Source organism: Mycobacterium kyogaense (assembly GCF_036946525.1).
In the GTDB taxonomy this organism is placed as follows: domain Bacteria; phylum Actinomycetota; class Actinomycetes; order Mycobacteriales; family Mycobacteriaceae; genus Mycobacterium; species Mycobacterium kyogaense_A.
The window spans coordinates 1-229325 of record NZ_JAQIIY010000007.1 but is presented as its reverse complement, the minus strand read 5'-3'; the positions used below and the strand labels follow the sequence as shown (position 1 = coordinate 229325).

Below are 229325 nucleotides of genomic sequence, written 5' to 3'. Positions count from 1 at the left end.
CGGGCCGTCGCCGACAAGCTCGGACTCAAGATCGAGTTCGTCGGCACCGAGTTCTCCGGACTGCTCGCGCAGGTGGCGTCGCGGCGGTTCGACGTCGGCTCGTCGTCGATCACCACCACCGACGCCCGCCGGCAGACCGTCGGCTTCACCAACGGCTACGACTTCGGCTACTTCTCGCTCGTCGTCCCGCAGGGTTCCGCGATCACCGGTTTCGACAAGCTGGCCGAAGGTCAGCGCATCGGCGTCGTACAGGGCACGGTGCAGGAGTCCTATGTCATCGACACCTTGGGGCTGCAGCCCGTCAAGTTCCCCGACTACAACACCGTCTACGCCAGCCTGAAGACCGGGCAGATCGATGCGTGGGTCGCGCCGTCGCAGCAGGCGCAGGGCACCGTGCAACCGGGCGATCCCGCCCAGATCATCGAAAACACTTTCAGTCTGGACAATTTCGTCGCCTGGGCGGTGGCCAAGGATAACCAGCCACTGATCGACGCGCTGAACTCGGGCCTGGACGCGATCATCGCCGACGGCACGTGGTCACGGCTCTACTCCGACTGGGTGCCGCGCGCCCTGCCGCCAGGCTGGAAGCCCGGCTCGAAGGCCGCACCGGTGCCGCAGCTGCCCGACTTCACCGCCATTGCCGCGCAGAACCAATCGGCAGCCGGCCCGGCGGCACCCGTCGCCCCCAAATCGACGCTCTCTCAACTCAAGGACTCGTTCCTGGACTGGAACCTGTATCGCCAGGCCATCCCCGATCTGCTGACGACCGGCCTGCCCAACACGTTGATCCTGACGTTCGCCGCGAGCGTGATCGGTCTGGTGCTCGGCATGGTGCTGGCCGTGGCCGGCATCTCGACGTCGCGGTTGTTGCGGTGGCCCGCACGGATCTACACCGACATCTTCCGCGGTCTGCCCGAGGTCGTCATCATCCTGCTGATCGGCCTCGGCATCGGTCCCGTCGTCGGGCATCTCACTGGGAACAACCCGTACCCGCTGGGCATCGCGGCGCTCGGGTTGATGGCCGCCGCCTACGTCGGCGAGATCTTCCGCTCCGGCATCCAGAGCGTCGACCCCGGCCAACTGGAGGCCTCGCGGGCTCTCGGCTTCAGCTACGCCACGTCGATGCGTCTCGTGGTGATCCCCCAGGGCGTGCGACGGGTGTTGCCCGCGTTGATGAACCAGTTCATCTCGCTTCTGAAGGCATCCTCGCTGGTGTACTTCCTCGGGCTGATCGCCAACCAGCGGGAGCTGTTCCAGGTGGGCCGCGACCTCAACGCGCAGACCGGCAACCTGTCCCCGCTCGTCGCCGCCGGCCTGTTCTATCTGGCATTGACGATTCCGCTCACCCACCTCGTGAATTTCATCGACGCGCGCCTGCGCCGCGGACGCCGACCCGACGAAGAGGACGACCCGTTACTCACCTCGACCGCCCAGGAGATGAACTGATGGCGACCACCACTGGACCAGACCCGGTGTCTCTGGCCGCCACGAACCTCCACCTGTCCTTCGGTCCCAACGCGGTGCTCCGCGGTGTCGATCTCGATGTCGCCGCGGGGACGTCGACCGCCGTCATCGGCCCGTCGGGCTCGGGCAAGTCGACACTGCTACGCACCCTGAACCGCCTCTACGAACCCGATCAGGGCGACATCCTGCTCGACGGGCGATCGGTGCTGCGCGACGATCCCGATCAGCTGCGGCAGCGAATCGGCATGGTGTTCCAGCAGTTTCAGCTGTTCCCCCACAAGACGGTGCTGGACAACGTCACTCTGGCGCCGCGGCGCCTCAAGGGCCTCGACGCCGATGCGGCCCGCGAGCTCGGGCTCGCTCAGCTCGACCGGGTCGGGCTCCGGCACAAGGCCGACGTGCGGCCGTCGACCCTGTCCGGCGGACAGCAGCAGCGCGTCGCCATCGCTCGCGCCCTGGCGATGTCGCCGCAGGTGATGTTCTTCGACGAGGCCACCTCGGCGCTGGACCCCGAACTCGTCAAAGGCGTGCTCGCGTTGATGGCCGAACTCGGCGCCGACGGCATGACGATGGTGATCGTGACCCACGAGATGGATTTCGCGCGATCCTTCGCCGACACCGTGGTGTTCATGGATCGCGGACGGGTGGTCGAGACCGGACCGCCGGAGCAGATCTTCGAAAAGGCGGAAACCGAGCGGTTGCAGCGCTTCCTCTCGCAAGTGCTCTAGAGATATTTACGGCAAAGCAGCTGACCGAGCGTCGCGTCGGCCGTCGACCAGTTAGACTGCCAAAACTATGGTGACCACGGAAGCGCAGGTCAGCGACGTTGCGGGCGATCTGCAGCGGGTGTTGGCCAAGTTGATGTCCGTGCTGCGCCATACCGGCAAGACGCCGACGGCCGGCGATCTGACGCTCGCGCAGCTGTCGATCCTGCTGACGCTGCTCGACCGGGGCCCGATGCGGATGACCGAGCTCGCCGCCCATGAGCGTGTCCGTACCCCCACCACCACCGTCGCGATCCGGCGTCTCGAGAAGCTCGGCCTGGTCAAGCGATCCCGTGACCCCTCAGATCTGCGCGCCGTGCTGGTGGAGATCACCCCCGAGGGTCTCGCCCAGCACCGCGACGCGCTGGCGTCCCGGCAGGCGCATCTGGCGCAACTGCTGAGCAAGCTCAGCGAAGAGGAACTCGCGGCGCTGTCGAATGCCCTTGCGCCCCTCGAGCGCATCGCCGAGTAACGCTCACCCCAACCAGTCCAGGACCGCGGCCGCGGTCCACGACTGCTGCATGCTCCCCAGCGGCTCCCCGGTGAACGGCTCGTAGTACTCCGCGAAGCTGCCGTCACTGGCCTGGCGTAATCCCTCACGTCGCAGCGCGGACGACCGTTCCGCCCAGCCGCGCCGCGCGAAACACCACGAGAACAACCACGTGACCACGGGCCACACCGGCCCACGCCAGTATTCGCGGGAGCGGAAGTCACGCGACACGGGTGACGTCGACGGGATCAGGGCGTACGCCATGTCCGGATGTCCGCAGAATCGGGGGCCTTCGAGCAGCCGGATCAGTGCGCGCTCCCGTTCGTGTGGCAATCCCCCGCACAGCAGAGGGGCGAACTGCGCCACCGTCTCGGTTCCGATCCACCGATCCGCACGTACGTCGTAATCCCTTGCTGCGCCGGTCCTTTGGTCGGTCGTATCGATCACGCCCGCACGGAACCGGTCCGCCCACGCATACAGATCCTTGACGTCGGCGTGCGGGCGCTTGTGGTCCTCGCCGATCTCGGCGAGGACCTGGCAGGCCACAGAGAAGATCGCCGAGACGAACACGTCCTCGACCGCGAAGCTGACGGCGTTGGCCAGCAGGCGGTCGTCGTAACGCACCGCCTTCATCTGCTCGACCAGCCACAGGTAGCGGTCGTACTCGAGGTCGCTGGGCCGCTGGCTGGCATCAGTGTTGATCTTGTTGTCTTCACGTTGGTATGGCGGCACGTCACCGGGAATCACGTTGCCGTACGGGCCATCCCAGCGCGGAGAGTTGTCCATACCGGACTCCCACCCGTGGTAGACCGTGACGCGGCCGTGCTCTTTCTGATCGCGGCATTCCGCGAGCCACCGATGCCAGCGCACCAGATCACCCCACCGACGATCGAGGAACGCGTCGGCGACCGCGCGCGTGGAGCGGCCGCGGCGGCGCGCGTGATCGAGGATCCGCTGCACTGCGATGGCGTGCACCGGAGGCTGCGTGATGCCCGAGGTGTGCCTGCCGCGAGGAGCGTCCGATGAGAGCGCCGACGCCGCCCACCGGGCCGGTCCGGGGAAGTACCCGTCGACCCCGTTGGCGAACACGATGTGCGGGATCATGCCGTTGCGCCACTGCGCCGACAGCAGGGTGTCCAGCTCAACGACCGCCCGCTCGACCGACAGCGGGGCCAGCCCGATCGAGACGAACGCGGCGTCCCAACTCCACATGTGGGGATACAGCAACGGTGCCGCCGTCGTCATCGTGCCCAGATCGTTGCCGCGCAACAGGTAGGCCGCGCGGGCGGCGAGTTGCGTCGGGGCAAAGCTCGGATCGTGTGCCATCGCCTCCCATGATGCGACGAGTTCGGGCGCGGCGCAGGTCGGTAGGGTGCGAATGTGCCCACCGCCATGATCACCGGCGCTGCCGGAGGCCTCGGGTCCGCCCTGGCCGACGCGCTGGCGCCCACCCACACGCTGTTTCTCGCCGGGCGCCCCTCGGCCCGACTCGACGCCGTCGCCTCGCGGTTGGGGGCGACGACGTGGCCGCTCGACCTGGCCGATCCCGACGCGATCCCCACGCTCGTCGAGCCGATCGTCGAACTCGACGTGCTGATCCACAACGCCGGTGTCGCCTACCCCGGCCGTGTCGCGGAGAGCACCGTCGACCAATGGCGCTCCACCATGGCCGTCAACGTCGTCGGCGCCGTCGCGCTCACGCTCGAGCTGCTGCCCGCGCTGCGCGCCGCCGGCGGGCACGTCGTGTTCATCAACTCCGGCGCGGGCATCAACGCCTCACCGGGATTGGCGTCGTACTCGGCGAGCAAGTTCGCGCTCAGAGGTTTCGCCGACTCGCTGCGGGCAGACGAACCCTCGCTTCGCGTGACGTCGGTGCACCCCGGCCGGATCGCCACCGAGATGCAGGAAGATCTGATCGCCTACGAGGGGCGCGACTACGACCCGTCGCAGTTCCTCAGTGTCGAGACCGTCGCCGCGGTCACGGTCGACGCGATCAACGCACCCCGCGACGCCCACATCCACGAGGTCATCGTCCGGCCCCGCTGAGTCAGCGGTCAGGTTCGGTGCGCGGGCCGTACCCCTGGATGCTCTCCCCCGCGGTGGCGTGCTTCCCGATGTGTGCTTCCGTGCGCATCCGCTCGACCATGTGTGGATAGTGCGCCTCGAAAGCCGGCCTCTCCGAACGGATTCGAGGAAGTTCGGTGAAGTTGTGCCGTGGCGGCGGGCAACTGGTCGCCCACTCCAGAGAGTTCCCGTGACCCCAGGGATCATCGACCGTCACCGGTTCGCCGTAGCGCCAACTCTTGAAGACGTTCCACACGAACGGCAGCATCGACAACCCCAGGATGAACGCACCGATCGTGGACACGATGTGCATGCCGGTGAAGCCGTCGGTCGGTAGATAGTCGGCGTAGCGGCGCGGCATTCCGGCGTCCCCGAGCCAGTGCTGCACGCCGAAGGTGACGTGGAACCCGATGAACGTCAGCCAGAAGTTCAGCTTGCCCAGCCGCTCGTCGAGCATCCGACCGGTCATCTTCGGGAACCAGAAGTAGACGCCGCCATAGGTGGCGAAGACGATCGTGCCGAACAGGACGTAATGGAAATGCGCGACGACGAAGTAGCTGTCGGTGACGTGGAAGTCCAGCGGCGGGCTCGCCAGCAGTACACCCGTCAGACCGCCGAGCAGAAAGGTGACCAGGAAGCCCATCGACCACAGCATGGGTGTCTCGAAACTCAGCTGTCCCTTCCACATCGTGCCGATCCAGTTGAAGAACTTGATGCCTGTCGGAACCGCGATCAGATAGGTGGTGAACGCGAAGAACGGCAGAAGAACCGCACCAGTGGCGAACATGTGGTGTGCCCAGACGACCACCGACAGCGCGCCGATGCCCAACGTCGCGTAGACCAGCGTGGTGTAGCCGAAGATCGGCTTTCGGCTGAAAACAGGGATGATCTCGGTGACGATGCCGAAGAACGGCAGCGCCACGATGTACACCTCGGGATGGCCGAAGAACCAGAACAAGTGCTGCCACAGGATCGCGCCGCCGTTGGCGGCATCGAACACATGCGCGCCGAGGTGGCGATCGGCAGCCAACCCGAACAACGCGGCGGTCAGAATCGGGAACGCCAGCAGCACCAGGATCGACGTCACCAAGATGTTCCACGTGAAGATCGGCATCCGGAACATCGTCATGCCCGGCGCACGCATGCACACCACCGTGGTGATCATGTTGACCGCACCCAAGATGGTGCCCAGCCCGCCGACGGCCACACCCATGATCCACAGATCGCCGCCGGGTCCCGGCGAGTGCACGGCATCCGACAGCGGCGCGTAGGCCGTCCACCCGAAATCGGCGGCCCCGCCAGGAACCAGGAAACCGGCGATCGCGATCAAGGCGCCGAAGAGAAAGAGCCAGAACGAGAATGCGTTCAACCGCGGGAACGCCACATCGGGAGCACCGATCTGCAGCGGCAGCACCAGGTTGGCGAAACCGAACACGATCGGGGTGGCATAGAACAGCAGCATCACCGTGCCGTGCATGGTGAACAGCTGGTTGTACTGCTCGTTGGACAGGAACTGCAGCCCGGGCACCGCGAGTTCGGTGCGGATGAGCAGTGCCATCAGCCCGCCCACGAAAAAGAAGACGAAGCAGGTGACCACGTACATGATGCCGATCAGTTTGTGATCGGTCGTGGTCACGAGCCGGTAGACGAGACCGCCGGGGGGTTTGAGGCGCGGCGGGAACGGTCGCGTGGGTTCGAGCGTGCGGAGGGCGGCGTCCTGGGCCATGCGGGCGCGCACTACCCGAGATTCAGGGGTGCAAACCTTCGCTCAGCGACACAGAGGCGCCGAAGTCGCTCAGACGACGACGTTGACCAGACGGCCGGGCACCACGATCAGTTTCTTGGGGGTGCGTCCGTCCAGGAAGCCCGCGACCTTCTCATCGGCCAGCGCGGCCGCCTCGACCACATCCGCGGCGGCATCGGCGGCCACCGTGACACGGCTGCGCACCTTGCCGTTCACCTGCACCGGATACTCGACGGTGTCCTCGACCAGATAGGCCGCATCGGCCACCGGGAACGGGCCGTGCGCCAGCGACCCGTCATGCCCGAGCTTCGCCCACAGTTCCTCGGCCAGATGCGGGGCCAGCGGCGCCACCATCAACACCAGCGGCTCGAGCGCCTCGCGTGCAGTCACCGACTGCTTGGTCAAGTGGTTGGTGTACTCGATCAGCTTGGCGGCCGCGGTGTTGTTCCTCAAGCTCGCGTAGTCGTCACCGACACCGGAGATCGTGCGGTGCAACAGCTTTCGAGTGTCCTCGTCAGCCCCGCCGTCGGTGGCACGCACCGCGCCCGTGGCCTCGTCGACCACCAGGCGCCACACCCGCTGCAGGAAGCGATGCGCGCCGACGACGTCCTTGGTGGCCCAGGGCCGCGACGCCTCCAGCGGACCCATCGACATCTCGTAGACGCGCAGTGTGTCCGCGCCGTACTCCTCGCAGATCTCGTCGGGTGACACCGAGTTCTTCAAGCTCTTGCCGATCTTGCCGAACTCCTGGTTGACCTCGGCGCCGTCGTAGAAGAACTTCCCGTCCCGCTCGACCACCTCGGCGGCCGGCACGTACGTGCCCCGCGAGTCCGTGTACGCGAACGCCTGGATGTAGCCCTGGTTGACCAGTCGCCGGTACGGTTCGCGCGAGCTGACGTGGCCCAGGTCGTAGAGCACCTTGTGCCAGAACCGCGAATACAGCAGGTGCAGCACCGCATGCTCGACACCGCCGACGTACAGATCGACACCGCCGGGATCCTGCGCGCCGTGCTCGGCCGGGCGCGGACCCATCCAGTACGCCTCGTTCTCCTTGGCGCACATCGCTTCTTTGTTGTACGGGTCGGTGTAGCGCAACTCGTACCAGGAGCTCCCCGCCCACTGCGGCATCACGTTGGTGTCGCGGATGTAGGGCTTGCGCCCGTCGCCCAGGTCGAGTTCGACATTGACCCAGTCGGTCGCCTTGGCCAGCGGCGGCGAGGGCTCACTGTCCGCGTCGGTCGGATCGAACAGCACCGGCGAATAGTCCGGCACATCGGGCAGTTCGACCGGAAGAAGTTCTTGCGGCAGCCCGTGGGCGCGGCCGTCGGCGTCGTACACGATCGGGAACGGCTCACCCCAGTAGCGCTGCCGCGCGAACAGCCAATCCCGCAGCTTGTATTCCACCCGCGCGCGGCCGCGGCCGTCGGCGACCAGGCGATCGGTGATCGCCTCCTTGGCCGCGGTCACATCCATTCCGTCGAGGTAATCGGAATTCACCAGAGGTCCGTCGCCGGTGTAGGCGGCCTCCGAGACATCGCCGCCGGCAACCACTTCCACGATCGGCAGACCGAACTCGGTGGCGAAGTCCCAGTCCCGCTGGTCGCCACCGGGCACCGCCATGATCGCTCCCGTGCCGTAACCCGCGAGCACGTAGTCGGCAATGAACACCGGAACCTGTTGACCGTTGGCCGGATTCACCGCGTGGGCACCGAGGAACACACCGGTCTTGGTCTTGTTCTCCTGGCGCTCAAGATCCGATTTCGCCGCGATGGAGGCCCGGTAGGCGGCCACAGCCTCCGCCGGGGTGGCCGCGCCATAGGTCCACCGCTCGTCGACACCGTCGGGCCACTGCTCGGCCACCAGCCCGTCGACGAGATCGTGCTCGGGCGCCAGCACCAGATAGGTCGCACCGAAGAGCGTGTCCGGCCGGGTGGTGAACACCTCGACGTCGCCGGCATCGGTCGCGAACAACACACTCGCACCGGTCGAGCGGCCGATCCAGTTGCGCTGCATGGTCTTGACCTTGTCCGGCCAGTCCAGGACGTCGAGATCCTCGAGCAACCGGTCGGAATAGGCGGTGATGCGCATCATCCACTGCCGCAAGCGTTTCCGGAACACCGGGAAGTTGCCGCGCTCGCTGCGGCCGTCGGCGGTGACCTCTTCGTTGGCCAAGACGGTGCCCAATCCTGGGCACCAGTTGACCACCGAGTCGGCAAGGTAGACCAGTCGATGCTCGGCCAGGAGGTCGGCGCGCTCAGCGCCGCTCAGTGCCGACCAGCTGCGGCCGTCCCCGACGTCACGCTGGCCGCTCTCGAACTCCGCGATCAGCTCGGCGATCGGCCGGGCCTTGTTCTGCGCCGGGTCGAACCAGGCGTCGAAGATCTGCAGGAAGATCCACTGCGTCCACTTGTAGAAATCGACGTCGGTGGTGGAGAAGCTGCGCCGAGTGTCGTGTCCGAGCCCCAGCCGGCCCAGCTGGCGACGGAAGTTGACGATGTTGGCCTCGGTGCGCGTGCGCGGGTGGGTGCCGGTCTGGATCGCGTACTGCTCGGCAGGCAGACCGAACGCGTCGAAGCCCAACGCGTGCAACACATTCCGGCCTGTCATGCGGTAGTAGCGGGCGTAGACGTCGGTGGCGATGTACCCCAGCGGATGCCCGACGTGCAGACCCTCGCCCGACGGGTACGGGAACATGTCCTGCACGAACATCTTGTCGGCGGGGATCGCCGTCCCGTCGGCCGGTGCGAGCTCGCCGACCGGATTGGCCACGTTGAACGTGCCGTCCTGCGCCCACCGTTGCTGCCAGGACCGCTCGATCTCTCCCGCCAGCTCCGCGGCATAGCGGTAGCGGGGAGCGTCGTCAGTTCCAGTCGGCGTGTCGATCACGCCATCAGGGTATAAGCCGCAACTAGGCCTCCTCGCAGGCCACGGGTTGATCTCGGTTCCGTTGCGGATGCGTCAGGGGTTGGTTCCAGGTCGATTCCAGCCCTGGCGACTGGCTCGGCGCCGTGGATACATTTCTCGCCTGACCCGGTCGCCCACGCACCGGGGGGTCGGGAAAAGACTTGGGAGGACTTCACTCGATGAGCGAAATCGCCCGCGGCTGGCGGGTTCTGGCAGGAGGACTCGGCGCGTGCACCGCCGCGATGGTCGGGGTGCTGACTGTGGCAGCCACGGCGTCGGCGCAGCCACTGCCGGTGCAGCCGACCCTGCCGTCCCCGGCGACCATCGCGGCGCCGGGCGTGGTCGCGCCGACCGCGGGTGTGGCACCCGTCACTGCTCCTGTCGCCGCAGTGCCCGCCGCGGCGGTACCCGCGGGAGTCACCACACCAGCACCTGTGGCCCCGCAGCCGCAGATCGCTCCGGCCGCCTCCGGCACCCTGACCGACTTCTTCGCCGCCAAGGGCGTCACGCTCGAACCCCAGTCCAGCCGCGACTTCCGCGCCCTCAACATCGTGCTGCCGATGCCGCGCGGCTGGCAGCACATCCCCGATCCGAACGTGCCCGACGCGTTCGCGGTCATCGCCGACCGCGTCGGCGGCAACGGGTTGTACTCGTCGAACGCGCAGGTGGTGGTCTACAAGCTCGTCGGCGACTTCGACCCCCGCGAAGCGATCAGCCACGGCTTCATCGACGCCCAGCAGCAACCGGCGTGGCGAGCCACCGACGCCTCGTTCGCCGACTTCGGCGGAATGCCGTCCTCATTGATCGAAGGCACGTACCGCGAGAACGCGATGACGCTCAACACCTCGCGGCGTCACGTCATCGCGACCGTCGGCCCGGACCGGTACCTGGTGTCCCTGGCCGTCACCACGAGCGTCGACCAGGTCGTCGCAGCCGCTGACGCCACCGAGGCGGTCATCAAGGGCTTCAAGGTGAGCGTGCCGTCCGCGGCGCCCGTCCCCGGTGCGCCGCTGGCCGCACCCCCTGCGCCGGCACCACCGGCGCCCCCGGCTCCTGCGATCCCCGCTGCGGTGGCCCCCGCGCCGCAGCTATTGGGACTGCAGGGTTGAGCGGCGTCGTCCCCCGGGCGAAGCCTGGCGCCCGGGGGACGGCGGCCCGCCACAGAGCACGTATCCTCGTACCTCGTGATAGTCGCCGCGGTGTTGTGCCTGGGCGTCGCGATTCTGACCGCGGTGCTGGGTGTCTGGTCGCTGATGCGGCCTGCCCCTGACGGGGACTTCGTGCGGCAGGTCCTGCGCGGGGTGGCCCCGATTCAACTGGCGGCGGCGGTGATGCTCGCCGCAGGCGCAGCCGTCGCGTTCGCCGCACCGCTGTCGACGGCCGCGGTGGTGCTACCGGTGTGCGTCCTCGGAGCGACCGCGACCGTGGCGGCGGGCTGCTGGCAGAGCGCGAAAGTGGTCGCCCGCGCCAACGCCCGTCAGAGCGCGACCGCTCAGCAGGGCGCCGACGCCGGGTGTGCCGGTTCGTGCGCGGCCTGCACGCTGTCTTGCCGTTGAGCTAGTTCCTGCTGAGATCGATCGGGTGCGTCGCCAGCAGCGGTAGCGGCATCGGCTGACGACGCAGAACCCGGCCCCACAGATCGGTCCGAGGCTCGGCCAACACGTCAGACGGTAGAGCCGACAGGACGATCCAGTCGTCGCGCTCGATCTCGCCCTCGAGTTGGCCGATGGTCCAGCCCGAGTAGCCGGCGAAGATGCGCACGCCCTCGACCATCGGAGCCACGGCGTCGGGGTCGGCGTCCAGATCCACCATCGCGATACGGCCCTGGATGTGCCGGAGCCCGGGTGCCCCGGTGACATCGACGCCGGTGCGTAGCGTGGCCAGACACAGCGCGGCATCGCGCTTGACCGGGCCGCCGACGAACATCGTCTTCGGCTTCGTCGCCAGCTTCACCCATTGCGGAAGCACGTTGTAGACGGCGGTTTCGCTGGCCCGGTTCAACACCACGCCCAGCGTGCCGCTGTCGTTGTGCTCGACGACGTAGATCACGCTGCGCCGGAAAGTCGGCTCCAGCAGATCGGTGTTGGCCAACAACAACGTGCCCGCACGCACCCGGTGCGCCGCTGGGGCGACGAAATCCTCCGGGTCCTCATGCTGCGCCACCGCACCATTCTGTCATCACCGTCGTCACACGGAGGCGAACAAGCGAGCAGCGGCGCGATATTTGTACTGTGGTGTCCGGTCGCCCCCTGCCGACCTTCGACGCGCCACCTTCTCTGCTAGGACGTGACCTCCGTGCCCGACGATCGCGCATCCCGCGCAGCGTGGCGTTCGGTATGGACGTCGACGAAATCCCTGCCCGGGTTCCGCCGGCTCCTGGAGCTGCGCGCCGTCAGTCAGTTCGGCGACGGGTTGTTCCAGGCCGGGCTCGCCGGCGCGATTTTGTTCAACCCTGAGCGCGCCGCCGATCCGTGGGCGATCGCCGCGGCGTTCGCCGTCCTGTTCCTGCCCTATTCGGTGCTCGGACCGTTCGCGGGCGCGCTGCTGGACCGATGGGATCGGCGCGTGGTTCTCGTCGGCGCCAACACCGGCCGCCTCGTTCTGGTCGTCGTCGTGGGCACTCTGCTGGCGGCCGGCCTGGGTGATCTGCCGATCCTGTTGGGCGCGTTGGTGGTCAACGGGCTGACCCGGTTCGTCTCGTCGGGTCTGTCGGCGGCGCTGCCGCACGTGGTGCCGCGCGAGCAGGTGGTGGCGATGAACTCGGTCGCGACGGCCACCGGCGCTGCGGCCGCGTTCTTCGGTGCGAACTTCATGCTGCTGCCACGCTGGCTGTTCGGCTCCAGCGATTCGGGCGCCTCGATGATCATCTTCCTGGTCGCGGTGCCGGTGGCACTGGCGCTGTGGCTGTCGGTGCGCTTCCCGCCCCGGATGCTGGGACCCGACGACAGTGTCCGCGCGGTGCACGGATCGGTCGCCTACGCGGTCGCGACCGGATGGCTGCACGGCGCGCGGACCGTGCTGGCGGTGCCGACGGTGGCGGCGACGCTGGCCGGGCTCTCCGCGCACCGGATGGCATTCGGTCTCAACACGCTGCTGGTGTTGGTGACGGTGCGCCACAGCGACACGGCCGCGGTGGCCGGGTTGGGGACGGCCGTGCTGTTCGTGGCGGCGACGGGCACCGGGTCGTTCCTCGCGACGGCGGTGACGCCGGTGCTGGTGAAGCGCTGGGGCCGCTACGCCACCCCGATCTGGGCGCTGGCGTTCGCGGCGTCGGTCCAGCTGTGCGGTGCGACGTTGAAGCTGCCGGTGATGATCGTGTGCGGCTTCCTGCTCGGCGGTGCCGGGCAGGTGGTCAAGCTGTGTGCCGACACGGCGATGCAGATCGACGTGGACGACGCGCTGCGCGGCCACGTGTTCACGGTGCAGGACGCGCTGTTCTGGATGGCGTTCATCCTCGCGATCGCTGCGGCGGCGTTCGTGATGCCCGCCGACGGGCACGCACCCGGGGTCGCGATCGCGGGCACCGGGCTCTACCTCGTGGGGTTGGCCGTCTACGCCACCGTGGCCCGGCGCCGGCGCCCGGCGGGCTAGGGTGACCGGCATGGCCGGAGCTGCCCCGATCGTCGCTGACCTGCGCACCGAAAGCGACGACCTGGACGCGCTGGTGGCAGACCTGCCGGCAGCGGGCTGGGCCACCGACACACCGGCGGCCGGGTGGACGATCGCTCACCAGATCGCGCACCTGCTGTGGACCGACCGGGTGTCCTTGATCGCGGTCACCGACGAAGCCACGTTCACCTCCGACGTGGTCTCCGCGGCGGCGCAGAATCCCATGGGCTTCGTCGACGAGGCCGCCGAGGAACTGGCCGCGACGGCGCCCGCCGAGCTGCTGGCCGACTGGCGCACCACCCGCGCCGCACTGCACGACGCGCTGCTGGCGGTCCCCGACGGACGCAAGCTGCCGTGGTTCGGTCCACCGATGAGCGCGGCATCCATGGCCACCGCCCGGCTGATGGAGACATGGGCGCATGGTCTCGACGTGGCCGACGCGCTGGGGGTGACCCGGACGCCGGCGGCCCGGCTACGGTCGATCGCCCACATCGGTGTGCGGACGCGCGATTTCGCCTACGCCGTGCACGGGCTGACACCGCCGCCCGACGTGTTCCACGTGAAACTGCGCGCGCCCGACGGCGACGAGTGGGTCTGGGGACCAGAGGATGCGGCCCAGCGGGTCGAGGGCTCGGCCGAGGACTTCTGCATGCTCGTGACGCAGCGCCGGCCACGCTCTGCGCTCGACGTCGTGGCGGTCGGCCCGGACGCCGAGCAGTGGCTCACGATCGCGCAGGCATTCGCGGGGCCGCCCGGGGCCGGCCGTGGCTGACCCTCTGCCGGGCGTGAGCGTGCGCGATGTCGCCCAGAACGCCGGCGCGCCGCCCGCAGACTCGCACGCTCGCGGGGAACGGCATCAGAGCGGGGTGGCGCTGTCCGCGGCGCCGTCGCCGTCGGCGTCGGCCAGGCGCACGTCCCACCGTCCGTCACCGTCGGTGTCGACCCAGGCCGTCCCCGCCCCGAATGCCTGATCGGCAAGCCCGTCGCCGTCGGTGTCGACCAACCGCTCGCCCGCCTGCCCGTCACCGTCGAGATCGACCTCCGCACTACCCGCAGGATGTTCGACGCCGTCGAGCCCGAGCCAGCGCAGCGCCGCCCCGCGATCGAGGTGCACCGCCCACGTGCCTGTCCCGTCGTCGGTGACGTCGACCGCGCCCGCTCCCCCGAGGCCCAGCACACCGCGCTCCGCAAGACCGTCGGCGTCCGAATCGGCCAGCGCGTCGTCGACCAAGCCGTCGTGGTCCAGATCGAGCATCACCGCGTCCAGAACGCCGTCACCGTCGACATCGGTCGTCGGATCGGCACTCCACATCGTGGCGCCACCGTCGAGGTCGCCCAGGCAGTACTCCATGTCTGTCAGACGCGCGACTACCCCTGCGCGTTCCACCACCTGAGCAATTCCTCGACCGCCTCCTCGTGGCTGAGTGGGCCGCGATCCAGGCGCACCTCCTTGAGGTGGTTCCACGCCTGCCCGACCGCTGGCCCGGGTGGGATGCCGAGGATCTGCATGATCTCGTTGCCGTCGATGTCCGGCCGGACCCGGGCCAGATCCTCCCTGGCCGCCAGCTCGGCGATGCGGTGCTCGAGGTCGTCGTAGTTGGCCTGCAGTCGGGCCGCGCGGCGCTTGTTGCGCGTCGTGCAGTCGGCCCGCACCAGCTTGTGCAGCCGGCTCAGCAGCGGTCCCGCGTCCGTCACGTACCGGCGGACCGCCGAATCGGTCCACCGGCCCTCTCCGTAGCCGTGGAACCGCAGATGCAGATACACCAGCTGCGACACGTCGTCGACCATCTGCTTGGAGTACTTCAGCGCCCGCATCCGCTTGCGGGTCATCTTCGCCCCCACCACCTCGTGATGATGGAAGCTCACGCCGCCGTCGGGCTCGTGACGCCGGGTCGCGGGCTTACCGATGTCGTGCAGCAGCGCCGCCCAGCGCAACACCAGATCGGGGCCTTCCGTTTCGAGATCGATGGCCTGGCGCAGCACGGTCAGCGAATGCTGGTAGACGTCCTTGTGCTGGTGATGTTCATCGATGGCCATCCGCATCGCCCCGACCTCCGGCAGCACGATCTCGCCGAGCCCGGTCTGCACCATCAGATCCACGCCCGCCACCGGGTCGGCGCCCAGCAGCATCTTGTCCAGCTCGGCCGCCACGCGCTCCACGCTGATCCGGGACAGCTGCGGCGCCATCTCCGTCAGCGCCTGGCGCACCCGCGGCGCGACGGTGAATCCCAGTTGGGCGGCGAACCGCGCGGCACGCAGCATCCGCAGCGGATCGTCGGTGAAACTCACCTCGGGTTCGGCCGGGGTGTCCAGCGTGCGGGCCTGCAGCGCGGCCAACCCGCCAAGCGGATCCAGGAACTCCCCCAGCCCGCCCGGCCGGTCGGGATCGAGTCGCACGGCCATCGCGTTGACGGTGAAGTCGCGGCGGACCAGATCGTCGGCCAGGTTGTCACCGAAGCGCACCTCGGGGTGACGGGTGACCTGATCGTAGGAGTCGGCGCGGAACGTGGTGAGTTCCAGGCGGTCGCCGTTCTTGCCGACGCCGAGGGTGCCGAACTCGATACCCGTGTCCCACAGCGCATCCGCCCAGCCCCCCAGCAGCGCCTGCATCTGCTCAGGCCGGGCGTCGGTGGTGAAGTCCAGATCGGTGTCGAGCCGGCCCAGCAGGGCGTCGCGCACGCTGCCGCCCACGAGATAGACCGAGTGCCCCGCATCGGTGAAGAGCCGGCCGAGCGCCTGCAGCACCTTGTGGTGCCGCCCCAGCGACACCTGCGCGGCAGCCAGCAGTTCGGCGACGTCTCGTCCGGACGAGAGCTCAGACACGTCCGGTGAGCCTACTGGTCACAGGCATGTCACCGACCGGCGAGTGCGGCGTGGCCGGTAGTTCATGGCAGCTACTATCGCTTGGGTGTCGGACGGCGAGCAGCCAAAACCTCGACGTCGCCGCGGGCGGCGTCGCGGCCGACGCGCGGCAGGACCGCCCGAAGCCGGCGCCGAACAGTCCGCCGGCAGCCACCAGAAGACCCCCGCGGCCGCTCCCGCCGACGAGACACCGGCAACCCCGAAACCACAACGCTCCGGGCCACGCCGCCCCACCGAACGCCTCCGCACCGTGCACGAGACATCGGCGGGCGGACTGGTCATCGACGGACTCGACGGACCCAAAGACAGCCAGGTGGCCGCGCTCATCGGCCGGATCGACCGCCGTGGCCGCATGCTGTGGTCCCTGCCCAAGGGCCACATCGAGCGAGGTGAGACCGCCGAGCAGACCGCGATCCGTGAGGTCGCCGAGGAGACCGGCATCCAGGGCAGCGTGCTGGCCGCGCTGGGCAGCATCGACTACTGGTTCGTCACCGAGGGCCGCCGCGTCCACAAGACCGTGCACCACTATCTGATGCGCTTCGCCGGCGGCGAGCTCTCCGACGAGGACGTGGAGGTCACCGAGGTGGCCTGGGTGCCGCTGCGGGACCTGCCGAAGCGGCTCGCCTACGCCGACGAGCGCCGGCTGGCCGAAGTCGCCGACGAGCTCATCGACAAGCTGCACACCGACGGGCCCTCGGCGCTGCCTCCGCTGCCCCGCAGCACGCCGCGGCGCAGGGGACAGACGCACTCGCGCACCCGTAACCACCGGACTGATCCGACGGCGCAACCCCAGCCGGGCCGACGGGCGAACGGCTACGGTCAGGGTCCGTGATCGGCCTGCCCGCGCGCGTACTCGCCGCGGTCGTCGCGCTGCTGGCTGCCGTCCTGCCGATCCTCGCCTCCGCCGTCGCGCACGCCCAGCCGTCCACGCAGCCGTCCACCCTGCCGTTCCTCACCGTCCAGATCGACGGCATCACACCGGATGTCGTCACCACCACCAGCGACCCGATGGTCACGGTCACCGGCACCATCCGCAACGTCGGCGATCGTGCGGTGCGCGACGTGGTGGTTCGCCTCGAACGGGCCGGGGCGGTGGCCTCGTCGACCGCGTTGCGCACCAACCTCGCCGGCAACGTCGACCAGTACCAACCGGTCGCGGACTTCATCACCGTCGCCCCCGAGATGGCGCGCGGACAGACCGTGCCCTTCCGGCTCGCCTACCCGCTGCGCTCGACGGACCATCCGTCGCTCGACGTCACCGAACCGGGCGTCTACCCGGTGATGGTGAACGTGAACGGCACCCCCGACTACGGTGCGCCGGCCCGCCTCGACGACTCCCGCTTCCTGCTGCCCGTGCTGGGTGTGCCGCCCGATCAGCAGACCGACGCCGCCACCGACACGGTGACCTCGGCGGTGCCCCCGGACACCACCCGTCCCGTCGGCCTGACGATGTTGTGGCCGCTGGCCGACCGGCCGCGGCTGGCGGCGGGAGCCCCCGGTGGAACCACCCCGGTACGGCTCATCGACGACGACCTCGCGGTGTCGCTCGCCCAAGGCGGCAGGCTCGACAGTCTGCTGACGGCAGCGGATTTCGCGACGAGCCCGCAGGTCGACCCCGGGGGCGAGGTCACCGGCGCGCTGTGTTTGGCCGTCGACCCCGACCTGTTGGTGACCGTGAACGCGATGACCAACGGCTACGTCGTCAACGACGCCGCCGACGCGGGCCCGCGCACCACACCGACACACCCCGGCGCCGGCCAGCAAGCCGCGATCGGCTGGCTCACCCGGCTCAAGGCGCTGGCGCAGCGGATGTGCGTGACCGCGACGCCGTACGCGCAAGCCGACCTCGACGCGCTGCACCGCGTCGGCAATCCCGTCTTGGCCGCATCCGCGACGGGCGGAGCCGCCGATGTCGTCGACCAGATCCTCGGCGTGGTGTCCACCCGCGGCGCGACCGTCGTGGGCGACGGGCCCCTCACCGCGGACGCCGTCGACCTCCTCTCGGCTCAAGGGCCGACCGTCGCGATCGCGGCGGCGAACCTGACGGGACCGGATGAGGCCGACGGCGGACAACCCCAGACCGCCGACACGGCGCCGGTGCGGTACACGCCGAATGTCGTGACCGCGCCGTTCGATCCCGCCGTCGGCGCCGCCCTCGCCGGCATGGGCACCTCGCCGGAGTCCCCGTCGTACCTGACCCCGTCCCTGAGCATCCCGGTGAAGCAGGATTCGGCGACCGTCCGCCGCCAGGACGCGCTCGGGGCGCTGCTGTGGCGCGGTCTGGACGTCGACGCCGCACCGCGCGCCCAGGTGATCGTGCCGCCGCTGATGTGGAACGCCACCGCCGACGACGCGCAGGCCGTGCTGACGACCGTCGCCACCACGATCCGTTCGGGACTGGCGGTGCCGAGGCCGCTACGTGCCGTGCTCGACGAAGCCGCCGCAGTCCACGGCAGCGAGTCTCCCCCCGCCGCCGGCGTCGGCAATCCCCGCGGACGCTTCGACGACGCCGTGGTGACCGGGATCGCGGCGACCACCAACCGGCTTCGTGGCCTCACCGACGCACTGAGCACCGACGAACGCACCGGGCTGACCGGACCGCAGTACACGGCGCCGCTGCGCGAGGACATGCTGCGGGCCCTGAGCCAGTCGGTGCCGCCCGACGCCCGCAATGGGCTCGCCCAGCAGCGGCTGACGACGGTCGGGTCGACCGTGGAGGACCTGTTCAAGGCCGTCACGATCGTCAACCCCGGCGGTTCCTACACGCTGGCCACCGAGCGCAGCCCGCTGCCGCTGGCGCTGCGCAACGATCTGCCGGTCCCGATACGGGTCCGGCTGCAGATCGACGCTCCGCCCGGCATGACGGTGACCGACCCCGGCGAGATCGTTCTGCCGCCCGGCTTCCTCCCACTGAAGGTGCCGATCGAGGTTCACTTCACACAGCGCGTCGCGGTGGACGTGTCACTGCGCACGGTCGACGGGCTGACCCTCGGCGAGCCGGTCCGGTTGTCCGTGCACTCGAACGCCTACGGGAAGGTGCTGTTCTTCATCACGTTGACCGGCGGCGCGGTGCTGGTGCTGCTCGTCGGACGCCGCCTGTGGCACCGGTTCCGCGGGCAGCCCGACCGCGCCGATCTCGAAGCCGACCCGCACCGCCCGGACCCGATCGAGGTGGCGCTGGCGTACTCCGACGACGACGGCAGGCGCCGATGAGCACCGCGCAACCTCGGCGAGCCCCGGCGCGCGCCGAGCTGTCCGACGCCGCGGTGGTGTCGCGCTCCTGGGGAATGGCGCTGGCGACGTTGGTCAGCCGGCTCACCGGCTTCGCACGGATCGTGTTGCTCGCCGCGATCCTGGGCGCCGCGCTGTCGAGCGCGTTCACGGTGGCCAACCAGCTACCCAACATGATCGCCGCGCTGGTGCTGGAGGCGACGTTCACCGCGATCTTCGTGCCCGTACTCGCCCGCGCCGAACGCGACGATCCCGACGGCGGAACCGCGTTCATCCGGCGGCTGCTGACCCTGGCCACCACCCTGCTGCTGGTGGTCACCGTCATCTCGACGGTGGGTGCCCCGCTCCTGGTCGACCTGATGCTGGGTTCGGAGCCGTTGGTGGATCGGTCGCTGACGACGGCCTTCGCGTATCTGCTGCTGCCGCAGATCATCTTCTACGGCCTGTCCTCGGTGTTCATGGCGATCCTGAACACCCGCAACATCTTCGGACCACCCGCATGGGCGCCGGTCGTCAACAACGTCGTCGCGATCGCGACGCTCGGGCTGTATCTCCTTGTGCCGGGCGAACTCTCGCTGAACCCGGTGACGATGGGCGATGCCAAGCTGCTGGTGCTCGGTGTCGGCACCACGCTGGGCGTCGTCGCGCAGGCCGCGGTGCTGTTCGTGGCGATCCGCCGCGAACGGATCAGCCTGCGGCCGCTGTGGGGTATCGACGAGCGGCTGAAGAAGTTCGGGATGATGGCGCTGGCGATGGTGCTCTACGTCCTCATCAGCCAGGTCGGGTTCATCGTCGGTAACCAGGTCGCCAGTGGCGCGGCCGCATCGGGGCCTGCGATCTACAACTACACCTGGCTGATCCTGCAGCTCCCGTTCGGGATCGTCGGGGTGACAGTGCTGACGGTTGTGATGCCGCGCCTGTCACGCAACGCCGCGGCCGGCGACGGGCCTGCCGTGCTCGACGATCTGTCGCTGGCGACGCGGTTGACGATGGTGACGTTGATTCCCGTCGTCGCGTTGATGACCGTCGGCGGTCCGGCGATCGGTAGCGCGCTGTTCTCCTACGGCAACTTCGGCGCCGTCGATGCCGGCTACCTCGGCATGGCGATCACGCTGTCGGCGTTCACGCTGATCCCCTACGCGCTGGTGCTGCTGCAGTTGCGGGTGTTCTACGCCCGCGAGGAGCCCTGGACGCCGATTCTGCTCGTCGTCGTGATCACCGTCGTGAAAGTCGCGGGGTCCCTGGCGGCGCCGCACCTGACCGCCGATCAGGAGCTGGTCGCCGGCTACCTCGGGCTCGCCAACGGGCTGGGCTTCCTGGCCGGGGCCACGCTCGGGTACCTGCTCCTCCGCAGCCGGCTCGACCCGCCCGGTGGCCGTCTGTTCCCCGCCGAGGTGGTGCGCACCGTGCTGGTGACGATCACCGCGGCGCTCGCGGCGGGGCTGGCCGCGCACGTGCTCGACCGGCTGGCCGGACTGGCGTCGCTGACCGAGCACTTCGGTGCGGTCGGGTCGCTGCTGCGGTTGGCCGTCCTCGGCCTGGTCATGGGCCCGATCATCGCGGGCGTGCTGCTCGGCGCCAAGGTCCCGGAAGCGGTTGCGGCGGTGGCCGCCGTGCGGTCGCGCCTCGGTCGAGGGCGCGCTCAGGCCGGCGCCTCCGTCCACACCCGATCGAGCGACGGGCTCACGTACCCTGATCTCACCTCGACGCGACGGACGCGTCAGTTTCCGGGCGCGACCGTCCAGGGACACGAGGGCATGGTTGGCGAACGCAGGACCGGGAAAGGAGCTGCCGTGAGCGACACCCCCGCCGGTGGTTCCCCGACGCCGCCGCAGACCTTCGACCCGGCCGACCCGTCGGCGACCGCGCGCATCGATCGCCCGTCTGTGTCTGATTCGACGTCACGGCCGTCTGTGTCTGATTCGACGTCACGGCCGTCGGCCGACGACTTCCAGCCCGACGTGCCGGAGGTCTCCCCCGAACCCGAGCCGGCCGCGGTGGAACCCGAGCGCCCGACCGAAGCCATCCCCGCCGCCGGCCCACCCCGGCCCCGCGCTGACTACAGCAATGACCCCACCCGCGAATCGCTGGCATTCGACCCGCCTCGCGAACCGCCCCTCGAGGCCGCGACCGCCGCCGAGGACCTGCACCTCATCCCCGGTGCCACTGTCGGTAAGGGCCGCTACCGTCTGCTCGTCTTCCATGGCGGACCACCGACGCTCCAGTTCTGGCAGGCGCTCGACACCGCGCTGGACCGGCAGGTCGCACTGACGTTCGTCGACCCCGACGGCACCCTGCCCGCGAGCGAGGTGCAGGGGATCCTGGACCGCACGCAGCGGCTCGGGCGCCTCGACATGCCGGGCGTGGCTCGGGTGCTCGACGTGATGACCACCGGCTCCGGTGGCCTCGTCGTCGCCGAGTGGATTCGTGGCGGTTCGCTCGCCGAAGTCGCGGACACCTCCCCCTCCCCCATCGGGGGTGCCCGCGCGATCCAATCACTGGCCGCGGCGGCCGAGGCGGCGCACCGCAACGGTGTCGCGTTGTCCATCGATCACCCGGCGCGCATTCGGGTCAGCATCGAAGGCGATGTGGCGCTTGCTTTCCCGGCCACGCTGCCGTCGGCGACGCCGGACGACGACATCCGCGGTATCGGCGCGGCGCTGTATGCATTGTTGGTCAATCGCTGGCCGCTGCCCGAGAGTGGCGAACCCAGCGGGCTGGCCGCCGCCGAGCTGGATCCTGCGGGGCAACCGCTCGAACCGCGTGCCGTCGACCGCGACATCCCGTTCCAGATCTCCGCGGCCGCCGCACGCGCGGCCCAGGAGAACGGCGGCATCCGCAGCGCGTCGACGATGCTCAACCTGCTGCAGCAGGCGACGGCGATCGCCGACCGCACCGATCATCTCGCCCCCGTGAACGAGTCCGCGACCCAGGCACCTGCCGGACCGGACGCGGCGGACGATCCCGACGAGGCAGCCCGGCGCCGGAAGCGGCTGATCATCGGCGCCAGCGTGGCCGCGGCCGCGGTGGTGCTCGTGGTGATCCTGCTGGCGACCATGCTCAGCCGGATCTTCGGCGATGTCGGCAACGGTCTCAGCGGTGACGAACTCGGCCTCAACGCCCCGACGTCGTCGGAGCCGGGCAGCAACACCCCCGATGCCGGCGCCACCGTGAAACCCGTTCGCGCAACCGTGTTCTCGCCCGAAGGTGAGGCCGACGCGCCCGACCTCGCCGGGTTGGCGATCGACGGCGATCCGTCGACGGTGTGGCCCACCGACACCTACAGCGACGCGGCCCCCTTCCCAGGATTCAAGAACGGTGTCGGCCTCATGCTGCAGCTGCCCCAGCCGACGACGATCGGCTCGGTGGGCATCAACGTCGACAGCACCGGCACCGCGGTCCAGATCCGCTCGGCTACGTCGGCGTCGCCGTCCTCGCTGGACGACACGACCGCACTCACGCAGCCGACGACGCTCAAGCCCGGGGCCAACACCATCCCCGTCGAGAACGCCGCGCCCACGTCCTACGTCCTGGTATGGATCTCCACGCTCGGACAGGTCAACGGCCAGAGCCGCAGCGACGTCTCGGAGATCACCCTCAAAGCCGCCGGCTGAGCCAAAACTGGTGCGCTGAGCCCCCGCTCGGGCCGCCTAGGGTTCGGCTGTGGGGATTTTCGGAGCGCACAGCGACGGCGGGATTCGGCCGCGCACCGACGCCGAGCTGCTGGCCGCCCACGTCGCCGGTGACCGCTACGCGTTCGAGGAACTGTTCTATCGCCACCACCGCCAGCTCTACCGGCTCGCCACGCTGACCACCGCCAACCCCGACGATGCCGCCGATGCGCTGCAGGACGCACTGCTGGCCGCGCACCGCACCGCCGGCGCCTTCCGCCACGACTCGGCGGTCAGCAGCTGGCTGCACCGCATCGTGGTCAACGCCTGCCTGGACCGCCTGCGTCGCAACAAGTTCCGCGACCACGCCGCGCTCGACGAACAACTGACGTGCGGCACCGATCCGACCCGCCACGTCGACACCGCGATCGTGATCGAGCGGGCCCTGCTGACCTTGCCGGTCGAGCAGCGCGCCGCGGTCGTCGCTGTCGACATGCAGGGTTTCTCGATCGCCGAGACCGCTCGGTTGCTCGGTGTGGCGGAGGGCACCGTCAAGAGCCGGTGCGCCCGGGCACGGGCCAAGCTCGCGGCGTCGCTCACCGTCTTCGCCGCCGGGCACATCGACTGAGCCCGGTCGGATAACCTCGGACGGTCAGCGGACAACGCAACCGGCGGGGGTGAAGACGATGGGCAACGACCTCGAACCCGTCACACCCGACCTACTCGCCGATCTGCAGGCCGGCCTCCTCGACGACGACACCGCCGCGCAGGTTCGCCGGCGCGTGCGCGCCGATCCCGAGGCCGCACGCGCGTTGGCGGCGCTCGAGACCGTCCGTCGCGAATTGGGTCGGCTCGGCGCCGACAGCTCCTCAGCGCCCGACGTTCCCGCCGAGGTCACGGCCCGCATCGGCGCCGTCCTGCGCGACGCGCAACCACCCTCGAAACGCCGCTGACCCGCCCGGGCGGCCAACGGGAACACCCCGGCCTACCCTGGTGTTCAAGGATTGCAGGCAGAAAGGCACTCATGACCTCCTCGTCCACCGTCCATGACGTCATCGTCGTCGGTTCCGGCCCCGCCGGGTACACCGCCGCTGTGTACAGCGCGCGGGCCCAGCTGAAGCCCCTCGTCTTCGAAGGCAGCCAGTTCGGCGGCGCCCTGATGACGACCACCGAGGTGGAGAACTACCCCGGCTTCAAGGACGGCATCACCGGTCCCGAACTGATGGATCAGATGCGCGAGCAGGCGCTGCGCTTCGGCGCGGATCTGCGCATGGAAGACGTGGACGCGGTCGACCTCACCGGACCGGTGAAGAAGGTCACCGTCGGTGACGAGACGTACCAGGCGCGCGCGGTCATCCTCGCGATGGGCGCCGCTGCGCGCCACCTCGGCGTGCCGGGTGAGGACGCGCTGCTCGGCATGGGCGTGAGCACCTGCGCCACCTGCGACGGCTTCTTCTTCCGCGATCAGGACATCGCTGTCGTCGGCGGCGGCGATTCGGCGATGGAGGAGGCCACCTTCCTCACTCGTTTCGCCCGCAGTGTCACGCTGATCCACCGGCGCGACGAGTTCCGCGCCTCCAAGATCATGCTGGAGCGCGCCGAGCAGAACGAGAAGATCACCATCCTGACCAACACCGCGGTCGAGGGTGTCGAAGGCGATCCGAAGGTGACCGGCATCAAGCTCCGCAACACCGTGACCGGTGAGGAATCCTCGCTCGCGGTCACCGGTGTGTTTGTCGCGATCGGGCACGACCCGCGATCGGAACTGGTGCGCGGTCAGGTCGATCTCGATGACGAGGGCTACGTCCAGGTCGTCGGCCGCACCACCTACACGTCCATCGACGGTGTCTTCGCCGCAGGCGATCTGGTGGACCACACCTATCGGCAGGCGATCACCGCGGCCGGAAGTGGTTGCGCCGCAGCCATCGACGCTGAGCGTTGGCTGGCCGACCATGCCGAGCCGGGCGAAAGAACCTCTATCACAACCGAAGACAACGACCTGATTGGAGCACAGCAATGAGCGAGACCGCCTCGGCGACCGTAGCTGTCACCGACGATTCCTTCTCTCAGGACGTGCTGTCCAGCGGCACACCGGTGCTGGTGGACTTCTGGGCGACGTGGTGCGGGCCGTGCAAGATGGTCGCTCCCGTGCTCGAAGAGATCGCATCCGAGAAGGCCGGATCCCTCACGGTGGCCAAACTCGACGTCGACGAGAATCCGGCGACAGCACGTGACTTCTCGGTCGTGTCGATCCCGACGATGATCCTGTTCAAAGATGGCCAGCCGGTGAAGCGGATCGTGGGCGCAAAAGGCAAGGCTGCGCTGCTGCGCGAGCTCGCTGACGTCCTGTAGCGGACCACCTTCGACCCCTGGACACTTCCCTGGGGTTTTCCGAAATCCTCTCCCCTTCTGAGAGAATGCTGCCTATGTCGAGTCTGCGTCGCGGTGACCGTTCTGCAGCGGTCACCGAGATCCGGACCGCGCTGGCCGCTCTGGGAATGCTCCACGATCCCAACGACGACCTGGTCACTGGGCGTCTGGTCGCCGCCGATGTGTTCGACGGCGAACTCGACCACGCGGTTCGCGCCTTCCAGCAGCACCGCGGTCTTCTCGTCGACGGAGTCGTCGGGGAGGCCACCTACCGGGCGATCAAAGAAGCGTCCTACCGCCTCGGCGCACGGACCCTCAATCACCAGTTCGGTGCCCCGATGTACGGCGACGACGTCGCCACTCTGCAGGCGCGCCTGCAGGATCTCGGGTTCTACACCGGGTTGGTCGATGGACACTTCGGATTGCAGACCCACAACGCGTTGATGTCGTACCAGCGCGAATACGGGCTCTTCCCCGACGGCATCTGCGGTCCGGAGACGCTGCGCTCGCTCTACAACCTGGGCTCCCGGGTGACCGGCGGCTCACCGCATGCGATCCGTGAAGAAGAGCTCGTGCGCAGCTCCGGCCCGTGGCTCTCCGGCAAGCGGATCATCATCGATCCGGGCCGCGGTGGGGACGACCACGGGCTGATCACCCACGGCCCGTCGGGACCCATCAGCGAGGCAGACATCCTGTGGGACTTGGCCAGTCGACTCGAGGGCCGGATGACGGCCATCGGCATGGAGACGTTCCTGTCCCGTTCTGCGTCCGCCTCCCCAACTGACGCCGAACGTGCTGCCACCGCCAACTCAGTCGGTGCCGACCTGATGATCAGCCTGCGGTGTGAGAGTCAGAAGAGCTCGTCGGCCAACGGTGTCGCCTCGTTCCACTTCGGCAACTCGCACGGCTCGGTGTCCACCATCGGACGCAACCTCGCCGACTTCATTCAGCGGGAAGTCGTGGCGCGCACGGGGTTACGTGATTGCCGCGTGCACGGCCGGACGTGGGATCTGCTGCGCCTGACCCGCATGCCCACCGTGCAGGTGGACGTCGGCTACATCAGCAATCCCGGCGACCGGGCCACCCTGGTCTCCCCGTCGGCGCGCGATTCCCTCGCCGAGGGCATCCTCGCAGCGGTGAAGCGGCTCTACCTGCTCGGCAAGAACGACCGCCCCACAGGCACATTCACGTTTGCCGAGTTGTTGGCCCACGAACTGGCTGTCGAACAGTCCCGTAACAGTTAGCAGCTGACTACCGCACCGACACCGACCGGCTGCTGCAACTGGGCACTCTGAAGCAGGCGTTCCAGCGCCGCTTCCACGCCGGCCTTCCACCCGAGACCCTGCTCCAACTCGAGCCGCAGGCGTGGGAAGTACGTGTGGTGCGATACCACCTCGAAACCCGCGTCGAGGAGAAGGTCGCTGGGAATCACGCAGGTGCCCATCGCGCAGTCGCCGAGGGTGTCCAGAACCGGCGCCACGTCGGTCGGCACCTCCGCCACGTCGACGAGTTCGTCGGCGGCGGCCGAGCGGCCGAACGCTTCCAGTGCCCGCACACCACGTCGAACGAGATCGCCGACCACGGCCGTGATCAATGCGCGAGACAGTTCGTCGTGACCGGGCCCCGTCTCGACACCAAGCGACGTCAGAAGCACAGCATCCGCACTGACGGGTCCGGTCGGGAATCGCCCCGCGCGGGGCACACTGCGGGGCGGAGCGTAGAACGCGTAGCCGAGGCAGGGCTCGTCACCCGTCTCGTCCTCGGGAAGCGGGGTGCGTGACTCGACGGCCAACTGACCGCAGGACCCCCACTCCAGCATGACCATCGACAGCCAGGCTTCCTTCTCGAACTCGGGATCCGAGAGGTGCTGGTCCTCGCCGACGATGAGCGGATCGACCTCCCAGTACACGCATCGTCGCGCGTGCTTCGGCAGCTGCTCGAACGCTTCGAGCCGCAGAGGGGTGATTCGTGCGGTCACTACGCTCCCGGGTGTCTTCGCCGCGAGGGGATGCGCGGCTGCTGCCCCTCCAGAATAGAAGGCGCGAGACGATCGGGCCCGATCCGGCGCTGTCCGATGGTGCGCAGCGCGGTCGAGCGCGAAAACCACTGCCGCTCAGTGGCTTTCCCGAGCACGCCGGCACGGGTGTCGTTGCACTGGGCTCCACTGTCACAGTGACGTAACGGCCGCGTGTGGTCGGTCATTGAGTTGACGAGTTCATGAGGTCCACAATCCGCTGCAAATCGTCCACGGAACCGAATTCGACGACGATCTTGCCCTTCCGCTTGCCGAGGCTGACTGTCACGCGGGTGTCGAACGCCGACGACAGCTGCTCGGCGACATCCTGCAGCCCCGGCATCTTAATGGGCTTGCGCCGCGGTGCCGGCGGGGCGCCATCCCCTTCGCGGTTGGCCAGCGTGACGGCCTCTTCCGTCGCCCGGACCGACAGCCCTTCGGCGACGATCCGGGCAGCGAGTTCCTCCTGCTTGTCCGGTCCGCCCTCGAGAGCGAGAAGCGCCCGGGCATGGCCTGCGGAGAGCACGCCGGCGGCCACTCGTCGCTGCACCGCGATCGGCAGACGCAGCAGACGAATCATGTTGGTGATCACGGGCCGGGATCGCCCGATCCGCGCCGCGAGCTCATCGTGGGTGACGGCGAACTCGTCGAGCAACTGCTGATAGGCCGCCGCCTCTTCCAACGGGTTCAGCTGAGCGCGATGGATGTTCTCCAGCAACGCGTCCCGCAGCATGCTGTCGTCGGCGGTCTCGCGGACGATCGCGGGGATTGAGGCGACCCCCGCTTTTTGCGCGGCCCGCCAGCGGCGCTCCCCCATCACCAGCTGGTAGCGCGTCGGCGCATCCCCACTGTCAGGTGCCGCACGCACCACGATCGGCTGCATCAATCCGAACTCGCGGATCGAATGCACGAGTTCGTTCAGCGCTTCTTCGTCGAACACCTGGCGCGGCTGACGCGGGTTCGGATCGATCAGCGACGGGGCGATCTCCCGGTACACCGCGCCGACATCACCTGCCGGCGGCGTGACGTCCGGAGCTCCACCGAAGACGGCATCGGCAGCGGCGGCGCCCATCCGCGGTCCGGTGGTGGCCGGCTCGTCGCCCTCGGCGGGTCCGGTCGGGATCAGCGACGCCAAGCCGCGTCCGAGCCCACTGCGCTTACGTGCCGGGTTGTTCATCCAAGTCCTTCGTTCGTCGCACAGCTGCTGGGTTGGGCAATCGTCACTGTCGCGGTCCGGGGGCCCCGCGTTGCGCGAGCTCGCGGCTGGCGTCGAGATAGCTCATCGCACCCCGTGAGCCCGGGTCGTAGTCGATGATCGTCATCCCGTACCCGGGTGCTTCCGACACCTTCACGCTGCGCGGAATCACCGTCCGCAGGACCTTGTCGCCGAAGTGCGCCCGCACGTCGACGGCAACCTGGTCGGCCAGTTTCGTGCGGCCGTCGTACATCGTCAGCACGACTGTCGTCACGTCGAGTTCGGGGTTCAGATGCGACTTCACCATCTCGATGTTGCGGAGCAGCTGTCCCACGCCTTCGAGTGCGTAGTACTCGCACTGGATCGGGATCAGCACCTCGGGTGCGGCGACGAGCGCGTTGATCGTCAGCAGACCGAGAGACGGCGGGCAGTCGATGAAAACGTAGTCGAAGTCGTGGTGCTTCAACTCGGCGAGTGCGGTGCGCAGCCGACCCTCTCGGGCCACCATGCTCACCAACTCGATCTCGGCGCCGGCCAGATCGATGGTGGCCGGAACGCAGAACAACAGCTCATTGTGCGGGCTCTGCTGCAGCGCAGTCTCGACCGAGATCTCCCCGATGAGCACCTCGTACGACGACGGTGTTCCCGGGCGGTGTTCGATGCCGAGCGCGGTGCTGGCGTTGCCCTGTGGATCGAGATCGATGACGAGCGTGCGCGCGCCCTGTAGAGCGAGCGCCGCCGCGATGTTCACCGCGGTCGTCGTCTTGCCGACGCCACCCTTCTGATTCGCAATCGTGAAGATCCGCTGGCGGGCCGGCTTCGGCAAGAGTCCTTCGGCGGCTGCATGCATCAGTCGGACGGCGCGCTCGGCCTCGGCGCCGATCGGAGTGTCGACGTCGTGCGTACCCCACGTTTCACGTGAAACATCTGGGGTGGGCTCCTCGGCCGTTGACGTCACCGCTGTCTCCTTCCCGCCGGAGTCCGACGGCGCCGCTCCTCTTCCAGAAACCCTACGACCACTGTCGCGGGCGGGTCCACGAATTGCGCGCCACACGTCCTCACCTCGATTTCGGTCAGTCCGAGCGCGGCCAGCGATTGGCGATGCTCGTGTACCTCGTCAGCCGCCCGCTCGCCCTTCATCGCAAGCATTCGACCGCCGACCCGCAGCAGTGGCACACTCCACTTAGCGATCTTGTCCAATGAGGCGACCGCACGGGACACGACTGCATCCTGCTCCCCCGCGACATCGCGAACGGATCGATCCTCCGCCCTACCCCGCACGACCACGGATCCCAAACCCAGTTCCGACACCACCTCGCGGAGAAAGTCGCTCCGCCGCAGCAGTGGTTCGATCAGTGTCACGGACACGTCGGCCCGGGCCAGCGCCAACGGTATCCCGGGAAGGCCGGCTCCGCTTCCAATGTCGGCGACGGCCTCCGCCCGGTCCACCACATCCGCTATGGCAGCGCTGTTGAGAATGTGCCGGTCCCAGAGTCGCTCCACCTCGCGGGGCCCAAGTAGACCGCGCTCCACGCCAGCGCCCGCCAGGATCTCGGCATAGCGGATGGCGGCGTCAGCGGCGTCACCGAAGACTGCCGTCACCGCCGCCGGCGGCGCTGGCACCTCCGCATGTTTCACGTGAAACATCCTCCGCCTCGAGTCCCGACACTGGCTCGCACACCGAACTACATCGGTGTAACTCCACGAGTCTCAGTCGACGAGGACGACCACGCGACGCGACGGCTCCACGCCCTCGCTCTCACTGTGCACCCCGTCCACGTCCGCAACGGCGTCGTGCACGATCTTGCGCTCGAACGGGGTCATCGGGGACAGCTCCTCGCGCTCACCCGTCTCGAGCACGCGGTGGGCCACCTTGCTACCGAGGGCGGCCAGCTCGTCGCGACGACGCTTGCGCCACTGCGCGATGTCGAGCATCAAGCGGCTCCGCTCCCCCGTCTTCTGATGGACAGCCAACCGGGTCAGCTCCTGCAGTGCGTCGAGCACCTCGCCCTTGCGACCGACCAACTTGGTCAAGTCGCCACCACCGTCGATGCTCACGACCGCGCGGTCACCCTCGACGTCGAGATCGATGTCCCCGTCGAAGTCCAACAGATCCAGCAGCTCTTCGAGATAGTCGCCCGCGATCTCGCCCTCGGCTACGAGCCGATCCTCGAGATCGCCCGTCCCCCGCGCCGCGTCGCTCGTCGACTCCTCGGCTTCGACGTCCGCGCTCGTGCTCGTCTCGTGGATCTCCTCCACGGACGTCGTCTCTGAATTCGTCATGGATATACCTCTCCCTCGTTCGCGGTCACCCGCGCGTCAACGTTTCCGCTTCTTGGGGCGCGCGCCGGGTTTCGGGGTACGGCTCACCGCCCCGTTCCGCGTCGCGGCATCGCCAGCACTCGCACTCGAGGCAGACGACCCCTGTTCCGTTCCACTGGACTCGACGATCTCCACATCGTCGGCAGACTCACCATCGGGGCGAGCGGCCTTCTTCCGGCTCGGCTTCGCTCCCGGCGCCGGCGCATTCGCCGCACGGCGCTCCAGCGCCTCCTGCTTCTTGGCTTCCTCTTCCTTCTCGATCTTGCCGAACACGTAGTGCTGCTGACCGAAGGTCCAGATGTTGTTGGCGAACCAGTACAGCAAGATGGCCAGCGGAAGGAACGGGCCACCGACGACCACGCCCAGCGGGAACACGTAGAGCGCCAGCTTGTTCATCATCGCGGTCTGCGGGTTGGCGGCGGCCTCCGGCGACTGACGAGCAACCGATGCACGGCTGTTGAAGTAGGTGGCGATGCCGGCGGCAATCATGATCGGGACACCCACGGCGATCACGGCCGGACGGTGGAATTCGGTGAACGCCTCGAGGCCGTGCTTCTGGATCATCGTCGCGCCGAGAGGAGCACCGAACAGGTTGGCGTCCAGGAAGTGTCCGACGTCGGTCGCGCTGAAAAAGTAGTTGCCGAGGCTCTTGTTCTCCTCGACCGAGAGGCCGAGCCGGCCGATACCGGTCTGTGTCCGGTTGAAGGACATCAGCACGTGATACAGACCGAGGAACACCGGAATCTGCGCCAACATCGGCAGGCACCCGAGGATGGGATTGAACCCATGCTCTTTCTGCAGCTTCTGCATCTCCAGCGCCATGCGCTGGCGGTCCTTGCCGTATTTCTTCTGCAGAGCCTTGATCTGGGGCTGCAGCTCCTGCATCTGGCGCGTGGTGCGGATCTGCCGCACGAACGGCTTGTAGAGAATCGCACGCAGGGTGAACACGAGGAACATCACCGACAACGCCCATGCGAAGAAGTTCGAGGGGCCCAGCAGAAACGCGAACGCCTTGTACCAGACCCACATGATCGCCGACACCGGGTAATAGATGATGTCGAGGCTGAAGAAGTTAAACACGCGGCAGACTCTTCCCTTGCTGACTCGGTTGGTCTTCTAGGTCTTCGGGGTTCTCGCAGGGGCCACCGACTGTCACGGCGATGGCGTCACTGTGACGATCACACTCCGGACGGTCGTGACCGGGGGTGCGATCGGGGATGGGGTCCCACCCTCCGTTATGCCATGGTCCGCATTTGAGGAGGCGAATCAGAGCCAGCCAGCTGCCCCGCACCAGACCGAACTCGGTGAGAGCTTCGACGGCGTACTGGCTGCAGGTGGGTGTGAAGCGGCACGTCGGGAGACGCAGCGGAGAGACCGTGGTGCGGTACAGCTGGATCATCCACACGAGGGCGCGCACGGCATGGGAACTCACGGCGCGGGAACTCACGGCGCGGGAACTCATGACGAGGCCTCCGCACGACTTCTTATGCGCCGCAACGCGGTCCGCAGCTGCTGCTCGAGCCGCGGCGACACCGCGTGGCGGCTGCCGGGGAGCGCGCGGATGACCACGCGATCGGCAGCGGTCAGATCGGGAAGAACCGTGCGGGCGACATGGCGAAGGCGTCGAGACACCTGATGGCGTTGGACGGCATTGCCGACCGCTTTGGAGACGACCAAGCCGATCCGCGGTCCGGCTTCCTCGGTCTGATCAGAACGCAGGCAGTACACGACGAGATCGGGCTGCGCCGCCCGCGTCCCCCGACTGACTGTGGCACCGAACTCGGTCGACCTGGTCATCCGGTTCTGTGCCGGAAGCACCGCGTCAGACCTGTGGTCGCGTCACGCAGTGAGTGACTGACGGCCTTTGCGGCGCCGACCGGACACGATGGCACGGCCCGCACGGGTGCGCATCCGCAGCCGGAACCCGTGCACGCGTGCGCGGCGCCGGTTGTTGGGCTGGAAGGTCCGCTTGCCCTTGGCCACGGCAGTCACTCCTTGTTCGTGTGGCCCCCACGCTCTGTCCGTGTCTGACGACGGGCATCACGCTGTCGGCCGTTGGTAAGTTCGGCGGTCTTACTTTGCCGGCGCGGCCACCGGCGGAAACCGGATCGCAGCCGTATCACCACGTGCGGGCGACTGTTCGAGGGTACTGACGAGAATTCGCCGGGTCAAACCTGCACCGGACCGCGGACCAGGGCGACCGGTACCGGAAGAGTCGCACGTCAGGAGCATCACAAACACCACAGCAGTCACGCGGATCTGGAACGATTGCGCCAGGCGGAATTACGCTTCCCCGCAATGTTGCAGAACTGTTGGCACTCGGAGAGAAAACTGTTAGCTTCTGGCAAGGCCGATTCCATGCCGGAACGGCGCAAGGCAACGAAGCGAGGGTCGCTCACTCGGTCGCGAGCCCATCACGTGTCATCGCGTGGTGTTGAGTTCCGACGATTGGCAGCCTCGCTGGTAGACAGCGGACAACGACGGATTCCTGTATTTCCACAACCTGTGGATAACTTTGTGGACAGTTCGTCGTTGTGGTGTGGTCGTCCTCTGGTCGGCCGGTAGGGGGTGGGTGTTCTTGTCAGCCGACCCCGACCCTCCATTCGTCTCGATCTGGAACAACGTCGTCACCGAACTCAACGGTGAACACGGCGCCGCAAACGGCGCCCTCACCCCGCAGCAGCGGGCGTGGCTCAAGCTCGTCCAGCCCTTGGTCATCACCGAGGGGTTCGCTCTATTGTCGGTGCCCACCCCGTTCGTGCAGAACGAGATCGAACGTCATCTGCGGGAGCCGATCATCGCCGCGCTGAGCCGCCAGCTCGGCCAGCGCGTCGAGCTGGGTGTGCGGATCGCCGATCCCGAACCCGATGAGTCCCCCGTCTTCACGCCGGTTCCCGTTCCTGACACCGACGACGACCTCGTCGACGACGACTTGGCCGCCCGCGCCAGCGCCGAGGAGAATTGGCCGAGTTTCTTCGCCAACCGCGGACAGAACGGCACTTCCGACGACGCGACTGCGATCAACCTCAATCGCCGCTACACCTTCGACACTTTCGTGATCGGGGCCTCCAACCGCTTCGCCCACGCCGCGTCGCTCGCCATCGCCGAGGCGCCGGCCCGTGCCTACAACCCGTTGTTCATCTGGGGTGAATCCGGTTTGGGCAAAACACATCTGCTGCACGCGGCCGGCAACTACGCCCAGCGGCTGTTCCCGGGCATGCGGGTGAAATACGTCTCGACCGAGGAATTCACCAACGACTTCATCAACTCCCTGCGCGATGATCGCCGTGCGTCGTTCAAGCGCACCTACCGCGACATCGACGTGCTCCTGGTCGACGACATCCAGTTCATCGAGGGCAAGGACGGTATTCAGGAAGAGTTCTTCCATACCTTCAACACCCTGCACAACGCGAACAAGCAGATCGTCATCTCCTCTGATCGCCCGCCGAAACAGCTCGCGACACTGGAAGACAGGCTTCGGACCCGCTTCGAGTGGGGCCTGATCACCGATGTGCAGCCGCCTGAGCTGGAGACCCGGATCGCGATCCTGCGCAAGAAAGCACAGATGGATCGTCTCGACGTACCCGACGACGTTCTGGAGTTGATCGCCAGCCGGATCGAGCGCAACATCCGTGAACTCGAGGGCGCACTGATCCGCGTGACGGCGTTCGCCTCGCTGAACAAGACGTCGATCGACAAGTCACTTGCCGAAATCGTGCTGCGCGACCTGATTTCCGATTCGTCGACGATGCAGATCAGCACCGCAGCGATCATGGCCGCCACCGCCGAGTATTTCGAGACGAGCATCGACGAACTCCGCGGACCCGGCAAGACCCGCGCGTTGGCACAATCGAGGCAGATCGCGATGTACCTGTGTCGCGAACTCACCGATCTCTCCCTGCCCAAGATCGGTCAGGCGTTCGGCCGTGACCACACCACAGTCATGTACGCGGAGAAGAAGATTCGCGGCGAAATGGCTGAGCGACGTGAGGTCTTCGATCACGTCAAAGAACTCACCACACGGATCCGTCAGCGCGCCAAGCGCTGATCTGCGACCCCCTGTATTTCCCCTAGCCGCCGACGCGCGGCCTCGTGTCGTGCGAACGACACGCCGTCCGTTGTGCTCGCCCTCCGTGGCCTGCCCGAAAAACTTCTCTCTCGTTGGCACCATCAGTCACAGCCACGGCCTGGGGAGCACCTGTGCACAACCTGTCGTCAACCCGGGTACGCAGTGGGGTGTTCTTCCCCAGATCGCGATTCATCCCCAGCCGGCCCGCCTCGTCCCATCATCGATGCACAGATGCCTCACAGCCCTACACGGCGCTGGCCTGCAGGAAACCCCCCGTATCCCCAGCTTGCACAGGACCTAGTACTACTGCTCATTTATCTCTATCAATATCTCTTAGAAGAAGACCCCTGGGGAAAGCACACGGTGGACGGCCCGAGAGGGCCTCTCCGTCGTCGCCCTGTCAGCCCCATCGTTTAGCTTTCAAGTTGGAGTGGAAAGCTCTACGGTGGTTCATCGACAGCCGTTCCGGTCGTCGCAGCGTGTCGTAGCGACGCGATGTGCCCGTCGGAGAAATCGCTGATCAAGGCTTCATCGGGGTGTACATCGAAGGGACGCAACAAACGTGTCGACGTCAACGGTAGGTCTGACGGACTTGAAGTTCCGGCTGAGCCGCGAAGAGTTCGCCGACGCGGTCGCTTGGGTGGCTCGTAACCTGCCGTCGCGGCCGACGGTTCCTGTCCTGGCCGGTGTGCTGCTGACCGGATCCGACGAGGGTCTGACGATCTCCGGATTCGACTACGAAGTTTCCGCCGAAGTGCAGATTGCGGCTGAAATCGCCTCTCCAGGAAGCGTTTTGGTGTCCGGCAGGTTGCTGTCCGACATCGTTCGGGCCCTGCCTGCCAAGCCGGTCGATGTCAGTGTCGAAGGCACCCGCGTTGCGTTGAGCTGCGGAAGCGCTCGATTTTCGCTGCCGACCATGGCAGTCGAGGACTACCCAACGCTGCCCACTCTGCCGGACGAGACCGGTGTCGTCGCGGCGGATCTGTTCGCCGAGGCCATCGGTCAGGTGGCGGTCGCCGCAGGCCGTGATGACACGCTGCCGATGTTGACCGGCATCCGCGTCGAGATTTCCGGCGAGAAAGTCGTTTTGGCCGCCACCGACCGGTTCCGCCTCGCGGTCCGCGAACTGACATGGTCGACGTCCACCCCCGGCGTGGAAGCTGCCGTCCTGGTGCCGGCGAAGACTCTGGCCGAGGCGGCCAAGGCCGGCACCGACGGCAACGAGGTGCACCTGTCGCTGGGATCCGGCCCCACGGTCGGCAAAGAAGGCCTGCTGGGTATCCGCAGCAAGGGCAAGCGCAGCACCACCCGCCTGCTCGACGCCGAATTCCCGAAGTTCCGCCAGCTGCTGCCGACCGAGCACACCGCGGTCGCCACCATCGGGGTCGCCGAGCTGACCGAGGCCATCAAACGTGTCGCCCTGGTGGCCGATCGCGGCGCCCAGGTGCGGATGGAATTCTCCGACGACGTGCTACGGCTCTCGGCCGGCGCCGACGACGTGGGTCGAGCCGAGGAGGACCTGCCCGTCGAGTTCTCCGGCGAACCACTGACCATCGCGTTCAACCCGACGTACTTGACAGACGGACTGGGCTCGCTGCACGCCGGGCGGGTCACGTTCGGATTCACGACGCCCAGCCGGCCTGCGGTGCTCCGCCCGGCGGGCCAGGATGATGTGAGTAGCGACGGCGCGGGACCGTATCCGGCAGCACAGACCGATTACGTCTATCTGCTGATGCCGGTGCGCCTCCCCGGCTGATCGCACGCACCGACAACAGGAGGGCGCTGACATGCAGCTGGGTCTCATCGGCCTGGGCAAGATGGGCTTCAACATGCGGGCTCGCCTCCGCGACGGCGGGCACGAGGTCATCGGATACGACCCTCGACCCGAGGTGTCCGACGTGGCGACCCTCGCCGACCTCGCGGCAGCGTTGCAGGCTCCGCGTGTGGTCTGGGTGATGGTGCCGTCCGGATCCATCACAGATCAGACCATCACCGAGCTGGCCGGCGTGCTCTCGGAGGGCGACCTGGTCATCGACGGTGGCAACTCGCGCTACACCGAGGACAAACCGCACGCAGAACTGTTGGCACAGAAGGGCATTGCGTTCATCGATGCCGGTGTGTCCGGCGGCATCTGGGGCTTGAGCGAAGGTTACGGCCTGATGGTCGGCGGTAGTGACGACGATGTCGTACGAGCCATGCCCATCTTCGACACATTGCGCCCGCCCGGACCGGAGGAAGACGGGTTCGTCCACGTCGGACCCGTCGGCGCCGGGCACTTCGCGAAGATGGTGCACAACGGCGTCGAGTACGCACTGATGACGGCGTACGCCGAGGGCTACGAGATGTTGGCCGCCGAGGACCTGGTGAAGGATCCACAGGCGGTGTATCAAGCCTGGACGAACGGCACCGTGGTGCGTTCGTGGTTGCAGCAGCTGCTGGCCAAGGCGCTCAAGGAAGATCCCAACCTCGACGAGATCAGCGGCTACACAGAGGATTCCGGTGAGGGTCGGTGGACGGTCGAAGAGGCCATCCGGCTGCGGGTACCCGTGCCGAGTATTGCCGCGTCACTGTTCGCGCGGTTCCTGTCTCGCCAGGATGACTCCCCGACCATGAAGGCCGTCGCGGCACTGCGCAACCAGTTCGGCGGACATGCGGTGAAGAGGGTGAGCGAGTCCGGGTGAGCGAGGCGAGCCGGTGTACGTACGTCGCCTCGCGCTGACGGATTTCCGATCGTGGCCGCGGGTGGAGCTCGATCTCGACCCGGGCCGAACTGTCTTCGTCGGATCCAACGGCTTTGGGAAGACGAATCTCGTTGAGGCACTCTGGTATTCGTCCACGCTGGGGTCGCATCGCGTTGCGACCGACGCCCCGCTCATTCGAGAGGGCGCCGATCGGGCGGTGATCTCCACGATCGTCGTCAGTGAAGGACGAGAGCTCGCCATCGACCTCGACATCACATCGGGGCGCGCCAACAAGGCGCGGCTGAATCGCTCCCCCGTCCGGTCGGCCCGCGAAATTCTCGGTGTGTTGCGCGCCGTCCTGTTCGCCCCCGAAGACCTGGCGCTCGTGCGGGGTGACCCCGGGGAGCGTCGGCGCTACCTCGACGAGCTCGCCACCATCCGTCGGCCCCGTATCGCTGGTGTCCGTGCGGATTACGACAAAGTGGTGCGGCAGCGCACCGCGCTGCTCAAAACCGCGTCGGCGGCCCGCTTTCGGGGAGACCGTGGCGCGCTGGAAACGCTCGACGTGTGGGACGGCCACCTCGCGTCACACGGTGCTCAGTTGATCGCGGCGCGGGTCGAGCTGGTGAACGAGCTGGCGCCGGAGGTGGAGAAGGCCTATCAGTTGTTGGCGCCCGCATCGCGGCCGGCGGCCGCTCGATACCGCAGCGGCGTGGAGGTCGTGGAAGCCGAAGCAGCCGTGGGGAACACCGATGTGGAGGTGTTCGAAGCGGCGTTGCTCGACGCGCTGAGTCGGCGCCGCGACGCCGAACTGGAGCGCGGCGTCTGCCTTGTCGGACCCCACCGGGATGATCTGAATCTGAGGTTGGGTGAACAGCCTGCGAAGGGTTTCGCCAGTCACGGCGAGAGCTGGTCGATGGCGTTGGCGCTGAGGTTGGCTGCCTACGAGTTGCTCCGGACAGAGGGAGGCGATCCCGTGCTGCTGCTCGATGATGTCTTCGCCGAACTCGACACCGCGCGCCGTGACGCGCTCGCCCGCGTCGCGGCCACCGCGGAACAGGTGTTGGTGACAGCCGCCGTCCCGGAAGACATTCCGCGCGAATGGGATGCGCGGCGTATCGAGATCACGATGGGCGATGGCGACCAGGGCCGGGTATCGGAGGTGGTGTCATGAGCGACGCAGAGGATCAGCCGGTCGAGCCACCTGCGCACCTGGCTCACCTCAAGGGGATGGATCTCGTGCGCAGGGCACTCGAAGAGGCCAGGGGCGCCGCACGGGAACAAGGCAAGAACGTGGGCCGCGGTCGCACCTCCCCTGCCCCGCGGCGCACCGGAGGCTCCAGCCGGCGTCGGTGGTCGGGCCCCGGACCCGATGAGAGGGATCCGCAGCCCCTGGGTGCGGCGACCAGTGCTGTGGCCCGCAACCGCGGATGGACCGGCCGTGTCGCTGAGGGTGCGGTGTTCGGCCGGTGGCGTGAGGTGGTCGGAGCCCAGATCGCCGATCATGCGGTGCCGGCGTCACTGACCGAGGGTGTGTTGACGGTGACGGCGGAGTCGACGGCATGGGCGACACAGCTGCGGATGGTGCAGGCACAGCTGCTGGCCAAGATCGCCGCGGCTGTCGGAGACGGGGTCGTCACCTCGGTGAAGATCGTCGGTCCGGTGGGTCCGTCCTGGCGGAAAGGCCCGTATCGCGTCCAGGGTCGGGGCCCTCGCGACACCTATGGCTGAGAGCCGCGAGAACGCTGTCGGCAGCTGTGCGAAGCGTCTCGACCTATCTTCTGCCGGAAAAATCGGCGCACGGCGCGATTAGGTGTATCAAAACGCGGTTCCAGTATCAGTCCTGATGCCATGTTTCGGTAGACTGGTCCGAGTGATTCGCGAGGGGGTCGTCAGATTCCCCGTGCAGGCCCCTGCCTGCCCAAGACCAAGGAGACCCGCTCAACGTGGCTGCCCAGAAGAACAATGCTCCCAGCGAGTACGGCGCCGATTCGATCAAGGTGCTCGAGGGTCTGGAAGCGGTTCGCAAGCGGCCCGGTATGTACATCGGTTCCACCGGTGAGCGCGGCCTGCACCACCTGATCTGGGAAGTCGTCGACAACGCGGTCGACGAGGCCATGGCCGGCTTCGCCACCAAGGTCGACGTGCGAATTCTCGAAGACGGCGGCGTACAGGTCACCGACGACGGCCGCGGCATCCCCGTGGCGATGCACGCGACCGGTATCCCGACCATCGACGTCGTCATGACCGTGCTCCATGCCGGTGGCAAGTTCGAAGAGGGTGCCTATCAGGTCTCCGGCGGTCTGCACGGCGTGGGCGTCTCCGTCGTCAACGCGTTGTCGACCAAGCTCGAGGCCGACATCCACAAAGACGGCTTCGAGTGGCACCAAACCTACGACAAGTCGGTACCGGGAACGCTGCGTAAAGGCGAACCGTCCACCAAGACAGGCAGCACGATCCGGTTCTGGGCAGACCCGGACATCTTCGAGACCACCACCTACGACTTCGAGACCATCGCCCGTCGTCTGCAGGAAATGGCGTTCCTCAACAAGGGGCTGACCATCGAGCTGACCGATGAGCGAGTCGCACCCGAAGAGGTCGTCGACGACGTCGTCAGTGATCACGCCGAGGCACCGAAGTCCGCCGAGGAGAAGGCCGCCGAAAAGGCGGCCCCGCAGAAGGTCAAGCATCGGGTGTTCCACTACCCCGGCGGACTGGTGGACTTCGTCAAGCACATCAATCGGACCAAGACCGCGATCCAGCCCAGCGTCATCGACTTCGACGGTAAGGGTCCCGGTCACGAGGTCGAGATCGCGATGCAGTGGAATGCCGGTTACTCCGAGTCGGTCCACACCTTCGCCAACACGATCAACACCCACGAGGGCGGCACGCACGAGGAGGGCTTCCGCGCCGCACTCACCTCGGTGGTGAACAAGTACGCCAAAGACAAGAAGCTGCTCAAGGAAAAGGATCCGAATCTCACCGGCGACGACATCCGTGAAGGATTGGCCGCGGTCATCTCGGTGAAGGTGTCGCAACCGCAGTTCGAGGGTCAGACCAAGACCAAGCTCGGCAACACCGAGGTCAAGTCGTTCGTGCAGAAGATCTGCAACGAGCAGCTCACCCACTGGTTCGAGGCGAATCCAGCTGAAGCGAAAACCGTTGTGAACAAAGCGGTGTCGTCGGCGCAGGCTCGCATGGCCGCGCGTAAGGCGCGTGAGCTGGTGCGTCGCAAGAGCGCCACCGACATCGGTGGTCTGCCCGGCAAGCTGGCGGATTGCCGCTCCACGGATCCCACGAAGTCGGAACTGTATGTGGTGGAGGGTGATTCGGCCGGCGGCTCGGCCAAGAGCGGCCGCGACTCGATGTTCCAGGCGATCCTGCCGTTGCGCGGCAAGATCATCAACGTCGAGAAGGCCCGCATCGACCGCGTGCTGAAGAACACCGAAGTGCAGGCGATCATCACCGCGCTGGGCACGGGTATTCACGACGAATTCGATCTGGCCAAACTGCGCTATCACAAGATCGTGCTGATGGCCGACGCGGATGTCGACGGCCAGCACATCTCGACGCTGCTGCTGACGCTGCTGTTCCGGTTCATGAAGCCGCTGGTGGAGAACGGGCACATCTTCTTGGCGCAGCCCCCGCTGTACAAACTGAAATGGCAGCGCTCCGAGCCTGAGTTCGCCTACTCCGACCGGGAACGTGACGGACTGCTCGAGGCCGGTCGTGCCGCGGGCAAGCGGATCAACGTCGACGACGGCATTCAGCGCTACAAGGGTCTGGGTGAGATGGACGCCAAGGAGCTGTGGGAGACCACCATGGATCCGTCGGTGCGAGTGCTGCGTCAGGTCACCCTCGATGACGCGGCAGCCGCTGACGAGCTGTTCTCCATCTTGATGGGCGAGGACGTCGAGGCCCGGCGCAGCTTCATCACCCGCAACGCCAAAGACGTTCGCTTCCTTGACGTTTAACCCCAGAGGCTGAGGAAACTCCATGACTGACACCACCCTGCCGCCCGGCGACGAAGCCGGCGACCGGATCGAACCGGTCGACATCCAGCAGGAGATGCAGCGCAGCTACATCGACTATGCGATGAGCGTGATCGTCGGCCGCGCACTGCCGGAGGTCCGCGACGGCCTCAAGCCGGTGCACCGCCGCGTGCTCTACGCCATGTTCGACTCCGGTTTCCGGCCCGACCGCGGCCACGCCAAGTCCGCGCGCTCGGTGGCCGAGACGATGGGTAACTATCACCCGCACGGTGATTCGTCGATCTACGACACCCTGGTCCGGATGGCGCAGCCGTGGTCGTTGCGCTACCCGCTGGTCGACGGGCAGGGCAACTTCGGCTCGCCGGGCAACGATCCCCCGGCCGCGATGAGGTACTGCGTCACAGCAGACGCCCAGGTGCGTTTACCGTTCGGGCAGACCGTACGCATCGGAGACGTGGTTCCCAGCGCTCGGCCGAATTCTGACAACGACATCGAGATGAAGGTTCTCGATCGGCACGGCAATCCCGTGGTCGCTGACAAGCTGTTCCATTCTGGTGAGCATCAAACTTTCAGGGTGAGAACCGCTGAAGGCTATGAGGTCACCGGGACGGCGAACCATCCGCTGCTGTGTCTCGTCGACGTGGGTGGTGTGCCAACGCTCTTGTGGAAGCTGATCGAAGAGATCGCGCCGAATGACGTGGCTGTACTGCTCCGCGAATGTACGGATTGTGACGAGATTTCATCGAAATCCGTCATAAACCGTGCACTCGAGAAGCTGCGAACCCTGCATGGCTCCGATCCTGATGTCCGTGCCATCGCCGCTGAACTGACGGATGGCCGCTTTTACTATGCGCGCGTTGCATCTGTAACGGATGCGGGAGTCCAACCGGTGTACAGCCTGCGCGTGGACACCGACGACCACTCCTTCATCACCAACGGTTTCGTCAGCCACAACACCGAAGCCCGGTTGACTCCCCTGGCCATGGAGATGCTGCGTGAAATCGACGAGGAGACAGTCGATTTCATTCCGAACTATGACGGCCGGGTGCAAGAGCCGACGGTTCTGCCGAGCCGGTTCCCGAACCTGCTCGCCAACGGTTCGGGCGGTATCGCCGTCGGTATGGCCACCAACATGCCGCCGCACAATCTGCGTGAGCTGGCCGACGCGGTCTACTGGTGCCTGGAGAATCACGAAGCCGACGAGGAAGCGACGCTCGCCGCGGTCTGCGAGCACGTCAAGGGCCCGGACTTCCCGACCCATGGTTTGATCGTTGGCTCGCAAGGGATTTCGGACACCTACCACACGGGCCGCGGCTCGATCCGGATGCGCGGCGTGGTGGAGATCGAAGAGGATTCGCGCGGGCGGACCTCGCTGGTGATCACCGAACTCCCCTATCAGGTCAACCACGACAACTTCATCACCTCGATCGCCGAGCAGGTGCGCGACGGCAGGCTCACCGGGATCTCCAACATCGAGGACCAGTCCAGCGATCGCGTGGGTCTGCGAATCGTCGTGGAGGTCAAGCGCGATGCGGTCGCGAAGGTGGTGCTGAACAACCTCTACAAGCACACCCAGCTGCAGACCAGCTTCGGCGCCAACATGCTGTCGATCGTGGACGGCGTGCCGCGCACGCTGCGCCTGGATCAGCTGATCCGCCACTACGTCAACCACCAGTTGGACGTCATCGTCCGACGCACGCGCTACCGGTTGCGCAAAGCCAATGAGCGGGCCCACATCCTGCGTGGTCTGGTCAAGGCGCTCGACGCACTCGACGAGGTGATCGCGTTGATCCGTGCGTCGGCCAACGTCGACGTGGCGCGTCAGGGCCTGATCGAGTTGCTCGACGTCGACGAGATCCAGGCCCAGGCGATCCTGGACATGCAGCTGCGGCGCCTCGCCGCCCTGGAACGTCAGCGCATCATCGACGATCTGGCCAAGATCGAGGCCGAGATAGCCGACCTCGAGGACATCCTGGCCAAGCCGGAGCGGCAGCGCGCGATCGTGCGCGACGAGCTCAAGGAGATCGTCGACAAGTACGGCGACGACCGACGTACGCGGATCATCCCCGCCGACGGTGAGGTGGCCGACGAGGATCTGATCGCCCGCGAGGACGTCGTGGTCACGATCACCGAGACCGGTTACGCCAAGCGCACGAAGACCGATCTCTACCGCAGCCAGAAGCGCGGCGGCAAGGGCGTGCAGGGCGCAGGGCTCAAGCAGGACGACATCGTCAATCACTTCTTCGTCTGCTCCACCCACGACTGGATCCTGTTCTTCACCACGCAGGGCCGGGTGTACCGCGCCAAGGCGTACGACCTGCCCGAGGCGTCGCGTACCGCGCGGGGTCAGCACGTGGCCAACCTGCTGGCGTTCCAGCCGGAAGAGCGCATCGCCCAGGTCATCCAGATCAAGGGATACGAGGATGCGCCGTATCTGGTGCTGGCGACCCGCAACGGCCTGGTGAAGAAGTCGCGTCTGGTCGACTTCGACTCGAACCGCTCCGGCGGCATCGTGGCGGTCAACCTGCGTGACGGCGACGAACTCGTCGGCGCGGTGCTGTGTTCCAGTGAGGACGACCTGCTGCTGGTGTCGGCCAACGGCCAGTCGATCCGGTTCTCTGCCACCGATGAGGCACTGCGACCGATGGGTCGCGCCACCTCCGGTGTGCAGGGCATGCGTTTCAACACCGACGATGTCCTGCTGTCGCTCAACGTGGTCCAGCCGGACACGTACCTGCTGGTGGCGACGTCCGGTGGGTACGCCAAGCGCACCGCGATCGAGGAGTACCCCGTCCAGGGCCGCGGCGGCAAGGGGGTGCTGACCATCATGTTCGACAAGCGTCGTGGCACTCTTGTGGGCGCGTTGATCGTCGACGACGAGACCGAGTTGTATGCCATCACCTCAGGTGGGGGCGTCATCCGGACCGCCGCGCGACAGGTTCGCAAGGCCGGCCGCCAGACCAAGGGCGTCCGGTTGATGAACCTCGGTGACGGCGACACCCTGATCGCGATCGCGCGCAACGCCGAAGAGGGCGACGGTACCGACGAGGTCGACACCGACATCGGCGACGAGCCGACGACGCAGGAGTGAGGAGCGGGCAGTGAGCTCACCGAACGAGCCGGGGCACCCGCGTACGGGTGAGGCCTCCGGCGGGGCCGGCAACGGGTCGGGGCCGGGGACACCGGCGCCGAGCCACAGCGGTCCGCCGCCCCAGGCGTCGGCTCGCGGGGCTGAGCACAGCGATGTGCCGCCGTGGCAGCGGGGCCCGCAGGCGCGGGCCCGTCAGCAGCAGGCACCTGACGCTCAGGGCGGGCTCGATGCGCGGTCGAACCGTTTCATCGCGGGCGGCCCGGAGGGCGAGCAGGCACCGCGGGGTGACCGGCCTGAGGCGCAGCGCCCGGAGTCGCGTTCCGAAAGCAACCGCCCGGAGTCGCGTCCGGAACCGCGGCCCGAGCCGCGTCCGGAGGGCAACCGTTCGGAGGCCGCGCGCACCGACGTGCACCGTCCGGAACCTCCGACCCGCACTGACGGCCCCGGAGGCGCGGCGTACGCCAGCGAGCTCCCCGACCTCTCGGGTCCTCTCCCCCGGTCCGCGCAGCAGCGCAAGCCCGCGGAGCGGCCGAGTGAGTCGACGGCGAAGCCGCCGCAGAAGGCGCCCGCGAACCGGGGTGTACAGGTGGGGCCGCGTCAGCACGCCGGACCGGTGCGGGCCAGCATGCAGATCCGCCGCGTGGATCCGTGGAGCGCTCTGAAGGTGTCACTGGTGTTGTCGGTGGCGCTCTTCTTCGTGTGGATGATCGCGGTGGCGTTCCTGTACCTGGTGCTGGGCGGCATGGGTGTGTGGAGCAAGCTGAACAGCAACGTCGGTGACCTGCTGACCAGTGCCAGCGGCAGTTCCGGTGGCGAGCTGGTGTCGGCGAGCACGATCTTCGGTGGTGCGGCGTTGATCGGCCTGGTCAACATCGTGCTGTTGGCCGCGGCAGCGACGATCGGCGCGTTCATCTACAACTTGACCACCGACCTCGTGGGCGGTGTCGAGGTCACGCTGGCCGACCGCGACTGAGCTGGTTTGGGAGTCGGGTTGTCGGTGAGGTAATCTCGCTGCTCGGCCGTGCGATTGATGACGGTGGAACGGGGCTATAGCTCAGGCGGTTAGAGCGCTTCGCTGATAACGAAGAGGTCGGAGGTTCGAGTCCTCCTAGCCCCACGGAAAGGTACACATCGATGAAGGTGATGCTGCTTCTCGTGGCCGGCATTGCCGCGGCCGCCGCGCTGATGGTGTGGCGGACCCAGCACAGTCCCGAAATCTGGCACACCCTCGCCGATGCACCTTCCTGACGAGGGGCCTTAGCTCAGTTGGTAGAGCGCTGCCTTTGCAAGGCAGATGTCAGGAGTTCGAATCTCCTAGGCTCCACAATCACAATCCGGTCTACGTCTGACGCGCCCTACCCAGGGCCGGTCAGCGCCGTCCCTCCGTCCCGATCGCACTGACACCGGTGTAACCCGTCGCGAATTCTCAACGCGAAATTTCACGGTTGACGTCTCAACCGTGAAATTTCAGCGTTGATCTTCACGCGGGAAAAACCATGGCGCACAGCGGCTCTGCGCTCCCCGCTACGGCTTGGGGGTGACCTCGACGCTCGGCGGCAACGGCGAGGGCTCCGGCTGTGTCGAGCGGCGGACGATCGAGAACGCCGCCGCTCCCCCGGCGAGGACCGCCACGCCCACGGCGACCACGACCAGCCGTGGCCGGCGGCGGCGCTTCGGCGCGCGCAGGTTCTCGAGCGTCTCTGGCAGGTTCACCACGGCCTCCTGGGCCGCGGCCAGCTCGTCCTTGACCTGCTGAGCCACGTCACTGCTGCGGTACTTCTGGCCGATCCACGAGGCCGACGAACGCACCGAGTTCACCCCGATACCCACGGCGCCCCGGGTCACGTCCACCGGGCCCACCGTCGAGTACTTCAGGCCGCGGCTGAGCCGCTGGCTCGGGGTCAGTCGGACTCGGGTCTTGGAGCTCATGGCCCACCTTTCTCGGCACCGGATGACAACGAGCATCAGCCTGCCATCTCCGCCAACCCCACGGTGCCCGGTTGGGCTTCAGAGCCGCGTGGCAGACTGGCTTTCCGTGACGAGCCCCATTCAGACAGCGACCGCGACCCTGCACACCAACCGCGGTGACATCAAGATCGCCCTGTTCGGAAACCACGCCCCCAAGACCGTGGCCAATTTCGTCGGCCTGTCCCAGGGCACCAAGGACTACAGCACCGAGAACGCCTCGGGCGGCTCGTCGGGTCCGTTCTACGACGGCGCCGTCTTCCACCGCATCATCGACGGATTCATGATCCAGGGCGGCGACCCGACCGGCACCGGTCGCGGCGGCCCGGGCTACCAGTTCGCCGACGAGTTCCACCCCGAGCTGCAGTTCGACAAGCCCTATCTGCTGGCGATGGCCAACGCCGGGCCGGGCACCAACGGCTCGCAGTTCTTCATCACCGTCGGCAAGACTCCGCACCTGAACCGTCGCCACACCATCTTCGGTGAGGTCGTCGATCCGGAGTCGCAGAAGGTGGTCGACGCGATCGCCACGACGGCGACCGACCGCAGCGATCGCCCGACCGATCCCGTGGTCATCGAGTCGGTCACGATCTCCTGACCGGCTAGCGACCGGCGCCGCGCGCGAAGCCGGCGTCGGTCAACGCATCGAGCACTCGCAGTGGGTTCGTGCCCACATCCCACCGGCTCAGCACGAGGAGTCGGTCGTCGATCGTGTCGATCTCCAGCAGTCGCACCGTGCGCCCGATCCGCCGGAATTCGGTGATGCGGATCAGGCTGATGTCGGCCCGGGTCAGCCGTCGCGTGCTGATCCACCCGCGGTAGAGCAGAGCATCGGATTCGATTGCCAGTTTTGGACGAGCGCGCCACGACAGCGCTGCGAACACGAGCAAACCCACGGCCGCGGTACCGATCAAAATGCGCCCTGGCAGGTCTGTGACCAGCGTCACAACGCCGACAGCCAGGAGAATGCCCACCCCGGCGGCCCCGACGATGCCTGCCGTCGGCGGACTCCAAGTTGTTTGCTGGGTGGACAGTTCACACCCTCCTACCGGGGCTTACCCCGTTATCCACAAGTGCTATCCACAGTGGGGATGAATAACATCGATGTGATCTGGTTACGGGCAGGTTGCATGCGGTCGAACGGCGGACGACCGCCGGGACACGCGGACGGGGCAGACTCCCGTCACCGCCAGCGCATCGTGAGCAGCAAACCGGTCATCATGAAGCCGAACGCGATCGCGTAGTTCCACACGTTCAGGTTGCTCATCCACTGCAGGAAGCTGGGCACGTCCGGGCCGCTGCCGGCCAACTGGAACACGATCAGCCACGCCAGTCCGAGCAGCATCAGGCCGCAGAACAGCACCACGAACCACACGCTCGACGGGCCGGCCTTGACCTTGACCGGCGTACGGCTCACCGGGTTGATGGTGAAGTCGTTTTTCTTGCGGACCTTGGACTTGGGCATGGGTACCTTCGGACGGTTCGGTGCGACGATAAGCAGGAACGATATGTACGACGACGATACGTACGGCGACGATGTGTACGACAGAGCCTAACGCAGCCGCGATCAGCCTCGACTCCTGGAGAGACGCAACCGATGGACGTCCGTGACCGAACCGTTCGCTCGCGCTCGGCCTGGCGCTGGGGTGTCCCCGTGGTCTGCGTGGCGGCCGGCCTGCTGCTCGGCGCCACCTACAGCGTCTCCGGCGGAGACGAGATCCGGCGCAGCGATGCCCCGCGACTTGTCGACCTGGTCCGTGAGACCCAGCAGTCGGTGGACCGTCTGACCGCCGAGCGCGACTCGCTGAGCCCGCAGATCGAGAATCACCACGGCGGCTCCCCCAGTGCGGCGGCGGCGCTGACGGCCATCTCCGGTCGCGCCGACGCGTTGGCCCCCGACGGTGGGCTGACCCCGATGCGGGGCCCCGGCCTCGTCGTCACCCTCAACGACGCCCAGCGCGACGCTCAGGGCCGATTTCCCCGTGACGCGTCACCCGACGACCTCGTCGTCCACCAGCAGGACATCCAGGCTGTCCTGAACGCACTGTGGAGCGCCGGTGCGGAAGGCATCCAGATGCAGGACCAACGCCTGATCGCGACGTCGGCGCCCCGCTGCGTCGGGAACACCCTGCTGCTCAACGGACGCACGTACAGCCCGCCCTATGTCGTCACCGCGATCGGTGACGCCGCGGCCATGCAGCGCGCCCTGTCCGAGGCACCGCTGGTCACGTTGTACAAGCAGTACGCGGTCCGGTTCGGCCTGGGCTATCAGGAGGAAGCGCGGGACGTGGAGCTCGTCGGCTACACCGCTCCGATCACGATGAAGTACGCCCAGCCGATGGGACCCCTGGGGTACTGACGTGCCGCCGTATCCTGGGCGCATGCAGGTTCTCGTCGTCGACAACTACGACAGCTTCGTGTTCAACCTCGTCCAGTACCTGGGCCAGCTCGGGGTGGACGCGCAGGTCTGGCGCAACGACGACGAACGCCTGTCCTCCGACGAGGCCGTCGCCGCGGTCGCCGACGAGTTCGACGGGGTGCTGCTGAGCCCCGGCCCCGGGACCCCGGAGCGCGCCGGGGCGTCCATACCCCTGGTCCACGCCTGTGCCTCGGCCGCCGCTCCCCTGCTCGGCGTGTGTCTCGGGCACCAGGCCATCGGCGTGGCGTTCGGCGGCACCGTGGATCGTGCGCCGGAGCTGCTGCACGGCAAGACCAGCACCGTCTTCCACACCGACCGCGGGGTTCTCCGCGGGCTTCCGGATCCGTTCGTCGCGACGCGCTACCACTCGCTGACGATCCTGCCCGAGACGATGCCGGCCGATCTCGAGGTGATCGCGCAGACAGAGGGCGGTGTGGTGATGGGTGTGCGCCACGTGGAACTGCCGATCCACGGCGTGCAGTTCCACCCGGAGTCGATCCTCACCCAGGGCGGACACCGCATGCTCGCCAACTGGCTTGCCGACTGCGGCGCCGCCCCCGACGAGGCGCTGGTGGCGCGGCTCGAGAACGAGGTCGCGACAGCCGTGGCGGCGGCTACGACGCGAAGTTCAGCGTGATCCTGGAGCCGTAAGTCACCGCGGAACCTGCGGGCGGGGTCTGGGAGACGACGGCGTTGGTCCGTTGCCCGCTGTTCTGCACGTCTGCACCCTTGTCCAGCACGCCCGTCCAACCCAGAGCGCGCAGTCGCGGTTCGGCGTCGGTCCAGAACTGGCCCGTCAGGTCCGGCATGACGAACTGGTTGCCCCGCGACACCTGGATCTGGATGACGGTGTCCTGCGGGATGGTCTGACCGGCTGCCGGGTCGCTGCCGATGATCTGCCCCGCGGCCGTGGTGCTGTCCACCTGGACCGGGACCGTCTTGGTGAAGCCGGAAGCCGTCATGATCTGCTGGCAGACCTCGATGGTCTGCCCCACGCAGTCGGGCACGATGGCGGTCGCCGGGCCCTTGCCGACCACGATGACGATCTCGTTCGTGATCGCCGACGTCTGGTTGGCCGGCGGCACTGTGGAGAGCACCCGGTCTTTCTGTTCCGGCAACGAGGCCGACGTGGTCTGTCGGAATCGACTGAACCCCGAGTCGGTCAGCTTGCGCACCGCATCGGCATAGGTCTGGCCTGCCACGTCGGGCACCTCAGCCTGCTGCGGTCCGTACGACACGTTCACTGTGATCTCGGAACCGGCGGCCACGGATGCGTTCGCGGCCGGGTCGGTGTTGATTACGTGTTCGGGCGGCACCTCGGAATCGGGCTTCGGCACTGTGTTGACCGTGAATCCCCGGTTCTGCAGGGCCGCAATCGCGTCGGCGGACGCTTGACCCGTGACATCGGGCACCTGGACATCGCGGGTGTCCCCGCCGAACGAGTTGATCGCGATCGTGACGAGCACGGTGAGGACGGCGAGCACCGCCACCGCCACGACCCACTTGCCGACCGATCCGGACCGTTCCTTGGGCTGATAGCGCGGCTGATGGGACACCGGACCGGTGCGCGGCGGCGTGGCCGACAGCAGCGAGGTGCGCTCGGCGTCCGTGAAGATCTTCGGGGCGTCGGGCCGCTCGCCGCTGTGCACCTTGACCAGATCGGCACGCATCTCCGCGGCTGTCTGGTAGCGGTTGTCCGGATTCTTCGACAGTGCCTTGAGCACGACGGCGTCGAGGTCGGGGGAGATGTCGGCGTGGCGCGCCGACGGCGGCACCGGGTCCTCGCGGACGTGCTGGTAGGCCACCGCGACAGGGGAATCACCGACGAAAGGTGGCTCGCCCGTGAGCATTTCGTACAGCACGCAGCCGAGCGAGTACACATCCGAGCGCGCGTCGACCTTCACCCCGCGCGCCTGCTCGGGGGACAGGTACTGCGCGGTGCCGATCACCGCGGCCGTCTGCGTGACGGGGTTACCGGCGTCGGCGATGGCGCGGGCGATACCGAAGTCCATCACCTTCACCGCGCCGGTCTTGCTGATCATGATGTTCGCCGGCTTGACGTCGCGGTGGATGATGCCGTGCTGGTGGCTGAAGTTAAGCGCCTGGCACGCATCGGCGATCACCTCGATCGCCCGCTTGGCCGGCATCGGGCCCTCGCTGTGCACGATGTCGCGCAGCGTCACGCCGTCGACGTACTCCATCACGATGTAGGGCAGCGGGCCCGTCGGGGTGTCGGCCTCGCCGGTGTCGTAGACGGCGACTATCGCCGGATGGTTCAGCGCCGCGGCGTTCTGCGCTTCGCGGCGGAAACGCAGGTAGAAGCTCGGGTCGCGCGCGAGGTCGGCACGCAGCACCTTGATCGCGACGTCGCGGTGCAGGCGCAGGTCTCGCGCCAGGTGGACTTCGGACATACCGCCGAAGCCGAGGATCTCGCCGACTTCGTAGCGGTCGGACAGGTGCTGGGGCGTCGTCATGTCAGTTCTCGGTGGTGCGGCGCTGCCGGGGGCAGCGCGGGTTGAACGGCACGCGCTACCCACATGCGTACGACGCCGTCGTCATCGAACGTCAGAGCCGGTGCGGCAGCAGGTGTTTCGGTGGTCGCGGAGGGTGTCTCGGTCACCGTGGCCGGCGCAGGTGCGCGGTCCTTGCGGTCCTGGGCGTTGAGCACGATCAGAATCGCGATGACGATGGCGAGCGCGCCGAGCACGCCGGCGGCCCACAGCAGGGCCCGCTGCCCCGAGGAGAAGGTGCGTCGCGCTGGTGGGGCCGAACGGTGGTGGCTGCCGGTGGTCCGGGTGCGTGGCGCAGCGGCGGGCGCGCGTCCGGTCGGCTGGGCGGGACTGGGCGCGATGGTCGGCTTGACCGCGGCCGGGGCCGCACGCCCGATCGCCGGAGCTGCGTTGGGCCGGGGTGGCCGCCGGCCGGCGCGTACGGCGGCCACGGCGTCGGCGAACGGGCCGCCCGACTTGTACCGCATGCCGGGGTTCTTCACGAGCGTGATCTCGATCAGTTCGCGCACGTTCGGCGGCAGGTCGGCGGGGAGCGGGGGAGGAGTTTCCTTGATGTGCTTCATCGCGACCGTCAGAGCACCGTCGCCGGTGAACGGCCGCTTGCCCGAAACTGCTTCGTAGCCAACGACTCCCAGGGAGTAGACGTCGCTGGCCGCGGTGGCGTCATGGCCCAGGGCCTGCTCGGGCGCGATGTACTGCGCGGTCCCCATGACCATGCCGGTCTGCGTGACGGGGGCCGCGTCGACGGCCTTGGCGATGCCGAAGTCGGTCAGCTTCACCTGGCCGGTGGGAGTGATCAGGATGTTGCCCGGTTTGACGTCGCGGTGCACCAGTCCCGCGGTGTGGGCGACCTGTAGGGCGCGACCGGTCTGCTCGAGCATGTCGAGGGCGTGCCGCAGCGAGAGCCGACCGGTGCGCTTGAGAACGGAGTTCAACGGCTCGCCGTTGACGAGCTCCATGACCAGGTAGGCGGTGCGGCCCTCGCCGTCCATGTCGGTCTCGTCGTAGTCGTACACCCCGGCGATGCCCGGGTGGTTGAGCATCGCGACGGTGCGGGCCTCGGCGCGGAACCGTTCGACGAACTCGGTGTCCTCGGAGTACTCGGCCTTGAGCACCTTGATCGCGACGCGGCGGCCCAGGCGCGTGTCGATGCCTTCCCACACCTGGCCCATGCCGCCGGTGGCGATCAGTCGCTGCAGCCGGTATCGACCCTTCAGAGTCACTCCGACGCGGGGGCTCATTTCTCGCCTCGCTGCGCTCGGCTTCGGCGGCTCATTTCTCGCCTCGCCTTCGTCATCATGAGGCCTGCCTCAGGGCCGCAGCGATCGTCGCGCGGCCGATCGGGGCTGCCACCGCGCCGCCAGTGGCGTCGAGGCGGTCACCGCCGTTCTCGACTAGTACCGCCACCGCCACTTTGGGTGCCTGAGCAGGCGCAAAGGCGATGTACCAGGCATGCGGGGGCGTGTTGCGCGGGTCAGTGCCATGTTCCGCAGTGCCGGTTTTCGATGCGATCTGCACGCCGGCGATGGCTCCCTTCTGCTGAGTCACCTGCTCGGCGGCGACCATCAAGTTCGTAAGTGTATCTGCGACCGGTTCGGGGATCGCTCGCCGCACTTCGCTGGGCGCCGTGGTGGCGATGTTCGACAGGTCGGGACCTTTGAGGCTGTCGACCAGGTAGGGCTGCATGGTGACCCCCTTGTTGGCCACGGTCGCGGCGACCATCGCGTTCTGCAGTGGCGTCAGCGCAACGTCCTTCTGACCGATGCTGGACATGCCCAGAGCCGCGGCGTCGGGCACCGGTCCCAGCGTCGACTCGGCGACCTGCAGCGGAATCGGAGCGGGCGGGGTGTCCACCCCGAAACTCTGCGCGGCGTCACGCAGCGCGTCTGCGCCGGTGTCGATACCGAGCTGGACGAATGCGGTGTTGCACGAGTGCGCGAACGCGTACTGCAACGACGTAGTCGGGGCGCCTCCGCAGGACGAGCCCCCGAAGTTCTCCAGCGTGGCCGTGCTGTCGGGCAGCGCGATCTGCGGCGCGGCCGTCACCTGGGTGTCGGGGGTGGCTCGGTTCTGCAGCGCCGCGGCGGTGGTGATCACCTTGAACGTCGATCCCGGCGGGTAGGTCTCCGAGATCGCGCGGTTGAGCAGCGGCGAGTTCGGGTCGTCGCGGAGGCGCTGCCAGGCCTGCTCCTGCTGGTTCACATCATGGGTGGCCAGCAGGTTCGGGTCGTAAGACGGCGCCGAGACCATTGCCAGGATCTTGCCCGTCGACGGCTCGAGGGCGACGACGGCGCCCTTGCACGGCCCGTTGCAGCCCTTGTCCATCGCATCCCATGCTGCCTGCTGCACCTCGGGGCGGATCGTCGTCGCGACGTTGCCGCCGCGGGGGTCGCGGCCGGTGAAGAAGTCGGCCAGGCGGCGTCCGAAGAGGCGCTGGTCGGAGCCGTTGAGAATCGTGTCCTCGGCGCGCTCCAGCCCGGTGCTCGAGTAGCTCAGCGAGTAGAACCCGGTCACCGGCGCATAGGTCTGCGGGTTGGGGTAGACGCGCAGAAATCGGAACCGGCCGTCGGTGGACACCGAGTACGCCAGTAGCTGCCCGCCGGCGGAGATCTGGCCGCGCTGGCGCGAGTATTCGTCGAGCAGCACGCGCTGGTTGCGCGGATCCGACCGCAGGCCGTCGGCGGTGAAGACCTGGGTGAGTGTCACGTTGGCGAGTAGCAGCACGACCAGACCCATGATCATGACCGAGATTCGGCGCAGGGAGGTGTTCATACCTTCTCGATCACCTCGGTGCTCGCCGCGGCGATCGGGCCCGGGGGAGTGCCGCGGCCGTCGAGCGGGCGACGGGCATTGTGCGAGATGCGGACCAGGATCGCGAGCAGTAGGTAGTTCGCCACGAGGGACGAGCCGCCGTAGGACATCCATGGCGTGGTGAGGCCGGTCAGCGGGATGAGTTTGGTGACGCCGCCGACGACGATGAACAGTTGGATGCCCAGGGTGGCAGCCAGCCCGGCGGCGAGGAGCTTGCCGAAGCTGTCACGCACGGCAATCGCGGTGCGCATGCCGCGGATCACCACGATCGTGTAGAGCATCAGCACCGCGGCCAGGCCGACGAGGCCCAGCTCTTCACCGACGGCGGCGATGATGAAGTCGGTCGAAGCGGCGGGCACGGTCCCGGGTTGGCCGTTGCCCAGTCCGGTCCCGAAGATCCCGCCGGTCGCGAAACTGAACAGGGACTGCACCATCTGGTAGCCGGCGCCGTCGGGATCAGCGAACGGGTCCTGCCATGTCTGCACGCGCACCCGAACGTGATCGAAGACGTAGTAGGCGATCACACTTCCGACGGCGAACAGGCTCAGCCCGAGCACCACCCAGCTGAACCGCTCGGTGGCGATGTAGACCAGCACGAGGAACGACGCGTACAGCAGAAGTGATGTGCCGAGGTCCTTTTCGAAGACCATCACACCGATCGAGGCGATCCAGGCGGCCAGCAGCGGGGCGAGGTCGCGCGGCCGTGGCAGGTCCATGCCGAGGACGTGCTTGCCCGCGCTGGTGAACAGGTTGCGCTTCGACACCAGCACCGAGGCGAAGAAGATCAGCAGCAGGATCTTGGAGAACTCGGCGGGCTGAATCGAGAAGCCAGGCAACCGAATCCAGATCTTGGCGCCGTTCTGCTCGGACATCGAGCTGGGCAGCACCGCGGGGATGACGAGCAGGATCAGACCCGCCAACCCGCACACGTAGCCGTACCGGGAGAGCAGCCGGTGATCGCTGAGGAAGATCACCACGAGCGAGAACCCGATGACGCCCACGAGCGTCCACAGCATCTGCTGGTTGGCGGTACCCCCCAGGCCACGCGCGGTGGGCTCACCGGCGGCCAGGTCGAGACGGTGAATCATGACCAGTCCCAAGCCATTCAGCAGCGCCACCACAGGCAGCAGCAGGGGATCGGCGTAGGGGGCGAAGCGCCGCACCGCGAGGTGCGCGCCGGCGAACAACGCCAGGTACGCGACGGTGTACTGCGCGAGATCCCAGCGCAGCCCCTGTTCCTGGTTGGCCTCGACGAGGAGCAACGCCACCGTGGTGATGAATGCGGCGAAACCGAGCAGGAAGACTTCGGCATTGCGGCGGTTCGGCAGGGCCGGTGTCACCGCAACCGGGGACTGCGGTTGGGTCGTCATGCCACTTCCCGGCAGTTCGTTCCCGGTTGAGGCGGTGGGGGAGGCAGCGCCGTCACGGTGGGCGACGGCGTGGGTGACGGACTCGGTGCGGGTGCCGGTGTCGGCGATGACGTCACGGTGCGCGGCGTCTCCGGGGCGGGTGTCGCCGTCGACGACGTCGGATCTGGGCTCGGCGCAGGACTTCCCGGGGCCGGTGTGGTCGACGGCCGCGGGGTGGGCGGCGGCGTGGGACGGCTGGAGGTCGCAGGGGTCGGTGGCGCGCACACCGGGAGCACGGAACTGCGCGACAGTTCTTCGATCTGGCCGATGGCGTCGTCAAGGGTGCCCGACGGCAACCCGGCGACCACCTGGGCCCGCTCGGACTGCCGCATGTCCCCGACGGCCAACAGTCGGCAGCCCAGATTGTCGTGCGGCTGATCGGCACTGATGAGAGACAATTCGTTGCGGGCGTTCAGGCAGCCCAGCAGATACGGCTCCTGGAGAGCGATTCCGAGAAAGGAGCCTTGAACACCGCGCATGATCGAGACGACGCCGTCGTGTTCGCTGACGTAGTAGTTGTTGCGGACGATTTCCCGTGCGACCGCCAAACCGGCGAGCACCGCCAAGACCAACACAGCCACCGCAAGATAGATGCGGCGTCGTGAGCGGGGGCGCGGCGGCGGTTCTTCAGGTTGCTGCACAACAGGTTTGGCGGCATTGCGTTTCGGATTGAAGGCCGACGCGCGTCCGGCCGCGGTGTTGGGCGGCGCGGTCTGGTCGTCCGCGCCCGAGACCGCTCCGGCGAGAATCGGCTGTGTCTGCCCGAAGTCGTGGTTGGTGACGTCGACGACGTCGGCCACGACCACGGTGACGTTGTCCGGTCCGCCACCGCGCAGGGCCAATTCGATGAGCCGGTCGGCGCTTTCGGCCACATCGGCGATCTGCAGTGCCTCGGCGATGGTGTCGTGGCTGACCGGATCGGACAGCCCGTCGGAGCACAGGAGGTACCTGTCTCCGGCGCGCGCCTCCCGCATGATCAGCGTGGGTTCGACCTCGTGTCCGGTCAGCGCCCGCATGATCAGCGAGCGCTGCGGATGGCTGTGCGCCTCTTCGGCGGTGATGCGACCTTCGTCGACGAGGGTCTGGACGAACGTGTCGTCCTTGGTGATCTGGGTGAGTTCGCCGTCGCGCATCAGATACCCACGGGAGTCACCGATGTGGACCATGCCAAGGCGGTTGCCGGCGAACAGGATCGCGGTGAGCGTGGTGCCCATACCGTCGAGCTCGGGATCGGCCTCGACGTGCGCCGCGATCGCCGAGTTGCCTTCGCGCACCGCGGCATCGAGCTTGCTGAGCAAGTCACCACCTGGCTCGTCGTCGTCGAGGTGCGCAAGTGCGGCGATCACCAGTTGCGAGGCGACCTCACCGGCGGCGTGGCCGCCCATCCCGTCGGCGAGCGCCAGCAGTCGCGCTCCCGCGTAGACGGAGTCCTCGTTGTTGGCGCGCACCAGACCGCGGTCGCTGCGGGCGGCGTATCGAAGCACGAGGGTCACGGGCGCAGCTCGATCACTGTCTTGCCGATTCGCACCGGTGTGCCCATCGGAACGCGTACTGCCGTTGTCACCTTCGCCCTGTCGAGGTATGTGCCGTTGGTCGATCCTAGGTCCTCGACGTACCATTCCGGACCTCGTGGCGAGAGTCTGGCATGGCGCGTCGACGCGTAATCGTCGGTCAGCACCAGTGTGGAGTCATCGGCACGGCCGATCAGCACCGGTTGGGTGCCCAGCGGAATCCTGGTGCCGGCCAGTGTGCCCTCGGTGACGACCAGTTGCCGGGCGACACTGCGGTCTTTGGTCGGTAGCAGTGTGCCGCGTAGCGCGAGGCCACGGCGCATCATCACCGCGCCCGTAGGCGCATAGATGTCGGTGCGCAGGATGCGCAGAACCGACCAGATGAAGAGCCAGAGCAGCAGCAGGAAGCCGACGCGCGTCAGTTGCAGCATCAGCCCCTGCATCTGACGTCCTCTCCGTCCGGGTCATGCTCCTCGCGCGATCGTCGGTGCCCTGTCGGCCCCGCCACCATACGCAGACGGCGGTAGACGTGATCGCCACGTCACCGCCGTCCCGCGCGGCGATCCTCAGTGAACGCGAACGATGATCTCAGAGTGGCCCAGCCGGATCACGTCGCCGTCAGCCAGCTGCCACTCCTGAACGGGCGCGTTGTTCACCGTGGTGCCGTTGGTGGAGTTGAGGTCTGACAATAGCGCCACTTGGCCGTCCCAGCGGATCTCGAGATGACGACGTGACACACCCGTGTCGGGAAGCCGGAACTGAGCGTCCTGACCGCGGCCGATGACGTTGGCGCCCTCGCGCAACTGATAGGTGCGCCCGCTGCCGTCGTCGAGCTGCAGCGTGACGGTCGAACCGGCGGACGGGTATTCGCCCTGGCTGGCGCCGTAGCCGCCGCCGTAACCAGCGCCGCCGTAACCACCCTGGTCGCCCCCGTAGCCACCCTGCTCGCCGTAACCCTGGTCGGCGTAACCGGCCGGGGCCTCGCCGTAGCGGCCGTAGTCGGGCTGCCCGTACTCCTGGCGGCCATCCTGACGTCCGTAGCCACCGCCGTACCCGCCCTGATCCGGGTAGCCACCCTGATCGGGGTAGGACGGGCGACGCCCGTAGTCGTAGTCGCCGGCGGGAGCCCCGCCCTGGGGTCCGTATCCGTGCTGGCCACCCTGCGGCGGGCCGTAGCCGCCGGGACCGGGGCGGTAGCCCTGGTCGGGGTAGCCGCCCGGGGGCGGGCCGTAGCCGGCCGGCGGGCGCTGGTCGTACGAGGCCGGGTAACCGCCCTGTTCGGGGTAGCCGCCCTGATCCGAGTAGCCACCCTGGTCGGGGTAACCGCCGCGCTGGGGGTAGCCCTGCTCGCCGGGGGGCGGGTAGCCGCCCTGATCGGCCGGCGGGTACCCACCGTGCTCACCAGACGGGTAGCCACCTTGATCGGCCGGCGGGTAGCCGCCGCGATCCTCCTGGCGGGGGTAGCGGTCGTCGTCGGGACGGGGGTAGTAGTCATCCCCGGGCCGCCCCGGCCCCTGGCCGCCGCGATAGGTCGGATTGTCGCTCATCGGTCGTACTCCTGGTTCTGCGTGGGACGAGTGATCTCGAGGTGGTGGGGCAGGTGGATCCGAGGTCGAGTCGGGATTGACCGCACCGCGCGCGCGAAACTGTCCGGTGTGCAGGCTGGGCGATTGTTCGAATCGGACAACCACATCACCATACGTTTGCCACCCCTGCTCATGGATGAAGCCCTCCAGGTGCTTGGCGAACGTGGTCGGGGTGATGTCCGGGTCGGCACTCACCTTCTGATAGTCAGGCACACTGAGGGTAATGACGTAGTCGTTCGGCGCCAAAACGTAGCCGCCGTGCACTTCGCGAGCCCCGGTCTCGGCTTCACGCCGCAGCAGCGACTCGACCTCGGCCGGCACGATCGACCCGCCGAAGACCCGGGCAAAGGCATTGCCGACCGAATCCTCGAGCTTGCGCTCGAATCGATCGACCAGACCCATGTTGCGGCTCGCCTCCTCGACAGTGAAAAGCCGCCAGCGTGTCGGCTGGCAGCGATGCTTCCAAGCATGCTATCGGCCACCTGTACCCCGTCGTGACTCTCAGAACTCTGAGAATTGCATCGCTCCTGGTCACAGGTGTGAGAGCAGCGGTTTTGGTGTTCGGGGGCCCGCCGACGTACGGTTGGAGCCCGGGGTTGCCTGCGTGATAGGCTCCCCCGGTTGTTTCGGGCGAGTGGCGGAATGGCAGACGCGCTGGCTTCAGGTGCCAGTGTCCTTCGGGACGTGGGGGTTCAAGTCCCCCTTCGCCCACACTGAGCGGTTCTATGAACTGCGACGCAAAAGGTCACGATCCAGAAATGGGTCGTGACCTTTGTGTTTTGGTGATGAGGCGGACCGCTGGTGCGACCTCAGGCACCGTGGGGACTTTCTCGCGTAAGTCCCATGATCGTGGAAGCGTACCCACTCCACATCGATGGTGAGTCGGTCCAGGCTTAAGGAGTTGCAAGCCTGCCGACGAAGCTCATCACCCCGGTCACGCGCCGAAGGATCTTTGACACGATCACTCTCTGTCAAGGTGCTGTGGGAGGGGCGGTTGGAAGAGCCCGAGTTCTTGCCGCGCCTTACGACTTGGACTCAGTGCCGAGCACTGATTCGAGGTACAAGTCAGCAGGAGGCGATATCCGGCAGCGTCGCGTGAACAAACCTGAAGACTGGCCGGATGACTGGGTGTTTACCGACAGCCGCTTCGGGTTGCAGCACGGCGATGACGAACTCGTGCTGCAGTTCCTCGCTAAGATGCTGCACCCGTTGGTGAGACCCGATGAGGAGGAGGTCGGCAGACTTCTCAACTCTTTCAACGGAGCCCTCGCCAGAGACGGTTACGAGCTGTACCCAGCTGACTGGATCAGTGGCCATGCTGTCTACGGATGGCGCCGTCGCGACTCCTTTCACGGCGCAAGCCCGGACCTTCGGCTCCGCGAACGTGAACTCCTGACCGACCCGGAGGTGCTAGACGAGCACCTTGTACGCATCCGTGACAATCTCAGCTCAGATCCGGCCGCAGCGATCTCTTCGTCGAAGAATCTGGTCGAGAGCTTGTTCAGGATCATTCTTGACCACTCTGGCGTGGCGTACGGGCAGCGGCACGACATTCCTCAGCTCTATCGGTACGTTGCCAATCTGCTTGAGCTGAAGGCAGATTCGGTTCCGCAAAGTGCGAAGGGAAGTGAGTCCGCGCAACAGATCTTGCGCACGCTCGTCACCACAATCCAGTCGTTGGCCGAGCTACGCAACGAGCTAGGAATTGGCCATGGGCAGTCGACCCGGAGTGTGGCACCTGCAAGGCACACACGATTGGCGCCGAACGCAACGGTCACTTCGCAGAGTTTGTTCTGGATACATGGCACGCCCGGGTAGCCGGTGGACGACTCGAACTTAGGATCTCACGCCAGCCTTCACGTCCTCACGGCCATTCGAAGACAGGCTCATGCTGCACGTCGTCAGACCAGTAATTGAATCTCGAGCCCAGCACGTCGAGCAAAGCCGACGGAGCTATCGGATTGCGGCGAACTTCAAGGCCCCAATTTTGGGCAGTTGCTCGTGCCGCATTACTTAAGTGAAATCGCATCTCTTCGACCGCGAACTCTTCGAGAGGTATTTCGGTATCTGATTCGGACTCAGGCGATTCCATAATCTGTTCGAACCGTTGGATATCGGCCGGAGTAATGGTCGTCGTCAGATTCATGCCACGCTCCCGCGCCCGCCAATTGACTGCGATATTGGATATCGCTGTTAGAAGGTGCCAATCCTTCCAACCCTCGGATCGAAGTTCGGAGACCATCGATCGGAAAGCTTCGCTCAGGCTCAACCGCTTGATGGTGATTCGGACCGGTACGACGAGATCTTCATAGCGCCAACCGATCGCTTCAAGCGATTTGTTCTCGTCATAGTATTTGTGTAGTCGGGCCGGGAATATCAAGTACTCGCTGGCAGAAGGGTCCTGGTCAGGTGTCGACCGTATTGCGTCACCATCCGCAGCCGAAAGCTCCGAGTAGTGCGAATCGTCATAGATATCCACGAGGTCGTCGTAGAGACGCACACAGGTCATCATGTGAGGCAGACCTTGGTCGAAGACGCGTTCCAGGATGCCTTCCCAATCATGTTGCGGTAGAAGGGATTGGGCAACAATCACCTGCAGAACCGCTGCAGCCACTTCTTGCAACACCGCGCGGGCTTCCAAACCTCCTGCGGCCCGTAGACGCACTAGGTGGCCTCGACCCCCACGTGCACCATCAGGTACGAACATGGGGGTCGGGCCATCTGTGTCGTCGGCCATCAGCGCCACGTCAATGTCAATTGGACCGGGGAGAAGCAGCATGTCCTCACTCGCCAGTCCCGCAAACACAATTTGCGCGGCCGCGGTGAATCGCTCCGCCGCAAGGACGTGGGCCCGATCATTTGGAGTTCGCACCGACCACGTGTTGTCGCTAGCTCGCCACCTGTATTCACGCGTGGGGCCTACGTCAGCGAAGGGACGGCCCATTCCGCTATGACCAGCACTGGCAGCCACCTCCGGTTCCGACAATGGAGCAATGTGCGCAGCACTGGCGAGCATTGGCTCCGTCATGGCATTCAAGTTGGTCGACGCTACGATCTCTTCCAGCGCTGACAACAAACCAGGCCGCAGGGCCTTTGCGACTCTGAGAATGTGGCACTGGTCGGTCAGCATGTCAAGAAAGTACGGGTACCGGTCGAAGCTCCACGGTTCCGCGGCGTACTGCCCCTGAGCCCAAATTCCTACTCGGAACGTATGTGTCGCAGTCATCCACTGTCCGGATAAATGCTCATACGTAGCTGCCAGAATCAAACCCCTCGCTACGAGAATCATCAATTCGGGATCAGCACTCTCGCGCGCAATAGCTACGGCACTCATGGCGTACTGTTTCGCCGCGATTGGCAAACGGAGTTCTTCGTACACTCGCGAGGCAAGAAGCATCATGAGCGCTGCACCCTCGGCCGCGTCGCCGTGCAACCAATACATCTTCGCCGCGTGGATTTCGCGAAGCGCTTCAATCGGACGGCCGCCGTTGAGCAGCGAGAGCGCTCGAGCCTGTGCACGGTGTCCGGCTGCCACCCGGCCTGACCGCTCGGCAGTTGCGGCGTCCAAGCCTTGCCGAACGCGGGTGTAGTCGGGGTGGTCGATCAAGATTGGGGAGGTGATGTCGAACAACTGCGTTAGTTGATCCATGGGCACGAGTGGCGCTTCAGGTAAGACACCGAGCAGAACGAGGAGCGCGTTCATTCCCTTGTTGAGGTCCCGAACCTCCGCCTCGACCGGCGCACCAGGGAAAGGTTCGCCAGCGCGGTGCGTCGCGTTCAACTCGCGATAGAGCTCTGGCATCGGTTGCAATTCGTCTGTATCGATGGCGTCGAGCTCGTCTTGAGTCAGCGGTGCGGGTCCGTGTGCGAGAAGGGCGACCATGGTCAGAAGGTATGCCTGTTCGTTCGGGCTATCCGTCAACGCCAGCATCGAATCCACGCTTGTCTCGATCTGGTCGTTCCACCCTTCTAGTTCCTCGACTCGAATGTCGGTAGCGCCACGCACTTGCATCGCCTCGACTAATCGCAGAAGTGTGAATGCGTCGATCAGCTCACCAACATCGGGAGTTGCTTCCTCGTATCGCGCGAAATAGCGCCGCAGTGTGGGTTCGACGGCATGTAGAGAGCCCATTCCCACAGCCGTAATGAGAATGATCTCGTAGTCGATGCGGCTCAATACATCTCGCTGCGTCGCCAAGTCTTGCAGTTGTCGCGCATAGTCGAGCCATTCGGGAAGGTCCGCCCGCGCAGCATCGTTGAGCGTCGAGTGTCTCAGGGCATCTCGCAGTTCTACGAGCTCTCCCATGGTCCCGGATCGTGCACTCCCGCTGCGCCAAGCCTGGCGTAAATTCAGATACCACTCGGGAAGTTGGTGCTGATCAACGTCAATCTCTGGCTGCAGCGAAGACGGTAGGTGAAGATGCTCGGCCGCAAGAAAAAACAAGTCATGGCTCGATAATTCTTCAGCGATCGCCTGCGCATCCCAAATGTCCAACTCAACGCTATGTTCCGAGCGGGCGCGTGCCTGCAACTCATGTCTCTTGGCTACGGGTACCGGCTCCACCGAGAAGAACAGAACCCGATCTACCGATGAACCCGACGTGCAGATCTTGTCGAGATCGGACTGGATCTTGCTCGGCACGCTGTCGCGTTGAATCGTTGCAGCCAATACGACACGGTCATTCGTCGCCAGGGCAGTGAACAGTGACGTGCCCGGCAACTCGTCCGCCAGAGCCGACCAGTAGCTCTCGGCGTCGCGTCCCCCGTCTCCGCCCGCAGAGACGGGACCTGTCGCCGGCATCAGGTTGCTAACAATTCGGCGCTTTGCAAGTCCCAAGCAAATCTTCTCAAACGCGTGATGATCGTTGGTCTCACCAAGGTGGGATAGGTGAAAACGGATCTGTGCCGCGAGTTGTATCGGTGACGTCATATCTCAAATCCACGAGGTAACAGGAAGCACGCGTTCCAGTCTGCACTGACAGCAGGCCGTAACGGGCGCCCCATCAGCGTGTTGGACACGTGCTCGCCGCCTGATGCAGAGCCGGAATGGAGGGTGCATCGACCGGCAGCCTGTACCCACGCATCACCGCGATGAACTGCATCGCATACTGACAATGAAACGCCGCATTGGGCGGCATCCAAAGAGCTGGCTCCTTATCGCCTTTGTCCTGGTTCGCTTGCCCCTGCACCGCAACAAGATTCGCAGGATCGTTTGCGAAACGGACACGCAGGTCGTCCGGCCAAAAACTGGCCCCTTGGTCCCAGGCGTAGGCAAGCGGCACTATGTGCTCGATCTGAACTGCGGCTCTGTCTGATTGCCGCGGGTGAATGAAATGGTCAGGCTCGTGTATGGATCGTGCAACACACCCGTCGCTACCGCCGTCGGGCACCTGCTGATTGCAACGTAGGTTTTCTCCACTAGGTCGCGATCCAAGATGTCGTTGCGCGTATCGCGTCCGTTGTGACCGCCCGGAGCATCATTATCGTCAGTCCAAGACTCTCCAAATGCGGCACGTCGGTAGTCGCCCGCACGCATCCTCAGCGGAAGCACCGCGACGCCGGCCAGGACGTCCTCGCCTGGAGCCACCGTGGGGACGTCGGCGGACGCGATGAACTGAGACCGCTCGGTCGCCGAATGAACCGTCTGATAGGCCACCACGACGGCCACCGCCGTGAACAGCGCTAGCCGAACCATGCGCACCCGAGTCATCGAATCCGCTTACCACCGCGACACGCCGCCCCACGTGTCAGCGGCATACCATCCAGCTCTTGAGCAGCGGAAACACCGTCCAGACCCGTGACGGTTACGGATACTACGTGGTCTATTTCTAAGTCCCGGAACGGCTTCGGCATCTTGCACCAGTAGCACTTGTTGCCCCATACCTGCACCAACGAGAGCAGCAGAAGCCGATTCCGCTCAGGTGAGTACGAGTACCGCGCTTCCTCACCCCCACGCTCTGTCCATTACGCGCCCGGCTGGGATGCGTCATGGTGATCAGACCCCGGCGTTCACGAACGCATCGATCGCGTCGACCGCGTGCTTGATGTCGTAGACGACGACCAGACCGGCGTTGGTGGGCACGGTGAAGCTGACACCGTCCGGCAGGTCGGTGCCAGCTACCTCGACATCGATCCGGTGCAACCAGTAGGCGCTGACGACGCCGAGCACGTGCCACGTCGAGCCCGTGCCGCCGGCGTTGGCGAACACCAACGGTCCGCCGGAGAAGCCGGGCAGGTTGTGGCCGTCGATAATCCAGGCGACGACACCATTAAGGTGCGCCCGCTGCGAGACGATCCCGCGCCTCACCGCAGGCAGCCGGCCCATCAGGGGCAGAGTGCCCGTCAGCGGAAACCCGAGGAAGAACACCTCCTGGCTGAGTGCCACTCCTTCAGCGGACGGCACCAACGTCATGTCGTCGCGGACGATCTTCCTACCGCCGAGGTCGAACACCGCGATATCCGGTCCGGCCTCGACCAGCGGGACCGGCACCAAAGGTCCCGACAGCTCGACGTCGAGCCCGTTCTCCCCAGTGAGGGTGAGGGCAGCGACGCCATTGCGGACTGCGGCGTCGGCTACGTGCTTGGCCGTGATCAGCCACTGCCGGTCTTGGTGGTTGATCACGAACGCCGACGCCGCGCCGCCGGTGTACTCGACCTTGAACGTGCGCATCCAGCACTGAACGGGAACAACCGCCATGGGCAGAGCGTAGGCCGCAGCGTCGACAGAACCGGCCCGTCACGTCGGCTACCACGCGGCTTTGCTGCCTACCGCGTCTCAGTCGTATCCACGACACCGCCACACAGTTCTTCGATGGAGACTTAGCTGCCCGCACTCGGTCCGCAAAACAACCAACGCAGGTACCGGCCGGTGTCGGAGCGCCAGGCCGAGCTCCGGTCGAGGGTGCCCATGAACTCATCGAGCGCCTCAGGGATGAACCCCTCCTGCAGCAGCTCCAGCCGGACCAGTTGATCGTCGTCGGGAACGTGGTCGGTGATCGGAGGCGGTAGACGTAACCACAGATGTCGGCCCTGTCGGCCGGGCCACCGCGGGTCGGCGTACTGGCCGATCTCCGCGAGGTCGATTCCGCCGAACCGGTTGCCGTAGTAGTCGACTTGCGCGAGGAAGGGATCGTCGTACGGGCATCGATCGACGATCTGTAGCCGGCGAGCTCGCGCCAGGGAGCGCACCGCCCGGTGCGCACTCACGCGATGACTACGGTCATCTCCGAAGGCAACCACATCGAGGAGATCGATTGTGTACCAACGCCATCGCGCACGCAGTGTGGTGCACCCCTCCAGGAAATGCCGAGGGAACAGATCCGAGAGCGCACTGATGTCGTAGCAGTCGGATTCACCGCGCGACCACAGTGCACCCAGAATCTGCCGTTGCAGTGCTCCAGGTCCCCGCGACACCGCCTGATCTTAAGTGTTGCCTAGAAGCTTTTAAGTGTTGTCAAACACAACATCCCGTCGGGGGCCGAGGAGAAAATAGTGCTGGCCCACACCGTTGCAGCGGTGTGGGCCAGCGAAAGTGTCCCCGCGTCTGAAGTCAGGAACATCCATGAGGTTAGACCCTCCGCCCAAGCACACGATGCGCGTCCATGAACTCGCCAAGGAGCTGGGCTGGCCCCCAGCTCGACTCGTCGACGAGCTACGCCGACGCGGCGAATGGGTCAAGTCGGCGATGAGCACCATCGAGGCCCCGGTGGTGCGGGCCATTCGTCGCGACTTCGCCGCCGCTGATCCTCCGGCCAATCCCGAGCACTCTCTGGAACCGGGCCTCTACGGAGACTCCGCCGATCTAGCCCTCCCCGCTGAGCCGCCCGGAGAGACGTTCGCCCAAGCCCTGGCACGTGTAAAGGCCGAACCGCCACTCCACCAGAAGTCCGCGACGTCGAAGACCGGCCGGTGGCGTCCGCCGATCCTGCAGGCGCTGCTCGATGAGGTCATCGCACAACGTCCTGAGCACCTTCACCCCAACGGGGAGTGCTTCGGGTGGGAGTTGAAGAAGGCCGAGAAGATGCATCTGCGGTGGACGGCCGCGCGTCTCGACGGGCTCGCTGGAGAGGACCCCACCGTCATCGAGTGGATCCGGCTCAGCGGCGGGCAGCGGCCTCACCTGGCCGCCGAGCTGTCCAGCGCGAGCATCACCCCGGGTGAGGCGGGCCTGCGGCTCGGCTACAGCGGGCGCGTCGATACACGGATGGACACGCTCTACGTCCGCCTCCGCGATCGACGTATCACCCGTTCGGAGGTGATTGTCGCGGTACGGCAGTGGCGCCAGAACACCGCGACCGGCTGACCCACTGGTACGTGGCTAGCCCTCCGCGAGGCTGCGTCACGTCTGACCAGCCTCCTTGGTAGCGTTGCGGAGCATGGCAGCAGCAGCGGTCGGAGAAGAACAGGGCGTGCACGTCGAATCCGAAAGGCACTGAGGCATCACCGAGTTCGCATACACGGTCCATCGGATCTTGTCGCCGCGTGATTCCGATGTTGACGATTCCCTGACCGAACGAAGCCCACTTGCGCTGGAATGGCCGACGTCAACGCAACGGACTGACCAACGGCCGTGACACCATCTTCGCGTCACTCATCACAATCTAAGTGTCGCTTCGATGGCCGCTATCTGGATCGCGGACGTCGCGCTCAACTCGGTCTTGGTCCACGTTCCAGCGGGGATCCTCTGGTCCATTGAATAATTCGGCTATGTCGGGCCATGTCCGCCACTCGCGTGATGTCGGAGGCGGTTCGGACGCCATCATCCCCACCTCTTTCTGACTTAGCCCGTGACAACTGTCTCGACCGATACCCAGAGTAGCGGCGTCGGTCACGCGAGGCGGTCTCTGCTACGTTCTACCGCGCTTACGCAATAGGACGGGGATCGACCATCTCGATACGCCAAGCGGAGTATGCCGCTGCGAGAGTGGAAGATGGGGTTGGGATGCTCAGTTCGTGCCGTGAGCGCGGATGGTGAAGAAGCAGGTGGGCTGCAGCCGCCTCTCACGTGTCACCCCTGCCGGTGAGGCTGACGCATGTGAGTGACACCGAGCCGCAGTGGCGGCACATGTGCGAAGTATGCGGGGTCGAGGAAATCCTGACCCCGGGCGATGCATTTAACCTCGGGTGGGATTATCCGCCGCGGATGGGCCAGTTCGGTGTCGTCAGCCCCCGTTGCTGCCCGAATTGCCCCAACGTCAGAACGGTCTGGTGGGCTCTCGCGATCGACGGCTATACCGAGGACATGCTGACCGAAGAGCAGCGGGCGACGGTCAGGAGGATCGCCGGTGAGCCGCAATCCATTGCGGTGCTAGTTGATTGACTCGCAATGAGTCCTTGACGAGTGCCGTCGGGCAGCGGAACTCGTTCGCCAGCGGTACCGTCGGCTCTCCCTATTGCCTCGCGGAGGTGTGTTGTGGCACAACGAAAACTGAAGAAGGTGGTCGTGTCGGACGAGGCCCTCAGGAACGCTGGTCGCCGCGCCACGAAAGCCTCGGCCAAGCTGGCAGGCAGGGTGGTCCCGGCCGACCATCGCCGTAGTGCAGCCGTCAAGGCATATCTCGCCAGACAGCAACCGGGGCAGCGCTGAGCTCGGAGATCTGTCGGTCCTGGCCGGTACGGTCCCGATGCGGGCACGTGGGAAAGGTGCGCGGATGGGTGATGACTGGATCGCCGCGCGGCGGTAGGTGTCGGCACTTCGTTGCGGTGCCGTGGACAACTTCGTCGCTGTCGTCGACGAGACCGACACTGCTGGAAGGTGGAAAGCGGTGGCGCTGGCATCAGTCGGCGAACTGGCTGCGACCGCCAACCAGGTACTCGGATCAGCAGCCCAAGATTTCCTGGATCAGCGATTGGCAGCTGTGCTCGACCGACGTCGGCAGATAGGTGAAACTCGACGTGAATCCCCAGTGCTATTGGATCGAGTGGTTCAGCGTCGCCCGTGGCCATTGATTTCCATGAACTGACGCTGTTCGTCAGCGACGTCGATGCGACCGCGCGCTTTTATGAAGCGATCGGATTGGCGTTGTTCTGCATCGAGGAGCCGGAATATTCGCGCCACTACGACGGCGAACTGGGGCTGCAGCTGTGGCCGGCGACCGCGCGCCGCCCGGTGAGCTCTGTGCCACTCGGCTTCGTGGTCGAGGATATTTCGGCCACCGTGAGGCGGCGTGACGCCGTCGGAGCGTCGTGGACCTGCGACCTGCCAAACTTCGTGCGCACCTCGGACCCTGAGGGCGACAAGATCACCTTGACGCAGCGCTGATGACGTAACGACCCGACAATGTCGGCCCGCCGTGGTTACCAACCCACCGACCCTCGTCTGTAGGGAGAGCCAGAATGGCAGAGTTCGAATACACGCAGTGGCGTCATCGGTGGCCCGAAGTGGTTGTGCAGCGCCATACCGACGAGGCCGTCGAACTGGTGACGCGCTACTACGCCGTCACCGCTGCCGGAAGACCGGCCTATTCAGGATCGCAATTCGAGGCAATGGCCGCGCTGAACAGTGATCCGTATTCGATTGGGCCCGCGGACTTCACCGCCGCCTCGATGCTCAGCGTCGATATCCCTGCCCAGGCGGCGATCCGCCTGTTGGGTCGCGACGCCTGCGACATGACCGCTCTGCTGCACGACATCCCGGTGGACGTCGACATCATCACCATCGATCCTGACGACCTCGTGGCCGGTGGGCCTGCCAGCCGGTTGTGGCAGGTGCTGCGCCGAGGCAACGACGGTATGGGAAGAACCCGTACCAGCAAGCTCATCGCTGCCAAACGTCCGCGGCTCATCCCCATCTGGGACAGCTTCGTTGAGCAGGCCACCGGCCTGGACACCGTGGACTACTGGCGACAATTCCAAGCGGTCCTCGTCGCCGACGACCGAGCGATATGGACGTGGTTGACGCAGATCCGCAGCGATGTGCCGAATATGCCTGCTGCGGTGTCGAATCTGCGGATCCTCGACGTGCTGCTGTGGATGACAGTCGATCAGCAGCGTTAACGGGTGTGCGACGGTGGTAGCACTTCCCAGCAGATTATTGAACCCGGACGGTGGGCCACCTAGCTTAGCTAGTGCTCGTGAAGTTGGCGCCGAACTACATCGACGAGACGGTCAAGTAGCGGCTCAGAATCTTCTCGCACAACCTTGTCACCGCGTGCCACCGCGGACGAGATAGATTCGTATACAGCATGCTTGGCACGTTTGACGATCGTTTTCGGACTAGCAACACCGGCGCTGTTCAGAATGGACTCGAGCCGCTCACTCCATGCACCGCTCCGATTCTCATCAAGCGTTCGACGCTGTCTCGCTGACAGCGTAAATCCGATCGCCTTTTCAACCGCGTCGATATAGGCCGGCAGCAGGAATAGGTCTTCCATCTCGGCGTACTGCAGTCCCGTTCGTTTGATCTGGACGACGCACGTCGGGTCGACTATTCCGTCCGTCTCGAGTCGGGCTACGTCCTTGACGCCTGCTTCATCGCCATCGAATACTACGACTGGTTGGGTGAGGATGCTGCGCGCCGCTAATGCGCGAGCGTAAATCTTGCTGCCAGATCCCGCAGACTCGAAGGCAACGCGTCCGTCTGTTAGCCATTCCTGAACTTCTCGCTCACGCTGAGCAAGGAGGATAGGCAGAATTTTTTCGTCGAGCCAGCCTTCGGCGATAACGATTACTTCGGTAGGCGCAAGGGCATCGGAGAGTCTCACTCCGAGTGCCAAGCGCAGATCGTCGATCGCGTCCGCCCGTTTCGCGCCTCGGTTACTTACTATGACATTCTGGTTGATGTCAGACCGATTGACGAGCGCTTGGCTGTGCGTGGTCACGATTACTTGTTGAGTCTCGGCAATCCCTCTTAACACAGTGCGAAGCTCGTGAACAGCACCGGGATGTAAGTGAGATTCAGGTTCCTCTACAGCAACAATTAGCTTTTTGTCAGGGCGACTTCTCGATCGCGTCCATTCCAACGTGAGCGCTAGCGCGGCCAAACTCTGAATGCCGTCGCCCTTTGTCGCTATAGACGTACTAACACCATCATCGATCTGAATATCTTCAAGAATCGTAGCCCGTGTTAGATCGCGAACCTGCAGGTTAACACTCTGAGTGCCAGGGACGAAACGCGTTAGCGTATCCATAAGAACTTCTTCAACCTCTGCGACCGCAACCTGATCAAGTTCCTTGATCTGTGAAACGAGGTCCTCGTACTCGGCGCTACGCAAGATTGAACGTCGACGAGAAGCAAGTATCTCTTCCGCGATAACTTTGGCAGTTTCTCCGGTGCGAACCGCCGGGATATGCAGGATGCTAACTCGATCTACGACAAATGATGCGATCTGCCGCGCTTGCTTATCGTGGCTTCCTTTCCCCTGCTTGGGAATCGTCAATGACGTTTTAAGCTTATTGATAGTCACTTGAATCGGAAGGCGTTGGTTGGTGGATATTCCTGTTTCTGACCTGAAAGCGTTCTGTTCCGCTTCGTCCAGCTCGAATTCAAGAAGTATGACGGTGCTCTGCGAAGCGCCGCGTCGGCCTCGGGCGAATAGCGGGTAGTCCCGTTCCCAGTCATAATCGAGCCGACTTTCACTCTCGGGAACACGGATAACCCTGTTGCGCGGTGAAGGCCTACCGGGCCGAAAAAGTCGTGTAGGTACCGCCCTGTCCGCGACCAGTGATGCAGGCAAGCTGGACCAAGCCTCGATAATGTTCATCGCAAGAACTGCCGCACGCAGCAAATTCGACTTACCTTGGTTGTTCGGCCCGATTAAAACCGTGAAGTCACCGACTGAGAAATCGGCAGCCCTGTCGATACTTCGATACTTCCTGACGGAGACTCGACTTAACCTCAATCCCTCTTCCTCCAGGTCGTTCGCATGCCGTACCTCTCGCGAGATGGGATGTGAGCTTAGCGGGATCTGCCCCTGCAAGGTCCTTGATCAAGACCCCGGTCAGCGACATGTTGGCTGACCCCGGCGGGGGCGCGAACGGCTTGAAGCGCCAGCACGGTCGGTGGACGCCTTGCGTTGGGCGCAACCTGGTCGACCACCGTGGGTGCGGCGCTGAGGCCCTCCTCGCTTGCCTCGCATACCTGTCACTGCTGCAGGTGAGACTGCGGCGCATGACGGACACCGAACGACAGTGGCGGCATATCTGCGAAGTCTGCGGGGTTGAAAAGACCTGACCCCGAGCGATGCGTTTGATCTCAGATGGGACTACCCACCGCGCATGGGCCAGTTCGGTATCGTCGGCCCCCGACGTTGTCCTCGATGTCCCAACATGAGGATGGTGTGGTGGTCTCTGGCGATCGATGGCTACACCGAGGACCAGCTGACCGACGTGCAGCGGGCTACCGTCAGGCGCATCTCCGGTGAACCGGACTCAGTTGCCGCCGTGGTTGATGATTGAACGGAATCGTCAGGTCTGGCGACGAACGAAGCTGCGTGTCCTTTACTTGCTTTCGCCGCTGTCGATGCGCCGGCGCCGGCGACACGCGCGCAAAGAACTGTTTGCGAAGGCCTCTCCGAAGCAGTAGCTGGATGTTTCGATCTGCATTGTCGAGTTCCGCGCGCAGGAACTAACGGCGGTCGCGAGTTCGATCAACCGCTTGGCGTTGCTCGCTCACAAGAAGTCGAAATATATTGTCCAGCAACGAGTATGCCCACAGGGCGCGTACATCGCGTGGAACCATTACCTCAACAGGGACCATCTTCGCCGCCACGGTGCCTAACTTCCGAAGTTCACCACATACGGTGAACGTGCACACTGATTGTTGCGAGAAGCCCTGAACAACAACGTATTCAACGTGACAGGTCGGTTAATCTACGGCCGGGAATCTCTCGACAAATCTCCGGGACTCGATGGGAGCTGCGATGGGCAGGCCACGGAACGGGCGCCTTTCACGGGTGCGAGTCGAGTTCAGCCTGCCACCGGCTATCGCCGAAGCCGTCTACACGTATGCGGATTCCGCGGACATTACGTTGTCGCAGGCCGGCAGTGAACTCCTGAAGCTGGCGCTGAGCCAGCACGGAATCGATCGCTACGAGTCTATCGAGAATCCACTGAACCCTGTTGCAGCCGCCCAGAATTCGGGAGGTGCACCGAACACCTAGCTTCAGTGACCTAACGGCAGTCCCGCGGCATGTGCCGCCCAGAAATGCCGAAAGCCGGGCGGCAACCCGGCTTCCAGACAAACAAAGAGTTCTCAGGCTCTTCAAACCCTCCAAGGAGGACTGTGTTCATTTCAGCGTGCCCACGCACGATTGTCAACCAACCACGCCGCGTGATCGGTGGTGGTCGTTGATGGCCCGATTCAAGGGGTTCACTGCGGCCGACGCGTCGGTGACTGTTCCTGACGCGGCACCGCCTGAGCCGCTCCTGGAAGCGGCATCGGCGTTCATGCAACGCGCTGCCCTGACGCCGCTGCCGGAGCCGGGCCCCGATCTCGAGAAGCGCATGGCCATGCTCACCACGATCAAGATCCGGTATCCGGACCCCGAGATCGCCAGGGAAGCGGTTCTGGAGGCCGCGAAGGTCCAGTGCATGACTGAGTTCACTACCGAAGCGACGGACAAGAAGTCCTGTGCGGAGGTGGCGAGGCATTTGGCCTGGGCCGCCGTCGGTGGCGTCGTCGACGCAAAGAGAGCACTCAAGCGCGGACCGGTCGACGAGCGACTGGAGGTCACCGGAGCGCAGAGCCCCCGAGGTCATCGGCAAGTCCGTCACGTCCTCTACACCGCGGGACGCTTGTTCCATCCGAGGGAGTACCCGCCAGAGCGGGTGACGCCGGTGGCGCGGACGAAGCGGAAGGCAGCCAGCTACGACGAGATCCGCTCTTTCTACAGGGTCGTCTGGGAGTTGCCCACCCCGCTGGGTATGCGAGCGCTGGCGTTGGCGGATCTGAGCTATGGCGTCGGTGCCCGCGCGGCCGACTTCAAGGTCCTACGAGGAACGGCGATCACCACCGTGCGCTCACACGGCCGTGCGATCTGCGTCGTCGCCCTGCCCAACGCCGCTGGCGGTGCGCGGCAGGTACCGGTCCTGGAACCCGGCATCAACTCCCGGCTCATCGAGTTGGCGGCCCGAGTCGGCGACGGCCTGGTGCTGGCCCCTAACGCCGAGTTCGCTGAACGCAATATCGTGAACCGCATCAGCGAAAAGCTGACGAACAAGGGATATCCGCCCGTCAGGGCGGCGGCGCTGCGCAACCGGTGGATTCTTGACATGGCCGAACGACGCATACCCACAGCGATGCTGTTGCAGCTGGCGGATGTTGCGGACCTGAGGTTATTGAGTGATCTACGAAAGGAACTGCCGCACTTCAAAATCCGGCACGCGATCACCATTCAGCAGGAGAGCCTGCGATGATCGCCGCACGCAAACCGGAGTGCATCATCGCCGACGACCTCTTCCACTACGCCCGCTACCTGGTGTGGGAATCCGGGGTAGCCGAACTCATCGACGATCAACACCCTCATCGTCGTGAGGCGGTCGGGCGACGCCGACAAGGCATCGCCTATACGACCACCGCGGTTCTGGTCTCGCTTCTAATCAGGGTCGTGATGAAACGCCCTCCCACACTGACGGGCATCCTGCAGACGATGACGGAGCTCACCGCGGCCCAACTCACCGCAGTCGGCATGCACGACCAGGATTGCTCGAGGATCTGGCGACAACACCATGCCGAGTACAAGCGCTTCACCGCCTGGTGGACACGCAGGCTCAGGCCGTTCGATTCGTGGGCTGACCTGCCGGCCCGGCGCATGACAAACGGCCAGTATCACGCCCGTCTCAACAGGCGCACCGACGAACAACGCGAGCATGCTGAACGAGCCGCACGACTCGTGCACCTGGCCATTAACCGAATCGTCGCAGCGTCCGTAGAGGTCAACAACCCAGAAGGCTGCCGGGGAGACCTCGTCGTCGACGGCACCCTCTACCTCGTCGCCAAACAAGACGGCACGATCGGCGTCGCCGACGACAAGCTGCGCGGCGCCGTACCGAGTGCGAATTACCACGTGCGCGACCGCAAGTCTGCGGCCAGCGACGGCACCACCCGCCAGATCACCTATGCGGGGATGACCCTGGAAATGACCGCGCTGACCCGCATCGGCAAGCCCACGGCGATGCACGCCGTGGCCCCGGTCTTCGTCGGCATCGCCATCCACTACGGAACTTCAGGAAGCCCGGAAGGCATGGCCGATGCGCTCGAACAAGCCGAGGCCAACGGTCTGACCGGACGTCCCGAAAGCCTCCGCGCTAAGTGGCCGTTCATGGTTTCCGACATGGCCTACAACACGAAGGACAAAACTGCCGACATCCTGCTCGAACGTCGCTACAACTTCGTCGGCCGGTTCCCCAAGGGCTGGGGGATCGAATGTCCCTCGACGAAACCTGCCGGGGCGCCCGCCTCTGAGCCCGAACCGGGCGCTCTCCAATGGGCCGGGGCGTTCTTCTGCCCCGCCGTCCTGGAGAAGATCAAAGGCCACAGCGCACCGAAGATGGAACACCTCCTAAGCAACGATCAGTTCCGCCTCCACGACAAGCGGTTGCGGCGCATCCTGCCCTACCTCATGGGCTACAACTCACGGCCCTTCTACGCACAAAGCGGGCACGGTAGGCCCGTTCTGGGTCGCTCACGCAACCAGGTGGTGAAGGTCAAACTGGTCTGTCCGGCGGCGCTGGGGAACGTCACCTGCCCACTCAAACCCGAATCCATGCAGTACGGCCGTCGCGGAGTCCCGGTTGCGGAGCCGACCTGGCAGGCCCACGAACGTGGATGCTGCGCCAAGTCCAGCGTCATGGTCACCCTCACTCCGGACCAGTTCAAGCGCGCGCAATGGGATCTGGTACCCGGGAGCTGGGAACACGCGGTGTACTTTGAGGCAGCTCGCGCGCTGACCGAACAGCGGTTCAGCCACCTGAAGTCCGCCCACGTGACAGGGCTGAGGCAGCTCACCGACGGGCCGCGACGCGACCCGATGATCAAGCTGATCCTGGCCATGGCAGTTGTCGCCTCCAACCGGGAAAGCCAAGCAAACTTCGACCCCGCCAAGGTCAGGAAAGAGTCCATCGATATCCGGATGCGTCAGCTCGCCGCCGACCTCGGCCATGAACCCGCCCGCACACCGCCACGAACCTAGAAGCATCTCCGCCAATGGACCGCGCCCCAACCGGTGCGGTCCATTGCCATGTCTGCACCCGGAAAGTCGGTGGAATGAACCGGCAAGAATTCGACGAACCGCCACAGAACGCCCGCTGCCAGTGGAAACGCCAGGCTCGCACTTTGCGAGGACAAGCGCTGATATCAACCGGCGCGACCGAACGTAGGCCGGTGCGGCACCACCGAAGTTGTCCTCTGACCCTGGATAAAGTCGGTGGAAAAATCGGAAAAAGTTGGTGGAATTAAGCTCCGGATTCGCACTCTGACCTGCATTTGAGAACCACACACACCTGAGCGGTTCAGCACCGCAGGCACAAGGCCACGAACCAGATTTGGTTCGTGGCCTTTGTGTTTGTGTGGGGCGCCAAGCAGATGCCGCGCGAGGCAGCACGACCGGTGGCCGCAGGTTCGTCGGTCGTGAGCCGACGCTCGTCCGCCGGGTCTCCCGGTGGGCCTTTGCCTCGTAGGAAAGCCGCGGATGTGCTCGACATCTGAATTCGGATCTCGGGCAACAGAACCCCGCCACAGGTTGGGTAAACACCCGTCCCCTCGGACGCACAGCAGGGCGGTCCATGAGTTTTCGTTCCGTGAAAAAAGACGGGTTGAGACGCCAGGCACGGGTCAGTTCACCAGCGCAGGGCCTTCGCGAGTGAGAGCATCCACTTCTGGCGAGATCGATGAGCGGCAAATGGGGGAAGTGTGCGGGTTGACTCGGCAGGTAGCTCCGACAGATCTCGGTCCGGCCGGTTGGAGGACCGCTTGGAGATCCAGAGGCGGATGCTCGACGCCAGTCCCGACTGCATGAAACTCATTGCGCCGGACGCGACTCTTTTGGCGATGAACGCTGCTGGCCGGCAGGCTCTCGGACTCTCTCAGGATGCCGAACTCGGGATGGATTGGCCGGGATTATTGACACCCGATTGCCGACAGGCTGCGCGTGATGCGCTGCGAGTAGCGAGATCGGGCGAGACCTGTCGGTTCTCCGGAAGCAGCCGGACTCCCTACCAATCCACTCGGATGTGGGACAACCTACTGATTCCCATCCACGACGCACACGGCGGAGTCACCGCAATAGTGTGCGTATCGCGCGACGTCACAGCGGAGCGAGAGGCGCGTGCGGAGCTTCACGAAAGTCGGCAGCGGCTGATGCTTGCAACGCAAGTCGGCGGGCTGGGGGTCTGGGACTACGACATCGATGATGACGTTCTTCACTGCGACTCCGAGTGGTATCGCATTGTTGGCCGTGATGAGGGTCCGCGGGTGACCCGAGTCGCTGAAATGCGTTCTGTCATCCATCCCGACGATGTGGATGAAGCTACCGAAGTCGTCGAGACGGCAGCCGAGCTCGCTGCCACGGGGGCCGCTTACGAGCGGACCTTTCGCATAGTCCGCCCTGAAGACGAGGTGCGGTGGGTGCGGTCGGTGGCCCGTCTGATCACTGACGAGGTGACAGGGCACCGTCGGGTCATCGGTTTCATCACCGATATCACCGAAGCCCACCGTCAGGACGCCGAGTTGCGCGCGGCCAACGAGGCGCTGGAACGGCTGACGGCCGAACTCACCCACCAGAGCATGCACGACCCGTTGACCGGTGCCGCTAACAGGCGCCAACTCTCCTCACGGTTGGCCGAGATGGCGACAGGCCGCGACTCTCAGGGTCATGATCTCGCAATTGGGATGGTCGATATCGATCATTTCAAGGCCTACAACGATCACTACGGCCACCTCGCCGGGGACACCGCTTTGCAGGCTGTGGCCGCGTCGATCATGTCTGCGGTGGAGCCGGACGGCACCGTGGCGCGATTCGGCGGTGAGGAGTTCGTGTTCGTCGTTCACGGTGGCGCCGAACGGTTGGATGAGATCCTGACACGATTGACCACAGCGCTCGACAAGGCCGCGATCCCTCACGCCGCATCGACTCTTGGCCGCATCACTCTCAGCTGTGGCTGTGTTCTGGTGCCCGCCGAGTGTGCCTTCGACGCCGAGTCGCTTCTGGCGCAGTGCGACGACGCACTCTATGCCGCCAAACGGCAAGGGCGTGACCGTGTTGTCGTGCGCCGGTTCGACGTCAGCCAAGAACTCGCTCACTGAGGAGTAGATCGAGACGGCCTCATTCCATGCCGCGGCGCCCCGGTGTCCAGAACGGCTTGGTGAGGATGTGGCGCCGGTTCCAGCCTCGCTCGTGCACCAGAATCTTTCGCAGTGTCTGTACCGTGCGCGCCTCACCGGCGAGGTAAGCGATACCTGGCTGGTCGGGGAGGGGGAGGTCTCGAACGGCCTGCGCGATAACTGGCGAGTCGGCGGCGCTCGCGTCGCCGCGCTCCACGTGAATCAGGTTGCGCGACAGGGCAATGTGGTCTGATGCGAGCGCTCCTTCGACGACTCCGTACACCGCGGCGTCGTGGGGCACCGCACGCAACATCGCGGCGAAGGCGACCGCGGCGGTCTCTTCCCCAGCGAACAGGTGATACGGCGCGTCAGGGCGGACCACGAAGGAGCCTTGGGGCCGCGTCATCGTCACGTGGTCCCCGACCGCCGCGGTCGCCGCCCAGCGGCGGGCCGGAGTGGGCGAGCCGGGATCACCGTCGTGATCCAGCATCGCTATGTCGAGGGAGCCGCGTTCGGGGTCCGCGTCATAGATGGAGTAGGTGCGCAGTGCGTCGTGCGGGTGGAGCCGCAGCATGGAGTCGAGCATCCCGGCGACCTGCAACCGTACGTGTTGACCGGGCTTCCAGGACACCCGCCGCAGCTGATCGCCGCTCACCCGGATGCGTCGCATTCGTGGGGTCAGAGAGCTGATCTCGCTGATCGTCGCGGAGAGGAACACGCTGTCGCGCAGTGTGTTCAGAAGGGGAACGTTGTTGAGGTGAATTGCCACAGATCCTCCTGTTGGTGTGATGTCGGCGGTCACACCGTGTAGACGGACATCTCGTTGCCTCGGCCGGGCTGGAAGGGAAGACGTAGTGATCGGTAACCGTTGGCGGGGTCCCGCACGTAGGTGAGATAGTCGCCCGACTCGTCCACCGCGTTCTCTGCGATCACCAGCGCCCCCGCAGCGAGGTGCGGCTCGAGGATCTGGAGTACCGGTAGATACAAGCTCCACGCACCATCCAGCAACACGAGGTCGACGTCGTCGCCGATGTCCTGCCGCAGGGTCTCGAGGGCGTCGCCGACGCGAATGCCGACAAGCTCACCCAGGCCGGCGGCCGTCACATTCTGTTGTGCGCGCGCGGCTTTCGCGGTCTCGAGCTCCGTGCCCACGAGCCGGCCCCCTCCTCCGTCGCGCAGCGCCGCGGCCAGGTGGATGGTGGAAACACCGAAGGATGTGCCGAATTCGACGATGTTCCGTGCACGGCGGGTGCGCGCGCAGACGTAGAGAAACCGACCGAATTCAGCTGACACGTTCAAGAAGTTGTTCGCGAACTCCCGGTAAACGGCCCGGTAATCCTGCGCCTCTCGTGCCATCAACTGCGCAATCTCCTCGCTGCTGCCGTCCAGCGCCTCCTCCCACTGCGCGTAGAGGGCACCGTCCGCCGCGTGGGCCTCGGCGAACAGGCGAGTCAAGACATCAGAAACCGGGGGTGAGGTGAGGGTGTCCATCAAGGCTCCTTCGTTGTGCGGACGCTCAACTAAGGGTTACCTAACAAAAGTAAGGGCACCACCGGTAATGTGCCGGTGTATGCCGGAAACCCGCCAACTACTCGAGCCGGTGCCGACGTATCCGGCTGGAGCGCCGCACCACGCCGGACGAATCGGTGCCAATACGCGAATCGGAACTCACCGACACACTGAGGGGCAGCTGGTGTACGCCGCGTCAGGAGCTCTGGCCACCACGACGGAACGCGGCACGTGGATCGCGCCGGCCAACCGGGCGACGTGGACTCCACCGGGGTTCCGGCATGCTCACCGAGGTCTCGGCGGCACAGACGTCCGCATCATCGTCATTCCCGTGGAACTCTCGCAGTGGCTGCCCGATCAGCCCAGCGTGTTCGAGGTCGGCCCGCTTCTGCGTGAGGGCATCGTCGCGTTGACGACGCGGCAGGTGGCTAGCCCTGGCGCGTACGCGCGGCTACGGGCGGTGCTCCTGGACGAACTGGTCGCGGCTCCTGAGCAACCACTGAGCATGCCGGAACCGAAGGACGACCGGCTCTGTGCTGTAGCCGAACTGCTCGACGCCGACCCCGCGCAGACCACCACGCTGGCCGAACTCGGCCGCGCCGTGGGTGCAAGCGAGCGCACCTTGAGCCGACTTCTTCGCAACGAGTTCGGCATGAGCTTTCCCCGCTGGCGCACGCTGCTGCGAGTTCACCACGGCATCATGTGCCTCCACCGCGGCTACTCGGTGATCCACACAGCGAATGCCTGTGGGTGGTCGAATCCCTCGAGTTTCATCGAGGCGTTCACCGCCGTCATGGGGCAGACACCGGGCAGCTACCAGCGTGGTTTGCGCGGCATCGACTCGCGCTGACGACGCGCGCGTGCACGCTGACGTCGATGCTGTCGATCAGGCCGGTACCCCAGCGGGGAGGTACGCCGAGATGTTGCGCCACGCCCGGTCGACGTACTCCTGCTTCTCACCGACCGGAGCGACGTAGTGCAATGCCGCGACAGCGGCGTCCTTTCCGCGCATCCTCGCGATGACCCAGGCCGCGAGATACTGCGAGGCAAGACAGCCCCCCGCCGTGGCGACGTTTCCGCGGGCGAAGAACGGCTGATTCAATACGTCGACGCCCGCTGCGACGACCCACGGCTTCGTCGTCAGATCGGTACAGGCCGGCACGTCACTCAATAGGCCGAGCTTGGCCAGCACGAGCGCACCCGAGCATTGCGCGGCGATGAGTTGGCGTTGGGGATCAAGTCGAGCGAGCAAATCCATGATGGCGGGCGTTTCGACGACCTTTCGGGTCGCGATACCGCTGCCGACGATGACCGCGTCGGCCCCGACCGCGTCCTGCAGGCTCGACATCTGCTCGATCACGACCCCGTTCATGGACCGCACCCTCGGTGCCGGCGTGGCGATGGTGACCCGCCAGTCGTCGTCGGTGATCCGGTTGAGCAGGCCCAGGGCAATCAAGGAGTCCAGCTCGTTGTAGCCCTCGAACGTCAAGATGGCGATGTGCATGCCGGGGGTCCTCTCCTCGTGTGGTGATTCGACCGTAAGACCCTCGGTGCATGACGACCAAGAAATTGTCCTGCATACACTGTCGGGGTGCCCACCGCCCGGTACAAGTCCGTCGTCGACACACTCGCCGCCGACATCCGATCCGGAAAGCTCTGCGCCGGAACGCGATTGCCAACCCACCGCCAGCTGGCTGCCGACTGTGGCATTGCGGTGGTCACCGCCTCTCGCGTGTACGCAGAGCTCGAGGCCATGGGTCTGGTGAGCAGTGAACGAGGGCGGGGCACGTTCGTGCGCGATGTCGCCCTTCCTCCCGGTCACGGCGTCGATCAGCGGCCCGTCGCCCCGGATGCCGTCGACCTGAACTTCAACTACCCCACACTGCCGGGGCAGGCTGATGTGTTGCGCCACGCCTTGCGTGAACTGGCTGGCGCCGGCGACCTGGATTCGCTCTTGCGTTACCAGCCACATGGTGGCCGGGAACGCGACAGGGCCGCGGTGGCCACCCACCTGCTCGACCGAGGCCTCGACGTCACCCCAGATTGTGTGGCACTGGTCAACGGCGCCCAACACGGTCTCACCGTCACTTCGATGGCGCTTCTGGGACCAGGGGACGTGGTTGCCGTCGACGCATTGACCTACCCGGGCTTCAAGGTGCTGGCCGACGCTCTGCATCTCGAATTGGCCTCGCTTCCAGCCACATCGAACGGTCCGGACCTCGATGCATTGACCACGTTGTGCAACCGACGGCCTGTACGCGCGATCTACTGCATGCCCACACTGCACAATCCTTTGGGCTGGGTCATCGATAGTGGTGCCCGACGTCAATTGATCGCTATCGCGCGGCGACATGGGTTGTTGGTCATCGAAGACGGCTCTTATGCCTACCTCGCCGAAGACTCGCCACCACCGCTGGCAGCCCTTGCTCCTGACGTGACGGTGTACGTTTCCGGGTTGTCCAAGAACGTCGCCACCGGAATTCGCGTCGGCTTCGTCGTCACGTCGCTTTCGCGGATGACCGTTATCGAGCGAACCATCCGTGCGACGACATGGAACACGCCGGCGATCACCACCGCAATCGCCGCGCAGTGGCTGCGGGACGGCATAGTCACGCGGCTCGAAACGCAGAAGCGACGTGACGCCGCCACCAGACAGGCAATTGCGAGGAAAGCCCTTGCACCCCTTGACCAGCTGGCGCATCCCTCGTCGTACTTCACCTGGGTTCCGTTACCGCCCGGTGCCCGGGCTGACCGGATCGCCGCAGCCCTGGAGCGCGCCGGCATCTCGGTCAGTACTGCGGAACCCTTCAGCACGACAACCGATACGCCGCAGGCATTGCGTCTGGCACTGGGTTCCACCGCTGTGGACACCCTCCCGGGTGCGCTGACCACCGTTCGTCGACTGATCGAAAGGGACGTCCACCAGTAGTCGTCTCTCCGGGGCGCAACGAAACCGCAGAGCGCACGGCACCGTCACGGCAGCGGTGCAGCATCCGGGATGGCGCCCTGTCGTCACGCGTGCAACGGTGCCTTCATGACCATCTTCGTCATCGACGCGCCGGTCGCGATCGACCTCGCTACCAACGGGACGCCTATTCCGAAGGAGCACAGCCTCACCGCTCCCACTCTCTTGCGCTCACAGGTGCTTGCCCTCGTCTACGGTTCAGTCCACGCGGGCCATCTCGACGAGCGAGCCGGCCGCAACATCCTCGACAGCATCCGGGGGTTGCGCATCCGCCTCCTCGGTGACCGATCGTTGCAAGACCACGCGTGGCGCATAGCCGCGCAGCTGAACTGGTCTGACACCTATCGCGCCGAATACATTGCGCTGACGCAACTGCAGGCTGATGCGCTGGCCACGGCAGACGCCGAACTTGCCGCCGCAGCTGGTGGGTTCGTCGCAACCGTGCCGCCGGCTGCCATTCAGCGGACATAGAAAGCGCTCCTGCGCCGGGCAGCGCGGGCATGTGAGGACTGAAGTCCTGCAGCAGCTTTCGGCTCTCGCGATCGGATAAGCTGCCCGGCAGGTTCAAGCGAGGAGGCAGATGTGGAGATCGATTACTTCGCGTTCAATCGGGCGAATTGGGACCAGCGAGCCGTTCTTCACGCCGCCAGGGACGGCTCCGGCTACGGTGTCCAGCGGTTCATCGACAACCCGGAAGGGCTCTCTGAGGTCGTCCAGTTCGATCTGCCGCGACTCGGAGACGTCACCGGACTGCGCACCGTGCATCTGCAGTGTCACATCGGCACCGACACCATCTCGCTGGCGAGACTCGGTGCCGATGTCATAGGCCTCGATTTCTCGGAGCGCTCTCTCGACGAGGCGAGGCGCCTTGCCTCAGAGACCGGATCGAATGTCTCCTTTGTTCACGCAGACGTGCACGATGCAGCACAGGTTCTGGGCCCTGGCAGTTTTGACCTCGTATACACCGGCATCGGCGCGTTGTGCTGGCTTCCTCGTATCGACGAGTGGGCACGGGTGGTCAGCGCCCTCCTTGCCCCAGGCGGGTCGTTGTTCATCCGTGAGGGGCACCCCATCCTGTGGTCCATGGACGAGTCTTTCGATGATGATCTGCACCTGCGCTTCCCGTACTTCGAGCATCGAGAGCCCCTCGAATGGGACGACGACCAGACCTACGTCGACTCGCCGGGACGCTTGACGGCGACGAAGACCTACGAGTGGAATCACTCGCTCGGGGAGATCGTCTCCGCACTGCTCACCAACGGTCTTCGACTCGACGCAATGGTCGAGCATGACAGCGTTCCGTGGGAGGCACTGCCCGGCCAGATGACGATGCGTCCAGACGGAGAGTGGGCACTGACGAAGCACTCAGGGGTCGTCCCCCTGAGTTACACGCTGCGAGCCTCCAAGCTCCCTTGAGGCAGCCAGTGCGCTCGTCGTGGCGATCGATGCGCTACCAGTGCCACGCGTTGCCTCCGACGTTGGTGATGGTCCGCTGTAGCACGTCGATCGTGGTGGCGTAGTCGTGGTCGGAGATACCCTGGCGCCGTTCGTCATTGAGCTGTCGCTGGACCTCGGCAGCGGCGTGGAAACGTCCCAGGCCGGCGTCAGTCAGGCGGAGCCTCTCACCCGAGCGATCGAACCATCCTTTGTCGACGCCGGTCGCGATTGCCTGCACGATGCTCTCGTCGGACTCGTTCGGACCGACGATGGAAACGATCTCGCTGTCCGTCATGCCCGCTGGGTGCATCGACAGCTGATGCAGCACCCACCACTCGGGTTGAGTCACATCGAGTTCCGACAGCCGTCCACGCGTGCGTGCACGAATGGCTTCTCCTGCGCGCACAGCCCAGAATCCCAACGGTTGTAGCGCGGCGGGTTGCATCTCTGGTTTCATGCCCACACGCTAAAAACCCAACCGCCGTTGAGGTCAAGGGCGAATATCGCCGGGCAGTCAGCCTGGCGGCAGCAACGGCCTCGGCGGCAGCGGCGACGAGTAGACGACGTTGGTGGTGACGCTTCCGAGCGTGCCGATCCTGCCGCTGATCTGTTCGAGGTGCTTCATGGTGGTGGCGACGACCTTCATGATGAAGCAGTCGTCTCCGGTGACGTGGTGGGCTTCGACGACCTCGGGTAGGTCCGCGAGGAGCCGGTGCAGCGGCTCGTAGTTGCTGCTGGGATAGCGCAGCCGTAGATAGGCCAGGATCGTGAATCCGAGTCGCTCCGGATCGACCTGGGCCCCGTATCCGCTGATGACACCGGCTTCCTCGAGGCGGCGCACGCGTTCGGCTGCCGCGCTGTGGCTCATGGTGATGTGCCGGGCCAGCTCCGCGATGCTCTGTCTTCCGTTGGCCTGCAACGCTTTCAATATGGCAGTGTCGACCTTGTCGGGTTGGAAAGGGATATTCCCGGCCATTCAATGAGACTGCCACAAAAATGGTGGCGACGCCGCCGGGATGCAGCGAGTTTGCCCTGTCCGGAGCTCGCCTCCGGCAATATCCTTTGGTCCATGAATCCACCGGACGCCTCGACGGACCTCCGCATCGCTCATTTCAGCGGCAAGCTGACCTTCGAAACGGATTCCTCAGATGTGTATGCCGACCAGATGCGCGGTGCCGGTTTCGTGCTGGTCGATTCCCGCGGTGAGAGCGCATGGGCGCAGGGTCGGGCCGGGGGAGCGGTCCATATGCCGACCGGCCAGATCGCCACTCGCGCAACGGGGGAGATCCCGAGGGACGTGCCGGTTGTGACGTACTGCTGGGGACCGGGCTGCAATGGCGCGACGCGTGCTGCGCTGGAGTTCGCGAGGCTGGGATATCAGGTCAAAGAGATGATCGGCGGATTCGAGTATTGGGTCCGAGAGGGCTATCCCGTCGAGAACGACCACGGGCCTGTTGTTCGCGCCACAGACCCGCTGACCGCGCCCGTCGATGCGACCACCTGCGAATGCTGAAGACACCCCGCTCGCGAGCTGGATATTGTGCCGAGGGCGAAAGGTGATGCAGGCCGGGCCGAGCGGTTTCTAGTGTGAGTTCATGAGCGCCGCAGAGGATGTCACCTACGTCGTCGACGGGATGACGATGGTCGGTTACCTGGCGCGGCCTGAGGGCGCTGGGCCGTGGCCCGCTGTGCTGATCGGTCACGACGGTGTCGGTCTCGACTCCTATCAACGCCGCCGCGCCGACCTGCTCTCCGAGCTGGGTTACGTGGCCTTCGCCATGGACTACCACGGTGGGCGTACCTACTTCGGGCAACCGGAGGCCATGCTGTCCCGCGTCATGCCGCTGTTGGACGATACGGCGCGCATGCTCGCCATCGGACAGAAGGCGCTCGACGTGCTGTTGGTGGAACCAGGTGTCGACCACCGACGGCTCGCTGCCCTCGGATACGGCGCAGGCGGCCGGATCGTCCTCGAACTCGCCCGTATCGGAACACCTTTCGCCGCGCTGGCTGCCGTTCACCCCGGCTTACCGCGAGATACCCGCCCCGAGGACTGGACCGGCGTCGGGGGAGCAGTGTTGTTGGGCACCGGCTCCGAGGATCCGCTGTGCACACCCGCGCAGCTCCTCGCCTTCGGTGCCGCGTTGCGGAGCGCCGGAGTGGATTGGCGCGTCACCATCTTTGGCGGTGCCCAGCACGCCTTCTGGGCCGTCGAGGCGTCACCCGACACGAGCACAGAGACGATGCCGACGGTTCCCGGTGTCGGTTACCACGCCGTCCAGTCTCGACGAGCGTGGCAGGCAGTGCTCGAGCTGCTGCGTGACGAGATGCCGTCGTAACCCCGTCAGTCCGGAACGCGTGCGTATGCGCGCACGGGAAAAGTCCCGAAGCCCTCGACACGCGGTGGAACCGCGGTGAACCGCGCCCCGTGGTCGGGCAGTGCGGCGAGGTTGGTCAGGTGCTCCACCACGTGGATCCCATGGCGTAGGAGAGTGGTGTGGATGGGTCGGCGACCCGCGGACGCTGCGCTGGAGTCGTCAATGTTCACCGAGTCGATCCCGACGAGCGCGACGCCGCAATCGACCAGTCGCTCGGCGGCCTGCTCACTGAGGAACGGGGCGTCGACGCCGTAGGCGGGCGTGCCGAAGTGTCGGTCCCATCCGGTGTCGATCAAGACCGCGCTGCCGCGCGCGATGGTGTCGGGCAGCTCGATGGCTTCGACAGAGCGAGCCGTCACGTCGCGGTGACGCACGACCACAGTCGGGAGATCGACCAACGTGGCCAGATCCAGACCCGCGAGGTCAGCACCGTCAGCGAAGCGGTGGAACGGCGAATCGATGTAGGTGCCCGTGTTGCCGATCATCGTGATCGTGTCCATCGCGAACTCGGTGCCCGCCGCGTAGACCTCTCGCGAGGCTTCGCGAGTGAGGTGCGGCTGGATCGACGGCGCGGGCAACCCCGGATACGTCACCAATCCCGCCCGAATCGTGTGCGACAAATCGACGAGCACTACGCCTCCTTCTGCCGGCCAGGTGATGGCCTCTGCAGGCTGAACAGTAAACGACGACAACGGATGCGGCTTCTCACCCCAAGGGCGGGCGTGGTGTGTGGGACGCCGCGGCACACTGTGCCACGCTGCTCGCATGGTGGAGGTCGTGATCGCCGAGCCCGGGCAGCTCGGCCCGTCAGAACTGGATGCCGCGGAAGCGCTGGTGCGTTCGGCGTTCGGCTCGGGGTTCCGCTCTCACGACTGGCTGCATGCCGTGGACGGAGTGCACATCGTCGTCACGGACGCTGATCAGATCCTGGTCGGGTTTGCCGCCGTCGTGCCAAGGACGCTGTGCCACAACGGGATTACCCTCAGCACGGGCTACGTGGAGGCGGTCGCGGTGCGCGGCGACCGTCAGGGACGCGGATTGGGCCGCATCGCGATGGACAATGCCGAACACATCATCACATCGCGCCATCAACTCGGCGCCCTCAACGCGGTCGCCTCAGCGGCACCCTTCTACGAGGCACGTGGCTGGCGACTGTGGAGCGGTCCCACTCAGGCCGCCGGTCCGGCAGGGATCGTCGACACCCATGACGACGCGGACAAGATCTACCTTTACGGAAAAGACCTCGACAGCGGTGTGCCACTCATCTGTGACTGGCGACCGGGCCATCTCTGGTAGATGAGTGGCAGGCTGGGCAGGGTGGACAGTGATCCGGCCGAGGCGCGACATCTCGCCGACCTGAGGTTGCTTCGACGCGTGCGCGACCGGATGGACCGCGAGTACGCCCAGCCCCTCGATGTCGAGACCCTCGCGCGAGGCGTGAACATGTCGGCTGGTCATCTCAGCCGCCGCTTCAAGGCCGCCTTCGGGGAGTCGCCATATGCGTATCTGATGACGCGGCGCATCGAGCGGGCGATGGCGCTGCTGCGCCGCGGCGACCTCAGCGTGACCGAGGTCTGCTTCGCCGTCGGATGCTCGTCGCTCGGGACGTTCAGCTCGCGATTCACCGAGCTGGTCGGAATGCCGCCCAGCACGTACCGCGATCGCACGGCGGGTGCGACCGACGGGTTGCCTTCCTGCATGGAGAAACGGGTCAGCAGACCGATCAGGAATCGAGAAGCACCCGCCGCCGCACTCGATTTAGCGTGAAACCCATGGACCTGACCATTCACACCACGTTCCTGCCCCACGAGGACCCGGAGGCATCCCTGGCCTTCTACCGCGACGTCCTGGGCTTCGAGGTTCGTCTCGACGTCGGCGGAGGAGCGATGCGCTGGATCACGGTTGGCCCGCCGAACCAGCCCGAGACGTCCATCGTTCTTCATCCGCCAGCGGCTGATCCCGGCGTCACCGACGACGAACGCCGCCTCATCGCCGAGATGATGGCCAAGGGCACTTACTCGATCATCGTGTTGGCCACCAAGGACCTGGACAAGACGTTCGAGCGTCTTCAGGCCAGCGATGCCGACATCGTTCAGGAACCGATCGAGCAACCCTACGGTGTGCGCGACTGCGCACTGCGCGACCCGGCGGGCACGATGATCCGCATCCAGGAGGTCCGGTGAGCACGGAGGAGTCCCCGTCCCGCAAGATCGACGCGAGAATCGCGGAGCTCGGCGATTGGCGCGGTGAGGTTCTCGCGCTCGTCCGCGCGTTGATCAAGAAGGCCGATCCGGAGGTCACCGAAGAGTGGAAGTGGCGCGGCGTCCCGACGTGGTACCACGACGGAATGATATGCACCGGTGAGACATACAAGGACAAGGTCAAACTCACATTCGCCAAGGGTGCATCGCTGGACGACCCGGCGGGTCTCTTCAACTCCAGCCTCGGCGGCAACACCCGGCGGGCGATCGACATCGTCGAGGACGATGTTCTCGACGAGGACGCTTTCATGGGGCTGATCCGTGCGGCGGTGATTCTCAACGCGCAGTGACAGTGCGGGCCCAAGATCTGGTCAGATAGGTCCATGGAGATCACCTGGCGGGTGCAGCACACGCGGCGTTTGCGATCAGCGGTCGTCGGCTGGGACGGCACCGAGGTGGGAGCGCCGTGCTTCCCTCCGGACTGGGATACGCAACCCGATGACGTGCACCTCCTGAGGATCGCCACTGGCTACGGCACCTGCCCACCAGGCAGCTACCCCTACCGGCGTCCACCCGAAGACGTCGAATTCTCGCCGTATGTACAGGGATTGGCCGAGGAGAACCGTTTCGAGTTCACAGACGAGCACCGCACGTTGTTGACGGCGATGAGCTGGGAGCTGACGGATCCCTACGACGTCGAGGACATCCCTGGTGCCGATCCCAAACGACCGTACGGGGACTTCACCTTCTATCAGTTGGAGATGGCGTTGCATCTCGGCCTGATCCCCGCGCAGAAGCCCGCCGACTACGACCCGATGACCCCGGAGATCATCGACGCGATGACGCAACTGCACGCACAGATGCAGCCGGCGTTGCAGGTGTACCTGGAGAACTTCGACATGGCCACCGGCCGGGTGTTCGTCGGGGAGGAGTGGGGCGGTTGGACGGAGGTTGCCGCATGACCGGGGGCCGTCACCAAGACGCGCTCCTATGGGATCAGCACGCTTGCCTCCCTTTGCAGCTGGGCACAAGCATCGAACCGCTGACCCGATTCCAGCGCCCCGGCGGCTCCTTCGTGTCGGTCAACGTGGGCTACTCGCCGCAATCCTTCTCCGACTCCGTCGCGCTGCTGACGCATTTTCGGTCAGCGGTCGAGGCCCATCCTGATCTCGAATTGGCCACCGGCGTAAGCGATGTCGACCGCATCACCTCGGCGGGCCGGATCGCGGTAGTGTTCGACCTCGAGGACTCCGGCCCGCTCGACGACGACCTCGACAACGTGGCGCGTCTGGTCGGGCTCGGTGTGCGCACCCTGCTCCCGACCTACAACCACGCGAACCGCGCCGGAAGTGGATGCCTCGACGCGCGCGACGAGGGCCTGACCGCCTGGGGTGAGCAGATCGTTGCCGAGATGAACGCGGCGGGCATGGTCGCCGACGGATCGCATTGCAGTCGTAAGACCGGTCTCGACCTGTGCCGTGTCTCGACGATGCCTGTGGTGTACAGCCATTCGTGTATGGCGGCGGTGTGGGACCACCCTCGCAACATCACCGATGACCAGGCCCGCGCCTGCGCGGAGACAGGCGGCGTCGTCGGCATCACCGGGGTCGGGATCTTCCTCGGGCCCAACACCCCGACGTTGGAGGCCATGCAGCGTCACCTGGATCACGCCGTCGACGTCGTCGGTATCGACCACGTCGGGATCAGCAGCGACTTCTCCTTCGATCACGCCGACTTCAACGACGAGATGGCTCGCAACCCCGACTGTTTCGACGACAGCTACACCCGGTGGGGACCGATCCAGTGGATGCCTCCCGAAACATTCATCACGCTGGGAGAACACCTGCGCGGGCAGGGCTGGGACGATCGCGACATCCGCGCCGTCCTCGGCGGCAATTTCCACCGCGTCGCCGCACAGGCGTGGCCGGGTCCGGATCTCGCTCAGGGCTGAGTGGGGTAGGACGCGACCAACTCGCGGTGTCGGTCGGCGAGCCGATCGATGAAGCCTTCGAGCAGCAGCGCATCCTCATCGATGCGCAGCGCCGCTTCGCGAGGACGTGCGGCCTCCCGCAGGATTCGATCCAGCGGATCGAATGCCTCCCGCAGGTCTTCCCAGGGGAGGCACCGCGCCAGGTTGCGGAGCCGGTCCAGCTGCTCGGCCATAGCGACGCGAAAGCCGCCGTACCCCTCGACCCGTTCGAGGAACCGATTCGCCTCCTCCGGTCTTTCATGCTCCGGGACGTCGGGGGCCACCCGTGTGAGCGCGTAGCGGTACGCGCTCACACGGGCCAACACCTCGATCAGTACGTCACGGAACTCCCGCAGCGACACGAGCTCAGCGTCGCGTCGGCGTTGCGCGGCCTCCAGACCTGCCGCATATCTCGTGGCGCTGCGGGCTACCAGCGCACCGGTGAGGACGACGACAGCGCCGATCACCGCGGTGATGAGGGGAGTCACCGTCATCGCCGGGCTCAGCTCGCGGCAGTTGCGGCGAATCGCGCCGGGAGCTTGTCGGCCAGCGCCTGGAACCACGCGGCCTCGGCCTCCGGGAACGGCTCGGGCATCATGATGCCGGCTTCCATCGCCCAGCCGTTCGGGGTGTCGGAGACGACGATCAGCACGTGGTCTTCGGGACTTCCGGTGACGTCGACCGCCAGCCGATGCAGCTTCTCCATGATCGCCCGCCGGACCACTTCGCTTCGACCGTAACGAATTCCACCGCTGATGATGATCGACGGCTCCACCTTGCCCGCCGTGTACATCAGGCCCAGCGGCAGGGGGGTGAACATGACGCGGATGAAGGGCTCCGGCGCGTCGGTCTCCTCGTGGTGAATTGTGGTGATGCCGGTGGCGATCCGGTCGCGCTGGTCCTCGGTCAGATCGATGCCGGAGGTGACGCACTGGTAGACGGGCATGGTGACTCACTTTCGGTTGGGGTCCGCACCGGGTGCCGGTGGGACTGTCGGTCACATTTCCCGGGCCTGCTCCAACATCGCTCCAACGGCGCTTCACTCCCGCGTCAGGAGCTAAGTTCGAGCTATGCGAGTGCGTGATCTCGGCGCGCTGACGGTGACCGTGGATGGGGTCGAGCGCCCGGTGGCCGGTTCCCGCGCCGCGACGATCCTGGCGATGCTCGTCATCCACGTGAACCGCCGGGTGTCGGTGGAGGCACTGCTGGACGCGACGTGGGGCGAGGGGGCGACAGGTGCGTCGGTGTCGACGCTCGAGTCCCACGTGTGGCGGCTGCGCCAACTCCTCGAACCACACCGCGCGCAGCGCCAACCACCCACCGTGCTCCTGAACGAGAACAACGGATACCGGCTCGTGGCCGACGGTCACGCCGTCGACTCCGTGGCGTTCGCTCATCTCAGCCGCGACGTCGACGACCTGCTGTCGGCGGGCCGGGCCGACGCGGCGATTGCGCGTGCCGACGACGCGCTGCGCCTCTGGCGCGGGCGGCCGTACGGAACTCTCGGCGACGAATCCTGGGCGCAGCCCGCCGTGGCTCGTCTGAACGAATTATTCAGGCACACATGCGAATCCCGCATCGATGCACTCATCGCCGTCGGTCGGATCGAGCAGGCACTCGCCGATCTCGAACCGCTGATCGCCGATGCGCCGTTTCGCGAGCGCCTCCGGGGCCAGCAGATGCTCGCCTTCTATCGCGCCGGGCGGTCCGACGAAGCGCTCTCTGCGTTCCGACGGGCCCGTTCGGCGCTCATCGACGAGATCGGCAGTGAGCCCGGAACCGAGCTGCGGACGCTGCACGCCCAGATCCTGACCCAAGACGTCGCACTGGACGGCGCCGCCCGGCCGGCGCCGATCTCGACGACGCCCCGTGACGTCCACCTCCCGCCGAGCCTGACGCCGCTGTTGGGTCGAGCTGGCGCTGTCGTGGCGCTGACCGAGCTGATCCAATCCCGGCCGCTGGTGACGCTCACCGGTGCTGCCGGGATCGGAAAGACCCGCCTCGCCGTCGAGGTCGGCCGCACCTGCGCGAATCAATTTCCCGACGGGGTGTGGTTCGTCGAGCTGTCCACACTCGACGACCCGGATTTCGTTGTCGATACCGTGATCTCGACGATCGGTGTGGCGCCGTCGCCCGCGTCGACTCCTTCGGAGGATCTGGCGGACTACTGCCGTGGCCGACGGATGCTGCTGATCCTCGACAATTGCGAACACGTCGTCGAGGCGGTGTCGCGCCTGGTGTCGGCGATCCTGGGCCATGGCCACCCGCAGTGCGTCGTGCTGGCGACCAGCCGCACCCCACTTGATCTCGACGCCGAGGTGACCTGGACCGTCGCGCCGCTTGCGTTACCCGTCACGGGCGAGAGCGCCGCGGACGCGCCCGCGGTGCAGCTGCTGCTGGATCGCCTTGCGCGCGTCGACCCGAGTCTCGTGATCGACGACGACGTGCGCGCAGCGGCCGTCGAGATCTGTGTGGCCGTCGACGGCCTGCCGCTGGCGATCGAGCTCGCCGCCGGTCGCGTGCGCAGTCACAGCCTGGGGGACGTCCTCGCGCAGACGCGCACTGATCTCGGTGCCCTCGGGAGGCCGGGGCACCGGGACACGCTCAGGGCGACGATCGATTCCAGCCACCTCCTGCTGGACCCGATCAGCCAACTCGCGCATCGGCGCCTGGCGGTACTCCCCGGGCGTTTTTCGTTGTCGGCAGCCGCCGCTGTCGTCGGAGATCTGCAGCCAGACGACGTCGATGACGTCCTTGCACGGCTCGTCCACCGTTCCATGCTCGCGTCAGCTACCGCACGCAAGGCGTCAGGCCGCAGTGGCTTTCGGCAACTCGCCACCGTTCGGGCGCACGCGGCACACCTGTTGCTGACAGACGACGATCCGGTGGCGGCGGCGGATCGGCGCAACCGATGGACGGCCGACCTCATCGCATCCCGTCCGCGTCTCGGGATGGCCGGCGAGCATCAGTGGTTCACGACCCTCGACGACGACGATGCGACGATCCGAGCGACGCTGTCCGATGTCCTGATCGACCGGCCGGACCCGAACGCAGCCCGGCTGTGCGCGCCACTCGGCTTCTATTGGTACTTCCGTACCAGAGTCATCGAGGCCACTCGCTGGCTCCGACTGGCGCGCGCTGCCGCAGCCGACACGGATCCGTCGGGATGGGTGTGTGTCACGCTCGTCCTGGCATCGGCCATGGCCGTCCACGGTCAGATCGACGCCGCACGACCACTGGTGCGGGAAGCAGTCGACAAGATTCCTATGCTGCCTGAGGCGGCTGTCGTCGATGTCGGTGAGGCGCTGGTCGTCCTGGGCAGCGGACTGTGGGTTCACCCCGACCCCGAGATCATCGTTGCTGTCGATGCGGCGCTGCGGCAAGTCGCCGTCCGCTCGGACGACGTCCAATTGAGTTTGCTTGCAGACGTTTTGGGTTGCACCGCGACAGCCGTGCGTGGTGCGCTCGATGAGGCCGCCGACCGGGCAGAGCAACTGTACGAGGTGGCGCTCGCCGCGGACAACACGTTGGCAGCGTGGATGTCCGCCGCTACCCCGATGACTGCCGCGGTGATCCAGGGTGATCCGGAGAGGGGAATCCCGTGGGTGCGCCGGGTGATGCACGCCCATCTCGCCGCCGGGGGCACCACCGCAGGCATGTTCATCGAGAATCGGGCCAACTACGAGACGCAGCGCGGAGACCATCGACAGGCCGCGAGCCTGTACGCCGCCGCGTACACCCACACCCGACGGGCTGCCATGGTCTGGCCGCGACGTCCCGTCACCGACGAACTGCTCGCTCGCACGCGAGCAGCCCTGTCGCACAGCGAGTTCGAGGCTGCCTGGCGGGACGGCGAGACGTGGGACCTGGCGCAGATCGCCGCGCTCGACTGATGCCCCCAGCGCTCAGATCACGCTGCCGTGATGGCGACACTGGTTGCCGCCGTCGTGCTTGGCGTCGTACATGGCCTTGTCGGCCGCGGTGACCAGTTGGTCCACCATGTGATCGAACGAGTCCTCGCGCACCAGGCTGACGTCCAGCAACGCGGTTCCGATGCTGCCGGTGATCTCACAGGGCAGTTGGGCTATCGCCGCGCACACCTGCTCGTAGCGCAGCGCCGCGTCCTCGGAGGCCACCAGGTCGGCGAACAGGAATTCCTCCCCGCCGCTTCGTGCGATCACGGTGGTGGGGCTGGCTGTGGCGCGCAGTGCGTCCGCAACGGCGACCAGAGCGCGATCACCGGCTGCGTGGCCGCGGGTGTCGTTCACCGCCTTGAACCGGTCCAGGTCCAGCAGCGCGGCCAACAGGTAGCCCTGCCGGTCGCCGTGTTGGAAGAGGTTGGCCCGCAGCATGGTCCGGAACGCCCGACGATTCAGCAGTCCGGTCAGCGGGTCGAGGTCGGCGATCGCGAGATCACCACGCAATGTTCGGACCAGCGTGTAGAACACGAGGCCCACGCCGACGCTGCACTGCAGGATGAGGAACAGATCGACCAGGGCCATCGCAGGGCGCCCTTGCGATGCGACGGCCACGGTCTGGCTGACCGCAACCCCGGTGACGACCACCAGGACCCCCAGCACCACCCGCGGTGAGTGGAAGAACGCGGCATAGCTGACGATCGTGGTGTAGGCGATGCAGCCGAGCAGCGCCGCCAGGGGATCCGGATAGGCCAGACAGGCCAGCGTGATCGATAGCGTGGTGGCAGCCACGTATGACAGGGACCAGTAGCGCGATGGCCAGCGCCACAGGAAGAGGACGGTCCCGAAGACACCGCCGGCCACCGCCAGCCACATCATCGTCCGACCAATCGTGCTGTTCGGGTGTCCGGTTCCGAACAGCAACGCCAGTACGCCGCCGGACATCGCCGCCGTGGTGGCCGCGAGCCAGTACTGCGCGCTGGTCTTCAGACCGCGCGTGTCGAGGAAATCGGTGATCCAGTCGAAGTGCTCGACGGATCGCAGGAGCCGCTCCACGACCCCTCGACTACGGCCGGTCCGAGGGTGCGCTGCCCCCGGCCGGCGGCCATGGGGGAGGCGGGGCTTGCTGCGGCCACTGCCCGGGTGGTGGCTGCTGGGGCGGCCAGTAGCCCGGTGGTGGCGGTTGCTGCGGCCAATAGCCCTGCGGGGGAGGCGGCTGCTGAGGCCACTGACCGGGCGGTGGTTGTTGGTAGTAACCACCGGGGTAGGGCTGTTGCGGGCGTTTGGGCGCTCGCGATTTGCGAATCGCCCACACCACGAGCCAGATCAGGCCGCCCAGGATCGCCAGTCGCATCACCATGGCTCCCACCCACCGCCCCGGATGCTCCGGTGCGGCGAGCTCGAGTACCAGGTAACTGGTCGACACAGCCGTTTCCCCCTTGTTCGTCTCGCGCGAGAGCGCGCAGGCGTGCCGCCCAGCATATGGCTGAAGTCCGACGTGGTGGACAGCAATTGGTCTTCTGTAAAAATCCGTTGCCGGTCCGACCGGCACAGATTTGACTGACGGGCGTGAGCGATGTGCTGAGTGACTTGACGCGTAAGCCCGATCGGCGAGGTGATCGGCCGGTGCTCGATGCCGTGTTCGACGAGTGCGTGGTTGCCACGGTGTCGACGGTCATCGATGGTCAGCCGTGGGTCATCCCGGTACTTGTGGTCCGCGATGGCGACCGGCTGCTGATCCACGGCTCGACCGGGGCGGGCGCGCTGCGGCATGCCGCGGCCGGTGCGCCGATGGCGATCAGCGCGTTCCTCCTCGACGGCATCGTCGTCGCGGAGCGGCAGTTCGACCACTCCGCGAACTATCGCTCGGCCGTGGTGCGCGGCACGTGCCGCGTGGTCGAGAAGGTCGACCGCGCGGCGACCCTGGACCGGTTCACCGACGCCCTCCTTCCCGGCCGGCCCGCCGAGTGTCCGCCGCACACTGCAAGCGAAGTGGCCGCCACCGTGGTGCTCGAACTGCCCATCACCGAGGACAACTGGGTGGCCAAACAGCGCAGTGGGCCGCCCGCCGCACCCGAGGCCGAGGTGTGGACGGGAGTGATCCCGGTCAGGCAGACCTACTCCGCGCCGGAATCGGATTCAGGTCTTGACGTTCCCGCATCAGTAGCCGCCGTCGTCGCCCGGCACGGTTTACCCTGACGCCATGACGGTCCGCGAGGTCCTCGGCGGGGTGGTGCACGACCTGCCGGACGATCTGAGAGCCGCGCTGGAGAACAACCCCGCCGCGCTGACCGCGTGGAACGACATCACAGTGCTGGCGCGCAACGAGTTCATCTGCTGGGTCACCGACGCCAACCAGGCGACGACACGCGAACGGCGCATCCGGCGAACGCAGGAAGAGCTCGAAGAAGGCAAACGCCGGCCGTGCTGCTGGCCCGGGTGCAAGCACCGTGAGCGCACCGGCAAGCCCTAGCTGTCGCGACGGCTCTCCCGACGATTGGCCTTCTTGATCTCCTCGACCAGTTCTTCCTTGGTCATCCTGGAACGGCCGGTGATGTTGAGCCGCTTCGCCAGATCCACGAGGTGCTTCTTCGTGGCGTTGGCGTTGACACCTTCGGCGGTCTCCCCGGACGCGTTCGGTCCGCCACTTTCCGCGCGCTCATCGGACGGGCCGCGGTGTTCCTTTTCTTCCCAGTGGTCGCCCACCTTCTCGAAACTGTGCTTCAGCGCGCTGTAGGCGGTCCGATAGGCACGCTCGCCCTCGCCGTACTCCTCGGCAGCCGCGTCATGTGTCTTGGCGAACGTGCGTTGCGCCTTGTCGTCCGACTTCTGCAGCGTGCTGGGCAGCTCGCTTTGCTTGGGCTCACCCGACTTGGTGACCTTCGGCATCGTGTCGACCTTCCCTCGCAGCGGTGTGCTGCCGGTGCGGATACCCGACGAGGGGCGATCGACACGCACCGTGGGCGATCAGCGCGTCGGCTGGCTCGCGGGGTGATCGGCGATCTTGCCTGCCGCGAAGTCGGCCGCCTGGTCGACGAGTCCGTCGGAGATGTAGCGGGCGTGCGCGCTGATGTCGTTGCCGGCCGAACAGACGAAGTCGTCTGGCACGCAGAGTTCCACGGTCTTCGGTTGATACAGCGATCCGATCGTGATCGCGGGCTGGTTGATGACGCCCATGAACCGTTGTGACGGCGTGCCGAGAAGTGCGACCGCGGCGACGTGGTCGGCGACTGCGGGCGGCATGACCTGCGGAACGTTGGGGTCGGTGACGCCGTCGGGGATCACGTCGGAGGTGACGAACCCCATGACTGCCGCGCCTTGTGAGTAGCCGCCGAGCACCATCGAGGTCTTGGGGCACGCGTTGGCGGTGTTCTGGATCTGGGTGCTCGCGTCGACGACGCCCTGGAGGGCGGTGGGGAAGTCGGGGCTGGCCGGGTAGTTGACGGGGTAGACGGCGACCGACTTCGGCGCGACGCGCGTCTTCAGATCTTCGACGAAGGCATCGCCGACGGCCCCGAGGCCCGGCGGCTCCGTGGTGCCGCGGGCGAACAGAACCTGCACGTCGGGACATCCGGGGGGCGGAGCGGGCGGCGCCGGTGGGGCGTCGGGCTGCGCGCCGGCAGAGGCGGCGGGACCCAGGATCAGACAGGCGGCGATCGTGACGGCGACGCGGACGGCGTGAACGGAGATCACCTAACGATCGTGGCACGGATGGCAGGTCTTCGCCCACCGCCACGGCCCCGGTATGAAGGAATCATGGGGATGACCGAGCTACCCGACCTGATCGCAGGCGCCCGCGCGGTGCGCGACACGGCGACGGCGGCGGTGGGTTTCGCGAGTGAGGTCTTCCGGTCCGACGGTGAGTACTTCGCGGCGACGTTGACGATCGATGAGAATGTGGCGGTCCCGGCCGCCGAGGTCCTCCACCCGGGAGCCGTCTACGACGCCGTCGTGCAGGCGGGGCCCGATGATCGCGGGCAGGCGGCGCGAAAGTTGTGCATCACTCTGCCGGACGTCTACGGGCGAGGCCGCAGCCAAGACTTCTTGCTCGCGTCGTCCGCGGACGGCGCTCCGTTGCACCACGCAGTCTTGCCCAGCGACCCGGTGGCGCGGCTGTACTCGTCGCTGTGGCTGTATTTGGCCGGGCTACAACCAGTTCTATTCGGTGCGCGGCCGCGCACCACCGGGCGGGATCTGCGATTCGCGCCGGGCAGCGAGCTCAGCTTCATGATCAGTGCGCCCGTCGGACAGTTCCGCCGAATCGGAACCCTGACGCTGACGGGGCCGCACCACGGAACCGTCCGATTCGCGGGCAGACACAGCGGCGGGGGACTTCGGCCGCTACCGCCCGTTGCCTTCTACTGAGCTGACCTCAGGCGCCGCGGCCGGTCTGCTCCTGCAACTGATCGATCAGCTCCGACGCCTGCGCTTTGGTGGCGTCTTCGGGAATTTCAGTGTCTGCTTCCTGGGCCAACGTGTGCAGATAGCTCCGTTGCGCGCCTGTCATCGGCTCGTCGCCGGTCACCCACTGCGACGGGTCCTTCTCGGCATTCTCTTGCGGCGCTTGGTAATCGGTCATGAGTGGCGGATGCCCATCGCACAGACGTTCGAAACGTGAAAACTTCAGGCGGCCCCGCGAGCTGTTGCTCAACTCGCGGGGCCTTGGGACTACGGCCGCCCCGTAGCTACCCCCGTGGGGGCGTACCTCCGCAGCTCATGTTCAAACGACCCGGCCGTTGTCGTGGTAGTCGACCTGGAAGTATGCGAGTCGTGGGCAAGAACGAACGCGCGAAGATCGTGATGACCGACGACGAGATCACCGAATTCGTCGACCGACACCGCACAGCCACGTTGGCGACCGTGCTGCCGAACGGCCGGCCGCACCTGGTGGCGATGTGGTACGCCGTGATCGACGGTGAGATCTGGTTCGAGACCAAAGCCAAGTCGCAGAAGGCAGTCAACATCCGCCGTGACCCGACCGTCACGGTGATGATCGAGGACGGGCTGACCTACGACACCCTGCGGGGCGTGTCGATCGACGGCACCGCGGAAATTCACGACGACCCGGAGACGAATCTGCGGGTCGGAATCAGTGTGTGGGAGCGCTATACGGGGCCCTACACCGAGGAGATGCGCCCGTTCGTCGATCAGATGATGAACAACCGCATCAGTGTGCGCGTGGTGCCGTCACGGACGCGCAGCTGGGACCACCGCAAGCTGGGCATGGGTGCAATGCCGGTCTCCGGAAGCACCGCGCAGTACCTCTGAGGATCAGCGCCGCGACAGCACGCGCTTCACGTCGGTGGTGATCGGGTCGACGATGTCGTTGAATTCCGGGTGCTTCTCGATGAAGCCCGCGACCATGGAACAGACCGGCACGATGCGCAGTCCCGCTTCGCGGGTGGACTGCAGCGCCTGCCCGACGAGGATGGTCGCCAGGCCACGCCCGGAGAACTCCTCGTCGACGACGGTGTGTGGGAAGATGCGCTGCCCATCGTGGTCGATGAATTCGGTGAAGCCGGCTGTGCGCCCGTCGACGGAAATGGTAAAGCGGTCCTGCTCGGCGCGCACCTCGGTGGGTGCGCCTGTCTTGTCGGCAGTCACGAAGCCTCTCCTGTCATGTCGGCGAAGTCGGGGTTCTTCTCGATGAACTCCGCGACCATCCAGCATTGCGGCACGACGCGTAGCCCCGCCGCGCGCGTGGCCGTCAACGCTTCCCGGACGAGGATGGTTGCCAGCCCGCGACCCTGGTATCGGGGGTCCACCTCGGTGTGCGGGAAGACCCGGGCGCCGTCACGGTCGTAGAAGTCGGCCAAGCCCACCTGCCGCCCGTCGACGGAGATCGTGAAGCGGTCCTGCTCGGCCACCACCTCGGTGGGTGCGCCGGTTCTGTCCTCGGTCATTGCCTTTCTATACCCCAGGGCCTCTCTACATCCCAGGTTGGGGCCGCGGCTTCAAGGTGGCGTGCGGCAATGGCGGTGCCGGCAGCCGCGAGCCGGCACCCTCATAGCCCGTCACCGCCCCGAATCGGGCGTCGTGACTCTGCCATTGCTCGCGGTAGGCGACGATCTCGTCATGGCTGCGGCCGACGAAGTTCCACCACATCACGAGTTCCTCCCCGAACGGAACGCCGCCGAGCAGCACCACGCGGGCCGGGCCGTCGCCGCGGTTGATCAGCTGCAGGGTGTCGTGCCCGGTGCCCTGGAAACCGAGGTCCGCGACGGCGAGGTCGGCACCGCATGCGTCGACCCGACCCTGGTCGACGAGGACGCCGTGCTCGAAGTCCGCATCGACGTCGAGCGTCGCCCGTACCCCGGGATCGAGATCGAGTTGGGCCCCGACCAACGGGGTGAACGTGTGCACCGGCGACTGATCGCCGTCGAGTTCACCGAGGAAGACCCGCGCGGTGATCCCTCCCTGGGTGCGGGGCCGCGGAACATGGTGGGCAAAATCGCGTCCGGTGTCCCGGTCGGAGTCGGGTAACGCCACCCACAGCTGCACCCCGTGCAGAATCGGGCTGCTGGGCATCGACACCTCGGAGTGACAGATGCCTGCCCCTGCCGTCATCAGGTTCAGCTCACCCGGGCGCACCATCGCGTGCACGCCGTTGCTGTCCCTGTGTTCGATGAGTCCGCTGAACAGCCAGCTCACGGTCTGCAGCCCGGTGTGTGGGTGTGGCGGGACGTCCATGCCGGGCCCACCGCGCAGATCGTGCGGGCCGTAATGGTCGGCGAAGCACCACGCTCCGATCAGCGACCGTTCCCGCTGTGGGAGCGTCCGGCGTACTTCGATGGCGCGCGGCCCGCCCAGCGGGACTCGACGCGGATGCAGCACGCCTTCGAAGCCGGCGCCGAATGCCGAAGGGCCGCAGTCCAGTTCGGCGGGCGCTGCATCGGTGTTGCTCACCTGTTCACCGTAGCCTCCTCCCGCTCGGGTTGGACCATCGCCGAACGGATGACCTCGAGGTCATGGTCGTCGATCCGGAACACCCCGAACCGGAACTTGTACCCCCACCGGGATTTGTCCTCGATGAAGTCGAGATCCTCGATCAGGGGCCGGATGGGGACTTCGCTGCATTCGAGGAAGTCGACGTTGCGCCGCCAGGGCGTGAAGCCCTCTGCCATCTCCACCTGATACGGCTCGTCGTCGGCGATCTGACCGATGGCTGTGAACGCCTGCAGCGGCGGACCGTCGGGATAGACCGTCCTGGGGGAGTAGAAGATCAGCCAGTCTCCCCGGGCCATCTTGCGCAGCATGTGTGGCTTGCCGTGATTGGCCTGCGTGAAGCGCCCGCGCACTCCGCGCTCGACATGGTCGCGGCTGACCGTGTTGATCCAGTTCGTCATGCCGCCAACCTAGGGGCACCCACCGACGGGTGACGCCGTTTGTGCACAGGCCCTGTGGATAACTCGCTAGAGTCGGACGCCATGGGCGAGCATGTGCTGACGGCCGACGACCTGCGCACGGTCACCTTCGACAAACCGCCCTGCAGACTGCGCGGCTACAACGAGAACCAGGTGGGTGCGCGGCTCGACGAGATCGCTTCGGCCATCGACCATCTCGATGGCTGACCCTGACGAGCTGCGTCCCGACCTGGCCGAGCTGTTACGTCGGCGCGCGCTGACCGAGGACGCTGCACGCCCTGACGCCGTCGAACGTCGGCACGCCCGCGGGGGCCGCACCGCACGAGAGAATCTCGCCGATCTCGTCGATCCGGCATCCTTCGTCGAGTACGGGCGGTTCGCCGTCGCGCCCCAGAGGATGCGGCGCGATCTCGACGATCTGATCGCCCGCACCCCGGCCGACGGACTGATTGGCGGGACCGCGCGCGTGGCGGGCAGCCCGTGCGCCGTGCTTTCCTACGACTACACCGTGCTCGCGGGAACCCAAGGGGCACTGGGTCACCGGAAGAAGGACCGGCTGTTCGAACTCATCGAGCGGCTGCGACTGCCGACCGTCCTCTTTGCCGAGGGTGGCGGCGGCAGGCCGGGGGACACCGACTACCCGGTCGTCTCGGCCCTCGACACCCGCGCGTTCGCGCTGTGGGCCCGACTGTCGGGCGTCGTCCCACGGATCGCCGTGGTGAAGGGCCGCTGCTTCGCGGGCAACGCGGTGCTCGCCGGAGCCTCCGACCTGATCGTGGCGACGCGCGACGTGTCGTTGGGGATGGGCGGGCCGGCGATGATCGCCGGGGGTGGCCTCGGCGACGTGGCACCCGATGACGTCGGTCCGATGAGCGTGCAGGAACCCAACGGCAACGTCGACGTCGTCGTCGACGACGAAGCGGCGGCGGTCGCGGTGACCAAGCAGCTGCTCACCTACTTCCTGCCTCGCCGCACCGAGTGGACCGTCTCCGACCAGACCGGGCTGCGCACCGCCGTTCCCGAGCGGGACCGTCGCGCCTACGACGTCGGCCCGATCATCGAGACACTCGCCGACACGGCGTCGGTGACGATTCTCCGACCCAGGTTCGCTCGCGAGATGGTGACCGCACTGGCCCGCATCGAGGGTCGCGCGGTGGGCATCCTGGCCAATGACACGCGGTTCATGGCGGGTGCGATCACCGCCGCGGCCTCCGACAAGGCCGCTCGATTCCTGCAGTTGTGCAACGGATTCGGGCTCCCGGTCATCTCGCTCATCGACTGCCCGGGATACATGGTCGGGCCCGCGGCTGAGGCGGAGTCGCTGGTGCGCCGAGCCTCACGGATGCTCGTCGCCGGCGCAGCCCTGCAGGTGCCGATGATCGCGGTGGTGTTGCGCAGGGGGTACGGCCTCGGCGCTCAGGCGATGGCGGGCGGGAGCCTGCACGAGCCGGTGCTGACCGTCGCATGGCCCGGAGCGCATCTCGGTCCGATGGGTCTCGAAGGCGCGGTGCGGCTGGGGTTGCGCAAAGAACTCGAGGCGATCGCCGACGAGACAGAGCGAGAGGAGCGTGTCCGGGCGGCGACCGCCGCGGCTCAGGACAACGCGAAAGCGCTCAACGCGGCAATGTTGTTCGAGATCGACGACGTGATCGATCCGGCCGAGACACGATCGGTGATCGCCTCGACGCTCACCGCGGCCGACACCCCGCACCGCATTAGCGGGCGTTACGTCGACACGTGGTGAGCGGCGGGCTTTCGGTGGGCGGTACCGTCATGGCGCCTCTCGGCGAGTGGTCGCTCGAAGCGACGAAAGTGGTTGGAGCCCGGGGCATGTCCGGCACCGCCGAAGTGGTCAACGGGCAGGGTGGCGACGATATTCCCCCGGCAGATGGTCAGGCGATATCGGCGTAGTAGACCCGTCGTTCGCCGACAGGGTGGCCGTTCAACTCGGCGAGCGACTTGAGCTGGCGCAGCGCAAAGGTGCGGCCGCGGCCCGCCTCGGGCACGTAGATCCCTGCCCACAGACCCTCGGCTCTCGGGGATTCGCACGCCTCTTTCGCGCACAGCCAACGCCGTGGGCAGGACCGGCAGATTGCCTTCGCTTCGTCGTCAGCAGTGGTGGTCCAGCGGTCGGGGTCCCGGGTGCATTCGCCGATCGGGGTGTCGTCCCATGGGGTTGCATTCATCGGGTAGCTCCTTGTGCCTGGGCGGCGCCTCCGCCGCGATGGAAGGAAAGCTAACGGACAAACCGTAGCATCGCAACAGTTTGAGTCGCACAACTGTCGCGCGAGTTCGGCTCGTCATCCACGAATGGGTGTAAACAGCCACGTCAACGGCTAAATGGCCGGGTTTTCCACGTCACAAAAATTGCATCGCAATGATGCGGTTTCCGCGCCGCCGACGGTGTAGTTTTACGGGGAAACCGTTGCAGTGCGAGCTCGAGCCGTAGCGCCGAGTCCACGCGACACCGCCCACTGACATCGAGGATTGCCGGTACATGACCAACGTGGAGTCGGTCGGCGCGTATGCCGACGCTGCCGACCCCGGGATGGTCAGGGCCGGCGCCGCGGCGGCTGCGCGCCGGCGTGAGCTGGACATCAGTCAGCGTCGGCTGGCGGCCGAGGGCATCATCAACGCCGGCGCGCTCATCGCGTTCGAGAAGGGCCGCAGCTGGCCGCGTGAACGGACCCGCGCCAAGCTCGAAGAGGTGCTCCAGTGGCCGCCGGGCACGATCGAGCGGTTGCGCACCGGTGCCCCGGAACGTCGTCGGGAACCCGTCACTGCCCCCAGCGGGGACGAGACCTCGCTGATCGCTCAGGCGGTTCTCACCGCGGTGGGGACGTTGTCGGGCACCGTGTCATCCCTACCCCCCGACGACGACGCTGCGTTTCCCACCCGGATCTCGGCGATGCTCGCCGACCTGCGCCAGCTCGAGGCCGTCGCGGCCAGGGCGGCGCGCATCGGCCGGGTCACCCCGCCGCTGATCAAAGCGCTGGGCACGGTGCGCAGCCTCTACGACGAGCTGATGGTGCGTGCAGCCCGCGCCCCCGGCGCCGGGCTGGGTCCGCGCCTGTACACAGCCCGCCGCGGGGCCAACCTCACGGTCGCGGAAACGGCACAGGCTGCCGGTGTCCCCGAGCACGTTGTGTCCCAGGCAGAGGCCGGCGAACCGCTGGCGCCCACCGAGGCCGAGGCTCTGGAATCGCTGATCGCACAGATCGTCTGACGGCAGCCGGAACCGGGCTGCCGCCGCACCGGAAGCCATGACCGTGTTTCGTCCGCGCGAGGGTGGGCACGATGCGGACCGGGACGGAGGTCGGATGGGTACGGAACTCGGAACGGACGTCTGCCCGAAACACATGCAGTACGGCCCGTGCGGGGGTGTTCGCCCCGACGGTGAGTGCGAGATGCGTGCCGGCCCCTGCGCGTTCCCTGACGTCGTGCCGTGGGACGACGTGGTTGCGCCGCGCCGTGCGGCGACGGCGCCACTGGTACTCACCGACTTCAGCGCTACGCCGTTCGACCCGGACGATCTGGCGGCGACGGCGGCGGTACTGGCGGGAGCCTGCGACGCGGTTCTCGTCGGGGAGCATCAGAACCGTCCGGATTTCCCGCCGACGGTGATGGCCGCGCTTCTTCTCGACGCCGGACTGTCGCCGTGGATCACGCTGTCGTGCCGAGACCGCAATCGGGTGGTCCTGGAACAGGAGCTACGCGGCCTCTCCTTGCTGGAGGTACAGACAGTGCTCTGCGTGACCGGCGACGGGCGCGCCTATGACGTGCGCCCGGATGTCACCCAGACCTTCGACCTCGACGGCCCGCGCCTCGTCGCGCTGGCTGCATCACTGGGGATGACCGCTGCCGTCCCCGAAACAGTCACGGCACCACCGGTTTCCCGGCGGCCCGCGCGTCTGGTCGCCAAGCAGCAGGCCGGCGCGAGCCTCGCGGTCCTCAACCATGTGCCGACCCCGGCCGTGGTCGCCGAATTCGTGACGGCCGCGCGAGCGGCAGGACTGACGATCCCGGTGCTGGGCGCGGTCGCGGTGGTGACCGACGACGTGTCGGCGGCTGTTCTGCGCGGACTGCCCGGTCTGGAGCTGGACCCGGAAGTCGTCGAGGCGATCCTGACCGCACCGGATCCGGTGCAGGCCGGCATCGATGCCGCGGTCGCCGAGGCGCGCGCACTGCTGGCCATCGACGGGGTTGACGGCGTGAACATCTCGGGTTCGGCCTCTGCCAACGGGACTCGGGCCGGAGCCGAGATCAAGGCCGAGGTCGGTCGGCGCGTACGCGAGGAGGCCGGCCGTGGGCGATGACGCGATGTCGGCGGAATTCGACACCGTGGCCGAGTGGACGGCCGAGGTGGCCACCGATCTCGGTCCGGACTACCACGTGCCCGCCGGGTGTCGCGGCAGCGGCAACCCGGCCGCGCTCGACTGGCTGATCGAGCAGCTCGGGCTGCGCGCGGGGGAGACGCTGCTCGACTGTGGCGCGGGCGTGGGTGGGCCCGCCGCGTACGCCCGGGAGCGACGGCCGGTGCGGCCGGTCCTCGTGGAACCCGAGGCGGGTGCCTGCCGCGCTGCAGTATCGCTGTTCGGCTACCCGACCATGCAGGGAAGCGCGGACGCCCTGCCGTTGGCTGACGAATCCATCGATGCGGCATGGTGTCTCGGCGTGCTGTGCACGATGCGCGCGCACACCGCCGTGCTCGCCGAGTTGCGTCGCGTGGTCCGTGCACCCGGCCGCATCGGGCTGCTGGTGTTCGTCGCACCGGTGCAGTTGAGTGCCGCCGACCGGCCCGAGGGCAATCACTTTCCGACACCTGCCTCCCTGCGGGGCTCACTGACCGCGGCTGGGCTGGCCGTTGATGCTCGGGTGCAGACATCGGATCTTCCTGCGATTCCCGACGATTGGCAGGCGAGGGTCGACAAGGTCGACGACGAACTCGTTCGCCGCCACGGCCGAGATCCAGCGTGGACGACGTCGGAGCGCCAGTCCGCCCAGATGGGCGAGCTACTCGCCGCGGGCCGCGTCACCGGGGAGGTGTTGAGCCTGCGACGTGCCGAGGCTCAGCGCGGCGGGAAGTGAGTGGCGAGCGCGGCGCAGATCTCGACGAACTTGACGCGCGCAGCGTCGGACATGGCAGCGGTGCCGTCGATGATGCCGCCGGGGCGGAGGTTGCCGTCGAAGGGGACCTCCACGACCAGCTGGCCGTGTCCTGAGAACTGTTGAGCCAGAATGCTTCTCGTCCGCTTGCTGGAGTGTCCGTCAGAGTCGTTGAGCACCACGATGGTGCGGTGCAGCAGCTTGGTCATCCCTTGGGCGGCCAACCAGTCCAGCGTCTGACCCGCCGCGGCGGCACCGTCGACCCACGGGGAGGACACCACCACCAGCGCATCCAGGTCGCGCAGCGCCTCCTGGGTCACCGGGGCGTCCATTGTCGAACTGCAGTCGACGACGGCGATCGTGAAGTACCGATCGAGCCTCGCCACCGCCTCGCGATAGAGGGGTGGGTCGAGCACGCGGCGCCGGGCCGGGCTCGCCTCGCCGGCGAGCACGAACAACCCCGCAGCGTTGCTGCCGACGCGATTGCGGACGTCGGCGAAGGTCTCGAGGTGCCGATCGGTGGCCAGCTCCCAGAACGACCCCTGTACGCGTGGATCGATCCGGCTGCCCAGCTTGCCGAACGCGGTGTCGGCATCCACGGCGACCACCCGGTCGTCCTGGCGGAGTTCGGCGAACACCGAGCCGATGCAGGCCGAGACGGTGGTCTTCCCGACGCCGCCCTTGCCGAGCACGCCGACCTTGAAGTGGCCGCGCATCGGCGCTCGGATGGCCGCCTCGAGGGCCGCGATCCGCCGCTCCGCCGGGGACGGTCCGACGTTGATGGTGCCGAAGCTGATCGTGTAGAGCATCCGCCGCCACCCTCGCGCCGGCACGCTCTTGCGCGTCGGCACCAGGTCTGCCGGCCGGATGCGCTCGGCGTAGGAACTCGGCTGCGCGTGCAGCACCGTGGTGGCGGGGTCGGGAGCACCGGCGGGCCACGGCGCTGGAGGTGGGCCCTGCGGCGGTCGCACGGGTATGTGGGGACGCGGCACCGGTCCGGTCGAGCCGTCCATCGGAGGTGGCGACCCGAACACGGGCGGCTGCGGCGTGGGCGGCGTGTCGTCAGTCCGGCCGGGTTCTCTGCGCGCGATGTCATCGCGGTCGGTCACAGCGTGCCTCCTCCTCGATGCGGTCCGCGGCAGGTTCTCAGGGTACGGGTCTGCTGGACGAGCAAAGAAGTCTGTGAGCGCCGACCGTTGCTGATGCCGAGACGACCGGTGACCGGGTGCGGTTGTGCAGCCCGCGGTGCGCGGATGTCCGCACTGCCGTGCCGCAGCGGCTGTTGTGGCAGGTCGACACGTTGCAGCCGGGTCGTGGCAGTGCGGTCGGCAGTGGAAATTAGTGTCCGGAGAGGGGGTTGGGCGCTGGTAGGCTGCCCGTGGGAAGGGGTGGTCGAGCATGGATGTGGTCGATGCTGCCGGTTCATTCGGCAAAGTCGCCGATGGCACCTGGGGTGCCGTCGGTACCTCCGACATCCTCGGTGCCGGCCAGCGCCTGATCGCCGAGATGCGGTCGACGACGGGACAGGGCCGGCCCGATTCCGGGGAGACCTTCGCGCTGGGCGCGACCAGCTTCCTCGGCGCCGTCCAGACATTGGAGCAGGCCTACCCCGGCAGCGGATGGGAGGGCTCAGGGGCCCAGTCCTACACCGGGGCCACCCGCCGCGTGGCAGGAGCCGCCGAAGCGCTGGCCGTCCTCGACAGGAACGTTCACACCGTCATCGACCGGGAGGCCACCCAGATCGTCCGCCGCCGAGAGGCGCTCGACGATCACGCCGATCACCTGTCTTCGTTGCGCCGCGTGACGGGGTCGCTCGCAGCCATTCCCGGCGTCGGGCCCGCGATGCAAAGGTCCATCGAGCTGGCCGCCGTCACCGCAGCGGTGAGCGTGTGCGGGACGGAGCTGCACGACCTCGCAGCCGAGACCGCGGACAACGCGAGCAGGTTGCGACGCATCGCCGGCGACTACGAGGCGCTCATCGACCAGGCACCGCCCGATGGGGCTGCACCGCCCGACGAGGACGCGCCCACCGAACCCGCCGCCGAGACAGCGCCCACCGACGAGGCCGCAGCACCGCGCGAGCTCCCCCAGCCCGGCGCATCGGGGTCGGTGCCGATCTCGTCGCCGCCGATGTGTCCGGCCCCCGCTCCGGCCAGTGCCGCCGCCGAGCAGTCGCCGATGCAGGGAGACCTGATGTCGGGACTGACGTCGGCGTTCGGCGCGGTCGGCGGGATGATCGGTGCCGCCGTGGCACCGCTGGCCGCGGTGTTGAGCGGAGTGGTCAGTGCCGCGGGGCAGCTCCCGTCGCTGGCCTCCCAGTCGTCCACGCCTCAGACACCTCAGGTGGACCTGACGAAAGATCCGAAAGACACAGATACCCCGGAAGCCGACAGCGCCGGCAAATCAGACGATCGTCCCGCCGCGGCCGACGACGACCTCGCCGATGCCGAGGGTGCGGCGCCGCCTGAGACACCGGCTCCGCCGGAACGGGCGCCGAGTCCGCCGCCGTCGCCTCTGGCGCCGGCAGCCACCCGCCCACCGCAGTGACTACAGCAGGAGACGAACCGGTCATGTCCCACGTCGAACTCGGAGTGACCCCGGCGCACCTGCGCGAACTCGCGGCCGTGCAGCATCGGGTCGCCGCAGAGGTGGTCTACGCCGGCGCTCGGGTGGTCGACGCCGGCGCCCAGGTGCTGGCGTCCCACGGCTCGATCGCGTCGGGCACCGCGGGGGCGTTGCAGAGCGTGCAGCACGCCCGCGCTCTCGCCGCGGCGGCCGTCGCCGCGCGGTCAGGATCGCTGGGTGAACACCTGGTCGGTGCGGCGCACCGCTACGAGGCCACTGACGATGCATCGGCTCGACGGCTGAAGTGATGGCGAGCCCACTCTTCGGCGATGCCGAACCCACCCACTTCGACGACGTGGTCGGCGTCGAAGTAACCATCGACGGCATGCTCGTCATCGCGGATCTACTGCACCTGGTGGACTTCCCGCTGGCGCTCGGCATCCGCCCCAACATCCCCTACGAGGACCAGCGCCGCATCGTCGCCGAGCAGGTCACCCGGGATCTGACCGCGCAGGGAATCCTCACCGCCTTCGGCGATCCGCATCCCGAGGTGGCGGCCATGGTCGACGCCCTGAGCAGGCCCGACCGCACGCTCGACTGTCGGTGGTGGCGCCGCGACATCGGCGGAAAGATGGTCCGGTTCGTCGTGTGCCGCAAGGGCGACCGCCACGTCGTCGCCGCCCGCGACGAGGAGATGCTGGTGCTCCAGCGGGTCGCTCCGCAGATCGGCCTGGCCGGCATGGTGAACGTCGTGCTCGGGAACGTCGAACCGGCCGCCGTCGAACCGCTCACCGGCATCGCGAAGCGGCTCGCCGAGGTACGTACGGCGGATCAGCTGGCGAACTACGGCCAACCCCCGCTCTCAGCGAAGATCTACGCCGAGGCCATCGCCCATCCGTCGAGCTGGGTCGAGATCACCGCCAACGAACGGCACCCGGGCGGAACGTACTCTCAAGCCGGAGTCGGAGCGGGGGTTCTCGACTCGTCGCACGGCCGCATCGTGTCGATCCCGCGCCGCGTCAACGGTGAGCTGTACGGGAGCTTCCTGCCGGGCAGCCCAGAGAACCTGCAGCGCGCGCTCGACGGGCTGATGGAGTTCCTGCCGTCGGCGGCATGGTTCGAACGTAACGACTCCGCAGGCGCGCAGGCCGCGGACTGAGAAAGGCAACCGTAGGTGACACACACCCCGCACGGTCCCTCCGAGGGTGAGGACCAGGATGACTTGGCGGCGCTGGACTTCAGCGCCGCCGACTCCGATGCGGGTGAGACGGATCTGTCCGCGTTGCTGGCCGACTATCCGGCCGAGGAACCCGGCGCCGACGACAGTGTCGGCTTCGGCATCGCCGCTGAGACGGACGCCGACGTGGACGGCGTGCCGTCCATGCCGCTGTTCACGGTCACCAACCCGCCGGGAACCGTCACGGTGACCACCTACATGGACGGACGTGTGCACCGGGTGGACCTCTCGCCCGGCGCTGCGACGCTGGCCGAGTCCGTGCTGGGCGAGGAGATCGTCGTCATCGCCGAGCTGGCCACCCAGGACGCCCGGTCTGCGCAGTACTCGATCATGCTCGAGGAGATGCGCGAGCAAGGCCACGACAACGCCACCACTCGGGACTTCCTGACCCGCGACCTTGACCTACCCACCCCAGAACAGGCGCAGGCCGCACGGGCCGAGCTGTTCACGACCCGGTATGCGAGCGAGCATGACTGACCATCTGGCAAGCGTTTTCGGCACCGCGGTGGGCATGCTGCCCACCTCCCCGGCGCGGTCGCTGGAGATGTTCACCGAGATCACCGACTACGACGAGACCGCCTGCGACGCATGGGTGGGCCGTATCCGCTGCGGCGATACCGACCGGGTGACGATGTTCCGCGCCTGGTACTCACGTACCAATTTTGGTCAGCTCGCCGGTGCCGCCGAGCTGTCGATGAACAGCCTCGGCGCCCGCGTGCCGATCGGCGGCATGTTCGGGCAGATCACCTACCCCGTGAACTCGCCGCTGGCCATCACGATGGGCTTCGCGGTCACCGAGGCCGGAGTGGGCAATTACGCCGACGCGATGGAAGCGCTCGACGACGTGCCATCCGCCGGCGCCGAGCACCTGGTGTCCTGGGTGAAAGCCGTCGTCTACGGCGCAGGGCAGCGGTGGACCGACGTGATCGACGAGGTGCGTAGCGCCGCCAACACCTGGCCGGACAAGTTCCTCGCCGCTGCCGCCGGAGTTGCCCACGGAGTGGCCGCAGCCAATCTGGGGTTGTTCACCGAGGCGGAAAGCCGCTTGGTGGAAGCCAATTCGTCACCCGCCGGGGAAGCGTGCAACAGGGCCATCGCCTGGTATCTGGCCATGTCGTACCGCAGTCTGGGCAACGAGGAAGCCGCGGTGCGGCTGCTCGAGTGGCTGCAAGCGTCCTACCCGTCGCCCGATGTGGCTGCCGCACTGCGGGATCCGGCCTATCGACTGCAGACCACGACGGCCGAGAAGATCGCCTCCCGCCGGGACCCCTGGGATCCCGACAGCGTCGAGGCCGACACCTCGGGGCGGGAAGCGCTGCTGGCCGAGGCGCAGGCCGAACTGGACCGTCAAATCGGCCTGACCCGGGTCAAGGAACAGATCGAGCGCTACCGGGCCGCCACCCAGATGGCGAAGGTCCGCGCCGCTCGCGGCATGAAGGTCGCCCAGGCGTCCAAGCACATGATCTTCACCGGGCCGCCCGGCACCGGGAAGACGACGATCGCCCGCGTGGTGGCCAACATCCTTGCCGGGCTCGGGGTCATCGCCGAGCCCAAGCTCGTGGAGACTTCGCGCAAGGACTTCGTGGCGGAGTACGAAGGCCAGTCGGCGGTCAAGACCGCGAGGACCATCGACCGGGCCATGGGCGGTGTGCTGTTCATCGACGAGGCGTACACGCTGGTGCAGGAACGCGACGGCCGGGCCGATCCGTTCGGCACCGAGGCGCTCGACACTCTGCTCGCCCGGATGGAGAACGACCGGGACCGCCTCGTCGTCATCATCGCGGGTTACCGCAACGACATCGACCGGCTGTTGGAAACCAACGACGGCCTGCGGTCGCGCTTCTCGACCCGTATCGAGTTCGACTCCTACTCGCCGGAGGAGATCGTCGACATCGCCAAAGTCATTGCCGAAGCCAATGATTCGACGCTCAGCGAAGCCGCCGCCAAGCAGGTACTCGACGCGGCCCTGCTACTGAGCCAGAGCACCTCCGCCGGAAAACCCGCGCTCGACGTGGCCGGCAACGGCCGCTACGCCCGCCAGCTGGTCGAGGCCGGTGAGCAGAGCCGGGACATGCGACTGGCCCGATCGATGGACTTCGAGAGCCTCGGTGTCGAGGAGCTCAGCGAAATCAGCGGTGACGACATGGCGGCGGCGATCGCGTCGGTGCACGGCCGAATGAACATCAGCGGGTAGACGATGGCAGGCTTCCGACTCACCACCAAAGTCCAGGTCAGCGGCTGGCGATTCCTGCTGCGCCGCGTCGAGCACGCCATCGTGCGCCGCGACACCCGGATGTTCGACGACCCGCTGCAGTTCTACAGCCGCGCGGTCAGTGCCGGCATCATCATCGCCGTCCTGATCTGTCTCGGTGCGGCGCTGCTGGCCTATTTCAAGCCGCTCGGAAAGCGGGGCGGGGACAGCCTTCTCGTCGATCGGACCACCAATCAGCTCTACGTCGTCCTCCCCGACAGCGGCCAACTCCGACCGGTCTACAACCTGACCTCTGCGCGGCTCATCCTCGGCAGCGTCGGCAACCCGTCGGCGGTGAAATCCCAAGAGCTCGACAACATGCCGAAGGGTCAGCCGCTGGGCATTCCCGGCGCGCCGTACGCCACCCCCGTCGCGGCGGCGCCGGAGACGCAGTGGAGCCTGTGCGACACCGTCATCAAGCCCGACAGCGTCGCCCCGACCGTCGACACGTCCGTGCTGATCACCCCGCTCTCCTTGGACGGTTCGGTCGGAGCGATGCGTCCGGAGCAGGGAATGCTGGTGTCGTTCAAGGGGGCCGACTGGCTGGTCACCGCCACCGGGCGGCATGCGATCGACCTGTCCGACCGCGCTGTCACCTCGGCTGTCGGCATTCCCGTCACGGCCAAGTCGACACCCATCTCCGAGGGGCTGTTCAACGCCCTGCCCAACGCCGGGCCGTGGCGGCTGCCCGACATCCCCGCAATCGGCGCACCGAACGCGGTGGGTCTGCCGCCGGAACTGGTGATCGGGTCGGTGTTCACGACCGTCACCGACACTGGTGCATCGTCTGACGAACAGAACTACGTGGTGTTGCCCGACGGCGTCGCCAAGATCAACGCCACCACGGCGGCGGCGTTGCGCGCCACCAACTCCTACGGCATGATCTCGCCGCCGGCGATGGAAGCCAGTGCGGTGTCCCGGATCCCGGAGCGCGTGTACACCTCGCCGCTGCCCGATGTGCCGATGACGATGCTGGGCCGGCAGGACACCCCGACGCTGTGCTGGGCGTGGCAGCGCGAACCGGGCGACCAGTCGCCGAAGACCACCGTGATCGCGGGTCGCCACCTGCCGCTGTCGCCGAGCGCGATGTCCACCGGGATCGACCAGATCAGCGGCGACGCGACGGTGCACATCACCGGCGGGCAGTTCATCCGGCTGCAGTCACCCGATCCGCGCTACGGCGAGAGTCTCTACTACGTCGACCCGCAGGGCGTGCGCTACGGCATCCCCGACGAGAAGACTGCCGGGACACTGGGATTGACCGCTCCCACGACAGCGCCGTGGCAGGTGGTCAGCCTGCTCGTGGACGGACCCGTGCTGTCGAAGGAGGCGGCGCTGGTCGAGCACGACACGCTGCCCGCCGACGTGAACCCCCGCAAGATCACCACCGACAACACGGTGCCGGCGAGCAACGGAGGCGGCGGATGACCACACGCAAGTTCACGCCGATCATCAAGCGCGGACCCCGGCTGACGCCTGGCGAGATCAACGTCACCCCGCCCGACGACCTCGGCATCGACATCCCGCCCTCTGGCATGCAGAAGGCGCTGCCGTGGGTTCTCGGCGGCTGCATGCTCGGCATGATCGCGATCATGATCTTCAGTGGGGTGCGCCAACTTTCGCCCTACATGCTGATGATGCCGCTGATGATGGTGATGGGCGCGGTGGGCCTGGTCGCGGGCGGCGGTAGCGGCGGCAAGAAGGTGCCTGAGATCAACGCCGACCGCAAGGAGTACCTGCGGTACCTCGCCGGACTGCGAACCCGGGTGACGTCATCGGCGGCGGCGCAGGTCACGTTCTTCAACTACCACGCGCCGCACCCCGACGACCTGCTCTCCATCATCGGCACGCACCGGCAGTGGTCACGCGCCTCCAACGCCGACTTCTACGCGGCCACCCGGATCGGCCTCGGCTCGGAGCCGGCCGTCGACCGGCTGCTCAAACCGGCCGTCGGCGGCGAGCTCGCCGGGCCGACCGGTGCACCACAAGCACACCTGGAACCCGTCAGCCACATGTGGGTGACCAAGTTCCTGCGCACCCACGGGCTGATCCACGACTGCCCGAAACTGGTGCAGCTCAAGACGTTCCCGACGATCGCCGTGGGCGGTGACCCGGACGGGTCCACCCGCCTGCTCGCGGCGATGATCTGCCATCTGGCGGTGTTCCACCCGCCCGACATGCTGCAGATGCGCGTCCTCACGGACAACCCGGAGGACCCGGCGTGGGCGTGGTTGAAGTGGCTACCGCACGTGCAGCACCAGTCGGACACCGACGCCGCGGGAACCACCCGGATGGTGTTCACCCGCCCCGACGGTCTCAGCGATCTCGCCGCTCGCGGACCGCACACCGCCGACGCGACTCCGAACGGCCCCTATGTCGTGGTCATCGACCTGACCGGCGGCCGCGCCGGCTTCCCCGCCGACGGACGGGCCGGGGTGACGGTGCTGACGCTGGGCAATCATCGGTCGAGCTACCGCATCCGCATCAGTGCCGACGGCACGGCTGACGACAGCCTGCCGAACGCGCCGTTCCGGTTGGTGGCCAGCGAGGTCGACGGGCTCTCGCCCGGCGCGGCCGAGCGAATCGCGCGCAAGCTGGCCGGCTGGTCGATCACCGGAACGATCATCGACAAGAGCACGCGCGTGCAGAAGAAGGTCGCCACCGAGTGGCATGAGATCGTCGGCGCGCAGACGGTGGAGGAAGTCACCCCCGCCCGCTGGCGGATGTTCACCGACACCGACCGGGACCGGCTGCGCATCCCGTTCGGTCATGAACTCAAGACCGGCGAGGTCATGCACCTCGACATCAAGGAGGGCGCCGAGTTCGGCGCAGGTCCGCACGGGATGCTGATCGGCACAACAGGTTCGGGCAAGTCGGAGTTCCTGCGCACGCTGATCCTGTCGCTGGCGGCCACCCACCACCCTGATCAGATCAACCTGCTGCTGACCGACTTCAAGGGCGGCTCGACCTTCCTCGGCATGGAGAAGCTGCCACACACCGCGGCCGTGGTCACCAACATGGAAGAGGAAGCCGAGCTGGTCAGCCGCATGGGTGAGGTGCTCACCGGTGAGCTGGACCGGCGCCAGTCGATCCTGCGCCAGGCCGGCGTACAAGTGGGGGCGGCGGGCGCACTGTCCGGTGTCGCCGAATACGAGAAGCACCGAGAGCGCGGCGCCGACCTGCCACCGCTACCGACGCTGTTCGTGGTCGTCGACGAGTTCGCCGAGCTGCTCCAGAACCACCCGGACTTCCTTCAGCTCTTCGACCGCATCTGCCGCGTGGGCCGATCACTGCGGGTGCACCTGCTGCTGGCCACCCAGTCACTGAACACCGGCGGCACCCGCATCGACAAGCTGGAACCGAACTTGACCTACCGAATCGCGTTGCGCACCACCAGCTCGTCCGAATCCAAGGCCGTGATCGGCACACCTGAGGCGCAGTACATCTCCAACAAGGAGAGCGGTGTCGGCTTCCTGCGCGTCGGAATGGAGGACCCGGTGAAGTTCCAGAGCGTCTACACCGGCACCCCCTACGTGCCGACGGTCGTCGGGGCGGGTGACGCCGACGCCGGTCCGCGCACCCAGGCCGACCGCAGCCTGCGGATCCACCGGTTCACCGCGGCGCCGATCATGGATGCGACGGTGAGCTCATGACCTCGAGCGAATCGAAGGTGCTGCGCGAGGTCGTCCTCGAACAGCTCACCACCGGAGAGAACCACGCCTACCGGATGTGGTTGCCGCCGTTGGCCGATCCGACGCCGGTCAACGAACTCGTCGCGCGCGACTACGCGCGGCGGCCCCTGCGCATCGGTGTCGGCGTGATGGACGAGCCGCGCCGGCACCGCCAGGAGGTGTGGGGCATCGACATCGCCACCGCAGCCGGCAACGTCGCGATCGGCGGTGCCCCGCAGACCGGCAAGTCGACCTTCCTGCAGACCTTCATCCTCTCGGCTGCGGCGTCGCACACACCCCGGCAGATCCAGTTCTACTGCGTCGACATGGGTGGCGGCGGCCTCATGTACGTCGAAGATCTGCCGCACGTCGGCGGTGTCGCGACCCGCGCGGAACCAGATCGGGTCAACCGTGTCGTCGCGGAGGTCAAAGCCGTTCTGCGGCAACGTGAGCAGACGTTCAAGCAGTACCGGGTCGGATCGATGGCCGATTACCGGCAGATGCGTGAGGACCCGGACAATCCTGCCTCAGCCGACCCGTTCGGCGACGTCTTCCTCGTCGTCGACGGCTGGCCGGCGTTCGCCGCGGAGTTCACCGACCTGGAGCCGGTGGTGCAGGACATCGCGGGGCAGGGGCTGGCCTACGGCGTGCACACGATGATCTCGACGCCGCGCTGGACCGAATTGCGGGCCCGTGTGCGCGACTACCTCGGCACCAAAGTCGAGTTCCGGCTCGGTGACGTCAACGAGACGCAGATCGACCGCATCACTCGCGAGATCCCGGCCAACCGTCCGGGCCGTGCGGTGTCGAGCGAGAAGCACCATCTGATGATCGGGGTGCCGCGACTCGACGGTGTGCACAGCGCCGAGGGCCTGGTGCCGGCGATGGCCGAGGCCGTCCGGGAGATCTCGGCGCGGCACACAGATTCCGCGCCGCGCGTGCGTGTGCTGCCGAGCAGGGTGCACCTTCAGCAGCTGGATCCGCAGCCGCCCGGCCCGGATGCGGACTACCGGACCCGGTGGACGGTTCCGGTCGGGGTGCGCGAGTCCGACCTCACGGTGGCGCACAACCACATGCACAACACCCCGCATCAGCTGATCTTCGGCGCTCCCAAGTCGGGCAAGACCACGATCGCCACGGCGATCGCGCAGGCGATCTGTGCCCGCAACAGCCCCCAGCAGGTGCGCTTCATGATCGCCGACTACCGCTCGGCGCTGCTCGAGGCGGTGCCGGAGAGTCATTTGCTGCCGGCAGGCGGGATCAACCGCAATCACGACAGCCTGGTGGAGTCGGTGAAGGCGCTGGCGGCCAATCTGACCAAGCGATTGCCGCCCGCTGATGTGACGCCCGCCCAGCTGCGCCAGCGGTCCTGGTGGTCCGGTCCTGACGTGGTGTTGCTCGTCGACGACTGGCACATGATCGTCGCTGCCGGCGGGATGATGTCGCCGATGGTCCCGCTGGCGCCGCTGCTGCCTGCCGCCGCGGACATCGGACTGCACATCGTCGTGACATGCCAGATGAGTCAGGCGCACCGGGCCACGATGGACAAGTTCGTCGGCACCGCGTACGGCGCCGGAACCCCGACGATGTTCCTCTCGGGCGAAAAGCAGGACTTCCCGTCCCGCGAGATCGTGGTCAAGAAGAGGCCGCCTGGCCAGGCATTTTTCGTTACGCCGGATGCCAAGGAGGTCATCCAGGCCGCATACGTCGATCCCCCCGCAGAAGAAGTGTTCGGAGCACCCCGCGAGGGCGGTTAACATGATTACTGCGGCCATCCAGCAAACGCAGACCACGCGGGAGCTCTGGCCAGGTCGGGGGTTCGTCTCCACGCGGAGCGGGCTATTCCCTGGACAACAGTAAAAAAACCCGTGTAGATGCGAGCAGGAGCGAGGAGCTAGCAAATGCAACCACTGAATCACGATCCGGGCGCTATCGGAGTCGGCGGCCAGGTCACCGCCAGCGGTGCACGCGGTCTGGCGACCGGAACCGCGGCCACCACCGAGGTCTCGGCCCTGGCTCCCGCCGGAGTTGACGAGGTGTCGGTGCACGCCATGGCGGCCTTCATGGCCGAGGGTGTGCAGACGCTCGGCATCAACGCCCTTGCACAGGAAGAGATCGCCCGCGCCGGCGCCACGGTCATCGAGCTGGCCGGGGTCTACGACGCGGTCGACGTCGCAAATGGCGCGACCCTGATCTGACCTGCGAACCGCGACGACTGGTTGAGCAATGGCTGCGCCACCGATTCTCCTTCCCCCTGATTGGGTCGTGTTCCCCCCTGAGGTGAACACGTCTCGTCTGCAGGCCGGGGCTGGCCCCGCGCCGATGCTGCAGGCGGCCGCGGGGTGGGAAGCGTTGGCGATCTCTCTGGAGACGCAGGCCGACGAGTTGGCCTCCAGCCTTGCTTCGCTGGCGCAGAACTGGCAGGGCACCGGTGCCGACCGTGCGATCAGCGCGGCGATGCCGATGGTCATCTGGTTGCGAATGCTGGCGCTGCAGGCCCAGAAGCGGGCCCTGCAGGCGTCGGCGCAAGCCAGCTCGTACACAACCGCATTCGCCGCGACCCCACAGCTCACCGAAATCGAGTTGAACCACATCACGCACGGCGTGCTGGAGGGGACCAACTTCCTCGGGGTGAACACCGTGCCGATCGGAATGAACGAAGCCGATTACGTGCGGATGTGGGATCTGGCGGCCGCGGTGATGAGCGCCTACCAGGCCGAAACGCTTACCAACGCGACATTCGAGCCGATCGCACCGCCCAAGCCGATCGTGGTTCCCGGCGGCGCCGAAGCGGCGCTGGCGACGGGCCTGACCGGTGCGGCGCCGGGGATGGCGAGCGCGGTGGCGCGCGACGCGACGATCGCCAAAGTCAGCGCAAGCGGCAAGATCGACGAGGCGGGCCAGAAGGCCGGACACTTCGAGGGCGCGGCCAATCAAGCTGCGCAGCAGGCGAAGTCGCCGGCCGAGCAGAGCCAGATGATGCAGCAGGGCCCGCAGATGGCGATGCAGATGGCGTCGCAGGTGGGTTCGACGTTGGCGCAGGCTCCGCAGCAGCTGATGCAGGGCGTGACTCAACCTTTCCAACAGCTCACGCAGCCGCTGCAGCAGATGTCATCGCTGTTCGGGCAGATGGGTATGGGCGGGGACAAGGGCGCTCAGGTCGGAATGCTGGGTGCCACACCGTTTTCCAACCACCCCGCGATCGGCGGCAACGGTCCGGCGGCGGGTGCGGGCCTGGTTCGCGCCGCCTCACTGCCCGGTGCGGGCGGGACCTCCGCGCGAACACCGCTGATGTCGAACCTGGTGGGCAAGGAACTCCAGCCCAACCTGTCGGCGGTGGCCGTCGGCGCGGCAGCGGGAGGCGCCGCAGCGGGGCTGGCTCCGGTCGGGCAGGGCAGCGGTGCCGGTGGCGGCCCGATGGGAATGGCGGGCCACCGCGGCCAGGGAGGCGGGGGAGGCCACCGGTCTTCGCTGGCCGCGCCTGCGCTGCTGGACTACGACCTCGACGAGGACGACACGGACGACTGGTAGGTCGTCCACCACTACAGACTTGCCGGCCATCGGGGTCGGGGAGCCCGCCGCAGCGGCGGGAACACAGTAAACCGGCAACGGTAAGAGAGGGAAGGTAGGGACATGGCACTTGAGGCAGATGTTGCTGCATTAAGTGCGGGAGCGGCTACGTTCGACCGGATCTCCGGCGAACTCACGCAGGTCCGTGCACACGTCGAGCAGGTCGCCGCATCCGCGAAGGCGAACATGGACAGCCCGCAGGCGGGTGTCGCTCTGCAGGCAGCGTTGACGCGCTACCAGGAGGCCGCCGACCAGCAGACTCGGTTGCTCTCCGACATCTCGCACAACATTCAGCAGAGCGGTGTGCAGTACGACACTACCGACATGGACAACTCGTCCAGCCTGACTCAGGCGATGAACAGCGCTCTGAATACCTGACCAACCGACAACGGACTTTGTAGGAGATCATCATGAGCGGACCTATTACTTACAACTTCGCCGGCATCGAGAATGATGCTGCAGACGTCCATGGCGCGGTCGGCCGCGTCAACGGGCTGCTGTCTGAGGGCCAAAGCGCGCTGAACTCGCTGCAGGCCGCGTGGGTCGGCACCGGTTCGGATTCGTACCAGGCCGTCCAGCAGCGCTGGAACCAGAATTCCGAGGAGCTCAACCAGGCTCTGCAGAACCTCGGTCACGCCGTGGCCAATGCCGGCCATGACATGGGTTCCACAGAAAAGGGTGTCGAAAGCACGTTTCACATCTGAACGAGGATGCCGGTGGGCGTCCGTCGCGCGTTTCGACCGCACGGACGCCCACCGCATACTCTCCAATCCCCCGAGAGCCACTCCCCAACCTTTGAGAGGCACATATGTCCGCCGACTATGACCGGCTTTTCGGATCCCCGGATGCTGTCCGGACGGTCGAGGACGAGCCGGATCGCGACACCCCGCCTGCGGGCCGGGATTCGGTGACCCCGCCGGCGATGCCTGCCGCCACCCCGCGGACGCAGGCTGCACCGCCACCGCGGCAGGCCGAAGTCACCAGCCAGATGCCACCGCTGCCGGTGACGGCACCCCAGCAGCTCCCGAACAACGGCATGATGCGCGCCCCGCAGGCTCCGGCCGGCGCTCGCCATGAGCAGCCGCGGCACGCCTCCGTGCCCGCGTCCCGCCCGGCGCCCGCGCCGGCACCTTCACAGCACTTCGTCGACGCCGAGGTCGACCGCCGGCCCGTCGTGCAACCGGCACCGACGTCGGCCGCATCGATGGGTAACCATCGCGCGATCGACGCGCTCTCCCACGTCGGCGTCCGGTCCGCGGTCAAGATGCCGTCGCAGCGCGGCTGGCGGCACTGGGTCTACCTGCTGACTCGCATCAACCTCGGCCTGTCACCAGACGAGCTGTACGAGATGGATCTGCACAACCGCATCCGGCGCAACGCCCGCGACTCGTACCAGATCGGTATCTTCGGACTCAAGGGCGGCGTCGGCAAGACCGCGGTCACGGTGGCGCTGGGTTCGTCCCTGAGCTCCATTCGCGGCGACCGCATCCTGGCGATCGACGCCGACCCCGACGGCGGCAACCTTGCCGACCGGGCCGGTCGCCAGTCGGCAGCCACGATCGCGGACCTGTTGAGCGACAAGGAACTTCACCGCTACAACGACATCCGCGCGTACACGAGCATGAACGGCGCGAACCTCGAGGTGCTGTCGTCCGAGGAGTACAGCGCCGCGCGTCGGGAGTTCAACGACGACGACTGGCGCGCCGCCACCGAAGTGGTGTCGCGGTACTACAACCTGGTCCTCGCTGACTGCGGCGCGGGACTCTTCCAACCTGGTTCGCGTGGTGTGCTCTCGACGGTGTCGGGTCTGGTCATCGTGGCGAGCGCGTCGATCGATGGTGCGCGTCAAGCCGCGATCACGATGGACTGGTTGCGCCAGAACGGTTATCAGGATCTGCTCGGTCGCTCCTGCGTGGTGATCAACCATGTCGTGCCCGGCAAGCCGAACATCGACGTCGACGATCTGGTGCAGCAGTTCGAGCGGCACGTGGCGCCCGGTCGGGTCGTCGTGCTGCCGTGGGACAAGCACATCGCGGCAGGCACCGAGATCCAGCTCGATCTGCTGGGCAAGGACTTCCGCCGCCGCGTGGTCGAACTGGCGGCAGCGCTGTCCGACGACTTCGACAGGCTCGAGCGGCGTTGACCGCGACGGCCGCACCCCCGTCGTCGTCGAGCGTCTCCCCAGGGCGCCCGGCGACGACGCGCGTCACGATCCTGACGGGTCGCCGCATGACCGATCTGGTGCTGCCGTCGGCGGCGCCGATCGAGAGTTACGTCGACGAGACGGTGAACGTGCTCGCCGACATCCTGGAGGACACCCCGCCAGAACTGTTGGCGGGCTTTGACTTCAAGGCCCAAGGTATATGGTCGTTCGCACGTCCGGGCGCTCCGCCGATCAAGCTGACTGAGTCGCTCGACGATGCCGGGGTGGTCGACGGTTCGCTGCTGACGGTCGTGTCGGTCAGCCGCACCGAACGCTATCGGCCGCTCGTCGAGGACGTCATCGACGCGATCGCTGTGCTCGACGAGACGCCGGAATTCAACCGGACTGCCCTGTACCGGTTCGTCGGGCTCATGCTGCCGCTCGTGGCGCTCATGATCACTGCGGTCTCGATTCTGTCGTGGACGTCGACGGGTCGTGATTGGTGGTGGCCCGCCTCGCTGGGCGTGCTCGGCGTGGCGCTGATGGGTGCAAGCTGGCTCGCCCAAACCCGTTACGGCAACCTGGATATGGCGGAAAGCCTGCTGGTGTCCTCGCTGCTGACACTCGGCGGTGGAGTGGCGCTGGCGGTTCCGTTGCCTCGCGGGGTCGAGTCATTGGGCTCGCCCCAGATTGCGGGTGCCGGCGCCCTCCTGTTGCTGATGGTGCTCGCCACCCGTGGCGGTCCGCGACGACGGGCGGAGATCGCCGCGTTCCTGGCGGTGGTGGCGACGGCGGTGACGTTCGCCGCCGTCGCGTTCGGCTACGGTTGGCAGGACTGGGTGCCCGCCGGCGCTATCGCGTTTGGCCTGTTCGTCGTCACCAATGCCGCCAAATTGACGGTGGCCGTGGCACGGATCGCGCTACCGCCGATCCCGGCGCCCGGCGAGACGGTGGCCAATGACGAGTTGTTGGACCCGGTGACCACCGATGACACGTCCGAAGAATCGGATACCTGGCAGGCGATCATCGCGTCGGTGCCCGACTCCGCGGCGCGGCTCACCGAGCGCAGCAGGCTGGCCAAGCGGCTGCTGATCGGCTTCCTGACTGCAGGAGCGCTGATTCTTGCCGTCGGCTCGATTGCCGTCGTGGTGCAGGGCCACTTCTTCCTGCACAGCCTCATCGTGGCTCTCTTGGTCACCGTGTTGTGTGGGTTCCGTTCCCGGCTGTACGCCGATCGGTGGTGCGCCTGGGCGCTGATGGCCGCGGCGGTGGTGATCCCGACGGGTGTGGCTGTGCGCCTGTGCCTCTGGTACCCCGAGCGGGCCTGGCTGGTGCTCGCGATCTACACCGCGGTCGCCGTAATCGCGGTGATCACGATCGGCGCGACGGACGGCGTGCGGCGCGTCTCGCCGGTGACCAAGCGCATCCTCGAGCTTGTCGACGGCGCGACGATCGCTGCGGTGATCCCGATGCTGCTGTGGATTGCCGGCGTGTACGACCTGCTCCGAAATCTGCGGTTCTAGGAGGTTCTGGTGACCAATCCCGCTCCGCTGACGGTCGATCCGGAGGCGCTGGCCGCGGCCGGTAAGGCATTGTCATCGGCAGCCGGTGACTTGCCGCTGGCACCGGACCCGTTCATGCCGACGGGGACCGACCCGCTGTCCGCGACGATCATCGGGCAGATCCCTGCTGTCGAGGGGCCCATCTACGATCAGCTGCCGGCGGTGAAAGCCCAAGCGACGCAGACCGCAAGCAGCGTCGTCAACGCGGCCAACGCCTATACCGCGACCGATCAGAGGCTCGGCGGTGCGATCAATGCCGAGATGCAGGATGTTGCCGGGGTAGGTGGCGGTGCGGCGGGTGCGGGTGCGGGTTCTGCAGCAGGCGCGGCGGGTTCGGCGGGCTCGGCCGGTGGTGGGATGAGCCAGATGATGAGCATGCCGATGCAGATGGCGTCGCAGATGGCTCAGATGCCGATGCAGGTGATGAGCGCCGTACAGCAGGCGCCGCAAGGTGTGATGCAGGGCGTCCAGCAGGTGGGGCAGCAGGTGCAGCAGATGGTGGGCCAGTTCGGCGGCGCCGGAGGACAATCCGGCGGTGAGTCGGGCAGCGATTCGAGTCTGGATGTGCCGCAGGCCGAGCATGCGCAGGAAACGACGGACGGCGCAGCTGGCGGCGATCCGGGCGCCGAGCGCGCACCGGAGACCGAGCCGAAAGACAAGGCCGAGGAAGACGCTCCCGGGCGGCACCGTGCGGCGGATGATGATCGGATCAACCTGTGACCAGCTCGCTACAGGTCAATCCGGGCGAATTGCGCTCTGCGGGGTCCGCTTTCACAGGAGTTGCCGACAAGCTCGCGGCGCTCGATCCGGGCACGCCGTTGGCCGACGCTGCGGCGGCGGTACCTGGCTTGAAGACGGCGGGTGCATGCCTGACGGCGAAAGAGTCGGTGGCGCAGCAGGTGATCGCGATCGCGAGCGCAGCGCGGACCTTCGGTGAGAATCTGACGTCGGCCGCTGGTAAGTACGAAGGGACCGATCAGGCATCGGGCAACAAGATCGCCGGGGTTCCGATGCCGACACCCGGCGGCTGATCAGACGGCCGCGGTGGCGTTGACTGCGTCGCCGATCATCACGGCGAGGTGTTGCCAGTACACCCAGTCCGCAATCGCGTGCCGCTGAGTCTCTGCGTCCGTGGCCGTGTGCGCCCGGTGCAGCGCATGGACCTGCGCGTGCTCGGCGTAGGTGACGAAGGCCTGCAGGTGAGCCACGCCGCGCTGTGGGCTGGTGCTCATCAAGGGCTTGGCGACCTCGAACCACAGCTTGGCGGTCTCATCGGCCGGAGGCTCCTGATCGGCCGGCGCGGGTGGGAGGAGTTCGTTGAGCCCGTTGTCGCTGACGGCATTGAGCTGCTGTGCTGCGGCGGGTGCGATCACGTCTAACCGGCTGCGGCCCTGCATCTTTCCGCTGTCGGGCATGTCGTCAGCGGTGAGGATGACTTTGGCGACGCCGGGGTCGAAGGTCGCGAATTGTTCTTCGGTTGCGACCACGGCGCGCAGCTTCTGGTCGTGGTGTTGCGCCCAGCGTTGGATGGCCAGGATGGGGTAGGTCGTCCAGGTGGCACGTTCGGACAGTGGGATCGCCTCATCGGCCGACGCCATCTTCACCGTATCGGGCAGGTGGACACCGTCGGGGATGTAGCCGAGGCCGTAGCTGTTGGCGACGACGATGGTGCCATCCATGGTCACGCCGGTGACCCAGAAGAAGCCGAAGTCCATGACGCCGACGTTGAGGGCGGCGGCGATGTGGCGGGCTCGTTGCAGTGGATCATGCCCAGTTGCCTTGCGGCGCAACGCCCCTGCTGTGGTCGCCGCCGCGATGGCGTCACGTTCGGCACGGCTTGCCGACACGGGGACAGGTGCTGGCGCGGCTGCAGCGTTGGCGGCGCTCGCGGCGGACATGGGTGCAACACCCGGGCCTGTGGCGGCCGCGGGGCGCGGTGCCAGGAGGCGGGGGGCCGGGAGGCGCGGGCGTAGTGGGAGGGCCGAGCGGCACTGGTGGGGGCGATGCGGGTCCGCTGCTGGGGGCGGAAGAAACCGGGGCGGCGCCCGCCGAGCCGCCGCCCATCGCGCCGCCGGACGCTCCTCCCGCGGAGCCGCCCGCGGGGGGCGCGGCGGCTGCGGCTTGATTGACTGGGGCTTGGGTCGGAGCGGGAGCTGCGGCTGGCGCGGGGGAGGAGAGCGGCGCGGGTGCCTGGCTCGCCAAGGGCTGCATGGGGGTGGGCTTGGCGGCGTTGGTGGAAGAGTTCGATGCCTGGGCGGCATTCGGGCTACCAGTTCCGGAAGGGTTGGGATTCGAGGCGCCGCCAGCTGCGTTTGGAGATGTGCCTGGTGCAGTGGCGGCACTACTTGGAGACGCGCTGGCCGAGGTTGTCGGTGCTGCGTTAGCAGGAGCTCCAGACGTCGACCCCGACCCAGTGATTCCGGGCGAACCGCCAGCTACAGACGAGGCGGACTGTGAGGCAGCGGACGAGGGCGAAGCCCCGTTGGTATTTGCCAGTACTGGCGGGCCTTGCTCGTCTACCGCAGCGGAAGGTTCAGATGTGACATTCTGACCCCCCTTCCCCGCGAGGTCTCCTTGCCCCAGCCCGTTTGACTGACCGTTGACGGGAGATTTGGGCGACGTCAGATATCCGACGTTGTCGTTTCGAGGGCCTTGCTGGCCCTCAGGCGTGTAGGGCGTTTGCTTCTGATCGTTGAGGTTGCTCGAGGAAGGGGCTGAATAACCGGGTATCGAGCCCGGCGGCGGAACCCACACGTCGAACTTGGGAATGGTGCCGGCCGCCGAGGTGACTAGACCGGAATTGAGCTCATTTTGAGTTCCCAAGTACGTGTTTAGCTCGATCGTCCTGCTATCAGCGGTTCCCGGGCGGTTCTCGATCTCTTCAATCTTCGCTTGAGCCGCGATCAAATTGCGATTGATCGATTGCTTTGTCTGTCCGACGGTCTGCGACACCAAGTTGAAGAAGGCGTGCGCTTTCGCAAGATGCTCTTCCAGTGAGGTCAACTGGTCTATTCGTCGCTGCAGTGCGGCGTTCCCAGCTTCGGCGGCGCCGCCGGTCCATGCACCGCTGCGGAACATCTTTTTTTGTTCATCCTGCCAAGAGACCACGACAGCGTGGACAGAGTCACGAAGCAAAAGATGCGTTGTGGCGCGCTGTGATAGCGCGCTTTCATCAATCTCTGGCCAGCCGGCAGGTGCAGTCATTTCAAAGACATACTTGCCCTGAAACATGTCTATGCCCATGTCAATTTCCTGCCGCTGAACAGGCCATATTTACGAGAACAACGACCTGTGAAGCAGTCTTAGCGAGGTATGCGTCTGCTGGGACGTAGGTGGCGAAAGATTGCACGTATGCTCTGCGGTAGGTCGCTGCCAAGTCCGCGAAGTCAGTGAACACTGCGTTTTTGCTGCGGATCGCAATATCCTGCAAGCTATTAGCATTGTCGGTCATCGGAACGGCAACTTCGGAGTACACCTTTTGTTGATCCGCTGACCACTGGCTCGCAGGGATGTTCGGATCGCTGCGTAGCCATTCGGCGCTGATTGAATCAAAATCAGACGCTGTTGCAGCCCAGTCAACACACGCCGGGGACGGACTTTCAAGAAACCGTTGGGGGTAGGAGGGGTCGCCGATTGGTGCGAAGTCGATTGGGGGGCTTGTGGGCACCATCAGCAACGAGCGCGATGCGGCTGATCCACTCGAAATTGCTGCGCATATTGACACCAAGGAGTTGGAGGCCGCGGTGGAGGCGTTTGCCAAGTAGTTGTCGTCCGGCGCGTAGTTATTGGTCGCGTCTGCGTAATCGCGCCAGAAGGCAATCGCCTGTTCATAGAGTTCACGCATCACACGGTGTGGGGTCTTACTAACTAACGGAACAGTCTGTTCAGCGGCGGCCCGCATCGCTGTTGCCGCATCTTCGTACTGAGCCCTCATATCCGGCGTCCATGCGGACGACGGAATCGATGAGTCGCGGTCCTTCCAGCCTTGGGGAAGACGCTCGACCAATGTGTCACCAATCGGAGTCCAAGCGGCACATGTGGGGTCTTCTGTAATCAAGGAAACCGGTCGTTGGTCGTCAGCACTGGCAACCCCGGAATTGACGAGCGTAGTGCTTGAAGTCGGCGTTGATGCGCTATTCGGTGCAGCGTCACCGTCCCGCGTCACAAACAACGTAGCTACCACTGTGACTACAACGATGACGAGAATCCCGAGCCCTCCCAGCACCCACTTTGTCTTTCCGCCACCTTTTGGCGGCGGGGGTGATGCTGCCCAATATTGTGGCGGACCTTGTGGTGGAGGCGGCCATTGGCCGGACGGCGGCATTGTCATGCAAACCGCTCCGGTTCTCGCCGCAACATCCCAACCTCCCAGTCAACGCGTTTCAGCGACGGCTATCGCCAGGGTGTGACCAATCCAGCTTACGAGACGCTCGAGGTGCCCCCGGACACGGATTTCTCTGGTTCCGCCCCTACTCCCGATCGCCGCTATACGAGTTCGCGTTCTCCAGCAGACCCTCGAGTCGATCCAGCGGGTTGCCATTTCCTGGCCCCAACGTCAGCGGTGGCGCGGTCACTCCGGGGTCGCCGATCGGAATGCCGTCCGGACCCACCTCACCCATGATCCGAATCGGCTGCGGCGCGTTCGGGTCCGCCACACCCGTCCCCAGTTGCGGCTCCCCCGGTGGCTCACCCGGTCCCGGAGCGGGTTCCTGGACCGGCACCTGCTGCGGCAGGCTCGGCAGGTTCTCCCCTGGGAGCGGCGACGGCGCTGGTAACTGCCCCTCACCGCGGCCCGGCTCTCGCTGCGCAATCGGCGGCAGACCCGGTGGCGGCCCAGCCGGTGCGCCCGCCGGCGACCCGGGCGGAGGCGGCGGCTGGTCGGCCACCGGCGGCGCCGTCTTTGGCGGAGGTGGTGGCGGGGCGTTGATAACCGCGATCTTGCGTTCCAGCCTCGCCTTCGCATCCGAGCGCAAAGCCCGACGCTGCTCGTCGGGGTCGGCGTTCCCCTCGAAGCACCCGCCAGGCGCATCGCCGACCACCGCAATCGCGTTCTTGTACAGCGTATTCGCATCGTCCATACGCCCGGAGCTTGCCGCCATATCACCCAAAGTCTCCCGGACGAACTCGAGATTCACGTGGACCGCACACGCACCGTCGCCGTCGATCTGTCCCAGCGCCTCCGCGAACTTGCCTTCGGCGTCTTCCAGGCGTCCCTCCAAAACCAACGCGTCCCCTTCCGCGAACGCCGCCGCGCCGTCGGCGATCACGCCATAGCCGCGCAGTTGGTCAGAACCCGCGCGCAGCGCCTCGACGTCCTGACTTCCGAACGCCGCGTTCGTCGCATCGCCCACCCGGTCGACGTGCACCGCCAGTGCCGCGGTAACCAGCATGAGGACCAGCACTGGCGCCGAAAACACCAGCAACCGCCGTCGCAAGCGCAGGTGCCGCCGCGCCGGACTCCACCACGTGCGAACCGCTCCGAGAAACTGCCGGGGTGCCTGGCGCAGCATCATCGCGCACCCGCTTCCTCGGCGGTGAAGTCGCTGCGCGACATCCGATTCCGTCGATACTCACGAACGGTCAACACCACCTCGACGAACAGCAGCCCCGACGCCAGCACGGCGAACACCCAGTACAGCTCCACCCGGCCGACTGTGTCGTCGGGCGGTGCCGTCGTGTCAGCCATGAACCCCGAACTGACCGGAGGTAACACCGGGGTCAGATCCTGGCCCGCCGCTCGGTGGAAGTACGGCACGCGCAGGCTCTCGGCGATGGCGCGCAGTTGCGTCTCATCGATCGCGGAGGTCAAGAACGTCGACGTCCCCGGCTGCGCGTAATACAGCTTCTGGCCGTTGGCGACGCTGGCCGGAATCGTCCCGCCCGCCGTGGTTCCGTAACCCAGGACCGCGCCTCCCGCGATGAGATCCTGCGGCACGTCGAACGGTGTCGATTTCGCTTGTGGCCCAGCATTTCCGTCGCCGAGGTAGAACACCACGTTCTTCGAGTCGGGGTAGAGCTTCCTGGCTTCGCCGAGCTGATCCGCCAAGGTCGAGCCGGCTGCGGTCGGGTCGATGAAGTCCAGCGCGTCATAGGGCACCAGCGAGTACGCCGCAAGATTCTTGACGTATGCCCGGAAGCTCCACTCATCTTGGGAGAGTGGCCAATCGACCGACGCCTTTGTCGCGAATCCGATCAGAGTGAACCGCGCGCCGCGGTACTCGTCCATCAGCGCGGTGATGTCCTCACGCATGCCGACCATGCGGGCCTGCTGGTCACCCCAGTCGGCCACCCGCGACGTCAACGAGCGATCCACCACGACAATCACGTTCACGTCCGACACGAAGGCGGGTGCCGCAGAGCTACCCCGCGCATCATCCGACGGGAAGCCTGGTCGGTAGGCCGCCAACACCAGCAGCAGCAGCGCGCACGTCAGGCCGGCCCATCGCAGCACCACTTGGCGATAACCACCGGGGCCGGTGCGCACCAGCACGCGATACAGCGTGACGGCACGCAACAAGACGACGACCACGGCTGCGATCGCAAGAAGCACACCCGGGAGAACGGGAAGGAACGTCATCGCCGCAGCACCGCCAACGACATCGCCAACAGCACACCGGCGATCGCGGCGGCGGCCAGTGCCAGCCGTGGCGTATCGATCTCCCGCTGGAACGCCCCGTTCTGTCCGCTGCGTGACGGCAGCGGGGGGATGCTCGTTGATCTCGCCGATCTTGTCGGTGAGTACCGAACCACCGGAGGCGCCCGCGGTACCGGCCGGGTTGTACAGCGAGAAGTTGCCGCCCGTGGCTGCGGTCAATCCGCGCAGCATGTCGTTGGACTCCGGGCTGCTGTCAGCGACGTCCGCTCGGGAGATCACGTTGATCTGCACGCCGCCACGCTGCGCCATCGCCTGGATCTGCCCGGAGTCGTATAGCGGCGGCCGCCGCTCATCCTCGCCGCGCCATCGGCTGTATCCGAGGTAGACGAGCTGGCGCCGGTGTTCGGATTGGTTCTCGAAGCCGGGGAATCCCGTCATGCACAGCGCCAGTGCGTCTTCCACGCTCGGTGCGTAGTCAACGTAGGTGACTGCGCGGGCGAACGCGTCTATGCCGCCGGCCAATTCGATGCGTTGCTCGACCGGGACGCCTTGACGGGTGTCGAGATCCTGTTGGATTCCCGCCATGTGCGCGAAGTACTCCAGCCGGTCTTTGGCAAAGCTGCGGTCGCGCGTCATCGGCACGACCCGCAGGTTGGCCGACGTGATGCCCAGCGCGTCGAACGGTCCCGGGGCCGCGCGATCGGCGTAATAGCGCAGCAGATCTGCGGTGGTCGGGTCGGTGACCGGTTGACCCACGCACAGCATGACGTCGCGGGGATGGGCCGCGTCGTAACCGGCGGCATCAGAGGCGGGTTGCACCGGTCGGGCCGCTGCGGTGATCGCGGACAGAAACGCGATGCCCAGCATTGCTGCGGAGATCGCCATCGATATCCGGTACACCCGCTGTACGCGGGCGAACTCGGGCAGCCGGGTGAGCCGATCCACATGCGCGAGCGGGCGCAGCCGGCGCTGAACCCGCTGCACTGGCAGCTGCCAGGCCGCGATGACTCCCACCACAAGGCAGGCCATGCCGGCGACGAGGATCGGCCACCACTTCATGTCCATGAGCTGACCAGCCGCTCCGCCTGATGTCCGAGAGCGACGACGTCGCTGCGGGATTGGGCGTTGAACCGGACGTCGTCGAGTGCGGTTAGCAGGGGGATGGCCCGCCCGAGGCTGTTGTCGGTGACCTCCAGGTCGGACAGGTGCAGATACTGCGCCCGAACGCCGGTGTGGACGAACAGGAAGCTCCGCAGTGTCCGGTCGTAGGCGGTGCTGGCCTCCAACGGTGTGAGCGCGCGCTCGCGCACCTTGCGCGTCGTCGTGCGGATCGAGCGTAGAAAGCTGCGACGGACCAGGGCGCCATGGATCGACCGGAGTACGGGAATCCTACGCAGCCGATGCGGCGGCAATGTCCACAGCAGAACCCCCACGACCCAGAGCGCAACAAGCACGACCAACACCACGGGAAGGAGCGACCACCACCAGGACAGCGGAAGCGGCCCGCCGAGGAAGCGCAGCAGGTCGTCACCGGGCATGGCTGTAGGCCTCCGTCAGATGTGTGAGCGCAGAACGGATCTCGTGGCTCCCGGCGACCCGGGCGAACGGGATGGCCCGCGCGATAAAGAACTCGTGGAGTTCCTGAGCGCGCCGCGCTTCTGCGGCCCGGTACGCCGCGATCACCCGCGGACCGAGGTGGGTGCCGTCGGGGACGAACCGGCCGCTGGCGACGTCGTAGGCCTCGTGTTCGCCCTGCTCGGCGCCAACGGCAGACATGTCGCTGATGCCCAGCCACAGCAGCTCATGCCGATCGGCGAGAGTCGTCACCGCTTCGTCGAGCCGCGGCGTGACGTCGGGTTCATCGCTGACCACGATCACCAACAGGCGGCGGCGGTGGCCGGCTGCCACATGGTCCAGCTGGGAGATGATGTCACTGGGGCCGACGTCGCCGAGAGTGCGCATGTAGAACTGGCTGAGCATCGACTCGACATGCGCTTCGCCTCTGCGCGAACGGACCTCGGCGGTCCCGCCCGCGTCGCCATAGACCAGCCCGACTTCGTCCGCGCGACGCATGCCGATCAGGCTGATCGCACCGAGGACGGTGGTCGCGATGTCCCGCTTGATCTCTCCGCTCGGAGCGAGCGCCGCGGTATTACGCCCGGCGTCGCAAACCACCACGATCTTGTGGTGCTTCTCGGTGACGAAACGTTTGACCAGAACCTCACCCGAGCGCGCAGTCGCGCGCCAGTCGATGTCCCGGATCTCGTCGCCGGCCACGTAGGGGCGTAGATCGTCGAACTCCATGCTGCGCGTGTGCAGCAGCGCATACTTACCACCCTCGAGCAGGCCACGGGTGTCCGTGCCGAAGGTGGCTATAGCGCGGTTGAGATACGTTCCCATGTGGCGTCAGGGCGTTCGCACCGATTGCAGGACGGTGTCGACGACGCTTTCCGGCGTGATGCCTGCGCTGGCCGCCTCGAACCTCAGAATGAGGCGGTGTCGCAACACACGCCGAGCGACGCGTCGAATATCCTCGGGCAGAACGTGATTGCGCCCCGCGAGCAGAGCGGCGGCGCGAGATGCGCGAGCGAATGCGATCGTCGCGCGGGGGCTGGCGCCGTACTCGATCAGCCGGGCCACCTGCGCGGGCAGGGCCTGATCCGGAGTTCGGGTGACGTGCACCAGCTGGGTGATGTAGTGCACGAGCACCGGGTCGAGATGGATGTTGGTGGTGAGGCGCTGGAGGTGCCGCATGTCGTCGAGGCTGATCACCGCCGGCGTCTGCGCTGTGCGGTCGAAAACCCCGGCGTCCATCCGGAAGATCACCTCCGCCTCCTCTTCGGGCGAGGGGTAGCGCAGCGTCTCTTTGAGCAGGAAGCGGTCGGTCTGGGCCTCAGAGAGCGGGTAGGTGCCCTCCTGGTCGACCGGGTTCTGCGTGGCGATCACCAAAAACGGCTCCGGAATCTGGTGCGCCTCGCCGGCGATAGTGGTCTGCCGTTCCTCCATCGCTTCGAGCATGGCGCTCTGCGTCTTCGCGCTGGACCGGTTGATCTCGTCGAGCAGAACGATGTTCGCGTGCACTGGGCCGAGACGGGTGACGAACGCGTTGGCCGACGAGTCGTAGATCTGGGTGCCCAGGATGTCGCCCGGAAGCAGGTCGGGCGTGCACTGGATGCGCGCGAATTGACCCGAGATCGAATCGGACAGCGCCCGCGCGGCCGTCGTCTTGGCAAGACCCGGAACACCCTCGAGGAGAATGTGCCCGCTGGTCAGCAAACCGATCAGCAGCGTCTCGCGTAGCTCCTCCTGACCGACGACCTTGGCCGCGAACGAGTCTGCCACCGCTCGGATGATGCGACGGGCGGTCTCCATGTCGGTCATGTTTGGTTGAACGCGGGTGGGAGTGGTCATGAGCCTCTTATCTCGACGTCGTGCGGTCAGCCTGTGTAGAAGGTGAACCCGGGTGGCTGGGTGGTCATGTCGGCGTAGCCTTGAAAGGCTACTGACAGCGGATGATTCACCCATTGGAATACGGAGCCGGTCAGCGTCACTGTGTAGACGATGCTGCCGGTCACCGACTGTCTGGCCTTCTCGTCGATGTCTCCTGTGAACGTCACCTCGTCCAGCGACGTTGGTGCCGACCACGCGGCGCTTCCCTGCGCGCCTCCCGCGCCCAGTTGCTGAGGACAGCCGGGCGGAGAGAGCTCGGTCGATTGGGCGCACTGCTGAACCAGCGGCATCATCGCCTTCTTGATGGCCGCCTTGCCGGCCTCAGTGGTCGTGAACGAGTAGTCCACATTGACGCCGTACTCCAGGTTGCCCAGTAGGTAGACGGGGTTCTCGATCTCGACGGAGATGTTGGGGTTGGAGGTACCGAACTCGACAGGCCCGGGGAACACGTAGGGGCGACCGGACGCCGGGATCGGCTCGTCGAACAGCGTGACCGCATCGATCAGCTTGACTCGGGCCCCCGCCTCGTCCTTCTTGAAATCGACTGGCAAAGCGGCGCTTGCCAGCTTCCAGCTGCCGTCCCCACCTTGCTTCAGAAACAGCGTCTCGTCGAGCGCGGTGTCCCCGAAGTTCACGAGCACGTGGACCCTGCCGGTGTCGGTCGACTCGATGATTCGGATGTCGCTGATCGGCGCCTTCGCCTGCTGCTTCTTCAGCACGTCGCTGGTGAGCAGCGTGGTATCGGGCGGTGGGCTGATCGCGTAGGACAGCGCAGCCTGGGCATCGCCGCGGGCAAGCGCCTCGAGATAACCGCGCACTGTATCGCCGGCCGACGGCGGCCCCGAGGGACCTGATGACGTGACGACGACGATGCCGGTGACGATAAGCACGATCGCGATGATGGCGCCCGCGATGGTCAGGATCACTCTGCGCCGGCTGGATGGCCGGCGGGGTCCCGGCGAAGGCTGTTGCGGGTATGGCCCGTAAGCCGGTGGTTGCTGCCATGGCTGCGGTGGTCCGGGGTAGGGCTGCTGACCGGAGGATGGCCACGACGCCGGTTGATCGCCGCCGATCGGATTGGATCCGCCGAAGTTGTTCACCGCGAGCTCATTTCGTCAGAACGACGGGGGGCTTCTTGCCAATGTCGACCATCATGAACACCGTCACCGTTCCCGTCATCGGTACGACCTGGCCGTCGTCGCGCTGCATCGTCACCTGAACGTTTTTGATGCTGCCGCTGACCATCGCCGAGGTGAGCGTGCCCTCGAAGGTGTAGGTCAGCTGCGAAACATCCAGCGGTGCAGTGAAGGTGGTGGTCGACTTGTCGTACTCCACCCCCGGATAGGCAACACCCTGGCACTGTGACGGCTTGGGGCCGGCTCCGTAACACGGTGCGTAACGGTCGGTAACGAGTTGCTCGAGTGCCCTGCGGCCGTCGTCGTTCATCGAGTACTTGGCACCCAGGACCTCCATGCTGCCCAGGTCATCGAACGACAGCGGCGCCACGGGATTGACATTGATGAACGGGCTGGAGGAGGTCATGTCGAGGGGGCCTGGGAACGCGTAAAAGTTCCCGGACCCGACCGGAACACCGAATGCGACCAGGGTGCTGTCGGTGCTGGTCGGCACGCTGGAGACAATGCTGACCTCGACGAACGAACTGTCGAGCTTCCATGCCCCCTGCTGGCGCACCATTCGGATCTTGCCCTCGGTGCGCTTGTCGCCGAGCTTCACCGCCATGCGAATCTGCGTGCGGTCCGCGGAGTCATCGGGTTCGTGGCTCTCCCCAAGGATCTCGATGTTGCTGATCGGCGAAACGTCGAGCTGCTTCTTCAACACGTCGTCGGTCAGCAGGTCGGAATTGGGTGGCTGGGTCGCGCTAAGCGCAAGCGCCGCCTGAGCATCGCCGCGGGACAGGGCTTCGAGGTAGCTCTTGGCCACATCTCCCACGGCCTGATTGCTGGTGCCGCCGCCACTGTCGCGGGTACCGACGAGAACCAGTACGACCATCGCCACAACAATTAAGACCGCGGTGGTAGCGGCGACGGTGACGATCAGCGGCTTGCGATTCCGCGAAGGTGGCGCGGGTGGCGGGAAGCCGGCCGGGGGCGGCGGGTACGTCCACGGCGTGGGGCCGCCGGTCGGCTCCCACGGCTGCTGCGGGCCGGGGTGGCTGCCCGGCCAATTCGGCGGAGTCGTCATGGTGTCACTGTCGATAGGTGATGGTCGGCGGAGTGGTCAGCATGTCGGCATCACCGGTGAGGAACTCACTGGTCGTGGTCTCATACGGCTGGCCCCGATCGGTTTGCACACGCAGACCCATCTCCGCGGTTCCGAAGAAGTTGACCGTACCGGTCTGCGGATTGAGGAACTCAGCGCTCAGACCGCTCAGATCAGGCGGAGCGGTCCACTGAGCGGTGCCGTCCACCCATCCCGAAACGGGCCTGCTGAACGGACAGTTCGGCGGCTGGAGCTGCGTGGAACGGGCGCAGTCTTTGAGCTGCGCCAGGATGGCATCACGAATCGCCTTTGTACCGTCCTCGGAGACTTCGATGTCCAGGTTCTGCTGCGACAAACCGAGGTAGATGTTCATCAGCCCCGGCGTAACGCCGAAGTCACGACCCGTGATCTCGATGTTCGGGTTCGCGGAACCCAACTCCACCGGCCCGGGGAAGACGTATGCCACCCCGCTCTTGGGCGCGGGCTTACCGAAGATCGTCACGGCGTCGAACAACTGCGGCTTGTAAAGTCCACTGTTGCGGCCGAGGTCCATCCTCATGGCGGCATGGGGAACCTTCCAGCCGTCATCGCTCTTGCTCACCGGGATCTTGTCGTTCTGCGTCTTGCCGCCCAGGCTGACCGACACCTGCACCATCACCGCACCCTGGGCGCCGGGGGTCTCGCCGAGCGTCTTGACGTCTGTGATGGGTTCGGCGGCAATTTGCTTCTTCAGGATCTCGTCGGTCAGGAACGTGGTGTCCGGCGGCTGCGATTCACCCAAGGCCAGTGCCGCTTTCGCGTCGCCGCGCGACAGAGCCTCGAAGTACTCCTGGACCGCCAGGCTGGGGTTGTCCGCGCCGCCACCGCCGGAGCCACCGCGGAAGATGAATATCGCGGCGACGACGACCACTGCGATGACGGCGATGGCGCCGAGCGCGATCCACAGACCGCGCGGTGGCTTCTTGCGCGGCGGGATCGGTGGCGGGCCGTAACCGGGCCCCCAGTACGGCGGTGGAGCAGCCTCGCCGTAGTTCGGTCCCGGCGGATAGGGCTGCGGCGCCCACTGACCGGGGACGGCGGGGGGCGCCGGGTAACCGGGCGCCGGGTGCCCGTATGTGGGCTGCGCCGCAGCTGGCTCCGGGCCCGCAGGGCCACCGATCGGATTCAGGCCGCCGAATCCTCGCGAGTTCTCCTCCACCTCACCCCAAGTCGTCGTCGTACAGCGCTGTATCGACCCTAGAGGGAATCGAACAGTGTTCAGGACACCAATTTTCAGCGCAGGACTACTCCTGCGTCATCTCCGCCGTGATCTCCGCGACCACCGCATCGATGCGTTCCCGGTCCGCGTCGATCGACGCCGCCGCATCCGCCGACGCCTTCTGCAGCGCCTCGTTGACCCGGCCTTCGACCGTCTCGGCGCCCAGCCGCAGCAGGCCGTCCTGGATGTAGACGTCCTTCAACCAGTGGTGACCGTTCAGCGTCACCTCGACGGTCTCGGTCTCGTCCGCCGCGGTGAACGATTCGCTGGCCATCTTGTCGAGCTGCTCGTCCATCAACGACTGCAGCCGACGTGCTTGGCGCAGAACCGCTTCCACCTCGGGGTGCATGTCCTCACTCACTAGGACTCCTTCCTCGTGCCGTCAGAGCCCGGCCGCCGACGCGGCTGCAGCCCGATCACCGGTTCGGTGTGTGGCCGCTTCTCGGTGTAGATCTCCTCGTCCTGCGACAGCTGCGGGTTGCGCTTCTTGTCCCCGCTCCCGCCGGCCCCGTGGGCACCGTGCATGGGCGCCATGCCACCCATGCCGCCCCCACCGGCCGCCGCACCACCGGCGGCCGCACCTGCAGCCCCTGCCGCGGGTCCTGCGGACGCTGCGTACGGCGTCGGCGCCACCGTCTCCGCGCCCACCGCCGGCTGCAACGGGACGCCGGGCATTCCGCCGCCTCCACCGCCGCTGCCCCCGCCTGCTCCGCCTCCGCCGCGCGCCGCGGCGGGCCGCAGCTTCGGATCGTTGGGTGACTTCGGATCGCCTTTGCCGAGACCCGGCATGCCTCCGCCTGGGGCACCGCCGCCCGGCTGACCGCCACCTGGCTGCCCACCGCCGGGCGACCCCCCGCTCGGAGACCCGCCGCCCTGCTGACCGGCTTGCTGTCCTGCCTGCTGCGCCGCTTGTGCCGCTTGCGCGGCCGGATCTCCGGCCGACATCGGGGATATCGGCGCCTCCTGCGGCGCCCCACCACCGGACCCGCCGCCAGGTGCCTGCTGGCCGCCACCGCCACCACTGCCCGCCGGCTCGCCCTCGCGATACGGCCGGGCCCGACGGTGATCCTCCGCTGTGACCGGCATACCCGACACCACCGGCGCTGGCGGCTCTTCAGGCTCGATCTGATTGACCACGGCCTCGCGCGCGTAGGTGTTGCGCACCTCCTCGGACTTCTTCTGCTCTTCGGCGATCTTGTTCATCGCGTCGACCCACGCCGGGCTGTAGGGCGGGTTGTCGACCACTTGCTGCGACAACTCGCGGTAGCGCTGCGCGATCGGTTCGTGATCGCTCTTCGCCTTGCTGTGCGCTGTCGCCGCCACCTCTGCCTCGTCGGCCAACCGCTTCCACGACCCGGACAGCGAGATCAGCCAGTCGCGGTAGGCGTTGAACTTCGCGTACGCCGCGTCGGCTGCCTGACCCTCCCAATCCGTGGAGTTGACCTCGAACTCCTCCGCCGACGCCGCGAGCGAGTCGGCGTTGGCCCGCCACATCGTGGCGGCAGCCCGCAGCGACGCGGCGTCGTCACCCGCGTCAAGGGCCGTCTGCGCCGACTGCGGATCCATGAAGCCCTGCTCGGATGCCAACTGTCCCTTCGGGATCGGCATCTTGGGCGGGCGCGGCGGGGCGGGGATATCCGTGGTCTTCGGTATCACCGGACCACCGGGGGCGCCGCCGGGGACGTCGAACGTCGAACCGATACCCTCACCGGACTGCTGATCGATCTGGATGTAGGCCCCTGCCACGTTGTCCAGCGTCTGCGCGAGACGCTGCCCCTCGAGACGGCCGTATTCCTGGTAGGCCCAAAGGTTTTCGGCGTTCTGCGCGATGTTGGTCACCGCGACGCTGGCGATGATCAGCGCGTCGGCGGAGATCAGCGGCGGTTGCGCCTGTGCCGAGGCGAACGTCAGCCCGCGGATCTGATTCGCCTTGGCCGTCAGGTCCGACGGTTGGACCCGCACCTCGTCACTCATGCGCGTTCTCCCTCCAGCACCGTCTGGTACCGGCTCTCTTCCCGCGGGTTGATCAGCCGAATCGGCAACTGCTTGTGCCGCGGCGTGGCAATGAATGTGCTGCGCAACATTACTCGGCCCACCCCGGGATGCGGTCCCAGGTACGTCGTCGCCGTCGGCCACGCGATCTTGGCGACCTGCCCGATGCGTGCGTTGACGTAGCCCGCGAACTCCTCGAACTGCGGGCTCAGCGTGACCACGGCCCCGGCCGCGGCCGACCGGACCACGAACTGCGTGAAGAGCCGCGCGTCGCCGAGGTTGATGCTCACGTCGACGTCGTCGAACGGCATGTACACCGGATAGCGGTCCGCCGTCTCGCCGACGAGGATGCCTGCCGATCCGATCGGCAGCTCGTAATGCCGGTCACTGACCGGACTCTCACCCAGCAGGGCGGCGCGCTGGCCACCGAACAGGCACGAAAAGCCTCGCGGTGTGGACGGATTCGCCAGCGTGGTTAGCAGCACCGTCGTCGTCGGTGCGACGCCGGGGGCGATGCGAACCCGGGTCAGCGTGTGATCGGCGCGGGCCGACCACCACACGTCGGGGCCGCCCGGTGCGCTGTAGGCCGCGGTGAACGTGCTGCGCCCCTTGATCATCGACCAGTGTTCCTGTTCGAAGCTGATCTCTGTGGCGCGGTCGAAGTCGTCGAAGCTGCGAGCCGGGCGGGCGTCGATGCCCTGGCTGGCCAGGTGATCGGCGATCCGGGTGGTGGACGCCATCAGGTATTGGGCCAGCCCGGCAACTCCCGTGTCTCGGCGCAGTGCCGCCTTGCGGGTCTTCTCCGGATCGGCGCGCAACACGATCCACGTCCGTCTGTTCGCCGGAGCCGGGTAGGGCCCGACCACCTGGTCGTAGAGCGCGACGAGGGCGGCCGGCGCCGTCCGCCCGACCCGGTACCCGGCCGAGACCACGTCGGCCTCCAGGTCGGGGCAGTACGCCTCCAACAGCTCTTCGATCGTGCGGGTGTCGACCACGTCGTCGGTGAACGCCGCGCCGTTGACGATCACCGTCGGGGTGAACGGGCGGGGCACCAGCTCGATCACCGAGACCACGTAGTCGCCCTGCCACCGCAGCGCGACGTGGTCACCTGGGATGACGGTCGCTCCGACCGCTGGCTCCGACGGGGCGGGGGGTGGTTGGCGGTGCCGGCGGCGCCACGCGAAAAGCGCTGCGATCCAACCGGTCACACGGCGCCCGCGCAGGGTGAGGATCGCGCCGATGCCGATCAGGACGGACAGTGTGATGCCCAGCCACATCAGGTGCATCTGGGCGAACAGCAGTAGGCAGGCGGGGACCAGCACTGCCGCCCACAGCGCGTGCCCGGTGGTGAACCGCACCCCGAACACCGACAGCACTCTGCTCATCGGCGCCTCAACGCCCGTCGTGCCATCGCGCCGATACCCAGCGCCGCTGCCACGCTCACTCCGACGATCACCACCCACGTGATCGGGTTCCGATCGGGCGGCGGCACGTACACCGGCGGTGGAATTGCCTTGATCTGGTACGGAATCGTGGCCGGGCCGGGCGGCACGTCCCATGTCAGCGCCGCGACCGGATCGACGACACCTGCGCCGACGACGTTGTCCGTGCCTCCGCCGGGATGGCGGGCCGTCGCGGTGATGCGGTTCATGACCTGCGCTGCGGTGAGCTCCGGGAAGCGTTGCCGCACAAGCGCAGCCAAGCCCGACACGTAGGCGGCCGAGAAGGAGGTGCCCGCGATCGGGATGGGCCCGTCCTCGCCCTGCAGCGCGTTGACCGGATTGCCGTCGTAGCCGAGCGCGATCAGGTTCTCGCCGGGTGCGGCGGCCCCGACCCACGGCCCCTGCATCGAGAACCCGCTGGGTTGTCCGTTCGGGCCGATGCTGCCGACGGTCAGCAGCAGCGGTGAGTACCACGCCGGCGACACGATGGTCTGCACGTTGGCCCAGCCGCGCGGATCGGCGGGCACCGCGGCATCCGGCGGCGGATTCTGCGTGCACTCGGAGCCCGTGTTGCCGGCCGCGACGACGATCACCGCGTTCTTGACGTTGACCGCGTAGTTCACCGCGGCGCCGACCACGCTCTCGTTGATCGGGCGGGTCACCTTGTAGCAGGCCGCCTCGCTGATGTTGATCACCTGCGCGCCCAGGTTGGCCGCGTGCACGATCGCGCGCGCCAGGCTGCGCAGCGAACCGGCGGTCTGGGTGGAGTTGGGGTCGTTGGGATCGGTGCGCGTCCCTACCGGCTGGAAGCTGTCGGAGGTCTGGCGCAGCGACAGAATGCGGGCGTCGGGGGCGACGCCGACGAAGGCGTCGGTGGGGGAGGGCCGGCCCGCGATCACAGCGGCGGTCAGAGTGCCATGCGCATCACAGTCGGACATGCCGTTACCGGCCTGGTCGACGAAGTCCCCACCCGGTTCTGCTGGTACGCGCGGCGAGCCGTTGACCCCCGTGTCGATCACAGCAACAGTTACGCCGGCTCCCGTCGCGAACCGCTGCGCGTCTGCCAGCCGTAAGTAGTCGTTGGCCCAGGGCCGGTCAGCGAAGTTCGAGTTGGGGAACACCGTCGGGGCGGCACACACCCGGCGCTGCTCCATCGGCTGATCCGGGCCGGTCTCATCAGGCGGGATCGCGGCCGGATCGATGATCGGCGGTTCGATTGCGCCCGCCGTCGGTGGTACCAGCAGAACGACGAGCATCAGAACAGCAAACAGAGAAGCCAGTCGCCGCACTACTGGACACCCCCCGCTCGATGTTGACCCGCGAGCACCGCCCGCGCCGACGTCAGCAAACATAGCGCCGCCACGTTCACGGCGCAAAAGGTCACGTCAAACGGCTGCGGTGCGGGCACATCGGCAAGCTTAAGGGCCCGCGGAGGGAGGCCGTTCCGCTTTCTTTCTCACCCAAACTGCGTTCCGCGCGACCCCTCGAGGGCATTCGTCGCGCGGAACGCAGTTTCGGCGAAGACGACTAGGCGTCGAGATCTTTCTGCACCAGCTCGGCGATCGTGTTCACCGCGGCCTCGTCGTCGGAGGCGACGGTGACCTGCGCCCCGTTGCCCGCGCCCAGCGTCATGATCATCAGCGCCGAGCCGGCGTCCACCGGTTCACCGCCGTCGACCGAGAGCGTGACGGGCACACCGGCGTTGACCACGGCCTCGGCGATGATCGCGGCGGGCCGGGCGTGCAGTCCGATGGACGAGCCGACGATGACGGTCTTGGTGGGCATGAACTCTCCTCTTTCGATGGGTGGTGACGGGTTCGGTAGGGGATCAGGCGGCGACGAGCTCGCGCTCGGCCTTCTTGGCGCCGGGCTTGATGAACTGCTTGGCGGCGACCACGGCCGCCGCGGCAGCGACGGTACCGGCGAGCAGAGCGATGACGAAGCCCAGCTTGTTGTCGATCGCGAAGAGCACGAAGATGCCGCCGTGCGGGGCCCGCGACGTCGCGCCGAAGGCCATGGACAGCGCTCCGGTGACGGCGCCGCCGAACATCATCGAGGGGATGACGCGCAGCGGGTCGGCCGCGGCGAACGGGATCGCGCCCTCGGAGATGAACGAAGCACCGAGAAGCCATGCTGCACGACCGTTTTCACGCTCGGGCTCGCTGAACAGGCCGGGCCGGACCGTGGTGGCCAGTGCCATCGCCAGCGGGGGCACCATGCCGGCGGCCATCACCGCGGCCATGATCTGGATCGACGCGGTGGTCGAGGCGGCCAGCCCGGCGGTGGCGAATGCGTAGGCAGCCTTGTTGACCGGTCCGCCGAGGTCGAAGCACATCATCAGGCCGAGGATGACGCCGAGCAGGATCGCAGACGTACCGGAGAGGCTGCTCAGCCAGTTGGTCAGGCCGGTGTTGATCAACGCCAGCGGACGACCGACGAGGAAGAACATGATGAGGCCGACCACCAGTGACGCGCCCAGCGGTGTGATGACCACCGGCATCAGACCGCGGAACCATTGCGGCACTTTGAGATTGCTGATCCACAGGGCGGCGAAGCCGGCGATGACGCCGCCGACGATGCCGCCGATGAATCCGCCGCCGACGAACACGGCGAGCGCTCCGGCGGTGAAGCCGGGTGCGATGCCGGGCCGGTCGGCGATGGCGAAGGAGATGTAGCCGGCCAGGGCGGGGACCAGGAAGCTGAAGGCCAGGCCACCGAGGCTGAACAGGATGGCGCCCAGGTACTGCGTGAAGCCGCCGCTGGGCAGGTTGGTCAGCGAATTGTTGAGCGCGATGATGTTGCCCAGCGACTGCGTCGCCCCTTCGGGCTTGTTCGCGATCTCATACCCCGCGAACAGGAAGCCGAGCGCGATCAGCAGACCGCCCGCGGCGACGAAGGGGATCATGTAGCTCACGCCGGTGAGCAGGATCTGCCGGGTGCGGGTGCCCCATCCCACGTTGCCACTGGGAGCCGAGCTGGCGGCGGCGCCCGCCGTGCCCTCGACCCGCGGCGCGTTCGGATTGTCAGCTGCGGCAACGGCTTCGGCGACCATCTTGGCCGGCTCGTTGATCGCGCGCTTCACACCGGAGGCGATCACCGGCTTGCCGGCGAAACGGGCGCGGTCCTTGACGCCCACGTCGGTGGCGAAGATGACGGCGTCGGCCTTGGCGATGGTCTCCGCGGGCACCGGCGTGCTGCCGGAGGAGCCCTGCGTCTCGACCACCATGGTGACCCCGGCCTCCTTGGCCGCGGCGGCCAGCGCGTCGGCGGCCATGTAGGTGTGGGCGATGCCGGTGGGGCAGGCCGTGATCGCGATCAGCGTCTTGGCGGCCGGCTTCTCGGCCGGAGCCGCGGCGGGAGCCGGGGTGGCCGGAGCGGCGGCAGGAGCCGGGTTGACCACTCCGTCGACCAGTGCGACGACCTCGTCGGCCGACGACGCATTGCGCAGCGACTCGACGAAGTCCTTGCGCACCAGCGCGCGCGCCAGGCTGGACAGCAGCTTCATGTGCTCCTGGCCGCCGGAGTCCGGTGCGGCGATCAGGAATGCCAGATCAGCCGGGCCGTCGGGGGCACCGAAATCGACTGCGGGACTGAGCCGGGCGAACCCGATCGTCGGGGTCTCGACGTAGGGGGAGCGGCAGTGCGGGATCGCGATGCCGCCCGGCAGACCGGTGGCCGACTGCTGTTCGCGGGCCATGGCGGCGCCGACGAGCCCGTCGGCGTCGTCGGTGCGACCGGCCGCGGCCAGTGCGCCGACCATCCGGGTGATGACGGCCTGCTTGTCACCGTCGACGGCGGTGTCGAGGAGGACCAGATCGGTGGTGATGATCGGTGGTGATGAAGTGGTCGAGCTTGTCATGGGAGCTACTTTCGTCTTCGGCTGTTACTGGGTGGCGGGAATCGGGGAGATCGGCGCGACGTGTACGGCTGCCAGGTCGATCTCGGCGGGTGAGGGAAGGGTGGTTCCGGGAAGTGCCGCGGCGGCGCTGCCGTAGGCGACGGCCATCTGGAGGCGCTGCGGGGAGACCGCGCCACCGACTTCGGCGCGGACGTATCCGGCCAGCGAGGAGTCGCCGGCGCCGACGGTGCTGCGCGGCACGATGGGCGGCGGTGTCGCCATCCAGGCGCCGTTCGCGTCGACCAGCACGGCACCTTCGGCGCCGAGGGTGGCGAGCACGGCCCCGACGCCGCGGTCGACGAGCTGGTGCGCGGCGGCCACGACCGGCTCGGGATCACCCTGTGCGACAGCCTGTTCGAGAACCTCGGGGGACAGGCCCAGGACGCTGGCCAGTTCCTCGGCGTTGGGCTTGATCAGATCCGGTGCGCCGCGCTCCAGGGAGGCGACGAGGGCGGCCAGCGGCGCGTCGGAAGTGTCGACGGCGACCCGGCACCGACGCGTGGCGAGCATCGCCACCACGTCGCCGTACCAGGACGTCGGCATCCCCGGCGGCAACGAGCCGGACAGCACCACCCAGTCCGCGTCGTCGGCGGCAGCCAGCACCGCGTCGGTCAGCGCGGTCACCGTCGCCGCGTCCAGCGTGGCGCCCGGCTCGTTGATCTTGGTGGTGGTGCCGTCGGGCTCGGTGATCGTCAGATTGGTCCGGGCGGGTTCGGCGGAGGTCACCACGCGGTAGGACACCGCCGCGGCTTGCAGTGCGGTGATCAACGGGTCGTTTGCGCTGGCCGGCAGGACCGCGAGCGCGTCGAGACCGGCCAGCGTCAGGGCCCGGGCGACGTTGACGCCCTTGCCGCCGGCCTGATCGGTCACCGAGGTGACGCGATGCACCGCGCCTCGGGTCAGGGGAGAGGGCAGCGACGCCGTGCGGTCGATGCTCGGGTTGGGGGTCACGGTGACGATCACAGTTGGTCTCCTGCGCAGACGATTTCGATGCCCTGGTCGGTCAGCGCGCTCCGGTCGGCGGCGCTGATCTCCGGGTCGGTGATGAGGGTGTCGACACTGGTGATGGGCGCGAAGCTGACGAAGTCCTCTCGACCCACCTTGGACGAATCCGCAGCGACGACAACGTAGTTAGCGGACTGCACCATCGCGCGCTTGACGGCCGCCTCCTCGCTGTCGGGGGTGGAGAGCCCATGCCGAACGCTGATGGCGTTGGAGCCGATGAACGCGATGTCCACCCGCAGGGTGTCGAGCACGCGCAGCGTCTGCTCGCCGACGGCGGCCTGGGTGACCCCGCGGACCCGTCCGCCCAGCAGCTGCAGTGACACCGTCGGCATTGTGGCCAGGCGCGCGGCGATCGGCACGGAGTTGGTGACGACGACGAGTTCGCGGTCGGTCGGCAGGTGCGCGGCGATGCGCATGGTGGTGGTGCCGGCGTCGAGGAGCACGGTCGCCCCGCTGAGCGGGAAGAACTCGGCGGCCGCTTCGGCGATCGCGTCCTTGTGCTCGGAACGGGTGACGTCGCGCTCGCCGACGCCCGGCTCGACGAGGTGTAGTGCGCGTACCGGTACGGCCCCGCCGTGTACCCGCCGCACGACGCCCGCTTTGTCGAGAACCGCGAGATCCCGACGTACGGTCTCGGTGGTCACGTCGTAGGCCGCGGCCAGTTCGGTCACCGAGGCGCGGCCCTTGGCCATGACCAGCGAGGCGATGGCCTGCTGCCGCTCTTCGGGGTACATGGAGCTCCGTTTGTGTGGGGATGTGTGCGATTGATTGTTGATATTGTTGGTTTTACTCTTGAACGTGTTGACTTGTCAACGGTTTCTTGTAACCTGGTTCACATGACTGCGATGTCCCTGTCTAGCTCACAGGTCTCCGATTCGGCCGCATCCAGCGCCGTCCTGCACGGCGTCCCCGTCGTGACCGGGGTGGCGTATGCGCCCGTGATCCGTCCGGGCAAGCTGCCCGAGGTCGACGTGTCCGTTCTCCCCGAGATCGCGGACGCGGACCGCCCGGCCGAGAAGGAACGCTTCGGCGCGGCCGCGGCCACTGTGGCCACCCGGCTGCGGGAGCGCGCCCGCCCACGCCACCGGCGCCGCCTCGGAGGTTCTCGCCGCGACGGCCACCCTCGCGCAGGACCGCGGCTGGCTCGGTGCTGCCGAGAAGCGCATCAATGACGGCACGCCCGCCGTCCGCGCCGTGAGCGGGGCGATCGACCAGTTCGTCGACATGTTCACCAAGCTGGGTGGCCTCATGGCCGAGCGCGTGACCGACCTGCGCGACATCCGCGACCGCGTGATCGCCGAGCTCAACGGTCTGCCCGAACCGGGCGTGCCGCTGCCCGACGAGCCGTCGGTGCTGTGCGCCGAAGACCTCGCCCCCGCCGACACCGCCGGCCTCGACCCCGCGCTCATCGTCGCGCTGGCCACCACGTTGGGCGGCCCCACCAGCCACACCGCGATCATCGCGCGGCAGTTGGGGATTCCGTGCGTGGTCGCCGTCGCCGGGTTGGACGACGTGCCCGCCGGGACGACCGTGCTGGTCGACGGCACCCGAGGCACGGTCACGGTGAATCCCGACGCCGCCGAGGCCCGCACCGCCGTCGACGACGCCGCCCGCGTGGCCGCCGCGGCCGCCGGGTGGACCGGGCCGGGTCAGACTGCCGACGGTCACCAGGTTGCCGTCTTGGCCAACGTCCAGGACGGCGCCGCTGCGCGGTCCGCGCGGGAGACTCCGGCCGAAGGCGTCGGGTTGTTCCGTACCGAACTGTGCTTCCTCAACACCGACGCCGAGCCCACTGTCGATGAGCAGGCCGAGATCTACGGCGAGGTGCTCGACGCGTTCGCCGGGCACAAGGTCGTGATCCGCACGCTGGACGCCGGCTCGGACAAGCCACTCAAGTTCGCCGGTCACCCGGACGAAGCCAACCCGGCGCTCGGGGTGCGCGGCATCCGAATCGCGGAGAACAACCCCGGGCTGCTGGCTCACCAGCTCGACGCGATCGCCGCTGCCGCTGAGCGCACCGGCCAGAAGCCGTGGGTGATGGCGCCGATGATCGCGACCGCCCAGGAGGCGCAGAACTTCGCCGAGCAGGTGCGCAGCCGCGGCCTCACCCCCGGCGTGATGATCGAGGTTCCCGCCGCCGCGCTGCTGGCCGACCGCATCCTCGAGCACGTCGACTTCCTGTCGATCGGCACCAACGACCTCGCGCAGTACACGATGGCCGCTGACCGGATGTCCGCCGACCTGGCCACCCTCACCGACCCGTGGCAACCCGCCGTCCTCGCGTTGGTGGCGATGACCGTCCGCGCCGGCATCGTCGCGGGCAAGCCCGTCGGGGTGTGCGGTGAGGCAGCGGCCGACCCGCTGCTGGCGTGCGTGCTGACCGGGCTCGGCGTCACGTCGCTGTCGGCCGCGGCCGCCGCGGTGCAGGGTGTCGGCGCGAAGCTCGCGCAGGTGACGCTCGAGCAGTGCCGCGAAGCAGCCGATGCCGTCCTGGGAACCGCCAGCGCGGCAGACGCCCGCGCGGCCGCGCTCGAGGTGCTGGGCTAGACGGTCCAGCCCGCGGCCTGAGGCCACGTTTCCACGTCGACGCCGTCGCGCGTCAGCTTCACCGATACGTAGCCGTGCTCGTCGGCCGAGGAGATGGTGTCGGCGTACACCCGTCGCGCCTCGTCCTCGGGCCCGTCGACGAGGGACGTTTCCTGCGCGCCGTTGTCGGGGTTCCCGGGATCGTGCGGGGTAGCGGCAACGACCTGCCAGTGCTCTGTCATGGCCGCCTAGTACCCACGGCCCACGCGTCTAGTGTGCGTCCAGCGCATCAAAATGGCCGATTTGGCGATCTGGCTGCACACCAGCGGCGCGAAGGACTCCAGGAATTAATCGGACCGCGGTCCGGTTGAAAAGAACATGCCCGCAATCACCGCAGACACCCTGACCCTGCCCCGGCTGTCCGCACCCACGCCCGCCGACACCGAACGCCCCGTGCGCTCGGTCACCAGCGGCCCCCGCGGCTACGAAGGTGAGGGTTTCCCCGTCGTCCGCGCCTTCGCCGGTGTCAACGCCCGCGACCTCGACCCGTTCGTCCACATGGACCAGATGGGCGAGGTGGAGTACCAACCCGGTGAGCCGCGCGGCACCGACTGGCACCCGCACCGCGGCTTCGAGACGGTGACCTACATGATCGACGGTCGCTTCGCCCACCAGGACTCACACGGGGGCGGCGGCATGATCACCGACGGCGCCACCCAGTGGATGACAGCAGGGTCCGGCGTCCTGCACATCGAGACCCCGCCGGCCGAACTGGTCGAGAGCGGCGGCCTGTTCCACGGCATCCAGCTGTGGGTGAACCTGCCCCGCAGCGACAAATTCGCCGCGCCGAGATACCAGTCGATCGAAGGCCCCCAGGTCGGTCTGGTCGCCTCCGAGGACGGCGGCGCCCTGGTCCGCGTGATCGCCGGCGACGTCGGCGGCCACGCCGGCCCGGGGGCCACCCACACCCCGATCACGCTGGCGCACGCCACCATTCAGCCCGGCGCCCGGCTGGACGTGCCGTGGAACCGTGATTTCAACGCGCTGGTCTACGTGCTGTCCGGCCGCGGGTCGGTCGGCCCCGTCGGCCACCCGATCGAACAGGGTCAGCTCGCGGTCCTCGGGCCCGGCGACCGCATCAGCGTCGCCGCCGCAGCCACCCAGGACGCCCATCGCCCCGCGATGGAAGTGCTGCTGCTCGGCGGCCGGCCGTTGCGGGAACCGGTGTTCCAGTACGGCCCGTTCGTGATGAACTCCAAGTCCGAACTCATCGCTGCGGTCGAGGATTTCAACGCCGGTCGGTTCGGCGCCATCCCGCCGAACGCGCTGATGCCGCACCGGTCAATCCGCTGACGCCGGATAGATCAGCTCCAACTCGCCCAGCAGGGCCGCGACGGTCAGCAGCGGTAGCGCCGCCGAGATGCCGAGATCGTTCTCCGGTGCCTTCTCGCGCATCTCATTTCTGAGGGCCCGCACGAAATCGTCGCTGATCGGCGTCAGCGACGACGCCGCGTTGGGGCTACCGGCCACCCGCTCGCGGATCGCCTTCGCATGCGATTCGACGACCGCGCGCACGGCCGGGTACGCCGACAGCGGCGGAGGTGTCGGGATGTCGGCGATCAGATCGGCAGCCATCCGCAGCCGGATCGCCCTGTTGAACGAGCGGACCACCGGCGCCCGGAAATCCGAGTCGCCGCCGCTTTCCGAAAGATATTGGCGCACAGCATCGTCGATCACTCGGGAGGCCGCCAGGGCCTGATGGCTCAACGTCGTCACCTCGTCGTTGCGCTCCTCGTAGGCGCCGCGGGTGATACGTAGCACCGCCGCCCACAGGTAGCCGGCGAAGATCGACCGTGCCGAGTCGATCGCCCGGGTCACCGAGGCCGTCGCACCCCGCGGCCACAGCAGCACCGACACCACCACGCCCACCAACGCGCCGACGATCACGTCCTCGACCCGGATCAACCCCACCTGCCAGCCCGTCGGCACGATCAGGTTGAAGAAGATCAGCACCATCATCGTGAACGCGGCCTGCGCCGCGGTGAACGAGGCGATCTCGGGAACGTAGGCCGAGCCGAACACCGCGAACGGCATCAGCACCCACAGCACATGCGGATCCACCCCGACCAGACCGATGAGCAGCGCGCCGAGAAGGAATCCGATCGCCGTCCCGGTCACCGCGCGCCGCACGCGCGTTCCCGTGGACAGTGCGCTGCTTCGCAGTACTGAGAGTGCGCCCAGCACCACCCAGAAGCCGTGTTCGACGGGGAAGATGTGAGTCACGGCGACCGCGATGGCCAAGCCGAGGCCGGTGCGCACGCTGTTGCGCACCGCCACGGCGCGATTCGCGAGGAAGCCCGACGTGATCTGCGCGACCGCAGCGGCTTCGGGCAACAGCCGGTCCGACGCTCCGGTAGCCGGCAGTCGCCTGCCCAGAGCCCTGGCCCACACCGGTCGGGCGTCGGCGGCCGCGGCGGCGGCGATAATGCGGCCCGTCGCACCGATCGTCGCGGCGATCGTGCGCCGCTGCAGCAACGCACGGCCCAACTCGACGGCGCGTTCGTCGTCGGGGGCGCTGAGGATTTCGTCGAGGTCCTCCCGCCAACGGCCCCGCGCAGTCGTCCGCAACACTTCGAGCGCCGCGTCGAGATCCATGCGGGCCACGTCCCGCTCGGTCCGCCGGGAGATGCGCAGCACGGCAGCGGCGGAGCGCAGCACACGCACCACCGCTTTCCGGTCGCGCAAGGTGACTCCGGCGTCGTGCCCGACCCGATCGGACACCCACTCGAGATCGTCGACCACCCGCACCAGCGCCCTGCTGCCCGCGGTCAATCCGACCGGCCGAAAATCCGCCCCCAGGAACGTCTCTCGTAATTGGTTCATCGCTCGGCGTACATCGTCAGCAGTGGCGGCGCCGTCGATTCGGTCGGCCAGCGTGCGGCAGGCCCGGGCCGCGTGCCGGCGCAACTGCCCGTGATGCCGCGGCGGCAGAACGAACAGCGCGGCCGGCACGCAGACGGCGAGCGCGATCGCCCAGCCCGTCAGCCGCTGACCGATGGGGCCGGGTGGCGTGCACGCCGGCAACACGAACAACAGCAGCGTGGCCCGCTGGCCGGCCGCCACCGTCTCGCTCAGCACACCGGAGAACGTCACCACCACGCCGAGCACGAACATCACCGCCACCGCCGGCCACGGATACGGCGCGATCAGCGTGCCCGCCGTGATCAACACGAAGCCGTTGAGGCCGAGACCGGCGTAGGCGACGGCGCGGTTCTGCCGATTGCCCGGGAAATCGGAGAACACCAGCAGGGCCACCGAACCGAACAGCGTGAACAGCGCCGTCTGCGGATTGCCTCCGCCGATCAGGAAGCTCGTGGCCGCTGAGATCGGCACCACGGTGGCTGCCCGCACGGCACGCCGCAGCGCGTCGTTGTCCGGGTCTCGCTGATGCATCCGCCGGACGATGCGTGCGCGGACGTCGAGCGTCGGCGCGGTCGTCAATGCGCGAGCACCTTCACCGCGATTACGAGCAGGCCCACCATGACCAGGGTTACCACGGTGAGCGTTTGCTGCCACCACGGCAACCGAGTGCGGCGCACCGCCAGCAACGCGATGAGGCCGAGCTCGCCGACGAGGATCCACTTCGCGACCCACATCGCCGTGTCGGTGTCGAGCAGCCCGAAGCCCGCGGTCGCCAGTGCCGCCAGCGGAAGCACAGCTGCCTGCAGGATCTGCCCCGACGCCTGCATGATCCGCCAGCGCTCCACCCCGTGCGGCGCCTCCTCGTGCACGGCCAGGTGGGCGACCCAGTCGGCCAGCAGGCTGGCCGCCCACAGCCCGCCCATGGTCACCGCGACATCGAGCATGCGGGCCCAGCCGCTGGTGTCGTCTTCTGTGTAGCGAGTCAGGACCACCAGCGTGGCCAGGCACGAGATGGCCCCGTACAGCCGCTCCCGCAGCATCGCCACGACATGCTCGACGGGCGCTGCGTCGGTCTCGGTGCGGGCAGAGTCAGTCACTGTCAGTCACTATCTGGCACCGACGCGAACCGCCCGGCGTCCAGACTTTCGAGCAATTCGGTCACCAGCCACTCCAATCCGTCCGGGTTGCGTGGCAACAGTGCCTGCTCGTATCCGACGAGCAGATAGATCGACCACGCCGCGAACATCTCAGCCTGCCGTCTGCTTCCCAATACTTGCAACGCGGCCTCCAAGACCGCGTCGAAACGGTGACGGTCGACCGCCGCCTGCGCATCGCGCACGTGCGGGTCGATCGAGCCCCAGACGCGGATCGCCGCCTCGGCGCCGTGCGGCAGCGTCAACCCGCCTTTGATCATCCGATCCAGCCGTCGCCTCGGGTCGGGGTCCTCGCCGACCTCTTCCACGCGGACCGTCATCCGGACCTTCCAGTCCGTGACGAGCTGACGCGTGAAGTCCGACCAGCTCGCGAAGTGGTGATAGAACGACCCGCTCGTCACACCGAGCCTGCCGCACACCGCCGCGAGCTTCAGACCGCCGTATCCGGATTCGGCCAGCACATCGAACCCCGCCTGAAAAAACAATTCCCGTGACCCCGTTGCCCCCATGTCCAAACTCTAAAACGGCGGTTCGAGGTTTGCTCAAATGCGCCTGTCGGGTTCGTAAACGACGGCCTGCGGGTGCTGCCGGTGACGTGTGGCACAATTTCGGGGTGCCTTACACGGCGAGTAGAGGCCCAGGTCGACCCCCCGCGGCGAAGGCTGCCGAGACGCGGGAGCGCATTTTGCTTGCTGCGCGCGAGGTGTTCAGCGAGTTGGGGTACGACGCCGCGACGTTCCAGGCGATCGCCGTCCGGGCCGATCTGACCCGACCAGCGATCAATCACTACTTTGCCAGCAAGCGTGTGCTGTGGGGCGAGGTCGTCGAGCAGACGAACTCGACGATCGTCAGCACCGGAGTGTCCCGCGCGCGAGAACGCACCGGCCTGGTCGACAGGCTGGCGGCGTTCCTGGCGGCGACCACGCAGGTCGACACCGACGATCGCTCCGCGGCGGCGTTCCTGGTCACGTCGGTCCTGGAGACCCAACGGCATCCCGAGCTGGTCAGCGACGAGCACGATCCGCTGAAGAACTCCCGGTCCTTCGTCGCGTGGGCGGTCAACGACGCGATCGCTCGAGGTGAGCTCAGCTCTGACACCGACGTCGACCATCTGGTCGAGATGCTCGTCGCGGTGCTGTGGGGGATGGGCTTCTATGCCGGGTTCGTCGGAGACCGCGCCGCGCTGGGCACGGTGGTTCACAAACTCGAGCTTCTTCTTGCCAACAAGCTGTGGCATCTCGGTTCCTAGATTCACCGGGCCGTCGCGATAGTTAGACTCCCGAAGTATGAGCAGCTCGCGCACGGACAACGACTCCTGGGACATCACCTCCAGCGTCGGCGCCACGGCCGTCATGGTCGCCGCCGCGCGCGCCGCTGAGACGCGGCGCCCCGACGCGCTGATTCGTGACCCGTACGCCGAGATCCTGATCGCCGAAGCCGGCGATGGCGTGTGGGCGCTGATGCTCGATGACGATTTCGTCGCCCGGGTGACCACCTCCGATCCGGAGGTCGCCGCGATGTTCGACAACATGAAGAGCTACCAGGCGGTGCGCACCCGGTTCTTCGACTCTTTCTTCGAGGAGGCGCTGACCGCGGGCGTCCGGCAGATCGTGATCCTCGCGTCCGGCCTGGATTCCCGCGCGTTCCGGCTACCCTGGCCGGCGGGCACCACCGTCTTCGAGATCGACCAGCCCAAGGTGCTCGAGTACAAGGCCGCGACGCTCACCGACCACGGCGTCGACCCCACGGCCGACCGGCGCGCGGTGGCGATCGACCTGCGCCAGGACTGGCCAGCCGCGTTGACGGCTGCCGGATTCGACCCTGGTCAGCGGACGGCGTGGCTGGCTGAAGGACTGCTCATGTACCTGCCTGCCGACGCCCAGGACCGACTGTTCACACAGGTCACCGAGCTGAGCGCGCCGGGCAGCCGCATCGCCGCCGAGTCGATGGGTCTGCACGCCGAGGACCGCCGCGAACGCATGCGCGAGCGGTTCGCCCGCATCACCGCACAGTTCGACGTCCAGCCGATGGACATCAGCGAGCTCACCTACGACGATCCCGACCGCGCCGACGTCGCCGAGTGGCTCGACGCCCACGGTTGGCGCGCCACCGCGGTGCCCTCGCTCGACGAGATGCGCCGCCTCGACCGCTACGTCGAGGTCGAGGACGCCGACAGCGGATCGTTCTCGACGTTCACCACCGCCGTTCGGGACTGAACCGGGCGGCTGTTCACCAACTGGATGGTTGGCTACGATTCGGGGTACTCGCCGGTCAGATCAAGGAGACCCTTCATGACCACCGATTCCGCTGTGCCCGTCGCACTGGGCGCCGACACCCCCGACATCGCAGCCACCGTCCGCAGGCTCCGGGAGACCTTCGCGACCGGGCGCACCCGTAGCGTCGAATGGCGTAAGCAGCAGCTGAACGCCCTCGGACGGTTGATGACCGAGAACGAGGCGGCGATCGCCGACGCGCTGGAGAAGGACCTCGGTCGCACCCCGTTCGAAGCTTGGCTCGCCGACGTCGCCAGCACCGCGGGTGAGGCCAAGAGTGCCGCCAAGAGCGTGAGCAAGTGGATGAAGCGCAGCTACAAGATGCTCGAGATGTCCCAGTTGCCCGGGCGCGGCTGGGTCGAATACGAGCCCTACGGCACCGTGCTCATCATCGGTGCCTGGAACTTCCCGTTCGCGCTGACGCTGGGCCCCGCCGTCGGCGCCATCGCCGCGGGAAACACGGTCGTGCTCAAACCCTCCGAGGTGTCCCCGGCATCCTCGGCGCTGATGGCCGAGCTGGTCCCGCGCTACCTCGACAACGACGCCGTCGTCGTGATCGAAGGCGACGGCGTGGTGAGCCAGGAACTGATCGACCAGGGCTTCGACTATCTGCTCTTCACCGGCGGCACGGAGGTCGGCCGTAAGGTCTACGAGCGGGCCGCCGCGCACCTGACGCCGGTCACTCTCGAACTCGGTGGCAAGAGCCCGGTGATCGTGTCGGCCGACGCCGACATCGAGGTCGCCGCCAAGCGCATCGCGTGGACGAAACTGATCAACTCCGGGCAGATCTGCATCGCGCCCGACTACGTGCTGGCCGAGGCCTCGATCCGCGACGAGTTCGTCGACAAGCTGCGCGCCGCCGTGGCCGACTTCGAGGCGAACAACCCCAGCGGTAAGCGCATCGTCAACGAGCGGCACTTCAACCGGCTCACCAACGCCCTGGCCGCCACCAAGGGCACCGTCGCCGTCGGCGGAGACTCCGACGCGGCCAACATCAAGATCCAGCCGACCGTCGTCGTCGACCCGGACCCGGCCGAACCGCTGATGACCGACGAGATCTTCGGACCGATCCTTCCCGTGGTGACCGTCCAAAATATCGACGAGGCAATTGATTTCGTCAACGCGCGGCCCAAACCGCTGGCCGCCTACCTGTTCACCAAGACCAAAGCGGTGCGTGAGCGCGTGGTCAAGAACATCTCCGCCGGCGGCATGGTGATCAACCACCTGCTGTTCCACTTCGCCACGCACAAGCTGCCTTTCGGCGGCGTGGGACCGTCCGGCATGGGTGCCTACCACGGCAAGTTCGGCTTCGAGACGTTCAGCCACAAGAAGACCGTGATGACCAAGCCGACCCGACCCGACGTCGCCTCCTTCATCTACCCCCCGTATACAGAGAAGGCGTGGAAGCTCGCCAGACGGCTTTTCTGAGAAAGGGATACTCATGCCAGGAGTGCAGGATCGGGTCATCGTCGTCACCGGTGCCGGAGGCGGACTCGGGCGCGAATACGCGCTGACGCTCGCCCGTGAGGGTGCCAGCGTGGTCGTCAACGACCTCGGCGGGGCACGAGACGGCACGGGCGCCGGCCACAACATGGCCGACGAGGTCGTCAAGGAGATCAAGGACGCGGGTGGGCGCGCGGTCGCCAACTACGACTCCGTCGCCGAGCCCGAGGGCGCTGCCAACATCATCAAGACCGCGGTCGACGAGTTCGGCAAGGTCGACGGTGTGGTCAGCAACGCCGGCATCCTGCGCGACGGCACGTTCCACAAGATGGAGTTCTCCAACTGGGACGCCGTGCTGAAAGTGCACCTCTACGGCGGCTACAACGTGGTCCGCGCTGCCTGGCCGCACTTCCGCGAGAACGGTTTCGGTCGCGTCGTCGTCGCGACCTCGACCAGTGGTCTGTTCGGCAACTTCGGGCAGGCCAACTACGGCGCCGCCAAGCTGGGTCTCGTCGGCATGATCAACACGCTGGCCCAGGAAGGCGCGAAGTACAACATCAAGACCAACGCGATCGCCCCGATCGCGGCGACCCGCATGACGCAGGACATCCTGCCGCCGGAGGTCTTCGAGAAGCTCACGCCCGAGTACGTGGCGCCCGTGGTGGCCTACCTGTGCACCGAAGAGGTGCCCGAGACCGCGTCGGTGTTCATCGTCGGTGGCGGCAAGGTCCAGCGGGTGGCGCTGTTCCAGAACAAGGGTGTGACGTTCACCGAGGTGCCCTCGGTCGACGACGTCGCAGGCAAGTGGGGCGAGATCACCGATCTGTCGGCCGCCGAGCGCGCGTCGTTCAACCTCGGCTGACGGCTGCATGAAAGCGCTTGTCGCGCAGGAGTTGTCCGGACCCGCGGGATTGTCCTACACGGACATGCCCGACCCCGCGGGTGACGGGCAGGTGGTGATCGACGTCCGCGCCGCCGGGGTGTGCTTCCCCGACCTGCTTCTGCTCCGCGGTGAGTACCAGCTGAGGCTGGACCCGCCGTTCATCCCCGGCATGGAAGTGGCGGGCACGGTACGTTCCGCACCGGCTGGTTCGTCTCTTGCTGTCGGACAACGGGTTTCGGCCTTCACGATGCTCGGCGGTTATGCCGAGCAGGTGGCCGTCGCTCCCGGGAGTGTGGTGCCGACGCCGCCGGACGTCGACGACGCGTCCGCGGCCGCGCTGCTGGGCAACTACTACACGATGTACTTCGCGCTGCAACGCCGCGCGGCGCTGCGTGCCGGGGAGACCGTGCTGGTGCTCGGCTCGGGCGGGGGCGTCGGAACGGCTGCGGTGCAGATCGCCAAAGGTCTGGGCGCTCGCGTGGTGGCGATGGTGCACCGTCCCTCGGCGGTCGAGTTCGTCGAATCCCTGGGTGCGGACGTGGTTCTGCCGCTGACCGACGGGTGGCTGGACGCGGTCAAACAGCACACCGACGGCCGGGGAGTCGACGTCGTGGTGGACCCGATCGGCGGATCCGCGTTCGACGACGCCGTCCGCGCACTGGCGACCGAGGGCCGGCTGTTGGTCATCGGCTTCGCTGCCGGCGGTATCCCGACGGTCAAGGTGAACCGGCTGCTGCTGCGCAATGTCAGCGTGGTCGGAGTCGGCTGGGGCGAATTCGTCAACCGCACGCCCGGTGCGCAGGCCGAGGTCGGAGCGGGGTTGGCCGAGCTGGTGGCGCAGGGTCTGAGACCCCCTGAGCCGGTGCGGTTTCCGTTGTCGGGCGGGGCGGACGCGCTTCAGAAGCTGGCCGACGGAGAGATCCACGGGAAGCTGGTTCTGGAGCCGTGATCCGGGCGCTGGCCTTCGACGTGTTCGGCACCGTCGTCGACTGGCGCTCCAGCGTGGCCCGCGAGCTCGCGGCGTTCGGTGACCGGCACGGCATCTCCGACGACTGGTCGGCGTTCGCCGATGACTGGCGGGCCGGCTACGCGCCCGCGATGGATCGAGTGCGTCGTGGCGAGCTGCCGTGGACGCGGATCGACGACCTGCATCGTGAGCGGCTCGTGGAGCTGCTCACCGACCGCGGGATCGACGTCGACGACGCGGAGATCGACGATCTGAACCGGGCGTGGCATCGGTTGGACCCGTGGCCGGACGCGGTGGCCGGACTCACCCGGCTCAAGCAGAAGTTCGTCATCACCACGCTGTCGAACGGCAATGTGTCCCTGCTGACGAACATGGCCAAGTACGCGGGTCTGCCGTGGGATTGCGTGCTGTCCGCCGAGGTCTTCCGGCACTACAAGCCCGATCCCGAGACATATCTCGGTTGTGCCGAGATCCTCGACGTGGCGCCGGACGAGCTGATGATGGTGGCTGCGCATCCGTCCGACCTACGCGCGGCGCGGGATGCCGGGCTGCGGACCGGGTTCGTGTTCCGGCCCACCGAGTACGGCCCGGAGCGCGCGCTGCGGAAACCTGCTGCGGACGAATTCGACGTCGTGGCAAATGATTTCGGCGATCTCGCCGACCAGCTCGGAGCCTGAGAGGATCGTGACCATGACCGTCCCCCTTCCTGATGATCTGATCGACCTGCTGAACAAGCCCAGCCCCTGCTTCGTCGCGACGCTGATGGGGGACGGCTCGCCGCAGCTCACGGAGACGTGGGTGACCACTGACGGCACCAACGTCGTCCTCAACATCGTCGGCGGCATGCAGAAGGAGCGGAACCTGCGCCGCGATCCGCGCATCGCGGTCAACGTGGCCGATCCCGAGAACGTCGCGCGCTTCTACGAGGTGCGCGGTCGCGTGACGTCGATGACCAGCGAGGGCGGCAAAGCGCACATCGACGAGCTGTCGCAGAAATATCTCGGCATCCCGTATCCGTACTTCAGCGGCAATCCCGACGAGACGCGGCTCATCGTCACGATCGAGGCCGACAAGGTCAACAGTCCGATGGCGGGCTGACCGGGAGTGAGCGCCGCCGGCATCATCCTGGTCGGGCTGGTGATCGCCGTGGGCCTGGTCGGCATCCTGGTGCCGATCCTGCCCGGCGGAATCCTGGTGATCGCGGCGATCGGGGTGTGGGCTTTCGTCGAGGGCGGCGCGGCCGCGTGGGTGACGTTCGGTGTGGCGGCGGCGTTCTTCGCGGCGGCGGCGATCATCAAATACGTGTGGCCGGCGCGGCGGATGCGCGATGCTCAGGTGCGGACGTCGGTTCTGGTGGTGGGAGCGCTGGCGGGGTTCGTCGGCTTCTTCGTGATCCCTGTCGTCGGGCTGGTGGTCGGGTTCGTCGCGGGGGTGTTCGGAGCTGAGTTGGCATCACGAGGCAACCTGACGCGGGCCTGGGCGTCGACCGTGCACGCGGTCAAAGGGGTTGCGCTGTCGGTGGGTGTGGAATTGACGGGGGCGCTGTTGGCGACGGTGACGTGGGCGGTCGGGGTGTACCTGACGAGCTGACGGGCGTAAGTGCCGGTTGCCCACTGTGAGCGACTTTTTCGGTGCCTGGTGAGTGGGGCTGTGTATCCGCCGACAATGTCGCTGAGGGTGGGCCGCCGCGGACCATCGTGCCGCGAAAGACGCCGCTCGTTCCCGGTCATTGGTGGCGACGATGATCTGGGCGGTCGGGTGTACCCGACGAGGTGACGGGCATGTGTGCCGGTTGCCCACTGTGAGCGACTGTGTCGGTGTCTGGTTAGTGGGGCTGTGTATCCGCCGACAATGTCGCTGAGGGTGGGCCGCCGAGCGGGGTAGGTCCGCGGCAAGGGTTGTGTAGGTCGGCGAGCGGGGTGGGTTCGCGGTTGCGGTTCGCGTGGACGAATCGAGTGTTTCTGACGAGGTGACGGGCGTGTGTGCCGGGTGCCCACTGTGGGCGACTTTTTCGGCGCTTGGTTAGTGGGGCTGTGTATCCGCCGACAATGTCGCTGAGGGTGGGCCGCCGCGGACCATCGTGCCGCGCGCAACGCCGCTGCATGTCGGTGCGCCGTGCAAGCCTTCGACCATGTCCGACCTGTACGTGATCCGCGGAATCGGCCTGCGCTCGGTGATCACCGACCACCTGTTCCGCGTCGGCCCACAGACCATCCCCGACCTCCTCGACGCGCTCGAGTACCAGGGTTTCACCGTCACCGGCCGGCCCGCCAAGACGGTCTCCGATGCCCTTCGCTGGGAGCGGGAACGCGGCCGGGTCCGCCGACTCCGTCGGGGCAAATACGGCCCCGGAGAAGTGCCCCGAACTACGGAACAGCGAATTTACCGCCGCGCCATGGAGCTTCGCGCCCGCGCGGGGATCGCCGCCGGTCGCGACGACGAACACTTCTGGGACCGAGTCGCGCTGTACCTCGACTAGCCCTGAAGCTGGGCGCGCAACCGGTCCAGATCCGCCGCGGTGAGCCCGCTGGCCTCCAGATAACCTGCCAGAGAACCGAATTCGTCATCCACCGTGCCAAGCGCCGCGGCCAAGTACTCCTCGCGCACCCCCAGCACCGAATCGGTGAGCCGCGCCTCCGCGAGATCCAGGATCTCCGGCGCCTCCGCCGCGCGCTCCCGCAGATTCGCCAGGATGCTCTCCCGCAGCTGCGGCACCGCATTATTGCTGCGCAGATAGTCCGCCATCACGGCGTCCCGATCCACCCCCGCGGCCTCCAGCACCACGGCGGTCGTGAAACCGGTGCGGTCCTTGCCCGCGAAGCAATGCGCCAGCACCCGTCGTCCCGAACCGAGCAGCGTGACCACCTCCCGAACGGCCCGCTGCGCCAACGGCGCGCTCGCGATCCGCCCGTACTCTTCGGTCATGTACCGCGCGGCAGCGTCGGCGATCGATTCACCGTCCGGCTTGTCGGTCATCATCCGCTTGAACGCGTGCTCGTGGGGCGCCTCGTCGTCTGACGCCGTCGTCTCGACGAACGGCAGATGGTGGATGTCGACCCCGTCGGGCACCAGTCCCGGGCCATGCCGCTCCAGTTCCCGCAGTGTGCGCAGGTCGGCGACATCCGTCACGCCGAACCCCCGCAACGCCGTGCGCCCGGCATCGTCGAGCTTGGACAGCTCACTCGCCCGGAAGAACCGTCCGGGGACGATCCCGGTCTGCTCGGCGACATCGCGGAAGTTCCATGCGCCCGACAGTTCGTCGCCGGCCGAAGCCACTAGCTGGTCACCGCCGCCGCCAAAGCCGACTTCTCCCTACCCAATTCGGCGCGGGCGATGGTGCGCATGTGCACCTCATCGGGGCCGTCGAACAGCCGCATCGCCCGGTGCCACCCGTACATCCGCGCCAGCGGGAAGTCGTCGGCGATACCCGCGCCGCCGTGCACCTGGATCGCACGATCGATGACGTCGCACGCCATCTTCGGTGCCACCGCCTTGATCTGCGCAACCAGCACCTGTGCGTCCTTGTGCTTGTTGCCGTGCTGATCGATCGTCCACGCCGCCTTGTGGCACAGCAGCCGCGTCTGGTCAATCGCATTGCGAGACAACGCAATCGACTCCCTCACCACACCCTGTTCGGCGAGCGGCTTGCCGAACGCGACGCGTTTCTGCACCCGGTCGATCATCAGTGCCAGCGCCCGCTCAGCCACGCCGATCGCCCGCATGCAGTGGTGGATTCGGCCCGGACCCAAGCGCGCCTGGGCGATCGCGAATCCGCTGCCCTCGGCATCGAGCAGGTTCGACGACGGCACCCGCACGTTGTCGAAGGCGACTTCGCAGTGGCCGTGCTGGTCCTGCCACCCGAACACCGGAAGCGACCGTTCGATCGACACCCCGGGGGTCTCGACGGGCACCAGGATCATCGACTGCTGCTGATGGCTGGCCGCATCCGGGTTGGTACGGCCCATGACGATGAGGATCTTGCACCGCGGATCGGCAGCGCCGGAGATCCACCACTTGCGACCGTTGATGACGTAATCGTCGCCGTCGCGCAGCATCGTCGTCTCGATGTTTCGGGCGTCGCTCGAGGCGACCGCAGGCTCGGTCATCGCGAACGCGCTGCGGATCTCACCGGCCAGCAGCGGCTCGAGCCACTGCTTGCGCTGCTCCGGAGTCGCGAACAGATGCAGCGTCTCCATGTTGCCGGTGTCGGGGGCCGCGCAGTTGGTGACCTCCGGGCCGATCTCCATGCTCCAGCCGGTCAACTCCGCCAGCGGTGCGTACTCGAGGTTGGAGAGCCCCGACTCGTCGGGCAGGAAGAGGTTCCACAGCCCACGGCTCTTGGCTTCGGCCTTCAACTCCTCGATGACCGGCGGCACCGTGTGATCGTCGGGGCCGGCCTCACGCCGGTACCGCTCGTAGGACTCCTCGGCAGGAATGACGTTCTCGACCATGAAATCGGTCAACCGCTGGTGGTAGTCGGCCGCCTTGGCAGACATCGCGAAGTCCATGCCCGCCACGATATGACACGTGTAAACGCCGCCGGCGGCGAGGCGGCCAGGACCAGCGCATCACTGCGCGCCCCGGCCCTCCCGGCTGTTGCGGTAGGCGGATCTGCGCAGTGAGGTCAGCCAGTGCGGCAACAGCACGACCTCGGACCCGCTGCGCTGCGTCGGATCGAACGGCTGGTCGCATTCGGGCTCGTCGCCACACAGCGCCCGATCGAACCGCAGCGTCGCCAACGGCGCGAACGACCCGCCGCCGCGCGCCTGCTCGACGGTGAACTCGATCGGTCCCGACGTGAGCCGGTCGCGTACCGCAGTCACCGACAATCCGTCGTCCTCGGGTGGCGCCACCATCTGAGCCCGCAGCCAGTACACGCCGCTGCGGTACCCCAGCGGCATCAGCGTCGAGTACTGCGCGGCCGACCACGACCGCGTCGGCCGCAGCACGATGCGCGCTGTCGACGACACCATCAGCACATCCCACGGCACCTGCGCGTCCGCGTCGCGCTGAATGCGCCAGGCCAGGCCGGCGAAGTCGGGCAACGAACCCGGCGTGCCCGCGCCTTTGGAGATCCGGCCGACCACGTCACCGGACACCAGCGGCAGGCCCTCGCCATCGGGGGCCACCCGCGTCACGGTCCCCGCGCACAGCACCCCGGTGGGATGGAAGACCCGCCGGTCACGCAGCGCGGAACCGGCCCGCAGGGGCAGCGTGGTCAGGTCGGAGATGCTCACCTGGGGATGTCTGCCCCGATCCGGGACGTCCAAACCGGTTCAGGCGACCACACGGAACTGTGTCACCGATGGATCTGTGGCGTCGGGAACGTTCATGCCGGCGTCGACCCCCGAGCGCAGATAGTCGACGACAGCCTCGTCCAGTCGTTCACCGGGGACGACGGCGGGGATGCCCGGTGGATACGGCGTGATCTGTTCCGCCGCGATCCGCCCTACGGCGTGAGCGGCAGACACCATCTCGACGGGGGCGAAGAATGCGTCGCGCGGCAGCATCACACTGTCGAGCTGGAGATCGCGCGGATCGGGCAGCTGGATCGTCGGCGGTGCGGACATGGTGTGCGCCGCGTCCCGCCACGCTGTGACAGCGCCGACGAGGCGGTCAGCGGAGTCCGCGTCGTCTGCCGCCGAGAACGTCGCCAGGATGCGGCGATGATCGCTCATCCCCAGGTCGAGGTGCCGATGTTCGCGAAGCCAGTCGCCGGCCTGATAACCCGACGTGCCGGTACCCGCGACGTCGAGAAGAACCTGCATCCGGTCCAGATCGTGTGACGCCTGCTCTCCGATCAACTCGGCGGCCATCACCGTTACGTCAGGCAACCCATCTAGCCGCGCGCGGACCGTATCGGCGAGATCGATTGCGGCGCCCAGCATCTCGTGGCCGCGCTCGACCATCTGTCGACGCCAGCCGTCCATCGCCGAGTAGAGCAGCACGTTCGGGCTCGTCGTCATCAGCAAGTCGGCGCACGCCGACAGGCGCGCGCGATCGATCAGGTCGCCCTGCACGTGGAAGACCGAACCCTGCTCGAACCCCATGCCCATCTTGTGGACGCTGACCACGCAGACGTCGGCTCCGGCGTCCATCGCCCAGGTGGGCAGATCGTCGTGGAACGGCAGGTGGGCACCCCACGCCTCGTCAACGATCAGTGGCTTGCCTCGACGGTGACAGACATCGGCGATCCCCTGCAGATCGGCACAGGTCCCGTAGGGGCTGGGGCTGACGATGAGTGCGGCATCCGCGTCCGGGTACCGGCACCAGCCCTCCTCGACCTGCTGCGGTGACGGCGGATGCGACAAGTGCCGCTCGGCGTCCCACTGCGGGGTGATCCAGCGCGGCTCGAGCCCACCGAAGATGAGCCCGGCGACGATCGACTTATGGCTGTCGCGGCTGAGCAGCAGTCCGTCGCCGCCGCCGGAGACCGCCATCATCGCGGCCTTCACCGACAACGAACTCCCGCAGGTCGAGAAGAAGGCGTAATCGGCCCCGACCGCATCGGCCATCAACTCCTCGGCGTCGGACAGATAGCCGCCCCGCGATCGGCGATCGTCCAGCCCGCCGCTCGCCAACACGTCGCTCCGGAAGGGATCGACGCCGAGCACCGCGAGCACTCTCCCGTCGACGCCGCGACCCTGTCGGTGGCCGGGTGGAGTGAACCCGTACCGGTCCTCATCGTGATAACGCGACAGGGCGTCGAGCATCGGAGCGCGCGAGTGATCCACGACCACAGCCCTTCCCGTTGCGTCAGCCGACAAACGCGCGGCGTTTGGCCGGAAGTGCCGCGGGTACACGGCGCGCCATGCCTTCACTGTGGACGGACGGGCGTCTGGAAGCCCCCACCTCGGCCAGCGTGATCGACGACGTGTCCACTGCGGACGTCGTCGTGGTCGGCGCCGGGATCACCGGCCTGACCACTGCAGCGCTACTCGCGCGAGCCGGCAAGTCGGTCGTCGTCGTGGAAGCCCGGCACGCGGGTGCGGCAACCACCGGCAACACCACCGGCAAGGTGAGCGTGCTCCAGGGCAGCAAGCTGGCCAGCATCGCGGGGAAACACGGCACCGACACGCTGCGCGCCTATGTCACCGGCAACACCGAGGGCCGGGACTGGCTCGTGCGGCACTGCGAGGAGCACGGGCTGAGTTTCCAGCGCGAGGACGACCACGCGTATGCGCAGAACACCAAGGGGCTCGGCACAGTTCGCGACGTGCTCTCCGCCTGCCGCGAAGCCGGACTGGACGCACAGTGGGTCGACGAGGCCGACGTGCCGTTCCCGTTCGCCGGCGGTGTACGGCTGCGCAACCAGGCCCAGATCGACCCGATCCCGTACCTGTCCAGCCTGGCCACCGAACTCGAACAGCACGGCGGCACCCTGCTGCAAGGAGTTCGCGCCACCAAGGTGTCCGGCACCGGGCCGCTGCGGGTCGATCTGCGCCGCACCTCCGACGACCAAGACACCCGTGCCGCCGAGCACACCATCACCGCGCAGCGGGTGGTGCTGGCCACCGGGACACCCGTACTCGACCGAGGCTTCTTCTTCGCTCGCATGGAGCCAAAACGGTCCTACTGCATGGCTTTCGACGTGCCGGGCGACATCACGCGATCGATGTACCTCTCGGTCGACTCGCCGAGCCGCTCGGTGCGGTACGCCCCGACCGGCTCTGGCGACAAGCTCATCGTCGGCGGTGCCGGCCACACCGTCGGGCGGTCCTCGCACCCTAAGGACGCAGTGTCCGAATTGGCGCGCTGGGCGGCCCTGCATTATCCGGGTGCCACGCAGACCCACTACTGGTCGGCGCAGGACTACCACCCCATCGGCGAGCTGCCCTACGTCGGCCCCCTGCTGCCGAAGATGGAAAACCTGCTCGTGGCAACAGGATTCGACAAGTGGGGGATGACGAACGGGGTGGCTGCGGCGCTGGCGCTGTCCTCCCGCATCCTCGGCGGACGGATGGACTGGGCCGCCGCGTTCGCGAGCTGGAGCCCGCACGAACTCACCGGCATCCCCACCGCGCTCCAACTCAACATGCAGGTCGGCCTGAATCTGGCCAAAGGTTGGATCACCCCGATCACCGCATCGTCGGACACACCAGAAGAAGGCCAGGGTGTGGTCAGCGGTGCGCCGTGGCGGATGACGGCCACCAGTGTCGTCGACGGCGTGACCCGCACGGTCTCCCCGGTGTGCCCGCACCTCGGCGGCATCGTCACCTGGAACGACTCCGACCTCGCGTGGGAGTGCCCCCTGCACGGCTCCCGGTTCGCACCCGACGGCGCGCTCCTCGAAGGGCCCGCCACGCGCGGCCTGACCACGTCCGAATAGGCCCGCCACCTGCGGGTGGCTGTGGAATGCTGATCGCCATGGTGGAGCGGGTCAGCGTGGTGGTCGGCGACGACCATCCCATGTTCCGTGACGGCGTGGTCCGGGCGTTGCAGTCGAGCGGCTCCATCGATGTGGTGGCCGAGGCCGACGACGGAACCGCCGCGCTGGCCGCTATCCGCGAACATCGGCCTCAGGTCGCGCTTCTCGACTACCGGATGCCCGGGATGGACGGGGCTGCGGTCGCGGCCGCGGTGGTCCGCGACGCGCTGCCCACCCGGGTGCTGCTGATCTCCGCGCACGACGAGTCGGCGATCGTCTACCGGGCGTTGCAGGACGGTGCGGCCGGATTCCTGCCCAAGGAGTCGACGCGCAGCGAGCTGGTCAACGCGGTGCTGGACTGCGCGAAGGGCCGCGACGTGGTCGCGCCGAGCCTGGCCGCGGGGCTGGCCGGCGAGATCCGCCGGCGCGCCGACCCCGACGCTCCGGTGCTGAGTCCCCGCGAGCGTGAGGTCTTGGTGCTCATCGCAGGCGGCGCCAGCATCCCGGCGATGGCCAAGGAGTTGTTCCTGGCCCCGTCGACAGTGAAGACGCATGTGCAGCGGCTCTACGAGAAGCTCGGCGTGAGCGACCGGGCCGCCGCGGTGGCCGAGGCGATGCGCCGCAAGCTGCTGGACTGACATGCAGCGAGTGCGCGACTGGCGGGACTTCCTGGCCTCTGAACCGGTGCGTGTCTCGGCGCTGCTGCGGCTGCCACTGATCGCCCTGATCGGTGTCCTGGTGTGGATTTGGGACGTCGACCACTGGCTGCCGCAGCTCTACGCCGCGATCCTGGGCTGCTACGCGATCGGCGCCGTGGTGTGGCTGATCGCGGTGGTGCGCGGCCCGGTGCCGCGTTGGGCGGACTGGACGTCGATCGTCATCGACCTGACGGTCATCATCGCGCTGTGTCTGGTGTCCGGCGGCGCGACCGCCGCGCTGCTGCCGGTGTTCTTCCTGCTGCCGATCTCGGTGGCGTTCCAGGACCGGCCCGGGCTGTCGGCGCTCATCGGCGCGGTGACCGCCGTCGGCTACCTCGCGGTGTGGATCTTCTACTCCAAGCGAGACGACCGCGTCGGACTGCCCAACATGGTCTACACGCACTTCGGCTTCATGGTGTGGATGGCGGTGGCGACCACCGCGCTGAGCTTCGTGCTGGCCCGTCGCGCAGCTCGGCTGACCGCCCTGCAGGAGGTGCGGCGCCAGCTCGTGTCCGAGGCGATGCAGTCCGACGAACGCCACAATCGTGAGGTCGCCGAGCACCTGCACGACGGTCCGCTGCAGACACTGCTCGCCGCCCGGCTGGAACTCGACGAGGCCCGCGAGCGCCACTCCGATCCCGCGTTGGACCTCGTCTACTCCGCGCTGCAGGAGACGGCCGCGGGGCTGCGCTCGACGGTCTCCGAGCTGCACCCGCAGGTGCTCGCGCAGCTCGGCCTCACCGCGGGGGTGCGAGAGTTGTTGCGGCAGTTCCAGACTCGCTATCACGTCGACGTGATCGCCGACCTCGAGGAGGTCGGCCACCCGGCGTCGCAGTCGCTGCTGTACCGGGCGGCCCGCGAGCTGCTCACCAACGTCGGCAAGCACGCGGCCGCCACGACGGTGCACGTCGACCTCCTGCGGCGCGGGGACCGCGTCATTCTGACGGTCGCCGACGACGGGTGCGGGTTCGACCCCGGCGTCGTCGGTAGATCCCTGGCGGCCGGGCACATCGGGCTCGGCTCGTTGCAGGCCCGGTTCGACGCGATGGGTGGGTCGATGCGCATCGAGTCGGTCGACGGGCGGGGCAGCCGGATCGTCGCCACGTCCCCGCGCGAACCTCAGACGGTCTGAGCTCAGACGGGTTGAGTCGCCCCCAGCGCGGCATTGATCGCGTCGACCCGGTCCTTCGCGTCGCCGAACAGCATCTGCGTGTTCTCACGGAAGAACAGCGGGTTCTGCACGCCGGCGTAACCCGAGGCCATGGACCGTTTGAACACGATCACGTTGTCGGCGTTCCACACCGTGAGTACCGGCATGCCGGCGATCGGTGACCCCGGATCTTCCGACGCGGCCGGGTTGACGGTGTCGTTGGCGCCGATCACGAGCACGACGGAGGTGCCGTCGAAGTCGTCGTTGATCTCGTCCATCTCGAGGACGATGTCGTAGGGCACCTTCGCCTCGGCCAGCAGCACGTTCATGTGGCCGGGCAGGCGGCCGGCGACGGGGTGGATGCCGAAGCGGACCTCGACGCCCCGTTCGCGCAGCTTGCGTGTCAGCTCGGCCACTCCGTACTGCGCCTGCGCGACGGCCATGCCGTAACCGGGCGTGATGATCACGCTGCTGGCGTTCGACAGCAGTTCGGCGGCGCCGTCGGCGTTGATCTCGCGGTGCTCGCCGTAGTCCTTGTCCTCCGAGGGGCCGGCCTCGATCCCGAAGCCACCGGCGATGACGGAGATGAACGAGCGGTTCATCGCCTTGCACATGATGTAGGACAGGTAGGCACCCGAGGAGCCGACCAGCGCGCCGGTGATGATCAGCAGGTCGTTGCCGAGCAGGAAGCCCGAGGCGGCCGCGGCCCAGCCCGAGTAGCTGTTGAGCATCGACACCACGACGGGCATGTCGCCACCGCCGATCGAGGCGACCAGATGCCAGCCCAGCAGCAGCGCCAGCGCGGTGACCACGATGAGCAGCCACAGCTGCGGATCGACGACGAACCAGACGGTGAGCGCCGCGAACAGCACCAGCGCACCCACGTTGAGGGCGTTCTTGCCCGGCAGCATCATCGGCGCGGACTTGATCTTCGCCGACAGCTTCAGGTTGGCCACGATCGAGCCGGTGAACGTCACCGCCCCGATGAACACACCGATGACGACCTCGGCGGAGTGGATGCCGAGCATGCCCTCGCTGCCGAGCTGCACCGCCTCGGCCCCGGCGAGGTCACGCTCGACGTGCAGGTAACCGTTCCAGCCGACCAGTACGGCAGCCAGGCCGACGAAACTATGCAGCAGCGCGATCAGTTCCGGCATGCCCGTCATCTCCACGACCTTGGCGCGCCACAGCCCGATCGCGGCGCCGATGGCCATCGCGACCACGAGCAGGCCCAAGCCGAGCGGCTCGATGTGGCGGGCCAGGGACAGCGCGATCGTCGCGACCAGCGCGATGGCCATGCCGGCGATGCCGAACGAGTTGCCCGCCCGCGAGGTCTCGTGCTTGGACAGGCCGGCCAGCGCCAGGATGAACAGCAGCGCGGCGACGACGTAGGCGGCAGTGGCCGCGGTTTCGAGAGTCAACATGGGCTTCTAGCTCCTCGAGAACATGGCCAGCATGCGGCGGGTCACCGCGAAGCCGCCGAAGACGTTGATGCTGGCGAGCAGGATTGCGGCGAAGGCCACCGCAGTGATGACGGGGTTGCCGTGCCCGATCTGCAGGAGGGCGCCGACGACGATGATGCCGGAGATCGCGTTGGTGACCGACATGAGCGGGGTGTGCAGGGCGTGGTGCACGTTGCCGATCACGTAGTAGCCGATCACGATCGCCAGCGCGAACACCGTGAGATGGACCTGCAGCGCTGCCGGCGACAGAGCGATGAGCGCGAACAGCACGGCTGCGGCGGCGAACGTGATGCCCAGCCTGCGTCCCATCGACATCGGTTTCTTGGCCGGCTTCTGCGCGACCGGCTCCGCGGCCTTCGCGGCGGGCGCGGCGGAGACCTGCACCGGGGGAGGCGGCCAGGTCAGGTTCCCGTCGCGAACGACCGTGACGGACCGCTGGACGACGTCGTCGAAGTCCAGCGTGAGCTCGCCGTCCTTCTCCGGGGTGACGAGCTTGAGCAGATTGACCAGGTTGGTGCCGTAGAGCTGCGACGCGGTCGCGGGCAGCCGGCCGGCGAGGTCGGTGTAGCCGATGATCGTCACGCCGTTGTCGGTGACGACGGCATGGTCCTTGACCGTGCCCTCGACATTGCCGCCGTTGGCCGCGGCCATGTCGACGATCACGCTGCCGGGCCGCATCGAGGCGACCATGTCGGCGGTGATGATGCGCGGCGCGGGCCGTCCGGGGATCAGCGCGGTGGTGATGATGATGTCGACGTCCTTGGCCTGCTCGGCGTAGAGCTGAGCCTCACGTGCCTTGTAGTCGTCGCCCATCTCCTTGGCGTAACCGGTCGCCGACACCTCGGCCGCCGCCGGATCGACGGCCAGGTATTCGCCGCCCAGGGACTTGACCTGATCGGCGACCTCAGGACGTGGGTCGGTGGCACGCACGATGGCGCCCAGGCTGCCCGCCGCACCGATCGCGGCGAGACCGGCGACGCCGGCGCCGACCACCAGCACCTTGGCCGGGGGCACCTTGCCCGCGGCGGTGACCTGTCCGGTGAAGAACCGGCCGAAGCGGTGCGCGGCCTCGACCACCGCGCGATAGCCGGCGATGTTGGCCATCGAGGACAGCACGTCGAGCGACTGCGCGCGCGAGATGCGGGGCACCGCGTCCATCGCCAGCACCGTGATGGGCCGCGCCGACAACTTCTCCACCAGCTCGGGCTTGAGGGCGGGGGAGATGAGGCTGACCAGGGTGGCGCCGTCACGCAGCAGGGCGATCTCGTAGTCGTTCGGGGCGTTGACCTTGAGGACGATGTCGGCGACCCACGGGTCACCGACGGTGGCGCCGGCCTCGGTGAACGCCGCGTCGGAGAAGCTCGCGGCAGCCCCTGCGCCCGATTCGACCGTTACCTCGTAGCCGAGTTTGAGCAGTTGCGCGACTGTCTGCGGAGTCGCGGCGACGCGCGTCTCCCCGGGCAGGGACTCTCTCGGTATCCCGATGATCATCGATGTCGATCCGATCTTGGCTTCGCGCACCGTGCCGCATGAAGGCACGTCGCTGGACGTGGAGGATGCCAGTGTAAAGAGACTCCCCGCGCTGCTCACAACCCGGAGCAGGGTCTCCCCCGGACGGGGGAGGGGCGGGGGATACGCTCGCCCGGTGATGCGTCGTGGCTCCGTTCACCCTGTTCGACGGCCGATACGCTGATGCCGACGACCACTGCGGCACTGTCCTATGACCCGGCCGATCCTTTCGTCCTGACCGAGGTCCGCCTCGATGAACCGCGCGACGACGAGATCCTGGTACGCATCGAGGCGTCGGGCATCTGTCACACCGACTTGGTCAATCGTGCTGTCGGAGCGGCAGATCGGCCGGTCCTGCTGGGCCACGAGGGCGCCGGGATCGTCGAGACGGTAGGCGCTGCGGTAGACGGGGTGCGGCCCGGCGACCGAGTGGTGTTGACGTTCCGCTCCTGCGGGCGATGCCGCAATTGCCTGGCAGACAGGCCCGCCTACTGTCGTGACGCGTTGCGCCTCAACGGTTTCGGACAGCGTGACGACGGGTCGGCGCGCGTGATGCTGGGCGATTCTCGGGTGCTCGACGGCTTCTTCGGCCAGTCCAGCCTCGCGGGATACGCGCTGAGCACGGCTGACAACACCGTCGTGGTGGGCTCCGACGTCGACCCCGTGGTCGCGGCACCGCTCGGGTGCGGCTTCCAGACCGGCGCCGGCGCGGTGCTCAACCTGATGAAACCCCACCCGGGCAGCTCTGTCGTCGTATTCGGCGGTGGCGCAGTCGGTCTCGCGGGGGTGCTCGCCGCGCTGGCTGCCGACGCGCAGACCGTGGTGGTGGTCGAACCGTCGCCGCAGCGCCGCGCACTCGCCGAGAGCCTCGGAGCGCACGCGAGCCTGGCGCCCGGCGACGATGTCGTGGCCGCCGTGCGCGATCTCACCGGCGGTGGCGCCGACCATGCACTGGACACCACCGGCCGGCCCGACGTCCTCGCCGATGCGGTCGCCGCGCTGGCGGTCGGAGGGTCGGCGGTGGCCGTCGGACTGGGCGCCGGGGTGCCTGCCATCGATCTGCGGGACCTCGTGCTGCGCGGCAAGACGGTGCACGGCTGCCTCGAGGGCGACTCCGTACCCGCCACCTTCATCCCGCAACTGCTCGAGCTCCACGCCCAGGGCCGGCTGCCGATCGACCGCCTGGTCACCGCGTTCCCGCACGCGGACGTGAACGACGCGTTGGCGGCGCAGCATCGCGGCGACGTCGTCAAACCCGTCCTGACCTGGTGACCAGCACTTAAATTCGCGCTGAGCACAGCACTTTCGCAGCCTTGACGGTTCCGTCAGCATCTCCCGGTGTCTGTTTTCGTCGACATCACGCCCGAGGACGCCGCCACCGCGGCGCCCGTCGCTGACGCGCGCTCGCGCGGAGGTCGGTGGCGAGGACGGCTGACGCGGGCGGCGTTACCGCTGCTGTCGGTCGTCGTCTTCGGTGTGGTGTGGCAGATCGCGGCCGCCAGCGGCATCTGGAACCAGACGTTCGTGCCCTACCCGGCCACGGTGTGGCGGGCCTTCCTCGACGTCTCGACCACGCACGACGGCACCCGCGGCTACGCCGGGTTCCTGCTGTGGGAGCACCTGTACATGACGCTGCGCCGGGTGCTCGCCGGCGTCGTGATCGGCGTGGCGCTCGGTGTCGCCCTGGGGCTGCTGATGGGCTCGGTCAGCTGGCTGCGCTCAGTGCTGGAACCGTGGTTGACGTTCCTGCGTGCGCTGCCGCCGCTGGCGTACTTCTTCCTGCTGATCATCTGGCTCGGCATCGACGAGGCACCCAAGATCACGCTGCTGGCGCTGGCCGCGCTGCCGCCCGCCGCCGTGGCGACCACGGCAGCGGTCGTCGCCGCGCCCGTCGCACTGCAGGAGGCCGCGCGCGCACTCGGCGCGACGCGACGCCAGGTGATCCGCGACGTCGTCATCCCCTCAGCGCTGCCCGAGACGTTCACCGGAATCCGGCTGGCCGTCGGGATGGCGTACTCGTCGGTGGTCGCCGCCGAGCTGTTCAACGGCATCCCCGGAATCGGCGGCCTGGTCAAAGACGCGAGCAACTACAACAACACCCCCGTCGTGCTGGTCGGCATCTTCGCGATCGGCTTCTCGGGGCTGGTCATCGACGGACTCTTACGCGCGCTCGAACGGCGCGCTGTCCCCTGGAGAGGAAAAGTATGAAGCTGAAATGGGTTCTGGCCGTGCTGGTCTCGGCACTGGTATCGGTACTGGCGTTGAGCGGCTGCTCGGTCGGCAACACCGGTCAGGATGCCGGCAAGGAGACCATCCGCATCGGATACCAGGCCTTCCCCAGCGGTGACCTGATCGTCAAGAACAAGCGCTGGCTCGAAGACGCGCTGCCCGACTACAACATCAAGTGGACGAAGTTCGACTCCGGCGCCGACGTGAACACCGCGTTCATCGCCAAGGAACTCGACTTCGGCGCGCTGGGATCGAGCCCGGTCGCACGCGGCCTGTCCGCTCCGCTGAACATCCCGTACAAGGTGGCATTCGTCCTCGACGTGGCCGGCGACAACGAGGCGCTGGTCGCCCGCAACGGCAGCGGCGTCGACACCATCGCGCAGCTGAGGGGCAAGCGCATCGGCACGCCGTTCGCATCGACCGCGCACTACAGCCTACTCGCAGCGCTGAATCAGAACGGCTTGTCGCCCAACGATGTTCAGCTCGTCGACCTGCAGCCGCAGGCAATCCTCGCGGCGTGGGAACGCGGTGACATCGACGCCGCCTACACCTGGCTGCCGACGCTGGACCAGCTGCGCACCTCGGGCAAGGACCTGATCACCAGCCGCCAGCTGGCCAAGGACGGAAAGCCGACGCTGGACCTCGGTGCCGTGTCCGACGATTTCGCCGCCAAGCACCCCGACGTCGTCGATGTCTGGCGTCAGCAGGAGGCGCGTGCCCTGTCGCTGATCCAGAGCGACCCGCAGGCGGCCGCCACGGCGATCGCCGCCGAGATCGGGCTGACCCCCGATGCCGTCGCCGGGCAGCTCAAGCAGGGTGTGTATCTGACACCGCAGCAGGTGGCATCGCCGGAATGGCTTGGCGCAGAGGGTAAGCCGGGCAACATTGCGGTGAACCTGCAGAGCGCGTCGCAGTTCCTGGCCGAGCAGAAGCAGATCCCGTCGGCGGCGAACCTGCAGACCTTCCAGGATGCGATCTACACGAAGGGCCTGCCGGATGTTCTCGCGCCATGACCGCCGCCACTGACACGGCGATCCGCGTCAACGCGGTGTCGCACCGGTACGGCAGCGGCGCACACGCGGTGACGGCGGTCGGCCCGGTGGACCTGACCATCGAACCGGGCTCGTTCGTGGTGCTCGTCGGCGCGTCCGGCTGCGGCAAATCCACGCTGCTGCGGCTGCTCGCCGGATTCGAGACCCCGACCCAGGGCTCGGTCGAGATCGGCGGTGCGCCACCGACTCCCGGCGTCAGTGCGGGCGTGGTGTTCCAGCAGCCGCGGCTGTTCCCGTGGCGGACGGTGGGTGGCAACGTCGACTTGGCGCTCACCTACGCCAAGGTGCCGCGGGAACGGCGTACCGAGCGGCGAGAGCAACTGCTCGAGCGGGTCGGACTGTCTGGCATGGCGCATCGGCGCATCTGGGAGATCAGCGGCGGCCAGCAGCAGCGCGTCGCGATCGCGCGGGCGCTCGCGGCCGAGACGCCGCTGTTCCTGCTCGACGAGCCGTTCGCCGCGCTCGACGCTCTGACGCGGGAGCGTCTGCAGGAGGACGTGCGGGCGGTGAGCGCCGAATCCGGGCGCACCACGGTGTTCGTCACGCACAGCGCCGACGAAGCGGCCTTTCTGGGTTCGCGGATCATCGTGCTCAGCCGCAGGCCGGGACAGGTCGCGCTCGACATTCCGGTCGATCTGCCGCGGTCGGGTGTCGATCCCGATGAGTTGCGCCGCTCCCCGGAGTACGGCCGGCTGCGTGCCGAGGTCGGCCGAGCGGTCAAAGCCGCCGCAGCCTGACCTCTGGTGTGCCGGGTCTCGAAACGGCACCGATCCCGCATCGACTCCGACCGGACCGGTGCGTTCGCTGGGCTATGAGCCGCACGATAACCGCGTGAGCATGGTGGTTGAGCGTGGCCTGGCGAGGTGCCCGCGGTGCGTGTCGATGGCCGATTACGTCTTCATCGAATCCGCTCCGCACGGCATGCGGTACGAGGTGCGGTGCCGCAAATGCGGCGAGCGCTACGAGGAAGACATGTGGCCGGCGCCCGCCGCCGATCTCATGCGCGTGGACCCTCCGCTGCTGTGGCCGCCGGACCGCGAGCCCGTGCCGCCGCGAGATTGGGCGGGGGAGATTCGGGGCCACGTGTCAGCCGCGGTGGTGTGGAGCCGTGCCGAACTCGACGAAATGGTCCGACGCACTCGCACGATCGCGCCCAAACGTCGGTTTGGGCGAATGGTGGTGGCGGCGGATTAGACCGGCGGGTACGACGGTGGCGGGTACTGCCCGCGCAGGATCCAGGCGAACCAGTTGATGCCGTACTCGAGTTCGTCGCTCGCGTCGTAATCGGGATTCGGGTCCACCGCAATACCTCCGTCAGGCCGGGCGTGCACGTTGCAGCCGAGTGTAGACCGGACGAGACCGCGGTCACAGGCCAACCACCTAGACTGAACCAACCAGTTAGTGGAGCGCGGACCGTCGGGTCCCTTCTAGAGTGAGTCACCATGTCTGAGACCGCTGTGCCGCCCGGGACGGGCAACGGGATGTCCCGTCGCGAAGAGTTGTTGGCCGTCGCCACGAGGCTGTTCGCCGCGCGCGGCTACCACGGCACCCGGATGGACGATGTCGCCGACGCCGTCGGTCTGAACAAGGCGACCGTCTACCACTACTACGCGAGCAAGGCCCTGATCCTCTACGACATCTACAAGGGCGCCGCGGACTTCACCGTCGACGCACTGCACGACGACCCGTCGGCGTCGGCACGCGAGACGATCTACCACTTCACCCGGCGGCTGCTGGTCGGCATCGCCGGCAACATCGAACGCGCCGCCGTGTACTTCCAGGAAGGCCCCTACATCACCGAGTGGTTCACCGACGAGCAGGTGGCCTACATCCGGGAGAAGGAGAGCCAGGTCTACGAGCACGTCCGCGACGTCATCGACCGCGGGATCGCCAGCGGCGAGTTCTACGACTGCGACTCCCACGTTCTGGCACTCGGCTACATCGGCATGACCCTGGGGTCCTACCGCTGGCTGCGCCCGCACGGTCGCCGCACCGCCCAGGAGATCGCCGTCGAGTTCAGCACGGCGCTGCTGCGCGGTCTGATCCGCGACGAGGCCGTGCGGGAGACCACCCCGCTCGGCGTGGACCAGGCGCAGGCCCGCTCGGGCACCTAGTCCGCCGGGCGCCGGAGATTGCGCAGAAACTCCGTCAGCACGCTGACCATCGCGGGGATCGCGGAGGTGGCGATGACCTCGTAGCCGTGCGTGCTCAGCGTCGGCAGGCACAGCAGCCCTGCCTGGGGGGTGTGCCCTCCTGCCTTGGCGTGGGACGCGTCGGACTCGAACGCTCCTAGCACCGCAGCTTGCGGTGCCAGCCCCAGTTCGTCGGCCACGTCCATGAGCCGGTCGGCGACGGCTTTGTCGTACACGCACAGCGCGTCGCTGTAGGCGACGATCGGACCGCCGCCGACCTGGGTGCCGTACTCGGGTTCGGTCGGGCCGACTTCGAGCGCGAGGGTCAGCTCGCCCGGAAGTGTGCGACTGGCATAGCCGCCCCCGACGCCGCCGACCTCCTCGTCGGTGGTGAACACCAGGTAGACGTCGCCCGCCGGCGCCGGCCCGGCGCTCAGGTCGCGGGCCGCGCACAGCAGTGCCGTGACGGCGGCGCGATCGTCGAGGAAGTAGCAGCCGAGATAGTCGTGCCCGACGTCGACGACGGTGCGCCTGGTGCGATCCACGCAGACCCGGGTGCCAGGCTCGATGCCGGCCTGGCGCAGGGCCGTCGCATCGAGCCCGGTGAAGACATACACGTCGGGCCAGTCCAGGGCTTTGTCACCATGGTCGGGTTTGGTCCGCCAGATCCGGGAGCTCTCCTGGGTGGTGTGCTCGGACCCCAGCGCGACGACCCCGCACACCGTGGTGTGCCTGCCCAGGATGGCCACGGGTCCCAGCCCGAAGTTGCCCGGATACATGGTGCCCAGCGGGGTCAGGTGGATGGTGCCGTCCGCATCGATCCGCTTGACCAGCATCGACAGCTCGTCCATGTGGGCCATCACTCGCACGGCTGGCGCATCGCTCTCGGATGAACCGCCCCGCACGAGCCCGATCACGTTGCCCGCGGGATCGGTCCATGTCTCGTCGACCACGGGAGTGAGTTCCCTCCGGCAGATATCGCGCACCGCGTCCTCCTGACCGCATGGCCCGTAGGCGAACAGGAGCTCCTGCAGGAGCGGCCGGTAGATCACGGCGTAGCCATTGCCGGTGCGGTGCACTTCAAACGGCGCTGACCTCGACACGGCGGGGTACCCGACCCGATGTGACGATTCGGATCGGCACCTCGGGGTGGTCCTACAACCACTGGATCGGAGTGCTCTACGACCGGGGGCTGCCCTCGGCGCAGCGACTCGCCCGGTACGCGGCCGAGTTCGACACCGTCGAGCTGAACGGCAGCTTCTACCGGTGGTCGCCCGACGCGTGGTTCGCCCGCTGGCGAGACCAGCTGCCGCCCGGGTTCCTGATGACTGTCAAAGCGCCCCGGGGCCTGACGCACGCACGCCGGCTGCGGTCTCCCGACGTTTGGGTCGAGCGGATACACCGCGGGTGGGGCGAGCTCGGCGACCGTGCCGGCCCACTGTTGGTGCAGCTGCCGCCGACGATGGAGCGCGACGCGGAGACCCTCGCCCGGCTCGACGCGTTCCTGGACGTCATGCCTGCCGCGATTCCCCTCGCCGTGGAGTTCCGGCACCCGTCGTGGCACGATCCGACCGCGTTCGACGTGCTGGAACGTCACGGCGCGGCGTATGTGGTGATGAGCGGTGCGGGATTGCCGTGCGTACTTCGTGCGACGGCCACGTTCGTCTACGTGCGATTGCACGGCCCCGACCCCGGTGCCCTCTACGGCGGTTCCTACAGCGACGACGACGTGCGCTGGTGGGCGCACCGGGTTCGGGAATGGGACGGCCAGGGCCGCGACGTGCTCGTCTACTTCAACAACGACCTCGGAGGAAACGCGGTCCGCAACGCCCGCGACCTCAAGTCCGCCCTGGGTTTGGGGGCGTCGGCGCCGGGGTAGACCAAGCGGCCATGAAGGCCCCATGGATCCTCGCCCGAGTGCGCGCCTTCGTGCGCGCGGGTTACCCGACGGCCGCTCCGCGGCACGGCTACATCTCTGCGCTCGCGCTGCTTCCTCCGTCGGCGGGGAGCGCCGGGCGCTGATCGACACCATCGTCCGGTGGCTGACGACCACCGGGCTGCACATCGCGCTCGTGGTGGTGTTCGCCGTGCTTGCCACCCGGGCGATCCGCGCACTCGCACGCCGGCTCAGCCGACGGCTCGCAACCCGAGACGATGCGTCGCCCTCGGAGCGGGTCAAGTACCGGCAGACACTGGCCTCGGTGGTCGCCTCGGTGCTCATCACGCTCGTCTACATCGGGGTGGCGCTCGACATCGCCGCGCGACTGGGCTTTCCGATCGGTTCCCTCGTCGCGCCCGCAGCGGTGCTCGGCGGCGCGCTCGGATTCGGCGCGCAGCGCATCGTCGGCGACCTGCTGAGTGGGTTGTTCGTGATCACCGAGCGGCAGTACGGGTTCGGGGATCTCGTCGAGCTCACCATCTCCGGTGGCGGCACCGCGCGCGGCACGGTCGAAGCCGTCACATTGCGGGTCACCCGGCTGCGAACCGGTGACGGGGAGGTCTACACGATCCCCAACGGCACGATCGTCAAGGCACTCAACCTGTCGAAGGACTGGGCGCGTGCGGTGATCGACATCCCACTGCCCGCGACCGCCGACATCATCGCCGTCAACGACGTGCTTCGCGACGTGTCCGCGCAGGCGTTGCGTACCGACCGGCTCTCGCATCTACTGCTCGACGAGCCCCAGGTGATGGGTGTCGAAAGCATCAAGGTGGACACCATCAACGTGCAGATGGTGGCGCGCACGCTGCCTGGCAAGCAGTTCGAGGTCGGTCGCGAGCTGAGGGCGCTGGTCGTGCCCGCGCTGCGCCGGGAGGGCATCGCCACGTCGGCATGAGGCGCGATGCGCACTCGCTATGCTCAGCCGATGCCGCTGGTGAGTAAGACCGTGGAGGTCGCAGCCCCCGCCGAGTCGATCATGGCGATCGTCGCCGACTTCGAGGCGTACCCGCAGTGGAACGAGGAGATCAAAGGCTGCTGGATCCTGGCCCGCTACCCCGACGGCAGGCCGAGTCAGCTGCGACTCGACGTGGTGGTGCAGGGCCAGGCGGGCACGTTCATCACCGCCGTCTACTACCCGGGCGAGAACCAGATCTTCACGATGCTGCAGCAGGGCGATCACTTCGAGAAGCAGGAACAGAAATTCTCCGTCGTGGCCATGGGGCCGACCTCACTGCTGACCGTCGACCTCGACGTGGAGACCACGCTGCCGCTGCCCAAGCCGATGGTCAAGAAGGCCATCAGCGACACCCTGGACTACCTCGCTGACAATCTGAAGGCGCGCGCCGAGCAGCTCGCTGCGACCTAGGCGGGCCCCCACAGACCGGTCCGGTCGAGATAACCCAGGAGGCGGGCCAGCCCGTCGGCGAACTGGCCTTCGGTCAGACGCACCACCGTGTCGACGTCGCGGCGGCGCAGCGCCTCGATCATCACTTCGTGGCCGGCCACCGCGTCGGCGCCCCACCTCCGGTCGGACGCGAACACCTGGGGCGGCAGGTAGCGGCTGGCGTGCAGCAGGAACCAGGCCAGCTTGATCCGTCCAGAGGCCCGATTGACCGCACGGTGGAATGCGAACTCGGCCGCCGCGATGCCGTCGTCGTCCTCCCGGCGCACGGCGTCGGCCAAAGCGGCGTTGAGCTCGACGAGCTCGTCGATCTGAGCGTCGGTGATGCGCCGAGTGGTCGTGGCGGCCAGCTCCTGCGCGATCGTCGACTGCATCCAGAAGATGTCTTCGACGTCGGTGCGCGACAGGGGCATCACGCGGTGGCCGCGGTGGCGTTCGAGCTCGACCATTCCTTCGCCGCGCAACGTCCGCAGGGCTTCTCGCACCGGGGTGATGCTCACGCCGAGCCGGGCGGCGGTCTCGTCGAGGCGGATGAACGTGTCCGGCCGCAGCGCCCCGGTCATGATCTCCGTACGCAGTTGGGTGGCCACCTCATCGGACAGTTGTTCCCGCCGAACCGCGCCGGACCGCGTCGGTCTGGCCGGAGCTGTCATGGCGACGACGCCCTTTCCCCGGGGGCTGCGCGACGGGTTGTCCCGGCGCCGCCTGAGCCATAGTGTGACCGAGGCAACACAATGTTTGATCAAATATCATCACCGCGCAACTCACGATTTTTCAGGGGACGACGGAGCGAACCTGGTGACAACCGATCTGGAGCAGCCGTACCTGGCCCGGCGGCAGAACTGGGCCAATCAGCTGTCCCGGCATGCGCTGATGCAGCCGCGTGCCACTGCGCTGCGGTTCCTGGGCGCCACCACCACGTGGGCCGACCTCGAGCACCGCGTCAGTGCGCTGGCCGGGGCGCTGCACCAGCGCGGCGTCGGCTCCGGCGACCGGGTGCTGATCCTGATGCTCAACCGGCCCGAGTTCATCGAGGTGACGATCGCGGTCAACAAGCTCGGCGCGATCGCGGTTCCGGTGAACTTCCGGATGACCCCGCCGGAGATCGCGTTCCTGGTCTCCGACTGCAGCGCGTCGATCGTCGTGACCGAACCCGTCCTCGCAGGGGTGGCCACCGCGGTGCGCGACCTGGACGACACGCTGCAGACGGTCGTCGTCGCCGGCGGCGAGACCGATTCGGGGGTGCTCGGCTACGAGGACCTGCTCGCCGAGAACGCTCCGTGTCCCACCGTCGACGTGCCGGACGATTCGCCGGCGCTGATCATGTACACCTCCGGCACCACCGGGCGGCCCAAAGGTGCGGTGCTCACGCACAACAACCTGGCCGGTCAGGCGATGACGCACCTGTTCACCAATGGCGTCGACCTCCACCACGACGTCGGGTTCGTCGGTGTGCCGCTGTTCCACATCGCCGGTGTCGGCAGCACGATCGTCGGACTGATGCTCGGCCGTCCGACGGTGATCTATCCGCTGGGCGCCTTCGACCCGGACCAGCTGCTCGACGTGCTCGCCGAGGAGAAGGTGACCGGCATCTTCCTGGTGCCGGCCCAGTGGCAGGCAGTCTGTGCGGCGCAGCACGCCAAACCCCGCGACCTCGCGCTGCGGGTTCTGTCCTGGGGTGCCGCCCCCGCTTCTGACACACTGCTGCGCGACATGGCTGACACGTTCCCGGGCGCGGCGATCCTCGCGGCGTTCGGGCAGACGGAGATGTCCCCGGTGACCTGCATGCTGTTGGGCGAGGACGCGCTGCGCAAGCTCGGTTCGGTGGGCAAGGTGATCCCGACGGTGTCGGCGCGCGTCGTCGACGACGACATGAACGACGTTCCCGTGGGCCAGGTCGGCGAGATCGTCTACCGTGCCCCGACCCTGATGGCCGGTTACTGGAACAATCCCGAAGCGACCGCGGACGCGTTCGCCGGTGGCTGGTTCCACTCCGGGGATCTGGTCCGCCAGGACGACGAGGGCTACGTCTGGGTCGTCGACCGTAAGAAGGACATGATCATCTCGGGCGGGGAGAACATCTACTGTGCCGAGGTGGAGAACGCGCTCGCAGCGCACCCGGACATCGCCGAGGCCGCTGTGATCGGCCGCCCGGATCCGAAGTGGGGAGAGGTGCCGGTTGCTGTGGTCGCGCTGCGGGCTTCGCTGACGGCGGCGGGGGATGCACCGTTGTCGCTCGCCGATCTGGATGAGTTCCTGACCGAGCGGCTGGCCCGCTACAAGCACCCGCGAGCCCTCGAAATCGTCGAGGCGCTGCCTCGGAACCCGGCAGGCAAGGTGCTCAAGACGGAGCTGCGGAACCGCTTCTCTGCACAGCCTGGGATTGACGTCCGCGAAAGTTCCACGCGGACAACGGTTTCGACGGGGCAACGATGAATACGGCCGGAGGGGGAGCCAGTGCTAACGGTTGAGTGCGTAATCCCGCCGATGCGGTACGCAGCGTCCCCACCATCGGGTACAGTCCGGTGGTCCGTCTTACTACTGACCGGTAGTAGGACGTGTCTCACACCTATGGGGTCGGGGCGGGAAGGGAGCGTGCGACAGGTGCTGCCGGTGCGCTACATCTCCGATGATCGCGTCGCGGAGACTTCGCGGTGACGACCAATTCCAACCTGACGGGCTACGTGCGCGATCAGGTCAGGCCCGCGCTGACTGCGGTCGGCGGCTTCGTGCGCATGTGCGTGCTGGTGGGCAAAGCCCTGCTGCGGCCGCCGTTCCAGTGGCGCGAGTTCATCCTGCAGAGCTGGTTCCTGCTGCGGGTCGCATTCCTGCCCACGGTCGCGGTGTCCATCCCGCTGACCGTGCTCCTCATCTTCACGCTGAACATCCTGCTCACCGAGTTCGGCGCGGCCGACATCTCCGGTGCCGGTGCGGCGCTGGGTGCGGTCACGCAGCTCGGCCCGCTCGTGACGGTGCTGGTGGTCGCCGGCGCCGGGTCCACCGCGATCTGCGCTGACCTCGGTGCCCGCACCATCCGCGAGGAGATCGACGCCCTCGAGGTGCTGGGCATCGATCCCATCCACCGCCTCGTGGTGCCTCGCGTGATCGCGTCCACGTTCGTCGCGATGCTGCTCAACGGCGCGGTCATCACGATCGGCCTGGTCGGCGGCTTCATCTTCGGTGTGTACCTGCAGAACGTCTCCGCCGGCGCGTATGTGTCGACGCTGACCCTGGTCACCGGCTTGCCCGAGGTGCTCATCTCGCTCATCAAGGCGCTCACCTTCGGCCTGATCGCCGGCTTGGTCGGCTGCTACCGCGGGCTGACGTGCGCCGGCGGCGCGAAGGGCGTCGGCACCGCGGTGAACGAGACCCTGGTGCTGTGCGTGATCGCGCTGTTCGCGGTGAACGTCGTGCTGACCACCATCGGCGTCAAATTCGGAACGGGGAGCTGACATGTCCACTGGCGCTGTTCTGCGCTCCCGGTTCCCCCGCGGGGTCGCTACCGCCCAGAAGGTGGCCGGCGCGCCCGCCCGCGGGCTCGACTCGATGGGCCACATCGCGTGGTTCGTGGTCACCGCGGTTGGTTCCATCGGGCACGCCATGCGCTACTACCGCAAAGAGATGCTCCGCCTGGTCGCCGAGATCGGCATGGGCACCGGCGCCATGGCCGTCATCGGCGGCACCGTCGCCATCGTCGGGTTCGTCACGCTGTCGGGGTCCTCGCTGGTCGCCATCCAGGGCTTCGCCTCGCTGGGCAACATCGGTGTCGAGGCGTTCACCGGCTTCTTCGCGGCGCTGATCAACGTCCGTATCGCTGCCCCGGTCGTCGCGGGCCAGGCGCTGGCGGCCACCGTCGGCGCCGGCGCCACCGCCGAGCTGGGCGCCATGCGCATCAGCGAGGAGATCGACGCCCTGGAGGTGATGGGCATCAAGTCCATCTCCTATCTGGTCTCGACGCGCATCGTGGCGGGCTTCATCGTGATCATCCCGCTGTACGCGATGGCGATCATCATGAGCTTCCTCTCGGCGCAGGTCACGACGACGCTGATCTACGGGCAGTCGACCGGAACCTACGAGCACTACTTCCGTACGTTCCTCCGGCCCGATGACGTGTTCTGGTCGTTCGTGCAGGCGGTCATCATCTCGGTCATCGTCATGCTCAACCACTGCTACTACGGCTTCTACGCCAGCGGCGGCCCCGTCGGCGTCGGCGAGGCCGTCGGCCGCTCGATGCGCGCCTCTCTTATCGCGATCGTCTGTGTGGTCCTGTTCGCTTCGTTGGCGCTCTACGGCGTCGACCCGAACTTCAACCTGACGGTGTAGCCATGACCGCACCCGTGAACAGCTCGCGCACGCCGCCCTACAAGCTGGCCGGCCTCGTCCTGGCGCTCATCACGATCGTCGTGCTGGTGTTGGTGTTCCTCCAGTTCCGTGGCGACTTCCTGCCGCGGACCCAACTGACCATGATTTCGGCGCGTTCCGGTCTGTCCATGGATCCGGGCTCGAAGGTGACCTACAACGGCGTGGAGATCGGCCGGGTCGGCGAGGTCGAGCAGGTCACCGTCGGTGACGAGCCCCGGGCCAAGATCATCCTCGAGGTCAACCCCAAGTACCTCGACCTGATCCCCCAGAACGTCAACGCCGACATCAGCGCCACCACGGTGTTCGGCAACAAGTACGTGTCGTTCTCGTCGCCGAAAGACCCGTCGCCGCAACGGATCAACAGCTCCGACGTCATCGACGTGACCAAGGTGACCACCGAGTTCAACACCCTCTTCGAGACCGTGGTGTCGGTCGCCGGTCAGGTCGACCCGATCAAGCTGAACCAGACGCTGACCGCGACGGCGCAGGCTCTCGACGGGCTCGGCGACCGGTTCGGCCAGTCGATCGTCAACGGCAACCAGATCCTGGACGAGATCAACCCGCAGATGCCGCAGCTGCGCCGCGACAACCAGCTGCTCGCTGACCTCGGCGAGGTGTACGCCAACGCGGCGCCCGACCTGTTCGACGGATTGCAGAACGCGGTCACCACCGCGCGCACGCTCAACGAGCAGCAGGGCAACGTCGACCAGGCGTTGATGGCCGCGGTCGGGTTCGGCAACACCGGCGGCGACATCTTCGAGCGCGGTGGCCCCTACCTGCAACGCGGACTGAAGGATCTGGTGCCCACCTCGGCGCTGCTGGACAAGTACAGCCCCGCGCTGTTCTGCACGATCCGCAACTACCACGACGTCGAGCCGAAGGTCGCCGCATCGCTGGGCGGCAACGGTTACTCGCTGCGGACGCATTCTGAGCTGATCGGGTTGGGCGCCGGTAACGCCTACGTCTACCCCGACAACCTCCCGCGCGTGAACGCGAAGGGCGGACCCGAGGGTCGCCCCGGCTGCTGGCAGCCCATCACCCGCGATCTGTGGCCGTCGCCCTACCTGGTGATGGACACCGGAGCCTCGATCGCGCCGTACAACCACCTGGAACTGGGCCAGCCGCTGCTCACCGAGTACGTCTGGGGCCGCCAAGTCGGGGAGCACACGATCAACCCATGAAAATCACCGGAACCGCGATCAAGCTGGGGGCCTTCTCCCTCGTGCTGCTGCTGTTCACCGCGCTCATCATCGTGGTGTTCGGCCAGATGCGCTTCGACCGCACCAACAGCTACTCGGCGGTCTTCACCAACACCAGTGGCCTGCGCTCCGGGCAGTTCGTCCGCGCATCGGGTGTCGAGGTCGGCAAGGTCAAGGACGTCAAACTGATCGACGGCGGGACCAAGGCCCAGGTCGACTTCGACGTGGACCGCTCGCTCGACCTGTTCGACGAGACCACCGCCTCGATCCGCTACCTGAACCTGATCGGCGACCGCTACCTGGAGCTCAAGCGGGGTGACAGCAACACCCGCTTGCAGCCCGGCGGCACCATCCCGGTCGAGCGCACCGAGCCCGCCCTCGACCTCGACGCGCTGATCGGTGGCTTCCGCCCGGTGTTTCAGTCGCTGGACCCGGACAAGGTCAACACCATTGCGCAGTCGATCGTGACGGTCTTCCAGGGGCAAGGCGGAACCATCAACGACATCCTCGACCAGACGGCATCTCTGACGTCTGCGCTGGCCGACCGTGACCAGGCGATCGGTGAGGTGATCAACAACCTCAACACCGTGCTGGCCACCACCGTCAAGCACCAGCAGCAGTTCGACGACACGGTCAAGAACTTCGAGACCCTGATCACCGGGCTCAAGAATCGCGCAGATCCGATCGCCAAGTCGGTGGCCGACATCAGCGACGCCGCCGGGACGATCGCCGACCTGTTGGCCGACAACCGGCCGCTGCTGCAGCAGACCACCAGCAAGCTCGAGATCCTCCAGCAGCCGCTGGTCGATCAGAAGGATCAGCTCAACGACCTGCTGGTCCGGGTTCCGACCGCGCTGAAGATCATCGGCCGTGCCGGTGGCATCTACGGTGACTTCTTCAACTTCTACGCCTGCGACGTGACACTCAAGCTCAACGGGCTCCAGCCCGGCGGGCCGGTGCGCACGGTCAAGGTGTGGAGCCAGCCCTCGGGTAGGTGCACACCGCAATGAGAGTCCTCGAGGGTTCCAACCGCGTTCGCAGCGGGTTGATGGGCGTCATCCTGCTGATCATCGTCATCGGTGTGGGGCAGAGCTTCACCAATGTGCCGATGCTGTTCGCGACGCCCACGTACTACGCCGAATTCTCCGATACCGGCGGCATCAATGCCGGTGACAAGGTCCGGATCGCCGGCGTCGACGTCGGCCTGGTGCGGTCCACGGAGATCTCCGGCGACAAGGTCGTGATCGGCTTCGGGCTGGGCGGCACCGAGATCGGCACCAAGAGTCGCGCCGCGATCCGCACCGACACGATCCTGGGTCGGCGCAATATCGAGATCGAGCCACGCGGTGACGAGGCGCTGCCCGCCAGCGGCACTCTGCCCCTGGGTCAGACCTCGACGCCGTACCAGATCTACGACGCGTTCTTCGACCTGAGCAACTCGGCGTCGGGCTGGGACACCAAGACGGTGCGCGACTCGCTCAACGTGCTGTCCGAGACCATCGACCAGACGTACCCGCACCTGTCCGCCGCTCTCGACGGGGTGTCCAGGTTCTCCGACACCATCGGCAAGCGCGACGACCAGATCAAGCAACTGCTGAGCAACGCCAACCGGGTGGCCGGTGTGCTGGGCAACCGCAGCGAGCAGATCAACGCGCTGTTCGTGAACGCGCAGACGCTGCTCGCGGCCGTCAACGAGCGCAACTACGCCGTCAGCCAGCTGCTGGAGCGCGTGGGCAAGTTCTCTGCCCAGGTGAAGGGCTTCATCGACGACAACCCGAACCTCAACCACGTGCTCGAGCAGCTGCGCACCATCAGCGACGTGCTCAACGAGCGCAAGTTCGACCTCGTCGACGTGCTGACCACGTTGTCGAAGTTCACCGCGTCGCTGGGCGAGGCGATCGCGTCGGGCCCGTACTTCAAGGTGATGCTGGCCAACCTGGCGCCGTACTGGATTCTGCAGCCGTACGTCGACGCGGCGTTCAAGAAGCGCGGCATCGATCCCGAGCAGTTCTGGCGCAACGCCGGTCTGCCCGCGTTCCGGTTCCCGGATCCGAACGGCACCGGCTTCCCCAACGGCGCCCCGCCGCCGGCCCCGACGCCGCTGGAAGGCACCCCGGACAATCCGGGACCTGCCGTCGCGCCCGGCTCGCCGTGCTCGTACACCCCGCCCGCCGACGGGCTGCCCCGGCCGGGGAACCCGCTGCCGTGCGCCGGGCTGAGCGTCGGCCCCTACGGCGACAACCCGTACGGCCCGAACTACGAGGGCCAGGGCCCCAACGTCGCGACCTCGGCACCCAATCCGAACGGGCCGCAGCCCGCTCCGGGTGTGCCTGCCGCCGCGATCCCGGGTCAGCTGTCACCGGACGTGCCCGGGGCGATGCCTCCGCTTCCGCCCGCTCCGCCCGGAGCCCGCACGGTGCCGTTGGCGCCGCAGCCGTCGCCGCCGGACTTCACCCCCGGTATCGCGCCGCTGCCGCCGGCCCTGAACGGTCCGCCGCCGCCACCCGGTCCGGGTCCGCAGCCGGCCCCGGCGGGCCAGCCGCTGCTGCCGGGTAATCCACCGTTCCTGCCGCCGGGCTCGCAAGGTTAAGGGGGTGCAGAGCTAGATGTCGACGATCTTCAACGTACGAAACCTGAAGGTGCCGGGCGTGTCCCGAACGGCACTGGTGATCGGCACCGTGGTGCTGATCGCCGCGATCGTGGCCGCGTTCTTCGGATTCAAGGCCTACCAGCGGTTGACGAAGAACACCGTGACCGCGTACTTCACCCAGACCCTCGCGCTCTACCCGGGCGACAAGGTGCAGATCATGGGTGTGCAGGTCGGCAAGATCGAGAAGATCGAGCCCGACGGCGACAAGATGAAGGTGACCTTCAACTACGACAAGAAGTTCAAGGTCCCCGCCAACGCCACCGCCTCGATCCTGAATCCGAGCCTGGTCGCCTCCCGCACCATCCAGCTCGCCCCGCCCTACACGGGTGGACCGGTGATGGAGAACGGCGCCGTCATCAATCTGGACCGCACCCAGGTGCCGGTCGAGTACGACGATCTGCGCGACTCCCTGGACAAGCTGCTCACCGATCTCGGTCCCACGCCCGCGCAGCCCAAGGGCCCGTTCGGCGACATCATCGAGTCCGCGGCCGACGGTTTCGCCGGCAAGGGCGAGCAGCTGAACAAGACGCTCAAGGGTCTGTCGGACGCGCTGTTCGCGCTCAACGAGGGCCGCGGCGACCTGTTCAGCGTCGTCAAGAGCCTCGCGTTGTTCGTCAACGCGCTGTACAAGAGCGATCAGCAGTTCGTGGCGCTCAACAACGACCTCGCCAAGTTCACCAACGCGTTCACCAACACCGACCGCGAGGTGGCCGACGCGCTGCAGGACCTCAACCAGTTGCTCACCACCACAAGGGATTTCATCGGCAAGAACGGCGAGGTGCTCGCCCACGATGTCGACAATCTCGCCGACGTGACCAACGCGATCCTGCAGCCCGAGCCCCGCGACGGCCTGGAGACCGGTCTGCACGTGTTCCCGAACCTGGGTGCCAACGTCGTGAACATCTCCGCGCCGAACTCGGGCGGCATCGTCGGTATGCCGGTGATCAACAACTTCGCCAACCCGATGCAGTTCATCTGCAGCGCGATCCAGGCCGGCAGCCGGCTCGGCTACCAGGAGTCCTCCGAGCTGTGTGCGCAGTACCTCGGACCGATCCTGGACGCGATCAAGTTCAACTACCTGCCGTTCGGCGCGAACCAGCTGCAGGCGGCGATGACGCTGCCCAAGCAGATCGCGTACTCCGAGCCGCGCCTGCAGCCGCCTCCGGGATACAAGGACACCACCGTGCCCGGCATCTTCTCCAGGGACACGCTGTTCTCGCACGGCAACCACGAACCCGGCTGGGTCGTCGCACCCGGTATGCAGGGTGTCGAGGTGCAGCCGTTCACGCAGAACATGCTGACCCCGGATTCGCTCGCCGAGCTGATGGGTGGCCCGGACATCGTGGCGCCTCCGGCTCCGCCGGCATTCGGTGTGAACAACGGGCGTCTGCCCGGCCCGCCGAACGCCTACAACGAGAACAACCCGCTGCCCCCGCCGTGGTATCCACAGCCGGGTCCCCCGCCGGCACCCGCACCGGGCGTCATCCCGGGCGATCCGCTGGGGGCGATCGCACCGGCGGCACCGCCGGCCGGCCCTGCGCCTGCCGCTCCGTCGGGTCCGTTGTTGCCGGCTGAGGCGGGAGGCTGACCGTGGGACGCTTGGCGACTTTGAGCCGACGCGCGGTGGCGCTCGGCGCGGCAGCCGTGGTGCTGACCTCGTGTGGTTCCTGGAAGGGCATCGCGAACGTGCCGCTGCCCGGTGGGCCCGGTACCGGTCCCGACCACACCACGATCTACGTGCAGATGCCGGATACGTTGGCGCTCAACGTCAACAGCCGGGTGCGGGTGGCCGACGTGTACGTCGGCCGGGTGCGGTCGATCGAGTTGAAGAACTGGGTCGCCACGCTGACGCTGGACCTCGACAACACGGTGCAGCTGCCTAAGAACACGCTGGCCAAGATCGGCCAGACCAGCTTGCTGGGTTCGCAGCACGTGCAGCTCGACGCTCCGCCGGACCCGTCCCCGGAGAAGTTGAAGACCGGCGACACCATCCCGCTGAAGAACGCGTCGGCCTTCCCGACGACCGAGCGCGTGCTGGCGAGCATCGCGTCGATCCTCACCGGTGGCGGGGTGTCGAACCTGGAGACCATCCAGACCGAGATCTTCAACGTCCTCAACGGCCGGTCCGACCAGATCCGGGATTTCCTGGGCAAGCTCGACACGTTCACCGACCAGCTGAACCAGCAGCGCGACGACATCACCCGGGCCATCGATTCGACGAACCGGTTGCTCTCGATCGTCGAGCAGCGCAACGACACCCTCGACCAGGTGCTGACCGAGTTCCCGCCGCTGATCAAGCATTTCGCAGACACTCGCGATCTGTTCGCCGACGCGGTGCAGGCGCTGGGCCGGATCAGCAACGCCGCCGACGATGCGCTGTCGCCGGCCAGCGGTGACCTGAACACCAACCTGGCCAACCTGCAGCGTCCGCTGCGGGAGCTGGGTAAGGCCGGGCCGTACCTGCTCGGTGCGCTGAAGCTCATCTTCACCGCACCGTTCAGCATCGAGAACGTGCCGAAGGTGGTTCGCGGTGACTACATCAACGTCTCGATCCTGGTGGATCTGACGCTGTCGGCCATCGACAACGGCATCCTGAGCGGCACGGGAGTCTCGGGCATGCTCCGGGCACTCGAGCAGTCGTGGGGCCGCGATCCGAACACGATGATCCCGGATGTGCGGTTCACCCCGAACCCGCACGACGCTCCGGGTGGACCGCTGGTGGAAAGGGGTGAGTGAGCAGTGCTGACCCGTTTCATCAAGATCCAGTTGGTCATCTTCACGGTGCTGACCGTGGCGGCGGTCGCGGTGCTGGGCCTGTACTACCTGCGCTTGCCGAGCCTGGCCGGCGTGGGGCAGTACACGCTCTACACCGAGCTGCCGCGATCAGGCGGCCTGTACGCCACCGGCAACGTGACGTACCGCGGCACCCAGATCGGCAAGGTGACCGACGTCGAGCCCACCGAGAACGGCGCCCGGGCGACGCTGAGCATCAACGACGACGTCAAGGTCCCGGTGGACGTGACCGCCGAGGTGCACTCGGTGTCGGCGATCGGTGAGCAGTACCTCGACCTGGTGCCCGCTGCCGACACCAAGCAGTACCTCAGTCCGGGGCAGACGATCACGAAGAGCACGGTTCCGGCCGAGGTCGGGCCCGCGCTGGACGCGGCCAACCGCGGCCTGGCCGTGCTGCCGAAGGAGAAAATCGATTCGCTGCTGACCGAGACGTCCGCGGCGGTCGGCGGACTCGGTCCGTCTCTGCAGCGCCTCGTCGAGTCCACGACGAACCTCGCAGAAGGCTTCCGCGACAACCTGCCGCAGGTCAACGACATCATCGCCAACTCGGCGCCGATCCTGAACAGCCAGGTGCAATCGGGTGACGCGATCGCGCAGTGGTCGCGCAACCTGAACATCATCGCGAGCCAGACCGCCGAGCAGGACGGTGCTCTGCGCAGCGGTCTGCAGCAGGCGGCGCCCACGCTGGATCAGGTGAACACGTTGTTCTCCGACGTGCGCGACTCGCTGCCGCAGACGCTGGCCAACCTTTCGGTGGTCATCGACATGCTCAAGCGCTACAACAAGGGCCTCGAGCAGGCGCTGGTGATCCTGCCCCAGGGGGCGTCGCTGACGCAGGCGGGCACGATCTTCGAGAACGAGGGTCTGCTGCACTTCGGCCTGTCGATCAACCTGCCGCCGCCGTGCATGACCGGCTTCCTGCCGGCCTCGGAGTGGCGTTCGCCCGCCGACACGTCCATGGCTCCGCTGCCGACCGGGACCTACTGCAAGATCCCGAAGGACTACCAGGGCAACGTCGTTCGCGGCGCTCGTAACTACCCGTGTGCGGATGTGCCGGGCAAGCGCGCGGCCTCTCCGAAGGAATGCCACAGCAACGAGCCGTACGTGCCGCTGGGTACCAACCCGTGGTACGGCGACCCAAACCAGGTGCTGTCCTGCCCCGCCCCCGGTGCGCGCTGTGACCAGGGCGTGGATCCGGGCCGGGTGATCCCGGCGCCGTCGGTGAACAACGGCATGAATCCGTTGCCGGCCGACAAGCTGCCGCCGCCGCTGAGCACCTCGCCGGTCAGTGATCCGATCAGCCCACCGGGCTCGGGTACCGTCAGCTGCAGCGGGCAACAGCCCAACCCGTGCATCTACACTCCCGCGCAGGGTCCGCCCGGCAGCACCGCCGCGTACAGCCCCCAGAGCGGCGAGGTGGTCGGCCCCGACGGGGTGCGATACAACGTGAAGAACTCGAGTAACCCAGGAGATGACGGATGGAAGGAGATGCTGGCTCCAGCCGGCTGAACCCCCCCATCGACACCCCCGAGGACGGCGCCGCCGACGAGGAAACGACGGCCGCCGAGGACACTGTGGCGGTCGACGAGACGACGGTGGCCGAAGGGTCCGTCGACGACACCCCGACGGACGACACCCTGACGGACGACGGTCGTCGGCCCTCGCGGCTCAGCACTCGCGGGGTCGCGGCGCTGACCGCGGTGCTCGTTCTGCTGGCCGGCGGCGCTGCGGCCGGTGGCTACTACGCGTTGAAGTCGAATCAGCGTGCTGCCGCGATCGCCCGCAGCGACGACGCCGCACTGGCCGCCGCCAAGGAGTGTGTGGCGGCGACCAATGCGCCTGACACCGCGGCGATGACCGTGGCGCAGTCCAAGATCCTGGAGTGCTCGACCGGTGACTTCGGCGTCCAGGCCGGCCTGTTCGGCAGCGTGATCGCCGAGGCGTACCAGGCGGCCAACGCGAAGGTCGCCGTCGACGACCTGCGCGCCGCGGTCGAGCGGCACAACCCGGACGGATCGATCAACGTACTCGTCGCGGTCCGGGTGGCGATCACCAATTCGCAGGCCGCCAATCAGCAGGTCGGTTACCGGCTGCGCGCGACGATGGCGTTCGACGAGGGCCGGTATCGCATCGCCAAGCTGGACCAGGTCACGTCGTGACGGCAGTGCTGCCGGTTGCCGACTCGACGTCCGACACCCCGGAGGTCGACCGGGCGTCGTGGTCGGTGCGGGCGGGTGCACTGCTCGTCGACATCCTGCCGGGTGCGGCCGTGATCGCGACGATGGCGCTGCTGGCTCTCGCGTCGCCGGCCGACGGTTGGGCGCGATGGGCGTTCACCGGTGCGGCCGCGGTGGCGCTGTTCGCGACGGCGGTCAACCGGCTGGTCCTTCCCTCGGCGACGGGCTGGACGCTCGGCCGGGCGCTAAGCGGAATCGCGGTGCGCGGTCGGGACGGCGGCGCCGTCGGCATCGGCCGGCTGGCTCTGCGGGAGCTCGCCCACCTGCTCGACACGTTGGCCGTGTTCGTCGGCTGGCTGTGGCCGCTGTGGGATCGGCGGCGGCGCACATTCGCCGACATGCTGGCCCGCACCGAGGTCCTGGTCGTCGAGCGGCCGGCGCGCAACGTGCGGCGGCTCGTCGCGATGGTGTTGATCGTCGTGGCGCTGGTGTGCGCTGCGGCGGCTGGATTGGGTTACCTCACGGTGTATCGGCACGAGCGTGCCGTGGATGCGGCGCGTGTCCAGATCGACGAGCAGGGTCCGCGCATCGTCGAGCAGATGCTGACCTACACCGCTGACACGATGGCGGCTGACTTCGCTCGGGCGCAGTCGCTGACCACCGGCGCCTACCGGGAGCAGCTCGCCGCGCAGCAGCAGGCCGCCCAGAAGGCGGGGATCAAGTCCAACGAGTACTGGGCGGTGAGCCATGCGGTGCTCACTGATCCGCCGGTCACGCCCGACACGGCGTCCATGCTGCTGGCGATGCAGGGCCAGCGTGGCGATGATCCGAAAGACCTGAAGTTCATCACGGCGACGGTCCGCGTCGACTTCGACCGCACCGACGGCCAGTGGCGGGTGGCGAACCTGACCGTGTTGAAGAAGCCCCAGATGAACCCGGCCGGCCAGTGAGTCCGCGGCGCAAGGTCGACGAGACGGCGACCGACTACTTCGGCACCGAGCCACGGCGACCGAAACGCTGGGGGCTGCCCGTGGTGGCGACGGTGGTGGCGTTGGTGGTCGCCGCTGCGATCACGGCGAGCACCCTGATGCTGATCCGGCACGAACACGACCGCACCGAGGCTGTGCGGGAGGCGTCGGCGCTGGGCTACACCCGCGAATTCATGACCGAGTACATGACGCTGGACCCGTTCAACGCGAACGCCTATGCGGACCGGATCGCCGCGCAGGCCACCGGTGAGTTCGCGAAGAGTTTCAAGGAGAAGCAGAACGAGATCCTGGTGCAGGTGGCCCGCGGAGAGCCGACCACCGGCACGGTGCTCGCCGCAGGGGTGCAGCGCTGGAACGACGACGGCAGCGCCGACGTGTTGATCGCGACCAAGGCGACGTCGACGACGCCCGACGGCAAGACGACGATCGAAAGTGGCAGCCGCTGGATCGCCACGACGATCAAGGAAGGACAGCAGTGGAAGATCAGCAACCTGATTCAGGTGATCTGACCACCGACGAGTCGGCGACCCCCAGCGACCCCGCCACCCCGCCGCGCCGCCGCCGGTTCTTCCGGCGGAACCGCGTGGCAGCGCCCGCGGCGGAGCAGCCCGACGAGACGGTCGAGCGGCTGGAGCCCGAGTCTTCCGCGGTGGAGACGCCGCTGGAACAGACGGCGGATCTGCCGAAGAAGCCCGTCGGGAAGGCCGCGCGTACCCCGAAGCGCGAGGTCACCGCAGACACCGACACCGACACCACCGACCCGGATGCCGACGCTGCCGACACACCCGAGGGCGACGTCACAGCCGACGAGACCGACGAGGCCGACGAGACCGACGAGGCCGCCCCCGCGGACGAGATCCGGATGGTCGAGCACCGCCCGGCAGGGCGCGGGCTGGTCGCGGCCGCGGTCGTCGCCTCGGTGCTCTTCGTCGGTGGAGGCGCCTTCGCCGGCGCGATGGTGCAGCCCTACCTCGCGCAGCGAGCGATGAACACCACCAAGCTCGAGATCGCCCGCACTGCGACCGCGGCGATCACCGCACTGTGGACCTACACCCCAGAGGACATGCCTGCTCTGGCCGACCGGGCGTCGCGGTTCCTCGGTGGGGACTTCGCCAGCGACTACCGCAAGTACATCGACGCGATCGTCGAGCCGAACAAGCAGGCGCAGGTCACCAACACGACCGAGGTGGTCGGCGCCGCTGTGGAGAGTGTCTCGCCCGCCCTCACGCCGACCGACGCCACGGCGATCGTGTACACCAATTCGATTTCGACGAGCCCCGTCACCAAGAACATCCCATCGCTGCGCTACCTGTCCTACCGTCTGACGATGAAGCGCGACGGCGGGGAGTGGCTGATCACCCGGATGTCGACCGTCACGTCGTTCGACCTCACCCCGCAGCTGTAGGGACGCGTTTCGCGTGTTCCACGTGAAACGTCACCCGAATGCTCCGTCGGGGTTCTTCCGCTGCGAAGCCGTTGGGCTGCAATGGCTTTCGGATGCCGACGGGGGTGTTCCCGCCGCGCGGGTCGTCGCCGTCGACGAGCAGTCGCTGACGCTGGAGCGCCTGGCGTCGGTCGCACCCGAACGCGCGGCCGCGCGGACGTTCGGCGCACGGCTGGCTCACACCCACGCCGCCGGTGCCGAGGGTTTCGGCGCGCCACCGCCCGGGTGGACCGCTGCGTCGGGATTCTTCGGTCCGCTCGAGCAGCCGCTACCGATGACCTACAGCCGCGACCGGTCGTGGGGACGCTTCTACGGGGAGCATCGGCTCGCGCCGATGCTCGAGCGGGCGCGGTTGGGGCAAGACGCCCGCGAGGCAATCGAGGCGGTCATATCCCGGTGTGCAGCAGGAGATTTCGACGACACTGACGAAGAGCCGTGTCGGCTGCACGGTGACCTGTGGAGCGGCAACGTGATGTGGACCGCCGCCGGCGTGGTCCTGATCGACCCCGCGGCGCACGGCGGGCACCGGGAGACCGACCTGGCGATGCTGTCCCTGTTCGGATGTCCGCACCGCGACGAGATTCTCGCGGGCTACCAGGAGGTCCGTCCGCTGAGTGCGGGGTGGCGCGACAGGATCGGGCTGCACCAGCTCTACCCGCTGCTCGCGCACGTGGTGCTGTTCGGTTCCGGCTACGAGCGTCAGACGCTGGCGGCAGCGCGCAGCGCGCTGGCCGCTAGTTGAAGGCCAGCCACGCCGGCTGTGCCCGTTCGTGCGAATCGCACAGCACCGCCATCGTGTCGCAGGAACCCTGCGGCGACCCCGCGCCCGCCCACATACCGCCGGTGTCGCGGCGCAGCACGATGGCCGACGACCCGCCGCCGTCGAGCAGGACGGCCGTGTCGCTGCCCAGCCCGCGGAACAGGTCCTGGATCTGGTCGGGGGTGTAGCTGCCGCCGGAGAACACGTACATCTCGTCGCGGTCGCGCACGTAGGCGATCGCGGTGCGTGCCGCGCTCGGGCCGGGATCGTTCATCTGGCCGGTGTCGCCGGGGGCGAGCAGGTGCATGCCGGCGACCGCGACGAACCGGGTGCCTTTGTCGATCAGGCCGGCGACCACAGGGGAGGCCGCGTCGAAGTCGTTGTCGCTCTTGGGCGGAATCACGAACGGTGCGCCTTGGACCGGCAGGATCATCGTCGAGAGCGCCATCCAGTTCTCGTTGCCACCCGAGAGCCCCTGCTTGCCGGCATAGGCCAGCGTGCCGGTGACCGCGGCGTTGGTGCGACCGAGGTTGCGGGTGTTGTCGACGTAGGCACCCAGTGGCGAGCTGCAGCCGGTCGACTTCCACGAACCGCCCTGCTGGCCGCGCACGTCGAAGAAGTTCGCGTTGATCGCGATCGTCGGCTGGCCGAGCACCTGCCACGCCTGCAGCGGAGAGTAGGTCTCCGACGCCTGCAGCAGACCTTCGGCGGTGCGGGCCCGGGGATCACGTTCGCAGCGGGCCTGGAACCCCGTGTGGGAGTCGGCCAGCAGCCGCGGCGCCAGCCTCGACGAGGCGGCCTTGATGATCATCAGCCGGCCGCCGTTGCCCATCTCGTACCAGCGACCTGAGGCGTCGAGCATGGGGGCGGGGAACCCAGATCCGAAGTTGTAGACCAGATACGAGCCCTTGGTGGTGGCGATCGCCGCGGCAAGTTGTTCCCGGGCGCTGGCCGCTGCGGCTTCCGGCGCGCTGATCCCAGCGGCCACCAGGACGCAGATCACCGAAGCGGCGGCGCCGCGCAATCGTCGGGCGATGTTTGCGACAGGAGTCGACATGGGCGGCTCCTTCGACGGGTTGACAGACCTGACTAGCCAGAAAGACAACAATAATCGCAGGAGAACCAGTGTCAACTTTCGTCACAGCAGTATCACAGGATGATTCCGCGATGGTTGCCGGACGGTTTGCTAGGCGGAGGCCGCAGGGCTCAGACGCTGCTCTGCGCCGGTACGACGTGCACCGTGCTCACGATCTGTCCGTTGTCGTCGGTCGTGCCGACGGTGACGTAGAGAGTTCCGTCCGGGGCGACAGACACCGCATTCGCTGCGAACTGATCCAGGATCATCGGCGGTGCACCCTCGGTGACGAACACCTCCCGGGTGCCGTCGGCGTTTGCCGCGAAGACGCGCGTCAGCTGCTGGAAGTCGGACGGCCCGCCGTAAATCTCTTCGTAGAACACGTAGTAGAACGTGCCGTCGGGCCCGATCTCGACCGGCCCGCTCGGCTGGTAGTCGTCGCCGGAGAAGAACTCGTCGAAGACGGTGGCTCCGCTGCTGTCGATCGAGAGCAGTTGGGTGCCGTCCGGAGTCAGGCCGACGATGTGGGCGGTGTTTCCGATGACCTCGACCTGGAACTGCGACACATCCGTCTCGTACAGCACGTCAGAGAGGAACCCGGCAGACGGGATCGCGACCCGGTACTCCTGGCCGTCGCTGAGGATCGCGAAAACCGTTCCATCATCGCCGTATTGGAATGATGCCGTGCTGAATGATGTCTCAAGCACCGACGCCTCGGCGACGCCGTCGGTGACTGCGATGAGTCTGCTGCCGGCTCCGTCGAGCAGGTAGACGGTCGCGCCACGGCCGGCGACGATGTCGCCCCGGTAGGTGCCGACGTCGACGGTGCTGACGGCGCCTTCGGCATTGACGTACATCAGCTCGTCTCCGTTTATGCGCACGTACGCGCCGCTGCCGTCGGCCGTGGAGACGGGGTCGCCCTGCCATCCGGTGACGGGGTAGTCGACCCGATTCCCTTCTGCGTCGATGACGGAGACCCAGGAATTGTTCCGGTCGAACCAGGTGAACACGGCTGAACCACCCGCGGTCGCGATGCTGTCCGCGCCCGACGGCACCGGTAGGAACGAGCGGTAGACAGAGCCATCGGCAGTCACGACGAGCACGCCAGCCGATTGGTTGAGCTGTCCGTCGGGTTCCCGGCCAATGGTGTCGGCGAGGACGTATGCCGTCCCGTCCGTCCCCAACACAACCGACCTCGCATAGCTCCGGTCGGTGATGTCGGTGCCGTCAAGTGGAGTCAGCGCGATGATGGATTCGCCTTCCGACGGCGAAATTCGCCAGAGCGACGCGCGTTCGGTGTTGTCCACGCCGAACTGTGAGACCGCGACGTAGAGCGTCCCGTCCGGTCCGGTGACGCCTGCGATGGGGTAGGAATTGGCTGCGTAACCGCGTACATGGCTCGACACCTGACCGGCGGACGTGACGCGCCACACGGCCGCTGTCTCGTCGGTGCTGTCGAGTCCGAGGTAGTAGTTGGTGCCCTCGGCTGAGCGTATCCACTGCCCGTACACGGGCACCGCCACCGAGGTCAGGTCTGCATCCGGTGTCACCACCACGAGATTTGCGAACCCATCGTCGAGGTCGGATTCGCCGACGGAGACGTAAGCAATCCCGCCATCAGCAAGCGTGACGATCTCGGCTGTCACCCGTCTGGAGAACGGACCCGTCACGATGCCGCCGTCGACCGTTCCGGCGACATCGACGTGTCCGTCGGGATTCGCAACGAGAATGGTTGTGGTATCGGTGTTTTCGTCGTAGATGAACTGGTAACCGCGACCGGTCGTACCCACGACGGTCGAGATCTGGGGTACGCCGAACACAGGTGGCTGCGGTATGGCGTCGAGGCTGAGCAGATGGGTCCCGCCCTGACTGGTCAGCGCGTACACCTGTGATTCGTCCGGACTGATCGCCAGTGCGTCAACAGTGCTGCCCGGCAACGCGACTGACTGCACCTCCTCGGTAGCGACGGTGACAACCACAAAGGACTGCCCGTCGTCCGAGGTGACCGTGCCGAAAACCTGCGTCCCGTCAGCGCTCAGGGTCAATCCGCTCAACGAGCCGGGTACCAAGATGTCATACGTCGATCTGCCGTAGTCGTCAACGACTGTCAGGTAATGCTCCGTGCCATCCTCCAGTGCGGTACCGAGGAAGAACCGACCGTCATCAGAGACGAGAAGGTCGCTTGTCACCACGTTGCCCCGGCCGAAGGAACGCGTTCCACCAGTGGAGTCCGCTGCGTTGATGGCGATGTAGTTCTGCCGCCCCTGGTTGACTAGGAGGAAGCCGGTGGCGCCGTCACCGCTCAACTGGATCGAGCCTTGGAAGGGGGCGCCCAGATCGCCTCCACCACCTTCTGCAGTATCGGTGTCCAGCCTGATGAAGAACTCGTAGGTTTCGTCCGCCGTCTGGCCGGGTGCACGAACCACGAAGTATGCGTACTTGCTGTCATCGCTGTATCGGACGGGGGTGAGCAGTTCACCGTCTTCGACATACAACCCGGCTTCCGATTCGCCGGTGACGAGGTCGATCACGGTGAAAGCCGCAGCAGGTACACCCTCCGCCGAGGCCGTCATCACAAAGGCGCGCAACCCATCTGGGGTGACGCGAACGGCGTCGGTCATGTCGTCGGGAAGGTCCACAGTGCGCACGGCGTCCGTTGTCGCGTCGATGACGGCCAGTGCGTAGTCACCGGACGAGTCACTGGTCGTCACGTAGACGCGGTCGCCGTTCGCAGAGAACGTGACATCGCCAAGCGTGCGCCCCGGCAACGCAATTGCCCGCGATGTGGCGGTCGCGGTGTCGATGAGCAGCACCGTGTCGCCGCTGGTGGCGTAGGCGCGGGCGCCGTCTGCGCTGAGCGCGATCGGCCCGTCGATCGAGCCCAGCGGCACCAGGTATCCGGTCCGCGCGGCTGTGTCGATGACCGTCAACCGGTAGTCGGTCGTACCGTCTGCGGCCACCTCGACCGTGGACAGGTAGGCGCGGCGACCGTCGGAGCTGACGACGATCGGCCGGGCTGCCGTGCCGTTGATCGCGATGTGCCCGTCGGCAGTCGTCGAGAACAGGATCGGAACGGTGACAACGACATTCGCGATTCCTCCGTGTCCGTCGTCGACGGAGATCGTGAAGGAATCCAGGCGATCGGCGGCGCTGGCCGTCGCGGCGGACGCCGCTGTGCGCACCGCCGCTGTGGGCGTGTAGGTCCACTGCCCGGTGGACTCGTCGAACGTCACCTCCACACCCTTGGCTGAGGTGCCGACCGTGAAGATCGGCGGATCACCGTCAGGATCGGAGACAGTGACTGTCCCGATGACGGTTCCTGTCACGGCGGCCGGCGCTCCGCCGGTGACCGGTGTGATCGCGGGTGGCTCGTTGGCAGGGCTGATCTGGACGTCGATCACGGTGGTCTGCACTCCGCCGTAGCCGTCGCGGAAGGTGAACGTGACCGTGGCGACCGTCGGGTCTGCCGCCGCCAGGGCCGCGAAGCGCATCATCCGCGCTGTTCCGCCGCCCGCCAACGCCGCCGCGGCGGCGTGCCGTGCTTCCGGGGTGGCCTCGAACGTCCATATGCCCGTGGTGATGTCGTACTCGACGGTGCCCTGCGCAGGGTCGACGTCGATGTCGGCGTCGATGGGATCACCGTCGGCGTCGGTGACGATCAGGACCCCCGACGTGACGCCCGTGTCGGCGTCGACCTCCTGCTCGGGTTCCTCGGTGACCACCGGCACCTCGTTCGCGCCGACGATCGACACCGTGATCGGGACGACAGTGACGGTGCCCTCCGAGTCGGTGACCGTGACGGTGAAGGTGTGCAGTTTGTCTGTGGTGTCGGCATTGTCGGCCGCCGCCTGGTGGCGGGCCGCCGGGGTCGGCGTGTAGGTCCACGTGCCGTCGGCGTCCACCGTGGCCTCGCCGAGCTCGCTGTCGTCGCTCACCTGGTACTCCAGCGGCCCGCCCGACGGGTTGGGCACGGTGATGACGCCGGTGGCGGGCTGTTCACCGGAGGCGGCCAGCGGACTGACCGCCACGGTGACGTCGAAGGTGGCGACTCCGCCGTATCCGTCGGTGACTGTCACGGTGAACGTGTCGGTGACGTCGGACTCCGTTGCTTCCTGGCGCGCGGAAACCGTTGGTGTGTAGGTGAACCCACCATCGGTCGCGATGACGACCTCGCCCTTCGCGGTGGTGGCGGATCCGCTGAAGGTGAGCGGGTCGCCGTCGTTGTCGCTGGCGGTCAGTGTGCCGCTCACCGCCCCGGTGGTGGAATCGGCGTCCCCGGTTGTCGCCGATCCACCCACCGGGGCGGCGTTCGTGGGGCTGATTGTGACGGTCACCGGAACCGTCAACAGCCCGCCTTTACCGTCGGCCACCGTCACCGAGAAGCTGTCGCTGCGCAGGGCGGCGCCCGCGTTCGTCGCCGCAGCGGCATGCCGCGCCGCCGCGGTCGGTGTGTAGGTGAAACTGCCGTCCGATGTCACGACGACGGTCCCGCGGACGGGTGTGGTGCCGCCGAGTGCGTAGGTGAGGGGGTCGCCGTTGGGATCGGTGGCGCTGACGGTTCCGGTGACGACGCCGTCGCTGCCGGGGTTGCCGACCGATGCAGAACCGTTGGCCGGGGCGGCGTTCGGTGGCGGTGGAGCGATCCGGACGTGGACGGTCGTGGTGGCGGTGCCGCCGTGACCGTCGTCGACCGTGACGGTGAAGCTGTCGAGGCGCCGGAAGACGCTGCGCGCGTCCTCCCGCGCCTGCTCGGTGGGCGTGTAGGTGAAACGGCCCTGGGCATCGACCGTGACCGTGCCGCGCGCGGTGGTGGCCGGCGCGGTGTAGGTGATGGGATCACCGTCTCGGTCCTTGACCACCACGCTGCCCTGCACGACGCCCGACGTCGGATCGGGTGCGGCAACTGTGTTCGTCGCCGAGGGTTTCGCGTTGGCCGGCCGGATCGCGACGGTGATCGGCACCACGGCTGTACCACCCGCGCCGTCGGACACGGTGATGGTGAAGGTATCTGTCGTGATCCCGCCCGGCGCGGCTGCGGCATGCCGGGCGGCGGCGCTGGGTGTGTAGGTGAACGTGCCGGAGCGGTTGACGGTGACGCTTCCGGCGAGTGGTGTCGATGCGGCATACGTCAGCCGGTCGCGGTCCGCGTCTGACGCACGGACGTCGCCGACCACCTTGCCGCTGAACGAACTCGGACTCCTCTGGTAGGCCAGACTCGCGGTCGGCGCCGTGTTTTGCGCAGCGGACTCCCGACGCGACGCGGCCGCGAGCAACCACATCGCGGGCGCGATGATCGGCGCCCCGCCCGGAGCGGGCGCGAACGGCACGGCAGGTGTTGCGAGGCCTCTCGTCGCGGTGACGTCGGGAGCCCGATAGGAGACGATCGCGACGGGCGGAGCGATTGCGTCGGCGATGTCCACCGGCGCAGGAGGCTGCGAGGGCGCACCGGGATCGGAGCCCTCGTCTGCGGCGGGCGCGGAGTCGGTGGCCGCCGGCCGAGTGCCGGCGGCATCGCTCTCGGCGGCCGCGACTTGCTCGTCGGCCACGCGTTTCTCGACGGCGGCTCGGTGCCGTCGCATCGGTCGGTCATGCCCGGAGGCCGCGGGCTCGTCGGCATCCCCGGTGTCCGCCTCGGGCGGTTCGATGTCCTGCCCGGGATCATCGACGGCACTCCCGTCGGACGTGCCGGCGTCGGAAACAGGGTCCGGATCGTCGCTGTCCGAGTCGATGTCCGAGTCGTTGTCGGGCGCGCTCGGATCGTTCGCCGGTGCCGTGCGCTCCGGCGGGTCGGCGGTGTCCGAGCCGGCCGGCGCACCGTCGGACGAGGTCGTTGCCGACGCCGTGTCGTCTGCCGCGGCGATCGCCGGTGGAGCAGCCAGGCCAACCCCAAGCAGAACGGCCAGAACCCCGACCCGGCCCACGCATGTTGACGCCTTCATAGAACCCCCCGTTCAGCAACGACCACTCGCACATCGGCCGCCTACGGTGAGTCTGGCGAATCTGCCAGGAAAATTCGGGGATTTCACAGCATCTGCAACAGCAAAGTCGCAAATGGTCATATTTGGCCCTGAAGCGTCCTCAAGCCACGAGGAGAGACATCGTGCAGTGGCAGCGAGGATGCATGCCAGCAAATTTGCTTACGCAACCAATCGTCATCGGATCATCAATCGGCTGTCGCCCCTCACGTGGCGCCGCACCCCGCCGCCGCGTGTTTGCGGCTGTAGTCGGTACAGGTAGCGCTCCGGTCGACGTCGCCGACCGCGCGGGCCGAACCGTCATCACCAGAACCGGTGTCAACTCGCGTCACAGCTGCATCGCACAAAGGCGATCCCGTCGTTGCTGACCGGTTTGCTGCGAACCCGCCAGCGGGTACCTGGGGACCATGCCCACCGTGTCCCGCACCTTCACCGTGAGTCCGCCGCCGCCGGTCGTCGTCGACTACCTCAAGGATTTCGCGCACGCCGAGCAGTGGGACCCCGGCACCCGGCGCTGCGAGCGCATCGACAGCGGCCCGGTCGCCGAAGGCGCTTACTGGCACAACGTCTCCAAGATCTTCGGCCGCACCGCCGAGCTGACCTACACGCTCGACGAACTCACCGAGCACAAGGTCGTCTTCGTCGGCGAGAACGGCTCATCCACCTCGGTCGACACCATCATCGTCGAGCCCGAAGGTCCGGGGTCGGTGATCACCTACGAGGCGGAGCTGCAGATGCACGGCACCGCGCGGCTGCTCAACCCGGTGATGAAGTTGGCGTTCGAGAAGATGGCCGGCGAAACGGAGAAGCAGCTCGTCGCTGTGCTCAACGGGCTGGATCAGCGGGGCGGGGCCAGTCGGTAGATCGCATCGGCGGCGTCGTCGGTGATGTAGACCGCGCCGTCCGGGCCGACGACCGCCGCGACGGGCCTGCCCCACCGCGACCCGTTCTCGCCCTGGAAGCCGCCGACCAGCGTCTGCTGGTTCTCGAGGCGGCCGTCTCGCCAGGGATAGAACGACACCTCGGGTTCGCGCGGCGGCTGGCGATTCCACGAGCCGTGCACCCCGATCAGCGCGCCCTGCGCATACGGCGCGGGCAGGGCGCCGTCGACGAAGCTCAGCCCCAGCGGCGCCGAGTGCGCTCCCATGCTCTGCTCGACGGGCGGCAGCGCCGCACAGTCCATCTCGGCGCCGTCCGGATTCGTCTGGATGTCCCGGATGAACGGGAGATCGGCAGGTCCACCGTCGGGATTGCAATAGGGCCAACCCAATTCGCGGCCCGGCGTGAGTCTGGCGATCTGTTCGCGGGGGTGCTCGCCGACGTAGGCGGGATCGACCTGGCCGGTGCTCGGGTCGGCCACGTTGTCACGGCCGTTGTTCGCCGTCCACACGGAACCGTCGGGTGCGACGGCCAGGCCCGTGCCGTTGCGCACCCCGGTCGCGAACGGCGCAGCGGGTCCGCCGCCGGGCGGCACCCGCATGATGGTGGCCCGGGGCGGGGTGGCCGTGCGGTCGTCGGCCGAGACGTTGCCGGTGGATCCGATCGAGAAGTACACCGCGCCGTCCGGTCCCACCGCCACGCTCTTGAGGGCGTGCGAGTACGCGCCGCGCAGATCGGGACTCTTGGCGTCGGGTAACTCACCCGCGATCGTGCGCGGGTTGGTCGCCCTTCCGTCCGCGTAGTCGTACGCGTCGATCTGGTCGCTCTGGGCGACGTACAGCGTCGAGCCCACCATGGCCAGGCCGTGCGGCTGGTCCAGCCCGTCGAGCAGCACCGCCTGCGTCGCCCCGCCACCATCCGGGGTGAACCGCAGCACCGTGCCCGCGCTCGGGACCGAGACCAGCAGCGTCCCGTCTGGGGCCCACTGCGCCAGCCGGGGCCGCGGGGTCCGCGCCCAGACCGACAGCTGCCACCCCGTCGGCACCCGGACCTGGCGCGGCTGGTCGAACGGCGCCTCTGTCATCCCGACCGGCACGACGACGTCGACGGTGCTCGTCCCCGTTGCGGGCGGTGCCGAGGTCGCCGTCACCGACGACGACGGGGCGGCCGACGACGACGGCGCGGGTTCTGACGCGGAGCTGCATCCGGCGACGAGTGTGGCCGTGACGAGCAGCGCGCCGACGTGGCTAGGCAGCGGCGAGACCGGCATGCATCTCCCAGACGAGAATCTCGGCGGCGTCTGTCGCGGTGACGCGCTGACCACCGGAATCGGTGAATCGCACGGCGTCACCTTCGTGCAGCGGTCCCGCACCTTCGAGCACGACCTCGCCGCGGGGCACGAACAGGTGCAGGTAGGGCGCGTCGGGCAGTTCCACGCTCTGTCCCGGCTGCAGCCGCGCGCCGTGCAGCGCGGCGTACCGGTTGGAGATCGTGATCGCCGCGGCGTCGCTGTGCTCGGGCATGCCCGACGCGATGGTCACGAGGCCGCCGCTCAGCAGCTCGTCGTCGATCTCGAGCTGCTGGTAGCCCGGGGTGATGCCCGATTCGTCGGGGACGACCCACATCTGCACGAAATGCACTGGCTCTGAATGCGATTGCTCGCCGGTCAGAGTCCACGAGTCGTTCTTCTCGGAGTGCATGATGCCTCGTCCCGCCGACATGCGCTGCGCCAGGCCGGGGTAGATGACGCCCGAGTGGCCAGTGGAGTCCTGGTGCACCAACGAGCCGCGCAGCACCCAGGTGACGATTTCCATGTCGCGGTGCGGGTGGGTGTCAAAGCCGCTGCCGGGCGTGACGATGTCGTCGTTGTTGACCAGGAGTAACCCGTGGTGGGTGTTGTCGGGGTCGTAGTGCCCGCCGAACGAGAACGAGTGCTTGGAGTCCAGCCAGGCGATCTTCGTGGCGGCGCGGTCGGCGGCACGGCGGATGTCGACGGCGCTGGGGGTGGTGCTCATGGGAATCACTCCTTGAAGAGTCCTGGCCAGCCTAGGTGGCTGCTCTGAGTCCGACAACATGCATGACATATCATGTATTCCGTAGAGTGGGGTGATGGAGTGGCTGACCCCGGAGCAGCAGCGCATCTGGCGTGACTATCTCGCGATGGCCAGCCGATTGCAGACCGCGATGCACCGTCAGCTGCAATCCGACTGCGAGCTCTCGCTCTCGGACTACGACGTGCTGGTCGCGCTGTCCGAACGCGGGCCGTTACGCATCACCGAGCTCGGAGAGCTGATCGGGTGGGAGCAGAGCCGGCTCTCGCATCAACTGCGGCGGATGCGCGGGCGCGGCCTCGTGGAACGTCACGGCGACGACGACGACCGCCGGGCGGCCACCGTCGAGATCACCGCCGAGGGCCGATCGGCGCTCGACGTCGCCGCGCCGGGTCACGTCGACCTGGTGCGCACCGTCGTGTTCGAGGGGCTCTCGCCCGCCCAGCAGCGCGCGTTCGGGGCCGCGATCGGCCGGGTGCTCGAGCGCCTTCCGCGCTGAGCTACTCCTCGGCCTCCTCGACGAAGGCCCGCAACCGGTCGATGCGGCGGTCCCACCGGCGCGACAGCGTCGCCAGGAGATCCTGTGCCTCGGCCAGCGACGTGGTCTGCACCGTCCAGATGCGTTCCCGTCCGCGCTTCTCGCTGCGCACCACCCCGGCTGATTCCAGCAGCGCGAGGTGCTTGGTCGCTGCCTGCCGCGTCACCGGAACCGCCTGCGTCACCGTCGACGTCGACGACGGTCCCGTATCGCAGAGCCAGATGACCATGCGCAGCCGGTGAGGATCGCCGAGTGCATCGAACAGCGGCGCGGCGCTGGCGAGGCTCACGCCCACTGCGGAGCCGCTAGGTACTGCCCGATGAGGCGCAGCTGTGTGGCCCAGCCGCCGCTGTTGTCGGCGAAGGCCGCGGAACGCCGCGATTCGGGGAGGGCGTCGAAACCCGACTCCACGATCTCCAGCAGAACGCCGCCGTCGGTCTCGGTGAGGGTGAACTCCACCAGCGTGGTGAGGTGATCGAACTCGGGCTCGGGCAGTGGGTTCCACCGGAACGCGAAATAGCGTGGCGGCTCGACCGTCACCACGTGCAGCGGGAACGCCATGCCGGCGAAATCTTTCTGCTGTGCGGCGACCTCATCGTCGACCGCGGTCGGTGTCATCACCCCGGTCACGGTCTCGCCGGCGACGAACGGGCCCTGAACCGTCATCCCGAACCAGGTGCCGAACTCTCCGGAATCGCTGATCGCTCGCCACACCCGGTCCAGCGGGGCGCGCAGCAGGGCACTCTTCTCGATGCGATCTGTCATGACATGCAACCTCCTAGTTGCCTATCACGGTAGATCACTCGAGGGACAAGAGCAACCTTTTGGTTGCTTTTCCTAGATGGTCGCCGGCAGACCGAACCGCTCGAACAGCGATATCTCCATGAACGCCACCACGTGGCAGATCCCGGTGGTGCGGGCGTCGAGCACGTGCAGCTGGAACGCCTCGTGCACACCGGTCTGCGGGTTGCGCATGTACAGCGCCGCGACCGGCTGACCGTTGGCCGTCGTGCGCAGGAACCGCATGTCGCCGGGCCCCTCGGCGGGGCAGTGGAACTTCGACAGCGCAATGATCGAGGCCGGGCCGTCGTACCAGCCGTCGAACGGCGGCATCTCCCATACGGCGTCGGCGGTGAACAGCTCCACCAGCCGGTCGATGTCATAGGTCTCGAACGCCGAGATGTAGCGATCCAGCAGGTCGGCCGTCTGCGGCGAGTCCGGGGGCAGCGCCGCGTCGTCACGCGCGGGGGCGACCTCGTCGAGCTGCGCGCGGGCGCGCTGCAACAAACTGTTGACCGCCGCGGTCGACACCCCGATCGCGTCGGCGACCTCGGCGGCCCGCCACTGCAGCACCTCACGCAGCACCAGGACCGCGCGCTGGCGGGCGGGCAGGTGCTGCAACGCCGCGATGAACGCCAACCGCACCGATTCGCGGGATTCTGCAATCACCGACGGATCGGACGGATCGGCCCTGGGCTCGTCCGGAAGCGGCTCGAGCCAGGTGATCTCATGACGTTCGTGCAGCTCACCGAGCGGATCGGACGCCGGCTGGCCCAACCCGCTGGGCAGCGGCCGGCGGTTGCGACCCTCCAAGGCGGTCAGGCAGGTGTTGGTCGCGATGCGGTACAGCCAGGTGCGCACCGACGACTTGCCTTCGAACCCCTTGTAGGCCTTCCACGCCCGCAGATACGTCTCCTGGACCAGGTCCTCGGCGTCGTGCAGCGAGCCGGTCATCCGGTAGCAGTGCGCGAGCAGTTCCCGCCGGTACCGCTGGGCGTCGGCGAGGAAGGCGTTCTCGGCGCTGCTGTCATCGAGTGCCAACACGGTCACGGTGCCCGAGCTTAATGAGTGCCACCGACGAAGTCAGCCATGCTGGGCTGCCGGTCCTCCGGGCGCTCGTTACTCTGCCGTGCATGCCCGTGACGCGAACCGAACGCAGCTTCGACGGAGTCGGCGGCGTGCGCGTCGTCTACGACACGTGGACGCCGGACCAGACTCCGCGCGGTGTGGTGATCATCGCCCACGGCTACGCCGAGCACGCCCGCCGCTACGACCACGTGGCCGCCCGCTTCGGCGAAGCAGGGCTGCTGACCTACGCCCTGGACCACCGCGGACACGGCCGCTCCGGCGGCAAGCGGGTACTGCTGCACGACATCTCCGAGTACACCGCCGACTTCCACACGCTGGTCGGGATCGCCGGCACCGAGCATCCCGGCCTGCCTCGCATCGTGCTGGGCCACAGCATGGGCGGCGGGATCGTGTTCACCTACGGTGTCGAGCATCCCGATGACTACACCGCGATGGTGCTCTCCGGCCCCGCCGTTGCGGCTCAGTCCGTGCTGCCCGCGGCCAAGGTCGCCGCGGCCAAGCTGCTGGGCCGGATCGCGCCCGGGCTGCCGTTGGAGAAGCTGCCCGCCGACGCGGTGTCGCGCGACCCCGAGGTCGTCGCCGCCTACGAGGCCGACCCGCTGGTCCACCACGGCCGGTTGCCCGCCGGCATCGGCCGCGCGTTGATCCTCGTCGGCGAGACGATGCCCCGCCGGGCCGCGGCGATCACCGCGCCGCTGCTCGTGGTGCACGGCGACGCCGACCGCCTCATTCCGGTGCAGGGCAGCAGGACGCTGATCGAGTGCGTGGACTCGGCCGACGTGCACCTCAAGGAGTACCCAGGGCTGTACCACGAGGTGTTCAACGAGCCGGAGAAGGCGCTGGTGCTCGACGACGTGACGTCGTGGATCGAGTCGCAGCTGTGAAGCGGGTGATCGCCCTCCTGCTGGGCGTGATGCTGCTGGGTGCGCCGGCGTGCTCGTCGAAGTCCGACGCTCCCCCGCCGGCGTGGGTCGACGAGGACGTGTCGTTCGACGCCGACGGGCTGACGATCTACGGCACCTACCGGCACCGCAGCGGTGACGAACGCGGACCCGCGGCACTGCTGATCTCGGAGAGCGGTAACACCGACCGCAACGGCGACAACCAGGTCGCCGGCCCCATCGGCAACATGCGGCAGCTGGCCGAGCTGCTCTCCGAACGCGGCGTGGCGACGCTGCGCTACGACAAGGTCGGCACCGGCAGGACCGGGATCGGCCGGTACAAGGATCATCCCGACGACGTCGTCAGCTCCGTCTACACGACCGGCGCCAAGGCGGCGCTGCGGTTCCTCGCCGGACGATCCGACGCCGATCCGGGCAAGCTGTCGGTGTACGGGCTGGGGGAGGGCAGCATCCACGCGCTGACGCTGGCCGGGGACACCGCGCCCGACGCGCCGAAGGTGCACTCGCTGGGGTTGCTGCAGCCGCTGCCGGGGCGCTACCTCGACATCATCAGCACCCGCGTCGCGGCAGGCGGTTCGCCCGAGACGGTGGCCGCGTGGAAGGCCGCCGTGGCGCAGATCCGCGCGCAGGGGACGGTGCCGGCCACACTGCCCGACGGGCTGAATGCGATTGCCAACCCGGGCAACATCAAAGCGGTCATCGACGCCGACCGGATCGATCCCCTGGCACTGGCCGCCGCGGTGCCCGCAGGGACCCCGGTGCTGCTCACCTGCTCGGATTCGGACAACCAAGCCAACTGTGCCAACGCAAAACCGCTGATCGATGCGCTCAGCCGCACCGCGCTGACGGTCACCGAACTCAAGGGCGTCAACCACGTGCTGCGCGACGACCCGACCGACAACATCGCCAACTACGCGAAGAAGGATCCGCTGTCACCGCAGCTGGTGTCCGCGCTCGACAGCTTCGCCGCGCGCTAGCTGTGGATGAAAACGGTTGTGGGGATGGGCGATACTGGTCAGCGATGACATGTCTGCCGTCCGGCCTAGGTTTCTCGGCATGAGTACCGACGAGAAGATGCTGTCCCGGATCGCGGCGCTGCTGCGCCAGGCCGAGGGCACCGACAACGCCCACGAGGCCGAGGCGTTCATGGCCGCCGCGCAGCGTTTGGCCACCGCCACGTCGATCGACCTGGCGGTCGCACGCTCGCACAGCGCCGAGCGCACCGCGGCGCAGACCCCCGTGCAGCGGACGATCACGATCGGCGAAACCGGGGCGCGGGGGCTGCGCACCTACGTGCAGTTGTTCGTCGTGATCGCCGCGGCCAACGACGTCAAGTGCGATATCGCCTCGAACTCGACGTTCGTCTACGCCTACGGGTTCGCCGAGGACATCGACGCCACCCATGCGCTCTACACCAGCCTGGTGCTGCAGATGGTGCGCGCGTCCAAGGACTACATCGCCTCGGGTGCGCACCGCCCGACGCCGACGATCACCGCGCGCATCAACTTCCAGCTGGCGTTCGGGGCGCGGGTGGGGCAGCGGCTGGCCGAGGCGCGCGAGCAAGCGCAGCAGGAGGCCACCCGAGGCCCGGAGAGCAACCCGGGCACCGCGATCGCGTTGCGAGACAAGGACCTCGAGCTCAAGGACTACTACCGGCAGTCGTCGCGGGCGCGCGGCACCTGGCGGGCCACCAGCGCGACGGCGGGTTATTCGTCGGCGGCGCGCCGCGCCGGTGACCGTGCGGGGCGTCGCGCCCGGCTGGGCGGGGAGACGGAGCTGGCGGGAGCGCGCACGGCGCTGGAGAGGTGAGCCGGGACACCCAGCGCGCGAAAGTCTATGCCGCAGAACAGTTCGTGCGGACGATGTTCGATCGGGCGGCTGAGCGCAACACCCGGGTGGTCGACTTCTTCGGAACGCAGCTGACGTTGCCGCCGGAGGCGCGGTTCGCGTCCGTGGAATCAGTGCAGGCCTACGTCGACGATGTGCTGTCGCTGCCCGCGGTCCGCGCGGCGTGGCCGGACGCCGGGGCGCTGCGGGTGCGTTCCCGCCGCGGGGCGACGGCGGCGCACTTCGAACGGATCGATGATGTCGCCACCATCGCGGTGCCCGACAACGGAAGCCGTTGGGCACTACGGGAATTGGTGGTGCTGCACGAGATCGCTCACCATCTGTGCGACGTCGAGCCCGCGCACGGCCCGGAGTTCGTCGCGACGTTGCGCGACCTGGCCGCGGCGGTGATGGGTCCGGAGGTGGCCCACGTGCTACAGGTGGTCGGAGCCAGCGAGGGGGTCCGGGGCTGACCGGAACGGGAGTAGGTTCGCAGGCGTGACGGAACCGGATTGGGTGTCTCTCGACGAACTGTTCGCCGACCTGCTGCACAGCGAGGACGACGTGCTGCGCGCGGCGCGCGAGGCGGGGGTTGCGGCGGGGATGCCTGCCATCGAGGTGTCCCCGCAGCACGCGCGCCTGCTGTCGCTGTGGGCGCAGGTCGCCCAAGCCCGAAGTGTGCTCGAGATCGGCACGCTCGCGGGCTACAGCACGATCGCGTTGGCGCGGGCCGTCGGCGCCGACGGCTCGGTCGTCAGCCTGGAATTCGAGGCCGCGCACGCCGAGGTGGCGCGGGCCAACCTGGAACGCGCAGGCGTGGCAGACCGCGTGGAGGTGATCGTCGGCGCGGCGCTGGACACGCTGCCGACACTGACCGACCGGGCGCCGTTCGACCTCGTCTTCATCGACGCCGACAAGGAGAACAACGTCGCCTACGTCGAGTGGGCGATGCGGCTCGGCCGGCCCGGCACCGTGATCATCGTCGACAACATCGCCCGATCCGGCCGAGTGCTCGACCCCCGACCCGACGACGCCCAGGCCCGCGCCGTGCGGGACATGCTGACAATGATGGGCGAGCACCCGCGGTTGCAGACCGCCGCGATCCAGACGGTCGGCACCAAGGGCTGGGACGGCTTCGCCGTCGCGGTGATGACCTAGCCCCAGCGCGCCTCGTCCATGACGGTGCCCCGGTGCATCACCCGATCGCCGACGACCCCGTCGTGGTCGGCCTTGTGCATCACGCACCGGTTGTCCCAGATCACCACGTCGTACGGACGCCACGCATGCCGAAACACGTTGTCCGGCTGGGTCGAATGCGTGAGTAGCTCATCGATCAGCGCGGCGGCGTCCTCCGGCGCCATCCCGCTCACCGCGCGGCAGCGCTCCCGCGTCGACAGGTACAGCGCGGTCCGGCCCGTCAACGGGTGACGCAACGCCAGCGGGTGCCTCGCCTCCGTCTCGGCGTCCTCGTCGAGATCCAGGCCCGTGACGACGTGGGTGACCACCCGGCTGCGGATCTGCGCCTGCAGCTGGCGCGGCAGCGTCGCGTAGGCGGTGTACTGGTTGGTGAACAGCGTTTGCCCACCGCGCTCGGGGACCGTCACCGCGCGCAACGCCGTGTAGGCGGGCGGGGTGCGCAGATAGCTGGTGTCGACGTGGAACGACGAGCGCGGCGGACGAGTGCGCCCGACGTTCGTGATGACATTGAGCGCCGGGGCCGCCGGCACCGGCGTCTCACCGGTCGTGAACGCCAGGGTGCCGAAGCTCTCGAGGAACTGGGTGAAGGCATCGTCGTCGACATGCTGATCGGGCAGCACCAAGACGCCGTGCACGGCCAGCAGGGCCCGCAGATGCGAGACCATCGTGGGGTTCAACCGCCCCACCGTCACCCCGCGCACCTGCGCGCCGACCGGATCGCGGGTGCTCACTTCGAGACTCATGCCGCCGCGATCCTCGCCTCGCCGCACAACGTGTCGAACAGGTCGAGCACCGAATAACCGTGTGCAGCAGCCATCTTCGCGATCACGCTCGACGGCGCGAACGAACAGTACGGACCCGCCTCCAGAAACCACGGCTGCCCGTCGGGGTCGATGCGGAAGTCGAAGAGCCCGTAGTGCCGGCAGCCCAGCGCCGCGAAGCACGTACGCGCCGCGTCGAACACCGCCGCCTCGACCGGATCACCGGGCGCCACGATCCACGCCCGTCCCCCGTCGCCCGCCGTCAACCGCAGCTCGCCGCCGCTGGAGCGGCCCAGCTTGTCCGCAGGCAACCGGATCGGGGCGTCGAGGGCGTACTCCTCCAGCGGCAGACACACCAGCCGACCGTCGATATCGAGGACACCGCAGCGAACTTCGCGTCCGAGGGGGATGAAGGTCTCGGCCAGCACGTCGGCGCTGTGCGCGGCGGCCGCGGCGACGGCGGTGGCCAGCTCGCCGCGCTCGGTCACCAGGGACACCCCGACCGAGTTGTCGGAGCGCGCGGGCTTGACGACGAGCGGCAGCGGCAGGTCCACCTGGTCCGGACCGGTCACGACCCGCCCCTCGGGCACCGCGACGCCGCGGGCCGCGACGAGGGCGCGGGCGATGGCCTTGTCGGCGGTGTTGGCCATCACTGCGGCGGTGTTGCCGACGAAAGGAAGGCCCAGCACGTCGAGCAGGGCGCGATAAGAGGTCATGCCGGGCAGGCAGAACATCTGCGGCAGCACCACATCGGGCCGCATCTCGGCGAGCCGTGCGATGCCGACTGTCGGTGGCAGCGGTTCCGCGGCGGCCAGGCTGCCGGCATCCAGGGCATCGGGGAACTGCCAGCTGCCACTGGGCGCGACATATGCGAAGCGAACGTCGTGCCTCGCCGACAGTGCCTCGGCGCTGGCGCGCGCGTACAGCCGCGACAGTTCGGCGTGGAACTCGTCGACGGGCGAACCGACCAGCTGAACGATGCTGCGGCGCATGTCAATCCCCGCCGTTCTCGACGAGCTTGCCGATGTTGAAGTCGATACGGCTCCACCCGCGGCGCTGTCGCAGGTTGCTGACGAGCAGTGCCGGGATCTGCAGGTGGTACACGCACAGGTACGGGAGCGGATCCCACGCCGCGAAGATCGCGTCGCGGCCGCGGGCGATCACTCGCATGCGGCGCAGCCGGTCGGGACCGCGCAGCAGCCGCCACAGTTCGTGATAGATCCAGTAGGTCGGCGTCGAGTCGGGCAGCGGCGTGATCGTCGGATGCCCGTCGGTCAGATACGCGTGCGCCACGTCGGGATGGTCGTGGAACATCGTGATCGCGCTGTGGGTACGTGGATTGCATTCGATGGCGTAGGGCCGGCCGTCGGGGCCCTCGATGAAATCGAACGAGATCTGGCCGCTGACACCGGTCGACGCCGCGAAGTGCTCGACCCAGGAACGGATCTGCGGCTTCTCGACGTACCGGTAGTTCAGCTGAACCGCCGACGACTCACAGCAGCCGTACACGGTGACGACGCCGTCGCGTAGCGTCGAGTGCGTGCAGTACTCCTGGCCCTCCACGTACTCCTGCAGGAGCCAGGGATCACTGGGTGAGATGTCGAGCGAGCGGGCGAATTCAGTGTTGAGGTCTGGTGTCTCGCGACGCAGTCGGGTCAGGTCGGTACGGCCGATGGGGTTGTAGGCGAGGCGTTTGAGCACGTAGGACCGGCCGGGTACGAAGTCGAACCGGGCAACCTCGCTCGCGTCGGTGATCAGCTGGGATTCAGGCACCGACAGGTCCAGCGAGGCGCACAGCGTGCTGAAGTCCCGCTTGTCGTCCAGTGTCGCGATCAGCGCGGCCGAGCCGTGCAGCACCTGACAGCGATCGCCGACGAGTTCCTGCACGGCCGCCTCGGGCACACTGGCCGCCGGGCTGGACACCGGCACGAAGACGTCCACACCCTCACCAATGATGATGTCCGCCAACGCCTGCGGATAGCGCGAATCGGTCGGCTCGGGGGTGCAGTGGAAGGCGTCGACCGCGCGGGAGAAGCGATGTCCGGTGAGGCGGTACTTGGCCGACTCGGCGAGCACCACCCGGTGCCCGGCCAGATGGAATGCGCGCGTTAGGTGCAGGGCCTTGGTCATCTTGCCGCCGCTGACGAGCACCGTGCGCCGGGTGTCGGCGGTGCGGGTCGTCGGGCGGGGAGCGCGGCGGGCCAGCGCGCCGGCGGTGATCGCGAGGTCGACGGGCAGGGTAGCGGCCAGTCCGGCGAGGACGGAGAGGGTGCGGGCGGCGTCACGTGGTCGGGCGTGACGCCGCACCGCACCCGCCGGGGCGGCCCGGTCTGTGGGGTGCGTGGCGAGGGTCATCTCTGCATCACCATCAGGGAAGGGGGCGGATCAGGGTGAGCCCGTCGCGCACGGGGATCAGCACCTGCTCGGTCCGCGGGTCGGCGGTCAGCGCCCGATTGAATTCGGCGATGGCCGAACCGTTCTCGGTGGTCGTGTCGGTCCACGGTTGGCCCTGCATCAACGTGTTGTCGACGGCGATCACCGCGTCGGGGGCCAGCAGCGAGGAGTCCAGCAGCAGGTCGAGATACTCCTGGTAGCCGCCCTTGTCGGCGTCGATGAACACGAAGTCGAACGATTCCTCCCCGGCGGCAGCCAGTCGGCGCACCGTGTCGAGCGCCGGGCCGAGCTCGATGCGGATGCGGTGCCCGACGTCGGACCGGTCGAACCCCGCACGCGCCACTGCGGCTGCCTCGGCGTCGATCTCGCACGCCACCACGGTGCCGACATCGGGCAGCGCCTCGGCCATCGCCAACGCGGAATACCCGGTGAACATGCCGATCTCGAGAACCCGCACCGCCGAGGACATCCGAACCAGGAACTTCAGCAGCTGAGCCTCGACGTGGCCGGAGAGCATCTCCTGCTCCAGGCCGTCGCGCCACGGCTGGGCGCGTGTGGCGCGGGCCAGCTCGGCCAGCGCCGGCGACTCCCCGCTGGTGGCTGCGGCCACGTAGGGGTCCAGTCCGGCCGCCAGGTCACGCACACTCGAAAGACGTGCCAAGACAGCATGATCCAGAGTGTCACTCAACTCCGCGCACAGCTCGGTGAGCTGCGCGGCGAGTATCGAGGTCGGTGTGACCGGCCGGGGTGCGGCGACCGTGTCAGGCATCGATGGTGGCGTAGGTGAAGGCATCGACGCCGTCCCCTCCGCGGTCGAACTCCGCGCATAGCTTCTTGTGCAGCGTGAGCGTGTCGACGAGTTCGTCGACGGTCACGTCGTTGAGGAAGCGGCAGGTGCCGATCGGGTCGGGGACCGCGGCCCGCAGGATGCCGTCGCGCGTGCGCAGGATCGCCGCAGTCGCCGTCTCGAGCAGCTCGGGCGTCAGGTACGGCGAATCCAGCGACAACCCGAGCGCGCTCATCGTCGTCAGCACGCGGTCGCGATCACCGGCGGTGAGCAGCCCGCGCCGCTCGGCGAGCGTCACCGACAGCGCCATGTCGATGTTGATGGCGTGACCGTGGAAGAACGGCGTCGGTGGGGTCAGCTCCAGCGTGGGACTCCACGTGTGCCCGAACGCGATCACGCGGTCGAGGTCGATCTCGTGCAGGTTGGGTGCCTCGAGCTCCAGCATCGTGGCGATCGCCTCGTAGGTCAGCCGGTGCGCGACCGCACGCAGCCGCTCGTCGCCACCGAGGTGGCCGAAGCGTGTGGAGAGCAGTTCGGGGCCGAAACGTTCCAGCATGTCGAAGATCTCGGCGTTGCCGACCACCGAGATCTTGATCAGCTCGGCCATCCCGTTGCGGATCTGGTCCTCGGGCAGCGTCTTGAGGAAGGAGAAGTCCAGGAACACCTGCCGCGACGCGTGGTAGGCACCGAGCCGGTTCTTGTGGTGCCCGTGGTTGACCGCGACCTTGATCGACACGCTGGCATCGATCAGGCCGATGAGTGTGGTCGGGATGCGCAGGTAAGGCGTGTTGCGTCGGTAGCTTGCGCACGCGAAACCTGCGACGTCGGTGGTCAATCCGCCACCGACGACCAGCACCGGCTCGGTGCGCACCAGGCCGAATTCGTCGAACGCGGTGACGATGCGCTCGAACGTCTCCAGGGACTTCGCGGTTTCGTGGATGTGCACGCCGATGACCGTCAATGCGATCCCGTAGTGGGCGAAGTAGGCGTCGATGCTGTCGCGGTAGAGGTCGTAGACCACCTCGTCGATCACCATCAGGGTGCGGCCGTAGGGCAGGTAGGCCTCGGCCAGCTCGCGATTGGCCACGTCGAAGACGCCGTCGACGTAGGTCAGGTCATACGCGATGCGCTCGTAGCCTTCGACGTGGAAGTTGCGCTCCGAGGCCGTGACTCGGGCGGTGAGGTCGCTCATGGAAGGTGTCCGTTCGGGTGCTCAGGCGGCGGCCAGGGAGACGACGCGGTCGGCGTCGAGCTGGTCGGCGGTGTCGGTGGCGTCGGCGAACTCGGCGCCGGAGGTGTTGGCGTTGGGGAAGGCGATGCAGCGCAGCCCGGCGGCGCGGGCGGCCCGCACGCCGCCGACGTTGTCCTCGATGGCGACGGCGTCGGCGGAGTCGAGACCGAGCCAGTCCAGCGCCAGAACGTAGGCCGCGGGTGCGGGCTTCTTCTCCTCGACGTGGTCGTCGTAGACGATGACGTCGAACGTGGACGCGTCGACCTGGGGATCGAGGGCGGCCAGCAGCGCGTCGACATTGGCTTTGGAGGTCGTGGTGACGAACCCGAGCTTGTGTCCGGCGGCCTTCGCGTGCTCGATGGTCTCGCGGACCCCGGGTCGCAGGATCAGCGTGACCTCACCCAGAAGCTGCTGAAACAGTTGCGATTTGGTGGCGTGCACGGCGGCGGCGTCGACGTCCTCGCCGCGTTCGGCCGCGAAGTCGGCGATGCGCTGGGCGCCGCCGTTGCCGCCGAGCATGCTGCGGTAGTCGTCCTGCGACCAGTTCCAGTCGAGGCCGTGCTGGGCGAACGCGTCGTTGAAGGCCTGGCGCTGCAGCTCGGAGGTGTCGGCGAGTGTGCTGATCGATCCGAAAAGAATGGCGGGCATGGGAATTCCCTTCTCAGAATGAGATTTTCGAGCGTGACTCCTCGGGCGCCGGGTGCTGGACGCGGATCGGAGGAAAAGCTGTCGATTGACCGTTTCTGGATCTACAGTTCATTAGTACACAGGCAAGTCACTAATGAAAACCCCGTTCATCGATTCAGATTCTGACGCGTTGGTGACACACCCAGAAGGGAAGGTGCCACCGTGCCCAGCAGTGCGGACACACCGGTAGAGGACGCGCGGGTGGCCCGCACACGTAGCGATGTCTCGCGCGCGGCGCTGGAGGTGCTGAGGTCCGACGGCTTCGACGAGCTCACCCATGCCCGCGTGGCCGAGCGGGCCGGCTACTCGAAGACCACGTTGTACGCGCACTGGCCGTCGCGGCTCGACCTGCTGCGGTTGGCCCTCGACGCGCTCGGCTGCTTGCCTCACCCGCGGCCCACCGGCGACCTGCGCGCCGACCTGGTCGCCGAGCTGACAGCGTTCCGCGGCTCCCTGGCCGATCTGCGGCTGGACCGGGTGTTGTGCGGACTGGCCGACGGAGGAGCGGGTGCCGGCGCTGGGCCGTTGCGCGACCGCATCACCGCCGAGGCTCAGCGGGGGCTGCGGGCGCTTCTGGCGCAGCGTTTCGCCGGAGCGCGGCTGGACGCGGCGCTGTCGATGCTCACCGGGGTAGTGGCCTGCCCATCGCTGATGGGCGGCATGACCCCCGATGACGCCGCGCTGGCCGGCGCGGTGGACATGCTGCTCGGAACGGGTGAAGACTCCGTGCGGTGACGGGCTATCTGGGATATCGGGCGGGCGACGCCGACACCGCGTGGGGCGAGTTCTTCGATTCCCGGATGAGTCCTCTGCCCGGCCACGTCGTCGACGCGCTGCACCACGGTGCCCAGGCGGCCCCGCTGCTGCTCGACTTCGACGGTGTAGCAGAGCTTTTCGACGAGGGGTATCACGCGACGGAGACCGGGTACGGATGGTCGCGCGCGGGCGAAGCGCGCGTGGCGGTCCGCACCGACATGTTCGGGGTGACCCCGGCGATGTGGGACTGGTGGTTCGGCTGGCACGGCAGCGATGGCCGTCGCTACAAGCTGTGGCACCCGCGTGCGCATGTGTCCGCGCGCTGGGCCGACGGGGGCGGCGACGGCAGCTACATCGGCCGGACGTCGCTCGTCGAGGAGTACCTCGGGTCGGCGTTCACCCGGGCGGCGATCCGCTTCGTCGCCCCCGAGGACCTGGGTGTGCCCGTCGATGTGTCGACGGCGACGGTGTGCGCGCGGCTCGGCTCGGCCGATCTTCCCGTCGACATCGGCTGGCTGGTCCATCAGGTGCGGCCGACGGGCAACGGTGCCGAGATGCGGTCACGGTTCTGGCTGGGCGGCCCACATGTACAGTTCCGGCGCCCGATTCCCTTGGCCGGCAGGCTCATTCGACCGATAGCTGGACTGCAATTACCCGACCCGCGCGATCTGCTGGTGCACTGTGCGCAGGAGATGAACCACCTCGCCGGCTTCCTGCCCGCCCTGTACCGCCGATTCAGCTGAGCCGGCGCGGGTACTCCGCGCCGGTGTGGACAGTGAGCAGACGGATTCCCGCGCCCGCCGACTCGGTGTGGCAGCTTCTGGTCGACCTCGACGCCTGGCCGGTCTGGGGACCGACTGTCGCTGGTGCCGAATTGGACCGCGGCGGCTTCGAACTCGGCGCGACCGGCCGGGTGTGGACACCCGTGGGCGTTCCGTTGCCCTTCACCATCACCGAACTGGATCCGGGTCGGACGTGGGCGTGGCGGGTGGCCGGTGTGCCGGCGACCCGCCACGGCGTCGAACCGGCCGCGGGCGGGTGCCGAGCCTGGATGAGTGCACCCGTGTGGGCGCCCGCCTACCTCCCGGTGCTCGCTGTGGGTCTGCGCCGGATCGGAGACATGGCGGTTGATTTCGGCGCGGACGGGTAATCATCCCGCCGTCGGGTCACAGCTGCGCGAGGAGAACATCATGATCGGAACAATCATCGGCGCGATCATCGTCGGGTTGATCGTCGGCGTGCTTGCGCGGCTGGTCATGCCGGGCAAGCAGAACATCGGCGTCATCATGACCATCGTGCTGGGTGCACTCGGCTCGTTCCTGGGCTCCTGGGTGACCTACAACGTGGCGGGCTACTCGAACTCCAACGGCGGCTTCGCGATCATCCCGTTCCTGGTCGGCATCATCGTCGCCGTCGTGCTGATCGCGGCCTACCTCGGCATCACCGGCAAGCGCAGCACCGGACCCCGCGTCTAGATGGCAGTCACCGAAACGCGCGAGACCGTCATCGAAGCGTCTCCCGCAGAGATCCTGGATGTGCTCTACGACCTCGAGTCGCTGACCGAATGGTCCTCGACGCACCAGAAAGTCGAGATCCTCGAGCGTGACGAGGAGGGTCGGCCGAAACGGTCCCGGCAGGTGGTCAAGATCGTCGGGGTCAGCGACGAGCAGGTGCTCGACTACTCGGTGCATGACGACGGGGTCAGCTGGACGCTGGTCAGTTCCCAGCAGCAGCGTGCACAGGAGGGCCGCTACACGCTGACCCCCGATGGTGACCGCACCCGGGTGATGTTCGAGCTCACCGTCGACCCCACCGTGCCTCTGCCGGGATTCCTGATCAAACGAGGCGCCAAGGGTCTGATGGAGACCGCCACCGACGGACTGCGTAAGAGGGTGCTCGCCGTCAAAGGCGGGTGAAGATTTTTCGGAGCGCCACGACGCACACATCCTGCGCCATCGATCGCGATGGCGTCGGGAGTGCGCCACAATCTCCGCCCCGGCCGGCAGATCGTGATCATGCGCGTGATAGCCGCGACCGAACTGCTTGCGGGAGGGTGGGTGCGGCTTTAGCGTGAGCCGCACCACATGACCCTCACCCCCACAAGGACCCGCATGGACCGCAACGGTGGCGATGTCGTCGTCGAGACGTTGACGGGACTCGGTGTGTCCCACGTGTTCGGGATTCCCGGACAGAACGCTCTCGGGTTGTTCGACGCCATCCGCCGGAGCGGACTGACCTTCGTCAGCTCCCGGGTCGAGAACAACTCGGCGTTCGGCGCCGACGGCTACGCCCGCGCCACCGGTGACGTCGGAGTCCTGTTCCTGTCGACCGGACCTGGGGCCCTGACCGCGCTCGGTGCGCTGCAGGAGGCGTACGCGACCGGGGTGCCCGTGCTGGTGATCGCGAGCCAGGTGCCCCGGGCGGCCATGGGTCTGCGCCGTGGTGCCCTCCACCAACTCGACGATCAGGCGCGCAGCGCGCGCAACGTCACGAAAAGCACTGCAGTGGCCATGAACTCGGCACAGCTGCCGAGTCTGCTGGCGGACGCCTGGTCGCTGGCGCAGTCGGCGCCCGCCGGACCGACGTGGGTCGAGATCCCGCAGGACGTGCTGCTCGACACGGCCGCCGTGCCGCCGGTGACCTCGGTGGTCACCTCCGTCGCCACCCGGGCTCCCCGGGAGGACGTGGTCGCAGAGGCTGCGGCGCTGCTGGACGCTGCGCATCGACCCGTGATCCTCGCCGGGGGAGGGGTCCGCCGCTCGCCGGGCGGCCCGCAGGCACTGGTCGCCCTCGCCGAACTGCTGGATGCGCCGGTGGTGTCGACCGTCGGCGGCAAGGGTGCGATCGGTTTCGACCACCCCCTGTCCGCCGGCTCGTGGATCGAGGACCGCCACACCACCGACCTGCTGGCCGGTGCCGACGTGCTGCTGGCGGTCGGGACCGCGATGGGCGAGGTGACGAGCAACTACTGGAGCCTGCAGCCGTCGGGCACGATCGTCCACGTCGATGCCGAGGCGCGCGTGCTGGGGGCCAATCACCCGGCGTTGGCTGTGCACGCCGACGCCGCCCGAGCCCTGACCGCGATCGCGGGGCTGGTGACACCTCGTCGGGCGACGGCGGGCGCCGGCATCGCCGCGGCTCTGCGGGCGGCCGTCGAGGACCGTCTCGCCAGCCAGGACGTGGGTGACGAACTGGCGTTGATGCGTGCCCTCAGATCCGCGACTCCCGCTGCCGCGCAGACATTTTGGGATATGACGATCGCCGCGTACTGGGCGTGGTCGGCGTGGGATCCGCGCGACGGGCAGTTCCACTCCGCCCAGGGTGCCGGGGGCCTGGGCTTCGCCTTCCCTGCCGCGCTGGCGGCCGCGATCGGCACCGGGCAGCGGACGCTGGCCGTGTCCGGCGATGGCGGGGCGATGTACTCGATCGCCGAACTGGCCACCGCGCGTCAGCACGATGCGGACGTCACCTGGTTGATCGTCGACGACGGCGGCTACGGAATCCTGCGCGAATACATGACCGAGGAGTTCGGCCAGGCCACTGCCACCGAACTGGCTCGCCCCGACTTCGCTGCGCTCTCAACCAGTTTCGGTGTTCCCGCGCACACGGCCACCCTGGCCGACGTCGGCGACGTCGTGGCCCGCACCTTCGACACCCGCGGCCCCGTCGTCGTCATCCTTCCCGCAACGCTGCGGATGTTCGCAGCCACCTAGGAGGTCACCATGGGCAAGCCGCTCGACATCGCGATCATCGTCGTCTACCTCCTCGCCATGCTGGCATTCGGCTTCTGGGGCAAGACCAGGACCAAGGATTCGGCCGACTTCCTCGTCGCCGGACGGCGTCTGGGCCCCACCCTCTACACGGGCACGATGGCCGCGGTGGTGCTCGGCGGCGCATCCACCGTCGGTGGCGTCGGCCTCGGCTACAAGTGGGGTCTGTCGGGCATGTGGCTGGTCGTCGCGATCGCCGTCGGACTCCTGGCGCTGAGCCTGCTGTTCGCCGGTCGCATCCAACGGCTCAAGGTGTACACCGTCGCGCAGATGCTGCGGCTGCGCTACGACGTCGATGCGACATCGGCGTCCGGCATCGTGATGGCCGCCTACACATTGATGCTGTCGGTGACGTCGACGATCGCCTACGCGACGGTGTTCAACGTGTTGTTTGGAACCGATCGCACGATCTCGGTCCTGATCGGCGGCCTCACCGTGATGCTCTACTCGTCGATCGGCGGCATGTGGTCGATCACGCTGACCGACATGGTGCAGTTCGTCCTCAAGACCATCGGCATCTTCGCCCTGCTGTTGCCGTTCACGCTCAGCAAGGCAGGTGGCTTCGCCGGCATCCGGGAGCGCGCAGGTGACGCGGCATTCGATCTCGGTCACATCGGATTGCCCACCATCATCACGTTTTTTGTGGTCTACAGCTTCGGCATGCTCATCGGCCAGGACATCTGGCAGCGGGTCTTCACCGCCCGCTCGCCGCAGGTCGCGAAGTGGGGTGGCACCACGGCGGCGCTCTACTGCGTGCTGTACGGGATCGCGGGTGCGCTGATCGGGACGGCGGCCTCGACCTTCCTGCCCGACGTGGAAACCTCCGACGACGTGTACGCCCAGATCGCGGAAACCATTCTGCCCGTGGGCATCAGCGGCCTCGTGCTGGCCGCGGCAGTGGCGGCGATGATGTCGACGGCCTCGGGTGCGTTGATCGCCACCGCCACCGTGGCCCGCACCGATGTCACCCCGCTGCTGGCGCGGATTGTCGGCCGCCCCGTGAAGACCGCCCCCGACGCAGAGCGGGACGTGCACTCCGACCGGCGCTACGTGGTGGCCCTGGGCATCGTGGTGATCGTGATCGCGGCGCTGCTCGACGACGTGGTGGCCGCCCTGACCATCGCCTACGACATCCTGGTCGGCGGACTGCTGGTCGCCATCCTCGGCGGATTCCTGTGGCGGCGGGCGACCGGCACCGGCGCGCTGTGGTCCATGGCGGTGGGCACCGTCGTCACTCTCGGCACGATGGCCGTGGTCGGTGACGTGTTGGCCAACGAGCCGATCTACTACGGCCTCGCCGCGAGCCTCGTCGTGTACGTCGTCGCCAGCCTCGCCACCCCGAAGACCGCGCCGGAGGTGCTGGCCGAGTGGGATGCCCGGCTGGCAGGCGACGAGCGGACGGACGCCGCGAAAACGGGTTCGCACTAATTTCGCGAAAGCGCATGCGCAAGCGCTTGCCTTCGTCTTAGGCTCCCGTCCAACCGCGGCGCGTCGGGCGCCGCCCGGGGACGAGGGAGTCCACATGGTCGGCACCGTTGGCAGGCGCAAGGGCGCGACGTTCGCGATCGGATCGGTGCTGATGGCCGGTTCACTGGTGCTGGGCGTGACGGGGTGTAGCGGCGGCTCCGGATCGGACAGCGTCAAGGTCGGCCTGATCACCAAGACCGACTCCAACCCCTACTTCGTCAAGCTGCGCGAAGCCGCACAGGCGCAGGCCGACAAGGACGGCGCCCAGTTGGTGGCGCTCGCCGGAGCCTTCGACGGCGACAACGAAGGCCAGGTCACCGCGATCGAGAACATGGTCGGCCAGGGCGTCAAAGGCATTCTGATCACGCCGAACTCGTCGACCGGCGTGCTCGACGCGATCAAGCGGGCCCGCGACGCGGGCGTCATCGTCATCGCGCTCGACACCGCCACCGACCCCGAGGACGCCGTCGACGCCACGTTCGCCACCGACAACAAGGCCGCTGGCGTCAGCCAGGGCAAGTGGGTCAAGGCGGCCATCGGCTCCGCCGCCCCGCAGGTCGTGATGCTCGACGGCACCCCCGGCGGCACCGTCGACACGTTCCGCCACGACGGCTTCCTCGAAGGCTTCGGCATCACGAACAACTCGCCGGAGATCGTCGGCCAGGAGAACACCAACGGCGATCAGACCAAGGCGCAGACCGCGATGGAGAACATCCTGCAGCGCGCGCCGCAGATCAACGCGCTCTACACGATCAACGAGCCGGCCGCCGCCGGCGCCTACCAGGCCATCCAGTCGGCCGGCCGGGCCGCGCAGATCACCATCGGCTCGATCGACGGCAGCTGCACCGGTGTGGCCGACGTCAAGGCCGGCAAGATCGGTGCGACGGTGATGCAGTTCCCGGCGAAGATGGCCGAGCTCGGCGTGCAGGCAGTCGTCAAGTTCGCCAAGGACGGCACCAAGCCCAGCGGCTTCAACGACACCGGTTCCGAACTCATCACCGACAAGCCCATGCCGGGCCTGCCGTCGAAGGACACCGCCTGGGGTGAGCAGAACTGCTGGGGTACCGCCGGGTCATGACGAGCGGCGTTGCACCACAGACGAAGCCGTCGCTGTCGAGTCGGCTGAGCGTATCGAACCTCCTGCGTGAACCCCTGCTGGGCCCGCTGGTCGCTCTCGTGCTGGCGATCATCATCTTCAGCGTCATCTCCGACTCGTTCCTCGAGCCGCAGAACGTGTCGCTGATCCTGCAGCAGTCGGTGGTCGTGGGCATCCTGGCGGTCGGGCAGACGCTGATCATCCTGACCTCCGGAATCGACCTGTCGATCGGGGCGGTCGCCGTCTTCGGCACCATCGTGATGGCCCAGAGTGCCGGCGCGAACGGGCCGGTCGTCGCCCTGGGCTCCACGCTGCTGGTGTGCGTGGTGTTCGGCGCGCTCAACGGCGGGCTCGTCACCGCCCTGCGATTGCCTCCGTTCATCGTCACCCTCGGAACGTTCACCGCGATCCAGGCCGCCACCAGGTTGCTGGCCGGCTCGGAGACCTACCGGGTGACGCCGGGTCCGCTGACGTTCCTGGGCACGTCGTTCCGGATCGGGACGTTCTCGACGACGTTCGGTGTCGTCGCGATGCTGCTGGTCTATCTCGTGACGTGGTACGCGCTATCCCAAACCGCTTGGGGCAAGCACGTGTACGCGGTCGGCGGCAACCCGCAGGCATCCGATCTGTCCGGCATCAAGTCCGGCCGGGTGCTGCTGTCGGTGTACGTCACCACGGGCGTGATCGCCGCGATCGCGGCGTGGGCGGCGCTCGGACGCATCCCCAACGCCGACCCGAACGCCTACCAGAACGCCAACCTCGAGACCATCACCGCGGTGGTCATCGGCGGGACCAGCCTGTTCGGCGGTCGCGGTGGCGTGGGCGGCACCCTGGTCGGCACGCTGATCGTCGGCGTGCTGCGCAACGGGCTCACCCAGGCCGGCGTCGACAACCTCTATCAGAACATCGCCACCGGAGTCCTGGTGATCGTCGCGGTGGCTCTGGACCAGTTCACCCGCAGGAGGTCACGGTGACCACCACGACGAACCCAGCTCTGGAAGCGCACGGCCTGGTCAAGAAGTACGGGAACGTGACCGCGATCAACGGCGCCGACTTCGAGCTGCGCGCCGGGGAGGTGCTCGCCGTCATCGGCGACAACGGTGCGGGCAAGAGCAGTCTGATCAAAGCGCTTGCGGGCGCGGTGATTCCGGACTCCGGTCAGATCCTGATGAACGGCCAACCGGTGTCGTTCAAGAACACCCGCGACGCGCGGGCCGCCGGGATCGAAACGGTGTACCAGGACCTCGCGGTGGTGCCGGCCCTCGACATCGCCTCCAACCTGTACCTAGGCCGAGAGGTCCGGCGAAAAGGCATCGCGGGCAGCGTCTTCCGTCGCCTCGACATGCCGCGGATGCGACAGGACGCCTCCCAGCACCTGTCCGATCTGAAGATCGGTATCAAGGCGGTCAGCCAGGCCGTCGAGACGCTGTCCGGCGGGCAGCGCCAAGGTGTCGCGGTGGCCCGTGCGGCGGCTTTCGGACGCGGTGTGATCATCATGGACGAGCCGACCGCCGCGCTCGGTGTGCGGGAGTCGGGTCAGGTGATCGACCTGATCAAATCCATTCGGGACCGAGGCATTCCGGTGGTGCTCATCAGCCACGACATGCCGCACGTCTTCGAAGTGGCGGACCGTATCCACATCCACCGGCTGGGTCAGCGCGCCGGCGTCGTCGACCCGAAGCAGCGGTCGATGTCCGAGGTGGTGGCATTGATGACCGGCGCGGAGGAGCCGACCGATGAGGAACGCGCCGGCCTCTGAACCGCGGGGGGTCTTCGTCGGCCTGGCGACCCTCGACGTCATCCACCGCATCGCCGAGCCACCCGCAGCGAACCAGAAAATCACCGCGGCAGCGCAATTCGTCGCAGCCGGCGGCCCTGCCGCCAATGCGGCGGTGACGTTCGCCGCGCTCGGCGGCGACGCGGTGCTCGTCACCGCGCTGGGTACCGACCCGGTGGCCGACCTCGTCCGCAGCGACCTGGTGGCACACGGTGTCGAGGTGATCGACGCGGCGGCCGGCACGGTACGGCCCGTTCCGGTGTCCAGCGTGTCGGTAGTGGAAGCGACCGGGGACCGGTCGGTGGTTTCCCTGGACGCCGTGGCCTCCGATGCCGCGGCACCGGCTGCCCTCGACGACCTCGTCGCCGGTGCCGACGTCGTCCTCGTCGACGGGCACCACCCCGTCATCGGGGTGGCCGCGGCGCGCTCGGCCGCCGCGGCGCAGGTGCCGTGCGTCGTCGACGCGGGCCGCTGGAAACCGGTGATGAGTGATCTCGTCGCGCACGCGCCGGACATGGTGTGCTCCGGCGACTTTCGCACCCCCGGCGCCGACAGCGCCGAGGCCACCGCCGCCGCGCTCCTCGGCAACGGTGTGCCCACCGTCGTGATCACCGGCGGTGCGGCTCCGGTCCGGTGGTGGTCGAACGGCGAATCCGGCAGCGTCACCGTGCCTGCGGTCGAGGTGCGCGACACCCTGGGTGCCGGAGACGCATTCCACGGCGCATACTGCTACTTCGGTGCGGCCGGTGCAGTCCGCCTGACCGAGCGCATCGAGGCCGCGGCGCGGATCGCCGCGCTGCGGTGCTCGGTGATCGGACCGCGGGCCTGGCTGGCCGAACTCCCTCACGATCGAAGGCGGCAACGGTGACCATCGAGCAGGACGTCGACAGGGCCACCCTCGAGCAGCTGATCGGCTGGGCGCGGGCGCTGGTCACGCCCGGCACGCGGCGCATCCTCGGGCTCACCGGCGCGCCGGGAGCCGGAAAGTCCACCGTTGCAGAGCAACTCGTCGACGCGCTCGGACCGGCCGATGCGGTGCTCGTGCCGATGGACGGCTTCCACCTGGCCAACGAGGTGCTGCTCGACCTGGGTCGGCGGGACCGCAAGGGCGCACACGACACCTTCGACGACGACGGGTACGCGCGGCTGCTGGCCGCGCTGCGTGCGCAGCGCGACGGGGATGCCGTCATCTATGCCCCGCGGTTCCGGCGCGAGATCGAGGAACCGATCGGCTCGTCGATCCCGGTGCACGCGTCGATCCCGCTGGTGGTCACCGAGGGCAACTACCTGCTGCTGGACTCCGGTGCCTGGCCGGCCGCGCGCGCCTGCGTCGACGAGGTGTGGTTCCTGGCCCCCGACACCGGGATTCGGCACGAGCGGCTGGTACGCCGGCACGAGGCGTTCGGGAAGTCGCCGGAGGACGCCGAGTTCTGGGCGTTGGGATCCGACGAACGCAACGCGCAGCTGATCGAGTCGACAGCGGCGCGGGCCGATCGCGTTCTGCGGTTGCCATGACCACGATGGGCGATGTCGCGCGCATGGCCGGGGTCTCCGCGTCCACGGTCTCGCACGTGATCAACGGCACCCGCCGGGTCGACACCCGCACGCGCCTGCGGGTCGAGACGGCAATCGCCGAGACAGGCTACCGGCGCAACGGCGTGGCGCGCTCGCTGGCGGCCGGGCGCACCCACACAGTCGGACTGTCGATCTCGGCGTTGACCAACCCGTACTTCGGCAACCTCGTACACGCGGTCGAGACAGCGCTCTCGGAAGCGGGTTACGTCCTGATCGTCGGCGATTCCCACGACAACGCGGAATCCGAGAAGCGGGTCACCGACTCCCTGCTGGACCGGCAGGCCGACGGGATGATCGTCGCGCCCGCGGCCGGCTCGGAACGCACGACGCTGCCGGCGATCGTGCGCACCGGCACGCCGCTGGTTCTCATCGACCGCGCCGTCGACATCGACTGCGATCAGGTCGGGCCCGAGAACGTCGAGTCAGCGCGCGCCCTCACCGAGCACCTGATCGAGCACGGGCACCGCCGGGTCGCCGTGGTGCGCGGTATCGCCGGAATCTCCTCGACCGTCGAGAGATTCGACGGGTACGCCGCCGCGCTGGCCGCGCACGGCATCCCCCTCGACCCCGCCC

218 protein-coding genes, 3 tRNA genes and 5 pseudogenes (1 of these 226 running past the window's edge) are annotated in these 229325 nt (G+C 67.3%); 133 read left to right on the top strand and 93 right to left on the bottom strand.

The window, feature by feature from the left end; genetic code table 11:
• The 3 genes from PGN37_RS05375 to PGN37_RS05365 form a co-directional block, all read left to right on the top strand.
• On the top strand, window positions 1-1446 hold the 3' portion of the coding sequence (locus tag PGN37_RS05375; protein ID WP_335329986.1) for an ABC transporter substrate-binding protein/permease. It extends 354 nt beyond the left edge of the window; the window shows 1446 of its 1800 coding nt (coding positions 355-1800); its start codon lies off the left edge, out of view; it ends in the stop codon at window positions 1444-1446.
• Entirely contained in the window at window positions 1446-2192 is a 747-nt protein-coding gene (locus PGN37_RS05370) for an amino acid ABC transporter ATP-binding protein (protein ID WP_335329985.1), read from the top strand. Before PGN37_RS05375 ends, PGN37_RS05370 begins: the two co-directional genes overlap by 1 nt.
• A gap of 67 nt (window positions 2193-2259) precedes the next feature.
• Window positions 2260-2700 carry a MarR family winged helix-turn-helix transcriptional regulator gene (locus PGN37_RS05365; protein ID WP_335329984.1) on the top strand — a complete coding sequence of 147 codons (441 nt, stop codon included), beginning with the start codon at window positions 2260-2262 and terminating at the stop codon, window positions 2698-2700.
• Between the two features lie 3 nt (window positions 2701-2703).
• Here the strand turns inward: PGN37_RS05365 and ggh are convergent, their stop codons facing one another.
• Window positions 2704-4044, bottom strand: a complete 1341-nt coding sequence (gene ggh / locus PGN37_RS05360; protein ID WP_335329983.1) for a glucosylglycerate hydrolase — start codon at window positions 4042-4044, stop codon at window positions 2704-2706.
• A 54-nt stretch (window positions 4045-4098) separates the two neighbouring features.
• Here ggh and PGN37_RS05355 point away from each other — a divergent pair, with 54 nt between their 5' ends.
• Complete coding sequence (locus PGN37_RS05355) at window positions 4099-4764, top strand: SDR family oxidoreductase (protein ID WP_335329982.1); 666 nt, start codon at window positions 4099-4101, stop codon at window positions 4762-4764.
• Between the two features lies 1 nt (window position 4765).
• On the opposite strand, the gene ctaD is transcribed toward PGN37_RS05355, so the two are convergent.
• Window positions 4766-6508, bottom strand: a complete 1743-nt coding sequence (gene ctaD / locus PGN37_RS05350; RefSeq protein WP_335330093.1) for an aa3-type cytochrome oxidase subunit I — start codon at window positions 6506-6508, stop codon at window positions 4766-4768.
• Between the two features lie 69 nt (window positions 6509-6577).
• Window positions 6578-9412, bottom strand: a complete 2835-nt coding sequence (leuS, locus tag PGN37_RS05345; RefSeq protein ID WP_335329981.1) for a leucine--tRNA ligase — start codon at window positions 9410-9412, stop codon at window positions 6578-6580.
• 197 nt (window positions 9413-9609) lie between these two features.
• On the opposite strand from leuS, the gene PGN37_RS05340 reads away from it, so the two are divergent.
• Together PGN37_RS05340 and PGN37_RS05335 are read left to right on the top strand one after the other, a co-directional pair.
• A complete protein-coding gene (locus tag PGN37_RS05340; RefSeq protein ID WP_335329980.1) occupies window positions 9610-10539 on the top strand; it encodes an LpqN/LpqT family lipoprotein in 930 nt (309 codons plus the stop codon).
• Between the two features lie 75 nt (window positions 10540-10614).
• Window positions 10615-10986, top strand: coding sequence for a hypothetical protein (locus PGN37_RS05335; protein WP_335329979.1), 372 nt, complete (start codon window positions 10615-10617; stop codon window positions 10984-10986).
• A 1-nt stretch (window position 10987) separates the two neighbouring features.
• Here PGN37_RS05335 and PGN37_RS05330 read toward each other — a convergent pair whose 3' ends face one another.
• A complete protein-coding gene (locus tag PGN37_RS05330; RefSeq protein WP_335329978.1) occupies window positions 10988-11593 on the bottom strand; it encodes a YqgE/AlgH family protein in 606 nt (201 codons plus the stop codon).
• Between the two features lie 132 nt (window positions 11594-11725).
• Here PGN37_RS05330 and PGN37_RS05325 point away from each other — a divergent pair, with 132 nt between their 5' ends.
• Both PGN37_RS05325 and PGN37_RS05320 read left to right on the top strand, forming a co-directional pair.
• Window positions 11726-13021 (top strand): MFS transporter, encoded by a 1296-nt coding sequence (locus PGN37_RS05325; RefSeq protein WP_335330092.1) that lies wholly within the window; start codon window positions 11726-11728, stop codon window positions 13019-13021.
• Between the two features lie 10 nt (window positions 13022-13031).
• Window positions 13032-13811 carry a TIGR03084 family metal-binding protein gene (locus tag PGN37_RS05320; RefSeq protein ID WP_335329977.1) on the top strand — a complete coding sequence of 260 codons (780 nt, stop codon included), beginning with the start codon at window positions 13032-13034 and terminating at the stop codon, window positions 13809-13811.
• A gap of 84 nt (window positions 13812-13895) precedes the next feature.
• On the opposite strand, the gene PGN37_RS05315 is transcribed toward PGN37_RS05320, so the two are convergent.
• Together PGN37_RS05315 and PGN37_RS05310 are read right to left on the bottom strand one after the other, a co-directional pair.
• On the bottom strand, window positions 13896-14390 hold the full coding sequence (locus tag PGN37_RS05315; RefSeq protein WP_335329976.1) for a pullulanase: 495 nt from the start codon (window positions 14388-14390) through the stop codon (window positions 13896-13898).
• Window positions 14391-14407: 17 nt separating this feature from the next.
• A complete protein-coding gene (locus tag PGN37_RS05310; RefSeq protein ID WP_335329975.1) occupies window positions 14408-15862 on the bottom strand; it encodes a CCA tRNA nucleotidyltransferase in 1455 nt (484 codons plus the stop codon).
• Window positions 15863-15947: 85 nt separating this feature from the next.
• Here PGN37_RS05310 and PGN37_RS05305 point away from each other — a divergent pair, with 85 nt between their 5' ends.
• The 8 genes and pseudogenes from PGN37_RS05305 to PGN37_RS05270 all read left to right on the top strand — a co-directional run bounded on the left by PGN37_RS05305 (window position 15948) and on the right by PGN37_RS05270 (window position 26357).
• Window positions 15948-16733 (top strand): NUDIX hydrolase, encoded by a 786-nt coding sequence (locus PGN37_RS05305; RefSeq protein WP_335329974.1) that lies wholly within the window; start codon window positions 15948-15950, stop codon window positions 16731-16733.
• Entirely contained in the window at window positions 16730-19114 is a 2385-nt protein-coding gene (locus tag PGN37_RS05300; RefSeq protein ID WP_442932848.1) for a hypothetical protein, read from the top strand. The genes PGN37_RS05305 and PGN37_RS05300 overlap by 4 nt, the downstream gene beginning before the upstream one ends.
• Window positions 19111-22746 carry a murein biosynthesis integral membrane protein MurJ gene (gene murJ, locus PGN37_RS05295; protein WP_335329973.1) on the top strand — a complete coding sequence of 1212 codons (3636 nt, stop codon included), beginning with the start codon at window positions 19111-19113 and terminating at the stop codon, window positions 22744-22746. The genes PGN37_RS05300 and murJ overlap by 4 nt, the downstream gene beginning before the upstream one ends.
• 49 nt (window positions 22747-22795) lie before the next feature.
• Window positions 22796-23371, top strand: a complete 576-nt coding sequence (sigM, locus tag PGN37_RS05290; protein ID WP_335329972.1) for an RNA polymerase sigma factor SigM — start codon at window positions 22796-22798, stop codon at window positions 23369-23371.
• Between the two features lie 58 nt (window positions 23372-23429).
• Window positions 23430-23690: pseudogene (locus PGN37_RS05285) on the top strand (hypothetical protein); the annotation flags it as partial.
• A 77-nt stretch (window positions 23691-23767) separates the two neighbouring features.
• Entirely contained in the window at window positions 23768-24763 is a 996-nt protein-coding gene (gene trxB, locus PGN37_RS05280) for a thioredoxin-disulfide reductase (RefSeq protein WP_335329971.1), read from the top strand.
• Window positions 24760-25095: a thioredoxin gene (trxA, locus tag PGN37_RS05275; RefSeq protein WP_335329970.1), complete on the top strand. Its 336-nt coding sequence runs from the start codon at window positions 24760-24762 to the stop codon at window positions 25093-25095. The genes trxB and trxA overlap by 4 nt, the downstream gene beginning before the upstream one ends.
• A gap of 74 nt (window positions 25096-25169) precedes the next feature.
• Window positions 25170-26357: an N-acetylmuramoyl-L-alanine amidase gene (locus PGN37_RS05270; RefSeq protein WP_335329969.1), complete on the top strand. Its 1188-nt coding sequence runs from the start codon at window positions 25170-25172 to the stop codon at window positions 26355-26357.
• Here the strand turns inward: PGN37_RS05270 and PGN37_RS05265 are convergent.
• From PGN37_RS05265 to rpmH, 9 genes are all read right to left on the bottom strand, one after another.
• Window positions 26354-27091 (bottom strand): acetyltransferase, encoded by a 738-nt coding sequence (locus tag PGN37_RS05265; protein WP_335329968.1) that lies wholly within the window; start codon window positions 27089-27091, stop codon window positions 26354-26356. The two genes, PGN37_RS05270 and PGN37_RS05265, sit on opposite strands and share 4 nt — an antisense overlap.
• A 220-nt stretch (window positions 27092-27311) precedes the next feature.
• Window positions 27312-28304: a ParB/RepB/Spo0J family partition protein gene (locus tag PGN37_RS05260; RefSeq protein ID WP_335329967.1), complete on the bottom strand. Its 993-nt coding sequence runs from the start codon at window positions 28302-28304 to the stop codon at window positions 27312-27314.
• 43 nt (window positions 28305-28347) lie between these two features.
• The gene (locus tag PGN37_RS05255; protein ID WP_335329966.1) at window positions 28348-29280 is read right to left on the bottom strand and encodes a ParA family protein; all 933 of its coding nucleotides are present in this window, start codon (window positions 29278-29280) and stop codon (window positions 28348-28350) included.
• Window positions 29277-29960, bottom strand: coding sequence for a 16S rRNA (guanine(527)-N(7))-methyltransferase RsmG (gene rsmG / locus PGN37_RS05250; protein WP_335329965.1), 684 nt, complete (start codon window positions 29958-29960; stop codon window positions 29277-29279). The genes PGN37_RS05255 and rsmG overlap by 4 nt, the downstream gene beginning before the upstream one ends.
• A 72-nt stretch (window positions 29961-30032) precedes the next feature.
• Window positions 30033-30605, bottom strand: coding sequence for a Jag family protein (locus PGN37_RS05245; protein WP_335329964.1), 573 nt, complete (start codon window positions 30603-30605; stop codon window positions 30033-30035).
• Window positions 30606-30641: 36 nt separating this feature from the next.
• Entirely contained in the window at window positions 30642-31673 is a 1032-nt protein-coding gene (gene yidC / locus PGN37_RS05240; protein WP_335330090.1) for a membrane protein insertase YidC, read from the bottom strand.
• Window positions 31674-31716: 43 nt separating this feature from the next.
• Entirely contained in the window at window positions 31717-32106 is a 390-nt protein-coding gene (yidD, locus tag PGN37_RS05235) for a membrane protein insertion efficiency factor YidD (RefSeq protein ID WP_335329963.1), read from the bottom strand.
• Window positions 32103-32462, bottom strand: coding sequence for a ribonuclease P protein component (gene rnpA / locus PGN37_RS05230; RefSeq protein ID WP_335329962.1), 360 nt, complete (start codon window positions 32460-32462; stop codon window positions 32103-32105). Before rnpA ends, yidD begins: the two co-directional genes overlap by 4 nt.
• Before the next feature lie 21 nt (window positions 32463-32483).
• Window positions 32484-32627: a 50S ribosomal protein L34 gene (gene rpmH, locus PGN37_RS05225; protein ID WP_046365060.1), complete on the bottom strand. Its 144-nt coding sequence runs from the start codon at window positions 32625-32627 to the stop codon at window positions 32484-32486.
• A gap of 595 nt (window positions 32628-33222) precedes the next feature.
• On the opposite strand from rpmH, the gene dnaA reads away from it, so the two are divergent.
• The 10 genes and pseudogenes from dnaA (at window position 33223) to PGN37_RS05175 (ending at window position 45801) form a co-directional block, all read left to right on the top strand.
• Entirely contained in the window at window positions 33223-34692 is a 1470-nt protein-coding gene (gene dnaA / locus PGN37_RS05220) for a chromosomal replication initiator protein DnaA (protein WP_335329961.1), read from the top strand.
• A gap of 583 nt (window positions 34693-35275) precedes the next feature.
• Entirely contained in the window at window positions 35276-36469 is a 1194-nt protein-coding gene (dnaN, locus tag PGN37_RS05215; RefSeq protein ID WP_335329960.1) for a DNA polymerase III subunit beta, read from the top strand.
• A 16-nt stretch (window positions 36470-36485) separates the two neighbouring features.
• Window positions 36486-37394 (top strand): annotated as a pseudogene (gnd, locus tag PGN37_RS05210) (phosphogluconate dehydrogenase (NAD(+)-dependent, decarboxylating)); the annotation flags it as partial.
• Between the two features lie 13 nt (window positions 37395-37407).
• Complete coding sequence (gene recF, locus PGN37_RS05205) at window positions 37408-38568, top strand: DNA replication/repair protein RecF (RefSeq protein ID WP_335329959.1); 1161 nt, start codon at window positions 37408-37410, stop codon at window positions 38566-38568.
• Entirely contained in the window at window positions 38565-39125 is a 561-nt protein-coding gene (locus tag PGN37_RS05200) for a DUF721 family protein (RefSeq protein WP_335329958.1), read from the top strand. The genes recF and PGN37_RS05200 overlap by 4 nt, the downstream gene beginning before the upstream one ends.
• A gap of 215 nt (window positions 39126-39340) precedes the next feature.
• Window positions 39341-41368 (top strand): DNA topoisomerase (ATP-hydrolyzing) subunit B, encoded by a 2028-nt coding sequence (gene gyrB / locus PGN37_RS05195; RefSeq protein WP_335329957.1) that lies wholly within the window; start codon window positions 39341-39343, stop codon window positions 41366-41368.
• 22 nt (window positions 41369-41390) lie between these two features.
• A complete protein-coding gene (gene gyrA, locus PGN37_RS05190; RefSeq protein WP_335329956.1) occupies window positions 41391-44477 on the top strand; it encodes an intein-containing DNA gyrase subunit A in 3087 nt (1028 codons plus the stop codon).
• Between the two features lie 10 nt (window positions 44478-44487).
• Window positions 44488-45450 carry a DUF3566 domain-containing protein gene (locus PGN37_RS05185; RefSeq protein WP_335329955.1) on the top strand — a complete coding sequence of 321 codons (963 nt, stop codon included), beginning with the start codon at window positions 44488-44490 and terminating at the stop codon, window positions 45448-45450.
• A 70-nt stretch (window positions 45451-45520) separates the two neighbouring features.
• Window positions 45521-45594, top strand: a tRNA-Ile gene (locus PGN37_RS05180).
• Between the two features lie 134 nt (window positions 45595-45728).
• Window positions 45729-45801 (top strand) — tRNA-Ala (locus PGN37_RS05175).
• A gap of 200 nt (window positions 45802-46001) precedes the next feature.
• Here PGN37_RS05175 and cwsA read toward each other — a convergent pair.
• On the bottom strand, window positions 46002-46406 hold the full coding sequence (gene cwsA / locus PGN37_RS05170) for a cell wall synthesis protein CwsA (RefSeq protein ID WP_335329954.1): 405 nt from the start codon (window positions 46404-46406) through the stop codon (window positions 46002-46004).
• Between the two features lie 88 nt (window positions 46407-46494).
• Between cwsA and PGN37_RS05165 the strand changes: the two genes are divergently transcribed.
• On the top strand, window positions 46495-47040 hold the full coding sequence (locus tag PGN37_RS05165; protein WP_335329953.1) for a peptidylprolyl isomerase: 546 nt from the start codon (window positions 46495-46497) through the stop codon (window positions 47038-47040).
• Window positions 47041-47044: 4 nt separating this feature from the next.
• Here PGN37_RS05165 and PGN37_RS05160 read toward each other — a convergent pair whose 3' ends face one another.
• Entirely contained in the window at window positions 47045-47476 is a 432-nt protein-coding gene (locus PGN37_RS05160; protein ID WP_335330089.1) for a PH domain-containing protein, read from the bottom strand.
• A 149-nt stretch (window positions 47477-47625) separates the two neighbouring features.
• The gene (crgA, locus tag PGN37_RS05155; protein WP_335329952.1) at window positions 47626-47907 is read right to left on the bottom strand and encodes a cell division protein CrgA; all 282 of its coding nucleotides are present in this window, start codon (window positions 47905-47907) and stop codon (window positions 47626-47628) included.
• A gap of 132 nt (window positions 47908-48039) precedes the next feature.
• Here crgA and PGN37_RS05150 point away from each other — a divergent pair, with 132 nt between their 5' ends.
• Together PGN37_RS05150 and PGN37_RS05145 are read left to right on the top strand one after the other, a co-directional pair.
• Window positions 48040-48801 carry a DUF881 domain-containing protein gene (locus tag PGN37_RS05150; RefSeq protein WP_335329951.1) on the top strand — a complete coding sequence of 254 codons (762 nt, stop codon included), beginning with the start codon at window positions 48040-48042 and terminating at the stop codon, window positions 48799-48801.
• Window positions 48802-48823: 22 nt separating this feature from the next.
• Window positions 48824-49498, top strand: a complete 675-nt coding sequence (locus PGN37_RS05145) for an aminodeoxychorismate/anthranilate synthase component II (RefSeq protein WP_335329950.1) — start codon at window positions 48824-48826, stop codon at window positions 49496-49498.
• Here PGN37_RS05145 and pknB read toward each other — a convergent pair.
• The 7 genes from pknB to PGN37_RS05110 form a co-directional block, all read right to left on the bottom strand.
• On the bottom strand, window positions 49476-51335 hold the full coding sequence (pknB, locus tag PGN37_RS05140; RefSeq protein WP_335329949.1) for a Stk1 family PASTA domain-containing Ser/Thr kinase: 1860 nt from the start codon (window positions 51333-51335) through the stop codon (window positions 49476-49478). The genes PGN37_RS05145 and pknB overlap by 23 nt on opposite strands.
• Window positions 51332-52612: a protein kinase domain-containing protein gene (locus PGN37_RS05135; RefSeq protein WP_335329948.1), complete on the bottom strand. Its 1281-nt coding sequence runs from the start codon at window positions 52610-52612 to the stop codon at window positions 51332-51334. The genes pknB and PGN37_RS05135 overlap by 4 nt, the downstream gene beginning before the upstream one ends.
• A gap of 55 nt (window positions 52613-52667) precedes the next feature.
• On the bottom strand, window positions 52668-54143 hold the full coding sequence (gene pbpA / locus PGN37_RS05130; protein WP_335329947.1) for a D,D-transpeptidase PbpA: 1476 nt from the start codon (window positions 54141-54143) through the stop codon (window positions 52668-52670).
• Entirely contained in the window at window positions 54140-55552 is a 1413-nt protein-coding gene (locus PGN37_RS05125; protein WP_335329946.1) for an FtsW/RodA/SpoVE family cell cycle protein, read from the bottom strand. Before PGN37_RS05125 ends, pbpA begins: the two co-directional genes overlap by 4 nt.
• Entirely contained in the window at window positions 55549-57084 is a 1536-nt protein-coding gene (locus tag PGN37_RS05120) for a PP2C family protein-serine/threonine phosphatase (RefSeq protein ID WP_335329945.1), read from the bottom strand. The genes PGN37_RS05125 and PGN37_RS05120 overlap by 4 nt, the downstream gene beginning before the upstream one ends.
• A complete protein-coding gene (locus PGN37_RS05115; RefSeq protein WP_335329944.1) occupies window positions 57081-57545 on the bottom strand; it encodes an FHA domain-containing protein FhaB/FipA in 465 nt (154 codons plus the stop codon). The genes PGN37_RS05120 and PGN37_RS05115 overlap by 4 nt, the downstream gene beginning before the upstream one ends.
• Window positions 57546-57668: 123 nt before the next feature.
• A complete protein-coding gene (locus PGN37_RS05110) occupies window positions 57669-59090 on the bottom strand; it encodes a DUF3662 and FHA domain-containing protein (protein WP_335329943.1) in 1422 nt (473 codons plus the stop codon).
• A gap of 226 nt (window positions 59091-59316) precedes the next feature.
• On the opposite strand from PGN37_RS05110, the gene PGN37_RS05105 reads away from it, so the two are divergent.
• Both PGN37_RS05105 and PGN37_RS05100 read left to right on the top strand, forming a co-directional pair.
• Window positions 59317-59399, top strand: a tRNA-Leu gene (locus tag PGN37_RS05105).
• A 198-nt stretch (window positions 59400-59597) separates the two neighbouring features.
• Window positions 59598-60506, top strand: a complete 909-nt coding sequence (locus PGN37_RS05100; RefSeq protein WP_335330088.1) for an abortive infection family protein — start codon at window positions 59598-59600, stop codon at window positions 60504-60506.
• Window positions 60507-60552: 46 nt separating this feature from the next.
• On the opposite strand, the gene PGN37_RS05095 is transcribed toward PGN37_RS05100, so the two are convergent.
• The 4 genes and pseudogenes from PGN37_RS05095 to PGN37_RS05080 all read right to left on the bottom strand — a co-directional run bounded on the left by PGN37_RS05095 (window position 60553) and on the right by PGN37_RS05080 (window position 65894).
• Entirely contained in the window at window positions 60553-63618 is a 3066-nt protein-coding gene (locus PGN37_RS05095; RefSeq protein WP_335329942.1) for a hypothetical protein, read from the bottom strand.
• 73 nt (window positions 63619-63691) lie between these two features.
• Window positions 63692-64398, bottom strand: a pseudogene (locus PGN37_RS05090) (HNH endonuclease family protein).
• A 285-nt stretch (window positions 64399-64683) separates the two neighbouring features.
• A complete protein-coding gene (locus PGN37_RS05085; RefSeq protein WP_335329941.1) occupies window positions 64684-65385 on the bottom strand; it encodes a trypsin-like peptidase domain-containing protein in 702 nt (233 codons plus the stop codon).
• 122 nt (window positions 65386-65507) lie between these two features.
• Window positions 65508-65894 (bottom strand): hypothetical protein, encoded by a 387-nt coding sequence (locus tag PGN37_RS05080; RefSeq protein WP_335329940.1) that lies wholly within the window; start codon window positions 65892-65894, stop codon window positions 65508-65510.
• Between the two features lie 355 nt (window positions 65895-66249).
• Between PGN37_RS05080 and PGN37_RS27260 the strand changes: the two genes are divergently transcribed.
• From PGN37_RS27260 to PGN37_RS05060, 4 genes are all read left to right on the top strand, one after another.
• Entirely contained in the window at window positions 66250-66990 is a 741-nt protein-coding gene (locus tag PGN37_RS27260; protein WP_442932847.1) for a translation initiation factor IF-2 N-terminal domain-containing protein, read from the top strand.
• A gap of 762 nt (window positions 66991-67752) precedes the next feature.
• Window positions 67753-68007: a hypothetical protein gene (locus tag PGN37_RS05070; RefSeq protein WP_335330087.1), complete on the top strand. Its 255-nt coding sequence runs from the start codon at window positions 67753-67755 to the stop codon at window positions 68005-68007.
• Between the two features lie 618 nt (window positions 68008-68625).
• Entirely contained in the window at window positions 68626-68949 is a 324-nt protein-coding gene (locus tag PGN37_RS05065; protein ID WP_335329939.1) for a VOC family protein, read from the top strand.
• Between the two features lie 74 nt (window positions 68950-69023).
• Window positions 69024-69683, top strand: a complete 660-nt coding sequence (locus PGN37_RS05060; protein ID WP_335329938.1) for a DUF6308 family protein — start codon at window positions 69024-69026, stop codon at window positions 69681-69683.
• Window positions 69684-69751: 68 nt separating this feature from the next.
• Here PGN37_RS05060 and PGN37_RS05055 read toward each other — a convergent pair whose 3' ends face one another.
• A complete protein-coding gene (locus tag PGN37_RS05055) occupies window positions 69752-71605 on the bottom strand; it encodes an ATP-dependent nuclease (RefSeq protein ID WP_335329937.1) in 1854 nt (617 codons plus the stop codon).
• Between the two features lie 1165 nt (window positions 71606-72770).
• On the opposite strand from PGN37_RS05055, the gene PGN37_RS05050 reads away from it, so the two are divergent.
• The 3 genes from PGN37_RS05050 (at window position 72771) to PGN37_RS05040 (ending at window position 77928) form a co-directional block, all read left to right on the top strand.
• Window positions 72771-74042: a hypothetical protein gene (locus PGN37_RS05050; RefSeq protein WP_335329936.1), complete on the top strand. Its 1272-nt coding sequence runs from the start codon at window positions 72771-72773 to the stop codon at window positions 74040-74042.
• Window positions 74039-75817 (top strand): hypothetical protein, encoded by a 1779-nt coding sequence (locus tag PGN37_RS05045; protein ID WP_335329935.1) that lies wholly within the window; start codon window positions 74039-74041, stop codon window positions 75815-75817. The genes PGN37_RS05050 and PGN37_RS05045 overlap by 4 nt, the downstream gene beginning before the upstream one ends.
• Window positions 75818-76596: 779 nt before the next feature.
• A complete protein-coding gene (locus PGN37_RS05040) occupies window positions 76597-77928 on the top strand; it encodes a sensor domain-containing diguanylate cyclase (RefSeq protein ID WP_335329934.1) in 1332 nt (443 codons plus the stop codon).
• 19 nt (window positions 77929-77947) lie between these two features.
• Here the strand turns inward: PGN37_RS05040 and PGN37_RS05035 are convergent, their stop codons facing one another.
• Together PGN37_RS05035 and PGN37_RS05030 are read right to left on the bottom strand one after the other, a co-directional pair.
• A complete protein-coding gene (locus PGN37_RS05035) occupies window positions 77948-78715 on the bottom strand; it encodes a siderophore-interacting protein (protein WP_335329933.1) in 768 nt (255 codons plus the stop codon).
• Between the two features lie 29 nt (window positions 78716-78744).
• Window positions 78745-79437 carry an O-methyltransferase gene (locus PGN37_RS05030; protein ID WP_335329932.1) on the bottom strand — a complete coding sequence of 231 codons (693 nt, stop codon included), beginning with the start codon at window positions 79435-79437 and terminating at the stop codon, window positions 78745-78747.
• A 202-nt stretch (window positions 79438-79639) separates the two neighbouring features.
• Here PGN37_RS05030 and PGN37_RS05025 point away from each other — a divergent pair, with 202 nt between their 5' ends.
• Window positions 79640-80305 carry a helix-turn-helix domain-containing protein gene (locus tag PGN37_RS05025; protein ID WP_335329931.1) on the top strand — a complete coding sequence of 222 codons (666 nt, stop codon included), beginning with the start codon at window positions 79640-79642 and terminating at the stop codon, window positions 80303-80305.
• A 36-nt stretch (window positions 80306-80341) separates the two neighbouring features.
• Here PGN37_RS05025 and PGN37_RS05020 read toward each other — a convergent pair whose 3' ends face one another.
• The gene (locus PGN37_RS05020) at window positions 80342-80959 is read right to left on the bottom strand and encodes a DJ-1/PfpI family protein (protein ID WP_335329930.1); all 618 of its coding nucleotides are present in this window, start codon (window positions 80957-80959) and stop codon (window positions 80342-80344) included.
• Window positions 80960-81046: 87 nt separating this feature from the next.
• Here PGN37_RS05020 and PGN37_RS05015 point away from each other — a divergent pair, with 87 nt between their 5' ends.
• The 3 genes from PGN37_RS05015 to PGN37_RS05005 all read left to right on the top strand — a co-directional run bounded on the left by PGN37_RS05015 (window position 81047) and on the right by PGN37_RS05005 (window position 83836).
• Window positions 81047-82384 carry an aminotransferase-like domain-containing protein gene (locus tag PGN37_RS05015; RefSeq protein WP_335329929.1) on the top strand — a complete coding sequence of 446 codons (1338 nt, stop codon included), beginning with the start codon at window positions 81047-81049 and terminating at the stop codon, window positions 82382-82384.
• A 105-nt stretch (window positions 82385-82489) separates the two neighbouring features.
• Window positions 82490-82891, top strand: a complete 402-nt coding sequence (locus tag PGN37_RS05010) for a type II toxin-antitoxin system VapC family toxin (protein WP_335329928.1) — start codon at window positions 82490-82492, stop codon at window positions 82889-82891.
• Between the two features lie 111 nt (window positions 82892-83002).
• Window positions 83003-83836, top strand: a complete 834-nt coding sequence (locus PGN37_RS05005) for a class I SAM-dependent methyltransferase (RefSeq protein WP_335329927.1) — start codon at window positions 83003-83005, stop codon at window positions 83834-83836.
• A 34-nt stretch (window positions 83837-83870) separates the two neighbouring features.
• On the opposite strand, the gene PGN37_RS05000 is transcribed toward PGN37_RS05005, so the two are convergent.
• Together PGN37_RS05000 and PGN37_RS04995 are read right to left on the bottom strand one after the other, a co-directional pair.
• Complete coding sequence (locus PGN37_RS05000) at window positions 83871-84314, bottom strand: MarR family winged helix-turn-helix transcriptional regulator (RefSeq protein ID WP_335329926.1); 444 nt, start codon at window positions 84312-84314, stop codon at window positions 83871-83873.
• A 57-nt stretch (window positions 84315-84371) separates the two neighbouring features.
• Complete coding sequence (locus PGN37_RS04995; protein WP_335329925.1) at window positions 84372-84833, bottom strand: Lrp/AsnC family transcriptional regulator; 462 nt, start codon at window positions 84831-84833, stop codon at window positions 84372-84374.
• Window positions 84834-84926: 93 nt separating this feature from the next.
• Between PGN37_RS04995 and PGN37_RS04990 the strand changes: the two genes are divergently transcribed.
• Window positions 84927-85370: a rhodanese-like domain-containing protein gene (locus PGN37_RS04990; protein WP_335329924.1), complete on the top strand. Its 444-nt coding sequence runs from the start codon at window positions 84927-84929 to the stop codon at window positions 85368-85370.
• 82 nt (window positions 85371-85452) lie between these two features.
• Window positions 85453-86196, top strand: coding sequence for a dienelactone hydrolase family protein (locus PGN37_RS04985; protein WP_335329923.1), 744 nt, complete (start codon window positions 85453-85455; stop codon window positions 86194-86196).
• A gap of 5 nt (window positions 86197-86201) precedes the next feature.
• Here the strand turns inward: PGN37_RS04985 and PGN37_RS04980 are convergent, their stop codons facing one another.
• Window positions 86202-86867 (bottom strand): cyclase family protein, encoded by a 666-nt coding sequence (locus PGN37_RS04980; RefSeq protein ID WP_335329922.1) that lies wholly within the window; start codon window positions 86865-86867, stop codon window positions 86202-86204.
• A gap of 133 nt (window positions 86868-87000) precedes the next feature.
• On the opposite strand from PGN37_RS04980, the gene PGN37_RS04975 reads away from it, so the two are divergent.
• From PGN37_RS04975 to PGN37_RS04950, 6 genes are all read left to right on the top strand, one after another.
• On the top strand, window positions 87001-87531 hold the full coding sequence (locus PGN37_RS04975) for a GNAT family N-acetyltransferase (protein ID WP_335329921.1): 531 nt from the start codon (window positions 87001-87003) through the stop codon (window positions 87529-87531).
• Window positions 87532-87621: 90 nt separating this feature from the next.
• Window positions 87622-88002, top strand: a complete 381-nt coding sequence (locus PGN37_RS04970) for a helix-turn-helix transcriptional regulator (protein ID WP_442932855.1) — start codon at window positions 87622-87624, stop codon at window positions 88000-88002.
• A gap of 5 nt (window positions 88003-88007) precedes the next feature.
• The gene (locus tag PGN37_RS04965) at window positions 88008-88418 is read left to right on the top strand and encodes a VOC family protein (protein ID WP_335329919.1); all 411 of its coding nucleotides are present in this window, start codon (window positions 88008-88010) and stop codon (window positions 88416-88418) included.
• On the top strand, window positions 88415-88786 hold the full coding sequence (locus tag PGN37_RS04960; RefSeq protein ID WP_335329918.1) for a DUF1801 domain-containing protein: 372 nt from the start codon (window positions 88415-88417) through the stop codon (window positions 88784-88786). The genes PGN37_RS04965 and PGN37_RS04960 overlap by 4 nt, the downstream gene beginning before the upstream one ends.
• Before the next feature lie 33 nt (window positions 88787-88819).
• On the top strand, window positions 88820-89398 hold the full coding sequence (locus PGN37_RS04955; RefSeq protein ID WP_335329917.1) for a hypothetical protein: 579 nt from the start codon (window positions 88820-88822) through the stop codon (window positions 89396-89398).
• On the top strand, window positions 89395-90387 hold the full coding sequence (locus PGN37_RS04950; RefSeq protein WP_335329916.1) for a dipeptidase: 993 nt from the start codon (window positions 89395-89397) through the stop codon (window positions 90385-90387). Before PGN37_RS04955 ends, PGN37_RS04950 begins: the two co-directional genes overlap by 4 nt.
• Here the strand turns inward: PGN37_RS04950 and PGN37_RS04945 are convergent.
• Both PGN37_RS04945 and PGN37_RS04940 read right to left on the bottom strand, forming a co-directional pair.
• A complete protein-coding gene (locus tag PGN37_RS04945; RefSeq protein ID WP_335329915.1) occupies window positions 90378-90899 on the bottom strand; it encodes a hypothetical protein in 522 nt (173 codons plus the stop codon). The two genes, PGN37_RS04950 and PGN37_RS04945, sit on opposite strands and share 10 nt — an antisense overlap.
• An 8-nt stretch (window positions 90900-90907) precedes the next feature.
• Window positions 90908-91351: a tautomerase family protein gene (locus tag PGN37_RS04940; RefSeq protein ID WP_335329914.1), complete on the bottom strand. Its 444-nt coding sequence runs from the start codon at window positions 91349-91351 to the stop codon at window positions 90908-90910.
• A 124-nt stretch (window positions 91352-91475) separates the two neighbouring features.
• Between PGN37_RS04940 and PGN37_RS04935 the strand changes: the two genes are divergently transcribed.
• The gene (locus PGN37_RS04935; protein ID WP_335329913.1) at window positions 91476-94298 is read left to right on the top strand and encodes an AfsR/SARP family transcriptional regulator; all 2823 of its coding nucleotides are present in this window, start codon (window positions 91476-91478) and stop codon (window positions 94296-94298) included.
• Window positions 94299-94310: 12 nt separating this feature from the next.
• Here PGN37_RS04935 and PGN37_RS04930 read toward each other — a convergent pair whose 3' ends face one another.
• Together PGN37_RS04930 and PGN37_RS04925 are read right to left on the bottom strand one after the other, a co-directional pair.
• A complete protein-coding gene (locus tag PGN37_RS04930; protein WP_335329912.1) occupies window positions 94311-95378 on the bottom strand; it encodes a GGDEF domain-containing protein in 1068 nt (355 codons plus the stop codon).
• Between the two features lie 10 nt (window positions 95379-95388).
• Entirely contained in the window at window positions 95389-95748 is a 360-nt protein-coding gene (locus PGN37_RS04925) for a hypothetical protein (RefSeq protein WP_335329911.1), read from the bottom strand.
• A 143-nt stretch (window positions 95749-95891) separates the two neighbouring features.
• On the opposite strand from PGN37_RS04925, the gene PGN37_RS04920 reads away from it, so the two are divergent.
• Complete coding sequence (locus PGN37_RS04920; protein WP_335329910.1) at window positions 95892-96521, top strand: pyridoxamine 5'-phosphate oxidase family protein; 630 nt, start codon at window positions 95892-95894, stop codon at window positions 96519-96521.
• A gap of 4 nt (window positions 96522-96525) precedes the next feature.
• A complete protein-coding gene (locus tag PGN37_RS04915; protein ID WP_335329909.1) occupies window positions 96526-96795 on the top strand; it encodes a YdeI/OmpD-associated family protein in 270 nt (89 codons plus the stop codon).
• Here PGN37_RS04915 and PGN37_RS04910 read toward each other — a convergent pair.
• A complete protein-coding gene (locus PGN37_RS04910) occupies window positions 96792-97211 on the bottom strand; it encodes a ChaB family protein (RefSeq protein ID WP_335329908.1) in 420 nt (139 codons plus the stop codon). The two genes, PGN37_RS04915 and PGN37_RS04910, sit on opposite strands and share 4 nt — an antisense overlap.
• A gap of 78 nt (window positions 97212-97289) precedes the next feature.
• Window positions 97290-98015, bottom strand: a complete 726-nt coding sequence (locus tag PGN37_RS04905) for a cutinase family protein (RefSeq protein WP_335329907.1) — start codon at window positions 98013-98015, stop codon at window positions 97290-97292.
• Window positions 98016-98084: 69 nt separating this feature from the next.
• Between PGN37_RS04905 and PGN37_RS04900 the strand changes: the two genes are divergently transcribed.
• Window positions 98085-98687: a hypothetical protein gene (locus tag PGN37_RS04900; protein WP_335329906.1), complete on the top strand. Its 603-nt coding sequence runs from the start codon at window positions 98085-98087 to the stop codon at window positions 98685-98687.
• A gap of 7 nt (window positions 98688-98694) precedes the next feature.
• On the opposite strand, the gene PGN37_RS04895 is transcribed toward PGN37_RS04900, so the two are convergent.
• The gene (locus PGN37_RS04895) at window positions 98695-98901 is read right to left on the bottom strand and encodes a DUF3072 domain-containing protein (RefSeq protein ID WP_335329905.1); all 207 of its coding nucleotides are present in this window, start codon (window positions 98899-98901) and stop codon (window positions 98695-98697) included.
• A 191-nt stretch (window positions 98902-99092) separates the two neighbouring features.
• On the opposite strand from PGN37_RS04895, the gene PGN37_RS04890 reads away from it, so the two are divergent.
• Window positions 99093-99590: a pyridoxamine 5'-phosphate oxidase family protein gene (locus PGN37_RS04890; protein WP_335329904.1), complete on the top strand. Its 498-nt coding sequence runs from the start codon at window positions 99093-99095 to the stop codon at window positions 99588-99590.
• A 3-nt stretch (window positions 99591-99593) separates the two neighbouring features.
• Here the strand turns inward: PGN37_RS04890 and PGN37_RS04885 are convergent, their stop codons facing one another.
• From PGN37_RS04885 to PGN37_RS04870, 4 genes are read right to left on the bottom strand one after another with little or no spacing between them, the layout of a single operon-like run.
• Complete coding sequence (locus PGN37_RS04885; protein WP_335329903.1) at window positions 99594-99926, bottom strand: GNAT family N-acetyltransferase; 333 nt, start codon at window positions 99924-99926, stop codon at window positions 99594-99596.
• A complete protein-coding gene (locus PGN37_RS04880; RefSeq protein ID WP_335329902.1) occupies window positions 99923-100225 on the bottom strand; it encodes a GNAT family N-acetyltransferase in 303 nt (100 codons plus the stop codon). The genes PGN37_RS04885 and PGN37_RS04880 overlap by 4 nt, the downstream gene beginning before the upstream one ends.
• A gap of 25 nt (window positions 100226-100250) precedes the next feature.
• Window positions 100251-101228 carry a pirin family protein gene (locus PGN37_RS04875; protein ID WP_335329901.1) on the bottom strand — a complete coding sequence of 326 codons (978 nt, stop codon included), beginning with the start codon at window positions 101226-101228 and terminating at the stop codon, window positions 100251-100253.
• A complete protein-coding gene (locus tag PGN37_RS04870; protein WP_335329900.1) occupies window positions 101225-101668 on the bottom strand; it encodes an EVE domain-containing protein in 444 nt (147 codons plus the stop codon). Before PGN37_RS04870 ends, PGN37_RS04875 begins: the two co-directional genes overlap by 4 nt.
• 81 nt (window positions 101669-101749) lie before the next feature.
• Between PGN37_RS04870 and PGN37_RS04865 the strand changes: the two genes are divergently transcribed.
• Entirely contained in the window at window positions 101750-101893 is a 144-nt protein-coding gene (locus PGN37_RS04865) for a DivIVA domain-containing protein (protein ID WP_335329899.1), read from the top strand.
• Complete coding sequence (locus PGN37_RS04860) at window positions 101886-103430, top strand: acyl-CoA carboxylase subunit beta (RefSeq protein WP_335329898.1); 1545 nt, start codon at window positions 101886-101888, stop codon at window positions 103428-103430. Before PGN37_RS04865 ends, PGN37_RS04860 begins: the two co-directional genes overlap by 8 nt.
• A 148-nt stretch (window positions 103431-103578) precedes the next feature.
• Here PGN37_RS04860 and PGN37_RS04855 read toward each other — a convergent pair whose 3' ends face one another.
• On the bottom strand, window positions 103579-103872 hold the full coding sequence (locus PGN37_RS04855; protein ID WP_335329897.1) for a WhiB family transcriptional regulator: 294 nt from the start codon (window positions 103870-103872) through the stop codon (window positions 103579-103581).
• A 311-nt stretch (window positions 103873-104183) separates the two neighbouring features.
• Between PGN37_RS04855 and PGN37_RS04850 the strand changes: the two genes are divergently transcribed.
• The 3 genes from PGN37_RS04850 to PGN37_RS04840 all read left to right on the top strand — a co-directional run bounded on the left by PGN37_RS04850 (window position 104184) and on the right by PGN37_RS04840 (window position 106774).
• A complete protein-coding gene (locus PGN37_RS04850; protein WP_335329896.1) occupies window positions 104184-104912 on the top strand; it encodes a transcriptional regulator in 729 nt (242 codons plus the stop codon).
• Between the two features lie 94 nt (window positions 104913-105006).
• The gene (locus tag PGN37_RS04845) at window positions 105007-106002 is read left to right on the top strand and encodes a methylenetetrahydrofolate reductase (protein ID WP_335329895.1); all 996 of its coding nucleotides are present in this window, start codon (window positions 105007-105009) and stop codon (window positions 106000-106002) included.
• A gap of 4 nt (window positions 106003-106006) precedes the next feature.
• Window positions 106007-106774: a class I SAM-dependent methyltransferase gene (locus PGN37_RS04840; RefSeq protein WP_335330086.1), complete on the top strand. Its 768-nt coding sequence runs from the start codon at window positions 106007-106009 to the stop codon at window positions 106772-106774.
• Here the strand turns inward: PGN37_RS04840 and PGN37_RS04835 are convergent.
• On the bottom strand, window positions 106756-107901 hold the full coding sequence (locus PGN37_RS04835) for a MinD/ParA family ATP-binding protein (RefSeq protein ID WP_335329894.1): 1146 nt from the start codon (window positions 107899-107901) through the stop codon (window positions 106756-106758). The genes PGN37_RS04840 and PGN37_RS04835 overlap by 19 nt on opposite strands.
• A 289-nt stretch (window positions 107902-108190) precedes the next feature.
• On the opposite strand from PGN37_RS04835, the gene PGN37_RS04830 reads away from it, so the two are divergent.
• The 16 genes from PGN37_RS04830 (at window position 108191) to PGN37_RS04755 (ending at window position 124822) form a co-directional block, all read left to right on the top strand.
• Window positions 108191-109339 (top strand): EspA/EspE family type VII secretion system effector, encoded by a 1149-nt coding sequence (locus PGN37_RS04830; RefSeq protein ID WP_335329893.1) that lies wholly within the window; start codon window positions 108191-108193, stop codon window positions 109337-109339.
• Window positions 109340-109362: 23 nt separating this feature from the next.
• On the top strand, window positions 109363-109665 hold the full coding sequence (locus PGN37_RS04825; protein WP_335329892.1) for a type VII secretion target: 303 nt from the start codon (window positions 109363-109365) through the stop codon (window positions 109663-109665).
• The gene (locus PGN37_RS04820) at window positions 109665-110516 is read left to right on the top strand and encodes an ESX secretion-associated protein EspG (protein WP_335329891.1); all 852 of its coding nucleotides are present in this window, start codon (window positions 109665-109667) and stop codon (window positions 110514-110516) included. Before PGN37_RS04825 ends, PGN37_RS04820 begins: the two co-directional genes overlap by 1 nt.
• Window positions 110517-110531: 15 nt before the next feature.
• Window positions 110532-111071 carry a hypothetical protein gene (locus PGN37_RS04815; RefSeq protein ID WP_335329890.1) on the top strand — a complete coding sequence of 180 codons (540 nt, stop codon included), beginning with the start codon at window positions 110532-110534 and terminating at the stop codon, window positions 111069-111071.
• Window positions 111064-112788 carry a type VII secretion AAA-ATPase EccA gene (eccA, locus tag PGN37_RS04810; RefSeq protein WP_335329889.1) on the top strand — a complete coding sequence of 575 codons (1725 nt, stop codon included), beginning with the start codon at window positions 111064-111066 and terminating at the stop codon, window positions 112786-112788. The genes PGN37_RS04815 and eccA overlap by 8 nt, the downstream gene beginning before the upstream one ends.
• A 3-nt stretch (window positions 112789-112791) precedes the next feature.
• Window positions 112792-114273, top strand: a complete 1482-nt coding sequence (eccB, locus tag PGN37_RS04805; RefSeq protein WP_335329888.1) for a type VII secretion protein EccB — start codon at window positions 112792-112794, stop codon at window positions 114271-114273.
• Window positions 114270-116498: a type VII secretion protein EccCa gene (gene eccCa, locus PGN37_RS04800; RefSeq protein WP_335329887.1), complete on the top strand. Its 2229-nt coding sequence runs from the start codon at window positions 114270-114272 to the stop codon at window positions 116496-116498. The genes eccB and eccCa overlap by 4 nt, the downstream gene beginning before the upstream one ends.
• On the top strand, window positions 116495-118273 hold the full coding sequence (gene eccCb, locus PGN37_RS04795) for a type VII secretion protein EccCb (protein ID WP_335329886.1): 1779 nt from the start codon (window positions 116495-116497) through the stop codon (window positions 118271-118273). The genes eccCa and eccCb overlap by 4 nt, the downstream gene beginning before the upstream one ends.
• A 144-nt stretch (window positions 118274-118417) precedes the next feature.
• Window positions 118418-118714 (top strand): PE family protein, encoded by a 297-nt coding sequence (locus PGN37_RS04790; protein ID WP_335329885.1) that lies wholly within the window; start codon window positions 118418-118420, stop codon window positions 118712-118714.
• 28 nt (window positions 118715-118742) lie between these two features.
• Complete coding sequence (locus tag PGN37_RS04785) at window positions 118743-120047, top strand: PPE family protein (RefSeq protein WP_335329884.1); 1305 nt, start codon at window positions 118743-118745, stop codon at window positions 120045-120047.
• Window positions 120048-120149: 102 nt separating this feature from the next.
• Window positions 120150-120464, top strand: coding sequence for a WXG100 family type VII secretion target (locus PGN37_RS04780; RefSeq protein ID WP_335329883.1), 315 nt, complete (start codon window positions 120150-120152; stop codon window positions 120462-120464).
• A 32-nt stretch (window positions 120465-120496) separates the two neighbouring features.
• Window positions 120497-120790 carry a WXG100 family type VII secretion target gene (locus tag PGN37_RS04775; RefSeq protein ID WP_335329882.1) on the top strand — a complete coding sequence of 98 codons (294 nt, stop codon included), beginning with the start codon at window positions 120497-120499 and terminating at the stop codon, window positions 120788-120790.
• Between the two features lie 104 nt (window positions 120791-120894).
• Window positions 120895-122229, top strand: coding sequence for a MinD/ParA family ATP-binding protein (locus tag PGN37_RS04770; protein ID WP_335329881.1), 1335 nt, complete (start codon window positions 120895-120897; stop codon window positions 122227-122229).
• The gene (eccD, locus tag PGN37_RS04765; RefSeq protein WP_335329880.1) at window positions 122226-123752 is read left to right on the top strand and encodes a type VII secretion integral membrane protein EccD; all 1527 of its coding nucleotides are present in this window, start codon (window positions 122226-122228) and stop codon (window positions 123750-123752) included. The genes PGN37_RS04770 and eccD overlap by 4 nt, the downstream gene beginning before the upstream one ends.
• A 9-nt stretch (window positions 123753-123761) precedes the next feature.
• Window positions 123762-124511, top strand: coding sequence for a hypothetical protein (locus PGN37_RS04760; protein ID WP_335329879.1), 750 nt, complete (start codon window positions 123762-123764; stop codon window positions 124509-124511).
• Complete coding sequence (locus PGN37_RS04755; RefSeq protein ID WP_335329878.1) at window positions 124508-124822, top strand: type VII secretion target; 315 nt, start codon at window positions 124508-124510, stop codon at window positions 124820-124822. Before PGN37_RS04760 ends, PGN37_RS04755 begins: the two co-directional genes overlap by 4 nt.
• On the opposite strand, the gene PGN37_RS04750 is transcribed toward PGN37_RS04755, so the two are convergent.
• The 18 genes from PGN37_RS04750 to PGN37_RS04665 all read right to left on the bottom strand — a co-directional run bounded on the left by PGN37_RS04750 (window position 124823) and on the right by PGN37_RS04665 (window position 146385).
• Entirely contained in the window at window positions 124823-125689 is an 867-nt protein-coding gene (locus PGN37_RS04750) for a secretion protein EccK (RefSeq protein WP_335329877.1), read from the bottom strand. It abuts the gene before it with no gap.
• Between the two features lie 1346 nt (window positions 125690-127035).
• Window positions 127036-128016 carry a hypothetical protein gene (locus PGN37_RS04745; protein ID WP_335329876.1) on the bottom strand — a complete coding sequence of 327 codons (981 nt, stop codon included), beginning with the start codon at window positions 128014-128016 and terminating at the stop codon, window positions 127036-127038.
• A gap of 244 nt (window positions 128017-128260) precedes the next feature.
• On the bottom strand, window positions 128261-129181 hold the full coding sequence (locus tag PGN37_RS04740; protein ID WP_335329875.1) for a hypothetical protein: 921 nt from the start codon (window positions 129179-129181) through the stop codon (window positions 128261-128263).
• A 119-nt stretch (window positions 129182-129300) separates the two neighbouring features.
• Window positions 129301-131445 carry a hypothetical protein gene (locus PGN37_RS04735; RefSeq protein ID WP_335329874.1) on the bottom strand — a complete coding sequence of 715 codons (2145 nt, stop codon included), beginning with the start codon at window positions 131443-131445 and terminating at the stop codon, window positions 129301-129303.
• The gene (locus PGN37_RS04730; RefSeq protein WP_335329873.1) at window positions 131442-131924 is read right to left on the bottom strand and encodes a hypothetical protein; all 483 of its coding nucleotides are present in this window, start codon (window positions 131922-131924) and stop codon (window positions 131442-131444) included. The genes PGN37_RS04735 and PGN37_RS04730 overlap by 4 nt, the downstream gene beginning before the upstream one ends.
• Window positions 131914-132786 carry a DUF58 domain-containing protein gene (locus PGN37_RS04725; protein ID WP_335329872.1) on the bottom strand — a complete coding sequence of 291 codons (873 nt, stop codon included), beginning with the start codon at window positions 132784-132786 and terminating at the stop codon, window positions 131914-131916. The genes PGN37_RS04730 and PGN37_RS04725 overlap by 11 nt, the downstream gene beginning before the upstream one ends.
• Window positions 132787-132792: 6 nt before the next feature.
• Window positions 132793-133797, bottom strand: coding sequence for an AAA family ATPase (locus PGN37_RS04720; protein WP_335329871.1), 1005 nt, complete (start codon window positions 133795-133797; stop codon window positions 132793-132795).
• A gap of 26 nt (window positions 133798-133823) precedes the next feature.
• Window positions 133824-134762, bottom strand: a complete 939-nt coding sequence (locus PGN37_RS04715) for a hypothetical protein (protein ID WP_335329870.1) — start codon at window positions 134760-134762, stop codon at window positions 133824-133826.
• Between the two features lie 181 nt (window positions 134763-134943).
• Window positions 134944-136038, bottom strand: coding sequence for a hypothetical protein (locus PGN37_RS04710; protein ID WP_335329869.1), 1095 nt, complete (start codon window positions 136036-136038; stop codon window positions 134944-134946).
• Between the two features lie 4 nt (window positions 136039-136042).
• A complete protein-coding gene (locus tag PGN37_RS04705) occupies window positions 136043-137254 on the bottom strand; it encodes a hypothetical protein (RefSeq protein ID WP_335329868.1) in 1212 nt (403 codons plus the stop codon).
• An 85-nt stretch (window positions 137255-137339) separates the two neighbouring features.
• Window positions 137340-137675 carry a YbaB/EbfC family nucleoid-associated protein gene (locus PGN37_RS04700; RefSeq protein WP_335329867.1) on the bottom strand — a complete coding sequence of 112 codons (336 nt, stop codon included), beginning with the start codon at window positions 137673-137675 and terminating at the stop codon, window positions 137340-137342.
• Window positions 137675-139288, bottom strand: a complete 1614-nt coding sequence (locus PGN37_RS04695) for a PPE domain-containing protein (RefSeq protein ID WP_335329866.1) — start codon at window positions 139286-139288, stop codon at window positions 137675-137677. Before PGN37_RS04695 ends, PGN37_RS04700 begins: the two co-directional genes overlap by 1 nt.
• Entirely contained in the window at window positions 139285-140691 is a 1407-nt protein-coding gene (gene eccE, locus PGN37_RS04690) for a type VII secretion protein EccE (protein ID WP_335329865.1), read from the bottom strand. The genes PGN37_RS04695 and eccE overlap by 4 nt, the downstream gene beginning before the upstream one ends.
• Window positions 140688-142004, bottom strand: coding sequence for a type VII secretion-associated serine protease mycosin (mycP, locus tag PGN37_RS04685; RefSeq protein WP_442932846.1), 1317 nt, complete (start codon window positions 142002-142004; stop codon window positions 140688-140690). Before mycP ends, eccE begins: the two co-directional genes overlap by 4 nt.
• Window positions 142005-142275: 271 nt before the next feature.
• Window positions 142276-142533, bottom strand: coding sequence for an HPr family phosphocarrier protein (locus tag PGN37_RS04680; protein WP_046364643.1), 258 nt, complete (start codon window positions 142531-142533; stop codon window positions 142276-142278).
• A 43-nt stretch (window positions 142534-142576) separates the two neighbouring features.
• The gene (locus tag PGN37_RS04675; protein WP_335329863.1) at window positions 142577-144607 is read right to left on the bottom strand and encodes a PTS fructose transporter subunit IIABC; all 2031 of its coding nucleotides are present in this window, start codon (window positions 144605-144607) and stop codon (window positions 142577-142579) included.
• A 24-nt stretch (window positions 144608-144631) separates the two neighbouring features.
• Window positions 144632-145609 (bottom strand): 1-phosphofructokinase family hexose kinase, encoded by a 978-nt coding sequence (locus PGN37_RS04670; RefSeq protein ID WP_335329862.1) that lies wholly within the window; start codon window positions 145607-145609, stop codon window positions 144632-144634.
• Window positions 145606-146385, bottom strand: a complete 780-nt coding sequence (locus PGN37_RS04665) for a DeoR/GlpR family DNA-binding transcription regulator (protein WP_335329861.1) — start codon at window positions 146383-146385, stop codon at window positions 145606-145608. Before PGN37_RS04665 ends, PGN37_RS04670 begins: the two co-directional genes overlap by 4 nt.
• Before the next feature lie 42 nt (window positions 146386-146427).
• Between PGN37_RS04665 and ptsP the strand changes: the two are divergent.
• Window positions 146428-148198 (top strand): annotated as a pseudogene (gene ptsP / locus PGN37_RS04660) (phosphoenolpyruvate--protein phosphotransferase).
• On the opposite strand, the gene PGN37_RS04655 reads toward ptsP, so the two are convergent.
• Window positions 148195-148419 carry a hypothetical protein gene (locus PGN37_RS04655; protein ID WP_335329860.1) on the bottom strand — a complete coding sequence of 75 codons (225 nt, stop codon included), beginning with the start codon at window positions 148417-148419 and terminating at the stop codon, window positions 148195-148197. The pseudogene ptsP and the gene PGN37_RS04655 sit on opposite strands and share 4 nt — an antisense overlap.
• A gap of 136 nt (window positions 148420-148555) precedes the next feature.
• On the opposite strand from PGN37_RS04655, the gene PGN37_RS04650 reads away from it, so the two are divergent.
• Window positions 148556-149530, top strand: coding sequence for a pirin family protein (locus tag PGN37_RS04650; protein WP_335329859.1), 975 nt, complete (start codon window positions 148556-148558; stop codon window positions 149528-149530).
• On the opposite strand, the gene PGN37_RS04645 is transcribed toward PGN37_RS04650, so the two are convergent.
• Genes PGN37_RS04645 through PGN37_RS04635 form a run of 3 tightly spaced genes read right to left on the bottom strand, consistent with a single transcriptional unit; the run spans window position 149519 to window position 152762 of the window.
• Complete coding sequence (locus tag PGN37_RS04645; protein WP_335330085.1) at window positions 149519-151630, bottom strand: FUSC family protein; 2112 nt, start codon at window positions 151628-151630, stop codon at window positions 149519-149521. The genes PGN37_RS04650 and PGN37_RS04645 overlap by 12 nt on opposite strands.
• Before the next feature lie 44 nt (window positions 151631-151674).
• On the bottom strand, window positions 151675-152139 hold the full coding sequence (locus tag PGN37_RS04640) for a hypothetical protein (protein ID WP_442932854.1): 465 nt from the start codon (window positions 152137-152139) through the stop codon (window positions 151675-151677).
• A gap of 59 nt (window positions 152140-152198) precedes the next feature.
• On the bottom strand, window positions 152199-152762 hold the full coding sequence (locus tag PGN37_RS04635) for a TetR/AcrR family transcriptional regulator (RefSeq protein WP_335329857.1): 564 nt from the start codon (window positions 152760-152762) through the stop codon (window positions 152199-152201).
• Between the two features lie 104 nt (window positions 152763-152866).
• Between PGN37_RS04635 and PGN37_RS04630 the strand changes: the two genes are divergently transcribed.
• The 9 genes from PGN37_RS04630 to PGN37_RS04590 all read left to right on the top strand — a co-directional run bounded on the left by PGN37_RS04630 (window position 152867) and on the right by PGN37_RS04590 (window position 160298).
• A complete protein-coding gene (locus PGN37_RS04630; protein ID WP_335329856.1) occupies window positions 152867-153502 on the top strand; it encodes a TetR/AcrR family transcriptional regulator in 636 nt (211 codons plus the stop codon).
• 37 nt (window positions 153503-153539) lie between these two features.
• Window positions 153540-154469: a class I SAM-dependent methyltransferase gene (locus PGN37_RS04625; protein WP_335329855.1), complete on the top strand. Its 930-nt coding sequence runs from the start codon at window positions 153540-153542 to the stop codon at window positions 154467-154469.
• 75 nt (window positions 154470-154544) lie between these two features.
• On the top strand, window positions 154545-155954 hold the full coding sequence (locus PGN37_RS04620; RefSeq protein ID WP_335329854.1) for an aldehyde dehydrogenase family protein: 1410 nt from the start codon (window positions 154545-154547) through the stop codon (window positions 155952-155954).
• Between the two features lie 13 nt (window positions 155955-155967).
• Entirely contained in the window at window positions 155968-156831 is an 864-nt protein-coding gene (locus tag PGN37_RS04615; RefSeq protein ID WP_335329853.1) for an SDR family oxidoreductase, read from the top strand.
• Between the two features lie 7 nt (window positions 156832-156838).
• Window positions 156839-157801 (top strand): NADPH:quinone oxidoreductase family protein, encoded by a 963-nt coding sequence (locus PGN37_RS04610; RefSeq protein WP_335329852.1) that lies wholly within the window; start codon window positions 156839-156841, stop codon window positions 157799-157801.
• Entirely contained in the window at window positions 157798-158496 is a 699-nt protein-coding gene (locus PGN37_RS04605) for a haloacid dehalogenase type II (RefSeq protein ID WP_335329851.1), read from the top strand. Before PGN37_RS04610 ends, PGN37_RS04605 begins: the two co-directional genes overlap by 4 nt.
• A 13-nt stretch (window positions 158497-158509) precedes the next feature.
• Window positions 158510-158917 (top strand): PPOX class F420-dependent oxidoreductase, encoded by a 408-nt coding sequence (locus PGN37_RS04600; RefSeq protein ID WP_335329850.1) that lies wholly within the window; start codon window positions 158510-158512, stop codon window positions 158915-158917.
• Window positions 158918-158923: 6 nt separating this feature from the next.
• A complete protein-coding gene (locus PGN37_RS04595; RefSeq protein ID WP_335329849.1) occupies window positions 158924-159409 on the top strand; it encodes a DUF456 domain-containing protein in 486 nt (161 codons plus the stop codon).
• A 541-nt stretch (window positions 159410-159950) separates the two neighbouring features.
• On the top strand, window positions 159951-160298 hold the full coding sequence (locus PGN37_RS04590) for a hypothetical protein (protein ID WP_335329848.1): 348 nt from the start codon (window positions 159951-159953) through the stop codon (window positions 160296-160298).
• Here the strand turns inward: PGN37_RS04590 and PGN37_RS04585 are convergent.
• The 4 genes from PGN37_RS04585 to PGN37_RS04570 all read right to left on the bottom strand — a co-directional run bounded on the left by PGN37_RS04585 (window position 160295) and on the right by PGN37_RS04570 (window position 164553).
• Window positions 160295-161095 (bottom strand): tyrosine-protein phosphatase, encoded by an 801-nt coding sequence (locus tag PGN37_RS04585; RefSeq protein WP_335329847.1) that lies wholly within the window; start codon window positions 161093-161095, stop codon window positions 160295-160297. The two genes, PGN37_RS04590 and PGN37_RS04585, sit on opposite strands and share 4 nt — an antisense overlap.
• A complete protein-coding gene (locus PGN37_RS04580; protein WP_335330084.1) occupies window positions 161095-162315 on the bottom strand; it encodes an acyl-CoA dehydrogenase family protein in 1221 nt (406 codons plus the stop codon). Before PGN37_RS04580 ends, PGN37_RS04585 begins: the two co-directional genes overlap by 1 nt.
• Before the next feature lie 72 nt (window positions 162316-162387).
• Window positions 162388-163056 carry a phosphodiesterase gene (locus PGN37_RS04575; RefSeq protein WP_335329846.1) on the bottom strand — a complete coding sequence of 223 codons (669 nt, stop codon included), beginning with the start codon at window positions 163054-163056 and terminating at the stop codon, window positions 162388-162390.
• Window positions 163057-163095: 39 nt separating this feature from the next.
• A complete protein-coding gene (locus PGN37_RS04570; RefSeq protein ID WP_335329845.1) occupies window positions 163096-164553 on the bottom strand; it encodes an aminotransferase class I/II-fold pyridoxal phosphate-dependent enzyme in 1458 nt (485 codons plus the stop codon).
• 77 nt (window positions 164554-164630) lie between these two features.
• Here PGN37_RS04570 and PGN37_RS04565 point away from each other — a divergent pair, with 77 nt between their 5' ends.
• From PGN37_RS04565 to PGN37_RS04555, 3 genes are read left to right on the top strand one after another with little or no spacing between them, the layout of a single operon-like run.
• Window positions 164631-166148 (top strand): FAD-dependent oxidoreductase, encoded by a 1518-nt coding sequence (locus PGN37_RS04565; protein WP_335329844.1) that lies wholly within the window; start codon window positions 164631-164633, stop codon window positions 166146-166148.
• A 26-nt stretch (window positions 166149-166174) separates the two neighbouring features.
• Window positions 166175-166825 carry a response regulator transcription factor gene (locus PGN37_RS04560; protein WP_335329843.1) on the top strand — a complete coding sequence of 217 codons (651 nt, stop codon included), beginning with the start codon at window positions 166175-166177 and terminating at the stop codon, window positions 166823-166825.
• 1 nt (window position 166826) lies between these two features.
• Window positions 166827-168017, top strand: coding sequence for a sensor histidine kinase (locus PGN37_RS04555; RefSeq protein WP_335329842.1), 1191 nt, complete (start codon window positions 166827-166829; stop codon window positions 168015-168017).
• A 2-nt stretch (window positions 168018-168019) separates the two neighbouring features.
• Here PGN37_RS04555 and pntB read toward each other — a convergent pair whose 3' ends face one another.
• Together pntB and PGN37_RS04545 are read right to left on the bottom strand one after the other, a co-directional pair.
• On the bottom strand, window positions 168020-169459 hold the full coding sequence (gene pntB / locus PGN37_RS04550) for a Re/Si-specific NAD(P)(+) transhydrogenase subunit beta (protein WP_335329841.1): 1440 nt from the start codon (window positions 169457-169459) through the stop codon (window positions 168020-168022).
• Window positions 169460-169465: 6 nt separating this feature from the next.
• Window positions 169466-170989, bottom strand: coding sequence for a Re/Si-specific NAD(P)(+) transhydrogenase subunit alpha (locus PGN37_RS04545; RefSeq protein WP_335330083.1), 1524 nt, complete (start codon window positions 170987-170989; stop codon window positions 169466-169468).
• 201 nt (window positions 170990-171190) lie between these two features.
• On the opposite strand from PGN37_RS04545, the gene PGN37_RS04540 reads away from it, so the two are divergent.
• From PGN37_RS04540 to PGN37_RS04520, 5 genes are all read left to right on the top strand, one after another.
• Window positions 171191-172279: an NAD(P)-dependent alcohol dehydrogenase gene (locus tag PGN37_RS04540; RefSeq protein WP_335329840.1), complete on the top strand. Its 1089-nt coding sequence runs from the start codon at window positions 171191-171193 to the stop codon at window positions 172277-172279.
• Window positions 172280-172345: 66 nt separating this feature from the next.
• Window positions 172346-173215, top strand: a complete 870-nt coding sequence (locus tag PGN37_RS04535) for an ABC transporter permease (protein WP_335329839.1) — start codon at window positions 172346-172348, stop codon at window positions 173213-173215.
• A complete protein-coding gene (locus PGN37_RS04530; RefSeq protein WP_335329838.1) occupies window positions 173212-174249 on the top strand; it encodes a taurine ABC transporter substrate-binding protein in 1038 nt (345 codons plus the stop codon). Before PGN37_RS04535 ends, PGN37_RS04530 begins: the two co-directional genes overlap by 4 nt.
• Window positions 174246-175025, top strand: a complete 780-nt coding sequence (locus PGN37_RS04525) for an ABC transporter ATP-binding protein (protein ID WP_335329837.1) — start codon at window positions 174246-174248, stop codon at window positions 175023-175025. The genes PGN37_RS04530 and PGN37_RS04525 overlap by 4 nt, the downstream gene beginning before the upstream one ends.
• 100 nt (window positions 175026-175125) lie before the next feature.
• The gene (locus PGN37_RS04520) at window positions 175126-175482 is read left to right on the top strand and encodes a hypothetical protein (protein WP_335330082.1); all 357 of its coding nucleotides are present in this window, start codon (window positions 175126-175128) and stop codon (window positions 175480-175482) included.
• Here the strand turns inward: PGN37_RS04520 and PGN37_RS04515 are convergent.
• Window positions 175479-175595: pseudogene (locus PGN37_RS04515) on the bottom strand (CAP domain-containing protein); the annotation flags it as partial. The gene PGN37_RS04520 and the pseudogene PGN37_RS04515 overlap by 4 nt on opposite strands.
• Window positions 175596-175745: 150 nt before the next feature.
• On the opposite strand from PGN37_RS04515, the gene PGN37_RS04510 reads away from it, so the two are divergent.
• On the top strand, window positions 175746-176402 hold the full coding sequence (locus tag PGN37_RS04510; RefSeq protein ID WP_442932853.1) for a TetR/AcrR family transcriptional regulator: 657 nt from the start codon (window positions 175746-175748) through the stop codon (window positions 176400-176402).
• On the opposite strand, the gene PGN37_RS04505 is transcribed toward PGN37_RS04510, so the two are convergent.
• On the bottom strand, window positions 176399-177472 hold the full coding sequence (locus PGN37_RS04505) for a M42 family metallopeptidase (protein WP_335330081.1): 1074 nt from the start codon (window positions 177470-177472) through the stop codon (window positions 176399-176401). The two genes, PGN37_RS04510 and PGN37_RS04505, sit on opposite strands and share 4 nt — an antisense overlap.
• Before the next feature lie 71 nt (window positions 177473-177543).
• On the opposite strand from PGN37_RS04505, the gene PGN37_RS04500 reads away from it, so the two are divergent.
• From PGN37_RS04500 to PGN37_RS04490, 3 genes are read left to right on the top strand one after another with little or no spacing between them, the layout of a single operon-like run.
• Entirely contained in the window at window positions 177544-178299 is a 756-nt protein-coding gene (locus tag PGN37_RS04500; protein ID WP_335329835.1) for a DUF72 domain-containing protein, read from the top strand.
• 22 nt (window positions 178300-178321) lie between these two features.
• The gene (locus PGN37_RS04495) at window positions 178322-179257 is read left to right on the top strand and encodes a mechanosensitive ion channel family protein (RefSeq protein ID WP_442932845.1); all 936 of its coding nucleotides are present in this window, start codon (window positions 178322-178324) and stop codon (window positions 179255-179257) included.
• Window positions 179258-179287: 30 nt separating this feature from the next.
• The gene (locus PGN37_RS04490) at window positions 179288-179728 is read left to right on the top strand and encodes an SRPBCC family protein (RefSeq protein ID WP_335329834.1); all 441 of its coding nucleotides are present in this window, start codon (window positions 179288-179290) and stop codon (window positions 179726-179728) included.
• Here PGN37_RS04490 and PGN37_RS04485 read toward each other — a convergent pair.
• Window positions 179725-180417 carry a GntR family transcriptional regulator gene (locus PGN37_RS04485; protein WP_335329833.1) on the bottom strand — a complete coding sequence of 231 codons (693 nt, stop codon included), beginning with the start codon at window positions 180415-180417 and terminating at the stop codon, window positions 179725-179727. The genes PGN37_RS04490 and PGN37_RS04485 overlap by 4 nt on opposite strands.
• 145 nt (window positions 180418-180562) lie before the next feature.
• Between PGN37_RS04485 and fadD5 the strand changes: the two genes are divergently transcribed.
• The 14 genes from fadD5 to PGN37_RS04415 all read left to right on the top strand — a co-directional run bounded on the left by fadD5 (window position 180563) and on the right by PGN37_RS04415 (window position 196120).
• Complete coding sequence (gene fadD5 / locus PGN37_RS04480) at window positions 180563-182200, top strand: fatty-acid--CoA ligase FadD5 (RefSeq protein ID WP_335329832.1); 1638 nt, start codon at window positions 180563-180565, stop codon at window positions 182198-182200.
• A gap of 218 nt (window positions 182201-182418) precedes the next feature.
• Complete coding sequence (locus PGN37_RS04475) at window positions 182419-183216, top strand: MlaE family ABC transporter permease (RefSeq protein WP_335329831.1); 798 nt, start codon at window positions 182419-182421, stop codon at window positions 183214-183216.
• A 1-nt stretch (window position 183217) separates the two neighbouring features.
• Window positions 183218-184087: an MlaE family ABC transporter permease gene (locus tag PGN37_RS04470; protein ID WP_335329830.1), complete on the top strand. Its 870-nt coding sequence runs from the start codon at window positions 183218-183220 to the stop codon at window positions 184085-184087.
• A 2-nt stretch (window positions 184088-184089) separates the two neighbouring features.
• Entirely contained in the window at window positions 184090-185307 is a 1218-nt protein-coding gene (locus PGN37_RS04465; RefSeq protein ID WP_335329829.1) for an MCE family protein, read from the top strand.
• Window positions 185304-186335, top strand: coding sequence for a virulence factor Mce family protein (locus PGN37_RS04460; protein WP_335329828.1), 1032 nt, complete (start codon window positions 185304-185306; stop codon window positions 186333-186335). Before PGN37_RS04465 ends, PGN37_RS04460 begins: the two co-directional genes overlap by 4 nt.
• Entirely contained in the window at window positions 186332-187915 is a 1584-nt protein-coding gene (locus PGN37_RS04455) for a virulence factor Mce family protein (RefSeq protein ID WP_335329827.1), read from the top strand. Before PGN37_RS04460 ends, PGN37_RS04455 begins: the two co-directional genes overlap by 4 nt.
• A gap of 16 nt (window positions 187916-187931) precedes the next feature.
• Complete coding sequence (locus PGN37_RS04450) at window positions 187932-189563, top strand: virulence factor Mce family protein (RefSeq protein WP_335329826.1); 1632 nt, start codon at window positions 187932-187934, stop codon at window positions 189561-189563.
• A gap of 2 nt (window positions 189564-189565) precedes the next feature.
• On the top strand, window positions 189566-190711 hold the full coding sequence (locus PGN37_RS04445) for a virulence factor Mce family protein (protein ID WP_335329825.1): 1146 nt from the start codon (window positions 189566-189568) through the stop codon (window positions 190709-190711).
• A gap of 3 nt (window positions 190712-190714) precedes the next feature.
• Window positions 190715-192277, top strand: a complete 1563-nt coding sequence (locus PGN37_RS04440; RefSeq protein WP_335329824.1) for an MlaD family protein — start codon at window positions 190715-190717, stop codon at window positions 192275-192277.
• Window positions 192247-192927 (top strand): hypothetical protein, encoded by a 681-nt coding sequence (locus PGN37_RS04435; protein WP_335329823.1) that lies wholly within the window; start codon window positions 192247-192249, stop codon window positions 192925-192927. The genes PGN37_RS04440 and PGN37_RS04435 overlap by 31 nt, the downstream gene beginning before the upstream one ends.
• Window positions 192924-193895, top strand: a complete 972-nt coding sequence (locus PGN37_RS04430; protein ID WP_335329822.1) for an RDD family protein — start codon at window positions 192924-192926, stop codon at window positions 193893-193895. The genes PGN37_RS04435 and PGN37_RS04430 overlap by 4 nt, the downstream gene beginning before the upstream one ends.
• Window positions 193892-194443: a mammalian cell entry protein gene (locus PGN37_RS04425; RefSeq protein ID WP_335329821.1), complete on the top strand. Its 552-nt coding sequence runs from the start codon at window positions 193892-193894 to the stop codon at window positions 194441-194443. The genes PGN37_RS04430 and PGN37_RS04425 overlap by 4 nt, the downstream gene beginning before the upstream one ends.
• Window positions 194410-195339: a mammalian cell entry protein gene (locus PGN37_RS04420; protein ID WP_335329820.1), complete on the top strand. Its 930-nt coding sequence runs from the start codon at window positions 194410-194412 to the stop codon at window positions 195337-195339. The genes PGN37_RS04425 and PGN37_RS04420 overlap by 34 nt, the downstream gene beginning before the upstream one ends.
• 13 nt (window positions 195340-195352) lie before the next feature.
• A complete protein-coding gene (locus tag PGN37_RS04415; protein ID WP_335329819.1) occupies window positions 195353-196120 on the top strand; it encodes a fructosamine kinase family protein in 768 nt (255 codons plus the stop codon).
• On the opposite strand, the gene PGN37_RS04410 is transcribed toward PGN37_RS04415, so the two are convergent.
• Both PGN37_RS04410 and PGN37_RS04405 read right to left on the bottom strand, forming a co-directional pair.
• Window positions 196113-197195, bottom strand: coding sequence for a phosphodiester glycosidase family protein (locus PGN37_RS04410; RefSeq protein ID WP_335329818.1), 1083 nt, complete (start codon window positions 197193-197195; stop codon window positions 196113-196115). The two genes, PGN37_RS04415 and PGN37_RS04410, sit on opposite strands and share 8 nt — an antisense overlap.
• A 149-nt stretch (window positions 197196-197344) precedes the next feature.
• Window positions 197345-203152 carry an Ig-like domain-containing protein gene (locus PGN37_RS04405; protein WP_335329817.1) on the bottom strand — a complete coding sequence of 1936 codons (5808 nt, stop codon included), beginning with the start codon at window positions 203150-203152 and terminating at the stop codon, window positions 197345-197347.
• A gap of 443 nt (window positions 203153-203595) precedes the next feature.
• On the opposite strand from PGN37_RS04405, the gene PGN37_RS04400 reads away from it, so the two are divergent.
• A complete protein-coding gene (locus PGN37_RS04400) occupies window positions 203596-204051 on the top strand; it encodes an SRPBCC family protein (protein ID WP_335329816.1) in 456 nt (151 codons plus the stop codon).
• Here the strand turns inward: PGN37_RS04400 and PGN37_RS04395 are convergent.
• Both PGN37_RS04395 and PGN37_RS04390 read right to left on the bottom strand, forming a co-directional pair.
• Entirely contained in the window at window positions 204027-205337 is a 1311-nt protein-coding gene (locus PGN37_RS04395; RefSeq protein ID WP_335329815.1) for a PQQ-dependent sugar dehydrogenase, read from the bottom strand. The genes PGN37_RS04400 and PGN37_RS04395 overlap by 25 nt on opposite strands.
• Window positions 205315-206082, bottom strand: coding sequence for a pirin family protein (locus PGN37_RS04390; protein WP_335329814.1), 768 nt, complete (start codon window positions 206080-206082; stop codon window positions 205315-205317). Before PGN37_RS04390 ends, PGN37_RS04395 begins: the two co-directional genes overlap by 23 nt.
• A 94-nt stretch (window positions 206083-206176) precedes the next feature.
• Between PGN37_RS04390 and PGN37_RS04385 the strand changes: the two genes are divergently transcribed.
• Window positions 206177-206617 (top strand): MarR family winged helix-turn-helix transcriptional regulator, encoded by a 441-nt coding sequence (locus tag PGN37_RS04385; protein WP_335329813.1) that lies wholly within the window; start codon window positions 206177-206179, stop codon window positions 206615-206617.
• Between the two features lies 1 nt (window position 206618).
• Here the strand turns inward: PGN37_RS04385 and PGN37_RS04380 are convergent, their stop codons facing one another.
• The 3 genes from PGN37_RS04380 to PGN37_RS04370 form a co-directional block, all read right to left on the bottom strand.
• Window positions 206619-206951 carry an ArsR/SmtB family transcription factor gene (locus tag PGN37_RS04380; protein ID WP_335329812.1) on the bottom strand — a complete coding sequence of 111 codons (333 nt, stop codon included), beginning with the start codon at window positions 206949-206951 and terminating at the stop codon, window positions 206619-206621.
• Window positions 206942-207421 (bottom strand): SRPBCC family protein, encoded by a 480-nt coding sequence (locus tag PGN37_RS04375; RefSeq protein WP_335329811.1) that lies wholly within the window; start codon window positions 207419-207421, stop codon window positions 206942-206944. Before PGN37_RS04375 ends, PGN37_RS04380 begins: the two co-directional genes overlap by 10 nt.
• A 72-nt stretch (window positions 207422-207493) precedes the next feature.
• On the bottom strand, window positions 207494-208486 hold the full coding sequence (locus PGN37_RS04370; protein ID WP_335329810.1) for a sigma-70 family RNA polymerase sigma factor: 993 nt from the start codon (window positions 208484-208486) through the stop codon (window positions 207494-207496).
• An 83-nt stretch (window positions 208487-208569) separates the two neighbouring features.
• Between PGN37_RS04370 and PGN37_RS04365 the strand changes: the two genes are divergently transcribed.
• From PGN37_RS04365 to PGN37_RS04345, 5 genes are all read left to right on the top strand, one after another.
• Entirely contained in the window at window positions 208570-209409 is an 840-nt protein-coding gene (locus tag PGN37_RS04365) for an alpha/beta hydrolase (protein ID WP_335329809.1), read from the top strand.
• 29 nt (window positions 209410-209438) lie between these two features.
• A complete protein-coding gene (locus PGN37_RS04360) occupies window positions 209439-210404 on the top strand; it encodes a hypothetical protein (protein WP_335330079.1) in 966 nt (321 codons plus the stop codon).
• A gap of 79 nt (window positions 210405-210483) precedes the next feature.
• Entirely contained in the window at window positions 210484-211236 is a 753-nt protein-coding gene (locus PGN37_RS04355) for a DUF2786 domain-containing protein (RefSeq protein WP_335329808.1), read from the top strand.
• Window positions 211233-211727, top strand: coding sequence for a TIGR04338 family metallohydrolase (locus PGN37_RS04350; protein WP_335329807.1), 495 nt, complete (start codon window positions 211233-211235; stop codon window positions 211725-211727). Before PGN37_RS04355 ends, PGN37_RS04350 begins: the two co-directional genes overlap by 4 nt.
• Window positions 211728-211752: 25 nt before the next feature.
• Window positions 211753-212412 carry an O-methyltransferase gene (locus tag PGN37_RS04345; protein WP_335329806.1) on the top strand — a complete coding sequence of 220 codons (660 nt, stop codon included), beginning with the start codon at window positions 211753-211755 and terminating at the stop codon, window positions 212410-212412.
• On the opposite strand, the gene PGN37_RS04340 is transcribed toward PGN37_RS04345, so the two are convergent.
• From PGN37_RS04340 to PGN37_RS04315, 6 genes are read right to left on the bottom strand one after another with little or no spacing between them, the layout of a single operon-like run.
• Window positions 212409-213194 (bottom strand): TauD/TfdA dioxygenase family protein, encoded by a 786-nt coding sequence (locus PGN37_RS04340; protein WP_335329805.1) that lies wholly within the window; start codon window positions 213192-213194, stop codon window positions 212409-212411. The two genes, PGN37_RS04345 and PGN37_RS04340, sit on opposite strands and share 4 nt — an antisense overlap.
• Window positions 213191-214204: a D-alanine--D-alanine ligase family protein gene (locus PGN37_RS04335; protein WP_335329804.1), complete on the bottom strand. Its 1014-nt coding sequence runs from the start codon at window positions 214202-214204 to the stop codon at window positions 213191-213193. The genes PGN37_RS04340 and PGN37_RS04335 overlap by 4 nt, the downstream gene beginning before the upstream one ends.
• A gap of 1 nt (window position 214205) precedes the next feature.
• A complete protein-coding gene (locus PGN37_RS04330; RefSeq protein ID WP_335329803.1) occupies window positions 214206-215567 on the bottom strand; it encodes an ATP-grasp enzyme in 1362 nt (453 codons plus the stop codon).
• Between the two features lie 13 nt (window positions 215568-215580).
• Complete coding sequence (locus tag PGN37_RS04325; protein WP_335329802.1) at window positions 215581-216375, bottom strand: O-methyltransferase; 795 nt, start codon at window positions 216373-216375, stop codon at window positions 215581-215583.
• Window positions 216368-217585, bottom strand: coding sequence for a sedoheptulose 7-phosphate cyclase (locus PGN37_RS04320; RefSeq protein ID WP_335329801.1), 1218 nt, complete (start codon window positions 217583-217585; stop codon window positions 216368-216370). Before PGN37_RS04320 ends, PGN37_RS04325 begins: the two co-directional genes overlap by 8 nt.
• 21 nt (window positions 217586-217606) lie before the next feature.
• Entirely contained in the window at window positions 217607-218272 is a 666-nt protein-coding gene (locus PGN37_RS04315; protein WP_335329800.1) for an HAD-IA family hydrolase, read from the bottom strand.
• 201 nt (window positions 218273-218473) lie between these two features.
• Here PGN37_RS04315 and PGN37_RS04310 point away from each other — a divergent pair, with 201 nt between their 5' ends.
• From PGN37_RS04310 to PGN37_RS04250, 13 genes are all read left to right on the top strand, one after another.
• Window positions 218474-219046 (top strand): TetR/AcrR family transcriptional regulator, encoded by a 573-nt coding sequence (locus tag PGN37_RS04310; protein WP_335329799.1) that lies wholly within the window; start codon window positions 218474-218476, stop codon window positions 219044-219046.
• Window positions 219043-219810, top strand: a complete 768-nt coding sequence (locus PGN37_RS04305) for a DAPG hydrolase family protein (protein WP_335329798.1) — start codon at window positions 219043-219045, stop codon at window positions 219808-219810. Before PGN37_RS04310 ends, PGN37_RS04305 begins: the two co-directional genes overlap by 4 nt.
• Before the next feature lie 23 nt (window positions 219811-219833).
• Window positions 219834-220217 (top strand): SRPBCC family protein, encoded by a 384-nt coding sequence (locus PGN37_RS04300; protein ID WP_335329797.1) that lies wholly within the window; start codon window positions 219834-219836, stop codon window positions 220215-220217.
• A 40-nt stretch (window positions 220218-220257) separates the two neighbouring features.
• Window positions 220258-220542, top strand: a complete 285-nt coding sequence (locus PGN37_RS04295; protein ID WP_335329796.1) for a GlsB/YeaQ/YmgE family stress response membrane protein — start codon at window positions 220258-220260, stop codon at window positions 220540-220542.
• On the top strand, window positions 220543-220983 hold the full coding sequence (locus tag PGN37_RS04290; protein WP_335329795.1) for an SRPBCC family protein: 441 nt from the start codon (window positions 220543-220545) through the stop codon (window positions 220981-220983). It begins immediately after the preceding gene.
• A gap of 195 nt (window positions 220984-221178) precedes the next feature.
• Window positions 221179-222780, top strand: coding sequence for a thiamine pyrophosphate-binding protein (locus tag PGN37_RS04285; RefSeq protein ID WP_335329794.1), 1602 nt, complete (start codon window positions 221179-221181; stop codon window positions 222778-222780).
• A gap of 9 nt (window positions 222781-222789) precedes the next feature.
• Window positions 222790-224265, top strand: coding sequence for a sodium:solute symporter (locus PGN37_RS04280; protein ID WP_335329793.1), 1476 nt, complete (start codon window positions 222790-222792; stop codon window positions 224263-224265).
• A 94-nt stretch (window positions 224266-224359) separates the two neighbouring features.
• A complete protein-coding gene (locus PGN37_RS04275; RefSeq protein WP_335329792.1) occupies window positions 224360-225382 on the top strand; it encodes a substrate-binding domain-containing protein in 1023 nt (340 codons plus the stop codon).
• Complete coding sequence (locus PGN37_RS04270) at window positions 225379-226374, top strand: ABC transporter permease (RefSeq protein WP_335329791.1); 996 nt, start codon at window positions 225379-225381, stop codon at window positions 226372-226374. The genes PGN37_RS04275 and PGN37_RS04270 overlap by 4 nt, the downstream gene beginning before the upstream one ends.
• Window positions 226371-227159, top strand: coding sequence for an ATP-binding cassette domain-containing protein (locus tag PGN37_RS04265; RefSeq protein WP_335329790.1), 789 nt, complete (start codon window positions 226371-226373; stop codon window positions 227157-227159). Before PGN37_RS04270 ends, PGN37_RS04265 begins: the two co-directional genes overlap by 4 nt.
• Window positions 227137-228045 (top strand): PfkB family carbohydrate kinase, encoded by a 909-nt coding sequence (locus PGN37_RS04260; protein ID WP_335329789.1) that lies wholly within the window; start codon window positions 227137-227139, stop codon window positions 228043-228045. The genes PGN37_RS04265 and PGN37_RS04260 overlap by 23 nt, the downstream gene beginning before the upstream one ends.
• Window positions 228042-228692 carry a nucleoside/nucleotide kinase family protein gene (locus PGN37_RS04255; protein WP_335329788.1) on the top strand — a complete coding sequence of 217 codons (651 nt, stop codon included), beginning with the start codon at window positions 228042-228044 and terminating at the stop codon, window positions 228690-228692. The genes PGN37_RS04260 and PGN37_RS04255 overlap by 4 nt, the downstream gene beginning before the upstream one ends.
• 5 nt (window positions 228693-228697) lie before the next feature.
• The coding region (locus PGN37_RS04250) for a LacI family DNA-binding transcriptional regulator (RefSeq protein ID WP_335329787.1) at window positions 228698-229325 on the top strand (628 nt) is incomplete at its 3' end.

What these genes read in the sequence shown, in the direction of transcription:
- PGN37_RS04740 (WP_335329875.1), bottom strand. Translation starts at nt 129,181, where the DNA reads ATGCTGGTTACCGCGGCACTGGCGGTGCACGTCGACCGGGTGGGCGAT.
- PGN37_RS04945 (WP_335329915.1), bottom strand. Translation starts at nt 90,899, where the DNA reads ATGACGGTGACTCCCCTCATCACCGCGGTGATCGGCGCTGTCGTCGTC.
- PGN37_RS27260 (WP_442932847.1), top strand. Translation starts at nt 66,250, where the DNA reads ATGAGGTTAGACCCTCCGCCCAAGCACACGATGCGCGTCCATGAACTC.
- PGN37_RS04560 (WP_335329843.1), top strand. Translation starts at nt 166,175, where the DNA reads ATGCTGATCGCCATGGTGGAGCGGGTCAGCGTGGTGGTCGGCGACGAC.
- PGN37_RS04455 (WP_335329827.1), top strand. Translation starts at nt 186,332, where the DNA reads ATGAGAGTCCTCGAGGGTTCCAACCGCGTTCGCAGCGGGTTGATGGGC.
- PGN37_RS05010 (WP_335329928.1), top strand. Translation starts at nt 82,490, where the DNA reads ATGACCATCTTCGTCATCGACGCGCCGGTCGCGATCGACCTCGCTACC.
- PGN37_RS04275 (WP_335329792.1), top strand. Translation starts at nt 224,360, where the DNA reads ATGGTCGGCACCGTTGGCAGGCGCAAGGGCGCGACGTTCGCGATCGGA.
- PGN37_RS04495 (WP_442932845.1), top strand. Translation starts at nt 178,322, where the DNA reads ATGGATCCTCGCCCGAGTGCGCGCCTTCGTGCGCGCGGGTTACCCGAC.
- PGN37_RS04850 (WP_335329896.1), top strand. Translation starts at nt 104,184, where the DNA reads ATGACCAACGTGGAGTCGGTCGGCGCGTATGCCGACGCTGCCGACCCC.
- PGN37_RS05270 (WP_335329969.1), top strand. Translation starts at nt 25,170, where the DNA reads ATGTCGAGTCTGCGTCGCGGTGACCGTTCTGCAGCGGTCACCGAGATC.
- PGN37_RS04490 (WP_335329834.1), top strand. Translation starts at nt 179,288, where the DNA reads ATGCCGCTGGTGAGTAAGACCGTGGAGGTCGCAGCCCCCGCCGAGTCG.
- PGN37_RS04280 (WP_335329793.1), top strand. Translation starts at nt 222,790, where the DNA reads ATGGGCAAGCCGCTCGACATCGCGATCATCGTCGTCTACCTCCTCGCC.
- PGN37_RS05020 (WP_335329930.1), bottom strand. Translation starts at nt 80,959, where the DNA reads ATGCACATCGCCATCTTGACGTTCGAGGGCTACAACGAGCTGGACTCC.
- PGN37_RS04540 (WP_335329840.1), top strand. Translation starts at nt 171,191, where the DNA reads ATGCCGACGACCACTGCGGCACTGTCCTATGACCCGGCCGATCCTTTC.
- PGN37_RS04435 (WP_335329823.1), top strand. Translation starts at nt 192,247, where the DNA reads ATGGAAGGAGATGCTGGCTCCAGCCGGCTGAACCCCCCCATCGACACC.
- PGN37_RS04295 (WP_335329796.1), top strand. Translation starts at nt 220,258, where the DNA reads ATGATCGGAACAATCATCGGCGCGATCATCGTCGGGTTGATCGTCGGC.
- pknB (WP_335329949.1), bottom strand. Translation starts at nt 51,335, where the DNA reads ATGACGACGCCCCAGCACCTGTCCGACCGCTACGAAGTCGGCGAGATC.
- PGN37_RS04460 (WP_335329828.1), top strand. Translation starts at nt 185,304, where the DNA reads ATGAAAATCACCGGAACCGCGATCAAGCTGGGGGCCTTCTCCCTCGTG.
- PGN37_RS04895 (WP_335329905.1), bottom strand. Translation starts at nt 98,901, where the DNA reads ATGACCGATTACCAAGCGCCGCAAGAGAATGCCGAGAAGGACCCGTCG.
- PGN37_RS04290 (WP_335329795.1), top strand. Translation starts at nt 220,543, where the DNA reads ATGGCAGTCACCGAAACGCGCGAGACCGTCATCGAAGCGTCTCCCGCA.
- PGN37_RS05340 (WP_335329980.1), top strand. Translation starts at nt 9,610, where the DNA reads ATGAGCGAAATCGCCCGCGGCTGGCGGGTTCTGGCAGGAGGACTCGGC.
- PGN37_RS04565 (WP_335329844.1), top strand. Translation starts at nt 164,631, where the DNA reads ATGCCTTCACTGTGGACGGACGGGCGTCTGGAAGCCCCCACCTCGGCC.
- PGN37_RS04955 (WP_335329917.1), top strand. Translation starts at nt 88,820, where the DNA reads ATGGAGATCACCTGGCGGGTGCAGCACACGCGGCGTTTGCGATCAGCG.
- PGN37_RS04780 (WP_335329883.1), top strand. Translation starts at nt 120,150, where the DNA reads ATGGCACTTGAGGCAGATGTTGCTGCATTAAGTGCGGGAGCGGCTACG.
- PGN37_RS04710 (WP_335329869.1), bottom strand. Translation starts at nt 136,038, where the DNA reads ATGACGACTCCGCCGAATTGGCCGGGCAGCCACCCCGGCCCGCAGCAG.
- PGN37_RS04315 (WP_335329800.1), bottom strand. Translation starts at nt 218,272, where the DNA reads ATGCCCGCCATTCTTTTCGGATCGATCAGCACACTCGCCGACACCTCC.
- PGN37_RS04935 (WP_335329913.1), top strand. Translation starts at nt 91,476, where the DNA reads ATGCGAGTGCGTGATCTCGGCGCGCTGACGGTGACCGTGGATGGGGTC.
- PGN37_RS04330 (WP_335329803.1), bottom strand. Translation starts at nt 215,567, where the DNA reads ATGACCCTCGCCACGCACCCCACAGACCGGGCCGCCCCGGCGGGTGCG.
- PGN37_RS05370 (WP_335329985.1), top strand. Translation starts at nt 1,446, where the DNA reads ATGGCGACCACCACTGGACCAGACCCGGTGTCTCTGGCCGCCACGAAC.
- PGN37_RS04640 (WP_442932854.1), bottom strand. Translation starts at nt 152,139, where the DNA reads ATGCTGCGGGAGCGGCTGTACGGGGCCATCTCGTGCCTGGCCACGCTG.
- pntB (WP_335329841.1), bottom strand. Translation starts at nt 169,459, where the DNA reads ATGTTGACTCTCGAAACCGCGGCCACTGCCGCCTACGTCGTCGCCGCG.
- PGN37_RS04625 (WP_335329855.1), top strand. Translation starts at nt 153,540, where the DNA reads ATGAGCAGCTCGCGCACGGACAACGACTCCTGGGACATCACCTCCAGC.
- eccE (WP_335329865.1), bottom strand. Translation starts at nt 140,691, where the DNA reads ATGAGCAGAGTGCTGTCGGTGTTCGGGGTGCGGTTCACCACCGGGCAC.
- PGN37_RS04520 (WP_335330082.1), top strand. Translation starts at nt 175,126, where the DNA reads ATGGTGGTTGAGCGTGGCCTGGCGAGGTGCCCGCGGTGCGTGTCGATG.
- PGN37_RS04970 (WP_442932855.1), top strand. Translation starts at nt 87,622, where the DNA reads ATGGACCGCGAGTACGCCCAGCCCCTCGATGTCGAGACCCTCGCGCGA.
- PGN37_RS04405 (WP_335329817.1), bottom strand. Translation starts at nt 203,152, where the DNA reads ATGAAGGCGTCAACATGCGTGGGCCGGGTCGGGGTTCTGGCCGTTCTG.
- PGN37_RS04695 (WP_335329866.1), bottom strand. Translation starts at nt 139,288, where the DNA reads ATGAGTGACGAGGTGCGGGTCCAACCGTCGGACCTGACGGCCAAGGCG.
- PGN37_RS04940 (WP_335329914.1), bottom strand. Translation starts at nt 91,351, where the DNA reads ATGCCCGTCTACCAGTGCGTCACCTCCGGCATCGATCTGACCGAGGAC.
- PGN37_RS05070 (WP_335330087.1), top strand. Translation starts at nt 67,753, where the DNA reads ATGTGCGAAGTATGCGGGGTCGAGGAAATCCTGACCCCGGGCGATGCA.
- PGN37_RS04950 (WP_335329916.1), top strand. Translation starts at nt 89,395, where the DNA reads ATGACCGGGGGCCGTCACCAAGACGCGCTCCTATGGGATCAGCACGCT.
- eccA (WP_335329889.1), top strand. Translation starts at nt 111,064, where the DNA reads ATGACTGACCATCTGGCAAGCGTTTTCGGCACCGCGGTGGGCATGCTG.
- PGN37_RS04325 (WP_335329802.1), bottom strand. Translation starts at nt 216,375, where the DNA reads ATGCCTGACACGGTCGCCGCACCCCGGCCGGTCACACCGACCTCGATA.
- PGN37_RS04545 (WP_335330083.1), bottom strand. Translation starts at nt 170,989, where the DNA reads ATGATCATCGGGATACCGAGAGAGTCCCTGCCCGGGGAGACGCGCGTC.
- PGN37_RS04735 (WP_335329874.1), bottom strand. Translation starts at nt 131,445, where the DNA reads ATGAAGTGGTGGCCGATCCTCGTCGCCGGCATGGCCTGCCTTGTGGTG.
- PGN37_RS04880 (WP_335329902.1), bottom strand. Translation starts at nt 100,225, where the DNA reads ATGACCGAGGACAGAACCGGCGCACCCACCGAGGTGGTGGCCGAGCAG.
- PGN37_RS04600 (WP_335329850.1), top strand. Translation starts at nt 158,510, where the DNA reads ATGACCGTCCCCCTTCCTGATGATCTGATCGACCTGCTGAACAAGCCC.
- gyrA (WP_335329956.1), top strand. Translation starts at nt 41,391, where the DNA reads ATGACTGACACCACCCTGCCGCCCGGCGACGAAGCCGGCGACCGGATC.
- PGN37_RS04320 (WP_335329801.1), bottom strand. Translation starts at nt 217,585, where the DNA reads ATGAGCGACCTCACCGCCCGAGTCACGGCCTCGGAGCGCAACTTCCAC.
- PGN37_RS04555 (WP_335329842.1), top strand. Translation starts at nt 166,827, where the DNA reads ATGCAGCGAGTGCGCGACTGGCGGGACTTCCTGGCCTCTGAACCGGTG.
- PGN37_RS04720 (WP_335329871.1), bottom strand. Translation starts at nt 133,797, where the DNA reads ATGACCACTCCCACCCGCGTTCAACCAAACATGACCGACATGGAGACC.
- PGN37_RS04870 (WP_335329900.1), bottom strand. Translation starts at nt 101,668, where the DNA reads ATGACGAACTGGATCAACACGGTCAGCCGCGACCATGTCGAGCGCGGA.
- PGN37_RS05200 (WP_335329958.1), top strand. Translation starts at nt 38,565, where the DNA reads ATGAGCGACGCAGAGGATCAGCCGGTCGAGCCACCTGCGCACCTGGCT.
- PGN37_RS04485 (WP_335329833.1), bottom strand. Translation starts at nt 180,417, where the DNA reads ATGACAGCTCCGGCCAGACCGACGCGGTCCGGCGCGGTTCGGCGGGAA.
- PGN37_RS04285 (WP_335329794.1), top strand. Translation starts at nt 221,179, where the DNA reads ATGGACCGCAACGGTGGCGATGTCGTCGTCGAGACGTTGACGGGACTC.
- PGN37_RS04985 (WP_335329923.1), top strand. Translation starts at nt 85,453, where the DNA reads ATGAGCGCCGCAGAGGATGTCACCTACGTCGTCGACGGGATGACGATG.
- PGN37_RS04385 (WP_335329813.1), top strand. Translation starts at nt 206,177, where the DNA reads ATGGAGTGGCTGACCCCGGAGCAGCAGCGCATCTGGCGTGACTATCTC.
- PGN37_RS05085 (WP_335329941.1), bottom strand. Translation starts at nt 65,385, where the DNA reads ATGGCGGTTGTTCCCGTTCAGTGCTGGATGCGCACGTTCAAGGTCGAG.
- PGN37_RS04645 (WP_335330085.1), bottom strand. Translation starts at nt 151,630, where the DNA reads ATGCATCAGCGAGACCCGGACAACGACGCGCTGCGGCGTGCCGTGCGG.
- cwsA (WP_335329954.1), bottom strand. Translation starts at nt 46,406, where the DNA reads ATGAGCTCCAAGACCCGAGTCCGACTGACCCCGAGCCAGCGGCTCAGC.
- PGN37_RS04655 (WP_335329860.1), bottom strand. Translation starts at nt 148,419, where the DNA reads ATGACAGAGCACTGGCAGGTCGTTGCCGCTACCCCGCACGATCCCGGG.
- PGN37_RS04355 (WP_335329808.1), top strand. Translation starts at nt 210,484, where the DNA reads ATGAGTACCGACGAGAAGATGCTGTCCCGGATCGCGGCGCTGCTGCGC.
- PGN37_RS04610 (WP_335329852.1), top strand. Translation starts at nt 156,839, where the DNA reads ATGAAAGCGCTTGTCGCGCAGGAGTTGTCCGGACCCGCGGGATTGTCC.
- PGN37_RS04725 (WP_335329872.1), bottom strand. Translation starts at nt 132,786, where the DNA reads ATGGGAACGTATCTCAACCGCGCTATAGCCACCTTCGGCACGGACACC.
- PGN37_RS04590 (WP_335329848.1), top strand. Translation starts at nt 159,951, where the DNA reads ATGTCCGACCTGTACGTGATCCGCGGAATCGGCCTGCGCTCGGTGATC.
- PGN37_RS05260 (WP_335329967.1), bottom strand. Translation starts at nt 28,304, where the DNA reads ATGAACAACCCGGCACGTAAGCGCAGTGGGCTCGGACGCGGCTTGGCG.
- PGN37_RS05045 (WP_335329935.1), top strand. Translation starts at nt 74,039, where the DNA reads ATGATCGCCGCACGCAAACCGGAGTGCATCATCGCCGACGACCTCTTC.
- PGN37_RS04470 (WP_335329830.1), top strand. Translation starts at nt 183,218, where the DNA reads ATGTCCACTGGCGCTGTTCTGCGCTCCCGGTTCCCCCGCGGGGTCGCT.
- PGN37_RS05150 (WP_335329951.1), top strand. Translation starts at nt 48,040, where the DNA reads ATGGACGTCCGTGACCGAACCGTTCGCTCGCGCTCGGCCTGGCGCTGG.
- PGN37_RS04990 (WP_335329924.1), top strand. Translation starts at nt 84,927, where the DNA reads ATGAATCCACCGGACGCCTCGACGGACCTCCGCATCGCTCATTTCAGC.
- PGN37_RS04400 (WP_335329816.1), top strand. Translation starts at nt 203,596, where the DNA reads ATGCCCACCGTGTCCCGCACCTTCACCGTGAGTCCGCCGCCGCCGGTC.
- crgA (WP_335329952.1), bottom strand. Translation starts at nt 47,907, where the DNA reads ATGCCCAAGTCCAAGGTCCGCAAGAAAAACGACTTCACCATCAACCCG.
- yidC (WP_335330090.1), bottom strand. Translation starts at nt 31,673, where the DNA reads ATGTGGGTCTGGTACAAGGCGTTCGCGTTTCTGCTGGGCCCCTCGAAC.
- PGN37_RS05320 (WP_335329977.1), top strand. Translation starts at nt 13,032, where the DNA reads ATGGCCGGAGCTGCCCCGATCGTCGCTGACCTGCGCACCGAAAGCGAC.
- eccB (WP_335329888.1), top strand. Translation starts at nt 112,792, where the DNA reads ATGGCAGGCTTCCGACTCACCACCAAAGTCCAGGTCAGCGGCTGGCGA.
- PGN37_RS05060 (WP_335329938.1), top strand. Translation starts at nt 69,024, where the DNA reads ATGGCAGAGTTCGAATACACGCAGTGGCGTCATCGGTGGCCCGAAGTG.
- PGN37_RS04785 (WP_335329884.1), top strand. Translation starts at nt 118,743, where the DNA reads ATGGCTGCGCCACCGATTCTCCTTCCCCCTGATTGGGTCGTGTTCCCC.
- PGN37_RS04840 (WP_335330086.1), top strand. Translation starts at nt 106,007, where the DNA reads ATGTCGGCGGAATTCGACACCGTGGCCGAGTGGACGGCCGAGGTGGCC.
- PGN37_RS04410 (WP_335329818.1), bottom strand. Translation starts at nt 197,195, where the DNA reads ATGTCGACTCCTGTCGCAAACATCGCCCGACGATTGCGCGGCGCCGCC.
- yidD (WP_335329963.1), bottom strand. Translation starts at nt 32,106, where the DNA reads ATGAGTTCCCGCGCCGTGAGTTCCCGCGCCGTGAGTTCCCATGCCGTG.
- PGN37_RS04620 (WP_335329854.1), top strand. Translation starts at nt 154,545, where the DNA reads ATGACCACCGATTCCGCTGTGCCCGTCGCACTGGGCGCCGACACCCCC.
- PGN37_RS05110 (WP_335329943.1), bottom strand. Translation starts at nt 59,090, where the DNA reads ATGGGTCTGGTCGATCGATTCGAGCGCAAGCTCGAGGATTCGGTCGGC.
- PGN37_RS04830 (WP_335329893.1), top strand. Translation starts at nt 108,191, where the DNA reads ATGGATGTGGTCGATGCTGCCGGTTCATTCGGCAAAGTCGCCGATGGC.
- PGN37_RS04375 (WP_335329811.1), bottom strand. Translation starts at nt 207,421, where the DNA reads ATGACAGATCGCATCGAGAAGAGTGCCCTGCTGCGCGCCCCGCTGGAC.
- PGN37_RS04855 (WP_335329897.1), bottom strand. Translation starts at nt 103,872, where the DNA reads ATGAATGCAACCCCATGGGACGACACCCCGATCGGCGAATGCACCCGG.
- mycP (WP_442932846.1), bottom strand. Translation starts at nt 142,004, where the DNA reads ATGCTCGTCGTTCTGCTGGTACCACCGACGGCGGGCGCAATCGAACCG.
- PGN37_RS04465 (WP_335329829.1), top strand. Translation starts at nt 184,090, where the DNA reads ATGACCGCACCCGTGAACAGCTCGCGCACGCCGCCCTACAAGCTGGCC.
- trxB (WP_335329971.1), top strand. Translation starts at nt 23,768, where the DNA reads ATGACCTCCTCGTCCACCGTCCATGACGTCATCGTCGTCGGTTCCGGC.
- PGN37_RS04340 (WP_335329805.1), bottom strand. Translation starts at nt 213,194, where the DNA reads ATGAGTCTCGAAGTGAGCACCCGCGATCCGGTCGGCGCGCAGGTGCGC.
- PGN37_RS04270 (WP_335329791.1), top strand. Translation starts at nt 225,379, where the DNA reads ATGACGAGCGGCGTTGCACCACAGACGAAGCCGTCGCTGTCGAGTCGG.
- PGN37_RS04900 (WP_335329906.1), top strand. Translation starts at nt 98,085, where the DNA reads ATGACCGAGCTACCCGACCTGATCGCAGGCGCCCGCGCGGTGCGCGAC.
- PGN37_RS04775 (WP_335329882.1), top strand. Translation starts at nt 120,497, where the DNA reads ATGAGCGGACCTATTACTTACAACTTCGCCGGCATCGAGAATGATGCT.
- PGN37_RS04965 (WP_335329919.1), top strand. Translation starts at nt 88,008, where the DNA reads ATGGACCTGACCATTCACACCACGTTCCTGCCCCACGAGGACCCGGAG.
- PGN37_RS04975 (WP_335329921.1), top strand. Translation starts at nt 87,001, where the DNA reads ATGGTGGAGGTCGTGATCGCCGAGCCCGGGCAGCTCGGCCCGTCAGAA.
- PGN37_RS04820 (WP_335329891.1), top strand. Translation starts at nt 109,665, where the DNA reads ATGGCGAGCCCACTCTTCGGCGATGCCGAACCCACCCACTTCGACGAC.
- pbpA (WP_335329947.1), bottom strand. Translation starts at nt 54,143, where the DNA reads ATGAACACCTCCCTGCGCCGAATCTCGGTCATGATCATGGGTCTGGTC.
- PGN37_RS04395 (WP_335329815.1), bottom strand. Translation starts at nt 205,337, where the DNA reads ATGCCGGTCTCGCCGCTGCCTAGCCACGTCGGCGCGCTGCTCGTCACG.
- PGN37_RS05000 (WP_335329926.1), bottom strand. Translation starts at nt 84,314, where the DNA reads ATGAAACCAGAGATGCAACCCGCCGCGCTACAACCGTTGGGATTCTGG.
- PGN37_RS04635 (WP_335329857.1), bottom strand. Translation starts at nt 152,762, where the DNA reads ATGGGGGCAACGGGGTCACGGGAATTGTTTTTTCAGGCGGGGTTCGAT.
- PGN37_RS05135 (WP_335329948.1), bottom strand. Translation starts at nt 52,612, where the DNA reads ATGAGCCCCCGCGTCGGAGTGACTCTGAAGGGTCGATACCGGCTGCAG.
- PGN37_RS05095 (WP_335329942.1), bottom strand. Translation starts at nt 63,618, where the DNA reads ATGACGTCACCGATACAACTCGCGGCACAGATCCGTTTTCACCTATCC.
- PGN37_RS04530 (WP_335329838.1), top strand. Translation starts at nt 173,212, where the DNA reads ATGAAGCTGAAATGGGTTCTGGCCGTGCTGGTCTCGGCACTGGTATCG.
- PGN37_RS04450 (WP_335329826.1), top strand. Translation starts at nt 187,932, where the DNA reads ATGTCGACGATCTTCAACGTACGAAACCTGAAGGTGCCGGGCGTGTCC.
- PGN37_RS04680 (WP_046364643.1), bottom strand. Translation starts at nt 142,533, where the DNA reads ATGCCCACCAAGACCGTCATCGTCGGCTCGTCCATCGGACTGCACGCC.
- PGN37_RS05125 (WP_335329946.1), bottom strand. Translation starts at nt 55,552, where the DNA reads ATGACGACCCAACCGCAGTCCCCGGTTGCGGTGACACCGGCCCTGCCG.
- PGN37_RS04365 (WP_335329809.1), top strand. Translation starts at nt 208,570, where the DNA reads ATGCCCGTGACGCGAACCGAACGCAGCTTCGACGGAGTCGGCGGCGTG.
- PGN37_RS04995 (WP_335329925.1), bottom strand. Translation starts at nt 84,833, where the DNA reads ATGGCCGGGAATATCCCTTTCCAACCCGACAAGGTCGACACTGCCATA.
- trxA (WP_335329970.1), top strand. Translation starts at nt 24,760, where the DNA reads ATGAGCGAGACCGCCTCGGCGACCGTAGCTGTCACCGACGATTCCTTC.
- PGN37_RS04650 (WP_335329859.1), top strand. Translation starts at nt 148,556, where the DNA reads ATGCCCGCAATCACCGCAGACACCCTGACCCTGCCCCGGCTGTCCGCA.
- PGN37_RS05365 (WP_335329984.1), top strand. Translation starts at nt 2,260, where the DNA reads ATGGTGACCACGGAAGCGCAGGTCAGCGACGTTGCGGGCGATCTGCAG.
- PGN37_RS04790 (WP_335329885.1), top strand. Translation starts at nt 118,418, where the DNA reads ATGCAACCACTGAATCACGATCCGGGCGCTATCGGAGTCGGCGGCCAG.
- PGN37_RS04335 (WP_335329804.1), bottom strand. Translation starts at nt 214,204, where the DNA reads ATGCGCCGCAGCATCGTTCAGCTGGTCGGTTCGCCCGTCGACGAGTTC.
- PGN37_RS04665 (WP_335329861.1), bottom strand. Translation starts at nt 146,385, where the DNA reads ATGTACCCCGAAGAGCGGCAGCAGGCCATCGCCTCGCTGGTCATGGCC.
- ctaD (WP_335330093.1), bottom strand. Translation starts at nt 6,508, where the DNA reads ATGGCCCAGGACGCCGCCCTCCGCACGCTCGAACCCACGCGACCGTTC.
- PGN37_RS04675 (WP_335329863.1), bottom strand. Translation starts at nt 144,607, where the DNA reads ATGACAAGCTCGACCACTTCATCACCACCGATCATCACCACCGATCTG.
- PGN37_RS05145 (WP_335329950.1), top strand. Translation starts at nt 48,824, where the DNA reads ATGCAGGTTCTCGTCGTCGACAACTACGACAGCTTCGTGTTCAACCTC.
- PGN37_RS05115 (WP_335329944.1), bottom strand. Translation starts at nt 57,545, where the DNA reads ATGCAGGGGCTGATGCTGCAACTGACGCGCGTCGGCTTCCTGCTGCTG.
- PGN37_RS04865 (WP_335329899.1), top strand. Translation starts at nt 101,750, where the DNA reads ATGGGCGAGCATGTGCTGACGGCCGACGACCTGCGCACGGTCACCTTC.
- PGN37_RS04915 (WP_335329909.1), top strand. Translation starts at nt 96,526, where the DNA reads ATGACGGTCCGCGAGGTCCTCGGCGGGGTGGTGCACGACCTGCCGGAC.
- PGN37_RS04770 (WP_335329881.1), top strand. Translation starts at nt 120,895, where the DNA reads ATGTCCGCCGACTATGACCGGCTTTTCGGATCCCCGGATGCTGTCCGG.
- PGN37_RS04360 (WP_335330079.1), top strand. Translation starts at nt 209,439, where the DNA reads ATGCTGCTGGGTGCGCCGGCGTGCTCGTCGAAGTCCGACGCTCCCCCG.
- PGN37_RS04260 (WP_335329789.1), top strand. Translation starts at nt 227,137, where the DNA reads ATGAGGAACGCGCCGGCCTCTGAACCGCGGGGGGTCTTCGTCGGCCTG.
- PGN37_RS04580 (WP_335330084.1), bottom strand. Translation starts at nt 162,315, where the DNA reads ATGTCTGCCAAGGCGGCCGACTACCACCAGCGGTTGACCGATTTCATG.
- eccCb (WP_335329886.1), top strand. Translation starts at nt 116,495, where the DNA reads ATGACCTCGAGCGAATCGAAGGTGCTGCGCGAGGTCGTCCTCGAACAG.
- PGN37_RS04730 (WP_335329873.1), bottom strand. Translation starts at nt 131,924, where the DNA reads ATGCCCGGTGACGACCTGCTGCGCTTCCTCGGCGGGCCGCTTCCGCTG.
- PGN37_RS04615 (WP_335329853.1), top strand. Translation starts at nt 155,968, where the DNA reads ATGCCAGGAGTGCAGGATCGGGTCATCGTCGTCACCGGTGCCGGAGGC.
- eccCa (WP_335329887.1), top strand. Translation starts at nt 114,270, where the DNA reads ATGACCACACGCAAGTTCACGCCGATCATCAAGCGCGGACCCCGGCTG.
- PGN37_RS05030 (WP_335329932.1), bottom strand. Translation starts at nt 79,437, where the DNA reads ATGGACACCCTCACCTCACCCCCGGTTTCTGATGTCTTGACTCGCCTG.
- PGN37_RS04860 (WP_335329898.1), top strand. Translation starts at nt 101,886, where the DNA reads ATGGCTGACCCTGACGAGCTGCGTCCCGACCTGGCCGAGCTGTTACGT.
- ggh (WP_335329983.1), bottom strand. Translation starts at nt 4,044, where the DNA reads ATGGCACACGATCCGAGCTTTGCCCCGACGCAACTCGCCGCCCGCGCG.
- murJ (WP_335329973.1), top strand. Translation starts at nt 19,111, where the DNA reads ATGAGCACCGCGCAACCTCGGCGAGCCCCGGCGCGCGCCGAGCTGTCC.
- PGN37_RS04390 (WP_335329814.1), bottom strand. Translation starts at nt 206,082, where the DNA reads ATGAGCACCACCCCCAGCGCCGTCGACATCCGCCGTGCCGCCGACCGC.
- PGN37_RS04845 (WP_335329895.1), top strand. Translation starts at nt 105,007, where the DNA reads ATGGGTACGGAACTCGGAACGGACGTCTGCCCGAAACACATGCAGTAC.
- PGN37_RS04910 (WP_335329908.1), bottom strand. Translation starts at nt 97,211, where the DNA reads ATGCCGAAGGTCACCAAGTCGGGTGAGCCCAAGCAAAGCGAGCTGCCC.
- PGN37_RS05245 (WP_335329964.1), bottom strand. Translation starts at nt 30,605, where the DNA reads ATGACGAATTCAGAGACGACGTCCGTGGAGGAGATCCACGAGACGAGC.
- PGN37_RS04750 (WP_335329877.1), bottom strand. Translation starts at nt 125,689, where the DNA reads ATGTCCGCCGCGAGCGCCGCCAACGCTGCAGCCGCGCCAGCACCTGTC.
- PGN37_RS04825 (WP_335329892.1), top strand. Translation starts at nt 109,363, where the DNA reads ATGTCCCACGTCGAACTCGGAGTGACCCCGGCGCACCTGCGCGAACTC.
- PGN37_RS05315 (WP_335329976.1), bottom strand. Translation starts at nt 14,390, where the DNA reads ATGGAGTACTGCCTGGGCGACCTCGACGGTGGCGCCACGATGTGGAGT.
- PGN37_RS04525 (WP_335329837.1), top strand. Translation starts at nt 174,246, where the DNA reads ATGACCGCCGCCACTGACACGGCGATCCGCGTCAACGCGGTGTCGCAC.